This window comes from Brucella tritici, from assembly GCF_008932295.1.
GTDB classification, from domain to species: Bacteria; Pseudomonadota; Alphaproteobacteria; order Rhizobiales; family Rhizobiaceae; genus Brucella; species Brucella tritici.
Genome location: NZ_WBWA01000008.1, coordinates 1 through 207883, shown reverse-complemented (window position 1 = coordinate 207883; position 207883 = coordinate 1). Strand labels below are relative to the sequence as shown.

Sequence of the window (207883 nt, the reverse complement as noted above, 5' to 3'; positions counted from 1 at the left end):
AGCGTGCACTGGAAACACTCGAACTGGTCGGTCTTGATCGCGGCGCCATGGAACGATTTCCGCACGAGTTCTCAGGCGGGCAGAGACAACGCGTCGGCATTGCACGCGCCCTTATGCTCGACCCCGATGTGGTAATCATAAAGTGCAGTCACGTTTTGCTCTCCTTCATTGAAGCGTTTCAAACCCCAATAAGGTAAGCCAAACGGCACAAAACGTGACTGTCCCAAAATCATCTGCATCTCAGCGATCCGTTCTTCCAGTGAGCGCGACCTCTTTCATGCCACCTCCTTTGTTGTCCGCAACATATCGGGGGCGAACTGAATGGGGGATGAACATAGTTCGAGGCAAAAAATAAATAAAATCAGTGTTATATTTGTAAATCATTAACCAAAACACTAACGGTCAACCGCTCGAAGAGAGACCATGTCTAAAGAAGTTAAAGGTCAAGCCCCGCGAACCGAAAATAGCTTCATCGATTGACGGATAGGGTGTGTCCGAAAACTTTGACCGCGGCTTCCTTCTGCAAAATCTTCCGACCATGGCAGCACGAGTTAACGCCATCGCTAACAATGCCGGTTTTGACAGGAGAGGGTAGGCCAGCATCTGACTTAGTGAAGTCCTGGAATCGCAGCAACCAGACTGCGAGTGTAGGTATTGGCCGGATTGCCGAAAATTCGGCTCGGCGGACCAGATTCCACGACTGTACCACGATGCATGACTAAAACATCATCGCAAATTTGGCTGGCAACCCGCAAGTCGTGCGTGATGAAGATAATCGCAAGGTCACGGTCCTTCTGCACTTTTTGCAATAATTCAAGTATCTGGGCCTGTATCGAGACGTCGAGGGCAGAAACCGCTTCGTCGGCAATCAGAATTTCGGGGTCGAGCATAAGGGCGCGTGCAATGCCGACGCGTTGTCTCTGCCCGCCTGAGAACTCGTGCGGAAATCGTTCCATGGCGCCGCGATCAAGACCGACCAGTTCGAGTGTTTCCAGTGCACGCTTGCGAACCCCTTTGGGTTCTTGCCCATGGGCGATAGGACCCACCATCAGGGACATACCGATTGTATGACGCGGATTGAGGGAAGCGAAGGGGTCTTGAAATACCATTTGGATGCGGGGGCGAAGCGGACGAAACTCCGCTTCCGATAGTGGAGCAATATCTTTCTCCTCGAAGAAAATGTTTCCAGAATCGAGGTCCGTCAGTTTCATGAGAACCCGTCCGAGAGAGCTTTTTCCTGAGCCGCTTTCGCCAACGACACCCAGAGTTTGTCCCCGCTTTAAAGTGAAACTTACTTCTTGAAGTGCCGGTACGACACGCTTTCGGCCAAACATGCCTGAACCAACGTGATAGGTCTTCGTCAGTTTGGATGCTTCAAGTATAATATCTGATTGTCCGGCGACTGTTCTATCGTCCTCGCGCATATGAGGAACGGCTGCGATGAGGCGCTGGGTGTAAGGGTGCTTCGGGTTCACGAGCACGTCTGCGGCAGAACCTTGTTCAACCAGATTGCCCTTTTCCATCACGATCACGCTGTCGGCGATTTCAGAAACCACGCCGAAGTCGTGCGTGATAAACATGACACTCATGCCTTTACGTTTTTGAATCTTGCGTATGAGGTCCAAAATCTGCGCTTGCGTCGTAACATCGAGTGCTGTCGTGGGTTCGTCAGCGATCAGGACATCGGGGTCGAGCGCCAAAGCCATAGCGATCATGACACGCTGACGCTGTCCACCCGACAGTCGGAACGGATATTGGTGTTGAATGACTTCCGGGTCAGGCAGTCCAACTTCGGTCAGAAGTTCCACAATTTTGGCCTTGCGTTTCGCAGCGTCACCATAATCATGGGCGACAAGAACCTCCTCGATCTGGTCGCGAATAGTCATCAATGGGTTGAGGGACGACAAAGGATCTTGAAATATGATCGATACAGATCTTCCACGCAAAAGCCTGCGCTGACGCTCAGGCATTTTGAGGAGGTCCGACCCCCTGAAGTCGATTTCGCCTCCTGATATTTGCATGGTGGATGGTAGCAGCCCCATGATCGTATTTGCGGTGACTGATTTTCCAGAACCGGATTCGCCGATGATGCACAGGATTTCACCCGCCCGGAGCTCGAAGGAAATATCGCGAACAGCGAATTGCCTGTCCATGCCCTTGGGCAGCCCAATGCTTAAATTACGCACTGATAAAATAGCATTGACCGACTTGCTGTTGTCCGTAGCTGAAACTGTGCTCTGCATCATCGTTGTTCCCGAAAATCAATTGTAGTGTGAGGGGCTTGGAAGCCTCTTTTTGTTGGGATGCTTTGCATCCTGGAGAGAGCCGCAAAATCTGCGGCCCTCGCTCGAATGCTGTTAGCCCTGAATATAGACCACATGCGTTTCGGTGAATTCATACAGCCCATGCTTGCCGTCGGCGCCACCAATGCCGGATTTGCGGCGACCCGCGTGAAAGCCCTGCATCGCTTCGAAGTTTTCGCGATTGATATAAGTTTCACCGAATTTGAGTTCACGGCTGGCCTTCATCGCGGCATTGAGATTGGATGTGTAGATGGACGAAGTCAGGCCATAGTCGGAGTCATTGGCAAGCTCGATTGCTTCATCGAGACTATCGACGATCTGGATTGGCAACACGGGGCCAAACGTCTCTTTTCGCATGATGTCCATGTGGGACTGTGCGTTGACGATCAGTGTCGGTTCGTAGTGGAAGCCCGACGGTCGGTCTGCAATCTTCCCGCCAGTGACAATTTTTGCGCCATCAGCTACCGCTGTTTCAACGGCCCGGGAAACCTTGTCGAGACCGGCCTGATTGATCAGTGGACCCATCTCTAGGTCGGTTTCTTGCGATGGGTCGCCATATCGGGTTGCTTCAAAGAGAGCTTTGAGCTTTTCCACCAGCGAGTCGTGAACCGGACGCTCCACATAGACCCGCTCGGCACAGTTGCAAACCTGTCCGGTATTGATGACACGTGAATCGTAGATGGCTTTGGCGGCAAGATCGAGATTGGCATCGGCCAAAACAATCGCCGGTGCTTTGCCACCCAGTTCGAGATTAACGCGTGTCAGATTTTTTCCTGCGGCCTGCATGATGTGCGAACCAGTCGCAACGCTGCCGGTAAAGGTGATCAGATCCACGTCCGGATGATTGACGAGCGCTTCGCCCGAGGATGCGCCGCGACCGCCTACCAAGTTGAACACACCTGCGGGCAGATCGGTTTCGGCCACGAGCTGCGCAAAGATGAAGGCGTTGATGGACGTTTCTTCGCTGGGCTTGATGACAATCGTATTTCCCGTAATGAGTGCGGGGGCCAGTTTGCGCGCGATGAGGAAGAACGGAAAGTTCCAGGGCAAGATACCCGCGACCACGCCGATTGGCTTGCGTAGCAATAGCATTGTCTCGTTCGGGCGATCACTGGTCAGGATTTCGCCTTCGAGACGGCGTGCCCATTCTGCCATATAGTCGATATAGTCGGCGGTAAAGTCAACTTCAACCTGGGCGAGGCCAGCCGTCTTGCCTTGTTCCTTGATGATGACATCGGCAAGCTCAATGCGGTGTTCCCGAATCTTCGCCGAAATCTGGCGCAGGTATTGAGCGCGTTCGATAGCGGGACGTTTCTCCCAGGAGGAAAGCGCCTTTCGGGCCGCTTTGACAGCGTGATCGATATCAGCTTCCGATGCGTCCGGAACGCGCCCCAGCAGGTCGCCCGTCGCGGGATTGAACACATCGACGTAATTGTCGGCGATGCCAGTAAAGGCACCATCGACATAGTTTTGATAATCGAGAGGCTGCGAGGAAAAATTTGCGGAAACAGATCGTTTGGATGCCATGATTGAACTCCTCCAGAGAATTAGTCTTCTGCCTGGTCGTTTTAAGCGACACTGCTTTAAGTCCCGGTAGACCTTTGCATGTCTGCCGGGACTTAAAACTCACAGGTCAGGGCTTGGGAACGACGGTTGCCACCTTGCGCAGAGGGGTGAGTACGTCGAGCGTTATGGCCACACCTTTGGCGATACGCACGATTGAGCCTTTTGAGACCTTGACCGGTTTAGAACCATCAAGGCTGCACATGGCTTCGCCTTCGATGATAACGAAAGTTTCATCAAGATCACGCGCCGGATAGGCGTAAAGGCCGGGTTCCGCCTTCCATACAGCGACCTTGGTGCCGTTTTCGATGTCGTCTTCCCAAATCATACGCGCATCGGAACCGCTATCGCGACCTTCCGCAGGGCGGCTCGGTTTGAAATCGATATCATCGGCGGTGTGGTAGATTGTAAGGCTCATGAATCCAGTCCTTTGGTTGATTGGTGGTTTAAAGTGTCTCAGCCCTGGTCGGAACGCGCATCCAGTGCGTCTCGCAGTCCGTCGCCGACAAAGTTGAAACCGGCAACGGCGACAGTGATGGCCACACCTGGTACGATTGCGAGCCATGGCGCCGAGGTGAGGTATTGCTGTGCGCCATTGAGCATGTTGCCCCAGCTTGGAAGGGGAGGCTGAATGCCATAACCCAAGAAACTGATATAGGCTTCCAGAAGGATTGCCCGCGCAATGGTAAGCGTTGCGGCTACGATGATTGGCCCGACGATATTGGGCAGAATTTCCCGAAACATGATCCAGCGTCCACGCAGCCCCAGCATTTTCGCCGCGAGGATGAAGTCGCGATCACGCAGAGAGCGCGTTTCTGCTTCCACGATACGCGCAACTTCCATCCAGCTGGTTACTGCGATGATGACGGTGATCATCAGTGGGCTCGGTTTGACGAACGCAGCGAGAGCCAGCAGCAGAAATATGGAAGGGAAGGACAGGAAGGCATCGACGACGCGCATTAATGCCGTTCCCAAAAACCGCCCATAATAGCCCGAAACGACGCCGACCACGGCTCCGATACAGGTTGAGAGTACCATTGCCGAAAAGCCGACGAGCAATGATATTCTTCCCGCCTGGAATAGTCGTGCAGCTATATCTCGCCCCAGAGGGTCTGTTCCGAAAATATGCGCACCTGTACCAGGAGGAGCGAAGCGCGCTCTCAAGTCAATGTAAAGTTCGTCGAACGGTAACAGATAAGGTCCGATGATACAGGCAAGCGTGAGCAGTAAGATCATGCCTAGGCCCACGAGTGCCAATCTGTTCTTCATAAAGCGCCGAACCACGCGGCTTTTCCACCAGCGAGGATGATCGAGGTTGGGAATGGCTTGTACTGACGTGTTCATTGTGTTCCCTCAATCCAGTCTGACGCGCGGGTCGACAAAGGCCACGAGCAGATCGGCGACGAAGTTGCCGATCAGAACGAGAACGGCTGAAAACATCAGCAAGCCCATCACGACCGGGTAGTCGTTGTATCCAAGGCTATCGAGGAAAAGACGCCCCATGCCCGGCCATGTGAACACGGTTTCGGTGACTAGTGCGCCACCCAGAATGGTCGGCAACTGAACACCAGCAAGGGTGATCATGGGAACCATGGCATTGCCGAGTACATGTTTGATCAGGATGCGTCGGGACGTCAGGCCCTTGGCTTTCGCGGTACGAATGAAGTCCTGGTGGATGACATCCAACGTGGCGCTGCGCATATAGCGGCTCCAAATCGCGACATTGACGAGCGCCAATACCAAACTGGGCAAGATCAGATGCTTGACGTAGTCGAGAAACGATCCGTCACCGATAGTGAACATGTTGCCGGCCGGCAGCCATTGCAGTTTCAGCGAGAAAATATAAATCGCCACAAGACCAAACCAGAAAGTCGGTATCGACAGAGCAATCATCGCCGCAATAGTTGCGACGTAGTCGAAGACCGAGCCGCGTTTGAGTGCCGTGTGAACGCCCAGCCATGTTCCAATCAGAATAGAGAGAAGAGTCGACCCACCCATCAGCAGCAAGGTTGCCCAAAGGTGTTCGGTTATGATCTGAAGCACGGGTCGGCCATCGCGATAAGAACTGCCCCAATCACCCTGCAAAAGTCTCCACAGCCAGTCTAGGTACTGAACGGGAAGAGGGCGGTTTAGTCCCATCTGTTCTGCAATTCTGTCCAGAGCTTCCTTGGTCATCCCGGGTGTCAGTGTGTATTGTGACAGGGGACCACCGGGTGCGAGATTAAGCACCATAAAGCCGATGACGGAAACGATGACGAGCAGTATCAAGCTCTGCCAGAGTCGTCGTAGAGTGTAAAAAAACATAGATACCTCCGCCGGAAGCGGGCGAATTATCCGGCACGTCGACTAATAGGTCGGGGGGCGGGCCGGGTCGCTTGGTGTTATTCTTGCCGGAGCATGAACAAACGGTGTGTTCATGCTCCGAAGCAATGAAGGCGCGGTGAGAAGGATCAGGCCCAGCGCCAGCTGCGGATGTTCCAGGTGTCAATGCGATTATTGATGTTGCCCTGGAAACCTTCCATGCCAGCTTTACGTCCGCGAACTGTTGCATATTGGAACATCGGCAGCATCGGTAGGTCCTTGCGGATCAGTTCCTGGATATTGAGATAGACCGCACGGCGCTCTTCCGGGACAAACAGTTGCCCGCCCTTATCGAGTAAGGCGTCAACTTCGCTGTTGGAATAGACCCAGGTGTTCTGACCCGTACCGCCTTTTGCTGGCGAGGCTGTGGATCGGAAAAAGTCGGAGCAGTCCGGATCTGGCCCGGTTAGTGGTGTTAGTCCCACCAGCACGGAATCGAATTTCGACATCATCCAGTACTCGCCCCACATGACAGCTGGGGGCAGATTGCTGATGCTCATATCAATGCCGATTTCCCGGAACGATTGCTGAATGAACTGCTGAGCCTGCTCACGGAGATGATTGCCGGATGTGGTCGAATTGCTGAATGCCAAGCGTACTCCGTCTTTTTCGCGGATACCGTCCGCACCCGGCTTCCAACCGGCCTGGTCGAGCAATTCCTTGGCTTTGTCTACATTGTATTCATGCGCCGGGAGATCGCTATTGTAGTAATAGGATTCCTTAGGCATGTAGGACTCGGTGACCTGCGGCAAACCGTAATAAAGCGCATCGATGATGGATGCCTTGTCGAGCGCGAAATACATGGCCTCGCGAACGGCGGCATCTTTGAAGAATGGCCGATCCATGTTGAGGGTCAGCGACTCGATGACAGCTGTTCCGAATATTTCGACATTTTTACCCGGCAGATCTTTTGCTTCTGCATAATGATCGGGTGTGATCCACTGTAGTCCTGCAACGTCGATATCACCGGTCTTGAACTGAGTATACAGAACGGTCAGGTCGGGAATGTACTTGATGATGACACGTTCCAAATATGGACCATCACCAAAATAGTCGGCATTGGCTTCCAGTTCGATATTGTCGCCAGCAACGCGGTTTTTCCATTTGAATGCGCCCGTGCCGATGGGCGCGTTGTTAAATGGAGCGGTGTTCTTGTCCGCGACCCCGTCAAACGCATGCTTGGGAACGATGAAGGTCGATGCCAGAATTGCTGCATAGGGCGCGAGAGGCTTTTCCATGCGCCAGGTAATTTCGGTTGGCGATACAACGGTAAGATCACGGATCAGTTCGTGTCCGGTACGGCGCCAACTGCGGAAATCCTTATCTGTCAAAAGTTCGAGGGTGAACTTCACATCTTCTGCAGTAAAAGGCTTGCCATCGTGCCATTTGACATCATCACGAAGCGTGACTTTCCAGTTCAGGCCATCAGCTGAAATGCCGCCGTTTTCAACGGTCGGAACTTCCTTCGCCAAAAGCGGATAAAATTTGCCCTCCGCGTCCACGTCGAAGAGTGCGTCAAAGACTGCAAAATGCACACCTTCATCTACTTCCACATGAAGAAGATGTGGATTGAAGACCGTTGGCTCTTGAGAAAACCCGACGACTACCTGTCCTTTTCGGGCTTCTTGCGCCAGCGCTTTGCTACCAAAGAGACCGGGGGTCGCAACTGTCGCCAGTCCCGCTGCACCCAGCATCATCAGTGCTTGGCGACGGGTCGGCCGGGTAAAACTGTTATTGTTTTCTGACATTTAATTTCCCCTTGTTTCGCCGTTCTGCCTTTATTTTTGGCGGTTTCGGCATGGTTTTCACTTGACCGCCCCTGCCCAACGGTCGGCATTCACACTCAAAATCCGCTGATGAGTTCGATCTTCGAACCGTCCGAGAACCGGTTGAAGCGGAAGTCTTTGGCATCGACCAGATGAGGACGACCGAGCACCATGTCGGCCATCAGTTTTCCTGCCGCGGGTCCAATCCCAAAGCCGTGACCCGAAAATCCGGTTGCGATGAAGAAGCCCGGAATCTGTTCCAGCGGAGAAATGACAGGCACAGCGTCGGGCGTGACGTCCATATATCCGGCCCAGCGTTGGGCGATCTCAGCCTTTTCGAATGCCGGAAATGCCTTTTTGACGTGAGACAGCGCATTGTCTGAAAGGCGCTGATTGGGTTTTGGATCGAGCACGCGATTGTATTCGAACGGACTTGGCTCATCCAAAGCCCATTTATTGGAGAGCCGCGCCTCGTCGAGGAACCGGTAACCGAGGCGAAGATTGAGCGAGCGCCATTCCTTCTTGAGTGCCGGAAGAAAATCCAAAGCGTATCGAAAGGATTTTGGCACGATGGGAACGACGTTTTCATGGCCCGAAGCAATGGTGTAGCCTCCGTCCTGGCGTTTGCGTAACGCAAAGTGGCTGGACCAGATGGCTTGCTCGGGTCCACCTTCGATCGGCTTGGTGCGCAGGACCGAATTCATGACTTTGAGCTGCGGCAGGCTGATGCCTTTGTTGCCAAGGAAAAGATTGGACCAAGCGCCGCCGGCAAGAACAACGGCCTGACACTTGATGTAGCCGCGTTCAGTAACAACGCCGCAGATTTTGCCACCGGCGGTGTCGATGCCTCGCACAGCGCATTCGGTCATGACGTGGGCACCGCGATCACGTGCAGCCTCCGCTATCGCGGGCGCTGCCCTTTGCGGTTCAGCTCGGCCATCGGCTGCCGTATAGAGCGCACCTTTGATGGAAAGCTTCGAGCCGGGGAACATCCGGTCGAATTCCTGGCGTGAGATCATGCGCGATTCAAGTTGATAGCCCTGCAGATTCTCATTCCAGCGTTCGTGCTGGGCGTAATCCTGGTCGGTTGCACAAGTAAAAATGATACCGGAGCGCTTGTAACCGGTATCACGCTGGATACGTTTATCGAGCGTTTGCCAGATGCGGATCGCCTCTGCCATTAGTGGCACTTCACGCGGATCACGGCGCGATATGCGCACCCACCCCCAGTTACGGCTTGATTGTTCGTGACCGATGCCGCCCTTTTCACAAAGTGCGACGCGTAGTCCACTGTCGACAAGTTCGAGCGCGGTGGAAGTACCTATTATTCCACCGCCGATGACAACGACATCGACCTCCGAAGGAAGTTCGGTATCTCCATGAAATGGAACAACAAAGGGTCCCGGCATCTGAAAACTCTCTTATGTGGGCTGTCAAATAGAACGTGGCCAATGTGCTTCTTTCTATGCACGGGCGCCGGTTCGTCGTTCGAGTGCGTTAAAGTGCTGTCATTTCCAATTCTCGCGCAGTCGAATGTAGGCGCGCTTGAGGATGTCCATTAGGATCCTCTGCTCGTTTTCGGGAATGATCTTGAAGAAATCTTCCGACTGCTGTGTAACGATGGTGCGCACTTTTTGCGCAAGCGCGGCACCTTTTTCAGTCGCGTAAAGTTCTTGTGCACGGCTGTCTTCTTGCGATGTTCTTCGCTCGATCAAACCCTGCTTTTCGAAATGATCAAGAATGCGCCCCATAGCGGACCGATCTTTCATCGCAAGTTCGGCTACGACAGAGGGGCGAATGCCGGGATGACTGTCTATAAGAAAAAGGGCCGTTATTTTCCCTTTTCCTTTTGCAACCTCTAGCTTTTCAAGGCGTTCGTCAAGATCACGTGAAACAGAAGAATCTATAACGCGAATATAGAAGCTCAGAGTATTCTCCAAAACATCGATATCAACGTGGTCTATTTCGGTTGGAGGTGTGATATATCCTTTTGAGATAGCCTTTTTTGCCACTCAATTCCCCAATTCTATTAGTTTTTCTATAGATGTTCCATTCAGTTTCCATCAGCTAATTACATTTAGTGGATAAATGCAACTATTATAATGGACAAACACAACTATTTTTTTAAGAGTGGAGCGAGCACCTAAGTTCGGAAGTGCCGTTGCGGGCCAGGCTATGTCGGTCTTGCGGCGGAATGTAAGGCTAAAAATCGCGACGAGGGGTCGCTGGAAATAACCAATAATCATCGGATCTGCCGAAGCAGGTTCTTGAAGGGCCGGTGCAGGCCGGATGGGAAACGCAATGGGTAAATTCTCGCCATTTGATACCACACTTTGGTTCGCTACAGCGGCAAGCGCTCCAACAACACAACGCTTACAAGAGCAGATTCAAGCCGATGTTTGTATTGTCGGTGCCGGCTTCACAGGTTTAACAACAGCGCTGGAGCTAGCGCGCGAAGGTATGAGCGTTGTTTTACTTGAGGCGCAAGAGGCTGGCTTTGGTGGATCGGGGCGAAATGCAGGTCACTGTACACCGACCTTCAGTTACTACAGTCTTCCCAAGCTTCGTAAGATGCTCGGTGAACCTTGGGCTGAGCGTTTGATAGAACGGCAAACCCGTGCCAATGATCGGGTTAAAGATATGATATCGCGCTATAACATCGATTGTGAGTGGGTTCAGAATGGTTACGTCATGGGGGCGTTGCGGCCCGTTGCAATGGCGGGAATAGAATATAAAAATCAAATCTATTCTGAAGTCGGCGCCCAGTGCCGAGTGCTGGGCAAAGATGAGATCGAGGCTATGACGGGCAGCCCACGATTTTATGGTGGCTGGTACCACGCAGAGGGCGGGCACATGAATCCGCTATCTTATGCGAGGGGGTTGGCGAGGGCGGTGCTACAGGAGGGCGGTCGCATTTATACAAGTTCCGCTGTCGAAAATGTCAGTCCAAAGAATGGCAAGTGGGAGGTCAAAACTGGTAGTGGGTCCGTGATGGCCGATAAGGTCATTTTCGCAACCGGTGCCTATACTGTGGGCGGATGGAAAAACCTAGACCGCAGTTTTCGGATCATGAAGGTCTTTGTGGCAGCCACGCAGCCACTTGAGCCCGAAACACGCAGACAGGTTCTGCCGAACAACACGACCATGCACGATGGGCGCGGCGATATTTATGTTTACAAATACAACCGAGAAGGGCGCATAGTTGCTTCGATGTTTCCGATGGGGAAGCGCGGTGTCGATCCGGTCTATACCCGTCAGGTCATTACCGACCGCCTCAAGTTTCTGCATCCGCAAATCAAAGAACCAATTCGCTGGGAATATTTCTGGTTCGGTGAGCTTGATATGCAGCAGCGAACCGTTCCGCGTCTCTATGACCTTGCGCCTGGCATTGTCGCCTGCACCGGGCTGTCAGGACGCGGCGTGCCGACTGGCTCAATGCTTGGCGGTATTCTGTCCGCATGGGCCTTGGGGAAGCCGGATCGCGAATTGTCATTAAAGCTTGAGCCGCTGCATCGGGCACCGTTTTATATGTCCTTCGCGCCCCAGATGCAGTTGCGCTATTTCCGGTTTAGCGACACGCGTGCCGCCCGCAAGGAAGGCGCGGTTCTTCCCCCTCATGCTTGAGATCAAGGAAAGTACGACATGCAAAAGAAACGAACGGTTTTGATTTCTGGAGCCAATCGCGGCATCGGCGCAGCGACGGCAAAGGCGTTTCTGGCGGCTGGCTGGAATGTGTCACTTGGTATGAGAAATCCTGAGATGCCCCACTGGGCTGATGAGCCCGCAACGCACATTCACACCTATGATGCCAGTGATCCGGAAATTGCAGATTTATGGGCCAAGGCCGTAGTTGAGCGCTTTGGACGGATAGATGCGGTCGTAGCAAATGCCGGAATTATGATACGGACATCCGTCGTTGAGGCGAGCGATGAGGATTTCTCTGCTCTGATAGACGTGAATGTCAGTGCGCCGCGACGGCTCGTTAAAGCTTGCTGGAGTGAATTGGTTAAAACAGGAACGGGAAGAGTTATTATCATTTCTTCCCTGTCGGGCAAGCGTGTGAAGTCGGCTGCTTCCGGTGCATACTCGGTTTCTAAATTTGCCGCACTTGGCTTGTCCCATGCGATACGCCATGCAGGTTTTGAACACGGGGTACGTTCGACTGCAATTTGTCCGGGACTGGTGGCGACCGACATGGGGAATGCCCTTGCAGTGAAGTCCGATGAACTAACCCGCCCGGAAGATATCGCAACTTCCATAGTGCACATCGTTGGTCTACCAAACAGCGCAAGCGTCTCGGAGTTCTGGGTTAATTGTCTTCTTGATGAGTCTTACTGAAGATCGAATTTCAAAAAAAGGAATCTATATTCGCGTTCAGATAAGCTTGCTGATCTGTCCCAGTCTCACATATGGCAAAAGGGCCTTAACGCCATGAGTTTTCAGCATTCGGCCAGCTCGAAAAGGGCTAGCAGCTTTCGAGAGGTGCCCAAGCTTGTCATGAACGGCCGAACTTAAGCGCGAAGCCGACATGAAAACGGTCGATCAGAAAACATATGGCAAAAGCTGACTTTTGCCATATGCCTTCTATTAATCAGTCCACGAAATGTCGTGGAGGGGCACCGTAACTGAGCCAGAATTCGGACCCTCTGACAGCTATGAGAATTGTCATGAGGCTTTTCACGTTTTCAGGGATGTTGTATCGTGCCAAAAAATTAAGTTAAAATCCGAAACGGTCAGACAATTTCTAGGCGGTCGCAACGGCATTTACTGGGAGATCGTTCACTTCCGACGGGATCACTTGCCTGGGTTATTCTCCGGAAAAATTAGGTTCGAATAGGCCGTTTCAAGCGCCAGAGACAACTCATAAATTGTTATGATTGTCGGGTTGCGCTGTCTATCTAATCCAATCTGAGAGAAAATACTTACGGCAGGTCAGTTTTGGAGCTGTCTAGCTTCAGTAGCGCTTCGGCTGCATCACCGTCTATGATGAGGCCGTTGACTATACCGCTCTTCAAAAGAGCTCTGGTAGCGATAGCCTTTTCCTGGCCCGCGATGAGCAGGACGACCTGAACCTTCTGCAATTCGGCAAATCCGAGAGCGATAGTGCGTTGGTTCATTTCATGGTCGACCTGACGGCCCTCCTTATCAAAAAAAATGCCGTTGGTGTCACCGATTGCGCCTGCGGCCCGGAGGCTTTCAAGCTCCGGTTTGCTCAACATGTTTTGGCGGCGCAACAATGAATCTTCTGTCAACTCACCAGCACTGATGAAACAGACCGAAGCCGTGCGGGCAATTTCCATCGCGCGCGCTACAGATCGTTGGGAAATCAGAACTTTTCTGTCCTCGGCAGAATCGGCAATGAACGGCACGAGGAGGAAAAAGCCCTGTCCGCCCGTGCGGCGTGCCAACATATGCACAACTTCGAATGGGTTATAGGCAGAGTTGGCGGTCAGCGATCCCATGACGGAAATGAAGCGCGCTTGCGGTGCTCGCACACCGGCAAGTTGTAGCGTCATCTGCTCTATCGTGCGTCCCCAGCCGGTGCCAATGGTCGCTTCCTGGTTGTCCGCAAGAAAATTCTTGAGGTAGGTCGCAGCAGCGACGCCAACTGCGCGAAACGAAACTTGCTTACGGATTTCAGACGCTGTGTCATCTGTATCGAAGTCGAATGGTGGCGTTGAAATGCAGAAATCCAGCCCATAGCGACGCATAAGCTCATTTTCGAGCGGCAGCGTACCAGCATTCTGATGGTCGATGGAGATGCTGACAAGGCCACTTTCGCGGGCTTCTCCGAGAATTTTATTAACGCGTGCTCGGGTCAGGCCCAGCCGAGCGGCAGTCGCCTCCTGGTTGAATCCACCGATGTAATATAGCCACGCGACACGCACCATAAGGCTGTCTTCAGATTCGTTCATCGGTTCCTCTTGTCGTTTTCCTGCGTTGATACAAATGTAATTTAGTTTGACATTTGTAACAAACCGTTGCTTAATTCGAACTGTTCCGGTGGACAAGAGCGCGATTGAGCAGGTGGGTCAACCGGAATGGAAAGCCGAGGTTAAAGCACAAAAGCCGCGTCTGGTTCGTGAGGATCTGAACCTGACAGGCGCCGAAGCGACAGGCTTGGAGGAGGGCGGAAAGCCGACATCATAGAAATGTCGCCGGAGACGCCCAGAGCCGGGGTTCAACAATGTGAGGCGGGTAGTGGGCTCAACCACGCCGCTACGGGGAGGAATAAATGAATACGGGATTTTTCAAGAAGTCCATCGCGGCGGTCGCTTTAACCATGCTTATGGGTACTGCCAGCGCATCCGCGACCAATGTAGCCTGGGTGCATTCCAACGCTGCTGCGCAATCTGAACAACGTGCCAAGGCTGGATTTGACGCCTGGCTCAAGGAAACCGCCAAGGATTGGAACGTCAGCGTTCTCGATAGCGGCGGCTCGGGCGAACGCACTGCTTCGAACATTCAGGATGCCGCATCGCGCGGAGTAGATGCCATTATCGTAAGCATGTCTGATCTCCGAGCATCGCGTGCAGCGATTGACGCTGCGGTTGCTGCGAAAATTCCAGTCTTCGCCATCGATAGTGGTCAGGTAGACGGTGTGCTCGTTGACGTTACAACCAACAACTGGGCAATGTCTGCTTCTGTGTCCCCTTACCTGCTCAATGAGATGGGTGGCAAAGGAAATATGATTTTCCTGCGCATGGCAGAGCATCATGGCACCCGCAAGCGCGGTGACGTTATGGCCGCCGTGGTGAAGGAATATCCTGAAGTGAAGGTCATCGCCGAACATAATATCGACTACACTGCCTTCTTCGAAGACACGACCAGCACGGTGCAGGATTATGCATCGCGCTTTGGAGAAGAAATCAATGCCGTGTGGGCACCTTGGGATGAACCGGCACAGGCAGCCATCAATGCACTCACCGCAGCAGGTCTGAAAAATGTGAAGGTTATTGGTATCGATGGCCACCCACAGGCAATTGAAGAAGTCTGCAAGCCGGACAGCCTGATGATCGCGACTGTTTCGCAGCCGTTTGAAAAGATGGGCGCGCAGACCGGCGAGTGGATCGAAAGCATCGTCGTGAAGAAGGAAGATGCCGACACCGTCATTCCTTCCAAGACTGTCTATCTTGATGCGCCGCTTGTCACGAAGCAGAACTGCAAGGATTTCCTCCCGAAGAAGTAGGCACCCCATTGCCTGCCACTGGCCGGGGCGTGGACGTTCCACGTTCCGGCCTTTTTTCAGGATTTAGAGCTGTCTCGGCTAAAACGGAGTCGTTGCAACCGCTCTACCTTCTTGTTTTTCCGCATGTCGTTACCCCAAAACTGGATCCCTATTTTGGAGGCATGCTCTAGCAATTCAATTCATGGAGTTCTTCGATGGCTGTAAGCCTTTCGCAGATCGTGATGTCTTATCCCGGTACTTTGGCGCTTGATCAGGTCAGCGCTGAATTCCGGTTCGATGAGGTGCACGGACTGATCGGAGAAAACGGCGCGGGAAAAACCACGCTGGTCAGCATTCTCGGCGGTAGCAAAAGCCCGACATCCGGCACGATAACGATTGATGGAGCTGAGGTGAAACTGAGCAGCGCCGGCGATGCCTTGCGCAAGGGGATCGCACATGTTTCGCAGGAAGGCAGCCTCGTTCCCGGTCTGACGGGTGCGCAGAATATTCTGTTGGGCGACGAGCCACGCATGGGGGTTGGCATCATCGATAGCCGGAAGCTCCTGGCCCGTGCGAACGAGCTGTTGGGCCGCTGGTTTCCCCAGGTTTCTATCGACCTTAATCAGCAGGTCGATATGCTGCCCATGGCCGACCAGAAGATTATCGAAATTGTCCGCGCACTGCGCGGTAATGTGAGGCTACTGATCCTTGACGAGCCGACGGCCACCTTGCCTGCTCGCGAAAAAGAGAGCCTTTGGGAAATCATCAAGACCCTGCCCAAACAGGGTGTCGGCATTGTGCTGATCAGCCACTTTCTTTCTGAAATCAAGGCGCTAAGCGATCGTATTACTGTTTTGCGTGATGGTCGTCACATCGCAACGCTTCAGGCTGGAGATTCGAGCGAGGCGCAACTGATTGACCTCATGCTCCAGCGGACCGGTGGTGTGGATGCAAGCGAACAGGAAATTCAGCCTGTACGTGCGTTTGGCAACGTTGTTCTGGACGTTAGCGACTGGAAAGCAGGCGGTGTAGAGGTCGAGCATTTTGCCATTCACGCGGGTGAGATTATCGGGCTTATCGGCCTGACAGGGGCAGGACATTTCGGATTTGCGCGCTCGCTTTATGCCGCAAGCGGTGTGACCGACGGAACGTACCTGTTTCAGGGTGAGGTGCAGACGAAAATTGATGCGCGGACGATGCAGAAAAAAGGCGTGGCACTGGTGCCAGACCATCGCATGGAAAACGCGCTTGTTGGCGATTGGGACGTACGTGAAAACCTTGCAATGGTGCACCCGTCTTACGCGACTTTTGCTGGTACCGGCATATTGTTCATGCGACGCGAAGCCCGCGAGGCAGACCGGATGATGGAGCTTATGAACGTCAAGGCGCATTCGCGCAGTCAGTTTGTTAAAGATCTGAGTGGCGGTAACAAGCAGAAGGTTTCGATCGGTAAGTGGCTTTACGGAGCCGACGATCACTATCGCCTGATGATCTTCATCGAACCGACGGAAGGCGTCGATATCGGTGCCAAGCGCGAAATTCACGCGCAGATGCGCCGTTTGGCAGAGAAGGGCGTTGCCGTTCTTGTCACCTCGTCAGACCTCATGGAAGTCGCGGATGTGGCTGACCGTGTCATCCCCTTTGTGAACGGACGTCCCGGGCCAGAAATTGGACGCGATGCGTTTTCTGAAGCGAAATTTATTGCTGCAATGGCAGGAGTTACCCAATGAACGCCCGATCCTCAGCGGTCACACCGCAATCTGCTCGCCATGCGCAGAGTTTCAGCAAAAAACTCAAAGGCGAGTGGCTGCTCAAATACAGTACGCTTTTTGTGCTTTTCCTCCTGTTCGCCGGCTTTTCACTCACGGTTGACCGCTTTCTGACAGCGAATAATCTTCTCAACATCATCCAGCAGATTTCCATGCTGACCATTGTCGGAGCAGGATTGACTTTCGGCTTTGCTGCCCGTGAGATGGATTTGTCGGTCGGGTATATGGTCGGAATGGCGGGTATTATCGTCCCCCTTCTGCTGGTTGCCGGCACACCTTTGCCGCTGGCATTGCTTGCCGGTCTCGGTGCTGGTCTGGTGGTGGGGTCCGTCAATGCAGCGCTTGTAACGCTGGTGGGGGTGCCTTCGTTGATTGCCACACTCGCAACAGGGTCCATTCTTTACGGCATCAACTTTTTGATGACTGGCGGGCGCGCCATCTATGGTGGTCTTCCGGCCAGCTATCTCTGGCTTGGACAAGGCCAGCTGTTTGGTATCCCGGTTCTTGCTTATGCTATGGTGATCGTTGTTTTTGTGGCCTGGTTTCTGATGGAACGGACCGTATTCGGCCGGTACATTTATGCGGTCGGCGGCAATCTCAAAGCAGCGGAACTTTCCGGCGTTAACGGTCGTTTTTATCGCGCTGCCGCTCTTGTGGTCTGTTCAATTTTCGCAGCCGTTGCCGGCGCGCTTCTTGCAGCACGTCTGGGCTCTGGCCAACCTAACGCGGGTGAACGCTATCTGCTCGACGGCCTCGCCACGGTGTTTATCGGAATGACCATGTTCCGTCCGGGTACTGCAACAATTGCAGGAACTTTCTTCGGTGCACTTTTCATCGGCGTCATCAATAACGGCCTCAACCTCATCGGGATGGACACATACATCCAGAGCATTGTGAAGGGTCTTATCATTCTCGTCGCGGTCGCGGTCGTTTCGCGTACCACCAAACTGAAGCTCCTTTGAGGAACTGCGTTAGGCATTGAACCAAACATCATGAAACATTTGCAACAGACAGGTCTGTCGGAGGCGCACGTGCAAAATCCGAGTAACTCTAATCTCCTCGAACTATACAGAACGATGCGGCGCATCCGCACTTTTGAAGAACGCGTGGGCGAATTGTTCGTGCGCGGCCAGACGGCAGGTTCGATGCTTCACCTGTCCATCGGTGAAGAAGCCGCTGCCGCCGGTGTTTGTGCAGCGATGCAGCCGCAGGATACATTCACGACCCACCATCGCGGACACGGAATATTTCTGGCGCGCGGGGCCGATCCCAAACAGATGATGGCGGAAATCGGCGGTAAGGAAACCGGGTATTGCCGTGGCAAGGGCGGTTCCATGCATATTGCCGATATGGCGCTTGGCCACCTTGGCGCGAACGCAATTGTCGGCGGCGGTATTCCTTCTGTTGTGGGGGCTGGTCTTTCCAGCAATTATCTCAAGAAGAACTCTGTCTCGCTCGCATTTTTTGGCGATGGCGCGATGCAGCAGGGCATTTTGTATGAAAGCATGAACATGGCGGCGCTTTGGGGCCTGCCGGTGGTTTTTGTTTGCATCAATAATCAATACGGCATGGGAACTCGTGTCGATCAGGCAACTGCCAACACGGCGTTTGAACAGCGCGCGCATGCTTTCGGGCTTAACGGTGCCGTGGTCGATGGCCTTGATGTGGAAGAAGTGAAGGCCACAGCACAAGGGCTCATCGATGATGCGCGTCTGGGCAAACCGGGCTTTCTTTCCGTCACCTGCTATCGTTTCTTCGGCCATGCGCGCATGGACAAGAGCCCATACCGTGCAGAAGCGGAAGAGACGGAAGGGCGCAAGAAAGATCCGGTGAAGTTCACGCGCGATCAGCTGATCTCGACAGGTCTTGCGCAGGAAGGAGCCCTCGACACGATGGACAGCGCAGTTGCTGCGGAGATGGACGCGACGATCGATTTCGCAGTCGAATCCAAAGCTCCGGCACTCACCTCTATGTTCAAAGATGTTTACGCCGTGGGTGAACCTGAACCGGAGCCGGTTCGTGCCCGTATCGACCGCGTACTTTCCAGGGATGAAGCATAATGGTTGCCATGACTTACCGCGATGCGCTGCGTAAAGCGCTGGATGATGCCATGGCTGAAGACAACACTATCGTTGTGATCGGCGAAGAGGTGGGCCGTTATGGGGGTGCCTACGGTGTTACCAAAGATCTGATCGGCAAATACGGCCCTGACCGCCTGATCGATACACCGATTTCAGAACCTGCAATTATTGGTGCTGCCGTGGGTGCAGCAATGACCGGGCTGCGCCCGGTCGCTGAACTCATGTATATCGACTTTCTCGGAATGACTATGGATCAACTGGCCAATCAGGCGGCAAAGATCCGCTACATGTTCGGTGGGCAGACCGGAGTGCCGATGGTGTTGCGAACGCAGGGCGGCACAGGACGCTCCGCTGGCGCGCAACACTCGCAGAGCTTAGAGGCATGGATCATGCACACGCCAGGTTTGCGGCTCGCCATGCCTGCTACGGTTCAGGATGCCTATCACATGCTGCGTCAGAGCCTCACAAAACCCGATCCGGTCGTCTTTATCGAGCACAAGGCACTCTACACACGCAAGGAAGAGGTTGATCTCGATGCGGAGCCCTTGGCATGGGGCAAGGCTGCGGTTCGTCGTACAGGCAAGGATCTGGTTATCGTCACCTATTCGCGCCAGCTCTTTTACGCGCTTGATGCAGCTGAAAAACTTTCGGCCAAGGGAATTGAAGCAACCATTATCGATCTTCGCACGCTCAATCCGCTCGATTTTGATACGGTGCGTGAACATGTCGAGCGTGTAGGCAAGGCCATGGTTGTTTCCGAAGGCGTCTTGACCGCAGGTGTTGCCGCAGAACTTGCGGCCCGCATCACGGAAGAATGTTTCGATTATCTGGAACAACCGGTTGTGCGTGTTGCGGGCGAAGACATCCCGATCTCCGTTTCGCAGGAGCTTGAAGCTGGCAGCGTGCCGACCGCAGAACTTATCCGGTCTGTCGCGGAAAGAATGCTGTCATGACAGAACGTATTCTCAAAATGCCGCGTCTTGGCGAAACGATGGATGAAGGCAAGATTGTCGGCTTCCTCGTCAAGCCGGGCGACAGTTTCAGGCGCGGGGATTCAATTATCGAGATCGAAACCGATAAGACGGTTGCGGAATTCCCGGCGCTTGGCGACGGCACGCTCAATGAATGGATCGGCGCTATAGGGGATCATGTCGTGGTCGGCGCGCCTCTGGCGCGCATCGACATTGGCAGTGGTCCGGACTGGACGGATGATGGCGGCGAAAGCGCGTCTTCTCCTGAGGAGCCGGCTGCGTTGCATCCCGCACGCACAGCCGGTTCCAGCAATGCGCTCATTATAGCCGATCTGGATATGCCGCGTCTTGGTGAGACGATGGAAGAGGGGCGTATCGTACGCTGGCTGAAGGCTGCGGGCGATCAATTCGAGCGTGGCGAAGCTGTACTCGAAATTGAAACCGATAAAACGGTTGCAGAATTTCCAGCTCTTGTGAGCGGCAAGCTGATCGAGGTTCTGCGTCTTGAAGGCGATATGGTGACGGTTGGTGAGGCTATCGCCCGTATTGAGGTCGCGACAGATGCAGTTGTGCAGAAGGGCGAAGTGGTAGACCCTGAAGCGGTTGCACCAGCAGATGTACCGGCGCGCGTTGCGCAAAAGCCCGGGGCTTCCGGCAATGCTGGTCGCACGCGTGCTACGCCGTTGGCTCGCCGGCTGGCCCGCCAGAAAGGCCTTGATATCAACAGTCTTTCAGGATCTGGCCGCAGAGGACGTGTCGAAAAAGAGGATGTGCTGGCAGCTGCAAGCGGAACGCAGGCCGACACTGACGTAAAATTCGTGGCGCTGGCAAAAGGCCGTGTGGCCTATACGGATATCGGTCCCAAAAATGCGCGGACCCTGCTGCTGCTTCATGGCTTTTCAGGCGATCGAACGACATGGAGCGGCATAGCCTCCGGCCTGCGTCGTGCGGGTTTCCGCGTTATCGTTCCCGATCTTCCAGCCCATGGCCTGACGACGATCGATGCTTCACACCCGGAAGAATTGAGCGAATTCCTGCCCGCTTTCCTTGATGCCCTTTCCATTCGTCAGGTGGATATCGTGGCCCATTCGCTGGGAGCAGTTGTGGCAACAGCCTTTGCCTCGGCTCACCCTGCCAGCGTTTCAAGCCTGACACTTGTTGCGCCTGCCGGCCTTGGTTCGGAGATTGACGCAGGCTTTGTATCGGGCATGGCGCAGGCAACGAGTGCCGGTGAGATTGCACATCTGCTGCGCCGCATTGCGGCCAAGCCCGTAGAGTTGACGGCTGCTCTTGCAGGAGAGATTGCCGCAACCATGGCAAAGGGGCGTCTTAAGGAACTTGCGAAGGCCATCATAGGGCCTTCAGGCCAGCGCGCAGATATTGTTGCTTCGCTCGACAGGCAGTCACGTTCAAAACCTGTCCGCGTTCTGTTCGGCCTTCAGGACCGTATCATACCGTGGCAGCAAGTAACCGTATTGTCACCTTTTATTGGTGTTCACTTCTTCGCTCAGTCGGGGCATATGCCGCAATGGGATGAGACAAAGGATGTTCTCGCCCTGATTTTGGGTGTCATGGGAGAAGACAATGAGTGACGTGAGGGTTCGGCTCAAGGAAGCACAATCGCGGCTTGGTGCTTTCGCCAAAGCAACACCAGATCTGATGACGGGCTTTGCCAAAGTCAGCAAAACTGCAACGACTGCGGGAGCGTTTTCGTCGGCATAGCGCGAACTGATCGCCGTTAGTATTGCGGTTGCCAAGGGATGCGAGGATTGCATTCTTTATCACGTCGATGCCGCCATCCGCCATGGCGCAACCGAGCCGGAGTTGGTCGAGGTGCTTGAGGTTGCGGTCGAAATGGGCGGCGGCCCGGCTGTAATGTATGCAGGTAAGGCGTTGGAAGTGTTCCGTGGACTGACGTGAAATGTTGTACGATGAGACTTTCCGAAAACAGGGAGTGTCTCCGGGATCCATTCGGGAGGATTTGAATGGCTTATTTTCTGACCGCAGATGGCGGCACGGAAAGCATTCGCGCGCGGGTCTATGACCTTTCTGGCACGTGTCTGGCAAGTGCCGCCGTGCCCTACGAAACGAAATTTTCGAGCGGAGCGCGTGCGGAGCAGAACCCGGAAGACTGGTGGTCTTCTTTCGTTCAGGCTGCGCGCAAAGCGATTTCAGAATCCGCAATTGATCCGACAGCAATTGAAGCCATTACGCTTGCAACGACGAGTTGTACCATCGTTGCTCTCGATGGTGAGGGCAACCCCTTGCGTCCCTCGATTATTTGGATGGATGTTCGCGCAAGTGCTGAGGCCGAAGCAGTCCTCGCCACGGGCGACGACGCGCTGCTCGCCAATGGCGGCGGGCGCGGTCCTGTTTCGGCAGAATGGATGATCCCCAAGGCGCTTTGGCTCGCTCGCAATGAGCCAGAGATATTCAATAAAGCAGAAACTGTCTGCGAGTATCAGGATTTCATGACATTGCGTTTGACGGGTGAAAAAGCCGCAAGCCTCAACAATGTGTCGTTGCGTTGGCATTATTCCACGGATCGCGGTGGGTTTCCCAAGACGCTTCTGGAAAAGCTCGGCCTTGAAGCCCTGCTGCAGAAATGGCCATCTCGTGTTGTCGCGCCGGGTGAGGTCATTAGCAATCTGTGCGCGGCGGCAGCGACTGAACTTGGTCTTTCGCAGAAAGTGAAAGTAGTTCAGGGGGGTGCCGATGCGCTGATCGGCATGATCGGTCTCGGCGTTGCCAAACCTGGACAGCTGGCACTGATCACCGGCTCGTCGCATCTGCAATTTGGCGTTTCCGACAAGCCTTTGCACGCGCCTGGGATCTGGGGCAGCTATCCGGATATGGTTTATCCAAAGCGCTATATTATCGAAGGGGGCCAAACCTCGACGGGTTCGATCATCGCCTGGCTTGGTCGGATGATGAACGGCACCATGGATATGGAAGAACTGAACCGCAAGGCGGCGGCACTGGAACCGGGTGCGGATGGCTTACTTGTGCAGGATCATTTTCAGGGCAATCGCACGCCTTATACCGATCCGGTATCGCGAGGCGCAATCGTCGGGCTGACGCTTGCGCATGAGCCACATCACGTATTCCGCGCGATCATGGAAGGCATCAGTTTCGGCACCCGCGCCATTCTCGATGCTATGGCAGATGCTGGCTATCGCGGACGTGAAATCACGGTCGGGGGTGGTGCCAGTGCTTCGCCGCTTTGGCTCCAGATACATGCGGATACAGCTGGTTTGCCTGTCTGCGTGCCACAGTCGCGCGATGCGCCTTCGGTAGGCGCCGCCGTTCTGGCAGCACACGGCGCCGGACATTTTGCGAGTATCGATGATGGTATTGCCGCCATGGTCAAACCGGGCACATGCATTGAGCCTCGCCCGCGCGAAACAGAGATCTATAACGAGATTTATCAGCAATATCGGGCGCTTTATCCGGCTTTGAAGTCCGTTCGCTCCGCTTGATAAAGACTGTTGAGGTGGACTGATGCTCAAAGATTTTCAGCTGACTGGTAAAAACGCCGTTATCACGGGCGGCGCAAAAGGGATCGGACGGGCTATCGCCGAACTCTTCGTCGAGGCGGGTGCAACTGTTATCATTATCGACCGCGATGTGGTCGCGGGTGAAGCGGCTGTTGCCGAGCTAAACACCAATCGAGCAGCTTCGGCGCAATTCTATGCGCTGGATGTGACAGACCGGGATGCCAGCGAACAGGTGGCCGAAGCTATAACGCGTAATATCGGCGCGCCCGACATCCTCATCAATAATGCAGGTATCGTCAGGAATGGGCCTGCAAGCGATGTCACGGAAGCGGACTGGCGTGTAGTGATTGACGTCAATCTCAATGGCGTTTTCTACTGCGCGCAAGCGTTTGGAAAGCGCATGGCCTCGGTCGGGCGTGGGGCGATCGTTAACATCTCTTCCATGTGCGGAGCAATCGTTGTCCACCCTCAACCGCAGATCGCCTATAACGCCGCCAAGGCGGGTGTAAATCTTATCACGAAGTCACTGGCGGTTGAGTGGGCGAAGCAGGGCGTACGGGTGAATGCTGTCGCCCCCGGTTACACCGCGACGGAACTGACACTGGCCGGACGCAGCAATAAAGAATGGTTTTCTACCTGGCTTGCCATGACGCCGCAGGGGCGGTTGGGTGAGCCGCGAGAAGTTGCCAATGCGGTTTTGTTTCTCGCGTCCGATGCTGCAAGCTTCGTAACCGGCACTGTGTTGGCGGTTGATGGCGGCTATACGGCTCTTTGAATTTCTGGAGGAGTTAAAAATGGAACATCCGGCAAAGATCGCGCTTGTTACCGGCGCCAGTCGGGGTATTGGGCGCGCAATTGCTGTGGGTATGGCCCAACGCGGCTTCGATGTGGTGATCAATGACATTGAACGCCAGAAAGATGCGCTCGAAGAGGTCGCGAAAGAAGTCACGGCTATCGGTCGTCGCGCTCTGGCGGTTCATGCCGATGTAAGCAACAAGGGCGATGTCGAGGGGATGGTACAGAAGGCTGTCGGCACTTTTGGCCGCATTGATGCCGTTGTCAACAATGCGGGCATTTTGATTGCCAGCGACGTCGAACATCTCAAGGAAGAGCACTGGGACAGCGTTCTCGACGTAAATGCCAAGGGCACATTCCTCGTCGTGCAGGCCGTTTTACCTTACATGAAGAAACAGAAATACGGTCGCATCGTGAATATCGCCTCTATCGGCGGCAAGCATGGCGCACCGGAACAGGCGCATTATTCTGCATCGAAGGCCGCTGTGATGGGCTTTACGCGGGTGCTCGCGCAGGAGGTGGGCACTTTTGGCATCACGGCAAACTGCATCTGCCCCGGTATCATTTTGACCGATATGGGCCGCGTCAATCTTGATGACGTTGCAATACGTGAAGCCTGGCAGGAAAAGACCGCCATGCGACGGATCGGTGATCCCGAAGATGTAGTGGGACCAGTTGCATTTTTTGCGTCCGATGATGCCGCTTTCATAACGGGGCAGAGTCTCAATGTCGATGGGGGTATCGTATTAAGTTAAAGTCACTGCTTAAAAGTTATTCATGAAATACATCATATGGCAAAAGGTGAATTTTGCCATATGTGTTGCATTAATCAGTCCTGAGCCTAATCGCGCCAAGCCGACCTCCACAGCGTTCAACGCTATGCGCTATCCAATGTCGATTGAAGGATAGCGCAGCGGCACTATCAGAAATTACTCGCCTTGGATGATCAGTTGCGCATGATCGATCCACGCTTTGCATCCATAGGTTTTGATGACGTTTGGATCGAGAATCTAACCGAAACGTTCAATGGTTCTGTTTATCGGGTGAGTTGGCAGGATTGTTGAGGTTCTGGATTACCAGTGTTGATAACGTGGGGCGATTTCTTCTTGTATTTGTTTTAAATCAATGAACTCTTTGCCTGATCCGATAATTTCCAACCGAAAGACATGCTCGCAACTAATAGCAGAGCAAACGCAGGTTGGACGTGAAAATAGTATTATCGGGCCGTATGGTCGCTGCGGGCTTCCGATTTCCGGAGCAGGGTTTTCCAAACGTCAGTCAGTCATTTTCATTTTTACTGGAAGCTGTCAGATCCATCGTATTGGCTGCGATTGTTCTGGCGCTCTGCTGGCAGACGACGGCGTCTGCCGCTGATCTGGAAAAATACATTCCCAAGGTTGAAGCAAGCACGCTCTTCAAAGAGGCTGATGCGATAGGCAAGCCACAAGGCGAGCCGCCAATCGCACCACTGATGAAGCGGGGCGAGGTGATTGGCTATGCCTATCTGAATTCAGATTTCACCAGTTCCATCGGCTATTCCGGCAAACCGATCCACATTGTCGTCGGCATCGATACCAAAGGCGTCATACGCGGCATAAAACTGGTAGACCACAAAGAGCCGATCGTGCTGATCGGCATTCCCGAAGCCAAGGTTGTGGCTGCGCTGAACTCGTTGGTCGATAGTGATATGAGTGCTGTTGCCGCTGGCCAGAGCAAGCCGCCACAGGTGGAAATCGTCAGCGGTGCGACAGTTACCGTGCTCGTCATGGGGGACAGCGTCGTTCGCTCGGCAGTCGGCCTTATCCGCAGTGGGAGGCTCGGAAATACTCCCGTGCAGGCTGTCGCAGCCAATGTGCAACGCGCGGTTGATTTGCAGATTCGTGAAGAACACGACTGGCAAACATTGATCGGCGACGGCTCGGTTCGCAGCCTGAAACTGTCGGTTGGTGACGTGACACAGGCGTTTCGTGACGCCAAACATGATCGCGCCGCCGAAAACCCTGAAACAACCAATCCCGACGACGAATTCATTGAGCTTTACGTCGCGCCGGTCTCAGTACCGTCGATTGGCATCAGCCTACTCGGGAAAGATGGCTACGAACGGTTACAAAAGCAGCTGAAGCCGGGGCGTCAGGCGATCCTGGTCGCTGGCGACGGAGCCTATTCCTTCAAAGGCTCCGGATATGTGCGCGGCGGTATCTTTGACCGCATTGAGTTGATGCAGGACGGGCAGGGCGTACGCTTTCGTGACAAGAACCATACCCGTATCGGCGACATCATGGCCGACGGCGCGCCACGTCTGCGCGAGATAGCACTGTTTCAGGTCCCGGACGGCTTCGACTTCGACGTAACAGAACCGTGGGATTTGCAGCTCTTGGTGCAGCGCGGCTTCGGTGCGCGGGACAAGGCCAATGTCAGCTATGATCTCGGCTATAGTTTGCCGGATAAATATCTGGCGAAGCAACCGGAACCGGCTCCTGTCCAGCCTGCTGTATCAATCGCTGATGCGCCGCGTCAGCCGCAGCCGGTCGGCGAAGCAAATGCAGCCGACATTTTGGGCGAGGGCAATCCGCTCTGGGTCCGCATGTGGGAGATGAATCGCATCAATGTGGTCATCACCGCTTTCGCCATTACAGTTCTTGTCGGTATCTTCTTCTTCCAGAATAGTCTGGTCAGGCATCCGCGCTTCTTCACCTGGCTGCGGCGTAGCTATCTCCTGTTCATCCTTGTCTGGCTTGGCTTCTACAACAATGCGCAATTGTCGGTGGTCAATGTCCTGACCTTCACCAACTCCCTGATTACCGGCTTCAACTGGGAATTCTTCCTGACATCGCCGCTGATCTTCATTTTGTGGGCGTCGGTGGCGGCGGGGCTGTTATTCTGGGGTCGCGGACCGTTCTGCGGCTGGCTGTGCCCGTTTGGCGCCCTTCAGGAACTCACCAACAATCTCGCCCAATGGCTGAAAGTGCCGCAAGTCAAGCTGCCATGGGGACTGCACGAGCGCCTCTGGCCCCTCAAATATATGATCTTCCTCGGCCTGTTTGGACTGTCGCTCTATTCGGTCGCGCTGGCTGAAGTGTTTGCGGAAGTCGAGCCGTTCAAGACCTCGATAATTCTAAAATTCGCGCGTGAGTGGCCGTTTGTCATTTATGCACTGACACTTCTGACGGCTGGCCTGTTTATAGAGCGCTTCTACTGCCGCTATATGTGCCCGCTCGGTGCGGCACTCGCCATTCCCGGACGCATCCGCATGTTCGAATGGCTGAAACGCTGGCCGGAATGCGGTTCGCCCTGCCACCGTTGCGCTAAGGAATGTCCGGTTGAGGCGATCCACCCTGAGGGCCAGATCAACGTCAATGAATGCATCTACTGCATGCATTGTCAGGAACTCTATCACGACGACCAGCGCTGCCCGCACATGATCCAGGTGCGTGTGAAGCGTGAAAAATTCGCAGCCCGCAATGCCCCCCTCGCAGCGGCTGCCGAACGTGGCGGTGGACCGGCCAGACCCGTCATCTCAGTCAAAGGAAAACCGGTTGAAGGCGTTGCCGACACCGGTCCTGCTGCCTGACTTTTCTAAAGGAGAGAAGTATGTCTGAAGAAACCAAGAAAACGCAGCTCAGTCGAAGACAGTTGCTCGGTACGTCGGCCTTTGTGGCTGCCGCCGGTGCAAGCGGTCTAGGTGGGGCGCTGTTTGCAGGCTCAACCGAGCCGGCATCGGCTGCTGCTGGCGGCGCTGGTCACAGTGCGGAAGTGAAGCCCGGAGAACTGGACGAATATTACGTCTTCTTTTCCAGCGGCCAGAGCGGTGAGGTCCGTATCGTCGGCCTGCCATCAATGCGCGAATTGATGCGCATTCCAGTGTTCAATCGTGATAGCGCGACCGGCTGGGGCCAGACAAATGAGAGCCTGAAGGTGCTGACCGAGGGCCTTCTGCCGCAAGATCAAGAGTTCCTCAAAGATCGTGGCGGCATATTCCTGAATGGTGACTTGCACCACCCGCATCCGTCCTTCACCGAAGGAACTTATGACGGGCGTTATCTCTATGCCAATGACAAGGCCAATACGCGTGTCTGCCGCATCCGTCTTGATGTGATGAAATGCGACAAGATCATTCAGCTTCCGAACCAGCATACCGTGCATGGCTTGCGCGTGCAGAAATATCCGAAAACCGGCTATGTCTTCTGTAATGGCGAGGATCGCGCACCGATCCCGAACGATGGCAGCAATCTGACCGACACCAAGCAATATCATGCAATCTTCACGGCCGTTGACGGCGAGACCATGAAGGTTGCCTGGCAGATCATGGTTGACGGCAATCTCGACAATGTCGACTGCGATTATCAGGGCAAGTACGCTTTTGCCACCTGCTACAATTCGGAGGAAGGTACGACGCTTGCCGAAATGATGTCGAGCGAGCAGGACTGGATCGTAATCTTCAACCTGAAGCGTATCGAAGAGGCGGTTGCCAAGGGCGATTTCAAGGAAATCAACGGTGTACCGGTCATCGATGGACGTCACGGTTCCAAATATACCCGTTACATTCCCGTGCCGAACAGCCCGCATGGTATCAACACCGCGCCAGACGGTATCCACGTGGTCGCCAACGGTAAGCTGTCGCCGACCGTTACCGTGTTCGACGTTCGCAAGTTCGACGAGCTTTTCGACGACAAGATCAAGCCCCGCGATGCAGTAGTTGCGGAACCGGAACTCGGACTTGGGCCATTGCATACCGCTTATGATGGCAAGGGCAACGCCTATACGACGCTCTTCATCGACAGCCAGATCTGCAAATGGAACATTGAGGACGCCAAGCGAGCCTTCAAGGGCGAGAAGGTTGATCCGATCCGGCAGAAGCTTGATGTGCATTATCAGCCGGGTCACAACCACACTTCCATGGGGCAAACCAAGGAAGCTGATGGTCAGTGGCTGATCTCGCTCAACAAATTCTCCAAGGATCGCTATCTCAATGTTGGGCCGCTCAAGCCCGAAAATGATCAGCTCATCGACATTTCCGGTGAGAAGATGGTGATTGTCCATGACGGGCCGAGCTTTGCCGAGCCGCATGATGCGACCATTGTTCATCGCTCGAAGATCAATCCCGTCAACTTCTGGAGCCGTGAGGACCCATTCTTCGCCGATGCCGTCACTCAGGCAAAAGCCGATGGTCTCGATCTGATGGACGCGAATGAGGTGATCCGGGACGGCAACAAGGTGCGCGTTTATATGACGTCTGCCGCGCCAGCCTTCGGTCTCACCGAGTTCACCGTCCAGCAGGGCGATGAGGTGACGGTTTATGTCACTAACATCGATGAAATCGAAGACCTCACCCACGGCTTCGCCATCATCAACTATGGTGTCAACATGGAGGTGGGTCCGCAGGCAACCGCGTCAGTTACCTTCACAGCCAACAAGCCAGGTGTGTGGTGGTATTATTGCTCGTGGTTCTGCCATGCCATGCACATGGAAATGAAGGGCCGGATGCTCGTGGAACCGAAGAAGGCCTGACTGCCATGAAGTTCCCCCGCCGGTTTCAGTCCTTGAGCGCCGCAATGCTGCTGACCGTCGTTCTGTGCGACGGTTTGCAGGCACGGCAGATCGATGTCGTGGCAGGCGAAGGCGTACAGGCGGCTATCGACAAAGCGGAGCCGGGCGATGTCGTCCGGCTTCTGAAAGGCAAGCACAATGGCGCGCTTACGATCGACCGCGCCATTGAACTGACTGGCGAACCGGGCGCCGTTGTAGACGGACTTGGCTCGGGCAATGCCATAACGGTCAGCGCACCAGACGCTATCGTGCGCGGGCTGGAAGTGCGCGGCTCGGGCGATAATATGCCCGACCTCAATTCCGGGATTTTCGTGGCAAAAACCGCCAAGGGCGCACGCGTCGAGAACAATCGCCTTATCGATAATCTCTACGGGATTTATTTGCACGGCGCTGCAAATTCCATCGCAAGTGGCAATGAGATCATTGGCCGTCGAGGCGTGCGCATGGCGCAAACCGGCAGTGGCGTTTCCATATGGAATGCCCCCGGTGCACAGGTTATCGGCAACGTCATTCGCTACGGGCGCGACGGCATCTATACTAATGCCAGCCGCAAAAACGTCTTCCGCGACAATGTTATGGAGGATGTCAGGTTCGCCGTCCATTACATGTACACGGACGACAGCCAGGTCATCGGCAATGTTTCGCGCAACAATTCTGTCGGTTTCGCGATCATGTACACCAATCGCCTCAAGGTGATGGATAACCTGTCCGACGGCGATCGGGATCACGGCTTGTTGCTCAATTATGCAAACAGCTCGGTCATTTCCGGCAATCGCGTGATCGGGCGAATGCAATCGATAGACCGCTGGCTTGATGCCGGTGTTCAAAAAGCTGAACATGGCCTTCCGGCGGAAGACAAGACGGAGACGCTGGTGGGCGAGGCCTCGCGGCTCGGCCCGGAAAAATGCGTGTTCATTTACAATGCCAACAAGAACAAGTTCACCGAGAACAGTTTCGAGAACTGCAGCATAGGCATTCACTTTACCGCCGGTTCAGAGGGCAATGCCATGAGCGGCAATGCCTTCATCAATAACCGCAATCAGGTGAAATATGTTGGCACGCGCAACCTTGACTGGTCGGTCAATGGACGTGGCAATTACTGGAGCGACAATCCGGCCTTCGATCTCAATGGCGATGGTATCGCTGACAGCCCTTACCGACCCAATGATCTTATCGACAAGGTTTTGTGGACTGCGCCACAGGCAAAAATTCTCATCAATAGTCCGGCAATCGAGACTATCCGCTGGGCGCAGACCCAGTTCCCGGCGCTTCTGCCGGGCGGTGTTGTCGATAGCCATCCCCTAATGAAGCCGCCGAATCCGGCCGATCCGGCGAAAGGAAAACCAAATGACTGAGACTGTCATTCTTGATCAGGTCACGAAGTCCTATGGCGGGTTCAACGCTATAAGCGATGCGAGTTTCAGCCTTCACGCTGGAGAAAGCATCGCGCTAGTTGGCCATAATGGAGCAGGTAAGACCACGATGATAAAGCTCATGCTTGGGCTGATCCGTCCAACCAAGGGTGCGGTTCGTGTGCTGGGTGAGGACCCGGCGACGGGTGCTTTTGCCGCCAGATTGCGCCTTGGTTATCTGCCTGAGCACGTCTCTTTCAATTTGGCGCTGACGGGCGCGGAAACGCTTGGCTTCTATGCGCGGCTCAAGAGAATGCCGGTTGCTCAAAATATTGAGCTGCTCGAGCGCGTTGGCCTCGCCCATGCTGCGAACAGGCGGGTTGGCACCTATTCGAAAGGGATGCGCCAGCGACTGGGGCTTGCTCAGGCATTGCTCGGGCAACCATACGTTCTGCTGCTAGACGAACCGACAACTGGTCTCGATCCCGCCTTGCGCCAGAGCTTCTATGAAGTTCTCGAAGAACTGCGGAGCAAAGGCACGACAATCCTCATGTCGTCCCATGCATTGACCGAACTGGAAACCAAGGTCGGGCGCGTCATCATCGCGAACAAGGGCAAGATCATTGCCGATGGCTCCATCGATACGTTGCGCCGGATTTCACAACTGCCGCTTCGCATACGCGTGCAGACGCCGGACGTCTCCCGGTTGCCTTCGACCACCGCCAATGCAGCATTGCGCTGGCATCGTCTCGGCCCGGATATCTTCGAAACAGAAGCTCCGACGGAAGGCAAGATGGCGCTTGTCCGCGAAATCGTGGCCATGAATGACAATCTGACGGAACTCGATCTTGTTCCGCCGACGCTGGACGAGCTTTACGCCCATTTTCTCAATGCCGGAGAAGCGGCTGGCGCGGAGGCAGCGGAATGAAAAATATTCTCATTATTGCTTCCAAAGAAATACAGGAAGGCCTGCGCAATCGCTGGGTTCTGGCGACCACGTTACTGCTTGCAGCATTGGCTCTGAGCATGACTTTTCTCGGCAGCGCACCCACTGGCAGTTCTGTTGCAGCAAGTAGGTTGGACGTGGTGATCGTCAGCCTCTCCAGCCTGACCATCTTCCTCATTCCTCTCATTGCTCTTCTCATTTCGCATGATGCAATCGTCGGTGAGATGGAACGCGGCACGATGTTGCTGCTTCTAAGCTATCCGATAAGCCGGATTCAGCTGGTTCTGGGCAAGTTCATCGGCCAGCTTGCCATTCTCGCTTTCGCGACATTGTTTGGTTACGGCGTGGCGGCTGTAGCGCTGATCGTGACCGGATCTGGCGTGGATGCGGGGAGTTGGCTCTCGTTATTGAAACTCATCGTCTCGTCGGTCCTGCTGGGAGCGGTGTTCATCGCCATCGGCTTTCTCGCAAGTACGCTGGTGCGGGAGCGGAGCACGGCAGCAGGTATCGCCATCGGCGTCTGGCTGTTTTTCGTGCTGATCTATGACGCAGCACTTCTTGCTCTGCTGGTTTTCGATCAGGGCCGTATTGTTGGCGGTGGCATACTCAACAGTCTGCTTCTTCTCAATCCAGCCGATTCCTACCGGCTTCTCAATTTCGGTCTCGGACAGGCCGGATCTCTGACCGGCATGGGTGGTATAGCCGGTAACGCTACGCTCTCGGCTCCGGCACTGACACTGGCGCTCGGCCTTTGGGTCATGCTGCCGTTGTCCCTTTCCATGTTGGTTTTCTCGAGGAAAGAATTATGAACCGCGCTTTGTTTCTGGCCCCTCTGTTTCTTGCTTTGCTTGCCGGATGTTCTCCAGATGAAAAGAAAGATGCCGTCATTGCTCCTTTCGCCCTGACAGAAAGCGCAATGGGCCGCTATTGCGGGATGAATGTTCTGGAACATCCTGGCCCCAAGGGCCAGATCATTCTCGAACCGGCAAATGAGGCGATATGGTTCTCCTCCGCCCGCGACACACTCGCCTTTACAATGCTGCCCGAAGAGCCGAAGGGGATTGCAGCAATCTACGTTTCGGACATGGCGAAAGCGCCAAGCTGGGAGGAGCCGGGAGCGGAAAACTGGGTCGATGCACATAAGGCATTTTTTGTGATTGAAAGCGCTGCTGTGGGTGGAATGGGGGCACAGGAGTCCGTGCCGTTTTCAACACGGGAAGCAGCCGAGAAGTTCATCGCGGAAAAGGGTGGGCGTATCAGCACTTTCACCGAAATGCCGGAGAGTTACGTTCTCGGTGGACAGTCTGTACAGACCACCGATCTTGGAGCCGAAAGCCATGCGCATTGAAAGTGGACGGCGTGTCAGTCGTCGCCTGGTACTTGCGGGCGGTGCGGCTGGAGTAATGCTCTACGTTATTCCAAAAAGTGCAGCTTCACTTGAGCTTCCCGAGCCCATCGTCTGGCGCGGCCAGGCGATGGGAGCGCCTGCCAAGATCATACTCTATCATCCTGATCGTTCGACCGCCGAACGCCTGCTACGTGCAACTGCTCAAGAGGCGGAAAGGCTGGAGAACATCTTCAGCTTATATCGTGCAGATTCAGAACTCACCAAACTTAATCGCAATGGGGCGCTGGCATCGCCTTCGCCCGATCTGATTGAGGTCTTGCGTATCTGTCATGAATGCTGGCAGGCCAGCGATGGCCTTTTCGATCCGACGGTACAGCCCCTTTGGAACTGTCTGAAGAAGCATTTTTCACAAGAACATCCGTCTGCTGACGGACCATCGCGACAGCTTTGGGATGAAGCGCTGGCAAAGGTCGGGTTCGGTCACGTTCTCTTTGATGAGAACCGGATTGCCTTCTCCAAGCCGTCAATGGCTCTGACCCTGAACGGTATTGTTCAGGGCTACGTCACCGACCGTGTGACAGCTTTGTTGCAAAGGGAAGGGGTCAAACATGCGCTGGTCGATATGGGGGAGTATCGCGCGCTTGGCTCCAGGCCGGACGGCACGGCATGGCGCATTGGCATCGCCGATCTCGAAGCCGGAGCGAGAACCGAAGAACATGTCGATATCCGCGATCAGGCGCTCGCGACGTCCAGCTTCAGCGGGTTTCAATTCGAAGAATCCGGACGCTTCAACCATTTGCTCAACCCAAAGACCGGATTTTCAGTAGCACTTTATCGTTGGTTGACTGTTGTGGCACGCGATGCAGCGAGAGCGGACGCCTGGGCAACCGCATTCAGTTTGATGGATGAGAATCAGATCAAGGCGACCATCCTCGGCCAAACGGAGATGTCCGTCATTGCGCAGAAACGCTCAGGCGAAAGACTAGGTTTCGGCTCGTAGCATACCGCCCGCCTCGATGGGCGGTTCGGTCATGGCTGCGTTTATGGAATACCCGCCGCCGCAGATGCCGAACAAAAAGGACTGCGGCGAAAGCGGTAGACCTATCTGACGGTTTCAAATGCCCCTTAGGCGATTATTGCACTGTCGCCCGCAAGTGCTTTCAACGACGGCTTTGGCTTGATTTCGCTGCGGGTTTGGTTTCGCCCCGCGCTCTTCGCTTCATAAAGCAGCTTGTCAGCTCGGTCGTAAAGTGTTGCGAAATCTTCACCGTCACCAATTTCTGTTATGCCCATGCTGGCGGTTACGGGTCGTTCGATGCCCAAAATAGTATGAGCAACAATCGCAGGAATAGCCTGACGTCGCAGTTCAGCCTGGATATTGGCATCGGCACCGCGCAGGAGAAGCACGAATTCTTCTCCGCCAAGTCGGTAGGCGCGCACTGTCGGACCAGCTTGAAGCGCACTGGCAACGGCCTTCAGCACTTCATCTCCGACACCGTGTCCGTTCAGATCATTGATCGTCTTGAAATAATCAATATCAATGACAGCCATTGCGGCGAAGCCTTCGCTTTGAAGCTGCTCGAACTGCCGTTCGATTGCTCGCCGATTGAGTAATCCCGTCAATGGGTCCGTTTCGGATAAGCGTTCGAGCAGTTCGGCTTCGTCGCGTGCCCGGTCTCGCTCGCGCTTCATAGTCACGAAGCGATCTGCCACGCCAAGCGTTGTGAACAGGACTTCACACACACAGCCGATAAAAAATAGAAGCATAGCATCGGTGCTATGCAAACCGGGAAGCACCCCCGTCACAAGACGGATCAGCCCAACCAGAATGATCGGCGTGTAACCAACTGCCTGGAATCGCGCAGCGCGGCTTCCGCGGCGCAGTGCATCAATCATGGACAGCATGAAAATAGCTAGGATCGGTGCAAAGGCAGCAGTATATGCGCTCGCTTGTATAGGGCGGGCGACATAGGGGAATGCCGCATGAAAGACACTGAGGAATATCGCCCATATGGCACAATAAGGGAGCAGGCGCCGCAGAAGCGGATGCATCATTCCTGGCTCGATGAAGCTATAGGTGAACATCGCTCCCGATGCGACTGTTATCCCGAATATCAAAGTCGTCATCCAGCTCAACGTCATTGCCGGAGGATCGAAAAGTACAACCGACACGCCAGATGAAACCAGAATGGTCATCAATAGCGAGAATGTAAGCGCCGAATGCCAGAGAACGAATGGTTCACGCAAAGCCCTGTAGAATGCTGCATTGAAAATCAGCGGCATGACGAGCATGCCCGCAAGTCCGGCCAGAATGAGAAGGAACCGGGGGTTCCCCATGCCGTCGACTGCATCTGTCGGCGCTAGATAGGCCCTCTCCAGGGTCATCCGATGGCTCGGCATATCAAATGCGACGATGACCGATGCAGTCTCGTGGGTCACATCCGTCAGGGAAGCCTTGAAGTAACCGCCAGCGACTGAACTGGACAAATCGGCGGCGGGAACGACTGTCTGCCGGACAGCACCGTCGCGGTCTGTTGCAAGCAGATGTATTGCTTCAAGCGCACTTCGGCGTGAGAGCAAATAACGGGGAGGGAGTTTGTCAGAGGCAATGTCAAAGCGAAGCAGTACGCGTTCGGCATCGATAGAGAATTTGCGCTCACCGCAAGACCATCGCTCTTCCTCGCGTGCAATCGTGACCACATCCTCCGACAGACTGGCGGATGCCCAACAGGAACTGCGAATGTCGGAAGATGCCGCCGCACCAGCCGATGCGGTGCTGAATTGCGCCAGCATCAACAGGAGCAGAAAGGCGGCAGGAAGTTTTTTTCTAAGTCTACTCCAGATCATGGCTGCCTGGTTACGGCAAAAAGCTTTTGATCCTGTTAATAGTCGCTAAATGAGCGTGTCCTGCTGGAGTATCGGAATCCAGTAAATCCATGCGCTATGAACCATCAATGGCCCATAGCGCATGGCTGCGTTTTCAAGGGGCGCGTATCCCCTTTTCAAGTCAGGCCCGATGGCACTTTCCTTGCCATCAGGGGTATTTAGCCATCATTTCCGAAAGCATCGAAATCAAAGTACTTGTCGTTGACTTCCTTATACTTTCCGTTGAGCCGGATCGCCTTGATCGCTTCGTTGAATTTCGAAACCAGTTCCGGGCGACCCTTCTTGATGGCAGCGCCTACGCCAGCGCCATGATATTGTGCAACCGGCGGATAGGTGCCGATCATCTTGCAGCAAGCGCCTTCCGGGGTCTTGAGCCATTCTGCCAGAGATACGCTGTCGTCATTAACGGCATCAAGCCGTCCGTTCGCAAGATCCAGCTTGAATTCCTGAGAGGTCGGATAAGCCTTTACCGTGCTGTCGGTAAAGTAAGCCTCTGCATAATTTGCATGGGTCGTTGAGCCCTGCACACCGATAGTCTTGCCAGCGAGGTTGTCTTTGGTGACGCCCTTGATGTCTGAATCCTTCAATGCCACCATTCCCGGAGGTGGGTTGAAGTACTTGTCGGAGAAATCAACCTGCTTCTTGCGTTCCTCGGTGATCGACATGGAAGCGATAAACGCATCAAACTTTCCGGATTGAATAGCAGGGATGGCGCCATCCCAATCCTGAGCAACAATTTCACATTGCGCTTTCATCTGGTCGCAAAGCGCCTTGGCGATGTCGACCTCGAAGCCGGCAAGCGTGCCGTCTGCCAATTGATAATTCATCGGTGGATTGGCGCCTTCGGTGCCAATGATGAGCTTCAAAGGCTCTTCGCTATGGGCAATGCCTGCTCCTATAGAAAGCGCCATCGCTATTATTGATGATGTGAGTGTTGCTGTTTTCAAGTATTTCATGGTTTCCTCCCATTTTGTTTGAAACTTAATTAAGCGTTCGAACGAACACTATTCGGTGTGTTTTATTTATTTATCCGATTGAAAGTATTCGATTGCATATTGCGCATACAGGGCTGCACCTCTGAAAAGAACATCTTCATCAATGTTGAATTTCGGATGGTGGTGGGGATAGGCTGCGCCTATCGCTTCGTTCCGCACGCCGATGAAAGCAAAGACGCCTGGATATAGTTTCAGGAAATCGGCGAAGTTTTCCGACGCCATTACCGTATTGAAACTGGTGCAGTCGTTTTCCAGGCCGAGAGACTGAATGGCGCGACGAGCAATATTGCTGCATGCCGGGTCATTGGTGACTGCTGAAACGCCGCCGCTGAACCTGATTTCTGCTCGGGTGCGATAGGCATCGGCTGTGCTTGTTATCGTCCGCTTCAGCGCCTCTTCAAGATAGCTCATTGTCTCGGAACGCGTTGCACGCATCGTGCCTGAGACGCTGACCCTATCCGGAATGACGTTATCTGCATTGCCACCACAGATACTTCCAAAAGTCAGCGCGACAGGTTCCGTAGGATCAAATTCACGACTGACGAGTGCAGCGCAATTCATGATGATCGCCGCAGTCGCGATGATTGGGTCGATGCCTCTGTTAGGGTAGGCGCCGTGCGTACCCACGCCATGGATCGTCAGATCGATGGACTGCCCGGCAGCCATTCGGGGGCCTGATTCAATGGAGATCTTGCCGGTCTCCAACTCCGACCAGAGATGAATGCCCAATATACTTTCAACGGGGTGCCTTGCGAGTTCTTTCAGAATGTCTTCTGTTCCCTCGCCAACCTCTTCGGCTTGTTGAAAGCATAGCTTGACTGTTCCGTGGAGCCGATCGCGAGCTTTCATAAGAACGCGCGCCGCTCCCAGCAGCATGGCGATATGCCCGTCGTGGCCGCAGGCATGCATAACGTGAGCTGTGCCAGACCTATATTCCAGGTGTGGGTTGTTCTCCTCTATCGGCAGAGCATCCATATCAGCGCGCAAGGCGATAACCCGCTCGCTTTGCGATCCGGTTACGGTTGCAATAATTCCAAATTCGCCGACTAAGACATACGGGACGCCGATTGCATCAAGTTCTTCCCTGATACGTGCAGAAGTGCGTCGTTCATTCAGGGAAAGCTCAGGGTGTTTATGAAATTCCCTGCGCAATTCGCGCATATAGTTTTGCTCATTCTGAGCCAATTCCAACGTTTTCAGTTCCGCCCCCACATTGTTTGTCGTCTCCATCACCTTCCGATGATCCGGCCGCTTTTTTCCTCTCTGCTCACGACTGACCGTCGAAGCTGTCATATCTCCCGCCGCACTTCATCCGGTAAAATGCCGACTTGGCAGGCACCCTGCCGAAATCAGCCGTCATATTGTCGGCTATGGGTCGCCTGGCGATTTTTGAGGGCGCAAACACTCAGGCGCGAAGCTGTGGGTGTATCGGCATCGGGCGTGGCCCTTCCGCACAGGGGCTGGAATTGCTCTGGAGATGACGAGACCGGAGCTCGCAAAAGGTGAATTATTATCGGGTACTTGTGGTTTCGAAATTCTGTGGGGAATATGTCTTGTGTCTTCCCGTGATAAAGTTAATCTTCATCAGAAGTCGACTAGTGGATTGAATTTGACGTTTGAATCCCGACTGAATGAGATGCTGTTTCAAATGTCAAATTCGAAAAATCCACTAGATACCGAAGAAGAAATTCGATCATTGCTATGAGGGTGAAAATCCATGGCCTCGGTAAAGCAGCATATGATTCAATTTGCATTGATACTGGGCCTTTTTTCTCTGGGTTTCGTTGATGTTTCCCATGCCCAGTTTCTGGATTCATTCAAAGCCCGCAATACCATAACGGCAGATGCCATAACCCGAACGCCAGTCGGAACCCGTGTGGTGCTGACCGGTTCGATCAAAAGTAATGTCAGAAGAGCCCAGTATGTCTTTCAGGATCATACCGGCAGAACGAGAGTTCGGATCGAAAGAGAAGTCTGGCGCGGCAGAGAAATAAATACAAAGAACAAGATTGAAATCCGGGGGCGCGTCGAGAACGACGTTCGGGGAAGATTTATCGACGTAAACTACTTCAAGATATTCAACTAGTGGCCTGATTCCGACATTTGTATCCCCGGATATTAGCGCTGAGCAAATGCCGGAATCAAAAAGACCGCTAGTAACTTTATGAAACCAGTGGATTTTTCGAATTTGACGTTTGAAGCCGGATTGATATCGGGCGGGTAGCAAACGTCAAATTCAATCCGCTAGCTGTCTTTAGCAATCGCGCAAATTGGGAGTTGCCATGTTTAGACTGGGTGGAAAATATCAGCATTTCATTCATGGCGATGGCTGCGGCTGCTCCAATCCGATATTGCAACAGGTCTCCCGCCGTCTGGATCGTCTGTCACGACGACACTTCCTCGCAGGTGCCGCAGCGACGGCTGCAGCGACGATGATTGCGGATCGCTCTTTCGCGCAGTCTGCCAAAATTCTTCTGACACGGGCGCGGCTTTTCGATGGCAAGGCTGACGCGCTGAAATCCGGCGTTCAGGTTCTCATCGAAGGCAATCGCATCACTGCCGTCGACACGACAAACAGTGCGCCGCCTGAAGGCGCGACGGTCATCGACTGTGGCGACCGCGTATTGATGCCGGGACTGATCGATGCTCACTGGCATGCGGTCTATGCGGCTGTGCCGCTGCCGGTCCTTCTGGAAGGAGATTTGGGTATAATATTTGCGGCGTCCACGGCAGAGGCAGAACGCACGCTTTTGCGCGGCTTTACGACGGTTCGCGATCTGGGTGGACCGACTTTCTCATTCAAGCGCGCCATCGATACGGGCATCATAAGCGGCCCGCGCATCTTTCCCGCAGGCGCGATGATAACAACAACCGGCGGTCATGGCGATCTCAGGCTGCCGACCGAAATACCGCGCGACGGGGGAAAGCTCAGCACCGGCGAATTGATGGGGGCTTCGGCCATCGTCGATGATGCAGGCAGTTTGAAGCTTCGCGTGCGCGAACAATTGTTGCAGGGCGCATCGCAGATCAAGATCGTCGCAGGCGGTGGTGTGTCCTCGCCGCGCAGTCCGCTGGATATGTCTACATTCAGCGAGGAAGAAATCCGCGCGGCGGTCGATGTGGCAAAGGACTGGAACACCTATGTCACAGTTCATGCCTATGCCTCGAATACAGTCCAGCGATCCATCAGGGCGGGTGTTGCATGTGTCGAACATGCGCATCTGATGGATGAGGAAACCGCACGCATGCTCGCAGAAAAGGAGGTCTGGTTGAGCACCCAGCCTTTCCTCACGATGGAGGATGCGGCATCGCAGACAGGCCCCGGTGCCGAGCGAATTCAGCAACTTTTTGCCGGTACGCCAAGGATTTACGAGTTCGCCCGCAAATATGGGATCAAGACTGCCTGGGGTTCTGATGTTCTATTTTCACCGGCATTGACCCCGCGCCAGAACTTCATGCTGACCCATTTGAGCCAGTGGTATTCGAATGCGGGAGTGCTTCGCGCCGCCACATCAGTCAATGCCGAATTGCTTGCACTTTCCAATCTGCGCAATCCCTATCCCGGCAAGCTCGGTCTCATAGAGCCGGGTGCCTTTGCCGATCTTCTGGTTCTGAATGAAAATCCGCTCGACGATATTCACGTGCTTGAAAAGCCGGAACAGACGCTGGCGGTCGTCATGAAAGACGGTCAAATTCACAAGAATACCCTGAAATCATGAGTTGATTTCATGCGTGGGGACGGGGATTTTTCATGCTGAAGGCTGGCAATGCAACACTGATCTTGATCGCGGGATGCGTCCTGATTGCATTGCTCCATTACGGTGGCGCGGTATTTGCACCAGTCGTTTTTGCATTGTTTATCATTATGCTCGTCTGGCCGGTTCAGCACGGGCTTTCGTCGTTCATGTCGCGCTACCTGGCATTGGTGGTCACTTTTCTTCTGGTGGTTTTCCTTCTGCTCGGTTTTGGATGGCTGATCGCATGGACAGTCGGACAGGTTGGCCGCCGCATATTGATCGACGCAGTTCGGTATCAGCTCCTCTATGAGCAGCTCACAACGTGGCTTGACGGGCATGGCATCGCGGCATCAGTTCTGTGGTCGGAGAATTTCAGCGTAAGCTGGACTTTGCGGACGCTCCAATCGATAGGAAGCCGCCTCAACAATACATTCAGTTTCTGGCTCGTGGCGCTGGTCTATGTTCTGTTGGGGCTTGCCGAAACGGACGAGTTTCGCGCGCGGATCAAGCAGTTGAAAAATCAGGAGGCTGCGAATTCATTCCTGCGCGCCAGCCAGTCAGCCGCCGCAAAAATCCGGTTCTACATGCTGCTCAGGGCCCTGATGAGCCTTGCGACCGGCTCACTTGTTTGGCTTCTGACCCGTTTGATCGGCTTGCCATTTGCCGAAACCTGGGGATTTGTCGCGTTCATCCTGAACTTCATTCCTTTCCTCGGGCCGCTGATCGCTACGCTTTTCATTACCGCGTTCGCCTTCACGCACTTTGCCAGCTGGCAATGGGTACTCGCAGTCTTTGTGGGTCTGAACATCATACAGTCCGTCATCGGAAGCGTGATAGAGCCTCGATTGACAGGAAAGACAATTTCCCTGTCGCCGTTTGCGACGCTCTTTTCCGTGTTCGCCTGGGGCTCGCTCTGGGGTGTCTTCGGAGCCTTTATCGGCGTTCCGATCACGATCGTTGCCCTGACTTTCTGCGCGCAATATTCCGCAACAAGCTGGTTCGCTGAGATATTCGGCTTTTCCCGCGAACAATAGAGCTGTTCCAGCGACTGCGCTTTAATTGGAACAGCTCTAGGGCATGTCTCCCGAAAGTGGAAACCGGTTTCGGGATAAAGACATGCGTAAAAACAAACAGATAGAGCATTTGCAATGGTTCAATCAAAACAGGAAATGCTCTAGTTGAATTGCGTGGGTTAAAAGCCCCGGATAGAGCAGCTCCGCCTGCTTCTATGGCTCCGGGATTTCCCCGGGCCGATAATTTGGCAATCGGCTGGCCGGAAGGATCGATACGAGAGCGAGACCCGCCATGATGAGAAAGCCGATTTTAAGGGCGAGCAGGCGAGACTCCGTATTGATCCGCAATGCTTCGGCTTTTTGCTCCGGCGTTGCAGACGTGGCGTTGATGACGCTTTCCAATTGATCGTTGCTGACAAACGTAATGCTGTCGAGATTGACTTTCGATTGTATCTCTATCGGCAAGGTTGGGTTCTGAGCCAGTTGTCGCATGACCGCGCTGCTGAGCAGGCCGACGAGCAAGGCTCCAGCAACGGCAGTACCCACAGCGGCGGCAAGATTGTTGGTGGTTCCGCGCAAGGAGCCGACGTCTCCGGCAAGTTCCTTCGGCGATGCCGTAACCAGCACGTTGAACAAAAGCGTAACCAGTGAACCTTGTCCGATACCGAACAGGATCAGGCCGAAAAGAACCGGAACTGAACTCCAGTCATTGCGGACGACGAAGGCTAGCCAGATAAGAGCCACGGCGCATAGCCCGAACTCGAAACGGCCGATCTGCCGTGGTGTGAGTTTCCCATAGGTCCGTACGATCAGCATGGCGGCGAAAAAGACCGTCAGGTTGAATGGAAGCATGGCGACCGCAGTTGCAAGCGGCGAGCGTCCCTGGACGATCTGGATATAAAGCGGAACCGAGAAATTCAATGCAGCTTCCAGTGCCACGACCGCAAACATGGCAAACACCGCAGCGCGTTCCTGCGGTGAATCCAGAACCTGCAGCGGCAGCAAAGGCGTCTTGTTGTTGGCTTCGCGGCGGCGCGTCCAAAGAAAAAAAGCCTGTCCCAATACAATGCCGAGGACGATGAGGATCGGTGCAGGGGAGAGGCCCAGAACATTGAAGGGAGCTGTCGAGCGCGCAAGCATGAGCCCCCAGCCGTTCAGATTGTTGAACCCGAAGCTGATGGAGATGATGGCTGCCGCAGCAAGCGCAACTCCGACCATATCGATTTTTACGTCCGGTCGTCCCCGATCCGGCTTCAGCCGAAAGCTGAGAACGAGGACCAGCGCGCATACCGCAATGAGGATACCGAAAACGGGCCGCCAGCCAATATAGGTTCCAAGCACGCCACCGATAAGGAACGCCAAAACACCGGCACCAGCCCGCGCGGAGCCCAATGCGCCGAGCGCAGTTGCCTGTTGATTGCCATGGTAATTTTCCGCAATCAGGGCGACGAGTGCAGGAACGATGACGGCACCTGCGGCGCCGCACAGGGCTTGCGCTGTAATCATGGCGGTTGCATTGGGGCTGAATGTCATCAGAATCTGTGCAAGGCCGAACACGATGACGGCCAGTCGGAAGACTTGCAAGGCACCGAAACGTTGCACAAGTTTGGCGCCAAGCATCACGAAGCCTGCGACGATCATCGAATAGGCCACGATGCCCGTAGCCACGACCGTTGGCGCAACGCCGAAACTTTCGACCATGCCGCCCAGTGCGACCGGCAGGGAAGCGACATTGAAAGACATGATGGCCTGACCGAAAGCGATGGCTACCATCGGAATCCACGAACTGCGTTCTTCGGAATGTGAAGCGGGTGTAGAAACTGCCATTGCCGATATCCCTTCTCGCAATGAGTCAGATCAATGTGTTCAGTCCGGTTCTAGTTTGCAGGTGACGACATGAGCAGATCGAGCCCAAGCCGTTGTGACAGAAATTGCGCGGTCAGTTGTCCCCTGACGCTGTTTCCGGCTTCATCGAGCGGCGGGGCGAATGTACCAAGAGCGCCTTTGCCGGGCGACACAGTGACAATGCCGCCGCCGATGCCGCTTTTACCGGGCAGCCCGATCTCGTAGAGCCAGTCTCCGGACGTTTCATAAAGTCCGGCAGTGAGCATCACTGCGAGGGCGTAGTGGCAGACATCAGGCTTGACGACCTGTTCTTTTGTCAGCGGATTGACACCGCCATGCGCCAATGTCGCGCCCATAACTGCGAGATCTCTGGCGCTCACGTTCAGCGAACATTGCCGCGTGTAGAGCTCTACGGCCTCGACGGGATCGCTGTAGATGCGTCCCGTGCTCTCCAGCATCCATGCAATGCTGCGGTTGCGGAAATTCGTTTCCGAAGCTGAAACATAGACCTCTTCATTGACGGAAAGATCGCGCCCGGCAAAACGAGACAAGCCTTCCTGAATGAACCGCCATTTCTCGTCTTCGGTCTTGCCCGGTACCAGACCTGTAGTTGCAATGGCCCCGGCATTGACCATTGGATTGGTGCGCCCATCCTTGTCGCGTTCGATGCCCGCAAGCGAATTGAAGGCATAGCCCGTCGCATTCACGCCCAACCGCTCACGGGCACCCGTTGCGCCGATCAGATCGCAGATGAGCGCAAAAATGAATGGCTTGGAAACGCTCATAATGGTGAATTCATGATCGGCATCGCCTACGGCAAATATATGACCGTCTACGCTGACGACACATATGCCGAACAGGCTTTCGGACACGTTTGCCAGAGCCGGGTATACTTGTGAATTCTTGCCAAGCGCAACACTGCCGAACCGCTCATGCGCTTCAGTTACGAGTTTTATGACGCGATCAGTGGGCGGTAATCTGCCTGTTGAGATGAATGTTGTATCAGGGTCGACAAGGGGATTAAGCAATTCCATGCAGTTCCCTTTCCAGAATTCTGGAAGCATACGTTTGAAAAACAATGCCGTTATCTTTCAATCTGATCGTAGCTGCTGTCGGCTTACAATAAAATTTATTTCCATCGACTGTTGATGATGACGAAGTTAACATATATCAAGTACAGAAAATTCTATTTGTAATTGTAGTTCCGAGTGTTTGGTGAGGGGCGAAATGCCTGTTTCTTGACATCTGAGAGCTTGGAAGAAAACGGTTTTAAAAAGATTCTGCCGCACGCGGGAGTATCTTGACCTTTCAATATGCAGCCTATGTAATGTCGGACAAAGGGCATAAAAAAAATGGGAAGGATATTTCTATGAGAATGATCCTGTACAGTGTCTTGACGATGGCTGTGGTCGGCGCCGCCGCCAGCGGGTGCACGACGGATGAGCGAAGAACAGCCGGTTATGGTGTGGGCGGTGCTGCGATTGGCGGGCTTGCCGGGGCTGCCATTGGTGGCGACACGCGAGGCGCACTCACCGGTGCAGCCATCGGTGCAGCCGCGGGCACGCTCGTTGGCGTTGCCCAGACCCGCAATGGCGTTCAGTATTGCCGTTATCGCGATCAGCATGGTCGCGTTTTTGAAGCGCGTTGCCGCTAGTGGTTTGATTCCGACATTTGCATCCCCTGATATGAGCACTAAGCAAATGGCGGAATCAAAAAGACCACAGGAACGCATTGTGAGAGGCTAAAACACTTGCGAAGCCAGTTTGGCCAGCAGGCCAATTTGCTGCTTCGTAATGATGAGATAGTGATGCTGCGCCAGTTCGGGGCGCGGCATCGATACATTGGTTATCTGGTGCGCCTTTTGACCTGATTGTGTCAAGTGAGGCGCTCTTAAAACGCTTTTTAATGGCATTTCCCGAACTGTTTCGCTTTTGCGCCGTGGTGTCTGCCTGGGTCGCCGCTCGAGCGATTGGTGAACCGGTTCGGCTTGTGGGTTGTGGTTCATTGTGACTTGGAGGGGAACATGAAACTGCATTCGGTCGCCGCTATTCTTGCATTCACTGCCATCTTTACGATTGGAACCGTTGCAGAGACGGTCCCCGCTTTCAGCCAAAGTCATTCGGTTACCGTCGGTGTGCGTATCAACAACGGCCACAGGATACGCTGTTCCGATGGCGCCAGGCTGCTGAGATCGCGCGGCTTTCGCAATGTTCGTGCCCTGGATTGCCGCGGCAGTCACTTTCTTTACCGGGGAGATCGGTCTCGCAGAACCTACGATATTACCGTTCGGGCCCGAGACGGCAGAATTACCAACGTTCGCACGGTGAGATGGCGGCGCTGATCCACAAGCCGTTTTTATTTCGGATTTTTCGAGGAAAGGAGCACCGCTGTGTCGGAGCTGGTTGTTATTGGATTTGATACGGTGGGAGAGGCGGATGCTGTTCTTCTGAAGCTCAACCAGCTTCAGAAGGAATATCTCGTCGATCTGGAGGATGCGGTGATTGTGGTCCGGGATGAACAGGGCAAGGTTCATCTCAAGCAGAAATACAATCTGCCCGCCATGGGCGCCGGATCGGGGCTGCTTTCCGGTGCGATCTGGGGCGGATTGGTAGGGCTTATTTTCCTCAATCCGCTCGCCGGTATGGCGCTTGGCGGCGCGGTCGGGGCAGGCGCCGGGGCGCTGTCAGGTTCGCTCGCCGATTATGGGATTGATGACAAATTCATCGTGTCGCTTGGCGAAACGATTCCTGAAAATTCGTCGGCCTTGTTCGTCCTCCTGCGCAAGATCCAATGGGATAGGGTTATGGCTGATTTCCCTGATCTGCGGGGACGGGTCTTGAAGACATCCTTGTCTCTCGAACAAGAACAGCGTCTCAAGAAGGCGCTCGAAGGAACATTGCCAAAAACCTCATAGTATGGCGTTGCCTGAGAAGCGACATTGCGAGACCATCGCCACAACGTGGCCGCTACGTCTCGATTCTCGAACGAGGGCATGATTTGAAGCAGATTTTCACCATCGCATTTGTGTTGCTTGTTGCAGCAGGATGCGCCGGCAACAGGGCTGTCACCGGCCTGGGAATGGACGTGGCTGATCGCGCCCATTCCGATGCGGTGGTTCCGTTTACGGTTGCGACAGTGCGGGAGAGAGTGGACGATCCAAGTATCGCCTATTCGCGCGACAGGTCTCATGTGCTGAATTTCTCGACAATTGACGTGCATATTCCCGAAATGCACCGTCCCGGAAATGTCGAGACTGCATCGGTGAAGCCTGACCCTCGAAGGAATTTCATGGCCTCAAACTATGTCCCGCTACGGGACCGGCAGGCAATGATCGCAGAGCTGAACCGACGTTTGGCGAGCCGCCCGGCAGCGAAGCACGAAATATTCATTTTCGTCCACGGCTATAACAATAATTTTGCCGAAGGACTTTTCCGTAATGCCCAGATCGTCCACGATTATGACGTCTCTTCGGTGCCGGTTCATTTTTCCTGGGCGTCTGCCGCTGCATTTACACGATATCTCTACGACCGTGACAGCGCGATCATCGCACGCAGGGGACTGGCGGAAACACTTGAACTGGCAGCACAGACGAATGCCAACGGCATCGTTATTGTCGGCCATTCAATGGGCGCCGTCGTCGTCATGGAAGCCTTGCGAACGCTTTCGGGCGATAAACGCACCGACGTTTTGAAACGTATCAAGGGGGTATTGCTCGCGGCGCCTGATCTCGATCCCGATCTTTTCCGCGGGCAGGTCGATGATATCGACTACCTGCCGCAGCCATTCACGATTGTTGTATCCCGGCGCGATCGGGCTCTGGATATTTCGCGCAGGCTGGCCGGAGGAGCGCCGCGGGTAGGCAGCGGATTTGATATCGCCTTCCTGCAGAACAAGAATATTCAGGTTCTTGATATTTCTCAGGTCGACAGCGGCGGTCACAGTCTGTTTGCGAGCTCAAATACGCTGATCAAGTTTCTGGGCTCAGGTCATTTGCTTCGTAGGCTTATTACAGACGAATATGCAGGCATGGACGATACTTTCCTGGCTGCTGGGCAGGGTACGTTCGAGCAGGCGTCACTGGCTCTTCATCTTCCAGCCCGTGTAATCGACCGGTTGAGTTCGCGCTAACTAGTGGTCTGATTCCGACATTTGCATCCTCCGGATATGAGCGCCGAGCAAATGTCGGAAGCAAAAAGACCACTAGCAACTTTATGAATCTAGTGGATTTTTCGAATTTGACGTTAGAAACGGGATTGATATCGGGCGGGTATCAAACGTCAAATTCAATCCGCTAGTCTTTCGCAATGAACCGTCGGGGATAACCGGCATAAGCTTCTTTCCCGGCTTGGCATCGAAACAAGGTGAAGGGAACATTAGCCAAGTCTCTATTTGAACTTGTCTATGTTGATTTGCCGAGTTAGTCTGTCTGAATATTTCATCCTGCCTTGGTTTTATTGTTCGGTATCGATAACGCATCGTAGTTCTCAGAGAACGCAAAGGTGGCAATCGCTAATGAGTGCGGGTTGGCATGCCGAGCTTGAACTGCAGTTCGAGCATAATCGTGAAGTGACGCGGCTCATGCGGCGACGCCACGTAGGGCCGCTTGCAGTGCAACAACCCTTTTATCCTGAAAAAGACGGCAGCGCGCATGTCTATCTTCTTCATCCACCGGGCGGTGTTGCTGGTGAAGATGTTCTTGATATTTCTTGCTTTTTGGGGCGCGGCGCCAAGGCAGTCCTGACGACGCCGGGTGCCACCAAATTCTATCGCAGCGAGCGGGGCCGTAGCAGCCAAACGACCAGGATCGAGGTGGGCGAGGGCGGCATATGCGAATATCTCCCGCAGGAAACAATCGTATTTGATGGCGCAAAGGCTTCCATAAGCACGAAAGTATTCCTGAGTGGAGATGCGGTCTATCTGGGCTGGGACATTATCAGTCTTGGACGGCCGGCCTGCCAGGAAAGTTTCGACAAGGGAGAAGTTCGTCAAAGGGTCGAAATACTCAGGGACGGAAAGCCGATCTGGTTCGAGCAGTTCCGCCTTTATGGCGCCGATCCGGCGATGAATGCCGCTTTTGCCTTCTGCGCAAAACCGATTGTCGCGACGATGGTTTATGCCGGTCCGGCAGATGAAAGCGCGCTTCATGCTATTCGCGAAGCGGTCGGCGATGCAGCCAGAAATCTGTTCTCGGTGTCGCGGCTCGAGCGGGTAATCGTCTGCCGCTACCTCGGCGGGCGCATGTCGGAAGCCAAGACATTGTTTCGAAAAGCCTGGGAAGTTCTGCGCGAAACCGGACTGGGGAAACCGGCTGCTGCGCCACGCATCTGGTCAACATAACTCACTTTGGAGAGGGCCTAAAAATGGAACTATTGCCACGTGAAAAGGACAAGCTTCTGATTTTCACCGCAGCACTGGTTGCGGAGCGACGCAAGGCCCGAGGGCTGAAACTGAACTACCCGGAAGTCGTGGCTTATATCTCCGCCGAAATTCTGGAGGGAGCACGCGACGGCAAGACGGTTGCAGAACTCATGTCTTATGGAGCCACGCTTCTCACCCGTGACGAGGTGATGGAGGGCGTGCCTGAAATGATCCACGACATTCAGGTGGAAGCCACCTTTCCGGACGGCACCAAGCTTGTGACCGTTCACAACCCCATTCCGTAGGGCATTTCCTGAATCATTGGAAACGCTCTGGCTTTGGTTTTTACGCGCATCTTGTCCGAAAACCATTTCACAGTTTTCGGGATGTGCCTCAGGAGACGATCATGATACCGGGTGAATATTTCATCGAAGACGGGTCGATCGACCTCAATAACGGTCGCGAAACGCGCACCATCGCCGTGGAGAACACGGGCGACAGGCCGATACAGGTTGGATCGCATTATCATTTCTATGAAACGAACGAGGCGCTTGCCTTCGACCGCGAACGGACGAGAGGTTTCCGGCTCAATATTCCGGCCGGAACTGCGGTACGGTTCGAGCCGGGGCAGGACCGTGAAGTCGAACTGGTTGCACTGGATGGTGACCGGGAAGTCTATGGCTTCAACGCAAAAATCGACGGAAAACTCTAGGAGGGACAGATGGGAAGGATCTCAAGACAGGCCTATGCCGAACTGTATGGCCCAACCAAGGGTGACCGTCTGCGTCTGGCAGATACCGAGCTCATCATCGAGGTTGAGGAAGACCGCTGTATCTACGGCGAGGAAGTAACCTTCGGCGGCGGCAAGGTCATCCGCGACGGTATGGGGCAGGGGCAACGATCCTCGTCCGAAACCGCCGATCTGGTCATCACCAATGTCATCATTCTGGACTATTGGGGCATCATCAAAGCCGATGTCGGTATCAAGGATGGCCGTATTTCGGGGATCGGCAAGGCCGGTAATCCTGATATTCAGCCCGGCGTCAATATCGTCGTCGGACCTGCGACCGATGTGATCGCGGGTGAGGGCAAGATTCTCACCGCTGGCGGTATCGACACACATATTCACTTCATCGCGCCGCAACAGGCCGAAGAAGCCTTGGCCAGCGGTACAACGACTTTGGTTGGCGGCGGAACGGGGCCGACGGTTGGCACGCTCGCAACCACGGTTACACCGGGGCCTTGGGCCATCCATCGTATGCTTGAGGCTGTCGAAGCACTTCCAATCAATGTGGGACTGCTCGGCAAGGGTAATGCAAGCAAGCCCGAACCGCTCCGTGAGCAGATCAGGGCCGGTGCTGTCGGCCTGAAACTGCATGAAGACTGGGGAACCACACCCGCCGCCATCGATAATTGCCTGAACGTCGCCGATGAGGAAGACATTCAGGTGGCTATCCATACGGATACGCTGAACGAGAGTGGGTTCGTCAAGGACACCTTTGCTGCCATGAAGGGGCGGACCATCCACAGTTTCCACACGGAAGGCGCCGGTGGCGGGCATGCGCCGGATATCATTACGGCGGCGGGCGAAGAAAATATCCTGCCGTCCTCGACCAATCCGACCCGTCCCTACACCATCAACACAGTCGATGAACATCTCGATATGCTGATGGTCTGCCACCATCTCAGCCCGAAAATTCCCGAGGATGTGGCATTCGCGGAATCCCGCATCCGGCGTGAAACCATCGCCGCCGAAGATATTCTCCACGATCTCGGCGTGTTTTCGATGATGTCCTCGGATTCTCAGGCGATGGGCCGCATCGGTGAAACGACGCTGCGGTGCTGGCAAACCGCTCACAAGATGAAGGTGCAGCGTGGTCCGCTGAGTCAGGACAGCAGCCGGAATGACAATTTCCGCGCTAAACGTTATGTTGCCAAATATACGATCAATCCCGCAATTACGCATGGGTTTGCCCATGAGATCGGCTCAGTGGAAGTCGGAAAACGGGCCGATCTGGTGTTGTGGAAGCCGGAATTTTTCGGCGTGAAGCCAAGCCTCGTCATGATCGGCGGCATGATTGCGATTGCACCAATGGGCGACCCGAACGCATCAATTTCAACGCCCCAGCCGGTTCATTATCGGCCAATGTATGGGGTATTGGGACGAGCGCTTGGTTCCACCGGCGTCACCTTCGTCTCGAAAGCGGCGCTGGATGATGGCATCGGCGAGAAGCTGAAACTCAGTAAGCAACTGGTTGCGGTGAAGGGCATCCGGACGATTCGCAAGAAGGACATGATCCATAACGGTCTGACGCCCAAGCTGGAGGTCGATCCGCAGAGCTATCAGGTGCGGGTGGATGGCGAACTGATCACGTGCGAACCGGCTGATGTCCTGCCGATGGCGCAGCGCTATTTTCTGTTCTAGAGCATGTCTCCCGAAAGTGAGAACCGCTTAAACGGCGAAGAAGGGGTAACGTTCATGCAGCTCAATGCCTTGCAGGATCATCCTTCTCTGGGGTTTGTCGACTGGACGCTGCGCGGTATCGGGCAGGTGGTGTTCCAGAACAACCCTCTGTCGGGGCTGGTCATTTTGTTCGCCATTCTGGTCAATTCCTGGATCTATGCCTTTATCTGCGTGCTTGGCGTTGTTGCCAGCACGCTGACGGCAATCGTCCTCAAGGCTGACAAGGGGCTGATCCGGGATGGCCTGTTCGGATTCAACGGCGCTCTGGTTGCCCTTGCGCTGATTGCCTTCACCAGTGCGGATTTCCGCAGCGGCGCCCTGCCGTCGCCTGCCATGACGATCTATCTCATCTGTGGCGCTGGTTTCTCCACCATGGCTTTCGCCAGCATCGCCACGTTGCTGGGGCCGCACAAGGTCGCGCCGCTGACAATGCCATTCGTTCTGGTCGGCTGGCTCTTTCTGTTCGCGATACTCAAGTTCGACGCTATAGATGCCGGTCCGATGGCAAAGCCGGTTTCGCCGGAACAGTTTTCCTATGCTGTCCCTTATGTGCTTCCGACCTGGTATATGGGGATCGGTACTGCCATCGGGCAGATATTCTTTCAGGATAACTGGATCACGGGTTACATCATCCTTGCCGGTATCGCGATCCATTCGCGAATAAGCGCTCTTATGGGCCTTCTGGGAGCGGTAACCGGCGCAGTGGTTGCCGCCGCATTCGGTGGTCCGGAAGGCGCCATTCGCGATGGGCTTTTCGGCTATAACGCGGCCTTGACGGCGATTGCGCTTGGCGGCTTCTTCCTTGTTTTTAGCTGGAGCAGTTTTCTTTACGCTATCTTCGGCGCTATCGTGGCGACATGGTTGTGGGCTTCGGTCGCCATATTCCTGAAACCGATTGGAATGCCGGTGCTGACCTCGACATTCGTGCTCGTCACCTGGGTCATGCTGATCGGTCAGTATGCTTTCAAGGCGCTGGTGCCAGTCGCTCCGGCCGATGCGACTTCGGCGGAGGACAATCTCAAGCGATACCGTGAATCGCTTCGCTCACGACCGGAATAGGCGGCTATATTGTGTTTCGTGCCAGGCACTGGCCATGGCCAGTGCGGGAGCTGTGTTGCCGATTTCGTCGTCATCCAGCGTCCGGGCCTTTTCGGCGGCCCGCTCGATCTTCGCCGCTCCGGCGATAAGTATCCTCTGGCCTGCTGTGTGGCCGAGGGGGATGAGACGGATTGCAGCCATGATCTGGCTTTCAACCACACTCCACATGAGACCGCGCAGCGCATCGACAGGCTCGATATTCCAATGACATGCTGCAATGGCGAAGGCTGCAGGATAGGTGGCTCGCTGTTCCAACGCGAAGCTGCGTGCCTGCTCGACACCAAGTTCCGACAGTAACGTGAGCAAGGATTCACCCATGCGGCGATCTTCAAGCTCAAGCTCGCTGCTTTCACGGCTTGCTCCAAGCCAGTCATTCAGGCGGCAAAATTCTGCATCGTCATTTCGCCTCAATGCCGCGATCATGCGCCAGAAAATCGCGCCATCTAGCGCGGCGTAGCTGTGTTCCAGAAGGCCGAACACCCATCCGGCACAACTTTCCTCGTTCGTCACCGTTTCCGCATGGACGGCCCATTCGAGGCCGCGCGAATAGGAAAATGCGCCGACTGGCTGGCTGGGGCTGACAAGCCGCATGAGATGCAGCAGGGGAAGTGCCGGAGAATGCATAGGCATTTCCGGCCCCGACCCGTCATTTTCAATATCAGCTTCAGCGTGTCTCTTCGAATGATCCAGCAAGATGATGCTCACATCACCCGGCCATCAGGTAGAGTCCGCTAAGGGCGGCAAATCCGCCAGCTATCCGCATCACTATCTGTCCCGTGCGTCCCTGCAGCATACGGCCCGCTGCAAGACCGACACCGATGCCTGCCGCGTGGAGCAATGCTGTCGCAAGAGCAAAACCGGCACCATAGGAAAGAAACGCAGCGCTGCCGATTTCTCCGCCATGAGCATAGCCATGGAAGAATGCAAAGAACCCAACGATAAGTGCTGCGGTCAGGGTTGATGCGCGGAATGCCATGGCGACGAGGAGGCCAAGCACAATCACCGATGCAAGGATGACCGGTTCGACAAAGGGGAGGGATACGCCGCCAAGCGCTGCCACGAAGCCCAGGAGCATGACACCCACAAAGCTTAGCGGCACGATGACGAGCGCACGTCCGCCAAGCATTGACGCCCAGAGACCGACGGCGACCATTGCAAGTATATGGTCAGCGCCCGAGAGGGGATGCGTAAACCCGGCGGCGAACGAACCATGTTCTGCGGGGTTGAGATGAGCGAATGCAGGGCTTGCCATCAAAGAGAGCAGGACGGCAATCAGGAGAGAAGTCCTTTTCATTTCAACTTCCTTTCAACAACAATGGCCATGCTCAGAAGGAACCAAACATTGATCCCAGCACGAAAACCGCGACGAGCGATATGATCACACCGACAATTACGGTCATGACCATGTCGAAATAGCTCGATGCGTGGGTCTGCTTGCTGATCTGTAGAAGTAGCAGCACCGTTCCATTATGCGGCAGCGCGTCCAGCGTACCGGCGCTGATGACAGTCAAACGGTGCATGAGTTCGGGATTGATCCCGTATTGAATGGCAAGCCGCATATATTCCTCGCCCAGCGCATTGAGCGCGATGGCCATGCCGCCGGATGCCGTTCCGGTAAGGGCTGCGAGCGCGTTCATGGCGACGACCAGCGACACAAGCGGGCCACCCGGTACTTCAAGCACTGCGTCACGAACCACGGCAAAAGCAGGCATCGCCGCCACGACCGCGCCGAAGCCGACGAGGCTTGCTATGGTGAGGATCGGGAGAACTGAGGAATTGGCGCCTGCGTCGAGGCTTTCCCGGATTGCCCGCAGCCTCCCGAAATTGACCGCTATCAGGGTCAGGATAGCCGCTGCCAGTGCGATGAGAACCGCCCATAGGCCAATCGATGAACCGACGTCGATTCCCCATGGCTCCTGTTCCAGAAACGAGAAGTCGATGCGGGGCAGGATGATGAGCGCCATCAGGAAATTGACCACGATGACGACAAGCAGGGGAAGAACCGCAAAGAAAAACGGAGGCTGGTTGTCGGTGCGCGCACCGTGTTCGAATTCAGCCGGGTCGAAGTCACCGGAGAGTGTCGATTGTTCTCTGACTTTTTCCGTAATTTCGAGATCGCCAGTGTCATCGACATAGTTTTCGCCCGCAGTTCGTGCCTTGGCTTCGGCGCGCTGCAGCCACCACATGCCGAAGGCAAGCGTGATGATGGAGGCGATAATCCCAAGCCCCGGTGCCGCGAAAGTCGTGGTTTCGAAATAGGGCATCGGAATGGCGTTGTTTGTCGAGGGTGTGCCCGGCATTGCCGACATGGTGAAGGTGAAAGCGCCAAGCCCTATGGCGGCTGGCATCAGCCGCGCCGGTATGTTGGCAACCTTGAACATCTCACGCGCCATCGGCACCAGAACGAAGAAGGCAACGAAGACGCTCACGCCGCCATAAGTGACGACGGCAGATGCGAGCACGACGGAAAGCATGGTGCGCTTTACGCCCAGTTTCTCCGTCAGATATCGTGCGATGGACGTGATGGAGCCACTATCGTCCATCAGCTTGCCAAAAATACCGCCAAGCAGAAAAAGTGGAAACCATCGGCCTACGAAACTGGCTGTCCCGCCCATGAAGGTCGATGTCCAGTTCGCCAGAAGAGGTTCACCGGAAATAAGCGCGGCGAGCAGTGCTGCGACAGGAGAAAGCAGAAGCACACTCCAGCCGCGATAGGCAAACCACATGAGTAGAGCTAGTCCGAGCAGTATTCCAAGCAAACCCATGCTATCTGACCCCTTAGTCGATGTAGGAAAGAATGCGTACGGAACGTATCGATGAAACTACTTTAGTTGGCATAATTCAAGTACTATAATTAAATATGATGTGGGTGATACAGGAAGACTTCCTAACTCCTTCAAATAATGTCTATAGTGCAATTTGCTCGTTTCAACGGCTTTGGTGGTCGTCATTCAAGTAATTGCTTGCCTAGTGTGGTGGATTTGAAATTCCTGTCATTTGCATGGCATCAACGTTCAGGAACTTCAAATCCGTAAACCACACTAGATTCATTGGGTTCCTGGTGTGGCTTTGAATCCGAAATTCGTTCGCAACCCCGCTCCAGAGTGATACGAATTTCGGATTCGCCACACTAGTTGTCCGAGGCATAAAAGGACCTGCATGCCGGAAGTCGTTGCAATCCCATCCATCATGATCAATCTCGGTCTGGCGCTTTTGCTTGGCTCTGCAATCGGCTTGGAACGTCAGATCAAACAACGTCATTCCGGCCTTGCCACGCATGGTCTCGTGGCGCTTGGCGCGGCAGCCTATGCTTCGCTGCCTTACGCGCTTGGACTTGAAGGCGATCTCAGAATGGGTTCGCAGGTTGTGACTGGGATCGGCTTTCTCGGTGCGGGCCTGATTATCAAGGACGGCGCAAGCATCAAGGGGTTGAGCACGGCTGCTACTGTCTGGAGCACTGGCGCAGTTGGCGTTCTGACAGGCTATGGGCTGTGGCTTCTCGCCGTGGAGACGGCGTTTTTCATCGTTTGCCTCAACGTTTCCCTGCCGAGGATTGCGGTGCTCGTGAACCGCTATTCCTTTGTGGAGCCGGAAATAGAGCAGTTCTACTTGGTCAAGTTCCGATGTCCTGCGGAAAGCGAAATTTCGGTCAGGGCACTGCTGATCCAGACGCTCGATCTGAAGAAATTGCGCTTCCACGCTATACGGAGCCATCACATCGAGGGAAGTAATGAGGTTGAAGTGGAGGCCACGCTGTTTGCCGGCAAGGAAGATGACCGGATGGTCGAGGCGCTGGTAGCACAACTCAGCCTGCGCTCCAGCATCACCTCCACAAGCTGGCTGAAACTGGAAGATGGCGATTGGTCGGCAACCCACTAATTTTACTGTCTTCGGGCTGTACTATTACATCGAAACATGCTCATACTTTCTCATTCGCAGTAACGCAGCCCTTTGAACATAGAGGGGTCCATAATGGACGTTCAGCAACTGCAGCTATTGGAACGTAAGACAGTCGAACAGAGAAAATGGAAAGGTTTTCTCGGTCTCGGCGTTCTTCTGATGGCAGGTGGAATACTCTGCCTGTTCTTGCCCGTATTCTCTGAATTTGCAGCCAGCACGATGTTTGGCCTCGTCCTTGTGGCTATTGGCGTCGTCAAGATAATCCAGTCACTCTGGGTCAAAAGCTGGGCGGGCTTTGTCTGGCAGGAACTGTCCGGAGCTGTGGAGCTCGTTGGCGGGGTCATGATTTATCTGAACCCGCTTAAAGGTGCGCTCGCCATCACGCTGCTGATTGCCATCGTGGTGTTTGTGCATGGTTTCCTTCAACTGGCATTGTCGTGGAAGATCAAACCGGCAAGCGGCTGGTGGTGGTTTACGCTTTCAGGCCTGATCGCCTGGACTGCCAGCGCCATGCTGGTGATGAAATGGCCCTGGACACGTGATTTGCCGTCGGGGTCAATCGCAGGGATTGCACTGCTGATCGCAGGTGTTGCCTATATCGGAATAGCCTTGAGTACCCGAAATGCGTGAGTGATCGGCCGATGTCCGGTCGGAGGGAGGACGCGCAATTGAAGAAGACTCTCGTTCGTCGTTCTGTGAACGCTGCTTTTGTAGCTTTGTTTGCGCCAATGTTTCTGCAGCCAAGTCTGGCTCAACAGGCTCCAACCGGTGCCGCACCTCCTGTAATCGTGCGCAAAGTGGAAATGGCGCTGGCGACCGCACCGCTCCGTTTCAACGGACAGGTCGAGGCGATTGAAGCGGTTGATATTCAGGCACGCATAACCGGCTTCCTGAAGGAAAAGGCCTTTGAGCAGGGAGCAGCGGTCAAGGCTGGCGATCTTCTTTTCGAAATAGAACCGGATCAGATGCAGGCAGCGGTTATGTCTGCGGAGGCACAGGTTGCACGTGCCGAAGCTGCCCAGAATGCCGCCCGGCAATCATTGTCACGCACAAGAACGCTCGCCAACCGTAACACCGCTTCGCAAGCCTCTCTCGATGACGCTCAGGCTGCGTTTGATATTGCTACGGCGGATGTCCGCAATGCGGAAGCCGCGCTGAACAATGCCAGGCTCAATCTCTCCTATACGCAGGTCAGATCACCCATCAACGGGACGATAGGACGCTCGCTCTTTACCGTTGGCAATCTCGTTGGCCCAAGCATGGGACCGCTTGCGCGCATCGTGCAGCTTGATCCTGTGCGTGTTGTGTTTTCGATGACGGACCGCGCTCTGATCGCTATTCGTCAGAAGGAAGCGGAAGGGGGGACGGTCAGTCCCGAAAGCTTCAAGGTGAGCCTGACGCTTGCCAATGGCACGCAATATGGCGAACGCGGGACCATCCAGTTCATTGACAATGAGGTGAGCGCGCAGACCGGCACCGTGGCAGTGCGCGCCGTTTTCGCCAATCCAAGTCATATTCTGGTTCCGGGGCAGGTGGTTGCCGTCAATCTGCTGGATGAGACGGTTGGTGAATTGCCGATAGTTCCCATGTCATCCGTGTTGCAGGATCGTCAGGGGAAATATGTCTACGTTCTCAACGAGGGCAATACGGTTTCCCGGCGTCCGATCACCACAGGCACGCGCATCGACAATGGCTGGTCGGTCACTGATGGCCTCAAGGCTGGTGAAACAATTGTCGTCGAAGGGTTGCAGCGTATTGCCGACGGGCAGGCCGTATCTCCTCGTGACCCGATCCCTGGTACTGCTGGGGTGGGGCAATGATTTCTGAAATCTTCATACGACGAACCCGCCTCGCAATCGTCATCTCGATCATCATTTCCATCGCCGGTGCGATTGCGATCTTTTCATTGCCTATCCAGCAATATCCGCAGATCACGCCTCCGACAGTGAACGTATCGGCTGTTTATCCCGGTGCGAGTGCGGAGGTGATTGCAGATGTTGTCGGCGGTCCGCTGGAAACCGCAATCAACGGCGTCGACGGCATGATGTATATGTCCTCGACCAGTTCCAATGCCGGGCAATATTCGCTGTCGGTAACCTTTGAAGTCGGGACCGATCCCGAACTGGCGCAGATCAATGTTCAAAACCGGGCGCAACTGGCGATCTCGCGTTTGCCCGCCGCTGTAGCGCAGCAAGGTGTGTCTGTCCGCTCGCGTTCCCCCGATTTCGTGTTGGGGATAGCGTTCTATTCGCCGGACGATAGCCTGAACGCGCTTGAGATCACCAATTTCACGACGACTACGATTGTCGATGCGATCTCGCGTGTGCCCGGCGTCGGCGAGGCAAGCGTTGTGGGCGCATCCGAATATTCGATGCGCGTCTGGCTCAACCCGCAAAGAATGGATGCTCTGGGCATAACAGTCGATGAGGTTTCGGCGGCGATCCAGCGTCAGAATATTCAGGCAACGCTCGGTCAGGCAGGCGCGCCACCCATGCGGGTGGGCACCGAGCTTCAATATACGCTGGTCGCGCAGGGGCGCCTTCGCGATACGGATGAATTTGGAGGTATCGTCATCCGCACCGGCGCAGACGGAGCAAAAGTGTTCCTGCGGGATATCGCACGTCTTGAGCTTGGCGCGCGCAATTATGCATCGCGCGCAAGTTTTGCCGGTCATGAATCGGCCATGCTGCAGATCAACCAGTCGCCCGATGCAAATGCGATCCAGACGGCGACTGCCGTGCAGGCGGAGCTTGAGCGTCTGTCGTCCAGATTTCCGCCGGGGCTGCAATATCATGTCGTCTACGATGCGACACGGTTCGTCGAGGCCAGCCTGCAATTGACCGCGCGAACATTGTTCGAAGCCTTCGTGATCGTGCTCGTGGTGACATTCATCTTTCTGCAGGACTGGCGGGCAACGCTTATTTCTGCGCTCGCCATTCCGGCTTCGATGCTGGGTGCGGTCGCAGTGCTGCTGGCCGTCGGTTATTCGCTGAACATGATTTCCCTGCTGGCGCTTGTCCTCGCCATCGGGCTTGTGGTGGACGACGCAATTCTGGTCGTGGAAAACGTCAAGCATGTGCTGGACGATACGCCCGACATCTCGGTCATCGAAGCCACTCGCAAGGCGATGCATCAGATTACCGGGCCGATCATTTCCACAACGCTGGTTCTGCTGGCGGTGGTCACACCCACGGCTTTTCTGGAGGGCATTGGCGGGCAGCTCTACCGGCAATTCGCGGTCACGATCTCGTCGGCGCTGGTCCTTTCGTCATTCGTAGCCCTGACACTTAGTCCGGCGCTTGCAGCACTTCTGCTCAAGCGCGGACAGGGAGGCTACAAGCGGGGTCCTCTGGCGTGGTTTTCAAGCTTCATGGAGAAAACCCGCGAAGGCTACGGCAAGATCGTCGGCTTTATGGTGAAATACTGGATTGTACCGGTTGCGGGCATCATCGCCTGTTTTGCGTTGGCCTATTTCGTCTTCGTCAATCTTCCGGCGACGTTCCTGCCTGATGAGGATCAGGGCGCGCTTTTTGTCGATATACAACTGCCAAGTGCCGCCTCGCTCGACCGCACCAACCTGATTGTCGAGAATGTGCGCAAGGTTCTGAGCGAGACCGAAGGCGTTCAGGATGTCATAACGGTAGCCGGGTTCAGCATCCTGCAATCAACAAGCACACCAAACGGTGCCATGGCGGTCGCTGCTCTTACGCCATGGGAAGACCGCGAGACAGAGGCGCTGCAGCTCAACAATATCATCAACACCCTGCGCGCGCAGTTCTCGCAGGTGCCGGGCGCAAATATCTCGGTATTTGCACCGCCTGCAATTGCGGGCATCGGTGCTGTTGGCGGTCTCGATTTCCGTCTGCAGGCATTGCAGGGCCAGCCCCCGCAGGAAATAGCGCAGGTGACCAGCGCCTTGCTCGGCTACTTCAACCAGCGACCGGAAATCGGCGGTGCGGCAACCACGTTCAACGCGAATGTGCCACAGATCTATGTTGACGTGGATCGCGCTCGCGCGGAAGCCCTCGGCCTTAGTGTGTCGGATATTTATGCCGCTATCGGTGCAAATTTCGGCTCGCGCTACGTCAATGATTTCACGCTGAATGGTCGTGTATTTCAGGTCAATCTTCAGGCCGACGCCGATTTCCGTGCGCATAGCGAGGATATCCTGAAACTCCATGTCAGAAGTCGCAACGGAACCATGGTGCCGTTGCGAAGCGTCGTGTCACTGACCACGGTATTGGCGCCTTTCGTCATCACCCGCTACAACCTCTCGGTCTCGGCGCAGGTGAATGCCGTTCCAGCCCCCGGCTCCAGTAGTGGTCAGGCCATGGCGGCGATGGAGCAGGTTGCTTCGGAAGCCCTCCCGGATGGTTATGGCTATGAGTGGTCGGGCCTGTCTTTCCAGGAAAGCCGAAGCAGCGGTCAGGAGGTAATCGTTTTCGCGCTTGCCTTCCTCTTCGCCTATCTCTTTCTTGTTGCCCAATATGAAAGCTGGGCATTGCCAGCGGTGGTTATCCTGTCGCTCGGTGCTGCTTTGCTGGGGGCCGTTGCCGCTCTCACATTCTTCGGGCTGCAGAACAGTCTCTATGTCCAGATCGCGATGGTATTGCTGATCGGTCTGGCGGCAAAGAATGCAATCCTGATCGTGGAGTTTGCCAAGGAAAAACGCGAGACCGGTCTGACGGCTGCAGAAGCGGCCCGTACCGGAGCCGAACAGCGTTTCCGCGCCGTCATGATGACGGCGGTATCGTTTATCCTCGGTATCCTTCCTCTTATCCTGTCTTCGGGCGCGGGCGCCGGTGCACGCCAGGCCGTCGGCGTGACAATCTTCGGCGGGATGGTTGCTGCAACCACGCTCGGACTGCTTCTCACGCCCGGCCTCTACTTCGTCATCCAGCGTCTGACCGAGCGTTTGGGCAGGCAGGCCGAGGAGAAAAAAGGCACAGCGTCTGAAACTGTGCAGGAGTGAAGGCTGGAGGGCCTTCGATCCATTATTCGATACTGGGGAACCCGATGGTCGAGACAAAATCACAGAGCATAGACCGGCGCGATTTCATGCTCGCATCCATCGCCGCAGCCGGGTCTGTGGCGCTCGCGTCGGGGCAGGCACAGGCACAGACTGGTGATGCAAAGCCGGATACCGGCAGCAACGGGTCGGGGACGGCCTATACTGGCGATGTCATAGACGGCAAGCAGGTAATCTCCTTCCTTGATATTTCCGATCTGGAGGCAGGCAAGCGGCACGATTTCTATTTTCAAGGTGTGCAGATGCCGACGGGCCAGCATTGGCATGTTTCAGTCACCGTGATGAAGGGTAAGTCACCGGGAAAGCGAATTGGATTGATCAGCGGCATCCACGGTGACGAAATGAGCCCCGTGCACACGTTGCATACCATTGTGAACCAGCTCGACCCGCAAAAGATGTCCGGCTCCGTGGTGGCCGTTTTCGACGTGTCTCGCCCGGCGCTTGAAGCGATGGCAAGACGATGGCCGAGTTCGGGGCGCGGGATTGATCTTGTCGATATCAACCGGCTGTTTCCGGGTAACGAGAACGCACCGGAAGCGGCGGCACGTCACGCCTGGCTGGTGTTCAATCGCCTGCTGCAACCCAACCTCGACTACGGAATCGATTTTCATACCGCAGCCACAGGTATGGATATGGCCTCATTTCATCTGGCGCGAATGGACTTGCCGGAAGTTCGGGCGATGGCGGAGCTTTATCCAATAGAGCAGATTTTCGATAATTTCGGCGCCCACGGCCTTCTCGCAAATGCGCTGATCGATGCGGGTATTCCAGCCTTCACGCCGGAAATAGGCCGACCGCGTATCTTTGACCATGCGATGATTGCCCTTTTTGTCGAAGGCACCATGAATGTTCTCAAACACCATAAGGTAATTGAAGGCAATATAGGCAAAACCAGCAAGGATTCCGGTCTCTTCGCTGCGGATGGAATGGCGCCGGTTCTGACGACACATGGCGGGTTTATCGAACATCACGTTGAACTCAATGAACACGTGCAAGCGGGACAAAAAGTGGTTACTCAGAGAAATTCATTCGGGGAAGTCGTCGCTGAATATTCCGCGCCCGTGGCAGGCAAGGTCGGTGCCAGGCGTACCGACGCCTCATGCGAGCCGGGCACGCCGATCGTCTTCCTCTTGTTTGATAGCGCAACCGCCACCGGAACCGGTGGTTTGGCCGAATAGGCGCAATAAACCTGCAACAGATGAGAGCATGAATATGAAAGTCAGACATTTCTTACAGATAGCGCTGGTCGCCGCCAGTTTCGGCGTCCCACACGGCGCGAGCGCTCAGGATAAGACCGAATCTGAAAGGAATCTCGAAGCTTTTCCGGCAGCCCCATCCGGTTCCTACCGTTATGTCATCCATCTTCCCCCGCTTGAGAAGGAACAGGATGCCAAAGTCGAGATTATCGCAGGACGCAACGCAACGGTGGACTGCAATATCAGCTGGTTCGGCGGAAGTTTGACCCCTGGCACCGTCGAGGGGTGGGGATTTGACTATTTCACTTTGACAGCAAGCGATCGCATGTCAGGCACGCTGATGGCTTGTCCGGAGGACAGCAAGCGGACTGATTTCGTTCCGGTTCGCGGCGAAAATTTCATGCTGCGCTACAACAGCCGGCTTCCAATCGTCATCTATGCGAAAGATGGCCTCGAAATCCGCTACAGGATCTGGAAGCCGTCCAACGAAACGCACAACGCGCAACGCGGATAGCCCGCGCCGCAAAGTTACTTTGATTGACGATATAATGCCTGGATGCAGAGAATCCGGGCATTATTTCTATCCAGTTTACTGGCTGAAGTTTCGCCCATCGGCGCGTTTTGCGAAACGCAGAACGGTGAAGCCGGCCAGTCCGGCAATGAGCGAGCCAATCAATATCCCGATCTTCGCTTCGTTCTGCAGCAGCACGTCATCGAAAGCCAGAAGCGAGATGAACAGGCTCATAGTGAAGCCGATGCCGCATAGAAGCGTCGTTCCGAGCATTTGGGGCCAGCTTGCTCCGGCAGGCAGATCAACGATTCCGCTTTTCACCAAAAGCAGCACCGCGCCGAAAATACCGACGAGCTTGCCGATAGCCAGACCGGCAGCTACGCCTAAGGTCACCGGCGCGAAGAGTGCTTCCATGCCAAGGCCGGAAAAGCTGACACCCGCATTGGCGAAGCCGAATATGGGTACGATGATGAACGAAACCGGCTTGATAAGGCTGTGTTCGAGCAGATGCAGCGGGCTTTCGGAGACGGTCGCTTCAGGCTTTGCAGGGGTGCGCTTGATCGGAATGGTCAGCGCAAGCAAAACGCCTGCAATGGTCGCGTGAACGCCGGAGCGATAGGTGAAGAACCACAGTACAAGACCGAGCAGCAGATAAGGCGTCAGGCGCTTCACGCCGCCAAGATTCAAGGCGATCAGGGCAGCGACGACTGCCGCAGCCAACCCCAGATCCATCAGGGAAACACCGGTTGTATAAAACAGGCCGATAACGATCACCGCGCCGAGGTCGTCAATGATGGCAAGGGCAGCGAGAAACACTTTCAGAGAGGTGGGAACTCTTGGCCCCAGCAACGAAATAACGCCAAGCGCAAATGCGATATCGGTTGCAGCCGGGATAGCCCAGCCGTGGGAAGCGCCGCTATTGAGGTTGAAGGAAAGATAGACCAGAGCCGGTACTGCCATACCCGCCGCAGCGGCTACGCCCGGCAGGATGCGGCGGGGCCAGGACGAGAGATGGCCATCAACCATCTCGCGCTTGATCTCCAGTCCGACCATCAGGAAGAATATCGCCATCAGCGCATCATTGACCCAATGCTGGACAGAAAGTGGTCCAAGATAGGCATGAAGAGCGCCGAAATAGGCTTCGGAAAGCTGCGAGTTGGCTACGAGCAATGCTGCTATAGCTGAAGCTATAAGCAGCAAGCCGCCTGAAGACTCGCTATCAAGAAAATTGCGAATAGTATTGTGAATGCGACCAGCCATGGCAGCTCCCTGACAGAAACAGTTAAAAACAGTCTCCGTATTCAGGGTAGTCCCTGGGCGCACGCAGCACACGCCATAAGGCCAAGATAGCGACAAATTCCGCAGTTTCAAGTCGCTTTGTGAAGTTATCATTCGATTGTTGAATAGGATTGCAATTTATTTAATCGTGTCAATTATCATTTCTATTTCGTTGGTTTTAATATGAAATAATTGTCCTGTAACATCTTATCTGAATTAAATATTACAATAGATACTCGGAATTGAGCCTAAAGTAATCTGCATTTTTTATCTACATTATAGATCGTTTCAGAGGGTATACACAGAGTTGGAAGGAATGCTTGACAAGCCGCGCCCGGCTTTCCATGCTCGGCAACACAATTTGAACAAAATCAATCAGGGAACGGAGAGCAGATATGACAATGGGAAAGTTCACCCGGCGTGGTGTGGTTGCTGCATTTGCAGGCATCGTTGCCGTAGGGGCCAGTATTGCCTTTGCGCAGGCTCCGGCCTTCTTTCGCATCGGCACCGGAGGGACAGCGGGCACCTATTACCCGATTGGCGGGTTGATCGCCAACGCGATTTCCGGAGCAGGGGATAAGGGCGTTCCCGGTCTGGTGGCTACGGCGGTTTCGTCGAACGGTTCGGTGGCTAATATCAACGCTATCCAGTCAGGATCGCTCGAATCTGGCTTCACCCAGTCGGACGTGGCTTACTGGGCGCATACCGGCACCGGTCTTTATGACGGCAAGGGCAAGGTCGAGGATCTGCGCCTGATTGCCACCCTTTATCCTGAAACCATTCATCTGGTCGCTCGTAAAGGGGCTGATATCAAATCCGTTGCCGACCTCAAGGGAAAGCGCGTTTCCATCGATGAGCCGGGATCGGGTACGATCGTTGATGCCCGCATCGTGCTGGAAGCATACGGATTGAGCGAAAGTGACATCAAGGCCGAACATCTGAAGCCGGGTCCTGCGGGAGAGCGTCTGAAGGATGGCGCACTCGACGCCTATTTCTTCGTTGGCGGATATCCGACCGGCGCGATCTCGGAGCTGGCCACATCGAACGGCATTTCGCTGGTTCCGATTTCCGGTCCTGAAGCGCAGAAGATTCTCGAAAAATATTCGTTCTTCTCGAAGGATGCCGTGCCAGCCGACACCTATAAGGACGTAGGCGAAACCGAAACGCTGGCGGTTGCAGCACAGTGGGTTACGAACGCCAAGCAGCCGGATGAACTCGTCTACAACATCACCAAGACCCTGTTTAACGAGGACAGCAGAAAGGCACTTGATGCCGGGCACGCAAAAGGCAAGCTCATCAAGCTTGATACGGCGACGACCAGTCTCGGCATTCCGCTGCATCCCGGTGCAGAACGCTTCTACAAGGAAGCTGGCGTTCTGAAATAGGTTGTCCATTCCGGTTCTGATGAAAAATGCACGGGGCTTCAGCAGAACTCCGTGCATTTGCTTCCAGTCCGAATAAAGCATCTTTCAGGTATATAATTTTATTAAAACAAATGGTTAGAGCGATTATTTGATTCAAATGGATCAGCTTGCGCTCTGAGTGGAGAGGGCCCTATGGTGAGCGAGCAAGAGGCGAAAACATCGCCCATGGAACTGGACGAAGCCAAAGCGCGCGAGCTTGAGGAAAAGTTCGACTCCGAGATTCGCTTTCGCCCACTAGGACCGCTCGCGGCACGCATTGTCGGCGCGCTGCTGATCATACTTTCCATCTTCCACTATTACACGGCGGGCTTTGGCCTTCTCTCGGAAATGGTGCATCGCGGCATTCACCTTTCCTTCGTGCTCGGTCTGGTCTTTCTTGTTTTCCCGTTCTCCCGCAAGGGTTACGATCAGCCCACCACATCGTCATGGTTGAGGCCGCTTGGCATTTCCGTCATCGACTGGGCGCTGGCGATCATAGCGGTCGTGTCCGTCGCCCACGTTCCAATGATACCGCTCGATGATCTTGCCTTTCGCGTTGGTAATCCGACGACGACAGATGTTGTCCTCGGCGGTCTTCTCATTCTGGTTCTGCTGGAAGCGACGCGACGGTCGGTCGGCTGGCCACTGCCGATCATATCAATCCTGTTCATGCTCTACGCCATTTTCGGGCAGCATATGCCGGGCATTCTCGTCCATCCCGGCGCGACCGTCAGCCAGCTTGTCGATCATCTTTATCTGACGACACAGGGCATCTACGGTATCGCTCTTGGTGTGGTGGCAACGTATGTTTTCCATTTCGTGCTGTTTGGCGTTTTTGCAACCCGCATCGGTCTCGGTCAGCTATTTCTGGATTGCGCGGCTTGGGTAGCGGGCCGTTTTGCTGGCGGTCCGGCAAAAGTCTCCATTTTCGGCTCCGCATTGTTCGGCATGATTTCAGGCTCGTCGGTCGCCAATACGGTGACCGTCGGTTCGCTGACCATTCCGGCGATGATCCGGCTTGGTTACAAGCGCCACTTTGCCGCCGCCGTGGAGTCAGCATCATCAACAGGCGGGCAGATCACGCCGCCGATCATGGGGGCAGCCGCGTTCCTGATGATCGAATTCCTGAACCTGCCTTACACAACCATTATTCTGGCGGCTATCGTGCCAGCCTTCATGCATTTCTTCGGCGTTCTGATGCAGGTCCATTTCGAAGCCAAGCGCAATGGTTTGCGCGGCATGACGAAGGAAGAGCTGCCTGACCTGAAGGAAGCTTTCAAGCGTGACTGGCCGACTGTCATTCCATTGATTGTGCTGATCGGCGTTCTGCTGTCGGGCTATACGCCTTATCTGGCTGCATTCTGGGGCATTACGCTCTGTATCGCAGTGGGATTGCTCAATCCGCGCAAGCGCATGTCGATAGGCGAGATTTTTGACGGACTGCGCGATGGCGCCAAATATGCGCTCGCCGTGGGCGCTGCTGCGGCGACTGTCGGCATTATCGTCGGCGTGGTGACGCTCACAGGCGTCGGCTTCAAGATTTCCTATATCGTGACCTCGACAGCAGGGCAGCTCGCGACATATTTCGGTACCATTCTGCCCGCTGCATGGTTTGGCCCGCAAACACTGACGCTGCTTTTCACGCTCATAATGACGGGGATAGTCTGTATTCTGATGGGCTGTGGCATTCCAACGACCGCCAACTACATCATCATGGCTACGATTGCCGCGCCCGCGCTGGGGCTGTTGGGGGTTGAGCCGATCGTAGCTCACTTCTTCGTCTTCTATTACGGGGTGCTGGCGGATATCACACCGCCTGTCGCGCTCGCGGCCTATGCGGCGGCGGGTATGGCGGGCGCCGATCCGTTCAAGACCGGCAATACGGCCTTCCGGCTCGGTCTCGGCAAGGTACTTGTGCCATTTGTCTTCGTATTCTCTCCGTCGCTTCTGTTGGTCACATCTGACTTCAATTGGCCGGATTTCTTCGTGGCATTCCTCGGTTGTGCCATCGGCATCACAGCACTGGGTGCTGCACTGTCGGGCTTTTTACTGGTGCGTACGAAAGCCTGGGAAAATATCCTGATGATCGTCGCCGCGGTTTTGCTGGTTGCCCCGGAGATTTATTCGTCGCTTCTGGGACTGGTGTTGCTGGTGCCGGTTGTGGTTCGCCATCTTTCGTCGGTGCGACAACCTCAACCTGCCTGAAGCGCATCCCGAAACGTGTGAAACGGTTTCCGGGATGCGCGAGAAACAATAGCGGCTGCCATGCACTTCGCACTCTTGTCGGACAGGCTTGGTAGCCCGCCCGATTCACCCGGTCATCATTCGATAGATTGCCGGTAGAGCGACGGGCAGTTTCGACAGCTTGGCGACGAGTGCATAGTTTCTCCGGCCGAAAAGTGCTGGAAGATAGGCGCTTGCCTCCCGGTCGACCGTCACGGCAAAGACGTTGACGCCTGTGGCGCGCGCTTCGCTGACTGCCCTGCGGCTGTCCTCAAGCGCGAACCGGCCTTCATAGTGATCGACATCGTTCGGCTTGCCGTCTGTCAGAACCAGCAGAAGCTTCTTTCGGTTCGGCTGTTCGGCAAGCTTTGCCGTTGAGTGGCGAATGGCGGCTCCCATGCGTGTGTAGAAGCCCGGCTTCAGCGCCGCAATCCGGTGTTCTACGGCAGAACCGAAGGTTTCGTCGAAGTCCTTCACGGTTTCAACCCGCACCCATGAGCGGCGGCGTGAGGTGAATGTCTGGATGGAGCAGCGGTCGCCACAGGCGGCGATGCCGTTGGCCAGAACCAGAAGCGCTTCCTTTTCCACATCCAGCACGCGCCGATTGTCGATCCATGCATCGGTGGATAGGGAGACATCGACCAGAATGGTGACCGCAAGGTCGTTTGCCTTGGGCCGGCTCATCAGGTGCACATGGTCGCTGCCCTGTCCTCCGGCGGCAAAGTCGCATCGTGAACGCACCACGGCATCAAGATCGAGATCGTTGCCATCAAGCTGCGCCCGCATCAATTCGCGGCCCGGCCGCAGTATCTCGAACTGGCGGCGCACCCGACGCACAAGGCTTTGCGCTTCGTCATCCAATTCCATAGCTTCTTCACGGCCCTGTGCTGGTCCTGCCAGAACACTGCAATGGTCGGGAAGATAAACACCTTTCCGGTAATCCCATTCCGGATAGGTTAGTTTGGCGGTAAGAGCCGTTCGGTCGACGGCTTCGGGCGGCAGGTCGAGATCGAAACGGAAACGGGCGGCGGGTCTGCCCTTGCGCTCGCCCAATGTCAAATCATCAAGCTCATCGGCGGATTTTGCGTTCTGCTCGTTGCTATCGTCCGTTGGCCTGTCGACGCTCACCATTTCTGCCATGGCAAGGATTTTCTCGAAGCGATTGAGAATGAACGGGCTTCTGTCGGCCAGTTTCGGGTCCTGCTTCTCGCGGTTGGCAATCTGCCGCCCGGTTTCGACACCTTCCGCCTTGCTGTTGAGCACCGGCTGGTCGTCGCTGTCACGTGGTGCAGTTTCCTCGCGCCTTATCAATTCCGGCCAAAGCGGGACGGGCAGGGCGGGCAGATAGCCTGCGGGGGCGCAATGCGGGAAGATTGTAGCGAGACTGTCATCCGGCAGTCCTGCGCCCTGTTTCAGAAGCGCCAGAATGCGCTCTTCCACTTGCTGTTCAAGACCATAGAGCGAGCGTTTGGGACGTACAGCCAGCATCGCTTCGCACAGGCGCGCATAACGTTTCTGAAGGCCGGGAAATACCCGGCAAGTCTTCGCAACCGTATCCGATGCCAGTGCAAGGGCTGCAAGGTTGCGGCGCAAAGGGTCACGGGGAAGCTCATTCACTTCGGTCGGCATGACTGCCATATAACCCGCAAGCCAGACATAGAGATCGTAATTGAGCGTGCGATCGGGGAAAAGCGCGATCTCCGGCGGCAGCATCAATGTCGCTTCATCCCGCAACGGCTGGCTAAGCTTCTCTTCGCCCAAAGCCATGCGCTGCCGCAATCCCAGCCTGTGCCCGGAAGTTCGGGCACGGGCCGGGGCAATCTGTACGGCAACATCGCCACCAAAGCCACGAAAGCAGATGGCGAGTTTCTGGCGAATATCGCCAAGCTGCACGGCGTGCTGGGGATAATGCGGCCACGATCCGGTCTTGCCGATCAGGCGATGCCAGGCCCGGCCAACGGTTTCCTCCAGTTCCAGAAAGTCCAGCATTGTGCGTCCGCCTATTTCAGCATTGCATCGGCAACTTCAATCAAAGCGGCTTTGACATCCGGCTCATCGGTCAGCGGTTCGATCATCGCGGCGCGTGCGGCTTCGCGTTGCGACATGCCTGCGTCGATCAGCGTGGCGCAGTAGACCAGCAGACGGGTTGAAACGCCTTCCTCCAGATCGTGGCCTTTCAGCCCGCGCAGCCGGTGAGCCAGCGCCACCAGTGGCGCAACCTTTGGAGCCGCAAGGCCGCTTTCATCGCTGACCACCGCGATTTCCTGTTCCTTGGGCAGAAAGTCGAACTCGATAGCGACGAAGCGCTGGCGCGTGCTTGGCTTCAGGGATTTCAACAGGTTCTGGTAACCCGGATTATAAGATACGACGAGCATGAAGCCGTCAGGCGCTTCGAGCAGTTCGCCGGTGCGTTCCAATGGCAGAAGGCGGCGGTCGTCGGTCAGCGGATGCAGAACTACGGCCACGTCCTTGCGCGCCTCGACGATCTCGTCGAGATAGCAAATGCCGCCTTCGCGTACGGCGCGGGTCAGGGGGCCATCGACCCATATGGTATCACCGCCTTTCAGCAGGTAGCGCCCGGTCAGATCAGCAGCCGCCAGATCGTCATGGCAGGAAACTGTCGAGAGCGGCAGGCCGAGTTTTGCGGCCATATGGCTTACAAACCGCGTCTTGCCGCAACCGGTCGGTCCTTTGAGAAGCAATGGCAGCTTACGCGTCCAGGCCATTTCGAAGAGCGCGCATTCATTGCCGGACGGGCTGTATGGTGGGATCGAGACATCGGCATTTTCTACATTTCTGAGAATGGGGTTCATGGCCGTTTTCCTTTGTATCGGGCAATGAAGCCCCGCCATGAGGCGGGGCCTGGTGTCGATCATTCAGCGGGTTGAACGAATCCGGAGGTGTTTTCGCGGCGTTCCTTGCCTGGAACCAGGACGGCCCAGATGAACATGAAGGCCGAAATCACCACCACGACGCCGGAGCCGAGGCGTATCCAGTAGAACAGCGCCAACTGGTCCTGCACGACCATGAAGCTCTCACCCAGAACACGTTGCAGATGGGTCTGGACAACACCTGCGAATGTGAGCGCAAAGGTCATCACGGACATGGCCGTGCACATGGCCCAGAAGCTCACCATGGAGAGCATCTGGTTATACGGCGCCCGTCCACGCAGTTCGGGGATCGCATAGGCCATGACTGCGAGATTGAGCATGACATAGGCGCCGAAGAAGGCGAGGTGCCCGTGGGCGGCGGTAAGCTGCGTGCCGTGGGTGTAGTAGTTGACCGACGACAGCGTGTGCAGGAAGCCCCATACGCCCGCCCCGAAAAAGGCCATGACCGAACAACCGATGGACCAGAGAAGAGCCGCACGGTTTGGATGTTTGCGACCGGCTTTCCATGTCATCACGAAGGTAAAGATCACCATGGTGAAGAACGGAGCGACTTCCAGTGTCGAGAACAGCGAACCGATCCACTGCCAGTAGCCCGGTGCGCCGATCCAGTAATAATGGTGACCTGTTCCGAGAATGCCGGAAAACAGCGCCAGACCGACGATGACATAGAGCCACTTTTCGACGACTTCGCGGTCGATGCCGTTCAGCTTTATCATCAGGAAGGCGAGGATCGACGCCATGATGAGTTCCCACACACCTTCAACCCACAGATGGATGACGTACCACCAGTAAAGCTTGTCGAGCGCGAGATTGATCGGATTATAGAAGGCGAACAGGAAGAACAGGGCAAGGCCCCACAGGCCGAACAGAAGAATGTTGGTCACCGTGGTCTTGCGGCCCTTGAGCGCCGTCAGCGTGATGTTGAACAGGAAGATCAGGCAGACGACAACGATGCCGACCTTGATGATGAATGGCTGTTCGAGAAATTCACGCCCCTCGTGAATATGGAACAGATAGCCGACAACGGCGACACCGGCCGCCACGAAGAACAGCCAGAACTGGATGACGGCGAGTTTGGTGCTGTAAAGCTCGGTTTCGGTCTCTTCCGGCAGCAGATAATAAGTCGAACCCATGAAGCCCATCAGCAGCCAGACGACCAGCGCATTGGTGTGGATCATGCGAACGATGTTGAAGGGCAACAGCTCAGAGAGCGTATTGGGCAGAACATAGATCGTACCGGCGAGAACGCCGAATGCGACCTGCGCGATGAACAGCACGAGCGCTCCATAAAAATAGAGCATCGCGACCTTTTGGCTTTCATATTTCATATTGTGTAACTCCGTTCATCCCGCGCTCAGCCTGCCTCGTTGGGCGGCCAGTCCTGCGTCTTGATGCGGCTGGTCCATTCAAGGAAATCAGCCAGATCGTTGAGTTCCTGTTCGCTCAGGTTGAACTGGGGCATCTGGCGACGCCCTTCGATCCCGGTAGGTTGTGCCTGCATCCATGCTTTCATCGTCTCGCGTGCGCCTTCGGGGTCTTCTTCGCCGCCCCAGCGCTTCCAGACATTGCCAAGCTCGGGCGCAAAATAGGCACCCTCGCCAAGCAGCGTGTGGCAGTTGATGCAGGAGTTTTTCTCCCAGATGTGCTTGCCGCGGGCGACCGAGGCCGTCAGCGTGGATTCATCCGTGGAAGTTGTTTTCATGTAGTAGTGACTGTGCGCCGTCAGCCCCACGAAGATCGCGAAAAAGAAAATAGACCCGCCATAGAAGACGTTTCGTGCGCCGGTCTTGGTTAGGCGTTCTGCCATCCCTTCGTCCTTTCATCTGCCGGGGGACAAGGCCCCGGCAACAAATCCCCCCGTCGATAATGCGGCTGGTCGATCCCCTCGCCAGCATCACGGGACAGGACTGTTCTATCGGTCGGGGGAAAGCCTTCTTTGCGATTTGGCAAACACCAACACGGTTGTTCAAAGGAGAACGCGAACAACGATGGAACGTGTCAGGGCAAGCGCCAGCAGAAGGGCAGGCCAGGCCAGCAAAGCCGGCTTCAATGTGCCGCTGGTTCCGCGCATTTCCATAAAATCGAGGATGACGAACCAGCCTTTTGCAAAAGCGAGAATCAACACGATGATTATGGCTGCGAACATTCCGGCGCTGGTGCTTGCGATGAATGCACCGCTTAGAGCGAGGAGAATCAGAATGATGAATGTGTGGATCAGGGAAGAGTGATTGCGATCGGACACTGCGGGCCTCAAGCGAGATAAAGAACAGGGAACATCACCAGCCATACAAGGTCGATGGCGTGCCAGAGTGTCGTAATCAGCAGAATATTCGAGCGTGTCGGTCGCCATGCGACGAGAGCAAGCACGACAGAGCCGAACGCCACATGCATCAGGTGAAAACCTGTCAGGAGAAAATAAAGCTCGAAGAACGAGCCTGCGCTTTCATCGCTCGCAAACTGGATTTCATGCGAATATTCGATGAGCTTGATCACAACAAACACGAGGCCGAAAAAGGCAGCATATAAAAGCGGTCGGCGAGCCTGATTTATATCGTTGCGCCTGCGCACGGCTATTGCTGCCTGCCAGCCGCTCATCAGCAGCACGACGGTGTTGGTTGCAGCGAGACCGGGGCTCAGATGCGCACGCAATTGCGCGACGCCTTCTACATTGACGATCGACATCACCATGAACGCGATCAGCAGGATCGCGAAGGCAACGAGTTCGCTCCAAACGAGAATCCAGAGCAGAAGATCGTCTTCCGCGCGATCCCCTGAATTCATTGCAGCTATGGACAAATCTTCGGTTCCAGACATGGCACATGCCTAGCGCCCGCAGTTCGGGCCTTCTTTGCGTTTTGGCAAAGAAGAAATGCGTCGGGCGCGACATTGTATCCCCGCCAAAGCAAAGGAAATTTCAATGACGGATGCACAGATCGGACTCATGGTCGCGACACCGGCGATCATCGGCTTTTCGCTGGTTCTCTACCGTATGGGAGCGTTGCAGGGCGCGGGCACGCTATCCGCAGTTGCTGCATCCATCGTGATTGCAGCCGTTCTTTTCTTGGGTCAGTAGGTTGGGAAAAGAGCGATGGACACGCCGCCAGTCTTGCATGCCACTGATATCAGCCGCCTTGAGGCCCACCATCACGACCTGCTGGAACTATGCCTGCAGTTGGAAGAAATCGCCGATGACCTCGAAACCGGCGCTTCAATGCAGGAGTATCGGCGAATCGCCATGCTCATTCCCCGCCTTGTGGGTGAAACCCATGCGCTGGAAGAAGAGGTTCTTTTCCCCGATTTCAGCCGACAGGCTCATTCCCATTTTGCCACCGCCATCATCGAACGATTGAAGGCCGAACATCGTTGTGACCGGCTGGCCGCCGAGGAGTTGTCGCAGACATTGATGGCTATTGCAGAAGGTCGTTGCAGCCTCGCTCGTGACACGATCTCATACATGGTGCGCGGCTTTATGGAGAGCGTGCGTCGTCATATTCTGTCGGAAAAGCTGATGATAGAGGCATTGCTGGCAGCGAAATCCGAAGAACGGGAAGTTTTCGGATAGCGCAAAGACGCTATCCGAATCTCTTTGGAAGAAAACCGGATTATCCAGTTGTTTTTATTGTATTTTGATTGTCTTGTGCAGAGCGTTTTCCGCCTGGAAATTCCGGCTTTTTACTGAGTTTATTGCTCGCCGTCGGCAAGTCGCCTCACACCCGACATATTGAGAACGGTCAGTTTCTGGCGACCGCCGCGAACAAACCCCTGCGCTTCCCAGCCGGTGAGAATGCGTGACACTGTATGCAGCGTCGTTCCGGTCATTTCGGCAATATCCTGTTTCGTGATCGGAAAATCGATCCGGATGCCGTCATCTTCTTTCCGTCCGGCCTGACGCGCAAGGCGCAGCACCGTGTGCGCGACACGCCGTTCCACTTCTTCCGTCGACATTTCACGGATACGCGTATGGGCTTCTTCCAGCCTTTTGCCGATTGTCTGGATGGCATTCATTGCCAGACCGGGATTCTGCTCGACAAAATAGTCCCAAAGCTCAGTCGGCCAGGCCAACACGATGCTTTCTGCGACGGCGATCGCTGTTCCGGGGTAGTCGCTTCTTTGCAGGGCTTTGGCAAATCCGAAAAGATCACCTGGATGCACCATGCGGACAATGATCTGCTGCCCGTCCGGCGTCACCTGATTGACCTTCAATCGCCCATGCAGGAGAAGGTAGAATAGAACGGCTTCATCGCCCTGTTCGAAAATCGCCTCTCCCGGAGGAACACGCTTTGTAGTTGCATACGAAACGAGTTTGTCGAGTTCGCCATCACTCATTTTGGCGAACAAGGACAGTTTCCTGACAAGTCCGCGATCTATCATGGACATTGCGTTTCTCACACTCCAAAATCCTGCATCTACTTTAGCACAGCAAAGCAGGCTTGGAATTGTTTTCGGGGCCGGGGATCGGGCATTCACAGTTAATCCCTCATGCGCCGATGTTCTGGATGCGCTTCCACGCCACAACATACCAGCGGTTGTCGCGAACCAGCCGGAAACCGAGATTGTCGGGCGGAACGCCGACGCTGCATCCTCCGGTTTTCGGGTTGCGAATGAACGAACTCATGGCCGCACGGTGCTTGCCATTGACGACGTAAACGCCGCACGAAGGTGTTTCTGCAATCTGTTTGCCATAGGCATCGATATTGACGCGACGATGGCAGGTCTGGGTCCATTCCCACACGTTGCCAGCGATATCGGCCACGCCCAATTCGTTGACCCCGAACGCACCTGCCGGACGCCTGGCAGGGTTTCTGTCCTGCTTGCGGGCGCTTTGTTTTTCATAATCTCTCAGCCAACGCAGCGCGGGATTGGCAGCAGAATCGTCATCGACGCCAAGGGCGTCGTCAGGAAAGCGTGAGCCTGCGGCGAATGCCCACTGTTCGTCTGTTGGCAGATGCCAGATTTCGCCGGTTTTGCGTGAAAGCCAGTCGGCATAGGCCTGCGCATCATCATAGCTGACGCCGACGATGGGGCCATCGGCTGCGGATGCATCATGATTGTGCGGCAAGGTCTCGGCAGGCTGACAGTCGCCATCGGCGACGCAGTGCGCGTATTCGGTCGTACTGACCTGATACTTCATGATCTCGAATGCCCGTTGCAGCTTGCGGGTCATCAACGGGGCATCGACGGGATAATTGTTCTTCTGAAAGTCGCCATCCGCCCGATAAGTCATAGTGCGCGGCGCGATAACAATCATCTCGGGACCGACAGGTGATGCGCCCGATATTGCGTGGTCCGAACGCCCGACGGCGTCAACGACAAACAACCCCGCGACGACTGCCAGCACGACCGCCGGAACGGCTACGGCAAGCTCACGCAGGCGCTTTTTTCCTCTGCCTTCGTTCATCGGATATCAAGGGACCGCAGCCATATGGGAGGCAAATGGATGCAGCCCCGAGCCTTTCTTCGTAAAGCACGATTCAGGGAAGGTTTGCCGAAGGCACCCTGGGAGTTGAGGCGCCTTCAAACATTTGCTTTACGTGCCGGATGGCGCGAGAACCGATGTCATCAGATCGTCGTTCCATTCACCCGTGACCTTGAAATGAGCCGCAGCGCCGAGTTCAAAGGCCTCGATCAGATTATGATTCACATAGGCATAGATGCCGGGCTGCTGGAACGTATAGAAAGCTGCTCCGGCCGCACCGCCCGGAATGAACCAGGTTTCCTGATCAACATCCGGCGGCGTGTTGAACTTGCCGGTTGACCAGACATAATCCCCGTGCCCTCCGATCAGATGCGGTCTCGTATCGCGGTTGGCCTGCGAATGGACGATCAGGACTTTCTCGCCGACCGCTGCCGTCATGGCCTTGTCGCCGGTCAGTGCTCCAACAGCGCCGTTGAACACGACATGGGTTGGGGTGAGGGTGCGCATGACCTTGACCGTGTCTTCATAAGCGTCACCGGGCGCATCATATTTCTTGAACTTCCCGTCCTCGTCACGCGGCACATAGAAATCCTGTTCGCCGACATAATAAATTTTGTCATAGGTCAGGGCTTTTCCCTTGCCGTCATGCAATCCCTCGCGCGGCAGCACCATAATGGCACCATTCATGCCCGATACCACGTGCCATGGAACCATTCCGGGAGGTGCGCAGTGGTAGACGAAGACGCCGGGCTTGGTCGCCTTGAAGCGCAGGATGGTCTTCTCACCCGGATTGATTTCGGTCAGCCCGCCGCCGCCCAATGCACCTGTTGCCGCGTGGAAATCGATATTGTGCATCAGCGTGTTGGTTTCAGGGTTGATGAGGGTCAGTTCGACATAATCGTCTTGATGCACGACCATGAGCGGTCCCGGAACGGTGCCGTTGAATGCCATGGCGTGAACTTCGGTTCCCGCATCATCAATGACGATCTTCTTTTCCTCGATCACCATGGTGAATTCGACCACTTTTGGTCCGCCTTCTGCAACCTGACTGTGGGCATGCACGAAGGGAGGGTCCACCAACTCCACTTTCTGGCGCGGAAGTGCCGCTATTTCTGCCGCACTTGCCTTCCTCACTGCGCCTTGTCCCCAGGCGGATGTGGTTGCCAGAACCGGCGCAAGCGCCCCGGCGAGGGCGGCTCCTGCCAATATGCTGCGGCGGCTGATTTGCATCTGGTCGACCATCGATACTCTCCTTTACGATAGGACCGAGCATTTCCTGCTCTGTCATGCCGACTATAGAAAGAGACACTTTGGTGGTCCTTGACTGCGATCAAGGTGGCGCAGAAAGTTGAGTAATAATTATTATTTGATATCAATCACTTAATGTATTTAATTGATGTATGTTTCTCTTTGTTTGCGCTGGAGCAAAGGGGTTTGGCCAAAAGAGAAACCAGCGAACAGATTGGCACTGTTCGCTGGTTTCCCTGATGCGGATATGTACGGGAGATCAATCTCCAAACCGAGCCTGCACCTCAGGCATCGCCATCTCCGGAATCCACTCCGGTTCATAGGTCAGTTCGACATTCACAGCATGAACACCTTCAACAGATTCGGCGCTCGCACGAACGGCATCGGTCAGATAACCGGCAGCCGGGCAACCGGGTGTTGTCGTCGTCATGCAGATATCGACATTTCCACCTTCACGAATGTCGATACTGTAGATCATGCCAAGGTCAACGAGATTGAACCCAAGTTCGGGGTCGAGCACCAGACGCAGACTTTGGATGATCTGCGTCTCCATCCGGGCATGTGTTTCGTGTTGCATGACGACTACCTCGCGTCTCCGACGCGGATCATGATACGATAGGCAGCACCGGTCTCATCGAAGTTGCCGACCCATTCATGACCGCGGTTTTCCAATTCGGGAAAGAGGAACAACGGCTCGCGGTGCAGCAATGCGAACAGGACCGTACCCGCAGGCATATCTTCCACTTCGGCAAGAATGCGCACCATCGGTTCCGGTGGCTGCATGTCCGAACAATCAAGATAGCGCGATGGTTCAGGCCAGACATCCGGCGATACGACATTGTCCGAGAACCGCAGTTCCGGCGTGGCATCCATCACCGGACTGAACAGGACTTGCCAGTCACCATTATCCAGAGGCTCTGCCTTTGCAGAAAAGCCTTTTCGCTCCATGACACTGAAAAGCGGCGCCGGTTTGAACGGGGCGATCAGCAGGAGGCTTTGTCCCGGCGAAAGACCATCGACTGCTTCCATGATGGCATTGAAGGGTTCCACGCCGCCCTTGATCAGCGGGCGTACGTCCAGCACATGGTGCGTGATGTCCTGAACTGAGAGTGTCATTTCGATCTCCTGAGAATTGGTTCACCGGCATAGATGAGATGCGGCAGGGTTGCCCCTTTTGGCAGGCGTAGGCCGTTCGGTACATCAAGAAGCCGCCGGGCGCGAAAGAAGTGCACGATCAATGCAAGGATCGCCATGAGATTCAGCATAATGGCCAAACGAAATACGGTTGGATATTCGGCAATCAAAGCCAGCGTCGTGACTGCAACGCCAGTATAATAAAGAGCGAACCACTGTCGTGCGCGGCGTTCGCTGACCATATCCTGCACACGTGGTGTCGGTGCACGCCCCATGACGGGGCCATAACATTCGAGCCAGGTCAGAAACGGTACGATCTTGTAGAGCTGGGCAAGGCTGAGGCCGGTCAGCCAACCGAAGGTAAACAGATAGACAAGGGCTGCAATCATCGCATCGGTGGCGCCCGTCCAGAAGAGGGCAATTGCCAGAAGAATTGAAAGCCCAAGCGCGATGAAGGCTGGAATGCTGGCGGCGCTGTTCAATTCTATCGTCTTGCGTTTACGCTGCCGGTAGATCGTCTGGATATCGACGATATAGAGCGCGATGCAGGCGATGCCGGGAATGAGGGCCGCTGTCACGGCTATCTCGATTGACCCCATTTCCAAGGCGACAACGACGATTCCGATTGCGAGGATGGTCAGGGCAGCAGCGCCTTCCCACCAGATAATTCTGGTTGTCTGCCGCGCAGCATCGGGGGACAGCATGAACATTGTCAGCAATCTGTAGCTCACGCCCATAGCCGTGAAAGTCATCCAGCCGCCAAGGCCAAGTGCGGCGTGAACCGGCAATGCCGCACCGGCAATATCGAGCAGAACGGCTTGCTCCGTGAAGCCGGACAGCACGAAGGTGAAAATACTGCCAAGCAGTGCTGTTATCAGAAGACAACAGATGCCTGCCGCAACAAACCGTGCGGGCAGGGTGATCGGGCGAGCAAGCCAGAGCGTCATGCCCAATATTGCGAAAATGATGGAAAATCCGCAGGTCAACAGGATGCCGGAGACCGGGAGCAGCCATGCCGGATTTTCCGTCATCCCGGCCATGCCTGCAAAGCCAACGAGCAGACCGGAAAGTCCTGCTACCAGCAGAAGCAAGGCGGGGAGGCTTGCCCGGCTTCCCCACAGGGATCTGTTGACCAGAACCGGCACGAATTGCAGAAGTGCGCCACTCATGAGTAGTGCAAGCCATCCTATACAGATGGCGTGCACGATTATAAGTGTTTCAGCCGCGCGAATGCCGTGACCGGGATAGCCGAAACCGCCCGCCATCAAGGCAAGTCCAAAGACGAGGAAAGCCAGCGAAGCGGCAAAGTAGGAGAGGGTCCAACGGGAAAGCGTCGCGCCGATCATCTCAGTTCGTCCCGGACGTTGTGCCTATAAGACTTCAGTGATTGCCGCAGGTACACTCATGGTCAGCGCCATGATGGCCTTTCCGGCGACCGATCTCGACCCGCCATAACGGACCAGTTTCCTTGTAGACCCACGAGAATGCGCCCGGATTACGGGTTTCAAGCTGGTGGCGCAGCGGTACGGGATCGTGATCGTTGACGATTTCCAGCGCTTCGCCGGGTTCAAGCGAATCGATCATCGAGAAGATCGTCGCATGCCGCGAAATCGGCGGTATGGTGCGGACATCGATTACGGGGGATAGTGAGACAGGTTCTGCCGACATCATATTGTTCCGTGGCTGTCAGGCTTCGAAGCATGATGATGACAGCCGCATCATCATTCGAGCCATTCTAGAGTGACAGGCGCAAACCGGATTTGTTGTATCTCAAAGAAGATCGGAAATTTCTGGCAGATATTCATTCAATCGACGAAGCGGGGGCGGCATCTTCTGCTGACCAGCCCCGCGCTTCATTGTCGAAACAACATTACTGGTTGATTTCGGGCTCAACGAGCTTCTTCAATTTCTCCAGGGATTCCTGCCAGCCGAGATAGCAGGCTTCAGCGGGAATGATATCAGGCACACCTTGCTGTTCGATGTTGATTTCCGTTCCGACCGAAACGGCTTTCAGGGTTATCGTGACTTTCATTTCGCCGGGCAGGTTCGGGTCGTCGAAACTGTCCGTATAGACCAGCCGTTCCCCCGGAACGAGTTCGACATATGTGCCGCCGAAAGAATGGCTGTGGCCGGTCGTGAAATTACGGAACGACATTTTGTGTTTGCCGCCGACCTTTGCGTCCAGCTCGTGGACGGTGCAGGTGAAGCCATATGGCGGTAGCCAGCTGGCTACGGCATCCGGCTCGATAAATGCGCGATAAACCTTCTCCGGCTTGGTGGCGAAGACACGGTGCAGGCGAATAGTGCTGGGCATGGTTTCCTCCCTTTGTCGGTTTTCAGTTCAGTGGGTGTTGGCAGGCTTTTTGAAAAGCAGGCTTATATATCGCTTGAGATGGTCGACGCTTTCGACCGCATGCAGCGGGTCGCCGCTTGCCTTGGCGATGATAAAAGCGCCCTGAATGACCGCCTGCGTATGAAGAGCAAGGCTTTCAGCGGTGAAATCACCTGCAACCGCATAGCGCTCCATCGCGGCCGCGATATCCGGGACAAGCGTGTCCGCATGGCTTGAAATGCTGTCCCAGCAGGCATTCCGGATCACGGAATTGGTTTCATAGACTTCCTGCGTCATGGTGCCGACGAGACAGGTGAAGTCAGGCAGTTCGCCTTGAACGAGCTGCTTCCGCAACTCGACATAGGCCAGCACGCGCTCAAGCGGGTCTTCAGGAGCATGATAGGCGGCATCGGCAAAGAGCGCGCCTGTCGTTTCCGACCAGTAGTTCGCGGCGGCAACCGCGAGGTCTTCCTTGCTGGAAAAATGATGAAAGAAAGCGCCCTTTGACAGGGATGCCTTCGTGCAGATGTCATCGACCGTCGTTGCGGTGTAACCCTTGGTGCGAATAACGCTCAACGCTGCATCAAGCAGGTTGGAACGGGTCTGCGGGTTCTGTTTGCGTGCCATGATCTTGCTCCTGATTAAAACAATACCAACCGGTTGGTATGAAATCAAGCAACTAATTGGAGTTTGCTAGTTGCCGTAAGGCGCGGCTTTCGGAACGCGCGATGTGGATGATTCTGAAAATTGCTTCGATTCCGGGGGGCTGGCCGGGTTTGTGGATAAGTTTGATGTCATTGAAAAAGCCCGGAAATCGGGCGTTCGACAGCAAAATCGAAAATTCTTATTCTTTCTTCGTGACCCTTGCTTGACACTTGTTCGAGAACCCCTTAAACGACCGCTCACACCGGACGGAAACGCCGGTGCGACGCAGCCGCAAGGTTGCCGAGAAATGCGCGGGTGTAGCTCAGTTGGTTAGAGTGCCGGCCTGTCACGCCGGAGGTCGCGGGTTCGAGCCCCGTCACTCGCGCCACTTTCCTCTCAACAAATCAATAGATTGAACGTTGACACGAAAGTGGCGCCTACCGCCATTTTTACTTTTTCTCAAGCCAGAATTGCTGATCGTGAAAGGGCATTGAAATGCCCTGTGAATGATTTTTACAATATTCCAATTCTTCTCCAAACACGCGCTTGACACTTGTTCGAGAACCCCTTAAACGACCGCTCACACCGGACGGAAACGCCGGTGCGACGCAGCCGCAAGGTTGCCGAGAAATGCGCGGGTGTAGCTCAGTTGGTTAGAGTGCCGGCCTGTCACGCCGGAGGTCGCGGGTTCGAGCCCCGTCACTCGCGCCACTTTCCTTTCAACAAATCGATAGATTGAACGTTGACACGAAAGTGGCGCCCACCGCCTGTTTTACGGTGCCGTCTTCTCTTCAAAAAACTTCATGGGAATTGCCGGGGCGCAGCCGCTTCGCCGAACCGTATGTCTGCTATTTGGAAAATTGCTTCCAGGACAGATAGGCGACCGACAGAATGATCGCTGCAATGACGAGAAGATCGCCGCTGGCGAGCAGGTAATGGCTCATGCGTGACCTCCTTGTGATGCTTCGGCCGACATATGTTTCATGATAGCCGGGGCGAATGCGATCTGAAGGCATGGCTTCGCAAAGCTTTCAGCATTTGGAACGTTTCCATTCCAACTTTACCCGTAAATGAGAACGGAATTTTCACTCGCGGACGGTCGGCCCTCTGGAGTGGTTCGCATTGCAAAAAGCCAATGGCAGCGCCAATGCATTGCCATGGAGCGAATTTCCTGTTTTCAATCGCGTGGATCGGATGACAGGAACGGATCGCTGCGACGATGACCCGACACGCTTATCTTGCTGTGCTTGCAACGTTCTTGATTCTTGCCGGGTGTGGCTCGCCCCGCGCCGTGCTGTGGCACGGGCCGCATTCAAGCCCGCAATCGGTGGCCGCAGCGCAAGCCGCCATCGTCAAGCCTGCGAAGCCGGCGGCGGTGGTTCCCATCTATGTGGCGACGAGCCGCCAGCGCTCGGATAATTTCTCGCAGCCGTATAATTCAAAGCGCTCTGACACGCTGAACTTTGCGCAGGTCGATGTCGGCATTCCGGCGGCTCATGTCAAAGGGCAGGTCGAGTCGACCGGCTACAAGCCTGATCCCGCCAAAAATTTCGCTGCGACCGCATTCCAGCCTTACGACAATGCAGAACAGTTTCTCGCACAATTAAATGCAGCGCTTGCGAAGCAGGGACCGAAGGACAAGGAAATCCTGATCTTCGTGCATGGCTACAACAATAATTTTGCCGACAGCACATTCCGCACTGCGCAGTTTGTCCATGATTACAAGATGAAGTCGGTGGCGGTGGAATATGCCTGGCCGTCGGGCGGCGATCTGGGCCTTTATGTCTATGATCGCGATAGCGCGGACTTCGCACGCGACGGTCTGGCACGATTGCTGGAACTCGTCGCCCGCAGCAAGGCTGAGCGCATCGTTCTTGTCGGTCACTCCATGGGCAGTTTCGTCACCATGGAGGCCTTGAGGACCCTGTCGCTGCGCGGCGAAAAGAATGTGCTGCGCCGCATCAGTGCGCTGTTGCTCGCCGCACCGGACATTGATCTCGACGTCTTCGAAAAGCAGATCAAGGATATCGATCCCATGCCGCATCCGACAGCGGTGATGACATCGCGCAGCGATCGTGCGCTTGGTGTCTCATCCTTCATCACTGGCGGCCATGCGCGGGTAGGGGGCGGCACCAGCATTCCGACGCTTCAGAAATATGGAATCGCGGTGATAGATGCGACCGACTTGGATGGCGGCGAACATAATGTCTTTGCCTCCTCGCCATCGCTCATGGCTTTGGTTAGCGACGGCACTCTGTCGCTGGGCGCTTTGAACGGACAGGAAAACCAGACGACGGGACAGGCGGTGCTGGCAGACGGTGCTTCCGCAATCAAGGGCGCCGCTTCGCTTGTGCTTTATCTGCCGGGCAGGCTGGTTGGGGCAGGGGCTTCGGCTGCTCCATGAGTTCATTTTAAAGCGAGTGCTGAAACCCACAACTTTCATTGCCAGGTTGCAGGCAATTGATTCTCGCTGCAATTGCCAGTGGATTGAATTTGACGTTTGATATCTGCCCGATATCAACCTCGTTTCAAACGTCAAATTCCAAAAAATTCACTGGATATATAGAGTGGCCAGTGGTCGTTTTGATTCCGCCATTTGCTCGACGCTCATATCCGGCGGATGCAAATGTCGGAATCAGACCACTTGGCCGACCAGTCCGTGCGACTTTTCCTCACGAAATTATGATCTTTTCATGTTATAGGGGTTTTCAGTGGGATAAGCGGGCTTGATGCCATAGCTTGTTAAGCATCTTGGCTCGTCTTTGCCCAATAGATCATGCCGGAGGGGTTGCGCTTGCGCACGTGCTGCGATAACCGTCCCGGCGAAAAGCGCTTAGTTCGCACGGCATGCCTTTTGAAGCTGCTTGGGGCGACGAGGTTGCACAGATGCAATGTGTCGCATGGTCGTCAGCTCCAAAAAGCTTATGACAGGCGGCGCAGCCTCGTATTCAAGCCGGATAAAGGACCATGAACGAGCTTTTAAGTTCCTACCTGCCGATCGTCATCTTTCTCGGCATTGCGATGGTAATTGGTGTAGCCCTCCTGGTTGCGCCGTTTCTTGTCGCCTATAGACAGCCCGACCCCGAAAAGCTTTCTGCTTACGAGTGCGGCTTCAATGCCTTCGATGACGCCCGTATGAAGTTCGACATCCGTTTCTATCTGGTGTCGATTCTCTTCATCATCTTCGACCTGGAAGTCGCCTTCCTTTTCCCATGGGCTGTGTCCTTTGGTGAAATCGGCTGGTTCGGCTTTGCGTCGATGATGGTGTTCCTTGGCGTTCTGACCATCGGCTTCATTTATGAATGGAAGAAGGGAGCGCTGGAATGGGATTGACCTCAGCCAACACAACGCTCGTGGCTCCGCAGCCGAAGGGCATTCTTGACCCGCGCACGGGCAAGCCTGTCGGTTCCGACGATGCATTCTTCAACGATCTGAACAGCGAGCTTTCCGACAAGGGGTTCATCGTCACATCTGCTGACGCTCTGATTACCTGGGCGCGTACCGGCTCGTTGATGTGGATGACCTTCGGTCTCGCATGCTGCGCCGTGGAAATGATGCACATTTCCATGCCGCGCTACGATGCCGAACGTTTCGGTATTGCACCGCGCGCATCACCGCGTCAGTCCGACGTGATGATTGTTGCCGGCACGCTGACCAACAAGATGGCGCCCGCTCTGCGTAAGGTCTACGACCAGATGCCGGAGCCGCGTTACGTTATCTCGATGGGTTCCTGCGCCAATGGCGGCGGCTACTACCACTATTCCTATTCGGTGGTGCGTGGCTGCGATCGCGTGGTTCCGGTCGACATTTACGTTCCGGGCTGCCCTCCGACTGCTGAAGCGCTGCTTTACGGCATTCTTATGCTTCAGAAAAAAATCCGTCGCACGGGTACGATTGAGCGCTGAGCCGTTATCGACCGGTTCGCGCAAGACAAGTTTTGTTAGGGTTCGACTGTCTGCCATCCCCTGAAAAGGGGCTCCCAATGGCAAGCGCGGTGTGAGTTCTAAAGAAGGAAGTTAGGAAAATGAGCGAAGAAGCTCTCGGTGAACTTTCCGGCTATATCAAGGAACGCCTCGGCGACGCGATCGAAGAGGCGAAACTTGCTTATGGCGAGTTGACGCTTTCGGTTCCGGCTGCGAGCATTATCAGCGTTCTGACTTTCCTGCGTGACGACGTGCAGTGCCAGTTCGTCAACCTGACGGATATTTCGGGCGTCGACTATCCGCAGCGCGCCAAGCGTTTCGATGTCGTCTACCAGTTGATGTCTCCACGCCAGAACCAGCGCATCCGCGTCAAGGTTCAGGCTGATGAAGATACGCTGGTGCCTTCCGCAGTGCCGGTCTTCGTCGGTGCCGAATGGTTTGAGCGCGAAACCTACGACATGTACGGCGTTCTGTTCTCCGGCCATCCGGACCTGCGCCGTATCCTGACCGACTACGGTTTCGAGGGTCATCCGCTGCGCAAGGACTTCCCGCTCACCGGCTTCGTTGAAGTTCGTTACAACGACGAGCTGAAGCGTGTCGTCTACGAGCCTGTGCAACTGCGCCAGGAATTCCGCAATTTCGATTTTCTCTCGCCATGGGAAGGAACGGATTACGTTCTGCCGGGCGATGAGAAAGCAAAGACGAACTGAGCGACAGGAAGCTGAACATGGCTGAGACTCAGGTCCGCAATTTCAATATCAACTTCGGTCCGCAGCACCCTGCCGCGCACGGCGTGCTGCGTCTGGTGCTTGAACTCGACGGTGAAGTCGTCGAGCGCGTCGATCCGCATATCGGTCTGCTGCATCGCGGCACCGAAAAGCTGATGGAAGCCAAGACCTACCTTCAGGCTGTGCCTTATCTCGACCGCCTCGATTACGTGGCGCCGATGAATCAGGAGCACGCCTATGCGCTTGCCGTCGAACGCCTGCTGGGCATCGATGTGCCGAAGCGCGGTCAGGTTATCCGCGTTCTCTATTCGGAAATCGGCCGTATCCTGAACCATCTTCTCAACGTGACCACGCAGGCCATGGACGTTGGCGCACTGACGCCGCCGCTCTGGGGCTTCGAAGAGCGCGAAAAGCTGATGGTGTTCTACGAACGCGCTTGTGGCGCGCGTATGCACGCAGCCTATTTCCGTCCGGGCGGCGTCCATCAGGACCTGCCGGATCAGCTCGTTGAAGACATCGGCAAATGGATCGATCCGTTCTTCAATACGCTCAACAATCTTGATGACCTCATCACGCCAAACCGTATTTTCAAGCAGCGTAACGTCGATATCGGTGTCGTGAAGCTGGAAGATGCATGGGCATGGGGCTTCTCGGGCGTCATGGTTCGTGGTTCGGGCGCTGCATGGGATCTGCGCAAATCGCAGCCTTACGAGTGCTACAACGAGATGGAATTCGACATTCCGATCGGCAAGAACGGCGACTGCTATGATCGCTACCTGATCCGCATGGAAGAAATGCGTCAGTCGGCGCGCATCATGCGCCAGTGCGTCGATCTTCTGCTCGGCAAGGAGCGCGTCGGTCCGGTTTCCAATGCCGACAACAAGATTGTGCCGCCGAAGCGCGGCGAGATGAAGCGCTCGATGGAAGCGCTCATCCACCACTTCAAGCTTTACACGGAAGGCTACCATGTGCCTGCCGGTGAAGTTTACGCAGCAGTTGAAGCCCCGAAGGGCGAGTTTGGCGTCTTCCTCGTCTCGGACGGCTCCAACAAGCCTTATCGCTGCAAGCTGCGCGCTCCGGGCTTTGCCCATCTTCAAGCCATGGATTTCCTGTGCCGCGGCCATATGCTGGCTGACGTGTCGGCAATTCTTGGCTCGCTCGATATCGTGTTTGGTGAGGTTGACCGCTGATGTCCGTTCGCCGTCTCGCAGATGATGCCGTCCAGCCAGCCGCTTTCGCGTTCAACGCGGAAAATCAGGCCTGGGCGCACAAGACGATCGCAAAATTCCCTGAAGGCCGCCAGCAGTCGGCTGTTATTCCGTTGCTCATGCGTGCGCAGGAGCAGGACGGCTGGGTCACGAAGGCAGCTATCGAACATGTCGCAGGCATGCTCGAAATGCCGCTGATCCGCGTTCTGGAAGTCGCGACTTTCTATACGCAGTTCCAGCTTAAGCCGGTTGGCACGCGCGCGCACATTCAGGTTTGCGGCACCACGCCATGCATGTTGCGTGGTTCGGAAGCGCTGATGGATGTCTGCCGTCACAAGATCAACCACGACCCGTTCGAGCTCAATGCCGACGGAACCCTGTCGTGGGAAGAAGTGGAATGCCAGGGCGCTTGCGCCAATGCACCGATGGTCATGATCTTCAAGGACGCCTATGAAGATCTGACGCCGGAGCGTCTTGCCGAGATCATCGACGCTTTTGAAGCCGGCAAGGGCGACACCATCAAGCCGGGTCCGCAGATCGACCGCGTGACGTCCGAGCCGCTCAGCGGCCTGACCGCTCTGACCGAAGATCTCGACTACAAGAAGGTCGGTCTTGAGACCCGCAAGGCATCCGATGCCGCCGCAGCCAAGGCGAAGGCCGAAGCAGAAGCAAAGGCCAAGGCGGAAGCCGCTGCAAAAGCAGCCGAGGAAGCGAAGAACGTCGCTCCGTCCAATGCTGCAAAGCCTGTGACCAACGCACCTGAAACCGATCCGGCGCTCAAGACGCCTTCGGATGTCAAGGTGTCGAAGGCTGCCGAGAAGGCTGCTTCGGTGGAAGCCAAGCAAAACTTCAAGCTCGACGATGCCAATCGTCCGGTTTCTATCGAGCGTCCGGAAGCGGTTGACGATCTGAAGCTGATCTCCGGCGTTGGCCCGAAGATCGAGGAAACCCTGCATGAGCTGGGTATCTTCACCTTCAAGCAGGTCGCTTCCTGGAAGAAGGCTGAGCGCGAATGGGTCGACGGCTATCTCAGCTTCCACGGTCGCATCGAGCGTGAAGACTGGGTGAAGCAAGCCAAGGCTTTGGCCAAGGGCGGCGTCGAGGAATACATCAAGGTATTCGGAAAGAAGCCGGTATGATGACTTCGATATTGGCAAACACGAACGGAAACAGGTGAGACATGCTGGCTGATAAAGATCGCATCTTCACCAATATTTACGGCTTCAAGGATCAGTCCCTGAAGGGTGCCATGGCGCGCGGCCATTGGGACAACACCAAGGGTCTGATCGAAAAGGGCCGTGACTGGATCATCGACGAGATGAAGGCTTCGGGCCTGCGTGGCCGTGGCGGCGCTGGCTTCCCGACGGGTCTCAAGTGGTCGTTCATGCCGAAGCAGAGCGACGGTCGCCCGCATTATCTGGTCGTCAATGCCGACGAATCCGAGCCGGGCACCTGCAAGGACCGCGAAATTCTGCGCCACGATCCGCATACGCTGATCGAAGGCTGCCTGATCGCCGGTTGCGCCATGGGCGCACACACCGCCTATATTTATATTCGCGGCGAGTTCATGCGTGAGCGTGAAGCCCTTCAGGCTGCAATCGACGAGTGCTACGAAGCCGGTCTGCTCGGCAAGGGCAACAAGTGCGGCTGGGATATGGATGTTCTCGTATCCCACGGCGCTGGCGCTTACATCTGCGGTGAAGAAACGGCTCTGCTCGAAAGCCTTGAAGGCAAGAAGGGCCAGCCGCGTCTGAAGCCTCCATTCCCGGCAAATATGGGCCTTTATGGCTGCCCGACGACCGTGAATAACGTGGAATCGATTGCCGTTGCGCCGACGATCCTGCGTCGTGGTGCAGCATGGTTCTCGTCCATCGGACGCCCGAACAATGTCGGCACCAAGCTGTTCCAGATCTCGGGCCACGTGAACACGCCTTGCGTCGTGGAGGAAGGCCTTGGCATTCCGTTCCGCGATCTGATCGAAAAGCATGGCGGCGGCATTCGCGGCGGCTGGGACAATCTGCTTGCGGTCATTCCCGGCGGTGCATCGTGCCCTGTCATCAAGGCTGAGGACATGATGGATGCGATCATGGACTTCGACGGAATGCGCGACAAGAAATCGTCGTTCGGCACCGGCGGCCTGATCGTCATGGACAAGTCCACTGACATCATCAAGGCGATTGCCCGTCTGGCAGCGTTCTTCAAGCATGAGAGCTGCGGCCAGTGCACGCCGTGCCGTGAAGGCACCGGCTGGATGTGGCGCGTGATGGAACGCATGGTCAAGGGTAACGCGCAGAAGCGTGAAATCGACATGCTGTTCGACGTGACCAAGCAGATTGAAGGTCACACGATCTGCGCGCTCGGCGATGCTGCTGCATGGCCAATTCAGGGCCTGATCCGCAATTTCCGTCCGGAAATTGAAAAGCGCATTGATGATTATACACGCAACGCCGTGCAGAGCCGCAATATCCGTCTGGAAGCAGCGGAATAAGGCTTAACGAGTTGCAAGCGGTTTGAAGAAGACTGCTCGAAAGTTTGAGATCTGGAAGATGCGGCATAAGCCGCAGGTTTGGATAAGCGATGGCAAAGATCAAGGTTGACGGCACAGAGATCGAAGTACCCGATCACTATACGCTCCTTCAGGCTGCCGAAGCCGCGGGCGCGGAAGTGCCACGTTTCTGTTTCCACGAACGGCTTTCCATCGCCGGAAACTGCCGTATGTGTCTGGTTGAAGTAAAGGGCGGACCGCCGAAGCCGGCGGCATCCTGCGCCATGGGCGTGCGCGATCTGCGTCCCGGCCCGAATGGCGAAGCGCCAGAAATCTTCACCAACACGCCGATGGTCAAGAAGGCCCGCGAAGGCGTGATGGAATTTCTGCTCATCAACCACCCGCTGGATTGCCCGATCTGCGATCAGGGCGGCGAGTGCGATCTGCAGGATCAGGCAATGGCCTTCGGCACCGACGGTTCCCGCTATCGCGAGAACAAGCGTGCTGTTGAAAACAAATATATCGGCCCGCTCGTCAAGACGGTGATGACGCGTTGCATTCACTGCACGCGCTGCGTCCGCTTCACGACCGAAGTTGCAGGTATTTCGGAACTCGGCCTCATCGGTCGTGGCGAAGACGCCGAGATCACCACCTATCTCGAACGCGCCATGACGTCGGAACTGCAGGGCAACGTTATCGATCTTTGCCCGGTTGGCGCTCTGACCTCGCGTCCTTATGCGTTCCAGGCCCGTCCGTGGGAACTGAACAAGACCGAAACCATCGACGTGATGGATGCGGTCGGCTCGAACATCCGCGTTGACACCCGTGGCCGCGAAGTGATGCGCGTCATGCCGCGTGTCAATGAAGCGGTGAACGAAGAGTGGATTTCCGACAAGACCCGCTTCATCTGGGATGGCCTGCGCACCCAGCGCCTCGACCGCCCATATGTTCGCAAGGATGGCCGTCTGGTCGCAGCATCGTGGCCGGAAGCTTTCTCCGCTATTGCTGCCAAGGTCTCCGCAATGTCGGCTGAAAAGATCGGCGCAGTCGCTGGCGATCTGGCTTCGGTTGAAGAAATCTATGCGCTGAAGGGCCTGATGGCTTCGCTCGGTACCGCCAATATCGACAGCCGCCAGGATGGCGCTGCTCTCGATCCGGCTCTGGGGCGCGCAACCTATCTCTTCAACTCCACGATCGAAGGCATTGAAAACGCTGATGCTCTGCTCATCATCGGTTCCAATCCGCGCGTTGAAGCTGCCGTTCTGAACGCACGTATTCGCAAGCGCCAGCGCATGGGCCATTTCCCGGTCGCCCTGATCGGCGAACAGGTTGAACTGCGCTACGAATATGAATATCTGGGTGCTGGCGCTGAAACACTCGCCGCCGTTGCTGCTGGCAAGAACGCTTTCCGCGATGTGCTGGCCAAGGCTGAACGTCCGCTGATCATCATCGGTCAGGGCGCGCTCACCGGTGAGAATGGTGCTGCGGTTCTGTCGACCGCCGCCAAGCTCGCTCAGGATGTTGGCGCGATCAAGGATGAGTGGAACGGCTTCTCCGTTCTGCACACTGCCGCTTCGCGCGTTGGTGCTTTGGATCTCGGCTTCGTGCCGGGTGAGGGCGGCAAGGTGGCTGGCGACATGCTGGGCAATCTGGATGTCGTGTTCCTGCTCGGTGCAGACGAACTCGACATGACCAAAAAGGGTTCGAGCTTCGTCGTTTACATCGGCACGCACGGCGATGCCGGCGCACATGCTGCCGACGTTATCCTGCCGGGCGCCGCCTACACGGAAAAGTCGGGCACCTGGCTCAACACCGAAGGTCGCGTGCAGCTTGGCAGCCGCGCCGGTTTCGCACCGGGCGAGGCAAAGGAAGACTGGGCAATCCTGCGCGCTCTTTCCGACAGCCTTGGCAAGCGCCTGCCGTTCGATTCGATGCAGCAGCTTCGCGCCAAGCTCTATGCGGACTATCCGCATATGCTGGCCATCGACACCATCACGCCTGCTTCCGCCGACGATCTCGTCGCGCTGGCAGCGAAAGCATCCAACCTGGGCGGCGGCGCTGCGTTCGTCTCTCCGGTCAAGGACTTCTACCTGACGAACCCAATTGCGCGCGCTTCCGCCGTCATGGCCGAATGCTCGGCGCTCGCGGCTGGCGGCTTCCAGCAGGCTGCCGAGTAAGCGAGAGAGAGACGGAACAATGGAAGGTATTTTTGCAGCTTACGTCTTGCCCGCGCTTATCATAGCGCTGAAGTCGGTCGTTCTGCTCGTCGTATTGCTGATCGTCGTCGCTTACCTGCTTTACGCAGATCGCAAGATCTGGGCAGCAGTACAGCTTCGTCGCGGCCCGAACGTTGTCGGTCCCTGGGGTCTGTTCCAGGCTTTTGCTGACTTGTTGAAGTTCGTCTTCAAGGAACCGATCATTCCGTCTGGCGCAAACAAGGGTGTTTTCCTCCTTGCGCCTTTCGTTTCCGCCGTTCTCGCAATGGCAACCTGGGCGGTCATTCCGGTCAATGAAGGCTGGGCCATCGCCAACATCAATGTCGGCATTCTCTATATCTTCGCCATTTCTTCGCTCGAAGTTTACGGCGTGATCATGGGCGGCTGGGCATCGAACTCGAAATATCCGTTCCTCGGTGCGCTTCGTTCCGCTGCGCAGATGGTTTCCTACGAAGTCTCCATCGGCTTCGTGATCGTCACGGTTCTGCTGACGGTTGGCTCGCTCAACCTCACCGACATTGTGCTTTCGCAGAATACCGGCCTCGGTACCATGCTTGGCCTGCCGGCTTCGTTCCTCGACTGGAACTGGCTCTGCCTGTTCCCGATGTTCGTGATCTTCTTCATTTCGGCACTTGCTGAAACGAACCGTCCGCCATTCGATCTGGTCGAAGCTGAATCCGAACTCGTGGCCGGTCACATGATCGAATATTCGTCCACGCCGTTCCTTCTGTTCTTCCTCGGCGAATATGTGGCGATCACGCTGATGTGCGCCCTGATGACGACCCTCTTCCTTGGCGGCTGGCTGCCTCCGGTGGACGTGTGGTTCCTCAACTGGGTTCCGGGCATCATCTGGTTCATGCTGAAGCTTTGCTTCTGCTTCTTCCTCTTCGCAATGGTGAAGGCTTTCGTTCCGCGTTATCGCTACGACCAGCTGATGCGCCTTGGCTGGAAAGTGTTCCTGCCGATCTCGCTCTTCATGGTTGTCGCAACCGCGACCTTCCTCAAAGTCTTCGGTCTGGCGTAAGGAGTAATAACTATGGCTTCATTCGCTCAAGCAGCCAAATCGCTCCTGCTCAAGGAATTCGTCGGCGCGTTCTTTCTTTCCATGCGCCAGTTCTTCGCGCCCAAGGCGACGTTGAACTACCCGCATGAAAAGGGCCCGGTTTCGCCGCGCTTCCGTGGAGAGCACGCACTGCGCCGTTACCCGAACGGTGAAGAACGCTGCATCGCCTGCAAGCTTTGCGAAGCGATCTGCCCGGCGCAGGCCATCACCATCGAGGCCGGTCCGCGCCGCAATGACGGCACTCGCCGCACGGTGCGTTACGATATCGATATGGTGAAGTGCATCTATTGCGGTTTCTGCCAGGAAGCATGCCCGGTGGATGCCATCGTGGAAGGTCCGAATTTCGAATTCGCGACCGAAACCCGCGAAGAACTCTACTACGACAAGGACAAGCTCCTTGCCAATGGCGACCGTTGGGAACGCGAAATCGCGCGCAATATCGCGATGGATGCGCCATATCGCTGATTGGTTTTGCTGAAACTTCGTTTCGGCATCCGGTTTGAAAAGCGGCAACAGGAAGGGGCGGCCCATCTTGTTGCTGGAATTTAAGTTTCGCGATTATTCGCGGCAAACAAAGACTAAAGCGAGCGAGGCAATAAGGCTTTGCTCACGGAAAGGTGTTGGGGGATCCCCATGCTGACAGGTATTGCGGCAGCGTTCTTCTATCTGTTCGCCTTCATCATGATCGCCAGCGCGTTCATGGTGATTGCGGCACGCAACCCCGTGCATTCGGTGCTGTTTCTGATCCTCACATTCTTCAATGCGGCAGCTCTGTTTCTGCTGACCGGGGCCGAGTTCCTCGCCATGATCCTGCTCGTCGTTTACGTCGGAGCAGTGGCGGTTCTCTTCCTCTTCGTGGTCATGATGCTGGATGTGGATTTCTCCGAGCTGAAGCGCGGCGCATTGCAATATGCACCGGTCGGCGCTCTCGTCGGCCTCATTTTGCTCGGCGAACTGATCTTCGTGTTCGCAAGCAACATGTTTGCGCCGAAGCTGGGGCAGGGCGCTGTGCCAATCCCGAATATCGCCGAGCGGTCCAATACCGCTGCTCTGGGCGACATTCTCTACACCGACTTCGTCTTCTACTTCCAGGTTGCTGGTCTCGTCCTTCTGGTCGCGATGATCGGCGCCATCGTTCTGACGCTGCGGCACAAGCCGAATGTCAAGCGCCAGTCCATCCCGACCCAGGTAGCTCGCACGCCGGAAACGGCGATCGAGATCAAGAAGGTCGAAACGGGCAAAGGCATCTGAGGATAAGCATATGGAAATCGGTATCTCCCATTATCTCACCGTTTCGGCCATCCTGTTTACGCTTGGCGTCTTCGGCATCTTCCTGAACCGCAAGAACGTCATCGTTATCCTGATGTCGATCGAATTGATCCTTCTGTCGGTCAATCTCAATTTCGTGGCGTTCTCCAGCCAGCTCGGCGACATGGTCGGGCAGGTCTTCGCCCTTTTCGTTCTGACTGTTGCGGCTGCTGAAGCGGCCATCGGTCTGGCAATTCTCGTTGTTTTCTTCCGTAATCGCGGTTCCATCGCGGTGGAAGACGTCAATGTTATGAAAGGTTGACGGGCAAATGCTCTACTACGCGATCGTCTTCCTTCCGCTTCTCGGCTTCCTGATTGCCGGTCTCTTCGGCAATCAGATCGGAGCCAAGGCGAGCGAATACATCACTTCCGGTTTCATGGTCATCGTCGCGATCCTGTCCTGGGTCGTGTTCTTCCAGATTCCGCTCGGCCACGACGCGGAAACCGTCCGCATCCCGGTTCTTCACTGGGTGACGTCGGGCACGCTTTCCTTCGACTGGGCATTGCGCATCGATACGCTCACCGGCGTCATGCTGGTGGTGGTGAACTCGGTGTCGGCTCTCGTGCACATCTATTCCATTGGATATATGCACCATGATCCGCACCGTCCGCGCTTCTTCGCCTATCTGTCGCTCTTCACCTTCGCCATGCTCATGCTGGTCACGTCGGACAATCTGGTTCAGATGTTCTTCGGCTGGGAAGGCGTGGGTCTGGCTTCCTACCTCCTGATCGGTTTCTGGTTCCAGAAGCCTTCGGCCAATGCCGCCGCCATGAAGGCGTTCGTCGTCAACCGCGTTGGTGACTTCGGCTTCCTGCTCGGCATCTTCGGTGTGTTCGCGCTGTTCCAGTCTGTCGACTACAACACGATCTTCGCTGCCGCAGCCAATTATCTGCCGGCTGAAGGCGCTGCCGATGCCAATCAGGTCGTTCTGAACTTCCTCGGCTATCAGCTCGACAAGCAGGGCGCGATCACAATCACCTGCCTGCTGCTTTTCATGGGCGCGATGGGCAAGTCGGCGCAGTTCCTGCTGCACACCTGGCTTCCGGACGCCATGGAAGGCCCGACCCCGGTTTCGGCGCTCATTCACGCTGCTACTATGGTTACCGCGGGCGTGTTCATGGTCGCCCGCATGTCGCCGATCTTTGAACTGTCGCAGACCGCACTTCTGGTCGTGACGATCATCGGCGCAACCACTGCCTTCTTTGCAGCAACGGTCGCTCTCGTGCAGAACGACATCAAGCGCGTGATCGCCTATTCGACCTGTTCGCAGCTCGGCTATATGTTCGCAGCTCTTGGTGTGGGTGCCTATGGCGCGGCTGTGTTCCACCTGTTCACGCACGCTTTCTTCAAGGCGCTTCTGTTCCTTTGCGCCGGCTCGGTTATCCATGCCGTTTCGGAAGAGCAGGACATGCGTCGCATGGGCGGCCTGCGCAAGCTGATCCCGATCACCTACTGGATGATGGTCATCGGTACGGTTGCCATTACGGGCCTCGGTATTCCGGGCACGATCATCGGCACCGCCGGTTTCTTCTCCAAGGATGCGATCATCGAATCCGTCTTCGCTTCGCACAGTGCTGCCAGCGGCTACGCTTCGACGCTTCTCATCGTTGCAGCGCTCTTCACGAGCTTCTATTCATGGCGCCTGATTTTCATGACCTTCTACGGCAAGCCGCGCGCTTCCGCCGAAGTCATGCATCACGTCCATGAATCGCCGGCTGTCATGTTCGTTCCGCTGCTGATCCTCGGCGTCGGTGCACTCTTTGCCGGTGTCGTGTTCAAGGAACTCTTCTTCGGCCATGAATATGCCGAATTCTGGAAGGGTGCGCTGTTTACCTCGGCTGCCAACCAGATCCTTGAGGAATACCATCATGTTCCTCTGTGGGTTAAGCTGTCGCCGTTCATTTCGATGGTTCTCGGCTTCATCGTCGCCTGGATCTTCTACATCCGCTCGCCGGAAACGCCGAAGGCGCTGGCTGCCCGTCACCGTGGCCTCTACCAGTTCCTTCTCAACAAGTGGTACTTCGACGAACTGTACGATTTCCTCTTCGTACGTCCGGCTCGTTGGCTTGGCCGCTTGTTCTGGAAGGGTGGCGACGGCTGGCTTATTGACGGCTTCGGCCCGGATGGCATCTCGGCTCGCGTGCTCGATGTCACCAACCGTGTCGTCAAGATGCAGTCCGGATACCTTTATCACTACGCATTCGCGATGCTGATCGGCGTCGCCGCGCTCGTCACTTGGATGATGCTCGGGAGCTCTTTCTGATGACCGACTGGCCAATTCTCTCAACGGTCACGTTTCTGCCGCTCGTCGGCGCGTTACTGATCCTTCTGATCAAGGACGACAGCGAGGCTTCGCGTCGCAATATCCGCAACGTCGCTTTGCTGACGACGATATTCGTCTTCATCCTGTCGCTCGTCGTCTGGGCAGGGTTCGATAATTCGAACTCTGGTTTCCAGATGGTCGAGCAGGTCGACTGGATGGGTGGCGGCATTAGCTATCACATGGGCGTGGACGGTATCTCCGTCCTGTTCGTGGTGCTTTCCGCTTTCCTCATGCCCTTCTGCATTCTCGCAAGCTGGGTGTCGGTGGAAAAGCGCGTCAAGGAATACATGATCGCGTTCCTCATTCTGGAAACGCTGATGATCGGCGTGTTCTGCGCGCTCGACCTGTTCCTGTTCTACGTGTTCTTCGAAGCAAGCCTTATCCCGATGTTCATCATCATCGGCGTGTGGGGCGGCAAGCGTCGCGTCTATGCAAGCTTGAAGTTCTTCCTTTATACGCTTCTGGGCTCCGTGCTGATGCTCATCGCCATCATGGCCATGTACTGGCAGGCTGGTACGATGAATATCGTCGAGTTGCTGAAGTACGACTTCCCTGCGGGGATGCAGACATGGCTATGGCTTGCCTTCTTCGCGTCCTTCGCGGTCAAGATGCCGATGTGGCCGGTCCATACCTGGTTGCCGGACGCGCACGTTGAAGCGCCGACGGCAGGCTCGGTCATTCTGGCCGGTATTCTCCTGAAGCTCGGCGGTTACGGTTTCATCCGTTTCTCGCTGCCGATGTTCCCTCTGGCTTCGGCTGACTTCGCACCCTTCATCTTCGCGCTGTCGGTAATCGCGATCATCTACACCTCGCTCGTCGCGATGGTGCAGGAAGACATGAAGAAGCTGATCGCCTATTCGTCGGTTGCGCACATGGCCTATGTGACCATGGGTATTTTTGCAGCCAATGAGCAGGGTATCCAGGGCGCCATCTTCCAGATGTTGTCGCACGGCATCGTGTCGGCTGCGCTCTTCCTCTGCGTCGGCGTGATCTATGATCGTATGCATACCCGCGAGATCGCGGCGTTTGGCGGTCTGGTGAACAACATGCCGAAATATGCGGTGGCCTTCCTCATCTTCACGATGGCGAATGTCGGCCTGCCGGGTACTTCGGGCTTCATCGGTGAATTCCTGACGCTGTTCGGTGTGTTCCGGGTCAATACCTGGGTGGCACTGTTCGCAACCACGGGGGTCATCCTCTCGGCGGCTTATGCGCTCTGGCTCTACCGTCAGGTAGTGTTCGGCGCATTGACCAAGGAAAGCCTGAAGGCGCTCCTCGACTTGAGCCCGCGTGAGAAGATCATTCTCTACCCGCTTGTGGCGCTCACCATCTTCTTCGGTGTGTATCCGACCCCGGTCTTCAATGTGACCGCCGGTGCCGTGAACGCCCTGGTCCAACATTACGACGCAGCACTCGCGGGCACCGCGAGCGCCGTGCTGGCACAGTAAGAAATAAAGGCGTAGGTCATGCAGACTGATCTGATAGCTCATCTGACCCTTGCAGCACCGGAGGTTCTCCTTGCTGTAGGCGCCTTGGCACTGCTCATGATTGGCGTGTTCTCCGGCGAACGGGCGACCACGCTCGTCAACGGATTATCCGTCGCGGTGCTTATTGCGGCGCTGGCACTGGTTGTCCTTTTCCCGACGAACGGCGCCGCATTCGGCGGTGCCATCGTCATTGACAGCTTCAGCCGCTTCATGAAGGTGCTGACGCTGATCGGCTCCATCGTGACGCTGATCATGTCGGTTGGCTTCGCCAAGGCAGAGAAGTTCGACAAGTTCGAATTCCCGGTCCTGATCGTGATTTCCACGCTCGGCATGCTGCTGATGGTTTCAGCCTCCAACATGCTGTCGCTTTATCTCGGTCTCGAACTGCAATCGCTGGCGCTTTACGTTCTGGCAGCGTTCAACCGCGATAGCGTCCGTTCGACGGAAGCTGGCCTGAAATACTTCGTTCTCGGTTCGCTTTCCTCGGGCATGCTGCTTTACGGTATTTCGCTCGTCTACGGTTACACCGGCCATATCGGCTTTACCGAAATCGCCCAGGCCGTCTCCGGCGGTCAGCGTGAACTCGGTCTGGTGTTCGGTCTCGTCTTCATTCTGGCCGGTCTGGCATTCAAGATTTCTGCCGTTCCGTTCCACATGTGGACGCCGGACGTCTATGAAGGCGCACCGACCCCGGTAACGGCATTCTTTGCCGCCGCTCCGAAGATGGCCGCCATGGCGCTCATCATCCGCGTCGTCTCGGAAGCCTTTGCTCCGGTCACCCATGACTGGCAGCAGGTCGTGATCTTCATCGCGCTTGCTTCGATGATCCTCGGCGCCTTCGCCGCTATCGGCCAGCGCAACATCAAGCGCCTGATGGCTTATTCCTCGATCAGCCATATGGGTTATGCGCTCGTTGGTCTGGCCGCCGGAACGGTGATCGGCGTCAAGGGTGTGATGATCTACATGGCAATCTACCTCGCCATGACGCTCGGCACCTTCGCGTTCATTCTCGCAATGCGCACCAAGGACGGCAATGTGGAGAGCATTGAGGATCTGGCTGGTCTTTCCCGCACCAATCCGGTGCTGGCAACGATCATGACCATCTTCCTGTTCTCGCTCGCCGGTATCCCGCCGCTCGCTGGCTTCTTCGGCAAGTGGTACACCTTCCTTGCTGCCGTTGAAGCGGGTCTCTATCCGCTTGCCATCATCGGTATCGTGGCTTCGGTCGTGGGCGCGTTCTATTACCTGCGCATGATCAAGATCATGTGGTTCGATGAGCCGACGGGTGGTTTCGTTCCGGTCGCAGGCGAGCTTCGTCTCGTTCTCGGCGTAACGGGTGCCTTCGTGCTCTTCTACGTCTTCGTTGCTGGCCCGATCGGCGGATTTGCCGAAGCCGCAGCCAAGACGTTTTTCTAAAGCATGTCTCCCAAAAGTGGGAACCGCCTTCGCGGGGAAATCAGTTCACTGGACTGATTTCTGGTCCCGCTACGATAGGATGAAGACATGCGTAGGAATATAATGAGAGAGCAAAAGGCGGAAGCATAAATGAGTTTTGCGCTTTCGCCTGTTGCGGCAAATGAGGGCTACCGTCTCGAAGCTTTCGAGACGGTAGGTTCCACCAATGCGGTTGCTCTGGAACGGGCAGCCAGCGGTGATCCGGGCAAGCTCTGGCTTGTTACGAAGAGACAGGAAAGCGGTCGCGGAAGACGCGGCCGTGCCTGGTCTACGCCGGAAGGCAATCTTGCCTCCACGCTGCTTCTTGTTGAATCCTATGAAATGAAAATGGCGGCAACGCTTGGTTTTGTTGCCGGTCTGTCGCTCGCCGATGCACTTGATGCGGTGTTCGCAGCCACAGGGCCTGCCGTGCCGCCGACAATCGGCCTCAAATGGCCGAACGATGTCCTGCTCAATGGCGCCAAACTCACCGGCATCCTGCTGGAGTCTTCTATTCTGGCGAAGAATTTGTTCGCCGTTGCCATCGGTATCGGGACCAATGTGGTCGCCTTTCCCGATGATCTGCCTTATGCAGCAACGTCGTTGCAAGCTCTTGGCAGCAAATGCGACGCCGAGACATTGTTTGCAGCCCTGTCGGATGCATGGTCGGTCAATTATCGCGTCTGGAATGAAGGGCGTGGACTTGATGACATTCGCAAGCGCTGGCTGCAGCGCGCGCATGGCCTTGGCCAGCACGTTACCATGCAGGTTGAAGGCCGCATTGTCGAAGGTCGTTTTGAGACAATCGATGAGGCATGCCGTTTTGTTATTCGTGAAGATGAAGGTTCGCGGGTTGCAGTAACGGCTGGCGATGTCTATTTCGGAACTGCTGCCACAATACGCAGATAATTGCTTTGTTTTGTCTTACTAGTGGATTGAATTTGACGTTTGATACCTGTCCGATATAAATCTCGTTTCAAACGTCAAAATCGAAAAATCCACTAGATTCATAAAGTTACTAGTGGTCTTTTTGCTTCCGACAGTTGCTCAGCGCTCCTATCCGAGGGATGCAAATGTCGGAATCAGATCACTAGGGTTGCAACTGGACAACTTTAGGTCCAGTTGATGCCGCAAGGCGGGATTAATCACAGAGGAAATTTCATGGCCCGATCCAATACTACTGAACTCGTCTTTCTGCCGCTTGGCGGCGTAGGCGAAATCGGCATGAATTTGGCTATGTACGGCTTTGGTCCAGCGGATAACCGTGAATGGCTGGTCGTGGATATGGGCGTGAGCTTTGCGGGGCCTGAACAGCCGGGCGCCGATCTTATCCTGCCGGATATCCGCTATCTTGAAGCTGAAAAGCATAATCTGCGCGGTATCGTCATCACCCATGCGCATGAAGACCATTTCGGTGCTTTGCTCGATCTGTGGCCGCGCCTGAAGGTTCCGGTCTATGCGACGCCGTTCACTGCCGGTCTGCTCGAAGCCAAGCGGCAGTCGGAGGACGGCGCGCCCGAGATTCCGATCACGATCTACAAGGCAGGCGAGAAATTCGAAGTCGGCCCGTTCAAGGTCGAGGCTGTCGCGGTAACGCACTCTATTCCCGAGCCGGTTTCTCTGGCTATCACGACGCCGCTCGGCACGGTCGTGCACACGGGTGACTGGAAGATGGACCCGGAACCGTCGCTTGGACCGGTTATCGACGAGGCTCGTTTCCGTGCTATCGGTGATGCAGGCGTTCTGGCGCTGATCTGCGACTCCACCAATGCTTTGCGCGAAGGCGAGTCTCCTTCCGAACGTCAGGTGGGCGAGAGCCTGCGCGAGTTGATTGAAAATGCGCGTGGCCGCGTGGCCATCACCACTTTCTCTTCCAATGTCGGTCGTATCCGGTCGATTACGGAAGCAGCACGCGATGCAGGCCGTCAGGTGCTGGTGGTCGGTCGTTCGATGAAACGCGCCATCTCGGTTGCAACCGAACTTGGCTATATGGAAGGCTTGCCGGAATATCTCAGCGAAGAGGATTACGGCTATATTCCACGCGAAAACGTGGTGATGATCCTCACCGGAAGCCAGGGCGAACCGCGCGCGGCACTCGCCAAGCTGGCACGTGACGAAATGCGCAGCCTCGCGCTGACGGCGGGCGATACGGTCATCTACTCATCGCGCGCCATTCCGGGCAATGAAAAGTCCATTCTCGACATCAAGAACCGCCTGATCGATCGCGGCATCAAGATCATTGGTGATGAGGATGCACTGGTCCATGTCTCGGGCCATCCACGGCGCAGCGAATTGCGTCGCATGTATTCCTGGGTTCGCCCGCAAATTCTGGTGCCGGTGCACGGCGAAGCCGCCCATCTGGTTGCTCAAGGCTCGCTTGGCGCGATGGAAGGCATCGAGCAGGTCGCGCAGGTGCGTGATGGCGACATGCTGCGTCTGGCGCCCGGCAAGGCCGAGATTATCGATGAAGCGCCGGTTGGCCGCATCTACAAGGACGGCAAGCTGATCGGTGACGAGGAAGAAATCGGCATGGTCGAGCGCCGCAAGCTTGCCTATGTCGGTCATGTCGCCGTTTCGGTGCTGCTGGACCGTGAACACAAGATCATCGATGAGCCCGATCTCGTAACTTTCGGCGTGCCGGAAGAAAACGCGCAGGGCGACCTGTTGGAAGACATTCTGCTGGATGCGGCCATCGAGGCCATCGACAGCATTCCGCGCGTTCGCCGCAAGGATATCGAGATCGTTCGGGAATCCGTTCGCCGTGCAGTTCGCGCTGCGGCAAATGAGGCATGGGGCAAAAAGCCGGTAGTGACCGTATTCGTGAATAGGATACGGTAGTCATACGGATTGCAGAATGACCGGCATGGGAGGTGCTGATGCTCGAACGCTTGAACCACGTGGCGATTGCCGTTCCAGATATTGATGCCGCGGCAGCGCTTTATCGCGGCAAGCTCGGTGCGAATGTCACCGAGCCGCAGGCCTTGCCCGAACATGGCGTAACCGTGGTTTTCATCGACGTCGGCAACACCAAGATCGAATTGCTGGAGCCATTGGGCGAGGGCTCTCCCATTGCGGCATTTCTGGAAAAGAACCCCTCCGGCGGGATGCATCATCTCTGTTACGAGGTTGCGGACATTATTGCCGCTCGTGATCGCCTCAAGGCGGAAGGTGCGCGTATCCTCGGGGATGGCGAGCCGAAGACCGGCGCCCACGGCAAGCCGGTTCTGTTCCTGCATCCCAAGGATTTCAACGGCACGCTGATCGAACTGGAAGAGGTGTAATCATGTCGCTGGTTTCAGGAATCGCGATCTATTTCATCATCTGGTGGACGACGCTGTTTGCTCTCTTGCCTGTCGGCTTGCGCACGCAGGCCGAAGAAAATGAAGTGACTCTGGGCACAGTGGCCAGCGCTCCGGCCAAGCCGCGTATCGGCCGGGCATTTCTGCGGACAACTATCGTCGCAACGCTCATCTTCCTGCTCTATTATTATATGACGCAGATCAGCGGTTTCGGCCTCGACGATATTCCGCATTTCTTCCCGGATCTGACCTGAAATTTCAGGTTCAGTTCAATGTGAATTTTGAGGCTGCCTAAAAAATAGGCAGCCTTTCTTTTGTACAAAGAAAAGTGGACATGCCTATCATGGGTTGTGCCAGATATTGAGCCAATTCGGGTAACGTATTGAATTCCCGACACGGCACAACCCGGCGTCATTTGTGACAGTGATGCCTTTGCGTATGCAATGTTCTTCATATAAATCGATTTATACTTAAACGAAATTTAATACTTGGATGCGCAGAGGGCACTGCGATAAATCCCACAAAATCAATGTGTTATTGCAGCCTATAAAATAGCGGAAATGCGGAAAGCACGAGGGTTCTGCAAGTGCAAAAAAAAAGCAAGGCTTTCGCCTTGCTAATCAAATACGCGTTCGATCCGTTTCCATTTGACTGGCGGCTGCGAAAGTCGCGCCTGGATCCATCCTCCCAAGACTTTGACCGCGTGAAACCAACGGTTTTATTCCGTTGTTGCTCTTATGATGAAAAAAATAGCGAACTGCACAGCTTTTGTCACGAAAAATCTTCTGTGGCGTCATATTTCTTTCGCAAATTTTCCTCAGTGAGAGTGATATATCTGTAATATATTGAAATTGAATGTGAATCTGGAGGCCGTATTTCGCACCTCTGGTTCTTTCGGCGGGCCATTATGGTTGTGGATGGGGAAATCCGCTGCCGTGAAAGCTTTTCCAGGCGGGTTTCCAACCGGTGTATAACCCGGTAAGAAACCGACGAATATGCTTAATTTTTGCCTGATTCTTGAAGCACTCAGGCAGTCCCTCTTGATTGGTGGTTACGATGCGTCTGTCGCGGTATTTTTTGCCTATTCTGAAGGAAAACCCCAAGGAGGCGGAAATCGTCTCCCACAGGCTGATGCTGCGTTCGGGCATGATCCGTCAACAGTCAGCCGGCATCTATGCCTGGCTGCCGCTCGGTCTCAAGGTTCTCAACAAGGTTTGCGATATCATTCGCGAAGAGCAGAACCGCGCGGGCGCCAATGAAATCCTGATGCCGACCATCCAGTCCGCCGATCTGTGGCGCGAAAGCGGTCGCTACGATGCCTATGGCAAGGAAATGTTGCGCATTCAGGACCGTCAGGAGCGCGATATGCTCTTCGGCCCGACCAATGAGGAAATGGTCACCGACATTTTCCGCTCCTATGTGCGCTCCTACAAGGACCTGCCGCTCAATCTCTATCACATCCAGTGGAAGTTCCGCGACGAAGTGCGCCCGCGTTTCGGCGTGATGCGTTCGCGTGAGTTCCTGATGAAGGACGCCTATTCGTTCGACCTCGACTATGAGGGCGCGAAAATGGCTTACTACCGCATGTTCGTGTCTTATCTGCGTACTTTCGCCCGCGTTGGGTTGCAGGCGATCCCGATGCGCGCCGATACGGGACCGATTGGCGGTGACCTCAGCCACGAATTCATCATTCTGGCCGAAACCGGCGAAAGCCAGGTTTTCTGCGACAAGGCCTATCTTGATCTCGCCGTGCCGGGCGCGGACACCGATTTCCGCAACGATGCGCAACTGACCGATATCGTCAATCGCTGGACGACGCCTTATGCGGCGACCGACGAAATGCATGACGAGGCCGACTGGGCCAAGGTGAAGCCGGAAGATCAGGTTTCGGCACGCGGCATCGAAGTGGGCCACATCTTCCATTTCGGCACGAAATATTCCGAACCGATGGGCGCGAAAGTGCAGGGCCCGGATGGCAAGGAACATCTGGTGTCGATGGGTTCCTACGGCATCGGTCCGTCGCGCCTCGTCGCGGCTGCCATCGAAGCCTTCCACGATGACGCAGGCATCATCTGGCCGAAGGCCATCGCGCCGTTCGGTGCCGGTATCGTCAACATGAAGCCGGGCGACGAAGGCTGCGACGCTGTAAGCGAGAAGATCTACGAAGCGCTGACCAATGCAGGCGTCGATCCTCTGCTCGATGACACGGATGACCGTCCGGGTGCAAAGTTTGCCACGATGGACCTGATCGGCCTGCCGACGCAGGTGATCGTTGGCCCGCGTGGCGTCGCTGCCGGTGAAGTCGAAATCAAGGATCGCAAGACCGGCGAACGCCAGAACCTGAGCGTTGAAGCTGCGATCAACCTGTTGACGGCAGAAGCATGAGCAACGCGGCGGCAGCAAAATCCGAGGATCAGGCAAAGGCAGCCCAAAAGGCACCGAAGTCAGGTCCATTCTCGGCTTTCGAACGGATGATCGCATGGCGATATCTGCGAGCGCGCCGCCGCGAGACTTTTATCTCGGTCATTGCCGGGTTTTCTTTCACCGGCATCATGCTGGGCGTGGCGACCCTCATCATCGTCATGGCGGTGATGAACGGCTTCCGTGCCGAGCTTCTTTCGCGAATTCTGGGCATTAACGGCCATCTCATCATGCAGCCGATTGATCGTCCTCTGGATGATTATGCCAGCCTTATCAAGCGGATCGACGGTATTTCCGGCATCAAGTTCGCCATCCCCGTGGTGGAAGGGCAGGCGCTTGTTCAGGGGAATATCGGCGCTGGAACAGGTGCATTGGTGCGCGGTCTTCGTGAAGAGGATCTCGACAAGCTCAAGCTCGTTTCCGGTAATATTCGTCAGGGTACACTGAAGGGCTTCGATCAGGGCGGCGGCGTCGCCATCGGAACCCGTATGGCGGAAAATCTCGGCCTTTCCATTGGCGATACGCTGCGGGTGATTTCGCCGGATGGCGATGTGACCCCGTTTGGCGTCAATCCGCGCGTGAAGGCCTATCCGATTGTCGCGATCTTCGAGATCGGCATGTCGGAATATGACTCATCAATTGTCATGATGCCGCTTTCCGAGGCGCAGCTCTTCTTCAATCAGGAAGGCAAGGTGCAATCGCTGGAAATCTTTGTCGATAATCCCGACAAGGTGGATGCGATGCGCGCGCCCGTGGAAGAGGCAGCGGGACGCCAGCTCTCGCTTGTCGACTGGCGCCAGCGTAACCAGACTTTCTTCTCGGCGCTGGAAGTCGAGCGCAATGTCATGTTCATGATCCTGACGCTGATCGTGCTCGTTGCGGCGCTGAACATCATTTCCGGCCTCATCATGCTGGTGAAGGACAAGGGGCACGATATTGCGATCCTGCGAACCATGGGGGCCACCCGTGGCGCGGTGATGCGCATATTCCTGATGACGGGCGCCGCCATCGGCGTCACCGGCACGGTGGCTGGTGTCGTTCTGGGCGTTGTCGTCTGCCTCAATGTCGAGCGCCTGCGGGAGTTCTTCTCGTGGCTCTCGGGAACCACGCTCTTCAATCCGGAACTTTACTTCCTGAGCCAGTTGCCTGCGAAGATGGACCCCGGTGAAACCATCTCCGTTATCGTCATGGCTCTGGTGCTTTCATTCATCGCCACCATTTTTCCAGCCTGGCGCGCTGCCAAGCTCGATCCGGTTGAAGCATTGAGGTACGAATAAATGGCGGCTGAAATCATCATGCGGCTGGAGCGTGTCGGCCGCGCCTATAAGGAAGCCGACCGCGAACTGGTCATTCTGAAAGATGCCGATTTCACGCTCCGCCGTGGCGAAATGGTTGCGCTTGTTGCGCCATCGGGCGCGGGTAAGTCGACATTGCTGCACACGGCGGGCCTGCTGGAACGCCCCGATAACGGCGAGGTTTTCCTTGACGGACGCGCCTGCAGCAAATTGTCCGATGACGAGCGCACGGCTGTGCGCCGCAACGATGTCGGTTTCGTCTATCAGTTCCACCATCTCCTGCCGGAATTTTCCGCGCTGGAGAATGTGATGATGCCGCAGATGATCCGCGGCCTGCCCAGGAAAGCCGCAGCAGAGCGTGCACAGCAGCTTCTTGAATATATGAAGATCGGCAAGCGCGCTTCGCATCGCCCATCGGAACTTTCCGGCGGCGAGCAACAGCGCGTCGCGATTGCCCGCGCTGTTGCCAACGCGCCGCTTGTTCTTCTGGCGGACGAGCCGACCGGCAACCTCGATCCGACGACATCATCTTATGTCTTCGGCGCTCTGGAAGCGCTCGTGCGTCAGTCGGGGCTTGCGGCCCTGATCGCGACGCACAATCATGAACTTGCCCGCCGGATGGACCGGCGCGTCACGCTGAAGGATGGCAAGGTCGTCGACCTGTAAGCCTTCCAGGTCATAGTAGCACCTTATCCTGAGGAGCCGCCAAAGGCGGCGTCTCGAAGGGCGAGACGCAGTTCCGCTGCCTGCGCGTTCCGGTCTGCTAACAGGACTGGCGCTCCCCCAATTTGTTCTGACGCGCGTTTGATCGGGCGGTATAGTCCTGTGGGACTATATTCCCGTACAAGTGTCTTGGCGTCCGGGGTGGTCTTGTAAGCGCTCCCAGCACCTTATCCTGAGGAGCTGCCAAAGGCGGCGTCTCGAAGGGCAAGGTGCGTCTCTGCCTGAACATGGCGCTTTCGTTCCCCGCTCAAGCAGCCAACCTCTACGGTTGTATATTCACCATTCGTAAACCCTAAAATGAATGCTGCGTCAGAACGGGTGTTGACTTTGGAACAAAAATAGAACAAAAAATAAACATACGTGAACACAGAGGAGTTTCCAACATGACCGATCTCGTCCACGACGTTCTGTCTTTCATTTCGGTAAGCCTGTTCATTGCAACTTTCGCCATCTGGGTGAGTGCGATCTGAAGGAGATAGTGCATGTCTCCCAAAAGTGGGAACCAGTTTTGGGGCAAAGACATGCGTGAAGAGATAGAGCATCTCCGATGATTTCGGAAAAACTGGAGATGCTCTGGCCGGTTCCTGTGAACCCGCTACAAGGTGGCGATAGTCTTACTGGACATCGCCATATCATTCCCCGAAACTGATGCTATCAGGCGACAGAGTCGCCAGCCGCGTTGAACCATGTGTGGTTCATCCTGCAAGCAATGTGCTATCAGGCGGCTACTGCATCGGCCCGAAGATCTGAATCGGTTTTCGGAAAGCGCGATGCGTGGATTTAGAGCGCCGGATGTATGTCCATCCGGGCGGCTCGGCAGATGATCGGGGTCGATGGAATGAGTGATGCAGCAGCAGGCAATGCAGCAAAAGACGGTGCTTTGACGCCACGTTTTGTGCATCTGCGGGTACACTCGGCCTATTCCTTGCTGGAAGGCGCATTGCCGCTCGGCAAGATCATCAAACAGGCGATTGCCGATGAGGCGCCGGCCATCGCGGTTACCGACACCAACAATCTGTTTGGTGCGCTCGAATTTGCGCAGAAGGCATCGAAAGATGGTCTGCAACCTATCATCGGTTGTCAGGTCGATATTGCCTTTGGCGATCACAGTGATAATGGCCGCAGCGTCAATCGCCGGGTCGCGCTGGACCTTGCTCCAATCGTGCTGCTCGCGGCAACGGAAGAGGGCTATGCGAATATTGTGCGGCTCGTCAGCCGCGCCTTTATGGATACGCCCGCGGGCGATCCAGTGCATATCGACGCGAGCTGGCTCCCGCCATTGTCGAAAGACGTCATTATTCTTTCCGGCGGCGCACTGGGGCCAATCGGCCGTGCTTTTGCCGCCGACCGCCCTGATAGGGCAGAGACGCGACTTGCGTTCCTGCGGGAAACCTTTGGTGACCGGCTTTATGTCGAGTTGCAGCGCCAGGCAGGTTACGACCGTGCGCTGGAAGCCAAGACGGTTGCGCTTGCCTATGAGATGGATCTGCCTCTGGTGGCCACCAATGAGGCTTTCTTTCTCAAGGCGGAAGATTTCGAAGCTCACGATGCGCTTCTTGCCATTGCGGAAGGCCAGATTCTTTCAAACGATGACCGCCGCCGTCTGACGCCGGACCATCATCTGAAAAGCCGTGCGGAAATGACGGCACTCTTTGCCGACTTGCCGGAAGCGCTCGACAACACGGTCGAAATTGCGGAGCGCTGCAGTTGGTACACGCAGACCCGTGCGCCGATCCTGCCACGGTTTACTGGTGAATCCGATGATCCGGAAGCCGCCGTTCAGGAAGAAGCTGATGAGCTTGCCCGGCAGGCGCGCGAAGGCCTGAAGATGCGCCTGGAGACCATCGGTCTCGCAGAAGGCTACACGACAGAACAATATGCCGAACGCCTCGAATATGAGATCGGCATCATCACCCGCATGAAATTCCCGGGTTACTTCCTGATCGTTGCCGACTTTATCAAATGGGCCAAAGCCCATGGCATTCCGGTCGGGCCGGGCCGTGGCTCGGGTGCCGGTTCGCTTGTCGCTTATGCGCTGACGATTACCGACGTCGATCCTTTGCGATTCTCACTGCTTTTCGAACGCTTCCTCAACCCGGATCGCGTTTCGATGCCCGACTTTGATATCGATTTCTGTCAGGACCGCCGTGAAGAGGTGATCCGCTATGTGCAGGGAAAGTACGGACGCGATCAGGTAGCCCAGATCATCACGTTCGGAACACTGCAGGCGCGTGCCGTATTGCGCGATGTCGGTCGCGTTCTGGAAATGCCTTACGGGCAGGTTGATCGTCTCTGCAAGCTGGTGCCGCAGAACCCGGCCAATCCGGTATCACTGGCGCAGGCCATCGAAACCGAGCCGAAGATCAATGAGGAGCGCGAGAAGGAGCCGGTGGTCGGACGGCTGCTCGATATGGCGCTCAAGCTCGAAGGGCTTTACCGCCACGCCTCGACCCATGCCGCCGGTATCGTGATCGGTGACCGTCCGCTGTCGGAACTGGTCCCCATGTATCGCGATCCGCGTTCCGACATGCCGGTTACGCAGTTCAACATGAAATGGGTCGAGCAGGCGGGACTGGTCAAGTTCGACTTTCTTGGTCTCAAGACGCTGACCGTTCTTGAAACGGCGGTCAAACTTGTGGCGCGCAAAGGCATTGACATCGATCTGTCCCATGTGCCGCTCGATGATGAACTGACCTATGAAATGCTGTCGCGCGGCGAAACGGTTGGCGTGTTCCAGGTGGAAAGTGCCGGTATGCGCAAGGCGCTGCTCGGCATGCGTCCGGACCGGATCGAAGATATTATTGCGCTTGTCGCGCTCTATCGTCCTGGTCCGATGGAGAACATCCCGACCTATAATGCGCGCAAGAATGGTGAGGAGGAGATCGCCTCCATTCACCCGAAGATCGATCACCTGATCAAGGAAACGCAGGGCGTTATCGTCTATCAGGAACAGGTGATGCAGATCGCGCAGGTGCTTTCCGGCTATTCGCTCGGTGAAGCTGACCTTTTGCGCCGCGCCATGGGCAAGAAGATCCGCGAGGAAATGGACAAGCAGCGTGTCCGCTTCGTGGATGGCGCAATTGAGGGCGGTGTCGACAAGGCACAGGCCAACATGATCTTCGACCTGCTGGCGAAGTTCGCTGACTACGGCTTCAACAAGTCGCACGCTGCCGCTTATGCCATCGTGTCCTATCAGACAGCCTATATGAAGGCGCATTATCCGGTTGAGTTCATCGCCGCGTCGATGACCTACGATATGTCGAACACCGACAAGCTCAACGATTTCCGCCGCGAGGCGAACCGTCTGGGCATTGAGGTCGTGCCGCCTTCGGTGATGACTTCCTTCCGTCCGTTTGAAGTCGGCGAAAAGCAGATTTTCTATTCGCTTGCCGCCATCAAGGGCGTTGGCGAAGCCGCAGTCGATCATATTGTCGATGTGCGTGCCGAGAAACCTTTTGAAAGCCTTGAGGATTTTTGCGAGCGGGTCGATCCGCGTATCGTCAACCGGCGCGTGCTGGAAAGTCTCATCAATGCCGGGGCGATGGATTGTTTCGGTCGTGAGCGCCCAGCCATGAGTGCAGGCATGGACCGCATCATGGGCTTTGCCCAGCGCACGCAGGAAAATGCCGCAAGCGGCCAGTCCGATATTTTCGGCCTGTCAGGCGCGCCGAAGGAAACGCTTATCCTGCCGCAGGCCGCTCCCTGGCTGCCATCGGAAATGCTGCACCGCGAGTTTCAGGCGGTTGGCTTCTATCTGTCGGCCCATCCTCTTGATGAATATCGTGATGTGCTGAACCGCATGCGTGTTCAAAGCTGGGCGGATTTTTCCGCAGCCGTGAAACGTGGCGCCAATGCCGGTCGTCTGGCGGGCACCGTGACTGCCCGTCAGGAGCGCAAGACCCGCACCGGCAACAAGATGGGCATTGTGCAATTGTCCGATGCCAGCGGCCAGTTCGAAGCGGTGCTGTTTTCCGAAGGGCTTGCGCAATATCGCGATCTTCTGGAGAGCGGCAAGTCGGTGGTAATCACGGTTCAGGCGGAAAATCGCCCCGAAGGTATCGGCTTGCGCATCCAGACGGTGCAGTCCCTGGAAGACGAAGCCTGCCGTATGCAGAAGGCGTTGCGACTTTATCTGCGCTCCGCTGATGCGGTTCGTCATATCGCTCCGCATTTCAACACGCGCGGCGATGGGCAGGTGAGTCTCATCGTCATCAAGGATAACGGCCAGCGTGAAGTCGAGATCGAGCTGCCGCATCGCTATCGCGTCAGTCCGCAAATCGCCAGCGCCATGAAAGCCATTCAGGGCGTCGTGGACGTAGAACTGGTTTGAGTGAGAGCGCATCCCGAAAAGTGTGAAACGGTTTTCGGAAAGGATGCGCGTTCTAATTAAGGCAAAGCGGGGGCTGGCCTGTTTCGCGGTCTTTTTGTGCGAAAAGCCGGTGGTGATGCGCGTATTTCACCACCGGTTTTGCGGCGAACGCCTGTCAAAAACATGGCGTTTTTGTGATTGGTATCAATAGGCGGCTGTGAAACGCTTGCGAATATGCCGGCCTTTTTCTGCCTCATCCAGAATTGCGACTGCCAGATCAGCAACTGAAATCTTGCTTTCACCCTTGTCGTCGAAAACCGGTTCGTCGCCGCCAAGGCGATATTTTCCGGTGCGTTCGCCCGGCTGAAGAATGATCGCTGGCGACACGAATGACCATTCCAGCTCATTCTCGCCACGCAGGTCTTCGAGCGCCTGACGGGCACCGAGCGCGCCTTCCTTCCATTCGGCGGGGAATTCCGGTGAATCGACCAACTGATTGCCATTGACCGAAAGGCTGCCGGCGCCGCCAACTGCTATGAGGCGCTTGATCCCAGCCTTTTTGGTCGCTTCGGTGATGGAACGACTGCCATTGATGTGGTTTTCGCGGATATTCTTGTCGCTCCAACCCGGATTATAGGCGGAAATCACGATGTCATGTCCCGCAAGCTGCTTTGCAAGCGCGTCGGTATCGAACACATCGACCTTTACCGCCGTCACATTGGGCAGTTTTTCAACTTTCTCCGGATGGCGAACAAGCGCTGTAACCTGGTCGCCGCGTGCAGCGGCTTCCTTGAGGATTGCAGCGCCGACAAAACCTGTTGCGCCGATCAGTGCGATCTTGGTCATGGCATTCTCCTTTTCGACCTTCTCGTATCAAACGAAATAAGGTATGTTTCATAATCAGGTTATTTCTGATAACCACATATGTGATGCCATCAAGCTTGTGAAGAACGCACTTTTACATGTGCAGGATACGTGGAAGTAACCGCCATAAAGGCAAGTGTTCAGGGCAGCTCTCGCTAATGTGGAACCATCGTATCGTTCTATCTCTTCGTTTTTAAATGCTATTTGACGAGAACTACTTCGCACTTTTGCCGGAGTTGCTCTGGCTGTAACGATGGAGAAGAACGCCGGTCTGCAACTGGCTGTCCTGGAGAAACAAGATGACCATACCGACACGCCCAGATGGCAAGACGCCTTTGCTTTCGTCGACGCCTGCTTTCGAAACCGATGCGGACGGTGGCTGTCCGATCCGCGAAGTGCTGGACCGGGTGGGCGACACATGGAGCATTCTTGTTATTTTCAATCTTCAGGAAGGCTCGATGCGTTTCAATGCTTTACGCCGAACCATTGAAGGTATTTCTCAACGCATGCTGACCGTTACGCTGCGGTCGCTGGAACGGGATGGCCTCGTGTCCCGGCATGTTCGCCCGACATCTCCGCCCGAGGTGGAATATTCGCTGACGGAACTTGGACATTCTCTGGCGGTGCCTATCGACGTGCTGGGGCAATGGGCCGTCAGGAATCGCGATTTGCTTCGCGACGCGCGATCACGTTTTGATGGAGGCGTCGAATAGAAAGGAACCGGCCTCACTCCATTTGCGTTTGGCTTTCAAACAGGAGAAAGTCTGATGCCCGCAAAATCCCAGGCCCAACAGAAGGCCGCCGGTGCTGCACTTGCTGCCAAGCGCGGTGAAATCAAGAAAAGCGAACTCTTCGGTGCGTCGAAGGAAATGTTTGAATCGATGACCGAGAAGGAACTGGAAGAGTTTGCCGAAACCAAGCGCAAAGGCTTGCCGGAACATGTAGACGACAAGAAAAAGCACTGAACAGAATTGGCGAGCGCCACCGGGCACTCGCCGCAAAGGTCAGGTTGTTTACTTGTTCGCTTTGTTCGGAGCCAGTTCGATTGCCTTCAGCTTGCCATCGGTGATACCGCAGCGCAGCATGATGCTGTCCCATTTTGTTGACGCACCCTTGTTGCGCGCTTCGCCGGGAACCGAGATGACAGCGGAAACCTTGCGTGGGTCACTGGTGCTGAATTTCGAAGATTTATCATTGGTTTCAGCCGCGGAAATGTCATCCTTGGTGAAGCCGAGACGGTCATATTTCTTGCTTTTCTTGACGTAATCATAGGCACTGGCAATGCAGTCGGCAACTTGCGGAGCTGCCTGCTGATCCTTCACGAGCGTCTGGTAGTTGCCCGTAAAATCCTTCGTCCTTTTCGGAACGGCATCGGCATGGGCCGCAGCGGAAAAGCCAAGTGCGAAAATTGCGGAAACAATAAATTTGGTCGATTTCATGCCCCATGTCCTTCTGGAAACCCATCATTCACCAGCGAGTGACGGGATTGAATCGATAATGAAATTGAGATTACTGCTGCGATTCTGATTTTTTTATGAATTTCCAACGCTTACGACGATATCCTACTGGCAGATACGTGCAAGACAGGATTTGCCGTGACACCCCTGATCGAGGTGCATGTTGGTGCGATGGGCGGCATCGCCTTCCGGGCCGATGACAGTCATGAAAAGCTTGCAGCTTGCGCTATGTACCGCGCGCCAGAAAGCCTTCTCCTTGTCGGAGCCGTTCCATCCGCTTTCCAGTTCCGTCTTGCTGCCGTCCGAAAATTTGAACGACATGATGTCGAGCGCATTGGCAAAAGCATGTTCGGAAACCCGTCCTGTGGAAGCGCCGTTGACCTTCCGGCACTGGTAATCCGAGCCGGTGCCGATTTCCAAGATTTTCAAATCCGGACCGTAAACATCCTTGGCGGCTTTGGTTACCTCGCTGCTCCACTGAGCCAGCGTGACGGCCATAGCGCAATTTGTAGTGACGGCATTGGCGAATTTCAAAGGATTGTCCTTGCCAATGGCGGATAGGGACAATGGAGAGTGGGCGCCGCATTGCTCGCCATCCTCGATTGGAGGTAACAGCTTGCCCTCAACATTGCCGGAGATCAGTGCCGGGCAGGATACCTGATAGACACGCTCGTCCTTTTCCGGCTTTGGCTGCTGTTCAGGGCCAGGTTTCGATTCTTGCGGTTTCTCATCCGTCGGCTTTGGATTACCAGCCGGTTTTAGCGGCTCTGCCTGTGTCGGAGTGGAAGGAGCAGGCTTGTCCAGCGGTTGCTTTTCGGGCTCTGCTTCCGGCTTTTCCGTTGGAACGGGTGGAGTTTCCGGTTGCGGAGCCTTGTTTGCGGCATCCTCCGGGCGCGGAGCAGGCGTCGGAACGGGGATTATGAGGCCGGGAACGGGTTTGCTCTCGGTTTTTGCCGGGGCACTTTCCCGCTGTTTGGTTGTCTGCTGTTTCGGAGCAGATTTCTTCTGGCTGCGCTTTGCCGCCGGGCGTTGGCGATGTTGTTTTGCCTTTTGGGCGTCCTGCTTCAGGATGCGTTCGATGAAAGTTTGCGCCTGTGCCTCATCGGAACCGATGCCGGAAAAACACGGCGTCGCAACAAGGCTGAGCGCAATCAGAGTGGTGAATGCACCCTTGCCGGGCAGGAAAAAAGACAAAGCCATTGATGCCTCATGAATAGCAGTTCCGTCATGCCTAATGTTGAAACAGGCTGTGGCGTTCCTTCACGCTTGATGGCAGGTCGTAGCAAATGGTAGGGAACAGGCGTTGCAGACCGGTTTTTCAGGCTTTTTCGGCTGCTTGAGCTTGACAAGATAACGGCTGCATGACTAAAAGCCGCCCATCGCTGGCGCGTTTCGTGCCGGCGTTTCATTTGACGTGTCCCGTGGATGAAGATTGCGCTCGCGCGCTTCATCCTGTCAGTCCTCTAAAACGGAGGGCAGAGGAGGGCGCGTTTCCTCCAGCGCCTCCGGGCGCTATAACCTTTTGAAGGAAATGCGATGAGCAAGCGCGAATCCGCTAAGTACAAAATTGATCGCCGTCTTGGCGAAAACATCTGGGGCCGTCCGAAGTCCCCTGTAAACCGTCGTGAATATGGTCCGGGCCAGCACGGCCAGCGCCGCAAGGGCAAGCTGTCGGACTTCGGTGTACAGCTCCGCGCAAAGCAGAAGCTCAAGGGCTTCTACGGCGACATCTCCGAAAAGCAGTTCCGCAAGACCTACGAAGAAGCCGCTCGCCGCAAGGGCGACACCGGTGAAAACCTGATCGGTCTGCTGGAATCGCGTCTGGATGCAGTTGTGTACCGCGCCAAGTTCGTTCCGACGATCTTCGCTGCCCGCCAGTTCATCAACCACGGCCACGTGAATGTGAACGGTCGCCGCGTCAACGTTCAGTCCTACCGCCTGAAGGTTGGTGACGTTGTTGAAGTTCGCGAAAAGTCGAAGCAGCTGGTTATCGTTCTCGAAGCTGTTCAGCTCGCAGAACGTGATGTTCCGGATTACATCGAAGTCGACCACAACAAGCTGGTTGCGACGTACTCCCGCGTTCCGACCCTGACGGACGTGCCTTACGCCGTTCAGATGGAACCGAACCTCGTCGTCGAATTCTATTCGCGTTAATTCCAGGCGCGCTCTGGCGCGCTGGATATATGCCGAAATCGAAAAGCCGCGCTGTACATGCAGCGCGGCTTTTTCTTTTCCAGCAAAAGTGCGAAGCGGTTTTGCGTCTTTCGCAAACAAATGTTGTTTCGCGGTTTTCCCCGCCGCCAGTTTTCGCTATTAAGCCTTCAACATCTTCAATCGTTTTTTCGGGAAGCATTATGAACGCTTTCGATCCAGATATCGCAGAAGACGCAGGCAGCGACGGCTGTCACCCGCTTTTTCGCGATGTGCCGACCACGGTCGAGTTCAACAAGCTGCGCAAACGTCTTTTGCGCCTGACGCGGCAGGCTATCGAGGATTTCTCGATGGTGAAGCCCGGCGAGCGCTGGATGGTTTGCCTTTCAGGCGGCAAGGATTCCTATGGCCTGCTCGCGCTGCTGCTCGATCTCAAATGGCGCGGCCTGCTGCCGGTCGAGTTGCTGGCGGTCAATCTGGATCAGGGACAGCCGAACTTTCCCAAGCACATTCTGCCGGATTTCCTGAACCGGTATGAAATCGAGCATCGTATCGAATATCAGGATACCTATTCGATCGTCACCGACAAGCTGCCTGAAACCAGCACCTATTGCTCGCTCTGCTCGCGTTTGCGCCGGGGGAATCTCTATCGCATCGCGCGTGAAGAGGGCTGTTCGGCAATCGTTCTTGGCCATCACCGCGAAGATATTCTCGAAACCTTCTTCATGAACCTGTTTCACGGCGGGCGTCTGGCTGCAATGCCGCCGAAGCTGCTGAACGACGAAGGAGACCTGATGGTGTTCCGCCCGCTGGCCTATGCCGCGGAAGACGACCTTGAGAAGTTTGCGACCGCAATGCAGTTTCCGATCATCCCATGCGATCTGTGCGGTAGTCAGGAAGGGCTGCAGCGCAACGCGATGAAAGCCATGTTGACCGACATCGAAAAGCGTATGCCGGGGCGCAAGGACACGATGATCCGCGCCATGACGAATGTGCGTCCAAGCCATCTGCTGGATCGCAAACTGTTCGATTTTGCAGGACTGATGCTGAATGGCGAGGGAGAGGATGACCATGCGGTTTGATGAAGGACAGATGGACTGGCTGGCCGATTTGCTGGCAGATGCGGCGCGTCAGGAAATCATGCCCCGTTTTCGCAGGCTGGATGTCGGCGATATCCGGCAGAAGACGTCACCCGCCGATCTGGTAACGGAAGCGGATGTGAATGCTGAACGGTTCATCACCGCCAAGCTCAAGGAACGCTTTGCCGATGCGGTGATCGTCGGTGAGGAAGCCTGCTCGGACAATCCGGCTTTGCTGACCGGCCTTGATGATGCCGAGCTTGCCTTCACCATCGATCCGGTCGATGGCACTTTCAATTTTGCATCCGGCGTTCCGCTCTTTGGTGTCATGCTTGCGGTCGTGTCGAAAGGTGAAACCGTTGCCGGTATCATTCACGACCCCGTCGGCAATGACTGGATCATGGCTTCAAAAGGCGGCGGAAGCTACATCCGTCACGCCAATGGAGATCTGAACAAGGTCAACGTTGCCGAACCGACCTCAATTGACCAGATGACCGGCGCGATTTCGTGGCAATATACGGCTGAGCCGGTGCGGTCGCGTCTGGCGCGCAATCATACGAAGTTTCTGTCGCAGATCGGCTATCGCTGTGCAGCGCACGAATATCGCATCCTCGCCACCGGCGGCGCGCATTTTGTGGTCTACAACAAGCTGATGCCGTGGGACCATCTGCCGGGCGCACTGATCCATCAGGAAGCTGGCGGTTACCTCGCCCGATGGGATGGAAGCGATTATCTGCCGTCTCACACTGGCGGGGGCATTTTGGCCGCGCCTAGCAAGGATAGCTGGCAGTCCATTCAGGCGGCGCTCTGGGAAGAATAACGCCGTTGGAGTAATGTCCGATATGAAAAGGCCCGCTACATCGGCGGGCCTTTCCTGTTTTGCATGGCAAAATTGATCAGATCACATGTTCTGCGGGTGGGTTTTGAACCCTGAACAACCGGCCGCGTTCGGCTATCAGAACGCAGCCGAGGGCGACAAATCCGAGCACGCAATAGCCGGTTGCAACTGGCGTGGTCGTGCCGTCAAAGGCCTGACCGATAATTGCGCCCAATGCCGCGCCGATCACCGTTTGTGCAAAGCCAAGAACGGAGGAGGCCGTTCCGGCAACCTCGCCGAGCGGCTCCATCGCCAGAGCATTGAAATTGGCGGTCACGAGGCTGAACGAGAACATGATTATCATGTAAATCGCCATCAGGAACGGGAAGGGAACAGGGTTTTCCAGCGTGACGGAAAGCACCATCCACAAAAGGCTGAAGCTGGTGAAGACAAGCAACATGGTTTGGGAAATTCGCCGCATGCCGTAGCGACCGACCAGGCGCGAGTTCAAAAACGAGGCAAGCGCCAGTGTCATGGCGACAGCAGCGAAAGCCAGCGGGAACAACGCTCCGAGCTTGTAAATATCGACGAAAATCTGCTGCGCCGAGTTGATATATCCGAACAACGCGCCGAGGATGAACGATGTGCCCAGCATGTAGAACAGGGCGACGCGGTTCGAAAGCACGATACCGAAGCCACCGATCACGCTCTTGACCGTCAGCGGGCGCCGGTTGGTGGCGGGCAGGGTTTCGGGCAGGCGAAGGAAAGCCCAGATACCGACGATAAGCGCCATCAGGGCCATCGACAGGAAAATCAGGTGCCATTCGCCGAAAAGCATGATGAGCTGGCCGGTTGCAGGTGCAACGACCGGCAGGATCATGAAAACCATCATGACGAGTGACATGACTTCGGCCATCTGGCGACCGGCGAACTTGTCGCGCACGACAGAGACGGCGATTACGCGCGTTCCCGCAGCGCCCAGTCCCTGCAACACGCGCAGGATGATAAGCGTCGTGAAATCGGTGACGATGGCTGATCCCAAAGCCGCCAGAATGTAAATGACGAGTCCGCCGAACAGCGGCAGCCTGCGGCCGAAGCGATCGCTCAACGGGCCGTAGAAAAGTTGTGAAACGCCAAAACCGAGCAGATAGGCAGTGATGACGAACTGGACGTGGTTTTCCGACTGCACACCGAGGCTTGCGCCGATCTGCGGCAGGCCGGGCAGCATGATATCGACCGCCAGCGCGTTGATGGCCATGATCGCTGCGATGAGCGCAATGAATTCGCCGCGTCCACGCATGGAGGTCTTCTGGTCCGACGAACCGTTCTTGATGTCGAGCGGCATGACTGGCATTCCCTGGCAAAGTGGCGCATCGCGTCTGAAAGACACGATACGAAAGACAAAATTTAGAAAGCAGAAGCAGACAGATGGAATTCTGTCTTTGTAGCATCTAGAGCATTTCCGGCAAAAGTGCGAAGCGGTTTTGCGTAGGATAATGCGACGAAAAAATACTTAGAGCGGTTCCAGCGACTCCGTTTTAACCGGAGCCGCTCTAGCAAATGCAAAAGGCGCCGCAGAACGGCGCCTTTGGAAAAAGGTGAGGCTAAAAGCCGTATAACCGGCAATTAATCCTCAAGCAGCCTTGGTGGCAATACCCTTATCGGTAAAAAGTGCCTGCAATTCGCTCGATTGGAACATTTCGCGCACGATATCGCAGCCGCCGACGAATTCGCCCTTTACGTAAAGCTGAGGAATGGTTGGCCAGCTCGAATATTCCTTGATGCCCTGGCGCAGCTCGTCCGAGGACAGAACGTTGACGCCCTTATATTCCACACCGAGATAGTCGAGGATCTGGACGACCTGACCGGAGAAACCGCACTGCGGGAAACCCGGCGTGCCCTTCATGAAAAGCACGACGTCGTTGGTCTTCACTTCATTCGCGATGAAATCGTTGATGCCGGTCATTTGCGGTCCTTTCCAAGCATAATCCCGAAAAGTCGCCTGACTTTTCGGACAGGATTATGCGCTAAACAAATACGTCGAGGCAAATTTCGACGCAAACAGGGAGGTCTTCCCCAATATAGTCATTTGAATGCTGGTAACCACCCCGTTGGGGTGAATGCAAGTCAAATGCTCAAGAAATCCGTATAAAGGGGAGCAGCATCTTGCCGCAGCGGGGTTCGCTGCTCGAATGGGGCTCCCCTGGAACGGGCTTCCGTTATTCCGGTACGCTTGTCTGCAGGGCAAGCGCGTGAAGCACACCGCCCATATTACCCTTCAGCGCATCATAGACCATCTGGTGCTGCTGTACGCGGGACTTGCCACGGAAACTTTCCGCGACAACCTCGGCGGCATAATGGTCTCCGTCTCCGGCAAGGTCGCGGATCGTCACCTTTGCGTCGGGAATCCCCTCGCGTATCAGCTTTTCGATCTCATGTGCGTCCATAGCCATGCAAAATCTCCCGCCGTTTCCGGCTTCTTCTTATCATTTTGTCGAATCGTAACGCACCATCGTGGAACGTCAACTAACATCTGTCTAACGCTTAAATAGCCGACAAGCAAACCGCCCGGACAGGCTTTCCATCCGGGCGGTAAAAGATATCAACGATGCAAAACCAGGTCAGTTATCACTGGCCGGTTCGCCACTCATAAAGCCGGGGAACCAGCCTTCAAAGGTGCCGGTCAGATCGGCAACGCCGACATTGACCAGATCGCCAATCTTCAGGCGGTCGCCGCCAACCGTGCCGAGCACGCGGAACGGAACGCCTGCGCCTTCTGCATTGAGGGCAATGAGTTTTGCCATTTCCGCCGTAGCCGCGACGACATAACGCGCCTGATCTTCACCGAAAAGGACCGCGTGCGGTAGACCATCACCGGCATCAAGTTCTGCGCCCTTGCCGGACTTGATCGCCATTTCCGCGACGGTAATCGCCAAACCGCCATCGGAAAGGTCATGGCAGGCCGTAACCTGGCCGTTGCGGATGGCCGAACGAACAAATTCGCCGTTACGCTTTTCAAGTGCCAGATCGACTGTCGGGGCAGGGCCATCGGCACGGTCGAACAGATCGCGCAGGTAAACCGACTGGCCGAGATGTGTGCCGTCGCCGCCAAGCAGAACCAGCGTGTCACCGTCCTGCATGCCGCCGATCTTGGCGGTCTGTGTCCAGTCAGGGATGAGGCCAACGCCTGCAATGGTCGGCGTTGGCAGGATGGCCTGACCGTTGGTTTCGTTATAGAGCGAGACATTGCCCGAAACGATCGGGAAATCGAGCGCGCGGCAGGCTTCACCGATACCTTCAATGGCCTTGACGAGCTGGCCCATTATTTCCGGCTTTTCAGGGTTGCCGAAGTTCAGGTTGTCGGTCGATGCCAACGGTTCTGCGCCAGTCGCCGTGATGTTGCGCCAGCATTCGGCCACGGCCTGCTTGCCACCCTCGAATGGATCGGCTTCGCAATAGCGCGGGGTCACGTCGGATGAGAAGGCGAGCGCCTTGGTTTCATGACCCTCGACGCGGATTACACCGGCGTCGCCGCCCGGAACCTGCAGCGAATTGCCCTGAATGAGCGTATCATACTGTTCATAGACCCAGCGACGCGACGAAAGATCGGGCGAACCGATGAGCTTGAGAAGGGCTGCCGAATAGTCTTCCACCTGCGGCACATTGCTGGCCGGGAGCGGCGCGTGCTTGCCCGGCTCCATCCATGGACGATCATATTCCGGCGCTTCGTCGCCCAGATCCTTGATCGGCAGGTTGGCGACTTCCTCGCCCTGATGAATAACGCGGAAACGCAGATCGTCGGTCGTCTTGCCGACGATGGCGAAGTCGAGACCCCATTTGCGGAAAATGGCCTGCGCTTGCGTCTCCTTCTCGGGCTTCAGAACCATGAGCATGCGCTCCTGGCTTTCCGACAGCATCATCTCATAGGCCGTCATGTTCTCTTCGCGGACGGGAACATGGTCGAGAATGAGTTCAATGCCAAGGTCACCCTTTGCGCCCATTTCGACAGCCGAACAGGTGAGGCCAGCCGCACCCATATCCTGAATGGCGATAACCGCGCCGGAGGCCATCAGCTCAAGGCAGGCTTCAAGCAGGCACTTTTCGGTAAATGGATCGCCGACCTGAACGGTAGGGCGCTTTTCTTCAATCGACTCGTCGAATTCAGCGGATGCCATGGTCGCGCCGCCGACACCGTCGCGGCCCGTCTTGGCACCCAGATAGACAACCGGCAGGCCTACGCCCTTGGCTTCCGACAGGAAGATGCCATCATGCTTGGCAAGACCGGCAGCAAAGGCATTGACGAGGATATTGCCGTTATAGCGCTTGTCGAAGTTCACTTCGCCACCAACGGTCGGCACGCCGAAGGCATTGCCATAGCCGCCGACGCCCGACACGACGCCGGATACCAGGTGACGGGTCTTCGGATGATCGGGTTCGCCAAAGCGGAGCGCATTCATCGCCGCAACGGGACGCGCGCCCATGGTGAACACGTCGCGCAAAATGCCGCCGACACCGGTCGCTGCACCCTGATAGGGCTCGATGTAGGATGGGTGGTTGTGACTTTCCATCTTGAAGACGACGCAATCGCCATCGCCGATGTCCACCACGCCTGCGTTTTCACCGGGACCCTGAATAACGCGCGGTCCGGTTGTCGGAAGCGTGCGAAGCCATTTCTTGGAGGACTTGTAGGAGCAATGCTCGTTCCACATGGCCGAGAAAATTCCGAGCTCTGTGAAGGTGGGCTCGCGTCCGATCAGTTCAAGAATGCGCTGATACTCGTCCGGCTTAAGACCATGCGCTTCGATCAATTCCGGCGTGATGTCTCGCGTATTGGAAATAGTCATGGAAATGGGGAACCCCGTCGCAGGCTGCGGCGTCCGACGCCCTGTGCCTAAGGGACGGTCGCCTAAGGTTTCAAGGCGCCTCTTTAACCTATGTTTTCACGAAGTGCGACAGGAAAATACCGCTTTTCCAGCCCTTCATCGAATATCCATAATAATCGCACGCAAGCGCACGCGGTCAGACACTCCCTTCATATCCTGCCTGTTCGTTTTCAAGCAGGCGACGGAGCGTCAGAAAACAGTTTTCGACGACACTGCGATCAGCCGGAGACGAGAAGGCAACGCGGACCCTGTGATAAATCTGATCGACACGTCCGGCCTTGAACTCATCTTCATCGTCGATCAGGATTCCGCTTTCATAGGCGGCCGCCTTGAACGTGCCTGAAAGCCACGGCTCGGGCAGTCCCATCCACAGAAACGGAACTGTCGGGCGGGATACGAAATCGAAACCGTCGAAGATTTCTCTCGCCATTTTTTCGCGAATGACCGTTTCTTCGCGACATTTGCTGTGAATGGCGTCTGCTTCACCTGACAACACAAGCTGAGCGCCGGTTTCGGCGAGCAAAAACGCTGCGCCGCCCGTGACCATTTTGTGCGTTACCTTCACACGTTGGGCGCAATGCGCAGGGCAGGCGACCCAGCCGCTGCGTATCCCTGCGGCAACGGCCTTCGACAGACCAGAGACGACAAAGGTGCGTTCAGGCGCAAAACTTGCCAAGGGTGGATTCTGGTTGTCGCACATGACGCCATAGATATCGTCTTCGATAAGCCAGACATTGTAACGCCTTGCGATGTCGGCGATTGCGCGACGCCGTTCTTCAGGCATGACGGATAATGTCGGATTGTGCAGCGTCGGCATCAGAAACGCGAGGGTGGGATGTTGCTGGCGGCAGGCCCGTTCGAATTCTTCCGGGATCAGACCATATTCATCCAGACCGGCCTGAATGGTACGGCGCCCGAGAAGGCGCACGGAGCGGCTGATCTGCGCATAAGTCAGATTTTCGAACAGGATGCGATCACCCGGATTCGTGAAGGCTGTGATGATTGCGATGCTCGCAGCCTGCGCGCCATTGGTAACGACAATATTGTCGAGGTCTGGCTGCCAGTCAGCCCGCGAAAGCCATTTCTGCCCGGCTTCCAGCCAGTGCTGCGGGAAGTAGCGCGAATAGCTCGCAATATCCTGCGGGAAATCCCGGTGAATTTCGGCATTGATTTTGGCCAGAATTTCGTGCTGGCCGACATCAGGAGCGGCAGTCGTGTCGAAACGTATTTTCCCGGATGGGACGTCAGCAGGCTTTGTGCCAGCGATGCCAGAGGCGGCGAGCGCATTGTCTGCCGGTTCTTCACCCAGGACATAGGTTCCTCGCCCGACTTCACCCGTCACGAGACCGCGTTCATGGGCCAAGGCATAAGCACGACCGATTGTACCGATTGTCACCTTCAAGTCGAAAGCGAGATTGCGTTGCGGGGGAAGTTTGGCACCCGCAGGCAAACCGCCGTTGCCGATAGCCTCTTCGATGGCATCGGCAAGCTGCAGATAGAACGGGCCGGATTTACCGGCAAGGTCTGGAATCCAATTTGTCATGGTGACAACTTATAAATTGTACCTATTACCAAGTCAATTATAGAGTCAATTCGTCGCTACTTGGTGACAATGCAGACATCGAGCTAAACATAAGGTTTGCCTCCACTGCTGCCCAGCTCCCAACTGGCCCAACTGGCCCAACTGGCAATGAAATGGACCGAGCCAATGTTCTACTTTAGACCGCAGACCGAGACAATAGATACAATTCTTCCTGTGCCCATTGCAGATAGCATCACGGATTTGCCGAAAGGATTACAGGTTAATCTGACAACGGCCTCCCAGCCACAAATCGGATATGTAAACCGTTTTTTAGACTGGGTATCTTATCGAATGATGCTGCGACGCAGTCGGATCGCATTGGGCGAACTGACCGATGATCAGTTGCGCGACATTGGACTACAGCGCGACGAAGCGGAGCGCGAAGCGCGCAAGGTGCGTTTTCACTTGCGTTGAGATGCGTCGCGGAAAGCTGCTTTCCGCGACGGCTTGATTACTGGCAGCCGCTCTGGCCTGAAGCCCAGCGGTTGACGTCGGCGGCGATCCTGCCGCCGTGGCCTTCCTGCATCATCGGGCCGAAGGCTTCGACGCGAGCCGGATTGCCTTGCGCCTGCACGACGAGCAGCGGGCGTAAGGCCGGATTACGGGCAGGAACGACCAGAATGCGCGGGCGTCCGGTGAAGGAGTTCAGTTCCGGTGCGAGTGAGTAACCGCGGAAATCCTTGTCCTTGGATTTGAACCAGCAGCTATTTGCTGCCAGCGCAATGCGCTCCATGGTAGGGAGTGCCGCCTTGCTGGCGTCGACGGCGATGGGCCCCGTGGGCTTGCTGGAAGTGCAGGCTGCAAGCAATGCAATGGCCGGGAGGGCCAGAAGAGCGAAAGTCTTGGTCTTCAAGGAGGGGCTCCGATAGTGCGTGCCTTCAAAAAGGCACGCATGAGAGGTGGGGGAAATAGGCAGGTTCAAGCTAGTGGTCTGATTCCGACATTTGCGTCTCTTTGATACAGGCGCCGAGCAAATGTCGGAATCGCAAAGATCACTAGCAACTTTATGTATCTAGTGGATTTTTCGAATTTGACGTTTGAAACAGCATCTCATTCGGTCGGCATTCAAACGTCAAATTCAATCCACTAGTTGCGGCATGAAAGCCTTCAGGCCGTCGCTCATCTCGTTCCAGATGCGCTCAAAAACCGGATGCTGTTTTGCCTTGGCGGCATATGCATCAAACTTCGGGAACTCGTCCAGCAAATCCGCTTTGCCCGAGAGCTTCTTCAACGGTTCCATCAGAAAACGTACCGGCAAGATCCAGCAATCCGCAAGTGTCGGTTCGTCTCCGGCGGCATAGGCTTTGTCTGAAAGACGGCCTTCGACCACCTTCAGGCCGGTATGCATCTTTTCGAACAGGCGTTCGATGCTTGCATCGTCGCGTTCGGGTTTGCTCAAAAGGATGAAAAGCTTCATCGCTGGTCCAAGCACGTCCAGTTCCGTCACGCGGGCAAGGAGACGAATAAGCGCGCGCTCGCGCGGCGTGCCGGGCAGCACGGACGTTTCTGGAAAGTGATCTTCGAGATATTCGGCGATCACCGCTCCCTCGAACAGTGTTTCACCGGAACTGGTAATCAGCACGGGTACGCGGCGAAGCGGCGTTACATTGCCGAAATCGGCCGGAAAAGGGTAGGGTAGGCTCACTGGCTTGAAAGGCAGGTCCTTCAGGTAAAGAACTCCGCGGACAAAGGCCGAGTAAGGGGAAAGAGGTCTGGAATAAAGCTGCATGAATTAAGTTCCCCTGATTCGTTATCGCTAAAATGTGCGAGGCATTTCCAGCAAAAATGTGAACACTCTTGCTTGGATAGCGCATGAAACAAATATGGGGCGATCCCGACGTTTTCTCTTCCGTTGGAACCCTCCCGAAGCCAAGCTGCCACGAAAATAGATGCTTTGCCAGTGCAGTTTTGCGGCGAAACAAGCGCAACAAAAAAGGCGGCTCGATTGAAGCCGCCTTTTCCGTTTATCTGTCTGCAAGCTTACGCAGCAATGCCCAATGCGCCTGCGAAGAGCGCCCGACCGTCATCGCCGCCATGCGCGGCTTCGATCAGGTTTTCCGGATGCGGCATCATGCCGAGCACATTGCCGCGTGCATTGACGATACCGGCGATGTCGTTGACCGATCCGTTCGGATTGGTGCCTTCGGCATAGCGGAACACAACCTGGCCTTCACCTTCGATACGCTTCAGCGTTTCGGCATCGGCGAAATAATTGCCGTCATGATGCGCGACCGGGCAGCGGATGATCTGGCCCGGCTTGTAGCCGCGCGTGAACGACGTGTTGGCGTTGGTTACTTCGAGCTTCACTTCGCGGCAGACGAACTTCAGCGAAGCATTGCGCATCAATGCGCCCGGTAGAAGTCCGGCTTCGACGAGAATCTGGAAACCGTTGCACACGCCCATGACCATGACGCCTTTTTCGGCCTTCTCGCGAACGGCCTGCATCACCGGCATACGGGCTGCAATTGCGCCGCAACGCAGATAGTCACCATAGGAGAAGCCGCCCGGAATCAGGATAAGGTCCACATCGTCGGGAATGCTCGTATCGGTCTGCCAGACGGTCACCGGCGCCTGACCGGTGATCTTGGTGAGCGCTGCGATCATGTCGCGATCGCGATTGAGACCGGGAAGAAGAATGACTGCGGATTTCATGGCGTCTGCTTCCTTTGTTAGGCTCAGGCGATGGCGATGGAATAGTCTTCGATCACCGTGTTGGCGAGCAGCTTTTCGCACATGGCCTTCAGGTCGGCTTCGGCCTTGCTCTTGTCGGAGCCATTCAGTTCGAGGTCGAAAACCTTGCCCTGACGAGCCGAGTTGACGCCATCAAAACCGAGGCTGCCGAGCGCGCCGACGATTGCCTTGCCCTGCGGGTCGAGAACGCCGTTTTTCAGTGTAACGGTGACGCGTGCCTTGATCACTCTGTAGTTCCTGCAATTCTAGAACGAATGAAACAGCCCGGAAGGCTTGATTTGGCATGATCCCGAAAACCGTGTCGACTGTTCAGGATCATGCCCTTCCGGGCTGGGCGGATCATTTTACTTTACAAGCGTGGGGCCAGCCGGGCGCGGCGTGTCGTTCTCGTTCATGATGCCGAGACGGCGAGCCACTTCCTGATAGGCCTCGACCAGTCCGCCCATGTCGCGGCGGAAACGGTCCTTGTCGAGCTTGTCATTGGTGGTGATATCCCAAAGACGTGCAGAGTCCGGAGAAATTTCGTCGGCGACGACGATGCGCATCATGTCGCCTTCCCAGAGACGTCCGCATTCCATCTTGAAATCGACAAGCTGGATGCCGATGCCGAGGAACAGACCGGTCAGGAAGTCGTTGACGCGAATGGCGAGCGCCATGATGTCGTCGATTTCCGGCGGGCTTGCCCAGCCGAAAGCCGTAATATGCTCTTCGGTGACCATTGGGTCGTCGAGCGCGTCAGCCTTGTAATAGAACTCGATGATCGAGCGCGGCAGCACGGTGCCTTCTTCAAGGCCAAGACGCTTGGCAAGCGAACCGGCAGCGACATTGCGCACAACCACTTCAAGCGGAATGATTTCCACTTCCTTGATCAGCTGCTCACGCATGTTGAGGCGACGGATAAAGTGCGTTGGAATGCCAATGCGGTTGAGCTGGGTAAAAATATGCTCGGAAATGCGGTTGTTCAGCACGCCTTTTCCGTCGATGACTTCATGCTTCTTTGCATTGAAAGCGGTTGCATCATCTTTGAAAAATTGGACGAGCGTACCGGGTTCAGGGCCTTCATAAAGAATCTTGGCCTTGCCCTCGTAAATACGGCGGCGACGGTTCATGGCTTTTCTCGGATTTCCATATTTATGGTGATCGGCTCTAAGCCGCTATTCTCGCGGGCTACGTATAGCAATTGTGGGCTTTTAACAATCCTGCTTTGTGCCCGTTCCCCCGTTTTCGCTGTTTCTGATGCAAGTTTATGCATGAGTCGCAAGAAAGTAGTCTTTAGCTCTTGTATAATCTTGCGCCCCTTGCCAGCTTTAGGCAAGAGAACGGATGACGATCTCTTCTAACTTGTAAGTCTGGGAGCTTTATGAATGACCACTGGCATGGATGATCGCCGCGACGCTTTTGAAAAGAAATTCGCGCTTGATGCGGAACTGCGCTTCAAGGCAGAGGCACGCCGCAACAAGCTTCTGGGACTCTGGGCTGCTGACCAGCTTGGCAAGAAGGATGCGGATGCCGAAGCCTATGCCAAGGAAGTCGTTGCCGCTGACTTCGAGGAAGCTGGCGATGAGGATGTTTTCCGCAAAATTCGCGCCGACTTCGATGCGGCGAGCGTTAGCGTAAACGATGAAGCAATCCGCGAAAAGATGTTCGCTTTCCTTGAGGAAGCCGTTCGTCAGGTGAAGCAGGATTGATTATGGTTCGGGGCGGAAGGCCAGCTCGTGGTCTGATTCCGACATTTGCATCTAGCAATTCCGCCCCGATCCTTTTGAAATGAAGGAAATTCGAATGTCGTTGTCGTCGCGCCTTCGCGCCGGGGAAACAGTGCTTTCCGCATGGTCCTCCCTTCCTGAACCCCTGACGGTCGAAATTCTCGCCCATAGCGCCTTCGATGCCGTAACGCTCGACATGCAACATGGCGGCCATGACGAGGCGAGTGTTCTTCGCTCTCTCGGCCTCATCCTGAACGCAGGTAAGCCGCCGGTCGTGCGCGTTCCTGTCGGACGTTTCGACATGGCGAGCCGTGCGCTGGATTTTGGCGCGCAGGCGGTCATCGCTCCGATGATTAATTCGGTCGAGGATGCCCGCAGGTTTGCAGCCGCCATGAAATATCCGCCGGTGGGCGAGCGCTCATGGGGCGTGTTCCGGGCCAATGCGGATTACGGTGCGCCGGGTTCCAACGATTATCTGACGACCGCAAATCACGACACACTTGCCTTCGCGATGATCGAAACGCGCGATGCCTATGATGCGCTGGATGCCATTCTGGATGTTCGCGGCATCGACGGTGTTTTCGTGGGACCGGCTGATTTCTCCATTGCGTGGAGCAACGGGCGTGAGGCAAATCCGAATTCGGATGCGATTGTGGAACCTATCGGTAATATTGCCCGCAAGGCCGCTGCGGCAGGAAAGATCGCCGGTATTTATTCACCGTCACCGGAGTTTGCGCGTCGCTACATTCCGCTTGGTTTCCGCTTCCTGACGCTCAGCAACGATGGCGGTTATATCCGGCTCGCAGCAGAAACGCTGACCAAAGCGGTTCGCGACTAATTTCGTTGCAAGATATTGAACAAGAAAAGGCGGGCTAATGACCCGCCTTTTTCATGCAGTATGAGTAAACATCAGTGATGCTTGGGCGCTTGTAGCTGCGTCATGAACTCGGCGAACACCATCGAGCCTTCCGGCCACGGTCCATGCCCGGATTCCGAGTTGATATGCCCGGATTCGCCAGCGTCGATCAGCATTGCACCCCAGTCCTTCACGACATCTTCGGCAGCTTCAAAGCTGGAGAAGGGATCGTTGCGGCTGACCACGGTGATCGTGGGGAATGGCAGGCGTTCACGCGGGTAGGGGCCGAACGTCATCAGATGTTTGGGGCGGATTTTGTCGTTTGAAACGTCCGGAGGCGCCACGAAAAAGGCTCCGGCCACCTTGTGCTGAAAATGCGGCAAGGCATGAACCGCAGTTGCAACACCGAGCGAATGCGCGACGAGAACAATCGGCCTGGTTGCTGCATTGGCAGCCTTGACGACTTCACCGATCCAGTCTTCGCGAACAGGCTTGGTCCACTCGGCCTGCTCGACACGCCGCGCCGTCGAGAGTTTACTCTCCCAACGGGTCTGCCAGTGGTCGGGGCCGGAATTGGTATAGCCGGGGATGATGAGGATATCTGCGTCTTTGACTTTCATGGCTTCCCATTTAGAGAGGCTTGGTAACTTCTTCAAGCCGTGCGTGTTGTATGCTTTGCAAAGAAGGCATGCGAATGATGAACAGCCTGTTCGCTGATCGCGATCTTGTGAAACACGCTCCAAATGGCGATGTTTAGGCAAGATTTGAAATGCGACGGAGATAATGAGATGGCAATCAGCAGACGTAAGATCCTCGGCGCTGCCGGGACTGCTGTCATGGCCAACATTCTTCCTGTTCGTGCAGAAATGCCGTCGAAGGAGGGCGACATGACACAGCATTTGAGAGCAACCGCAGTCGAAACGGAACGTCCGGTTGCTCCGCTTCCATTCGCAATGACCACGCCTATGCGTGTGGCACGTGTTGGCCTGAGGGCGCGCGATGCCGAAACATTGGCTGAATATTATCGTGATGTCGTGGGCTTGCGCGAGATGACCCGCCGTGGCGCGTCGATTGTGCTCGGCGCCGGCGACCGCGAACTGATGGAAATCGAGCAGTTCTCGGCTGCCAAACCGGACGATCCGCGCAGCGCCGGTTTGTATCACACCGCATTTCTGCTGCCGACCCGTGGCGATCTCGCGCGCTGGTCGCGCCGCGCCATCGATAAGCAATTGCCGGTCAGCGGTGCATCGGATCATAAGGTGAGCGAAGCCATCTATCTGACCGACCCCGAGGGTAACGGCATCGAAATCTATTCAGACCGTCCGAACAATGAGTGGCAATGGAATGGCAACCGCGTTGCCATGAGCACTGATCCGCTCGATGTCGGAAATCTGCTCGATGTCATCAAGCGCGAGGGCGGAGAATGGGACGGCGCACCGCAGAACACCGTGGTTGGTCACGTTCATCTGCGCGTCGGCAATGCCCATGAAGCTGAAACCTTCTGGCACAATGAACTCGGCCTCGAAACAGTTCAAACCTATGGTGACCGGGCTGTGTTCATGTCCACCGGGCGCTACCATCACCATATCGCTGCCAATGCCTGGCAGAGTGCCGGTGCTGGCAAGCGTGACGGGGATCGGACCGGCCTCGGCTGGGTTGAGCTGGAAGACACGCGTGGCGGCAATAATAGCACCTTCGTGGACCCATGGGGCAACGTGGTCAATACGATCAAGACCAAGGCGTAACAGCCGATCTTCAGAATATAAAAAGCCCCATGTTTTCATAAGTATGGGGCTTTTTCGGATTCAAATTATGAACCAATTAAAAGGGGGGGGCGCAGATTTTGGTTACGACGTGCCGAAAATCGTGGCTTGCGAGAACCGGAGCGCAGCGTACCTGAGGTACGTGAGCACCGGAAGCGCAGTAAGACGCGATTTGCAGGCCGTCAGAGCCGAAATCTCAACCGAAGACGCGCTTGAAAATCGTGTCTACATGCTTGGTGTGGTAGCCAAGATCGAACTTTTCGCGGATCTGGTCTTCGGAAAGAGCCGCGCGCACTTCTGTGTCGGCCAGCAGTTCCTCAAGGAAGTCGGCACCCTGTTCCCAGACCTTCATGGCATTGCGCTGCACCAGACGATAAGCGTCTTCACGCGACACGCCTGCCTGCGTGAGTGCAAGAAGCACACGCTGGGAGTGCACCAGACCGCGGAACTTGTTCATGTTTTTCAGCATGTTGTCCGGGTAGATGACCAGCTTTTCGACCACGCCAGCCAGACGGTTGAGCGCGAAGTCGAGGGTGATGGTGGTGTCCGGTCCGATGGCGCGTTCGACACTCGAATGCGAAATATCGCGTTCGTGCCAGAGAGCCACGTTTTCCATCGCAGGCGTTACCGACATGCGCACCAGACGGGCGAGGCCAGTCAGGTTTTCGGTCAGAACCGGATTGCGCTTGTGCGGCATGGCGGACGAACCCTTCTGGCCCGGCGAGAAGAATTCTTCTGCTTCCAGAACTTCCGTACGCTGCATGTGGCGGATTTCGATGGCGATATTTTCCATCGAAGAGGCAATAACGCCGAGCGTTGCAAAGAACATTGCATGGCGGTCACGCGGGATCACCTGCGTCGAAACCGGCTCTGCTTCGAGGCCGAGCTTGGCGCAGACATATTCTTCCACACGCGGGTCGATATTGGCGAACGTGCCGACGGCACCGGAAATAGCGCCGGTCGCGATTTCCTCGCGCGCCGCAACGAGGCGGGCGCGGCCACGCGCCATCTCGGCATAGAAGCGCGCAAAGGTGAGACCCATCGTCGTCGGTTCGGCATGGATGCCATGGCTGCGGCCGATGCGGACCGTATCCTTGTGTTCAAAAGCACGCTTCTTCAGGGCTTCCAGAACGCGGTCCATGTCGGCAAGCAACAGATCGGCAGCGCGTACGAGCTGGACGTTGAGCGTGGTGTCGAGTACGTCCGACGACGTCATGCCCTGATGCACGAAGCGGCTGTCCGGGCCGATGAATTCAGCCAGATGCGTCAGGAAGGCAATGACGTCATGCTTCGTGACGGCCTCGATTTCGTCGATACGGGCGACGTCAAACTGCGCCACGCTACCCTTTTCCCAGATGGTCTTTGCCGCTTCCTTCGGGATGACGCCGAGTTGCGCCAGCGCCTCGCAGGCATAGGCTTCGATCTCGAACCAGATGCGGAACTTCGTTTCGGGCGACCAGATGGCGACCATTTCAGGCCGGGAGTAGCGCGGGATCATGGGTGCATCCTGTAGAAAGTGAAAGTTTAACGATTGCGGGCAGCTTCAGCCGCGGCACGAATGGCGTCGATATTGGCGCGGTAGCTCTCGACCGAATTGCCCTTGTAAACCGCAGAACCGGCCACGAGAATGTTGGCGCCAGCGGCAACGACCGAGCCTGCGGTTTCCGGCGTGATGCCGCCATCGACTTCGATATCGATAGGGCGGTCGCCAACCATTTCGCGGACGCGCTTGATCTTGTCGAGCATCGGCGCGATGAACTTCTGACCGCCAAAACCGGGATTGACGGTCATGACGAGGACGAGATCGACATCTTCGATAACGTTGGTCAGCGCCTCGACGGGCGTTGCCGGGTTAAGCGCCAGACCGGCCTTTTTGCCGAGAGCGCGGATCGACTGCAGCGAACGGTGCGTGTGCGGGCCGGCTTCGGCGTGAATTGTGATGAGATCGCAACCGGCATCGGCAAAGGGTGCCAGATAGGGATCACACGGCGCAATCATCAGATGCGCGTCGAAGAATGCCTTGGTGCGCGGGCGGATCGCCTTCACCACTTGCGGGCCGAAAGTGATGTTCGGCACAAAATGCCCATCCATGACGTCGATATGCACCCAGTCGGCACCGGCTTCCAGCACGGCATCGACTTCTTCGCCAAGACGAGCGAAGTCGGCGGAAAGGATGGACGGGGCGATGGCGATGGGGCGCATATGTGATCTCCGTAACTTTGGCCAGCCCCTAACACATGAGGGGCAAGAATCCTATCCCCAGCGCTTGTGGAACCACATCCACTGACCGGGATATTCGCGTACCCATGTTTCGACGGTATCGTTCAGAAGCTGCGCTGTTGCAGCCACATCGATCTCGCCCTTGTCGTCGCGCGGCAGCTCCATGCGTTCATAAAGCTCAAGACGATAGCGTCCGCCGGGCAGGCGGATACAGCGTGCCGGATAGACGTCGCAATCATATTGCCGCGCAAGCTTGGCCAATAGCGGATTGGTCTTCACCGGGCGATTGAAGAAAGAGGAAGGCACGCCGCGGCGGAACTTCTGATCCACCAGCATGCCGACATTGCCGCCTTCATCGAGGATATGCGCAAGCGACCATGCCGCACCGGCTTTCGACGGCACCAGATGACCCATATTGGTGCGACGGGCCTTCAGAACCTTGTCGGCGATATAGGGATTGTTCGGCGGACGGAAGAGGGCTGTGACGTTCAGGCCGAAGGTTGCGGCGCAGATCGGCAAAAGCTCGAAATTGCCGGTATGGGCGGTGAAGAAGATATGCGGCTTCTTCTCGTCGCGCAGGCGTTCGAAAATCGGAATGCCTTCCACTTCGACCAGTCCCGGTTTCGTGGAATAGGGATCGAAATCGAAAACAGCATCGAGGAAGATATATTCCGCGAAGAGGCGCGCCATCGAATCCCACATTTCGCGGGCGATGTCTTCGATTTCCGCGTCGGTTTTCTCAGGATAGGCCTGACGCAGATTATCAGTGGCAACCTTGTGGCGCGGCGTCAGCGGCCCGACCAGACGGGCCACTTTGGCGGAAAAGCTGATCGCTGCCTTTGCCGGGAAAAGGCGCAGCAGGCCAAGCAGCAGAAAGACGGCCTGCGCCCAGAGCCAGTAGTTGAACTGCTTCAGCTTGCGGGTCCAGCGGAAGAGCAGAAGTTTCAGCTTGAACATCATGGACGTGGGCGACTCAGTCGATCTCGAGAATGATCTTGCCGAAGACGTCGCGGCCTTCCATGCGCTTCAGCGCCGTGTCGATATCGTTGAAGCCGACCACAGTGTCGATGACCGGATGCACGATGCCGCGCGCCATTTTCTGCATGGCGTCGGCCATATTCTCCATACGGCAGCCGAAGGAACCCAGAATCTTGAGCTGCTGCTGGAAGAGCTGCATCAGGTTCATGCTCGTGGAAACGCCGGAGGTCGAGCCACAGGTGACGAGACGTGCGCCGCGCTTCATGCTGAGCATCGAACCCGCCCAGGTATCTGCGCCAACATGCTCGAACACCACGTCCACACCCTTCTTCTTGGTGAGCTTGCGCACCACGCCCTCGAAGCGGTCTTCACGGTAATTGATGACATGATCGGCACCGAGGGCCTTGGCCTTCTCGATCTTGTCGTCGGAACCGACTGTGGTGATGACGGTGCAGCCCATCTTCTTGGCAAGCTGGATGGCAGCCGAACCGATGCCGGAACCGCCAGCCTGTACGAGTACGGTTTCACCGGGCTCCAGCTTGGCATTGTCGAACAGCATATGCTCGACCGTACCGAAGGTTACAGGCGCGACGGCGGCGCCGATGGCGTCCACACTGGGAGGTGCCGGAACGAGCAGGCGGGCAGGCAGGTTCACAGCCTCGCAGGCAAAGCCGTCGAGATGGAAACCATGTACACCGCCGACATGCTCGCACAGATTGTCACGGCCTTCGCGGCAGGCGCGGCAAAGCCCGCAGGTGCGCGCGCCATAGATTGAGACGAGCTGGCCGGGCAAGAGATTGGAAACGCCCGGACCGACGGCATCCACAACGCCTGAAGCTTCCGCACCGATAACCAGCGGCATCTTGCGCTTGGCAAACGCCATGCCGCGCCAGCCCCACACATCGATGTGGTTGAGCGCGACGGCCTTGATCCGCACTGTCACTTCGCCAATGCCGGGGGCTGGCGGCGGTGCGATATCTGTAATTTCAAGGCGGCGATCATCGAGAAGCTGCAAGGCGCGCATGAAGTAATCCTTTTCAAGACATAATCCCGGAAACGGCGAACCGTCCGGGATCATGGGAAAATTCGTATTTGCCGGACCGATTAATTCGGATTTGCCGCCAAAACAAGGCTCGTATTCTGTCCGCCGAAACCGAACGAGTTGGAAAGCACGGCAGAAACCTCGGCCTGACGCTTCACATTCGGCACGACATCAAGCGGAATAGCCGGGTCCGGATTGTCGTAATTGATGGTCGGCGGCAGCGTGCCTGTCTGGATCGTCAGAAGCGAGAAGACGGCTTCAATGGCACCCGCAGCGGTCAGCGTATGGCCGATCATCGACTTGTTGGACGAAACCGGAATGGAGGCAAGCCTGTCGCCGAATACGGTCGAAAGCGCCAGATATTCCATCTTGTCGTTTTCGGGCGTCGAGGTGCCGTGGGCGTTGATATAGGAAATCTGCTCTTCGGTCAGACCGGCATCGGCCAGCGCAGCGCGCACCGTGCCGATGGCAGGCGAGGCATCCGGCTTGGAGCGTGTGCGATGGAAATCATCAGCCTTTTCGCCACAACCGGCGAGAATGCCCAGAACCTTGGCGCCGCGTGCTACGGCGCTTTCGAGTGATTCCATCACCAGCGCACCGGAACCTTCCGACATGGCAAAGCCGTCGCGGTCCTTGGAGAATGGCTTGGAAGCCTTTTCCGGCTTGTCGTTCTGCGTGGAAAGGGCCGATAGCAGCGAGAAGCGGATCAGGGCTTCGGCAGAGACGGAACCGTCAGTTCCGATGGAAAGAACGCGATCACTTTCGCCGCGACGGATGGCTTCGACACCAAGCTGGATCGCCGTCGCACCCGAAGCACAAGCGGTTGAAAGCGTGATCGGCAGGCCGCGTGTGCCGAAAGCTTCCGACAGGCGTTCTGCGATATAGCCGAACTGGGTCGTGTTGAAGAGGTCATCCTGACGCGCACGACGGCAGGTTTCCAGCAGAAGCTGATAGCTTGCCGGGCCTTCATTCTTCACGGTTGCATCAAGCGCAAACCGGCTTTTCCAGTCCAGTTCGACCGGAGGAGCTGCCAGAAAAAGCGGACCGCCGAAATCGGTAGACGAAAGGCCGGATTGTGCGAGGGCTTCTTCACCGGCGAGCCGGGCCAGCGCTTCCGAGAGTGCCGATGCACCTACATCGCTTTCGGCCAGGAAATCGACTGTTCCAGAAAAGCGCGTATTGAGATTGTCGGTTGGAAAGCGGGTGATGGCATGGATACCCGATTTCCCGCCGGTCAACGCAGCCCAGTTGTCTTCCTTGCCCTGACCGAGCGAGGAAACCACGCCAGCGCCGGTAATGGCGACAATGGGACGGCCGAGATGGTCTGTATATTTCGTCATCTTATACTCTCACCAGCTTTGCTGCGCCTTCGGCACGTGTAGCGCCAACTACGGTGACAATTGCTTCGCTGATCGGGCCTACGGCATCCTTTTCGGATGCATCCAGCGGTGCAAAAGCCTCGCCCTTCCAGACAGATATGGCTGCAAGTGCCACTGCCAGCGGGAACTGCGCTTCGCGCATATGACCGGTCAGGCCGGAAATGCCGCGATAGGTTGCCGACAGACCGTCCAGTGCTGTTTTCTCCGCATCGGTCGCTTCATGGGCGCCGGAAGCACCCGAAACAACGTAGGACGGGTCCTTGCCGCCATTGGCTGCAAGGATGAGTTCGCGGATCGTGTTGGCGAGGTCGGCACTTTCGCGTCGAATCTGCGCACTTTCGATGCCGGTCACTTCCGCATAGGCGCGCGCGCCGCGCTTGGCCGCGTGGTCAGCGCTTTCCAGAACAAGGAATACGCCGCCGGAACCGGAAACCATGCCGCCGCCTGCAGAACCATCACGCTGCCAGAGCGAAGCCCAGCCATCATGCTTGAGCAATCCGCCAAGCTCGTGACCGAGAATCATGTCGAAATGTTCGGCATTGTAGGAGCCACCGACCAGCGCATGGGTGCTCTGACCGGTGCGGATGCGCGCGGCTGCGGTCTCGATGGCCGAAAGGCCGGAACCTTCTTCGCCCATGAAGGTGCGCGAAGAACCGGTCACCTTGTGGACGATCGAAATATTGCCTGCGAGCAGGTTGGAGAGCTGGGCCAGAAACAGCGTCGGGCGCAATTCGGTCGAGAGTTTCTCGTTCAGCATGACGCCGCGATCGTTACGGGTGCGGCCTTCATCCAGAATCTGCATATCGACGGTGATATCGCGTTCGCCGCCACCGGCACCCACGACCATATCCATGGTCGCGCAAAGCGCCTCGTCGTCCTTCATGCCTGCATCTTGCAGAGCAAGCCCCGCGGCATAGGTGCCAAGGCGCTGCCAGGTTTCCATCTGGCGCTGATCGCCACGCTTTGGAATCTGCAGGCTCCAGTCCACTTCACCCAATGGATGAACAGTGTAGGGTGCAAAGGCTTCCTTTTCGAGGCGCGGTTCAGTGCCAGCCTTAGAGAAAGCGTTCCAATGCACATCGACCCCTTCGCCAAGCGAGGAGATGATGCCGATACCTGTGATGACGACTTTATTGTTCTGCATGGGTCCCGTTTGTCCGTCGATGCTGAGACTGCTCTGACAAGCGAAAAATTCGCACTACCAGAAACGGAATCAGGGCGAACATTTCTGTCCACCCCTCAATACCGCCATATTATGTGCCGGGTCAGCCTTTTTTGGCTGCAACCAGCTCGTCGATTTTCGCGCAGAGATTCTTGAGCACGAAATATTCTTCGGTTGGAACCTTGCCTTCGTTGACTTCCTGGGTCCACTGCTCAAGCGGAATCTTGATGCCGAAAGCCTTGTCGATAGCGAAGACGATGTCGAGGAAGTCGAGGCTGTCGATGCCCAGATCGTCGATGGTGTGGCTATCTGGCGTGATGGTGTCACGGTCGATTTCACTGGTTTCGGCGATGATGTCGGCGACTTTGTCAAAAGTAGAGGACAAGTTTCGATTCCTTTATTCATGGCGGTGCCACAGTTGGCACGCATCTGACTGTTTGCGCGTATCTAGCGTTTTTCCGGTGATAGGGAAAGTCATATTACTTTCATAAGCACCGAGCTTTCAAAAGCGCATATAAGGCGCGCAACGCGCGAAGCGCAACATAAAGACAAACTCTAGTGGTCTGATTCCGACATTTGCATCCCTCGGATATGAGCGCTGAGCAAATGTCGGAAGCAAAAAGACCACTAGTAACTTTATGAATCTAGTGGATTTTTCGATTTTGACGTTTGAAACGGGATTCATATCGGATGGGTATCAAACGTAAAATTCAATCCACTAGTTTTGGAAATATTCTCAAAACTGAGTTGTTGCGGCAGGCTCAAGGTTCGTTTCTGACCCGCCTGACAAAGTACCAAAGACCAACCACAGCACAAGCAATCATCACAATTGCCAGAGCGTATTGCACTGGGCTATTCCCCGATGCAATTGCCACCACACCCGATGCCACGCTCCCCATTGTCCCCAAAGCTTCTGGATGCTTCAAAACAGATGTGACGGCAATGTCGCTCTGACGGGCCTTGGGTGCGATATCCTTCACCGGTTCTGCCATGTGGGTGACTGGCGACTTTGCGGCGAGCGCCAGAGCACGAGAACGCACGCGCTCGACGCGGGCAAGCCAGCCTTTTCCAAAGGTCGATGCTGTGGACAAGCCTTGCAGCCAGGATGCGCGTGCGTCGCACAATGCATCGATGACCTCTTCAGCGGACCGCATATTGGCGGCTTCAACCGTCTGTGCGCCAATTATCCCGTCTTCGGGCATATCCAGAATGCCTTGCAGCATCCTTGCCGCGCGTGCTGGACCTGAATTGACCGAAAAATCGAACAGGGCGTAGTCAATGCCGGAGGGCAGATTATCTCCGTCGATCTTGTTCCAGAATTGCGCCTGATAGATTTCAGTCGCAGTTGCCTGTGTCATTTCCCGTATATCTTCAGGCGACGCCTGATGTCCGTCCCACGCAGACAGGGTTGCGATGGTGATACCCATATTGGTCGCACCGCCGGGATCGGCAGGATTGTCTGCGTATCCGCCTTCTTCACTAAAAATATAAGGCATGACTTTCTGGAAATTCGATTTCATTGAAAAGCCTCTAATTTAGTATTTCGTGATAATAATCAGCAATTTATGACCCAGAATATCATTGGTTCTTGCAAAGAAAATAGTGTGAAAACTACTTGTTCGTGGGCTCGATCAGGATTGGCTAAAAATCATTATTTGATCACGATGTATCTTGCGTCCCGCACAATGATACGGCTTCATGAGCATCTCATCGCTGCATCATGTACAGGCAGGCAAAAGTGAATTCGGAAATCTTTGGATATGCACCGGACGGGCAGGCGGTTCACCGGCTCACGATCTCCAACGGCCCGCTGACGGCCAGGATCATAAATTGGGGCGCGGCCATTCAGGATCTGCGCATGGAGGGCCATGCGGCTCCATTGGTGATCGGCTATCGCGACTTTGCCGACTATCCGGCCCATTCACCGCATCTGGGCGCGATTGCAGGTCGTTCGGCCAATCGCATCCGCAACGCCCGGTTTGATCTGGACGGAACGACCTACGAGGTGGAGCCGAATTTTCAGGGGATTCATAACCTGCACGGCGGCAGCAAGGGGCTTGGCAACCGTGTCTGGAAGATCACCGGAAACGGTCCGGATTTCGTGACGCTTGCGACAGTGGCGCCTGACGGAGAGATGGGCTTTCCCGGCAACCTGAATGTAAGCTGCACCTATATGCTCACAGGCGATGGGACGCTCATCGTGCGGCTGGAGGCAGTGACCGACAAGCCAACGGTCTGTAATTTGCTACATCACAGCTACTTCAATCTGGATGATGGCGGCGAGGGCGATATCCTCGATCATCAGCTCAAGATCGAAGCCGATGCCTATATGCCCGTCGACGACGCTCTCATTCCGGACGGACGCGTTCTGCCGGTCAAAGAAACGCCATATGATTTCCGGGAATTCCGTCCGATTCGCTTCGAGGAAAACGGCAGTCAGGTCGAATATGACAGCAATTTCTGCATGACCGCAGCGCGGGGACCATTACGCCCATGCGCGTCGGTCAAGGGCGCTCGTTCCGGTATTCGCCTCGACGTTTCCACGACGGAGCCGGGTGTTCAGTTCTATGCAGGCAATACCATGGCCAATGACTGTATTGGCCTGATGGGCAAGCCCTACGGAAAACATGCAGGATTCTGCCTTGAGCCGCAGGTCTGGCCGGGATCGCTGGAATATTCCTATTTCCCGCAGGCAATATTACGTCCGGGCGAGATTTACGCCCAGACCAGCCATTTCAGCTTTTCACGCGAAAAATAATCAATCAGCAAAAGCGGCGCGTGCGGTTTCCATCGGAGCGAGCGCGCCGCGTATCTCGACCACACGCGCTGCAACCAGATGCGCCTTGCGGGCGGCTTCCACCGGAGAAAGCCCGTTCAGACGTGCAGCAAGATAGGCACCGTTAAAACTGTCGCCAGCGCCGGTAGTGTCCACGGCTTGCGCCACGACGGACGGTACAAGCGTCCTTTCATCGCCAGAGACGACCAGAGCTGGTTCCGTGCCGTCCTTGACGACGATTTCTTTCACGCCGAGTGCGGCAAGGCGATCTGCACAGGTGCTGGCATCCTTGTCGCCAAAGAGCGCCTGTTCGTCGGGGAATGTAGGCAGGGCGATATCCGCGATGCGCATGGCTTCGCTGATGATCTCCTGCGCAACTTTCCGGTCTGGCCAGAGCTGGTGGCGGAAATTCGGGTCGAATGCGATTCGCGAACCGGCTGCACGGCATTCCCGCAGGACGTCGAAAAACGTCTCGCGATGCTCAGGCAGGATGATGGCGATCGAAATGCCCGAAAAATAGATGATGTCACGGCCGGTCAGGCTTTTTTCCAGGGCTGCGCGGTCGCTGGCCAGACGCCGTGCCGCGGCGTCGCTCCGCCAATAGGTGAAGGAGCGCTCCGCACCGTTAAGCGTGATTGCGTAAAGGCCGGGGTGAAGTCCGTCGATGATGGGGCTGTGCGCGATGCCGATACCGTTCGACGTCAAGAACACGCGCTGCTTCTGCGAAAAGCTGTCTTCGCCGAAAGCGGTAACGTACTCGACAGGGTAGGATTTTTCCGTCAGCGCCCGCATGTACCAGGCAGTGTTCAGCGTATCGCCCGCAAAACCCATGCGCCATTGATCGCCTTCATTGCCAGAAAGCTCGATCATGCATTCGCCGATAGACGCAAATCCGCCCATGTCAGTCTCCTCACTTCCAATGGGGCTAACGCCTATACTAATTTGCCGCTATGTAAAATTGGTTTGTGGGTACTGTCATGTGGCCTTTATCGACTTGCCACATTCATTGTGTAAGCATCCGCCGACCGCATCGCCCTCAAAATCGGGATAGCTTTTTAAAAGCACGATGCATTACCTGATATTTTGGAGTTCTGCTGACGTTGTGTAGCGAACCTCGCCTAAGGATTTGACATGCGTTATGCGATTTATTTCACGCCGCCATCCAGTGATGCGCTTCTTAAGGTTGCCGCAAACTGGCTCGGACGCAATGCGTTCAGCGGCGGGCCGGTCAAGATGCCAGCGATTCGCTCGCTCGCGACCGACGAAATCTCCAAGCTGACGGAAGAGCCGCGCCGTTATGGCTTTCATGCGACGATGAAGGCTCCCTTCCGGCTGGATGAAGAACACACCGAAAACGACCTGCTTTCCGCATTGATGCATTTTGCATCGTCGGCATCGCCGGTCGTTATTCCCCGTCTGAAACTGCACGCAATTGGCCCGTTCTTCGCTCTCGTGCCGGAAGAGCCGGTTGCCGAGCTGAACCAGCTTGCCAATGATGTTGTGGTTGCCTTCGACCGGTTTCGCGCACCGCTCACCGAGGCGGAAATTGCAAAGCGGCGACCGGAGCGTCTCAGCGAGACACAGCGCCACAATATCGAACGCTGGGGCTATCCTTATGTTTTCGACGAGTTCCGCTTTCATATGACTCTGACCGGCCCGGTGGAGGAGAAGGACCGCGCTCGCGTGGAGCGGACGCTGGACGAATTTTTCACGCCGCTGCTGGATGACGCCGTAGAGGTTGCGAATCTCGCTCTGTTCGTGGAACCTGAGAAAGGGGCTCCTTTCGAGATTCATTCGCTGCATCCTCTGACAGGCGGCAAGATAGCGTCTGCTCGGGCCTCACGAGCGGTTGGGAGGCCGTAAGCAATGGGAAATGAAACGGTTCTGCGCAATGCCCGCATCGTGCTCTCCGACGATGTCGTTCTCGGTTCCCTGAAGCTTGTTGACGGCAGGATCGCCGATATCTCCGCTGGCGCATCCAGTGTCGGCGAGGATATGGAAGGCGACTTCCTGACACCCGGACTGGTGGAACTGCACACAGATCACCTCGAAGGACACTATGCGCCGCGCCCGAAGGTGCGCTGGAACCCGATTGCCGCCGTGCAGGCGCATGACGCACAGATTGCCGCTTCCGGGATAACGACCGTTTTCGATGCGTTGCGCATTGGCTTTGATGACGACGCCGAGACGGGCATTGACGATATGCGCAAGCTATCGTCGGCAATTGCAGAAGGCCGCGATGCGGGCCGTCTGCGCGCCGACCATTTCCTGCATTTGCGTTGCGAGGTTTCGGCGCCGGACTGCCTTCCGGCCTTCGAACAGTTTGGCAATCAGGCGCTGGTCAGGCTGGTGTCGCTGATGGATCACGCGCCGGGGCAGCGGCAGTTTACGGATATCGAAACCTACAAGACCTATTTCATCCGCAAGCTGAAATTCTCGGAAGAAGAATTCCGGCTCTATTGCGAGCGGCGTATCGGGCAGTCCCAGCAATATTCCGCGCCGACACGCAAGGCGATTGCCGAATTGTGCCACCAGCGCGGCGTTATTCTGGCAAGCCACGATGATGCGACGCCAGAGCATGTCGCGGAAGCAAAGGCGCAGGGAATAAGGGTCGCGGAATTTCCCACGACACACACGGCAGCGAAGGCATCAAAAGAATCCGGGATGTCGGTGCTTATGGGAGCGCCGAACGTCGTACGCGGCGGTTCACATTCGGGAAATGTGTCCGCGCGCGAACTGGCGGAGGCCGGAAATCTCGACATCATATCGTCGGACTATATTCCGGCCAGCATGATGCAATCGGCGTTCTTTCTCGCTGATGTCGCCGAAAACATCTCGCTGCCGCAAGCCATTCGTCTGGTTTCCGCCAACCCTGCCAAAGCGGTAGGGCTGGATGATCGCGGAGAGATCGTTGCCGGCAAGCGGGCTGATCTGGTCCGGGTGCAGATTGCTGATCACGTTCCGATCATCCGCACCGTCTGGCGAGAGGGACGGCGGGTTATTTAGCGCATAATCTTGATCGTCCTCGTTTGGCACCGGTCGGATTATGCTCTAAACTACCGAGATTGGCGTGGTCGGTTCCAGCGCCAGTCTGCCATCATCCAGAATGTCGAGCTGCAGTGAGCGATAACTGTCAATGCTCAGATGGGATGTCTTTGGGGAATGCGGGTGCGTTGCGGTGACTACGACAACGCTCGCACCGGCAGTTTCTCCTGCAACGATACCGGCTGGCGCATCCTCGAACACAAGGCAATTATGCGGATCGAAACCAAGTCGTTTCGCGCCAAGCTGGAAACATTCGGGGCTTGGCTTGCCACGCTCCACATCTTCGGCAGAAACGATGGTCTTCGGCATCGGCAGTCCTGCTGCGGCGACGCGACGGGTAGCAAGTTCAAGTGGTGCCGAGGTCACGATTGCCCAACGGTCTTGCGGCAATGAACTGAGGAAGTCATATGCGCCGTCAATAGGTGCAATGCCGTCCAGATCCGCCATTTCGGCCTGAAGCAATATCTCCGCCTCGCGGATCGGGTCCACGCCCGGCAGAGCAAGACGGCGGACGGTTTCAACTGCCCGGACACCATGGATCGTCGGCAGGAATGTGACTGGATCAATGCCATGGCGTATGGCCCATTCGCTCCACACACGTTCGGTCGCTTCGATGGAACTCAATATCGTGCCGTCCATGTCGAACAGAAACGCATCGAATGATTTGCCGAAAGGGGAAAAGGAGGTCACGTCGAATTTCCTTTAACTACGCAGATGAGAATCGGGAGCATGCTTCTGTGATCGATCATAATGTTTATTGGGTGAGAAGACAGTCTTTGGAGCAGATACTGTTCCCGCATCGGGTATGAAAATTAGCTTCGGCTCACTATATTGAGGGGCGACTGCAATATTGGCGAAACTTGATCATTTCGATCAATTGTGGCTTTTGGCACCCTTCCGAATTTAAATAAATGCCGAAAGCGCCGATTGCGACTGAATCGCATTCTCAGGATTGTTGTATAAATGACTGAAATAAAATCAAAAAAACGCAACTATCCGGATGTGCGCTTTGCCGTTGCGCCCATGATCGATTGGATTGATTGGGGTAAGATTATCTATTTAAAGCAATTAGTTAAGAGAATTTTCTTGAAGGATGTTGTACTGAAAGCGGTACAACATTCGGTGCAGCAGTCCTCCACTCTGGCTGAATCATCGGGTGGAGTTCCATTAAATCGTATCGTGTTTGGGCTTTGGGGATGAGTGAACCGGTTTTAGTTGCTGTCAAGGTGTTGGCCGGGTTGGCGAAAATTGCGAAGTCTACCCTTTCGTTAAATGAACGTCGACTTATGGAGGACGCCTTAGAAAAGCTCTCTCATGTGTATTTTTTTGATGATCGGTCTGCCGCTCTGCTGAAGCGCGTTTCTACAGGTGAAGCGATCTCATCAGAATCCGTTGAGCGGGCAATCGGTGGCTTCGCAATGTCAGAGAATCCTGTACGTGAGGCATTGGAACTGCTGATCGAGTTCGAGTCTGTACGGGGTTCAAAATTAGGGATCGATACTCGTAATGGCCTACGAAAGCTTTCAAACCATAAAATGGATGTTCGTATAGCGGTCTGGGATTTTCTTCACAGGTTGGCGGCTAAGAACGGCGACGAGCAGTTCAGGCAAGCTCATAGGGAAGAAGCGGGACGATTGCTGGATATGATCCAAATGTTGAACGCGCAAATTAGCCTCATTGACAAGGGCCTGCGCGGCCAACGTTAAGAGTCCTACCGGTGAAATTGATGGTATTCTCTTAATGCTGCAGCGCGGCGATCATCCAAGTATTCGGCCAGGTCGTTAATATGAACACCTTTTGCGGCTTTCTGGCTTTCTTCGACGCGTACAAGTGGAATTTTTATATCTCCAGATGTCACCTTTCGGACGAACTTTTCTGGCGTCAGGTGAGGGAAATAATCCCGGCACAGATCGTCCACCGGAATAATCGCCTTTCCGTTATATTGTGCCATCAGCAGAAATGACGTGTTCATAGCAAATCTGCCTTGTTAGCGTTTGATCTCAAAATATAGCCGACGCCCGCTTCGCCAAGAATTGGATAGCCTGCGCCTCGCAGAGCGGATATGTCGCGATAGATCGTTCGATCGGTTGTATTGAAGTGTGCCGAAAGCTCGCCAGCTGTGATCTTGTACCGGGTTTGCAAGACAGCGATAATCATGCGCCTGCGGTTTCCAACGCGCTCGACAATCTCATGATACGGATTTTCAGGGCCTGGCATCATGGCAGTCGCCTCCCGGCATTGCGTTGTGTTCACTTCCGTCGAGCAATCGACCTGCGTTACGTTTGCCAACGCGTGAAACGGTGTCGTCCTCGACGTCGTCACACCATGCCGGACGATATGGCTCACCCCAGTGATCGTTTTCCCAGTCTCGATGATCGAACCGGCTCACTTCCGGATCGTCACCAAGCGCCCATCCGTCAACGGCTCCGACCTGTGGTGCCCATTCGCCCCATTGCTTGAAAAAGAACGGAACGTCCGCCGCTGTGCATTGATCACGAAGGGATCGTGCCCAGTCAGGATGCATGGGGCGAGCACCAACACCGCTTTCACCGCCAGCGACAACCCAGTCGATAGTGGTTAATTCCCACGACGTCTGACCGTGCAATTTATGGCTCGATAATGCGCCCTTTATATCTACTGGGCCGAGCAAGGGCTCAGCGCTAATCCAGCGAACAGTTGCTGGGGTTGCAAGTAGCAGGGGAATACGTTCGTCTGCACGAGGCTGATCCTCGACCGAGACGCCAAGCCAGACATTGGCCAGCGGCAAGTACGGCCAGTTACCCGGTGATCGCAACGGGAAATCAAACTGCGCTTGGGCTGTAGCAAGGCGATGCTCCAGCATTTTTGTTGTCAGATAGTCTCGCATACGCTTCGGACGCTTCGTGAGTACCTGAAAAATGTGCTGCGGACTCGCGGCCATAACTCCGAAAATCTGATCAAGCCATGCTTCCTCAACGCCTTCGGCGAACAGATCGCCATGTGCGCATACGAAAATCCGGCGTGAACGTTTCCAGCGAAGCGGCTGAAACAGCCATTCAGTATTGAAGCGCAGCTTCCCGTTCCAGACAGGACCGGCTTTGGTGTCGACAGTCAGCCCCGCCCGTGAAGGATGTTGAGCTAGGCGTGTGCCGGCAAGTTTCATCGCGTAGCAGTTGGTGCATCCGGGGGAGACGACTTTGCATCCCGTTATCGGATTCCAGGTGGCGTCGGTCCATTCGATCTTGGTGTTGTCTGCCATATCAATGCACCTCGCCGACATTAACGAAATGGGCCGTGCCATCTGGCTTAACTGTAAATCGGAAGGCCTCGTCATTGCCCCACCAATAAACATCAACGCTGTAGCTGCCCGGTTCGAGCGGGCCATTGATGCCGTCACCGATCTCTATAACCTCTGCGAGCGAGCTGCCCAGTGAGTCGAGATCATTGTGGTAAAAACAGTTGGCTTTACTCGGATAGTCTCCATCGATCCAAAATGACCGATCTTCGGCCAAGTGAAGCGTATATGTCCCGTACTGTTCGGTTGGTTGAAAGCGGACGATATCTCCCGTTGCTATATTGAACAGAAGGTGCTCCTGATCTTCGACACCGCCGTCTGGACGAAGATCGTCCTTACTTTCCTTGGGGATGACGATGTATGAGCCGTCGTCGCACTGATGGATGAAGTCAGTCGGATGCCGGAGCGGAGTTGGGACGAGTTCATCCATCCAGTCTGCGGGTAGCCATGTTTGCTCGTAGGGTTTCTCGCTCATTTCAGTTCGCTCCCTTCGATGTCGCAAGTTCCTCATCTTCGTCCGCCATGGCTTCGTCTATCGCGGTAAGAAGGTTGAGCCTGATGCTTTCACGCTTGCTGATCCGGGGAAGGCCGTTGCCAATCCTGCGCTTGTTCTCGGCTTCCACACCATCGATCGCATCCCAGATCTCATAGAGATCGAGAAATGACACAAAGTCCGCTCGATCGAGATACTGAGAACGGTCCGTCATGGCGATGATGACGGGGCCAAGAATACTAATGTCCCATAGATCCGCATTCTCGCGGAAACCTTCGGTCTGTAAAATTATCTGCAGCGACTTGATAATGCTGTCGCGATCGATGGTGTCCACCATCTTCTTGAAAACCTTGATGGCATAGATCTCGCCGGGTTTTTTGGTCAGGCTCGACCCGTTGCTAAGCATCAATTTGCAGCCAGCAGCGTCCGCGACAGATTTGCATTCCAGCGCCCACTGTTCCCCAGCTGCTAGAGCAGCTTTCAGAAGATTGACGGTAGTTATCTTCGTGACATTGCCGTTCACGGCAGCGAACGACGCCGCTTGTTCTTTCTTGTCGATTTGTACGATCTGACATGGAACAGCTTCGACGCCACACATTGCTGCAGCGTGTACGCGATGCTGTCCGTCTATGATGGAGTAACGTCCACCTTCGATAGGTGCGCAAAGCACGGGGGCAAATCGTGACCAACGGAACGTAGTTGCGATCTGTCGAATTGCTTTCCAGTTGTGCGGAGACAACGGTCGTTGGAAATCGTCATCAATGACCAGGCGTTCGATGGCTATCCAATCCAGCATGGGTGCTGGACCGGGTTCAACACCTCTTAAAGACTGGTCCGTGGGGGCGGTGATTTTTCTCATGCTCGCCCCGCAATCTGCAGGGCAAGCGCTACGGCACCGGCAACACTGCACGCAAAGACGGCCAACATGACGCGATAAGTCGTCATACCATCGTTGGTTCTGTAGTCTGCAGGGAAAGAAAACCCTGCCTCTTTCTCAATTTTTGGGTGGTTCTGCATAAGGATCTCCACGAACAAACATTCGGGAAACCGCCCTTCGAGGCGGAAACCGGAAGGCTTAAAGGGCAGGGGGTCTAAAGAGGATGATTGTGTTTGGCTGGCCTTCGAGGCTATCAGCCAGCGCGCGCACGGGTTCGATCGGGGCAGTGTCCAAGATCTCGATCGATACCTGGGAAGATCGGTTTCCGGACATGAGGCCGTGTAACGCCTCACGCTCTTCGCGATTAAGATTGCGCCACTTCTGGATATCGATGTCGCCGTGCATTATTCCGCGAGGCTCCGGCTTTTGCATCGCTCCCACTGAAAATCCGTGTTTTTTCAGCAGACGTTCCGCGCGATTAACGGCAACGAAGTCGCCTTCGTCCGTTAGTCTCGCCATGAATAAGATATCTGACATTGGTCTCTCCGCTGTAGCTCGGAGACCAGCTGCGCCTCTACGCCGTACAATTCCGGCGCAGCTGGCGTCCGGTGGGGGCGTCTCATGTTTCTCTAATGGAAACCTAAAAGTCAACACAAAAGTTTCCATTACAGAAACTGTACTTGCGGCAAGGTTTCTCATATCGATATAAAGCTGATTGGGAAAGCTATGTTAACCGACTCACAAACCTGCTGTCAGGGTCCGCTAAATGTGTCGGGCACTGTGATCGGGCGGACGGCGGGAAATCAGGATGGTTGCAGCGCAAGCAACGGAGAAAACTAATGAATACAACGAGACGGGGAGTGCTAGTTGGATTTACGCTTGGAGGTGCGACGCTAGCTGCATCTCGCGCTGCGGTGCCACAGGTCAAAGATGAATGTGCTGCGTTGGCTGGGGCCTTAGCCGATGCGATGGCAGCTAAGCATGGTGGGAGATGGCGGCACACCGTGGATCATGAAACTAAGTTTGTTCTGATCGCGCCGGAACCGTAGCTCGCAATTACGTTAGGGCCTTCAATACTTTGAGGGCTCTTTCGCGTGCGTCCTTGTCAAGTTTGTTCAGAATTTCGTCCGCTGATTCGCAGTTTGGATCTCGCAAAAGCGCAATGGGATCGCATGCGAAGACAAAAGAGATCCGTTCGAGCCAGTCCTGAGTGTATTGTTGGCGACCATTGGCGAGCTTGGAGATCACGCTTTTGCTCGTGTTTAATTTTTCTGCCAGCCCTTCGGCGGTCAGCTGTTTTTTCTTAAGCCATTCATGAAGATAGAGCTTCGATGTGTGGCGATCTGGTGCGCTCGTGTGCTTTTCAGACATGTTTCTACAATCGCAATTTTCACCGTAAATTGCGTTATCCGAAACGGAAACATTATTAACCAGGTGCTTGACATATAGGTTTCTATAATAGAAACATCCACACATGACGCACCCTTTGACCAAGTTCCGTTCTGATAACGAGATGTCCATGGAAGTCTTTGCAGACGCCATCGGGGCATCAAAAGGCATGGTTTCGAAGTGGGAGCGTTGGCTGTCACGTCCCAACGAGCGCTATATGCAGCTCATCTTTGACATTACTAACGGTTCGATATGTCCGAACGATTTTTACCGTATTATTTCGCCCGCAGGTTGTTCTTCGGGCATGGCTGGGGCTACGCCCCGAGCGCCCGAAACTGCTCCAGCCACTTTTTGTCAGGGTAGAGAAGAGGTATCTCGCCGGGTTCATACCCCGGAGATCGCGGGTTCGACTCCCGCCCCTGCAACCAGTTTCCAATCGCCCGAACTCCTCCCCACGGGCGAGGCCGGGGTGTCGTTGTCCCCAAACCCAGACACTCCGGCCACTGAATACCAAGCGAACGCGCATGTTGAAACTGTAGCTGTTGAAGGTTCCGAAACTGCAGCGGAGTGCGTTAGTAGGCTCGCAGATCGGCGTAGATCTGCTGCAACGTCTGAGAGAATGGACGTGACAGCCGGAGAGACGGCAACATGAGTTCATTTTCTACATCCTCGTTTCAGCGTTTGGCCTGCGGGCCACCGGATTGAGTACAGAGTCCAGACCTAACGGCTGGGCCTGACTATTTCACCGAATCCTTTGACCGATTTTTTTCCTTGAAGTTTCAGGGAGGTTTTCTTGCGCACAATTTCTGAGCCGGAACGCCGGACACTCAAGGCCGCAACAGACGGCGCGTATGTCCTGGCGGATGGTATTTCCCGCATTCTGGACTTCACGCGGGTCTCGACATCGCAGCTGTCGAAATATGCTTCCTTCGGGGAGGATAATATCGAGAGCTTTGCGCCGATCGACGTTGTTATCGAAATAGACCGGGCGGCGAAGTCGCCGGTCATCGTGAAGGAAATGGCGGCATTGCTTGGCTTCGGGTTAGCCCCGCTTAGTTCGGGTGGGCGCGCCGATGCGCAGCAGTCAGTTACGGAAGCCGACGGTTACCGGGTCTTGAAAGAGACCATGGATGTTGTCCAAGCCATTAACGATGGTCTTTCAGACAACAAGATTGACGCCGCCGACCGCAAGAGGATCGGCAAAGAACTCCTGGAAGCGATCCGCGAGCTTGAGGCCCTGCAACGGGCATTGGCGGTCGATCAATGATCTCCGGCAAGCGCTTAAAGTTCATGATCATTGATGAGGTCGGGCAGGCGCATCCTCCGCGCTGGAGCCATCCATTCTCCCGCTTCGGCTGCGCTCGTTCGCGTCGTGTACTGGAGAGATTCCCTGAAAAAGCAGGCGAAATTGCGCGAGCTACCATCGAAGGCGGCTCGCGTATTCGTGGTGGAAAGGCGGTTCTTCATGCCTAAGAAAAAGGGCGAATACGATCCTTGGAATGCTGATCCGGTAACGTCCGTTGAGGAGCCGGAAGTAGATCATGATGCGGAGACGGGCGAGATCCTAGATGGAACCCGCGCCGGAGACGACATCACATCATCGGCGAACACCATCGCCGTCGCGCAGCTGCGCGCCTTCATCGAACGTATTGAGCATGAGGAGGAGGAGAAAGAGACGATTTGCGACGGCATCAAGGAAATTTATGCGGAGGCGAAGGGGTCGGGATTCGATCCTAAAACACTCCGGCGCATCATCAAACTGCGGAAGATGGACGACACGACGCGCCATGAAGCCGAAACCATGCTGCAGCTTTATATGGATGCACTTGGGATGGATGGGGGAACGATCGTATGACCTCCATTGCATCGCTTGTTGACGCATTTATCGCAAAGCAGGGCGCTCCGACGAAGTTTGAACCCGGTGTTGGTTCAAATTTCGATTTTTACGCTTCCTATCTTTCCACGTTCGGAATCCAGCTTCGCCAATTTGGTTGGCGTTATCAGCTTTCGCAAAGTGGCGGCCCGTGGCGGGACGTATCGCGGGGGGCAATTCTAAAATTGGTCAACACGTTCCGCGCGATGGAAGGGTTGCCCATGCTCCAGGTGGGCCGCCGATGACTGCCCGCCGTCAAATCCGAAATCTCGATCTCATTCTTGCCGTCGCCAGTGCTCTGCTCGCGGCGGCACCGTTCTTTATCGTCGTTTTTTCTGCGGGGTGGTGACATGACTTATCCAGCGCATCCACTTGCTGATATTTTCCCGATGATCGCGGAAGCCGATTTGAAGGTTCTCGCTGCTGACATCGCCGCAAACGGTCAGGTCGAGCCGATCTTGTTGCTGGAAGGGCAGGTTCTGGACGGCAGAAACCGCCAAGCGGCTTGCGGATTGGCCGGTGTTGAACCGATTTACAGCGATTTTTCTGGGGTCGATCCCCTCAGTTTCGTGCTGTCAAAGAATCTGCATCGTCGCCACTTGAACGAAAGTCAGCGCGCCATGGCGGCGGCGCTAATAGTCGATTGGGAGCGCGGCGTTAATCAGACCACTGCCGGGTCTGCAAATTTGCAGACCCGCCGCGCGGCGGAAAAGTTGTCTGTCTCGGAGAGGTCGGTTTTCTCGGCGAAGCGGATCCGGGAGCACGGCGCTCCAGAGCTGATCGAGGCGATCAGGGCCGGGGCGGTAAAAGTCCATACCGGTGCGGCGTTATCTGAGCTGCAGCATACCGAGCAGGCCAGAGTGGTCCGTGAGGGAAAGAAAGCCGTCATGGCTATGGCCAAGGAGATCCGGGCCGAACAACAGGAAGTCAAACGCGCGGTCAGAACAGCTCGAATGATCCATATCGCCGAGCGCGGGAAGGCGACCGCTCCCGCGGAGTTGGGCCAACGATACTCGATCTATTACGCGGATCCACCGTGGAAATATGACGTATGGTCCGAAGAAAGTGGCAGGGACCGCAGCGCGGAAAACCATTATCCGACAATGGAAACAGATGCGATTGTTGCGCTGTTTCACCAGCTCGGCATCGCTGATCCTGAATTTCCCGGCATCATGTTTCTATGGTGCACAAATGCGGGACTCAGATCGCAGGGTATTCGAGTTCTGGAAGAATGCGGTTTCGAATATGTCCATCACTGGGTCTGGGACAAGGTACATCAGGGCAACGGCCACTGGGGCTTTGACCGCCATGAGCTTTTGCTGATTGGCCGGCGCGGCGATGTTGTTCCGCCGCCACGCGGCATGCAGCCACAAACAGTCCACCGGGAGCCGAAGGGCAGGCACTCTGCCAAGCCTGCATTTTTCGCGGAAACGATAGAGCGGCTTTGGCCAGATCTGCCGAAGCTGGAGCTTTTCTGTCGTTCGCCGCGTCCCGGCTGGGATGCATGGGGCTACGAAGCTGCGGGGACCGAGCAATGACGGGCTGTCCGCCAGTGCGCGCGGGCGAGCGCGGAAAAACCATCTATTTGTCCGGACCTATGACCGGTCTACCGGAATACAACTATCCCGCATTTCATCGTGTTGCACGTGAGCTGAGGGCGGGTGGTCATTACGTCTATAACCCGGCTGAATTTCTGTTTGATGGCCCTATGGATGCTTATCCCATTCGGGACGCCATGGCGGCACATTGCGCCTTCCTGTGCCAATGCGCGGATACCATTGTGCTGCTGTCAGGCTGGAAGGCCTCTAAGGGCGCCGGAATTGAGCTTTCGCTTGCTCACTATCTCGGTCTGCACGTTGTCGAGTGGCGAGGTGCAGAATGAGCGCCGAGGCTGTGGAACTGCGCAGAATCAGGGATCGTATGGCGGCACTGGCGGAGACGAAATGGTTTCGGTCTGCTGATGCGCGCGGCGAGTTTTTGGAAGCCAGCACGCCAAAAGGCGAACTCAACGAAATAGTCCGTTTTCATCCGGGCGCGTTGCCCGACGAAATAGACTTCCTCGTTAACGCGCCGGATATGGTCGCGTTTCTGTTGCACCTTGTAGACCGGGCAATCGCGAAGGCGCGCAACGAAACGCCGCGACAGCAATATCGGAGCAAGCGCAAGGATTTCGCGGCGGAAGCGGCGATGAAGTGCGACGACGCTGCTTTCAAGGTGTTTCTCGAAAAAAGCACGGGCTTGAGCGGCCTTTAACTGCCGATCGGGCGGCGCAGAAGTTGCGCACGATCCTCGGCATCTCATCCAGAAGCGAACTGAATAAGGATGATGCGGCGGCGGATCGATGGCGATCCCTGCGCGCATCTTTCGAGGCATGGAGAAAGGTGGGGCGATGAGGGAAGAGGCCACAATTCGCCGTGGCGTGCGCAATGCACGCTATGCGGCGATCCCTAACCACGTATTTGAGGATGTACGGCTTTCCATGGAGGCCAGATGGCTCCTGGGATATCTGCTGTCCAAGCCGGACAATTGGACTGTAGTGCTGCGCGACATCATCAACAAGGGCAATTGCGGTCGCGACAAGGCGCGCCGCATGGTCGCCGAGTTGGTCGAGTTTGGCTATGCAGAAAAGGAGCAAGCGCGTGATGGCGGTCGTTTTAGCGCACTCTCGCTTGTGATCTACGATGAGCCGTCTTCAAGTCATGTCGTTGAAAGTGTTGCATCTTTACCGCAGACTGAAAAACCGTCGACGGTGAATCCGTCAACGGTTTTACCGTCGACGGTAAATCCCCCCCTAGTAATAACTGATAATCTAGAAAATACTGATTGTAGATCTGAGAGAGCGCGCGAAAGCGATGAAGATGGAAGGGAAAACCGGAAATCTGTCGAGCGAGCCTTCAAGCGAGCTTTCCATCGGTGGCCTACAGCGATCAGCGACAGTGAACCTGATGCGTATCGAGCCTGGTGTGATCTGACGCCGGATGAACGACAGTCGGCTTTCGAAGAGGCGCAGCGATACATCGATGCGGCGAAGGCGACGGGACGAAAGCACGTCTGTTCACACGCCATCTATCTCCGGGAAAAACGCTGGGAAAAGCTGCCTGCTAAGGCTGAAGTTGCGGACAACGGACCGGCTCAAGCCGCGCCTTTTGGCAAGTTGTGGGGTGCGCGGGTCTATTCCCTTTTGCTGGATGGTCCCACCCATCAACCGGGCCTGACCCCGATTGAGCTTGGAATGATCGAGTCCGGTCGCTTCACGGCTGACCATATCCTCCGGGACAAGCGGGCGAAAATGGGCTTCCCGACGGTCAATGAGATACTTGAACGTGCAGAAGGTCGGCGCGGTGTGCTGGTTCCCCCAGCACTGGCAGCGGTCAAGGATAAGCTCGTGCTGGTGAAAGTGGGCGGCGACGTATGGCAAGCATGGGAGCAATATCACCGCGACGTGGGCTGGCCTTGGTTCCGGAATGTAGAACGTTTGGAATGGGCGTATCTGCCCGAGGGTGGTCCGGAAGGGCTGGAGGAGTTCAAGGCTGCTTTGAGGGGATTGGGTGAACATGATGGCAATTGATAAATCTCAGATCGAGAACGCGATTGCCAGAACACCGACTGCGGTGCAAGCGTCCGCCATAGATAAGGTCATCGGGGAGCGGCGTCGGATCGCACGTATGAGATCGGCAGCAGCGAATCGTGTCAGCGATGATTCGCCGTGGCTTGTGCTTCAGGTTGTGTCTGGACGTGAATTGTCTGTCCGCGATGCATTGGAAAAAGAGAACATTGAAGTGCTTGTCCCCATTAAATTGGGACCGGCAGTAAAGCGTCAGCATCGTGTGATCCCGCCCAAAAAGCAGCCGGTTATAAATGGCTATGTACTCGCCAGATGCGCTGTTACCAACCAATGCATGGCTGGTCTTCTGAGCTTCGATGACGTTATCGCCATTCTTGGTGGTTATGAAAAACCCTTCCTAGTCAGCGATGAAAAGATAAGTGTTTTCAAAAGCAAAGCCGAGGATGGTAAATATGATTATGAGCACTTCCATCGTAAGTTTAATGGCGTCCGGTGGGTGCGTATGGCTGACGGACCGTTCGCCGGATCGAGGGCGGAACTGGTCGCCGGGGGAAGAAAGGGCAATGGCCTCGCTGTGATTGAGGCCATGGTTCTGGGACGGCCAGTTGCCATGACTGTGCCTATTGCAATTCTCGAACCATTGTGAGCGTAATCTGCTCACGGGATGATCCGGTAAGAATAGTGAACCTCGATACACGGTAAAACGTGGGGACATTGCTCCTGAGGTCGTCGCGCTCGGACCCCGCCCTGACTGCCAGAATGGCAGATATCGATTCAGGGCCAGTGCGTAAGCTATGTCCAGATTTAACTATTTCAATGAGCGCCCATGTGGCGCTCTTTGCGTATGGGTATGAAGCGAGCAAAGCTGTTTCGACCAGTAGGTGCACCAACTCGCCATGAGCAAAAGCGACAGGCAGATCGATGGCGTGGCAGCGCAAGCGAGCGCGGCTATAATCATCGGTGGGCCAAGGCGAGACAGACCCACCTTGCGCGGTCACCTATCTGTATCGGTTGTGAGGCAGTTGGGCGGATCGAACCGGCAACAATCGTTGACCACGTGGACCCGCACCACGGCGACCCGGAAAAGTTCTGGGATTCCAGCATGTGGCAATCGTGCTGCAAGTGGCATCACGACAGTATCAAGCAGGCATTGGAGCGGATGTATCAGGCAGGTCGCCTGCCTCTCTCTGAACTCTGGCTGACCAGTGAAACCGCGAAGCGATTGACGCGAGGCTGGGTCGACAAAGCGTAAGGATTGCTAACATGCGCAAGGGCACAGCAGCGATTGATGTTTCGACGGACGTTCTACACGCGGTGCTTTTCCTCATTCCTTCAACGTACAAGGTCATAGGTTCATCGTGCAGCTTCGCGCCGGATACGGTTCGTCTGATAGTGGAGAGCGATGATATTGCGGGTCATGATCTGCTGATGACTTGCACAGTTGAAGATGCAGGTAGCACCCGTAAGGTTATTATGAGCGCGGTTGGCAAAACCCGACGGCCTTGACCCCTTTAGGGCGGGACCTGAGGGGGGAGGGTGAAAAACTTTCGGCGATCGATTCCCGACCGGCGGCCTCACACCCAAAAAATCGGCGCGATATTTTCGGCGATATCTTTTTTTTTGTGCACCTTGATGGGCACTGAAACAGGCGGTCGGACATATGGGACGGCGTAAAGATGATCCATTGCTACAGGCTGCGAAGGGATTTCCCGGCAGGCGTCGAAGCAAGGTCGAAAAAGAAATAGAAAATGCTGCCGACGCGGCAGCTGAAATGCAGACAACTCCTGACGATCCATTCCCGATCCCCGATGTTTTCAAAAAATCTCCGGCCTACTGGGCGGAGGCGATACGGGTCTGGAAGGAAAAATCAGAAGTTCTCCTGAAGGCGGGTCGCAGGCGTCCGGGTTATCGCCGGACGCTTGCCCGTTACTGCATGTGGACCCAGTTCTACGTTTCCGCTGCCGAGCAGCTGCGCCGCGATCTGCCAAAGGGTGGTTCGGCGATCAAGGTCAAGAAGGGTGACGGCGAGACCGTCATCCGCACTCACCCGAATGTGGATTTCATGGCGAAAGCGGAAACGGCGCTTCGCCTCTTGGACGCCGAGTTCGGCTTTACGCCGGTTCGCGATCAGGATCTGGTCAGGGTGGAATCCTTCAACGCTGGACAGGGTCGTTTGCCTCTCGGTGGAACACATCCGCAATCGGGAGGGCACCGGCCATCGCAAGATGATGAACCGGACGCCGATCCGATGGGGTTGATGAATGGGGCAGACAGCCCACCACCCGGAACAATGCCAAACTGACGGATGGGCTGCATATGCGTTGCCGGTCTGGCTCGCGGAAGTGGCGGAAGATCCTGCTTATGCCTGGGCGATTTCTGGCTGGAAGCGGGCGGCGGGTGTTCCGGGCGCGTGGTTCGATCACGGCAAGGCTGACAAGATTGTTGCGGCATGGCCGACGATCTTCCGTCTCACCAATGACCGCTTCAAGGGCATTCCATTCCGGCTTGTCAAATGGCAGGAAATCACGGTTCGCCTGCTTGTCGGCTGGAAAAAGCCGATTGAGGTCATCGACCCGGCTACGCATAAGCCGAGTTTTGAGCAAGTTAGGGTATTCAAGCGGCTTGATCTGTGGATCCCGCGCAAGAACGGAAAATCGGAATTTCTCGCGGCGCTTGGCGTCCTGTTCTTTGTTCTGGAGAAGGTCAATGGCGCGGAAGCGTATGTTTTCGGGCGCAATGAAGAACAGGGCCGTGTCCCTTTTGGCAAGATGCAGGACATTATCCGCGAAGCCAACGGTCTTCTGGAAGATGCGCAAGGCAATGAACGTATCTCTCTTCACGACAAGTCGATCTTTCTTCGTGAAACCACGTCGCTTTGTCAGCTTCTAACCGGGTCACCAGACGGAAAACACGGTAGGTCCCCGACCGTCATCGTCGGCGATGAGATCCACGAATGGAAAACCCGTGAAGTGGCAGACACACTGCGACAGGGAACGGGCGCAAGACTGCAGCCAATTGAGCTATATGCCTCGACCGCTGGCCGTAAGCAGAACCGCACTGGTTTCGAATGGTTTGAAGAATCCATGGAAATCATGCGGGGAACCAAGGATGACCCAACGACCCTCGTTGTATTCTTCGGTGTCGAGGAAGATGACGACTGGACAGACGAAGAAAACTGGCGGAAAGCAAACCCCAGTCTGGGTCTAACGCCGACGCTTGATTATCTCCGTACCGAATTCCGCAAGGCGAAGGGCCGGCCAGCGCAGGAAGCAGTTTTCCAGTGCTACCACCTTAATCGCTGGGTTGATCAGCTGTCTGGCTGGATACCGCGTGCGAAATGGGCAGCCTGCACCAAGGATGCGACATCATGGCCGAAGCTTTGGGAAAAGCATAAAGGCCGCAAGGGGTATCTCGCCTGTGACGTGTCATCGACGCGGGATTTGACTGCTCTTGTGGTGATTTTCCCACCTGATGATGAACACGATAAATGGGTGATTATCCCGATTTTCTGGGTGCCAGAAGCAACGCTTGACGAGCGCGCCGAACAGGACAAGCGAGTTAATTGGCAAAAGTGGGTGCAGGAAGGCGCGTTGCGCACCACACCGGGCGATTCCGTTGATCAAACGTTTGTCCAGAAAGCCATCACGGAAGCCTTTGCCCAGTTCGACATTCAGGCGTTCGGCTTCGATCCGTGGAACGCGCGCAAGCTTGCTGGCGATCTGCAGAATGATGGAATGGACGCTGAGCTGCAGATTGAAATGCGGCAAGGCCACCAAACCTTGTCAGGTCCGACAAAGGAACTGGAACGTCTGATCTTCGCACTCAAGATCGAACACGGCGGACACCCTGTTCTTGCATGGATGTTCGGACACTCAACCGTCCGCTTCGACGCGAACCTCAATTACGTGCCTGACAAAAAGAACTCTCTCGACAAGATCGACGGCGTGGTTGCCACCGTTATGGGGCTTGGTCTCGCCATAGATGTTGATGAGATCGCCACTTCACCATGGGACGATCCCGCTTTCAGTTTGGGGAAAAAATGAAGTTCTTTGGCTTCGGAGGGAACGCGGAAAAGCGATCCTCCATTGAAAACCCGACCGTTCCAGTGAGCCAGACGACAGAATTCATGTCTTTCTTTGGCATGGATTCCGTCAATCTCCCACGCGTCACGGTTGACAATGCGCTGACGGTGCCGGCTGTTGCTGCAGCCGTTCTTTTCCTTTCGCGAACGATGGCTTCGCTTCCTCTCCATGCTTACAAGTTGGAAGGGGAAACCAAGAAAAAGATGGACGGCGACACCGCTGATGTCATCCACGATGCCTGGAATGACGAAACCAGTGCGGTCGATGGACGGCGATATTTCTGGCAGCAGGTTTTTACCGTCGGTCGCGGGCTTGCATGGATCGAGCGTCGGAACGGGGAACCGATCAACTTCTGGCCGATGGCCCCATCCAAGGTGACAATCAAGCGGGTCAATAACCGGAAAACCTATACCTATCTGGGAAAGGTTTACCCTGCTGCAGACGTCATCGATGTCCCGTTCATGCTGAAAGCCGATCAGCTTGCGCATTATGGGCCGATCACATTGGCATCGAAAGCAATCCAGCTTGCGCTTGCCATGAATGACTACGGGTCCACATTCTTTGCCGGTGGCGGCGTTCCTCCTCTGGCGCTCAAAGGACCGTTGCCAGCAGGCAGAGACGCTGTTGTTCGTGCCGTATCTGATGTTTCTCGCGCGATAGATGACGCAAAGAAAACGGGCAAGCCGATCACGCCCATCCCCGGTGGTTATGAGCTGGTCCCCGTCGGTATTGACCCGGCCAAAGGGCAGATGACTGATGCGCGCCTGTTTCAGGTGCGGGAAATTGCGAGGGTCTGGCAGCTCCCGCCAATGTTCCTGCAGGATCTGAGCGGGGGCACCTTTGCCAATGTCGAGCAGCAGGATCTGCACCTGATCAAGCATCTGATTGGTCAGTGGGCTGAGGTTTTCGAAGGTGAATTCACCTTGAAGTGTTTCGGTCGCGGCAAAAAGCGCGAAGGTCGCAGTGTCGAACATAATCTCGATGGCCTGATGCGGGGTGACTTCAAGAGCCGCATCGAAGGCATAGCCCGCGCAATCCAAACTGCGCAGATGACGCCAAATGAAGCCCGCGCTCTGGAAAATCGACCCCATCACAAAAACCCAGCCGCTAATGACCTGCTTGTGCAGGGCGCGACGGTACCGCTTGGAACCCAGCCAACCCTAACCGCGCCACAAAATGGAGACCGCAATGCAGAACAAGGTGCCTGATTCCGAAATCCGCTCACTGGTCATGCCAGTAGAGCGGCGCGCCGATGGCGACAAGTTCACCTTGGTGGGCTATGCGGCGGTATTTGGCGAAGTTGCTGACATCGGTGGTTATTTCGGAGAGGTCATTGCTCGCGGCGCTTTCACCGAAACACTGAAGACAGCAGATGTGCGGGCCTATTTCGATCACGACAGCGGGCGTATTCTTGGCCGGTCATCGGCTGGAACCCTGCGGTTGCGAGAAGATGATAAGGGCCTGGCAGTGGAAATCGACCTTCCGGATACGTCGGACGGTCGCGACGTGCGCACCCTTGTCGAACGTGGCGATGTTTCCGGCATGTCATTCAGCTTTTCCGCTGTAAAACAGACGTGGGACGAAGCTACGGATCCGCCGACCCGTACTATTCAGGAATTAAAGCTCTACGAGGTTTCTGTCGTTTCCGACCCTGCATATGAGGGAACATCGGTGGCGCTTCGTTCGCGCGATGAAGCTCGAAAAGACAAGCGCGAGCACAATTTCCGTTCTGCGAGTAGCCGGATCTCGGCACGTAACGCCGAAGCTGAACAACGTTTTCGCAACATTAAGTGAATTTACCCGGCACTGCCGGAGGTAGGTAAGGAAGCATTCCGCTTCCTGCCGATCGTAGCCGTGTTCACGGCCTTTCTTTTATCCCATCAGGAGAACGTCAATGACCCTTCGTGAACTGCAGGAAAAGCGGGAAAAGCTCGTTGCGCAGGCCCGCGCCGCTCTGGATGAAATCCGCAAGAATACCGATGAATCGCGTGCCGCCGAACTCGAAAAGCGTCACGACGATATCATGGCCGAGTTCGACAATGTCGAGGCAGATATCAAGCGCGAAGAGCGTATGGCTGCAGCCGAGATCCGCGCGGAAGAAACACGCGCTCGCAATCGTCCAAACCTTGGCGATAGCGAAACCCGTGGCGCCGATGACCCCGATAAGCCGGTTGAATACCGCCAGGCCTTTCAGAAATGGGTTATCGTCGGCGGTGACATGTCGATGCTGGAACCGGAAGAGCGGGCGGCGTTGCGTAACGGTGTGGCCCCGAAGGAAGCCCGTGCGCAAACCACTGGTGTTCCAGCGGGCGGCGGTTATACCGTGCCGACTGAGCTTTCCAACCAGATCATCATATCAATGAAGGCGTGGGGACCGATGTATGACGAGAATGTCTGCACCGTCATGACCACCGCGAGTGGTAACCCCATCGACCTCCCAACGGTCGATGACACCGCCGTGCCCGTCGCAAAGCATACCGAAGCGGGTGCGGTGACCGACGACGGTGGCAGTGATGCAACCTTCGGGAAGAAGACCCTCAGCGCATATGCCTATGATACTGAATGGGTGAAGTTCTCGTGGGAACTGGCGCAAGATTCGATCTTCAATTTTGAAACGCTGCTTGGCGATCTTCTGGGTCAGCGCCTGGGACGCCGCGCCAATACCGAACTCACGGTTGGTGATGGCAATGGTGATCCGAATGGGATTGTCACGGCTTCGTCTCTTGGCAAAACGGCAGCAGCGCAGGCCGCGATCACCTATGATGAGATCATCGATCTCGTTCATTCGGTCGATCCGGCCTATCGCCAGTCTCCAAAAACACGCTTCATGTTCAACGATACCACTCTTGGTGCGCTGCGTAAGCTGAAGGATGGTGAAGGTCGCTATATTTGGAGCGCCGGGGACGTGCAGAAGGGCGTACCGGGTTCGCTGCTGGGCTACAACTATTCGATCAATCAGGCCATGGCCAGCCTTGGAGCGGCTGCAAAGCCCATGATCTTCGGCGATTTTGGCAAATATTTCGTTCGCAAGGTCGGCGGCATCGTCATGTTCGTTGCTCGCGAACGTTTCGCTCCAGATGTCGGTTTGCTGGGTCTGGTCCGTCTCGACGGACAGCTTGGTGACACCGCTGCTGTGAAGCACCTCATCACAGCAGCGGCCTAACATCTTCCTTTCAACGTGGCGGACGCTCCTTGGCGTCCGTCGTCTCTATGGAGCAAGCAACATGCGACTGAAAATGTTGATTGGAATGTCAGGTCCCGACTTCACAGTTGATCCCGGCGATGTGACTGAGCATTTTTCAAAAAAGGAAGCAGCCCGCCTGATCCGAGCTGGTTACGCCGAGGAAGCGCCGCCAGTCGAGCGCAAAAAGCCGGAAACCAAGCAGGAATGGGACGAAGAGCGAGCTATGCTTTTGGCCGAAAACGAACAGTTGAAGGCAGATGCGCTGGCGTTTGCGGAGCGGGAGACTGCGCTTCTCTCACAGGTCGAAACCCTGACCAGCTTTAAGGATTCGGTCACGGCAGCGGTGCATGTCATTCATCCTCCTGTCGAGACAATTGTGACTGAAGATAATCGCGAGACGCGTGGCTGATGTGGTACCAACCTGAAATCGTCACGCCGGTTTCAGCGGAACCAGTCACGCTCGGCATGGCAAAACAGCAATGCCGAGCTGAGGTCTATGACGACGACGGCAATATCGCTGCGTCGGTAGATGATCCGCTGTTCCAACTGTTGATCTCGTCTGCACGCGATCATGTCGAGAAGATCTGCGGCCAGTTCTTCGCACCCTGTCAGGTTGAAGCATATTGCGATGGATTTGCAGACCTTGCCCGGTTCGACGTTGCACAGGTCACCGAAATTGTTGCCATTAGCTATGTTTCGGTTGCAGGTAATGACGAAATTCTGCCGCCATCGACCTACGAACTGCGCAAGGATGGGCTGGACGCGGGCGCCGTTCTCAAGCCGGGTCATACCTGGCCGAACAAGCAGGCGGGATCGCGGATCAAGGTGCACATGAAAGTGGGTACAGCTTCTCCACCGCCGACGGTGCTCCGGGCAATGCTTCTGCTGATCGGCGCATGGTACGAAAACCGCGAGGAAACCGTTATTGGCGTCAGCATTGGGCAGCTGCCGACCTACGTTTCCGTTGATGCGCTTCTCTGCAACAATCGAAGGTTCCTTTGATATGCGCGCGGGAAAACTCGACAGGCGACTGACAATCCGTCGATTTGCCGAAATTGGGCGAACACCGCTGAATGAGCCGATCCTCGACTGGGTTGATGTCGCTGAAGTCTGGGCGCAACAGCGCCCGGATCGCGGCAGCGAGCGATTTGCGGCTGCCCAGATCAACGGTACGGCGGTGATGACGTTTCATATCCGGCATCGCAGCGACGTGACGATCAAGGATCGGCTTCAGTATGAGGGGCGCGACTATGAGATCGTTGCGCCGCCGCGAGAGGTCGGGCGCAGGGTGGTTCTGGAAATTGACGCTATTGCAAGGGCGGATGAACCATGAAGGTCAGCAAGACAGTAAGCATAGATGGATTTAGCGAGTTGGATGCGGCTCTTGGGGCGCTTCCGAAGTCCACCGGCAAGGCAGTTTTGCGCCGCACTCTTCGAAAAGCTGCGAATCCAATTGAGGAAAGTGGCCGGAACAATGCTCCGCTTGGTCCTACGGGAAATCTGAAAAACTCATACGGCACCGGAACGAAACTCACACGCCGTCAGGCCCGTATGCACCGCAAGATGTTCAAGAACGATAAGGCGTCAGCCGAAATGTTCGTCGGGCCGAATGACCCCGCCGACATCCAGACCGAATTCGGTAATGAGCATCAACAAGCTGAACCGCATCTGCGTCCCGCATGGGACGCCAATAAGGATCGGGCCTTGAATATCATCAAGGAAGAACTCGGTTCGGAAATCATCAAAGCCGCCAAACGGTTCGCCAAAAAGGCAGTAAAGGGCAGGTAGTCCCCATGGAAGAACAGTTGACGGCCTTGCTGCTGAATGCGGCGGGACTGACGGCGCATGTCCCTGCAGCGAATATGCACTGGGTACGCGCACCGCAGGGAACAAAGCCAACCTATCTTGTCATGCAGGTGATTTCGGGAGATCCCGATTATCATATGCAGGGGCCTTCCGGATATGCCGTGCACCGGCTGCAGATCGATATCTACGGCCTGACCTATACTGCAGTCAAAGGAGCGAAGGACGCGCTTGTCCAACTACTGTCCGGTTACAAGGGCGGCATTTTCCAAGGCATTTTCGTCGATTCAGAACGCGATCTCCCGGCGATGGATGCGGGAGAAGTATCGGCGCTTTTCCGCAAATCCATCGACTTCATTGTTCATCATCTGGAGAACTGACATGGCTGAGACGCAAGCCGCTATTGGCTACGGCACAAAATTCGAGATCAGCCGCGATGCTGGGGCGTCGTGGATTGAAATAGGGGAAGTTTTCGATATCACCCCACCGAACGACACGGTTGATGAGGTCGATGCGACCCATATGCAGTCGCCGAACCGCACCCGTGAATTCATTCCGGGTCTGATCGATCCGGGCGAGGCGTCGTTTGAGCAGAACTTCATTCCCGGCTCGCCTTCCGATCTCCTGATCTCGGAAATCAAGACCGCTGGCGAGCGTGTTCGCTGCCGCATCACCTTTCCGAATGCGGTAACATGGCAATTCTCCGGTTGGGTCTCGGGTTATGAGCCTGCCGTGCCCACCGACGACAAGATGACGTCCACGGTAACGTGGCGGGTGACCGGCCCGACGATATCGACGCCCGCTGCAGCGCCGGTTAATATTTTTGTTCCTGCTATCGCCGGTTTTGCCAAGGTTGGCGACCCTCTGGCGGCTTGGTCTGGACAGTGGAGTGGGTCTCCGACGGTTTCCTATCAGTGGAAGGCGGATGGCACAAATATCGCCGGTGCAACGGAACTGGTCTATACGCCGGTTGCCGGGGATGTCGGCAAGGAACTCACGGTCACCGTGACCGGATCTAATGCAATGGGAACAGCTTCGGCGACAAGTGCGCCGACGGCAGCTGTCGTTGCGGCATAGGTGGCAGAACATGGCTAATCAGAACCGTGGCGAGGTCACCCTCCCGGTGGGTGACAAGGCGTTTAAGCTCGCATTTTCCGTGAATGCACTTTGCGAGCTTGAGGATGCGCTCGACATGCCGGTCGCGAGAATTGGTGAATTGCTCAATGACTCGGCAAATCTTCGCATGGATACCGTGCGCAAGGTTATCTGGGCGGCACTTCGCGATCATCATGAGGAAATCGATCTGAAAGAAGCCGGGAAGCTGGCGACCGATATTCCTCTTGTTATGACCAAGATTGGCGAAGCGTTCCGACTTGCGTTCCCGTCCGGGGGAGGGAACGACGCGCGCCCTCCGAAGGCGAAAGCGGGCTAGATCCGCTTTCGCTTCTGAAATCATGGGTCGAGGTAGGACAGGATCCGGCACTGTTCTGGCGTCTCACGCTGCGAGAGATTTCGGTCATCCTCGACGCTTCGACCCACCGTCTCCGACGCGAACAGAATGACAGGGCTTGGCTCGCGTGGCACATCGAGGCGCTGGCCCGCTCGAAAAAACTCCCAAAACTGAAAGACTTTTTGTCAGACGCTCCAAAAAAACCAAAGCGTCGGCAGTCTGTCGAAGAGCAGATCGCCATCGCGCACCGGTGGACGGCGGCACTTACAAGGTGAGAACCAATGACCAATGCGGTTATCGGCGCGCTTCGCGTCAATCTGGGCATCGACACTGCAGAGTTTCGGGAAGGGTTGAAGTCGGCGCAAACAAGCGCTGACAAGTTCGCTGCCGTTCTGAAAACCACCTTTATCGGTGTAGCGACAGCGGCGGTTGGCGCATTGGGTAGTCTCAGCCTCATCGTCAACCAGCTCGCAGGCGATATGGATGGCTTGAAAAAGTCGGCAGATCTTTCAGGCGTCGGGATTGAGGAATTCCAGCGCCTGGCCTTCGCTGCCAAATCTGTCCAGATCGAGAGCGAAAAGCTCTCGGACATTTTCAAGGATGTGAACGACAAGGTAGGCGATTTTGCGCAAACCGGCGGCGGCGCGCTGAAGGACTTCTTTGAAAATATCGCGCCGAAGGTCGGGTTGACCGCTGACGCCTTTAAAAACCTGTCAGGCCCGGAAGCATTGCAGGCATATTATAACGCGCTGGAAAAGGCCGGTGTCAGCCAGTCCGACATGACATTCTATATGGAAGCTCTTGCCAGCGATGCGACTGCATTGATCCCGCTGTTGCGGGATAATGGAAAAGCGTTCGATGAACTGGGTGCAAAGGCTGCTGTTATCACGGAAGAGAAGGCGGCATCGCTGCGCGGATATAATGACGCCATGCGGAACCTGAGTGAATCCGTCAAGGCGGTCGGCATAGCGTTCATTAGCGTTGGCTTTGTCGATATCCTTACCACGATCATAAACAAATTTGCCGAATGGACGCGGTCAATGACTGCAGTCGTCGACTTTCTGCCGACGCTGACGGAATATGCGATGGTTGCAGGTTCGACACTGGCGCTCATGTTTTCGCCTGTCCTGATTGCCTCGGCTGTTAATCTCGCTTCGGTGATCGCAACCGGGTTGGTTGGTGCCATCCGCCTGCTCACGGCAGCAATTGCAGCCAATCCGCTTGGCGCTCTGGCCATCGGCATTACCATCGCCGTAACGGCGATTTATCATTTTCGGGACGAAATCCAGAAAGCCATTGGTGTTGATGTCGTCCAGATCGTCAAGGATGCGGTGAATGGCATCATCGGCACGTTTGTGGGCGGCTTTGAGGGCATCAAGAAGACTTGGAGCATACTTCCTGCTGCGATTGGCGATGTGGCTGCGACCGCTGCCAATGCCGTGATCGAATCCGTTGAAGGCATGGTTCGCAAGTCTGCCCAGACCATAGAAACCTACGTCAACAAGATTGTCGGCTGGCTCAATTCGCTCGATCAGATGTTCGGTGTCGCGCCGTCGCTCACCACAATCGATATTTCATCGAATATCAGCTTCGGTCGCGTTGACAACAAGTGGGCAGGGAAGGCGGCAGAGGTTGCAGGGACAATAGGCGGTGAGATATCTGCAGCGCGACAGACGGACTATATTGGCGCCATCGGCACGGCTTTCTCTGGGGCAACGCCAGCCGTACAAAACTTTGCCTCTGCAATGGGCGACGTGAACAGCCAGTTGAACGATGTTGGCGGCGGCGGCGGTGGAAGCGGCGGGAAAGGCGGCAAGGGCAAGGGTGCTGGCACTGCCAAAAAAGCCAAAGAGGGCATCGATCAGGTCGCCAAATCCATGGAAAGCGCGAAACAATCCTTGGGGCAGGGCTTTGGATCGATATTTGAAGGCCTGATCAATAAAACGATGACTTGGCGCGATGCCATCATGCAGGCCGGTCAAACGATCCTGAAATATCTCAACCAGATTAACGTTGCTCAAGGCGGCAGCGGCTTATTCGGCGGTGGAATTATACAGGGCTTGTTCGGATCGTTGCTCGGCTTTGCCAACGGCGGTTCTTTTCAGGTTGGTGGATCTGGCGGCATCGACAGTCAGCTGGTGGCGTTCAAGGCGTCACCGAATGAACGTGTTTCAATCACCAAGCCGGGGCAGGATGCTGGGGGAGGTCGCGGTACATATGCGCCGACCTACAATATTGATGCGCGTGGTGCTGATCAGGCAGCAGTGATGCGGCTTGAGCGCGGGCTTTCTGAGCGCGATAAGGCATTCGGAAACCGTGTGGATAATCGTCTCTACAATCGCGATGTGCGGCGAACGAGGGCATAATGGCACGTCTGCTATCTGTTCCTAACGGGTTGGGCGTCGTCTCGATGGAGCCGCTGTCTGGTCCGCGTGCCGTCGGGGCGGGCGGCTCGCAGTCTGTCTCTGGCTACGTACAAACCTCGGCTGCTGCCTTCGGTCTGTGGCGTTGGCAGTTCAGTTTCCACGCCATGCGGGAAAGTGAATTCCGCCGCTATCGTGGCTGGGTGACAGCCTTGCACGGCGGTGCCAATGCGACACGGTGGGATTTCTTCGATCCAGATCAGATGCGACCGGCTGAAACGGGATATGACATCCCGGATTTTGTCCGCTGGGATAATATCGGCGGTCGGGATTGGTCGAATGGTGAGCCGTGGGCAAGTGGTGAGCCGTGGAAGCCCACACCGCCCTTGGTGCCTATGGCTGCGATAGCAGCGGCAGGAAGCACTGTTATAAGGCTTGGATCGCAATTCTGGGGCCGAATTCTCGATATAGGTGACTATATCGGTTTCGCCCCGTTTCATCTTGGCCTCTACACTGTCACTGAGGTCATATCGCCCGGAAATTACCGGATCTGGCCACCGCTTCGTAAATCAGTCGCCGCCGGTGATTTCGCAACGTTGCGTCCTGTGCTTGCTATGCGACTGGAAAGCGAGGATTCGGCGTCTGCTGGTCGCGGTCTAGTTACAGCTGACAGCGTGTCCGTCACACTTGTCGAGTGCCTGGATTATGACGTGCGCGAATATTGGACGGAATAATCATGGCTGTTTTTACCGAAAGCGAACTGGCAAAACTGCGCCGACCGCATGTGGCGCGGGCATGGTTCCTCGAAATGGATTTGCCGACCGGGGTTTCCCGGCTGCACAACGGTACAGGGCGTGTCACTATCAACGGGCAGGAATGGCGCGGGGTCACAGATCCACTCGGATCGCAGATGGTTTCTCTCAATAATATTGAGGAGCCACGTTTTGGGCAGGCGGTCGCAGTCGAGGTAACGCTATCCGGTGCAAACCGGGAATTCTTCAAATCCGTTCATGCCAGTGCGCGTGAAATCGAAGGACGGCGAGCAGATCTCTTCTGGGCCGCATTCGATGGCGAGACGGAAGAACTAATTATTCCGCTGAAGAAACTCTTTCCCGGCAAGCTTAGCGCGCCGTCGCTGAAATGGAGCGGTGTCGGACTTCGAACCGTTACCGTGACAATAGAAAGCATCTGGTCATCGCAGAATTATCCCTTCGGAGGGCAGTGGAACCCTGCAGATCAGCGCAGGCGCTATCCCGGCGACAAGGGGCTGGATTTTGTTGGAGTGAAGGTCTCGGAGCAATGGAACTAACGGAAAGGGCGGGGCAACTCGCCGAATTTGTTGCCCATTGGAAGGACAAGCCCGTTATCTGGGGCGAAAGCGATTGCACCGCCTTTGCCGCCGAATGGGTGAAGACCTTACGGGGCGAGCGCGTTCCATTTCTTTCCGATTATGATTCCCGCGAGGAAGCTCATCGCTTGATTTCGTATTACGGCGGTTTGTCTGCGATCTGGTCGCAAGCCTTGGCGCGCATCGGCGTTTTCGAAACATCTTCGCCGCAACTTGGTGATGTCGCGATAGTGGATCTCGCCGATTACGGCGAGGTCGGCGTCATCATGGGGAATGACAGGGTATCAATTCTTAGAACTGACGACGGTACGCGCTTCTTGAGGCCCCGTTCCTTCGTGAAGGTTTGGTCGATCTGACATGAAAAAGCGACTTGTTCTTGCCGCCTGCTCATTCTTTCTGATGAGCGGAACGGCGCTGGCTGACCCGATCTCTATTGGCAGCGCCATTATTTCCGGCCTTTTGTCTGTCGGCGCTGCCGGAATCCTGCCTGCAATGAGCGCCGGCTTGCTTGGTTCGATTGTGCTTGGTGCGGGCGTCCTCGGCGCGCAGTTCCTAGCCGGTGCATTTTTCGGACCCCGCGCACCGAAGATGGACCCCGGCGAGTTCAAAAGCACATTCGAAACCGGCAATAGCTCGGAGATCCGCGCTATTGGCCGTGTGCGAGTGGGCGGACTGAAGGCATTCGGCAATACCAAAGATCTCGATCGTTGGCGCGTCATCTGCCACACCAAAGGCCCAATAGCCGCAGTTGAAGAACACTATGTGGGCGGACGTGAGGTCACAGTGGACGCCGACGGTATGGTGACTTCGCCGCCGTGGGCGCGAAAAGGTGGTGCCTGGCTCTATATCAGGAGTAAGATAGGCGATGGTTCCGAAACGGCTTGGCCGGATTTGAAGACCGCATTCCCGGATCTTTGGACGGATGGCCACCGCGCTCGTGGCATTGCGCAATCCCTGCTGCGCTATATCTCACCCGGTATTGAGGACGAAAAGTTCTTGAAACTCTACCAAGGTGGCGAGCCTCCTTATGAGCGGGTACAGCGCTCCGAACTCATTTTCGACCCGCGCGACTCCTCGCAAAATGCTGATAACCCCGTCACTTGGAAATATTCCGACAACGGTATTTTAGGCGCGACGCACATCCTTCGCAGTTATCCCAGCCTCAAATCATCCGATATCGACTGGGCTTTCACTGCGCAGGAAGCGACAAGAGCTGATCATATCGGGGCTGTCGTCGCTGGTAACGAAGTTCGGGCGCGCGCCTGGGGCTTATGGCCCTCCGAACGCGAGCGCGGCGATGTAATGGACCAGGTACTTAAATCCATCGGTGCCGAGATTATCTCGACGGATAATAACAAGTTTGCAGTTCGGTTGATTGATGATCAGCGCACTCCGGAACTTGCACTCACTGAACGAGATATTGTTGATCTCCAGTGGAAGTCTGGACCCGACAGCGTCGAGCGTCCGAATGTTTGCCGCATCAAGTACTATTCGCCAGAGCGCAATTACGAAATGGCGGAAATCCCGCTATCGAAAACGCCGAACGAACCGGGCGCGCAGCCATTGCCGTGGTCTCGATATCAAAATGAGATCGACCGCGTCGGCGAGCAGTATTTTGATGTCGAATTGCCATTCTGCCCATCAGCTGCGCAGGCGCAGCGGATCGGACGTCGCTTATTTGCCCTTGCTCGTGCGGATGTTGGTGTGGTTACCACGAATTTTGCAGGGCTCGCGGCGTGGGGAAAATCTTTCATCTCGCTGGAGCTTCCCGATCTCGACGAAAGCGTCAACGCTGCAATCGGTACGCCTCGTATTAACGACGGCGATGGGACGGTGGAGATCCCGTTCGTTGTCTGGCCGACATTGACGCCATGGGATGTGGATCTTGACGAAGCTCCGCCGCCCGATCCGATTCCAGACATGCAGTATGAAGCAGTGCTGGACACCCCGGCTAAGCCCAGTGGATATGCGCAGGTTCAATATTCCGACGGTTCATATGAGCTTCGTGTATTGTTCAATGGTGTTTCGGGCGCTGACAGTAGCGAAGCGGTTTTCCGTCCTTATACTTCTGGCGAGCCGGAAGCGTGGTCAACCATGAGCATTTCAGGGGCACCCACCGGACTACAATGTGGGTATGTGACTGGTAACTACTCCGGCAGGCAGGTCGATTTCCGGGCGCGGTTTTTCAACGAAGACGATGAGGGGTCCTATTGGTCACCAACTCTATTGGTTGCTTCTGTTGCAATTGAGAACCCTTCTCTGACTGCGCCGACGCTTAATGTAACGCGAACGAGCAACGGCAGCGGATCTTATACATTCGTGGTGAACGTCTCATCGACGGATGTTCATGCGCGTTCTGTGTCGTGGATCGCCACGGTTGGCGGGAGTCAGGTTGCGAGTGGCGGCGGGAACAGTCGACCCGGGCAGATCTTTTCAGGCCAATTCTCAGCCTCAACCGGCACCTTTGATCGCACGGTTGTTGTGACGGCCACAGCACAGAATTCGGCCGGGATGAACAGTCCCGCCGCGACCTATTCCTACACAATTCCCGGAAATGGCGGCGGTAGCGGCTAACTTTGGAATTATTCCCACGGCATATTGGAGAGAATTCATGACTGTCTTTACGAAAAAGGCGGAAGGCATATTTGCACCTGTCACGGCAAGCGGTGTGGTGCGACCTGTTTCTAATTCGGACGTGCAGGTGTGGGGTACCGAGCTGGAGAGGGGGCTTGCGGCAATCGAAAATCTTGTTGATGACCTTGAAGTTTCAGGGGACACTGTGACAAAGGCAACGTGGGCGCAGCTCTCTGCAATAGCCGGGACGCGCAACGGGCAACGCGGATATGTCGAGGCTGACAGCGGCACTCATACTGACCCTGTAGTTGGCGGCGCTGTCCCTAATGTCGGCATCTATACATGGTCCACGTCGCCCGCCGGGTGGCGCTGGCTGCGCGACGATGACACAACGGAAATCAAGAACAATCTGGACGTGATATCCGCCGAACAATCGGGTAGTGCACTGCTGACCACCTCAGATCTTTTGAAAGAGGATAGTGCTGAGCTTCTCCAGTCCAAGCGTCTCAGGGCAGTGAACACGTGGCCTGTCTCATCTGGCTTGACTGGATGGTTCTTCGCATTCCTCCCAGATAAGGTCTTCCGACTGGGCCATATCTCGGCGATGGCGAGCTTTGCCGCTACGGCGAACAATGTGGACATTAAGCTGTGGCGTCGCCAGCTTTCCGACATCGCGGCGGCAACCGCCCCCGGCTCGGCGGCTGGTGATCGTTTGATCCTTAGCAAGAATGCGCTCCTGTCCGATATCCCCGGTGCGGGAACTGCATGGGCATATGCCAATTTCGATCTAAGCGAGGCCGGGGCAGTTTCACCTGACTATCTATATATCGCTGACGTATCGGCGCGTTCGAGCGGAGGCGCGCTTGTAGCAGTGGGTATTGGTTCGGCGAACGCCTTGGCTGGTGACCCGACTTGGATGCGAGGCTGGTACCGAAACGCGGCCAACGGAATAGGCGCTATCACTGGAACGGGAGCGATTTCGTTTCGCGTCTACAAGGCATCAGCTTCTGGTCCCGATAAAAGCGCTGCGGTCGTCTATTCTATTGCCGAGGATCGGACCAAAAGTGTTCAAATTGCTGCCGTTGAACGCGTTTTTAGCGGCAGCGTTTGGTCTGCCACAGATGCATTCTATGGCTTCCAGTCAGGATGGAGGCCAGAGGGGTACACCGATGTTTCAGCCGTCAGGGTGAGATTGGAGGTTCCCGCTGCTAATGCCAAAGTTGGACTGCGAATTTACCGCCGATCAGTGCTTACGAACGATGTCGCATTCGGAACTGTGGCGGGCGACGATGTGTGTTTCGAGCGTCTTTATGAGAAGTCTGAAATCGGGCTTTCCACCGCGCTTGCCGAGGCCACCTTCGCAGTTGACGAAAATCTTATCATGTCGCCGGACTATATTTATGGCATCGAAGTTTTTGCACTGACTGCAGATATGGTGGCCTATACAGCCATTGGAGCAGGACAGTCTGCTTTGCCTGTCTTTGATTTTCAGTGGCAGAAGGGCTTCTACACCCGTAACAATGCAATTACATCGTGGAGCAACACGTCCAGCCAAACGATGGCAATCCGCATCGATAAGGTTGGTTATCTGGGAACGGCTGACGTATCAGCCTCCATAAAAGATCGAGTGAAATCGGCGGTTAGGGAAATCCAGTCGTTTGCCACCTTTTCCGTGGCGCTTCAGCCTTTTGTATTAGAAAAACCATCCGGTTCGGTTTCTATTCCCGAAGCATCCATCACCTTCGATGCTCCGGCCACACAGGCGCTGTCTGGATCAATCACGCTGACTTATTTCGCCTCGGTAGCCAAAGCGCCCAGCCTGCCGAGCTTGCATCGGTATCTGAGTGGCGTCACGGTCACGAGAACTTCAGATAATGCTGTACTCGTTCCGGGTACCGATTACCTTTTGCTTGCTGATCGAGGGTATGTCGGCCTTTTGAGCGAAGGAAGTGGTGTGCCATGCACTTACACCGCCACAGGGCATTCTATGCGATACGATCTGGTCTCGCTCAATCCGGACACTGGTGCTGTCGTCATCACCAAGGGTACTGATCGCGCGCGTGACCCGGAGTTCTATCAGCCCGCCTTACCTTCTGGCCATATCGCGCTCTACAAGGCGTTCGTGACGCGCTATGGTGTTGATCTTATCCCGATGCATCAGTTTGACGGCCTCGTGCGCAATGATCGTGTGGCTGATCATGCTGCATGGAAGCAATACTGCCGCTCTTGTCTGTCAAAAACCTTGAAACGCCTCGAAACCGGCCAAGCGCTGAAACTCGTTGGGTATGGCGATAGCATCACGGCGATGGGAGGCGGTGACGTCAGTCCAAACGGCCCGATGCGAGACCTTAAATCCTATCTAAATGGTCTGCCAGCTGACACACTTGCAACCATTCCGACATTCGATGGAGACGCGGGCGTCGGAATGCATGTTCGGCTCGGTTGGAATTGGTTGCTCAAGGCCGCATTGGAAGAGCGTTACAGTTCCCCGATCACTTACCTCAATTATGGGTGGGGCGGCACCACTTCTGCCACAGGCGCGAACAACGGCTTAGACCCGAGCAGGTTCGGTCCTGTCTTGGCAGAAGGGCCTGCGCTGATGGTGCTGGCGTTCGGTATGAACGAGATAGGTAGCATAGGAACCTACGCCAACATTCGGTCGATAATCGAGCAATGCCAGGCTGTGGGAACGGAGGTTATTGTCGTCACTACGCCGCGCGTCAACAGTGACGGCAACCCGGTCAGTATGGTGAATTGGCTCAAGACGCATGATTATCTGGTGCGAGCCGCTCGTGATACCGGTTCCGCTTACGTATCGCTCTACGAACTGACTGGTGTGGGATATGAAGGTGCGATGGGCTTTTCGCCTCGAAACCTTTGCTCACAAAACCTTTATAATCACCCGTGGCCGAAGGAATTCGAGCGCATTGGAGCGTTGATCAGCTCGATCTTTAAATGACGCTATCGGTACGGCCCTACGGGGCCGTCATTCGATCTATTAAAAGGTCGTTTTCTTCGTCCAGGGAATAGGGCTTCTTGTAATCCCACTCACCCGTTTCCGCATTTTTACGCCTCAGAACGAATTCCAACCACGACGTTTCTTCAACGTAGCCGGGAGTTGGTACACGTTTCCATGCAAAAACGCGCTCCCATTGCTCATTATCAAAGTCTGAATGGGAAATCGCGTCAATCGACGGTTTTCCTTGAGAAATAACCATATTCACGCCCCCCCGGATTAAATGCCCAAAAGCTGGATAACACGCGCTTTTGCAGAAATAAATATCTCAGTCACCGACAGGTGACATTCCCGTCCTGAAAGGAAAACCAATGGATAAAACCGTGCCAGCCGGTGCGGCGCTTTTGCTCGACTTCATTTACCGAACCGATGCAGGGAAAGCGCCTCCTGATTGTTATCAGGTCATTTTCGGAAACCGTCAGAACCGGCTCGCAAAGCCGATCACTCAGATGACGCTTGGCGATCTGGTTGATGCGCAGAAAAACTGGTCGAGCAAAGCATGGGTGAAAAGAAACTGGGGTTATTCTACGGCTTCGTCAGCAGCTGGTGCCGCCCAGTTCATGCTTGCCACTTTGCAGGGTCTGTCCAAAGAGCTTGGCCTTCGTGGAACGCAGGTCTTTGACGCAAACCTTCAGGATCGTCTCGCCTTCCATCTTCTGAAGCGGCGGGGTTATGAGGAATATGTTGCGGGCAAGATCAGCCGCACTGAATTCGGCAAACGTCTCGCGCAGGAATGGGCCTCTTTGCCTGTCCTTGCCGCAACGAAGGGCGCTCACCGCGATCTGAAGCGGGGCGAGAGCTTTTACTCAGGTGATGGCCTCAACAAGCAGCTTGTCACTCCGGCCAAGGTCGAGGCCGTTTTGAATAAGGTCAAAACCGCTGGCGACGTTCAGCCGGCTATCGTCATTCCGGAAGTCGTCACCGTCGAAAAGCCTGTCATGGCTGATCCGGGCGAACTGGGTAAGAAGCCGTCGAAGAGCAAGACTGTCTGGACGTGGGCAGGTGCTGGCATCATGTCAGCGATCAGTGGCGCAGGTTCGTTCCTTGGTGGCCTAGACTGGCGTGTCCAGCTGCTGTTCAGCGCAGCAATTATCGGATTCGCGATCTACGGGATCAAGCGGCGTGCTGATCTGTTCAAGGCGGTCAAAGACCTTAAGGCGGATATCGGATGATGGCCACAATCTGGGGGCGCATACCGTCATGGTTAAAAATGGCACTAGCCGCCCTTTTGGTGGCGGCATTGCTTTTGGCTGGAGGCTATTTCGTCGGGAAGCGGGAAGGTCGTCAGGAAGCCGTTTCCGAGCAATTGCGTGAAGATGTCAAAGCCGAAAGGGAAAGGGGCGAGGACGATGAAAAACTACGCGGGCTTACGGATTATGATTTTTGTGCTCTTGCCCTTCGTCGTCGCGGGTTGCCCATCCACAGGTGCGACGAGTTGCGCGGGGTGGAGACAGAATAACCTATCGCCTGCAGGTCTGGTGGCTCTGACAAAGGTGGATCGGCCTGCAGCTGAACGGGTCGAAGGTAACGATGAAACCGGGAAACGGCGGGGCTGCTGGAAGTGATGAGCGAGGACACAATGACAGGTGAACGCATCCAAAAAATAGCAGATAGTGTCATTCTCCGGGCCGTCGCCCGTGTGTCGATGGCGGTCGCGCTGCCGTTATTGAGTTTGGTCGTTTATTTCGGTCTCAACTGGCTGGACGGTCGATTTGAGAAGCAGGAAACAGCAAGCCAGAATGCCATTGCATTTCAGGTGTCACGCATTGACCGGATCGAGAAAACCGCCGTTACGGCAATAGACCAATCTGCAAAAGTCAATGACCGGCTGACGGTTGTGGAAACGAAACAGGCGACTGCAGATGCTACTGCCGCAAAATTCCAGAATGACGCCTTGACGCGATTGGATCGGATGCAGGATAGCATTATCGGTTTATCGAACGCGGTCGCAGCGCTCACAGCGACCATGCAGGCGCGCGAAGACTACGAGCGAAGACGGTCCAATTCGCCTCCATAATTGAATCGCAACGCCCGCACGTCACCCGACGCGGCGGGCTTTTTCTTTTCCATCAGTCGGGATGGTGTCTTACCTTCGTTATCGTTTATTCGTTCGGATCTGTGCCGGTTGCTCCGTGGTATAATCCTTCGGATACAACGCGGATGGCTGTTGCCGCTTCTTCTTCTGACCAGCCGGCATCGACTGCATCTTGAATAAGCTCTCGGACACCCACGACGTTTGCGCCCGAAAGCGCCGCAGTTGCTTCCGCTTCCGTCGCGCCAGCCGCTACCTGTTGCTCAACAAGGTCAGTGAGGCCCTGCGAAATGGCCTCCTGACAATCGATTTCTCTATCCGGATAGTCGACGGGCTGCTTTGGTCCGAACATTCGATCCTCCTTCGATGTTGCGGAATTAGGTAGGGCACTTATTTTCGGCGTCCAGCCAAGGCGTCTTCGCCTTCCTGTTTGTGCTCACGGCAGAACCAGAGCTGGACTGTGGCGGTCTTGTAGCCGAACGATCCCCACGCTTTGCAAGCCTTCGCATCACAATAGTGCTCGAATAGCTTACCGCCTTTGGCTGCGACGGCTTTGTCGCTTTTATATCCACTCATGCTAACCCTCCTACGAAGCCGCTCATCTCCTGAAGTCTGACCATGGCCATACGCATATGGCCGTTGCAGCCGCGCGCCTTGCAGCGGACCTTCGCTTCAATCTCGTCCAGATATTTTTGCGAACGATCGGTTCCCTCGCAAAGCAGATGCTTTGTTGCGTAGGTCACGCGTCCGCATTTTTTACAGGTCAGTTCAAGCCGCTGCTCATCGTCCAGATCGCGGACCTTAATTGTCGATTTCCAATTGCCCATCACCAGAAATCCTCAGCCGACGGGATGCGAGTGTAACTGATCTTGCCACCGACATGACCGCCTGCGGGTGGCTTCCACTCGCCCATACTGACGATGGTGCCGGAATATTTGGTATTCAGCGTATCGACGGCGCTGTTCGCCTTTTCCCATTTTTGGCGCACGGCATCGTCATTATTCAGCATGTCCATCTGCCGTTCGCCAGCTGGTGACAAATCATAGAGCGTCACGCCGACGCGGAAGATGGTTACACCTCGCGGATGATCGTCGCGCACGCGCTTCCAGAGCAAGCGCAGGGCCGACAGAATAGCCTGGTCATCGTTCACGACCGGCAGATAGTGTTTGCCGAACCATGAACCGTCGCGCACCGACAGCCAAAGCCAGAGGCCAGCTGCATAGAAGTTTTCCCGGCGAAGGCGACGGGCGGCTTTGGTCAGCAGAAGGCGGGAAATTTCATAGGCACCGCTGATCGACCGGGCTTCTGGTGGCAGAACGCGACCATGGCCGAACATGCCGCGCTGCTGCGCTGGCGCCTGGATATCGTAGCCGTGCAAGGCATACCAAAGTCGCTCACCATTGACGCTGTTCCAGATCTTGCGCATGTGTTTCGGCTGCAAGCTGTACAGCTGGGTCGTTGTGAACACGCCATTGCGATAAAGCCGCTTTGCCATATTCGAGCCTACGCCGGGTATGTCCTCCAGTTCGACACGCAAAAGCGGGTCCGGCATGATCGCCGGCCACCATATGGCGAGGCCGTTTCCGTAAGCGCTTCGGCGCTTTGTCTCTTCCTTCCCTGCCTTGCAGGCGATCTTTGCCAGCTGGCGGTTTGCGGCGAACCCGATGGAGCAGGTGATGTATGGGCCGATATTCTCCGATATCGCCGACTTGATCCTTGCTGCCAGTAGTTCCGGATCTCGCTTTCCGCTGTCGTCCAGCACGCATGTCAGCTCATCAATGCTCTTGGCGGTGTCGATGGCGATAACAGTCTCGATCTCGCAGAGCAGGGCATTGTGAGCGCGCCGGTAAAGGTCAGGTTTCTGGGGGACCAGGATCAGGTCAGGGCAAAGCCGCTTTGCTTCCTTGATCGGCATGACGTTTTTAACGCCATAGTTCTTCGCCTCTTTTGAGCAGGCAATGACGGCGGTGCGGTCCGTCCCTTCGAAGGGGACAACGCCTATGGGCCGACCACGCAAGCGGCGGTCGCATTGCTGTTCGACACTCGCAAAGAAGCCGTCGAAGTCGAGGTACAGACGCTCGATAGTCTCAGGAAGGCGCAAGACACGCTCCAAAATCAGAATGCGCGGAACCGCGCCCGAGTACAGGGGCACTCAGGAACATATTCCTCTCGGTGGGAGTATGTTCCTAAAATGTTCTCATTTTAAAGATTAGTCAATCGGCATTTGTCGGTTGTGGAAAATCCGCTCCGACCGGGGCGGCCATCGGTGCGTCAACACCGAAAAGCGGCGGGCTTGATTCGCGTCAGATCCGCCCGGCATGACGGTAGGTCAAATGCCACACCCCGACCCTTGCGGGCGGGCGGATACTGGCCTCAACAGGTTAAGAAAAATGCAAGAAGGATTTTCATTCTCTACGGTACGCCCAGTGTCGCCGGCTGCTGGCTATATTGGCGGAAAGAAACAGCTCGCGCAGCGGGTTGCGGCGATTATCGAACAGGTACCCCATACAGTCTATGCGGAACCATTTGTCGGGATGGGTGGCGTCTTTTTCCGCCGACAACTCGTGCCGAGGTGTGAAGTCATCAACGATGTGTCAGGCGATGTCATCACGCTGTTTCGGATCCTGCAGCGCCACTATCCCCAGTTCATGGAAACCCTGAAATTCCAAGTTACGTCCAGGCGCGAATTTGAACGGCTCAAGGCTTGCGATCCATCGACCTTGACGGATCTCGAACGCGCAGCGCGTTTTCTTTATCTGCAGCGCCTGGCGTTCGGCGGAAAGGTCGTAGGCCGAAACTACGGTGTCGACACTGGTGGATCTGCTCGCTTCAATGTCACAAGACTTGGACCGCTGTTGGAAGAGATCCACGAACGGCTGTCGGGGGTGCAAATCGAGAATTTGAACTGGTCGAGCTTCATTGATCGTTACGATTCGCCCGGAACGCTATTCTATATGGATCCGCCTTATTTCGGCTGTGAAACAGACTATGGCAAGGATGTATTCAGCCGGCAGGATTTTGAGCGGATGGCTGAGCGGATGGCTGACATCAAGGGCCGCTTCATGATCTCTCTGAACGACACGCCAGAAGTGCGCTCCATCTTTGCGGCGTTCAAGATCTGCGACGTTGCACTCACATACACTATTGGCGGCGGTCAGGCTAAGCCAGTCGGTGAAGTGATTATTATGGATCGCAAGCTTCCGTCCGTCTTGAACCTGCCCGACTAAACGACGGCCAAGGTGTTCCAACTTTCGCATTTTATAGGGCTGCAATAGCTCGGCGAAAGTTGGAACTCTTGCTGTTATTGTGGGGAATGTTACCGCCTTCTAAGCCGGTGCTTCTTCGTCAACCTGCGGCTCTTTCGGCATTAAGTCCGTTATCCATTTCCAGGCGGCGTATTTGTCACCTTGCTGGCGAATGTGGGAATAGCGCTTCAAAGAACTCCATGATCGGTGGCCGGATACCATTGCCACCTGGGGGATGGTCCAGCCCATTTCAAATAGGCGGGATATCCCTTCGTGGCGTAAATCGTGAAAATTCAGATCCTCGATCTCCAGTAGCGGACAAGTCCGCATAAATCGGGAACTTACCGTTTTCGAAACAAAGGGAAATATCCGGCCCTTGTCTTGTTTTGGGAGCGATTGAAGGACGGCGACAGCTTCATCTGTCAGGTTGCACCACACGTTGTTGCCGATCTTTTCGCCCGGATTTTTCATGTCGCGAATCAATATGCGCTTATGTTCCGGCTCGAAATCTTGCCATTCCATGCGGCAAATCTCGTCCTGTCGTCGCGTCGAGAACAGAGCGAACAACACTATCTTGACCATCGGCATATGATTGCGGATGCGGATCTCCCGGTCTGTATAGTGGTCGAGCAGTTTGTTTAATTCTTCGATACTCGGACGGCGCTCGCGCTGATTAGATTTGGATATGATGCCCAGACGCTTCAGAACTATCTGAGCGTCTTTCATGGCATCTGTGTCGAGCGGTATTCCCCAGGCGGGACGGGCGAGCGTGAAAATTGCCGATAGATGAGAAATCCAGTTTCCTACCGTCTGCGGTGTGCGTTCCTCAGCCAGCTCCTGCGCGAACTTCACAATGTCCTGACTGCGGATGGATGAACACTCCTTCTTGGCAAACGAGAAGCGCTTGATAGCCTTCAACGTCTGCGCTTTGGTTCGTCCTATATCCTTCAGGCTCTCGCGCACATATGTATCAATGGCATCACTGAGCTTCGTGGATGGGCGAACGGTCACGCCTAGTTGTGCCGGATCCTTTTTGAGTTCGCTCTCCCGTTTCTTGACCCACGCCGCCGCCATCGACTTCCGGTCAAATGTGCGGGATTCCCGGTGAACGACTTTGCCATCCCTTTTCAACAGGATTTGTGCTAGATACGCAACTGAACCATTCGCCCTTGGGCGCTCAATGATCGTTCCCATTGGTACAACATTCTCCCCGAGTACAACATCCGTGTTATACTTCGCGTCAAAACGAGCGTAAAGGGGCGGCAATAGACTTAAATGAGCAGTTAGAAAATGGCGATAAGCTACGGAAAAATAACGAACCCATTGATTTCGCATAGGCCGCGTTTTGCCGTAGCCCCTATGATTGACTGGTCGGACAGACATTGCCGGTATTTTCACCGGCTCTTTTCCAGGCATGCATTGCTCTACACTGAAATGGTCGTGGCGGATGCCATCATTCACGGCCCACGCGACCGGTTGCTGGGTTTCGACACCGCTGAACATCCTGTGGCGCTGCAGTTAGGCGGTTCCGATCCGGTGAAGCTGAAAGAAGCTGCGAACATCGGCGCCGATTACGGCTATGACGAAATCAATCTCAATGTCGGTTGCCCGTCGGATCGCGTGCAGTCAGGTACATTCGGAGCCTGCCTCATGCAGACCCCGGATGTGGTGGCGCGTTGCGTCTCTGCAATGAAAGAGGCCGTTTCCGTGCCCGTTACCGTCAAATGCCGTATTGGCGTTGACGATCAGGATGTGGAAGTTGCACTCGATACTTTGGCCGATCTGACACTTGACGCTGGTGCTGATGCGCTTTGGGTCCACGCTCGTAAGGCCTGGCTGAAAGGATTGTCGCCCAAGGAGAACCGCGAGATTCCACCGCTCGACTATGATCGCGTCTATCGCCTCAAGGCGCGGCTTGGCGATATTTTCGTCGGCATAAACGGCGGGATCAATACGCTTGATGAAGCAGAGCAGCACTTGCAGGCCACCGATGCGGTGATGCTCGGTCGTGCCGCTTATCATAATCCCGAGATTCTGGCAGAGGTGGATGCGCGCCTTTATGGAGGCGGACAGGCAGTTACCTCGATCGCTGATATCATCGGTGAAATGTGCGCCTATACTGATCGTCATATCGCAGCAGGCGGCAGGCTTTCGCATGTGAGCCGACATATGGTCGGGCTTTTTACCGGGCAGCCGGGTGCACGGCGCTGGCGGCAAATCCTTTCGACGGATGCCACCAAGCCGGGCGCAAACAGTGATGTGCTGCGTCAGGCCTATGCCGTCGTGACTGAAGCGGCAGCAGAAGCTGCTTAGAACACGTTTCGATCTGATTAGATCAGATTGATGCTCTAAGCATTTGTTTTGACAGGAATCTTATCCGAAAACCGTTTCACACTTTTCGGGCTGCGCTCTAATCAATCAGAATAAGCTGGTCCCCGCGGACAGTGAATCCGCCGAGTGTTTGCAGGAAGTTCATACCGAGCAGGCTGCCGGTCATCAGGCCTTCCTTGGTCACCATGGCGCGCACATTCTGGCGCTCGATATCGCCAATCTGCAATGTGGCAATGTTGATGACTGCTGCACTTGCCGTACCATTGGCCGTCATGATCGGAACGGAATAGTTGAGCGAAGCCGTGTCTATGCCTGCGCGCTCTGCATCTTGCTGGGACAGGACGACTGAAGATGCGCCGGTATCGACCAGAAAGTGAACACGTTCACCGTTCACGCGCCCATTGACCTCGAAATGACCATTCGCAGCCTTTGCAAGCGTGACGGTTAAAGTGCCATCGGCATTACGGCCTGAAATAGGGCTTCCGGGGATCAGCCCGGCCGTGACCCGGCTCGCGACGTCCTGCAGCTCATAACGATACTGATAACCTGCAACGAGGCCGAGAATAATCACGGCCCACATGGCCATATTGCGCGCAAAGTCAGTCAGCTTGATCCCGGAGCCTAGCAGACCGGCAGCAAGCACGACGCCCCATATGCCCAGATAGGCTGCGCGGGCAAACACGTCATTGTCCATGCCAAGCGTTGAGCCGCTGTCATTGTTGGACATCAGCAGCAGGACAACAATCGCGACAGCAGCAATAATGAGCCAGAAAAAGCGCCCCATCAGCCAATTCTCTTTTCTACAATAATCTCGTGCCTGTCGGCGAGAAGCGACCAGACGGCCATTCGCTCTTCCGCACTCATGCTGGACCAGCGTGCGATCTCATCCAGCGTCCGGGCACAGCCGAGGCAGAAGCCGGTTTCCGTATCTATCGTGCAAACCAATATGCACGGGGATTCAATGGTTGTCGTGTCCATGAAATGCAATGTGGTTGCATCAAAGGGCCATGACAAGCCCGGCGAGAACGGCAACTGCACCGATCTGCTGTGCTGCGCCCAATGTGTCACCGGTTTGTCCGCCGATTTTTGCGATGCAAAGTCTGGCAAAGCCGACAAGCAGAACAGTCGCCAGCACAAGCGCATTGATGAGCGAGAGAAATCCGCCCGCTGGTATGAGCGTGAAGACAAGAAAGAGCAGTCCGATCCCGACACCGCAAACAACGGTCTCCCATTGCGGCTGGCCAACGCTGTCGGACAGCCCGCCGGGACGCGCGGAGGGCAGAGCGTGCCAGAATGCCAGCATGGCTGCGCGGCTTGCCGCTTCGCCGCCGATCAGCGCAAGAGCTGCATAGCCTGCACCTGCACGGTCGATGATCGCCATCAATAGAGCCGCCTTCAAACCCACGAAGACAATCAGCGTCAGCGCCGCGAAAGTTCCGATGCGGGAATCTTTCATGATATCCAGCCGGCGATCCACGGAAGATGCGCCGAAGAAGCCGTCAGCAGTATCACCCAGGCCGTCTTCATGGAGTGCGCCGGTCATCGCCGCCAGGGTGCCAATTGCGAGCAGCGCGCAGGCAAGGGGCGAGAGGTTCATTTTATAGGCCACGAAAAGCACAGCGCCTGCCAGCAGGCCCAGCACCGCTCCTGCGAGCGGAAAGGCACGGGCATTGCGCGGCAACGAATCATCACCATCCTCGAACCATCTCTGCGGAAGCGGCAGGCGGCTTAGAAAGCCCAGACTCCGGATCGTGTCGCCAATGAGACTATTTCGCTGCAAGTGACTGTTCCACTTTGTTTCCCGAAACGGATTTCCGCGATAATTCGCCTCAATGTTGCTTCAACTCAAAGAGGTGATTTGAAAATTCGCGTCAGTGCTTATAGGACGAGCCCAACGAATTTACACCTCCCATCATCGATTGGACTAAACTTATGAGCGCCAGCGGCCTACCTTTTGACGATTTCCGAGAATTGATCCGAAATCTGCCGGGTCCCGACCTGGGAGCGGAAAGGGCCGTTCGCGAGCGTGAGGCTACACTGACCAAGCCCGCCGGTTCGCTCGGACGCATGGAAGAGATCGTGGCATGGCTCGCTGCATGGACCGGCAAGCGCACACCGCAGATCAATCGCCCGCTGGTGGCGGTGTTTGCTGGCAATCACGGGGTTACGGCCAAGAACATCACCCCGTTTCCGCCAAGCGTCACGGCGCAGATGGTCGAGAATTTTGCTGCCGGTGGCGCAGCCATCAACCAGATCTGCATTGCCAATGATCTCGGGCTGAAGGTTTTTGATCTGGCGCTGGAACACCCGACCGGGGACATTACCGAAGAACCTGCCATGGATGAGCGCACTTGCGCCGCGACCATGGCTTTCGGCATGGAAGCGATTGCCGGTGGAACCGATCTCTTGTGCATCGGCGAAATGGGTATCGGTAACACCACGATTGCCGCAGCAATTGCGCTGGCGCTCTTCGGTGGTACAGCGGAAGACTGGGTCGGGCCGGGCACGGGTTCAACGGGTGAGTTGCTTGAGCGCAAGCTTGCCGCCGTTCGTCAGGCCGTCGCTCTCCATCAGGCGCATCTCCAGGACCCGCTGGAAGTGTTGAGCCGTCTCGGCGGTCGCGAAATCGCAGCCATGGCTGGCGCAATTCTGGCCGCGCGCATGGAGAAAATCCCGGTCATCGTCGACGGTTTTGTGGCAAGTGCTGCCGCAGCGGTTCTCTATGCCGCCAACCCGGAAGCAATAGATCATTGCCTGTTCGGCCATGTTTCCGCCGAACCAGGCCATCGCAAGCTTCTTGAGAAGATGGGCAAGGAACCGCTTCTTGATATGGGAATGCGCCTTGGCGAAGGCACAGGTGCGGCGCTCGCAGCCGGTATCGTCAAGGCGGCGGCACTGTGCCATAGTGGCATGGCGACGTTCGAACAGGCTGGAATATCCGGCTCGAAATAATGGTCGCGAGATCATCGAAAAGCCCGCCATTTGGCGGGCTTTTCTTTTAAATCAAAGCTTTAAAAGCGTTAGTTGTTATCTTTGTCGAGCACCATGTAGTCGAGCGGCAGTTCGGTGGTGTACTTGATCTGCTCCATGGCGAAGGACGAAGACACGTCGCGAATTTCGATCTTGCTGATGAGGCGCTTATAGAAGGCGTCATAAGCGCCGATGTCCGGCACAGCCACGCGAAGCAAATAATCCACGTCACCGCTCATGCGGTAGAATTCGATGACTTCAGGGAATTCCTGAACCACTTCGGAGAAGCGCTTGAGCCATTCATGGCTGTGGGAGCTTGTGCGCACCGACACGAACACCGTCACCCGCGCATTGACGCGGATCGGATCGAGAATGGCGACACGGCGCTTGATGACGCCATCTTCTTCGAGTTTCTGGATGCGGCGCCAGCATGGCGTCGTGGAAAGGCCAACTTTCTTGGCAACGTCTGCCACTGCAAGTGTCGCGTCTTCCTGCAATAAGCGCAGTATCTTCCTGTCGAGCCTGTCCATGCGTTTCCGTTCCCGGTTTTAGAAATCGTTTCCCGAACTGTGCGAATAGGTGAAACGTCATACCTTATGGTTCGCAATGATCCGAAGTTACAGGAAAAATATTCTGATGAAAACGAATGGAATAAAAATTATTTATCGTCTTGGATGAGGTCTCGCACTTTTGCCTGAAGAACAGGCACAACTTCAGCATCAAACCATGGATTTCGCTTGAGCCACCCACTGTTGCGCCAGGATGGGTGCGGCAAGGGCAGGGCGATTCGACCCGCCTGATTGGGTGTTTCGATGAAATGCCGCCAGTTCCTGACGGTTTCAGTGAGATTACGGCCCCGATAGCCGGGCAGGTGATAGGCCAGGGCGTATTGTCCGACCACCAGCACGAATTCCAGTTGCGGCATTGCCGCGAAAACACGGTCATGCCAGGTCTGCCGACATTCGCGGCGCGGCGGAAGATCACCACCATGCTTGTCATAGCCGGGAAAGCAGAAGCCCATCGGGACGATGGCAAAGCGTGATGGATCATAAAATTCCTCGCGCGACACGCCGAGCCATTGCCGCAGGCGATCCCCGGACGGATCGTTGAACGGCAGGGAAGTGTTGTGCACGCGAATGCCGGGAGCCTGACCGCAAATGGCAATTCTCGCTGTATCCGAGACGATGCAGACGGGATTGGGCTCATGCGGCAAGGGCGGCAGAAATTCTGGTGTGTCGCGACAGATACGACAGGCCCGGATCGAGCGGCTGAGTTCGTCCAGCTTTTCCATGAATTGTATCAGCGAATTCCATCAGTTTCGGGGCAGGATCATTTCAATAAAAGTCCGAATATGCTCCCTTATATAGGTAATGGCATCGCTGATTACAGCCAACAGCGATTTGCTGTCCGATTGCTGTACAGTTTCCTCATTGCGATGTTCCTTGCGCCATCGGGATGGCTGCTCGAACTGCCCGGCCCATATGCCGCGCCGGTTGCTGCGGGCGTCTCTTTCCTCGCGCTGATAATCGCCATAGGAAACGGCCCAGCCCTGCTCAACCATCCAGCGGTTGAGATCGGTTTCACCGAGATAACAGCGCGCCAGATCACGGCTATACTGATCTCGTCCTTCCGTCTCGCACCGAATCGAGGACCTGCCGATTCTGCCTCGCAATATGTTGCGAGCTTCTCTGCCGCAATCGTAAGTGCTTCCGGCTCGCACACATTGCTGTTGCATCTCCGGCGCATCGATACCCTTGAGACGTATATGTTTCTTGCCAAGGACCACGGTGTCGCCGTCGATCACATAGACCGAACCGTTCAATGCTTCTTTTGGAGCGGATGGCATCGGCAGGTAGACGATGAGTGTAACGAGAATTGAAAAAAGCAATAGAGTCAATAAGATGCCGCGAAAACTTATACTATTGCTTTTGCGGGCAGACCGGTAGGGACGTCTGTAAGGACGACGGTATTTGCTCATAGGTGGCTTCCCGATTCCCTAGCGTCTCTGATTTTGCGGCAGACTGCGAACTCTTATCCTTTGCGTCAACAAGAGCAGATTGTTGATCGGAACAACAGTCAGTTTGTTGTCAATTAGCAACAGTCTTTACCGTTGCTTTAGGTTAGAAAGAGCTCAGGCACATTTTGCCCATTTCCCGCCACAAACAGGCGTCACCGATCATGGAAAGGCAGAAGCCACCAAAGTATTGAGAGCTATCAAGCTCCAGCAGGATAGGCAGGAATGACGAAGGGCGCGTTGTTGCACGGCAAACGGATTGGGAACAGGATCAACCCTGTTCGTACGCCCTTTATTCTTTCCAATGATGGTAAGGCTTTTTTCGGCCAAGATCGGGTCTCAGTCTTGACGAAAACAGCGTGCATTCTGTCCCCTATGAATGTTTCCTCCACTGAGTGTGAAAGACCAGCGTTGTGATGCGTATCCGCAGTTTTTCATATAGCGCCCTTGCTATGGCTCTCGGTTTGGCCATTGCCTGTAATAGCGCCTTTGCTTTCGACCTTAATGACGATTCCGAAAAGTCGAGAAGCCCGTTTGAACTCTTCAAGTTCGGCTTCTCCGCATACAAGAACGGTCACAAGGACGAGGCGATCAAGGCGCTGCGCTATGCTGCGGATCGCGGCCATCAGGGCGCAAAGTGGAAACTGGCCCGCATGTATGCCGATGGCGATGGCGTGCCGGAAAACGATTACGAAGCCTACAAGATTTTCGAAAAGATCGTTCGCGAGGGCTCGGAACCGGGGTCGGAAAACGACTCTTATGTGGCTGACGCTCTCGTGGCGCTTGCAGGTTATGTGAAGCGCGGCATTCCGGGCTCGCCGGTCAATGCAAATCCGGGCATGGCGCGCAATCTCTATGTGCAGGCCGCATCCAATTTCGGTGATTCAGCGGCCCAGTTCGAGCTTGGCAAGATGCTGCTCGATGGCGACGGCGGAGAACGCAATTCCGTGCAGGCCGCACGCTGGTTCCAGCTTGCCGCCAAGAAAGGCAATGCCGGTGCACAGGCCATGCTTGGCAATATGCTGTTTCAGGCAGGCAAGACCGTTCGCGGCCTTGCCATGATGACGGCGGCATTCGAGCGCTGCCCGACCGAGGATTGCCCATGGATACGCGATATGCAGGAACAGGCATTCTCGATTGCCGGTGAAGCAGATCGTCGTAATGCGATCGCACTCTCCAGTGACTATGCCACCAAAGGCGATTTCTGATCTTCGCCTAGAATTAGCCTCAGACTGAAAGCGTTATCGTCACCGGTACATGGTCGGACGGCTTTTCCCAGGCACGGACGTGCTTTTCCACATCACTTGATATGAAACGATTGGCCGCCTCTGGCGACAGCATCATATGGTCGATGCGGATGCCGTTGTTTTTCTGCCAGGCACCGGCCTGATAATCCCAGAACGAGTAAATCCCGGTGTCGTCGGTTGACGCACGGATTGCATCGGTAAAGCCCAGATTTTCAAGCCTGCGGAATGCCTGGCGCGATTGTGGCTTGAAGAGCGCGTCGCCAACCCACTGCTCGGGATTTTTGGCGTCGTACGGCTCGGGGATGACGTTGTAGTCACCGGCAAGCACCAGAGGTTCTTCCAGGGCAAGGCGGTCTTTCGCCCACAGTTCAAGCCGCTGCATCCACGAAAGCTTGTAGGGAAACTTTTCGGTATCTACCGGATTGCCGTTCGGCAGATAAAGCGAAACGACGCGGACAACGCCCTTGTCCGTCGAGTAGACGCCTTCGATGAAACGTGCCTGCTCATCACCATCGTCGCCGGGAAGGCCGCGATTGACCTCATCCGGTGATTTCCTGGACAGAAGCGCGACGCCGTTGAAGCCTTTCTGGCCATGTGTTTCCACATGATAGCCGAGCGCTTCAATCTCCAGACGCGGAAACTGGTCATCGACCGACTTGATTTCCTGCAGGCAGGCGATGTCGGGCGAGGACTCCTTCAGCCAATGCTGGAGGTTTTCGATACGGGCTTTGACGCCGTTGATGTTCCAGGTCGCGATTTTCATAACCCTATGATTATGCGCTTGGGGAGGTGAGGGCAAGCAGGGCGCAATCGCGCGTCACAGCTTTTCATCGCCCACAATTTCGATATCCGAGAAAAATTCGGCCCAAGACTATTTGTATTGGCGGTTTTGCATTCCTATTTGCTCTGGACAGGAGCCAAACAGGAGATATTCGAATGTTCGACGCCAAGAAACTTCTCGAACAGTTTCTGGGATCACAAGTACCCGGTACGTCGGGAAGTGTCCGCGACAAGGCCGGGCAGGTGACAGACCTGGCAAAGAAGAACCCGCTTGCAACGGGTGCCATCGCCGCAGCCATTCTTGGCACGAAGACCGGACGCAAGCTCGCGGGCAATGTGGCGACAGTGGGTGGCATTGCTGCCATCGCCGGATTGGGATATCTCGCCTACAAGAATTATAAGTCCGGTCAGGCACCGCAGGAAGCTGAACAGCCGGTTGCGAAAGAGCCTGAACTGCTTCCGCCGCCTCCGGCCGATTCTCCGTTCCACCCGCAATCTCCAGCCATGAGCAACAGTTTTGCGCTGACACTTGTGCAGGCGATGATTGCTGCCGCCAAAGCCGATGGCCATATTGATGATGCGGAGCGGGCTCGCATCATGGAGAAGGTGAAGATTTCTGGTCTCGACGATGAAGCGGAAGCCTTCCTTGAGAAGGAGCTTGCCGATCCCGTCGATCTCAATGTTCTGGTTTCAGCCGCACAGACGGAAGAGCAGAAGGTCGAGCTTTATACGGCGTCGCGCCTTGCGATAGACCCCGATAACAGGGCTGAACGCGGATATCTGGATATGCTGGCTGGTCGTCTCGGCCTGCCGGATGCCCTGGTGGACCATATCGAAGCGACGGTCGCTTCGGTAAAGGTTTAAGGCTGGTTGTTTCCCGGCAGCCATAAAAAAAACCGGCCGCCACATGGCAGCCGGTTTTAATTTTTTTCGTGCGTGCCAGTCAGATGGCGAAGCTGGTTCCGCAGCCGCAGGCCGAAGTGGCGTTCGGATTGCGGATCTGGAACGACTGTCCCATCAGATCATCGACGAAATCGATTTCCGAGCCATCCATATAGGGAACTGAAATGGAATCGATCAGCACCTTGGCGCCGAGCTTCTCGATGACGATGTCGTCGTCGGTCTGCTCATCAACCAGATCGTATTTATAGGAGAAGCCGGAACACCCGCCGCCTTCGACCGAAACGCGAAGGGCAGTCTTTCCCGGTTCCGATCCGAGAATCTTGGCGATCCGCTTTGCTGCGGAATCTGAAACGGTAATGCCTGTCATCTGCCTTGTTCCGTTTGCAATTACGAATATCGAACCGGACGATTTTTCCAGATTTCCGATAGCCGCATACTTGCCTTCATGATTAGCTGATAGCTATGAACGCGAACTGCGGAAGTCAATGTCTGTACCCGGTCCGCACCAGTTTTGTGTAATCATATTACAGTGAAGGATGCATCGCAATGTCGCTGGAAGGAATAGGCTTTGGTTATCGCGAACGCGCGCCCTATGCCTGTGATCCTGCACGAAGCCGTGGACGTCTGGTACCAGAGCCGGAAAGCCCAACCCGTACACCGTTTCAGCGCGACCGCGACCGTATCATCCATTCCACGGCGTTCCGTCGTCTGAAACATAAGACGCAGGTTTTCATCGCTCATGAAGGCGATCATCACCGCACACGTCTTACGCACACGATAGAAGTTGCCCAGATTGCGCGTGCCTTGGCTCGCGCATTACGGCTCGATGAAGATCTGGCCGAGGCGGTGGCGCTTGTCCACGATTTTGGCCACACACCCTTCGGTCATACCGGGGAGGAAGCGCTCAACGAGCGCATGAAGCCATTTGGTGGGTTCGATCACAATGCGCAGTCGCTCAGGATCGTGACCAAGCTCGAACATCGATATGCAGATTTCGACGGGCTTAATCTCTCGTGGGAAACGCTGGAGGGGTTGGTCAAGCACAACGGGCCTCTGTTGGGCGCGTTTGCGACGCATCCGGATGTTGCTGTTCCATTGCCGATTCTCGATTTCAATGAACGCTATGATCTGGAGCTCACGCGGTTCGCCAGTCTGGAAGCGCAATGTGCGGCCATTGCCGACGATATTGCCTATAATGCCCATGATATTGATGACGGTCTGCGGGCAGGGCTTTTGAGCCTTGAAGCTCTTGACGAAGTACCGTTGACGAAGCGCCTGCTCGATCTCGTGCGGACACGTTATCCGGATCTTGATCCCGTGCGAACCGGACATGAACTGGTGCGCAGGCAGATCACCATCATGGTGGAAGATGTGATCGAAGAGGCCCAACGTCGTCTGGCAGCGGCAAAGCCGCAGAGCGTGGAAGATGTGCACGGCCAGTCGCATGCACTGGTGGCGTTTTCCGATGCCATGCGCATCGACGAAAAGGTGTTGAAGCGGTTTCTGTTCAAGAACCTCTATTTCCACGACAGCGTCGTGGTGCGCAGGCATGCTGCCGACAAGATATTGCAGGACCTCTTTGATACCTGTTTCGCCAACTCCTCGATCTTGCCGCCAGAGTGGCAATCGGGCTGCGAGACGCTGGATGAGGCGGCTCGGGCGCGGCGGGTTGCCGACTATCTGGCGGGGATGACTGACAATTATGCCGTGCGAGAACACCGACGATTGTTTGACCACACACCCGATTTAGCTTAATCGGGGCCAAACGAAGCGGCATCTATCGGAAAATTGACTGGATTCCGCACTTTTTTGAACGAGCCGACACCGGAAAAGCAGGACTAAAAGCCCGGCGTAAGCCTGACAGGACAGACCATGAATATCTTTGCAGATTTCGACGCACGTATCAAAAAGACGTTGCAAGATATTGATCTGAAACCGAAAGACGGTGGCGAACTTGATCTTTCGCGCATCGGTGTCGAGCCGCCGCGAGATGCTTCCCATGGTGATATTGCCACCAATGCTGCGATGGTGCTTTCCAAGGCTGTCGGCCAGAACCCACGTGAGCTCGCCGGTCGTATCGCCGAGGCCCTTGCCGCAGACGAAGATGTCGAAACTGTCGATGTCGCCGGTCCGGGCTTCATCAATCTGCGTCTGAAGGCTACCTACTGGCAGCGCGAACTTTCCGCGATGCTGAACGAAGGCACGGATTTCGGTCGCTCGAAGCTTGGCACAGGATCGAAGGTCAATGTCGAATATGTTTCGGCAAACCCCACCGGCCCGATGCATGTCGGTCATTGCCGTGGCGCAGTCGTCGGCGATGTGTTGGCCAATCTGCTGAAATTCGCTGGCTATGATGTGGTCAAGGAATATTACATCAACGACGCCGGTGCGCAGATCGATGTGCTGGCACGATCCGTCATGCTGCGCTACCGCGAAGCACTCGGCGAAAATATCGGCGAAATTCCGTCTGGTCTTTATCCCGGAGACTATCTCGTTCCGGTCGGGCAGGAACTTGCCAAGGAGTTTGGCACGAAGCTTCTGGAAATGCCGGAAGCCGAAGCACTTGCTCTCGTAAAGGATCGCACGATCGATGCCATGATGGCGATGATCCGCGCCGATCTGGATGCGCTCAATGTGCACCATGATGTGTTCTTCTCCGAGCGCAAGCTGCATGTCGATCACGCACGGGCGATTCGCAATGCAATCAACGATCTGACGCTCAAGGGCCATGTCTATAAGGGCAAGCTGCCGCCGCCAAAGGGGCAGTTGCCGGAAGACTGGGAAGATCGCGAGCAGACCTTGTTCCGTTCGACGGAAGTGGGTGACGATATCGATCGTCCTTTGATGAAGTCTGACGGGGCTTTCACTTATTTTGCGGGCGACGTGGCATACTTCAAGGACAAGTACGACCGCGGCTTCAACGAGATGATCTATGTACTGGGCGCCGACCATGGCGGTTACGTCAAGCGTCTGGAAGCGGTCGCAAGAGCTGTTTCCGACGGCAAGGCCAAGCTGACGGTGCTGCTCTGCCAGTTGGTCAAGCTCTTCCGCGATGGCGAACCTGTGCGCATGTCGAAGCGGTCAGGTGAGTTTATCACGCTGCGCGATGTGGTGGACGAAGTCGGTCGTGACCCGGTTCGCTTCATGATGCTTTACCGGAAGAACGATGCGCCGCTGGACTTTGATTTTGCCAAGGTGACGGAGCAGTCCAAGGATAATCCCGTCTTCTACGTGCAATATGCTTCCGCACGTTGCCATTCGGTTTTCCGTCAGGCTGCGGACCAGCTTGGTCTCGCTGGTCTCGACCGAGTCGGCATGGCTGCGCATTTCGACAAGCTGACCGACGAAAGCGAAATTGCACTCGTTCGCAAGCTGGCCGAATATCCGCGTCTGATCGAGGCTGCAGCCGTTCATCAGGAGCCGCATCGGCTTGCTTTCTACCTTTATGACCTCGCCAGCGCGTTCCATTCGCAGTGGAATAGAGGCACAGAGAACCCGGACTTACGTTTTATTAAGGTTAACGATCCAGACTTGTCATTAGCCAGGCTAGGGCTGGTACAGGTTGTTTCCGATGTGCTGACTTCCGGATTGACGATAATCGGTGCGGATGCTCCAACGGAAATGCGCTAGAGTATAGTTCGAAGGTGAATGCCGTTTGAGACGGATTATACTCGAAGAATGGTCTCCGCAGTGTGCGGGCCGCGCTATGCGGTTCGAGATGAGTTCGGAGATCAGGCGGCTGTCACAAAGCTTTTCAGGTCGAAAGACTGATTGAAGGCAAAAGTTGGCAAGTCGAACAGGTGGAAGGCCATAATGAACGCAAGTCATTGGTCTTCCTTCTGGCGCAGGAAACTTCCGTCAACTTTTGCCCACATTGCCTCGCTAAAAAGCAATGTATGGAGACGTCTTGCGACGTCCAGGGTTTGAGTTAGGAACACGCCATGACGGACAGCAGTGCAAATCCCCGTAATTACGGCGAGCGTCCGTTGCACGAAGACGATCCACTGATGGAACTGTCACGGATCATGGACTTCGGCACGCCTGCTGATGACAACGTCGCTTGGAATGAGCGCCGACCTAGTTACTTTGAAGACAACCGGACAGAGCCGGGCTTCGATCCATCACTGGATCTGGAGCGCGAATTGCTCGGTGACTTCAATGATTATTCTCAGCCTACGGACCAGTCACAGTTCGCAGCGACGCCCACGCACGATGATTCTCATCTGTTGGATGAACCTCTGATTCATGAGGAAGAACTTGCTTCGGCTCTGGAAGACGAGCTTGATCTTCAAATGGATGAAGATGAGCAGGCGCCGGAATTGGAAGCGCCCTCATTCGAAGCACTTGAGTTTGAAGAAGCTGATCGTAGCGAACCGGTGCCGCAATTCGACTACAGCGATTATTCGGCTGCGCGCGATTCGAACGATGAGAGCTATGCCGCATCATCATCGGTCTATGTTCGCCGGGAGACTGTCGAACCGCTTCATATCGATCAGACCGATTACGATCCGACGATCTATCAGCCAGCCATTGAGCCGCATGAAGAGGCTTATCAGCCTGCGCGCGATCATGACTGGAACGTTCAGGCTGTCGAGCCAGCAGAGCAGTCCTATGCTGCCGTCACAGCGCCGGTCTCGCTTGAGGACGAACTGGAAAATCTCCTGTTCGGTGACGAGCCGCAGCCGGTGTCTCACGACGAAACCCACTTTTCCCAAGTCGCGTCCCATATCGCGCCTGCAGAGGAACCCTACGTCCACCACGACGTGGTGCCCGTGCAGAATATCGGATATCAGGACGAGCAGGAGCTGGAAGACCTGCATTTCGACGATTTGCGACTTGATGAGCCAGCTTATGATGCCGCGCCACAGGCGGCTGCGGCTGTCGAAACCTACGCCGCTCAGCCTCAGACTGTGCCTGCGGGGTATCCGTACTATACGCGGAGCAATTTCTCCTCAGGCGTTGCAGGGCAGGACACGGTAGCAACCGCGCCGCAGGCTGATTTTGCACCTGTTGCGGTTTCAGCGCCTTCGCTTGATGACGAGGACGATTTCTCTTTCGAAGACGACTTTTCCTTCGATGTCGAGGAAACAGCCGCCGCAATCGCTGCCGAAGGCACGGAAGACGATCTTTCGGAGCTGGATGAAATCAGCCTTTCGGAAGATGATTTTGGTTTTGAAACGTCTGGCGATGTTTCCAGCATTCAGGACGAGAATGTTTTCAGCGAAGATGATTTCTTCACGGAAGACGATCTCGATCTGAGCTCGGAACCTGTAGAAGAAGCCACCGCCTATGCACATGCGGTACGCTCCGACGACGATTACCGCTCGTCTCCGGCTTCATTCTCGCAGTTCGGCAGTACTCATGCGGCTGCGGTCAGCGCGCCTGCGCCCGAAGTCGAAACCTTGAGCGTGGCCGAAGAAAAAGTCGAGCAGACGCATTCCCTCGATTTGCCGGAAATCAATTACGGCGAAGAAGAAACCAATGCCGGACTGACTGATCTCGAAGCGGAATTCGCCGAGGTCTTCAATACGGTCGGTGTGGATGAAACGGCTAAAACCGACGCGCAGAGCGAAGCTGACAGGGCTTTTGAGGACATATTCCGCGAAAGCGCTTCGAGCTATCTGCCAAACTCCGGTGCCAGCCTCGGTGCTGCCGTGGGCGCTGCCGCAATGGGCGTTGGTGCTGCCGCTGCTGCGGGGGCATATGGCCGCTCGCAGGCAACGGCCCAGGCGCCAGCGCAGTCAAAAGCCTCCAATCCATTGGGCAATGAAGACGACTTCTACAATCATTGGGCAGCCCAGGGCGCACAGACCCTTGAAGGCGGCGACTATGGCGAACGCGCTGCGATGCAGGCGGAAGACGATCTTGGCAGCGCCGCCGAGGCCTATCGCAATCGTCCGGTTCGTGGCCGTCGCGGCCTCATTCTGGCCAGCGTGGCCGGTGTGGCGGTGCTTCTTGGCGGGATCGGCTATCATTTCCTCGGAGGAAGCGGCTCCGGTGAACCGGTTGTGATTCGCGCCGACAATCAGCCGATCAAGATGCAGCCGGAAAATCCGGGCGGTGCCACAGTGCCGAACCAGGACAAGGCGGTTTATGATCGCGTTGCGGGTACGCTGCCGAATAATCCGGAACAAAAGTCCCTGATTACTTCCGGTGAAGAGCCGGTGGATATTTCCGGTACTGATGACAGCGAGAACATGGCGGACAATACGCCAGACGAGCAGCCCGTAGCGAACAATGCCCCGGTCGAGAATCAGAACGCGAACCACAATGCGCCGTTGGTCCAGCCGCGCGAAGTGGAAACCATGATCGTTCGCCCGGATGGTTCTATCGTCCAGCCTTCTTCGGCACCGGAGGAAACCGCTTCGCAACTGCCTCCGGCAAACAATACTGCTCAGCCGGTGGCTCCTGCCGGTGGCGATGAAATCGCTGCGCTGGCCGCTGGCAATGCACCTGCAGAACCGGCTGCGCAAACACCTGCACCGGCTCCGCAGGCACAACAGCCTCAGCCGGCTGCGGAAGCGCCGCGTCTTCCTGTCCGTGCTCCGGTGGTGCCATCACGGCCTGCTGAACAGCCGGTCAACATCGTCGGCAATGTTCCGCAGCGCACGCAGGCCCCGGCTGCTGCCAATCCTGCTCCAGCTCTGGCAGCGCCGCAGGTTGCGTCGGCAGCAGGTGCAGGCGGTTATTTCATCCAGATTGCGTCGCAGCCATCAGCCGAGCTGGCACAGAAGTCCTATGCCAACATGGCCCAGAAGTATGGCAGCGTGATCGGTGGCCGCAGCGTCGACATCAAGCGTGCCGACATTCCGGGCAAGGGCACCTACTATCGTGTCCGCGTTCAGGGCGGCTCCAAGGAAGATGCATCGGCACTTTGCGGACGCCTCAAGTCCGCTGGCGGCAGCTGCTTTGTGACGCAGTGATTTGTCAGACATTGATTATTGAAAGGGCGGCCTCGGTCGCCCTTTTTCTTGGTTCACTATCTCGTGGATTGAATTTGACGTTTGATACCCGTCCGATATAAATCACGTTTCAAACGTCAAATTTGAAAAATCCACTAGATTCATAAAGTTACTAGTGGTCTTTTTGATTTCGACATTTGCCCGGCGCTCATATCCGAGGGACGCAAATGTCAAAATCAGGCCACTAGCCCTGATTTTTTCGGTTAAACCGGGGCAGGGTTGTTTGAGTACAGCATTTCCAGACAATTTTGGGGAAGAGCGCATGAAAGAGTGCAAGGCATGGATTGCCGGTGTGTCGGGAACGAAACTGACCGAGGACGAAATCGCGTTTTTCCGCGATGAAAGACCATGGGGCTTTATTCTTTTTGCGCGCAATGTCGAAAGTCTGGAACAGGTTTCCGAGCTGACGGCGCATATGCGCGACCTGACGGGCCGGCACCAGACGCCGGTTTTCATCGATCAGGAAGGTGGACGCGTGCAGCGCCTTCGCCCGCCGCTCGTTCCAAACTATCCTTCGGCCTCGGAAGTCGGTGCGATCTATGCGCGTGATCGCGAAGCTGGCCTGCGCGCTGCATGGCTTCATGCCCGCCTGCACGCATTCGATTTGCTGAAGGTTGGCGTCAATGTGGACTGCCTGCCGGTTCTGGACGTACCCGTAGAAGGCGCACATGATGTTATCGGTGCCCGGGCCTATTCCAAGAATCCGCACGCGGTTGCCGAGATGGGGCGAGCTGCTGCTGAAGGTCTGCTTGCCGGCGGTTTGCTGCCTGTGGTCAAGCATATGCCGGGGCACGGTCGTGCGTTTGCAGACACCCACAAGGAACTGGCGCGTGTCACCGTTCCCCTGAATGAACTGGTTGCGCGTGATTTTGTGCCGTTCAAGGCGCTCAATGACCTGCCAATGGCAATGACGGCGCATGTCGTGTTCGATTGCATTGATCCGCAGCGCCCGTCGACATTGTCGCCGACCGTCATCAATACGATCATTCGCGATGTCATTCAGTTTGACGGTCTCGTTATGAGCGACGACATTTCCATGAAGGCGCTCTCGGGCGGGCTTGGCGATATTGCGGACGGCATCATCGGTGCCGGTTGCGATATGGTTCTCTATTGCGCAGGTGTGATGGAAGAACTGAAGCAGGTTGCAGCGCGTGTGCCGGTTCTTGAAGGCAAGGCGAAGCGTCGTGCCGATCTGGCGGAAGTCTATGCGGGCGACCCCGATCTTTCCGATGAGGACGAACTGCGCGCAGAATTCAACGCCATGTTCGAACTGATAGCGTAATCGTCAAAACTTGGTAAACTGACGTCATCGGCGGATTGATCCGCCGGTGAACCTTATCAGCAGGGAAACGGGTTTGGCGGCATCGGGAGCAGACACAGACGGCAAAGACGGCACGCTCGTGCCGATGGATGCGCTGTGGCAGGGCGATTCCGAGCGCAGTGAAAGCGAGCCGTCGCTTCTCATCGATGTGCAGGGATTTGAAGGTCCGCTTGATCTGCTGCTCCACCTTGCGCGGAGCCAGCGCGTGGATCTTGCCCGTATCTCCGTTCTGGCGCTCGCAGAGCAGTATCTGGTATTCGTGGAACAGGCACGCGCCTTGCGCCTTGAACTTGCCGCCGACTATCTCGTCATGGCGGCGTGGCTTGCCTATCTCAAGTCGAAACTGCTGATCCCGAAGCAACAGGGCGATGATGGAGCCACCGGTGAAGAACTGGCTGCTTCGTTGCATTACCGTTTGAAGAGACTTGAAGCCATGCGCGATGCGGCGGCAAAACTCGTCAATCGCAACCGGCTGGGGCGGGATGTCTTTGCGCGCGGCATGCCGGAAATGGTTATGGTGGACAGGACCAGCCAGTTTTCGGCGACATTATACGACCTTCTCACCGCCTATGCTTCGCAGCGGCAGCGACAGTCCGTTTCGCAGGTGCAGATTGCCAGGCGGGCAGTCTGGTCATTGAAGGAAGCGCGGGTGGCGCTTGTGCGTTTGATGGGGTCAGTGGGGGACTGGATTTCTCTCGACCGTTTCCTGATCGATTATGCGCTTTCGCCGCGCGAGAGGGCTTCGGCGCTTGCGAGTTCCTTCGCCGCCAGTCTTGAACTTGTGCGCGAAGGCAAGCTGGAAGTCAGGCAAAACGCTCCTTTCGAGCCGATCTACATACGGGCGACAGGAGATATCAGCGAATTGGATGAGGACGAGGATGTCTGAAGCGGAACGTCGAAATCTGGCTGAAATCGATAGTGACGATGATCAGATCGAAACAGAGGTTTCTGTCTCGACACAGGGACTTGCTGACCTCGCGCGCATTGTCGAGGCCATTGTCTTTGCCTCTTCCGAACCGGTTTCCGAACGCGCATTGGCAGAACGCCTGCCAGCCAATGTGGACGTCGCACCAGTTTTGAAGCATTTGCAGAAAATATATGAAACGCGCGGCGTGCATCTCGTTCAGGTCGGTAGCGCATGGGCGTTCCGTACCGCTCCCGATCTCGCCTTTCTCATGAGCCGCGAAGCTGTGCAGCAGCGCAAGCTGTCCCGCGCTGCGATGGAAGTGCTGGCCATCATCGCCTATCACCAGCCGGTCACGCGTGCGGAGCTGGAAGACATTCGCGGTGTGGAGACCTCAAAGGGTACGCTGGATGTTCTGATGGAGACCGGCTGGATAAAATTGCGCGGTCGCCGCCGGACACCCGGTCGTCCGGTTACCTACGGTACAACGGACACATTTCTTGACCATTTCGGCCTGCCTGAAATCCGTGATCTGCCCGGATTGGAAGAGCTGCGGGGGGCAGGGCTGCTTTCTGCACGTATGCCGTCGAGCTTTGCCGTTCCGGTGCCGAATATCGACCCGGATGAGCTGACGGAAGACGAAGAGCCGCTCGAAGATATCGATCTGGAGAGCCTTGGCCTGCTCGCCCCACGTGGTGAATAGTCTCAGTCCGCCCTTTCAAGTGAATTTTATTTGCTGCAGAGCCGTTCACCGTCACACTTCTGTTTGAAAGATTTGTTGAAAGCGCTTAAATCGTAACTGGCATTGCAGGAACATGCCGCGCGTTCGCGGCAATGAGAGGAATAAAATGGGTAGCTTTTCCATCTGGCACTGGCTGATCGTCCTGGCGGTTGTCCTTCTTCTGTTTGGCCGCGGCAAGATTCCCGAGCTGATGGGTGATGTTGCCAAGGGCATCAAGAACTTCAAGCAGGGCATGTCCGACGAAGACGCCAAGGATGAAGCCAGGGATGCGGGTCGTACGATCGACGCCAAGGCTGACGAAACCGTCAACGACGTCAAGAAAACCACCAAGTCCTGATCTAACGGATAAAGCATGCTGCGCACGTGCAAGCGCGCGCAGCATATTTTGCCATTTACAAGTGCGGTTTTCCGCCGAAAGACGGGACGCGCGCGCGAATTGCGCGGGGTATCAAGAATATGTTCGACATCGGTTGGTCTGAACTTCTGATTATTGCGATCGTGATGATCGTGGTGGTCGGTCCCAAGGATTTGCCGAAAATGCTGCGTGCATTCGGCAAGGCTACAGCGCGCATGCGTGCGACCGCCAACGAGTTCAAGCAGCAGTTCGACGAAGCCTTGAAAGAGGCCGAGCTTGACGACGTCAAAACCATCATCGATGAGACCCGCAAGCTCGATCCGCGCTCAAAAATCACGCAAGTGTTCGATCCGATTCGAAGTGCAGGCGAGGATTTGCGTGCCGGCCTCCAGTCCACATCGTCCATGTCGCCGGCGACACCCGAAAAAGTTGCTGAAGTGACGACGCCGGTTGATGCCGGTGGCGCACCGGTTCCGCCTGCTGTGGAAAAAGCCGCAGCGCCCAAGAAGGCGACCCGAAAGACTGCACCGAAGGCCGAAACCAAAGTGACCGAAGCCAAGACAGCCAAAGCGAAAGCTGCTCCGAAGGCGGTTTCCGTCGCAAAGCCTGCTGCCAAAAAGCCCGCAGCGGCGAAACCGGAAACAGCCAAGGCTGCTGCCGCACCTGCCAAGAAGACCACGAAGAAGACAGGAACCAAAGCGTGAAACGCGACGAGGACGAAATCGAACAGAGCGCAGCGCCTCTGCTTGAGCACCTGATCGAGCTGCGCCGCCGCTTGATCTGGGCAATTCTGGCATTTTTCGTGGCATTTATTTTCTGTTTCGCGTTCGCAAAACAGCTCTTCAACCTGCTCGTCGTGCCTTATCAGTGGGCGCTCGACTGGGCGGGCATGGATCGTTCGAAAGCAGAACTGATCTATACTGCGCCGCAGGAATTCTTCTTCACGCAGGTGAAGGTCGCCATGTTCGGCGGCATCGTGCTGGCATTTCCGATCATTGCCGCGCAGATCTACAAGTTCGTGGCACCCGGCCTCTATAAGCATGAGCGCATGGCGTTCCTGCCGTTCCTGATCGCATCGCCGATCCTGTTCTTGACGGGGGGCGCGCTCGTCTACTTCTTCTTTACGCCAATGGTGATGTGGTTCTTCCTCGCAATGCAGCAAACTGGCGGCAGCGGCGAAGTGCAGATTTCGCTCCTTCCGAAAGTATCGGAATATCTGAGCCTCATCATGACGCTCATCTTCGCTTTCGGCCTGGTTTTTCAGCTACCGGTCGTGACGAGCCTGATGGCTCGCGTCGGTTTGGTGACCTCGGCTGGCCTGAAGGACAAGCGCAAATACGCAATTGTCATCGCTTTCATCGTCGCGGCGGTGCTTACGCCGCCCGATCCGGCGAGCCAGATCGGCCTTGCCTTGCCGACAATCCTTCTCTACGAGGTTTCAATCATCGTGGCTCGCATGATCGAGAAGAAGCGGGATGAGGCGCAGGAAGCTTCCGACGCTGAAAACAACGCTTCATCGTCCTGATTTGTCACTATGATTCTGTGAGGTCGCAGGTTGTGCGGCCTCGCTTCTGTTCAATTTCACGAAACGGCTTTTCCCATGCTCGACATCAAATGGATTCGCGAAAACCCTGAAACCCTCGACAAAGCGCTCGCCAAGCGTGGGGCTCAGTCGCTGTCGTCCGAATTGATGGCGCTGGATGAAAAACGCCGCGAATATGTCGGCAAGGTTCAGGCTGCGCAGGAGCGCCGCAATGCCGCTTCGAAGGAAATCGGCAAGGCCATGGCTGCGAAGGACGCGGCGACGGCTGACAAGCTGAAGGCTGAAGTTGCCGAGTTGAAGGATTTTCTTGCGCAGGCTGAGGACGAAGAGCGTCGCCTGACCAAGGAACTGAACGACGCTCTGTCGACCATTCCCAATATTCCGCTTGAAGACGTACCGCTCGGCAAGGACGAAAGCGACAATGTCGAAGTTCGTCGAATCGGCAACCAGCGAAACTTTGCCTTCCAGCCGAAGGAACATTTCGAGCTGGGTGAGGCGCTCGGCTACATGGATTTCGAGCGCGCTGCAAAGCTCGCAGGTTCGCGCTTTACCGTGTTGAAGGGGCCGCTTGCGCGTCTTGAACGTGCGCTTGGCCAGTTCATGCTCGACCTGCACACCATGGAACACGGCTATACCGAAACGATGCCGCCGCTGATGGTGCGCGACGAAGCTGTCTACGGCACCGGCCAGCTGCCGAAATTCTCGGAAGACCTGTTCCGCACCACGGACGGCCGCTGGCTGATTCCAACCGCCGAAGTTCCGCTGACCAATCTGGTTGCAGATGAAATCGTCGATACTAAGTCGCTTCCCCAGCGCTACACGGCGCTGACCCCATGCTTCCGTTCAGAAGCGGGTTCCGCCGGTCGCGACACGCGCGGCATGCTGCGCCAGCACCAGTTCCTGAAAGTGGAAATGGTGTCGATCACCGATGCCGACAGCTCGGTTGAAGAGCATGAGCGAATGACCGCCTGTGCAGAAGAAGTGCTGAAACGCCTTGGTCTGCCGTTCCGTACCGTCGTGCTCTGCACCGGCGATATGGGCTTCGGCGCACAGAAGACCTACGATATTGAAGTATGGCTGCCCGGCCAGAACACCTATCGCGAAATCTCAAGCTGTTCGGTCTGCGGTGATTTCCAGGGACGCCGCATGAATGCCCGCTATCGCCCTGAAGGCGAGAAATCGACCCGTTTCGTGCATACGCTGAACGGTTCGGGCGTTGCCGTCGGTCGTGCGCTGATCGCTGTTATGGAAAATTATCAGGAAGAAGATGGCAGCATTCATATTCCTGAAGCATTGCAGCCATACATGGGCGGCCTCACGCGGATAGAGAAAGCTGCGTGAATCACATTTATTGATAGCCATAATGAAGGAGTGACGACGTGCGAATTCTGCTGACGAACGATGATGGTATCCACGCTGAAGGCCTCGCAGTTCTGGAGCGGATCGCACGCAAGCTCTCCGACGATGTCTGGGTTGTCGCACCGGAAACCGACCAGAGCGGCCTCGCGCATTCGCTGACGCTGTCGGAACCGCTCCGCCTTCGCCAGATCGATGACCGCCATTTCGCATTGCGCGGTACGCCGACCGATTGCGTCATCATGGGTGTGCGCCACGTTCTGCCGGGTGCGCCCGATCTCATTCTTTCGGGCGTGAACTCCGGTGCGAATATTGCCGACGATGTCACCTATTCGGGCACTGTGGCCGGCGCTATGGAAGGCACGCTGCTCGGCGTCCGGTCCATCGCACTGTCGCAGGAATATGAATATGAAGGCGACCGCCGCATCGTGCCTTGGGAAACGGCAGAAACCCACGCCCCTGACCTTATCCGCAAGCTGATGGAAGCAGGATGGCCGGAAGGCGTCCTGCTGAACCTCAACTTCCCGAATTGCGGTGCGGATGAAGTCAAGGGAACGCGCGTTACGGCTCAAGGCAAGCTCAGCCATGACGCACGCCTCGATGAGCGTCGCGACGGACGCGGCTTCCCGTATTTCTGGCTGCATTTTGGTCGGGGCAAAGCGCCGGTCGCGGACGACAGCGATATCGCAGCCATTCGTTCCGATTGCATTTCGGTAACCCCGTTGCACCTTGATCTGACCGCGCATAAGGTGCGGGCAGAATTGAGCGCAGCACTTGGGGTTGAAGCATGAGGCAGGCAGCGTCTGAGCGCCCACGGCTTTCGGACAGAGAAGGATTTATATCCTTCGTTATGCGAATGCGCGGATACGGGATTGACGATCCGCGCCTCTTTGCAGCCATCGAGTCCACGCCACGCCAGAGCTTTCTCGCGTCATCGTGGTCTCATCTTTCCTATAGTCCCCGTACCGCGCCACTTGACTGCGGCGAGTACATGGAGGGGATTGATGAGCAGGCCCGCGCCATTGCCGCGCTCAAGCTGGAGCCAGGTCATCGGGTGCTGGAGATCGGAACCGGGTCGGGTTTCACGGCGGCTGTCATGTCGTCGTTGGCCGGTCGCGTCACGACCGTTGAGCGTTATCGCAAGCTTTGTGACCATGCCTTGCAGCAGTTCGTATCGCTGAAGCGTGAGAACATCATGGTCAAACATGCCGACGGTCGCCATGGAATGCCGGGTGGCCCCTTTGACCGTATCCTGATCTGGCTCGCCTTCGAGGAAGTGCCACGCCATTTCGTCGATTTGCTGGCAACGCACGGCGTGCTGATCGCCCCGATCGGCCCAGGCGATGGTCGGCAGGTCATGACCCGCATCGCCAAGGTCGGCAGCCGATTCGAGCAGGAGGACCTGATGGCGGTCCGCTACCAGCCTTTCATCGAGGGTGTCTCGTCCGTTCTGTGATCGGCGCGCGTATCGATTCGTCAAAATGATGGCTATCAGGCTCTCTCCGTCCGCACCGGGGAGGGCTTTCGGTCGCTTTGTGCGCTTATGGTATTTAATTGGTGAATCTTTTTTCGAAGATTTACCGTTCTTAACCAGAGAGTAACATTAACGCGTTTTAATCACCTTACTGAGTTTCGAGTATGGGCGAGTTGAACATGCGTTTACAAATTTTGCAGCACACGTCTGAACGTCTCCTGCGGAATGTCGCGATCGTTCTGATTGCCGGTTTTGGTGCCGGGTGCAGTGCCGATACGATGCGCTTCACTGATGGTATCAGTACGGGCTCTACGTCCAGTCAGCGTGTCGCACAGCAGCCGGCTGGCGATCTTTATGCATCTGCGGCTCCCGTAGCTCCCGCATCGAGCGGTTCCGTTCAGCGCAATTCACTGCCTCCGGTGTCTTCTGCGCCGATGGCAGCGCCTGTGGCGGCAGCACGACAGTCGGTTCAGGCTCCGGTCGCAGCGGCATCCAATAACATTCAGAATCACGTCGGGCAGGCGCAGGATATGGCCGCAAACCGTGTGAACAACACGGTCAATGCCGCTGAAACCAAAGTTGCCAGCGCGGCAACATCTACGCGCAACACCGTAAATGGCGCGCAGGAAAAGGTTCTCGGACAGCTTCCGACGAACCCGGCCATGCCACGGCCAACGGATAACAATATCGCGGTTGTTCCGCAGGCACCTGCCGTCAACGGCAAGAAGCCTTCGGCAAACGATATGGCTTCGGCAGGCGCAAACGCTACGACGCCGCCAGCGCCGAACGGTACCTACACGGTTAAGAGTGGCGATTCGCTCTTCTCCATTGCGCAGAAGCACAATGTTCCTGTCGAGCAGTTGAAGAAGGCAAACGGTCTGTCGAACGGCGCTATCCGCGTCGGCCAGGCACTCGTCATTCCTTCTGCCGCAGCAGGCAATGCAACGCAGGTTGCAGCGGTTTCGCAGCCGCCGGAAAATCCGGCCAAAGCAGCCGCGGCACCGACCGCCAATGCAGATGTGAAGCCCTACACGCCGCCACAGGCGAGCAACAAGGTGATCGAGGATGCCGAGAAGGATCAGGCAGCAGCGCCTTCCTCAACCGGCATTTCCCAGATGCGCTGGCCGGTACGTGGCCGTATTCTCGCAAGCTTCGGCCAGCGTGACGGTACATCGGTGAGCGACGGCATCGACATCATGGTTCCGGAAGGTACGTCGGTGAAGGCTGCTGAAAACGGCGTCGTCATTTATGCCGGTGACGGTCTCAAGGAATTCGGACAGACGGTTCTGATCCGTCATGATAACGGCCTTGTCACTGTTTACGGTCACAACAGCCAGATTCTGGTTCAACGCGGGCAGAAGGTTCGTCGCGGCGAAGAAGTTGCAAAGTCGGGCATGAGCGGCAACGCGAAGTCTCCGAAGCTGCATTTCGAAGTGCGCAAGAATTCGTCTCCGGTCAATCCTAACAAGTATCTGGAATCCTGATAAAAAATGTTCAACTAAAGAAAGAAAGGCGGGCTAGAAGCCCGCCTTTCTTTTTATGGGTGCGCCGAGCATGGCGCGTGGTGCGCAATCACCGTTTGACCGGGATGGTATCCGGTCGATGACTTGGAGGTGAAAGTCCTCTACGGGCCCTGGTGATGGGAACCGTTAGCCGAACAGCAAGGGCGT

208 protein-coding genes, 3 tRNA genes and 1 pseudogene are annotated in these 207883 nt (G+C 55.7%); 132 read left to right on the top strand and 80 right to left on the bottom strand.

Annotation, left to right across the window (positions count from 1 at the left end; genetic code table 11):
• A partial coding sequence (locus F9K91_RS11330) for an ATP-binding cassette domain-containing protein (protein WP_151677814.1) occupies window positions 1-197 on the top strand: 197 nt, incomplete at its 5' end.
• Window positions 198-608: 411 nt separating this feature from the next.
• Here the strand turns inward: F9K91_RS11330 and F9K91_RS11325 are convergent.
• The 8 genes from F9K91_RS11325 to F9K91_RS11290 form a co-directional block, all read right to left on the bottom strand.
• Entirely contained in the window at window positions 609-2246 is a 1638-nt protein-coding gene (locus F9K91_RS11325; RefSeq protein WP_235912891.1) for an ABC transporter ATP-binding protein, read from the bottom strand.
• 111 nt (window positions 2247-2357) lie between these two features.
• Entirely contained in the window at window positions 2358-3830 is a 1473-nt protein-coding gene (gene aldA, locus F9K91_RS11320; protein WP_151677813.1) for an aldehyde dehydrogenase, read from the bottom strand.
• A gap of 106 nt (window positions 3831-3936) precedes the next feature.
• Window positions 3937-4284, bottom strand: coding sequence for a cupin domain-containing protein (locus F9K91_RS11315; protein WP_151677812.1), 348 nt, complete (start codon window positions 4282-4284; stop codon window positions 3937-3939).
• Window positions 4285-4322: 38 nt separating this feature from the next.
• The gene (locus F9K91_RS11310; RefSeq protein ID WP_151677811.1) at window positions 4323-5210 is read right to left on the bottom strand and encodes an ABC transporter permease; all 888 of its coding nucleotides are present in this window, start codon (window positions 5208-5210) and stop codon (window positions 4323-4325) included.
• A 9-nt stretch (window positions 5211-5219) separates the two neighbouring features.
• Window positions 5220-6170, bottom strand: a complete 951-nt coding sequence (locus tag F9K91_RS11305) for an ABC transporter permease (RefSeq protein ID WP_151677810.1) — start codon at window positions 6168-6170, stop codon at window positions 5220-5222.
• 146 nt (window positions 6171-6316) lie between these two features.
• Window positions 6317-7975, bottom strand: coding sequence for a peptide ABC transporter substrate-binding protein (locus F9K91_RS11300; RefSeq protein ID WP_151677809.1), 1659 nt, complete (start codon window positions 7973-7975; stop codon window positions 6317-6319).
• A gap of 95 nt (window positions 7976-8070) precedes the next feature.
• A complete protein-coding gene (locus tag F9K91_RS11295; protein ID WP_151677808.1) occupies window positions 8071-9402 on the bottom strand; it encodes an NAD(P)/FAD-dependent oxidoreductase in 1332 nt (443 codons plus the stop codon).
• 99 nt (window positions 9403-9501) lie between these two features.
• Window positions 9502-9990, bottom strand: a complete 489-nt coding sequence (locus tag F9K91_RS11290; protein ID WP_412842162.1) for a MarR family winged helix-turn-helix transcriptional regulator — start codon at window positions 9988-9990, stop codon at window positions 9502-9504.
• A gap of 304 nt (window positions 9991-10294) precedes the next feature.
• On the opposite strand from F9K91_RS11290, the gene F9K91_RS11285 reads away from it, so the two are divergent.
• Together F9K91_RS11285 and F9K91_RS11280 are read left to right on the top strand one after the other, a co-directional pair.
• Window positions 10295-11617 carry an NAD(P)/FAD-dependent oxidoreductase gene (locus F9K91_RS11285; protein WP_151677807.1) on the top strand — a complete coding sequence of 441 codons (1323 nt, stop codon included), beginning with the start codon at window positions 10295-10297 and terminating at the stop codon, window positions 11615-11617.
• Between the two features lie 18 nt (window positions 11618-11635).
• The gene (locus F9K91_RS11280) at window positions 11636-12331 is read left to right on the top strand and encodes an SDR family NAD(P)-dependent oxidoreductase (protein ID WP_151677806.1); all 696 of its coding nucleotides are present in this window, start codon (window positions 11636-11638) and stop codon (window positions 12329-12331) included.
• Window positions 12332-12915: 584 nt separating this feature from the next.
• Here the strand turns inward: F9K91_RS11280 and F9K91_RS11275 are convergent.
• Window positions 12916-14004, bottom strand: coding sequence for a sugar-binding transcriptional regulator (locus F9K91_RS11275; RefSeq protein WP_235912886.1), 1089 nt, complete (start codon window positions 14002-14004; stop codon window positions 12916-12918).
• Window positions 14005-14228: 224 nt separating this feature from the next.
• On the opposite strand from F9K91_RS11275, the gene F9K91_RS11270 reads away from it, so the two are divergent.
• From F9K91_RS11270 to F9K91_RS11190, 18 genes are all read left to right on the top strand, one after another.
• On the top strand, window positions 14229-15182 hold the full coding sequence (locus F9K91_RS11270) for a sugar ABC transporter substrate-binding protein (RefSeq protein WP_104754004.1): 954 nt from the start codon (window positions 14229-14231) through the stop codon (window positions 15180-15182).
• 194 nt (window positions 15183-15376) lie between these two features.
• Window positions 15377-16891 carry a sugar ABC transporter ATP-binding protein gene (locus F9K91_RS11265; protein ID WP_151554727.1) on the top strand — a complete coding sequence of 505 codons (1515 nt, stop codon included), beginning with the start codon at window positions 15377-15379 and terminating at the stop codon, window positions 16889-16891.
• Window positions 16888-17892 carry an ABC transporter permease gene (locus F9K91_RS11260; protein WP_104754006.1) on the top strand — a complete coding sequence of 335 codons (1005 nt, stop codon included), beginning with the start codon at window positions 16888-16890 and terminating at the stop codon, window positions 17890-17892. The genes F9K91_RS11265 and F9K91_RS11260 overlap by 4 nt, the downstream gene beginning before the upstream one ends.
• 30 nt (window positions 17893-17922) lie before the next feature.
• Window positions 17923-18990 carry a thiamine pyrophosphate-dependent dehydrogenase E1 component subunit alpha gene (locus F9K91_RS11255; RefSeq protein ID WP_167394002.1) on the top strand — a complete coding sequence of 356 codons (1068 nt, stop codon included), beginning with the start codon at window positions 17923-17925 and terminating at the stop codon, window positions 18988-18990.
• Complete coding sequence (locus F9K91_RS11250; protein ID WP_167522210.1) at window positions 18990-19964, top strand: alpha-ketoacid dehydrogenase subunit beta; 975 nt, start codon at window positions 18990-18992, stop codon at window positions 19962-19964. Before F9K91_RS11255 ends, F9K91_RS11250 begins: the two co-directional genes overlap by 1 nt.
• A complete protein-coding gene (locus F9K91_RS11245) occupies window positions 19961-21574 on the top strand; it encodes an acetoin dehydrogenase dihydrolipoyllysine-residue acetyltransferase subunit (RefSeq protein WP_151554725.1) in 1614 nt (537 codons plus the stop codon). The genes F9K91_RS11250 and F9K91_RS11245 overlap by 4 nt, the downstream gene beginning before the upstream one ends.
• A complete protein-coding gene (locus tag F9K91_RS26320) occupies window positions 21567-21704 on the top strand; it encodes a hypothetical protein (RefSeq protein WP_235912884.1) in 138 nt (45 codons plus the stop codon). The genes F9K91_RS11245 and F9K91_RS26320 overlap by 8 nt, the downstream gene beginning before the upstream one ends.
• Window positions 21705-21710: 6 nt before the next feature.
• Entirely contained in the window at window positions 21711-21902 is a 192-nt protein-coding gene (locus tag F9K91_RS26315; RefSeq protein WP_328593052.1) for a carboxymuconolactone decarboxylase family protein, read from the top strand.
• Between the two features lie 65 nt (window positions 21903-21967).
• Complete coding sequence (locus F9K91_RS11235) at window positions 21968-23461, top strand: FGGY-family carbohydrate kinase (protein ID WP_151554723.1); 1494 nt, start codon at window positions 21968-21970, stop codon at window positions 23459-23461.
• A 22-nt stretch (window positions 23462-23483) separates the two neighbouring features.
• A complete protein-coding gene (locus tag F9K91_RS11230) occupies window positions 23484-24254 on the top strand; it encodes an SDR family NAD(P)-dependent oxidoreductase (RefSeq protein WP_151554722.1) in 771 nt (256 codons plus the stop codon).
• Window positions 24255-24273: 19 nt separating this feature from the next.
• A complete protein-coding gene (locus F9K91_RS11225; RefSeq protein ID WP_151554721.1) occupies window positions 24274-25029 on the top strand; it encodes an SDR family NAD(P)-dependent oxidoreductase in 756 nt (251 codons plus the stop codon).
• 473 nt (window positions 25030-25502) lie between these two features.
• Window positions 25503-27845 (top strand): 4Fe-4S binding protein, encoded by a 2343-nt coding sequence (locus F9K91_RS11220; RefSeq protein ID WP_412842161.1) that lies wholly within the window; start codon window positions 25503-25505, stop codon window positions 27843-27845.
• Window positions 27846-27865: 20 nt separating this feature from the next.
• The gene (nosZ, locus tag F9K91_RS11215; RefSeq protein ID WP_151554720.1) at window positions 27866-29782 is read left to right on the top strand and encodes a TAT-dependent nitrous-oxide reductase; all 1917 of its coding nucleotides are present in this window, start codon (window positions 27866-27868) and stop codon (window positions 29780-29782) included.
• 5 nt (window positions 29783-29787) lie between these two features.
• A complete protein-coding gene (locus F9K91_RS11210; protein WP_151554719.1) occupies window positions 29788-31176 on the top strand; it encodes a nitrous oxide reductase family maturation protein NosD in 1389 nt (462 codons plus the stop codon).
• Window positions 31169-32101: an ABC transporter ATP-binding protein gene (locus tag F9K91_RS11205; RefSeq protein WP_151554718.1), complete on the top strand. Its 933-nt coding sequence runs from the start codon at window positions 31169-31171 to the stop codon at window positions 32099-32101. Before F9K91_RS11210 ends, F9K91_RS11205 begins: the two co-directional genes overlap by 8 nt.
• Window positions 32098-32928 (top strand): ABC transporter permease, encoded by an 831-nt coding sequence (locus F9K91_RS11200; protein ID WP_151554717.1) that lies wholly within the window; start codon window positions 32098-32100, stop codon window positions 32926-32928. The genes F9K91_RS11205 and F9K91_RS11200 overlap by 4 nt, the downstream gene beginning before the upstream one ends.
• Window positions 32925-33467, top strand: coding sequence for a nitrous oxide reductase accessory protein NosL (locus F9K91_RS11195; protein WP_151554716.1), 543 nt, complete (start codon window positions 32925-32927; stop codon window positions 33465-33467). Before F9K91_RS11200 ends, F9K91_RS11195 begins: the two co-directional genes overlap by 4 nt.
• On the top strand, window positions 33457-34467 hold the full coding sequence (locus F9K91_RS11190; protein ID WP_151677805.1) for an FAD:protein FMN transferase: 1011 nt from the start codon (window positions 33457-33459) through the stop codon (window positions 34465-34467). Before F9K91_RS11195 ends, F9K91_RS11190 begins: the two co-directional genes overlap by 11 nt.
• A 125-nt stretch (window positions 34468-34592) precedes the next feature.
• Here the strand turns inward: F9K91_RS11190 and F9K91_RS11185 are convergent, their stop codons facing one another.
• The 3 genes from F9K91_RS11185 to F9K91_RS11175 all read right to left on the bottom strand — a co-directional run bounded on the left by F9K91_RS11185 (window position 34593) and on the right by F9K91_RS11175 (window position 38641).
• Window positions 34593-36314 (bottom strand): sensor domain-containing diguanylate cyclase, encoded by a 1722-nt coding sequence (locus F9K91_RS11185; protein ID WP_235912882.1) that lies wholly within the window; start codon window positions 36312-36314, stop codon window positions 34593-34595.
• A 197-nt stretch (window positions 36315-36511) separates the two neighbouring features.
• Complete coding sequence (locus F9K91_RS11180) at window positions 36512-37309, bottom strand: transporter substrate-binding domain-containing protein (RefSeq protein ID WP_151554714.1); 798 nt, start codon at window positions 37307-37309, stop codon at window positions 36512-36514.
• Window positions 37310-37375: 66 nt separating this feature from the next.
• Entirely contained in the window at window positions 37376-38641 is a 1266-nt protein-coding gene (locus F9K91_RS11175) for a M20 metallopeptidase family protein (RefSeq protein WP_235912881.1), read from the bottom strand.
• Between the two features lie 424 nt (window positions 38642-39065).
• Here F9K91_RS11175 and F9K91_RS11170 point away from each other — a divergent pair, with 424 nt between their 5' ends.
• The 3 genes from F9K91_RS11170 to F9K91_RS11160 all read left to right on the top strand — a co-directional run bounded on the left by F9K91_RS11170 (window position 39066) and on the right by F9K91_RS11160 (window position 42119).
• Window positions 39066-39434 (top strand): YgiW/YdeI family stress tolerance OB fold protein, encoded by a 369-nt coding sequence (locus F9K91_RS11170; protein WP_151554713.1) that lies wholly within the window; start codon window positions 39066-39068, stop codon window positions 39432-39434.
• A gap of 196 nt (window positions 39435-39630) precedes the next feature.
• Window positions 39631-41067, top strand: coding sequence for a metal-dependent hydrolase family protein (locus F9K91_RS11165; RefSeq protein ID WP_151651469.1), 1437 nt, complete (start codon window positions 39631-39633; stop codon window positions 41065-41067).
• A 32-nt stretch (window positions 41068-41099) separates the two neighbouring features.
• Window positions 41100-42119 (top strand): AI-2E family transporter, encoded by a 1020-nt coding sequence (locus F9K91_RS11160; protein ID WP_151554711.1) that lies wholly within the window; start codon window positions 41100-41102, stop codon window positions 42117-42119.
• Between the two features lie 192 nt (window positions 42120-42311).
• Here the strand turns inward: F9K91_RS11160 and F9K91_RS11155 are convergent, their stop codons facing one another.
• Both F9K91_RS11155 and glsA read right to left on the bottom strand, forming a co-directional pair.
• Window positions 42312-43925 (bottom strand): MFS transporter, encoded by a 1614-nt coding sequence (locus F9K91_RS11155; protein ID WP_235912878.1) that lies wholly within the window; start codon window positions 43923-43925, stop codon window positions 42312-42314.
• A gap of 50 nt (window positions 43926-43975) precedes the next feature.
• The gene (gene glsA, locus F9K91_RS11150) at window positions 43976-44977 is read right to left on the bottom strand and encodes a glutaminase A (RefSeq protein ID WP_151677804.1); all 1002 of its coding nucleotides are present in this window, start codon (window positions 44975-44977) and stop codon (window positions 43976-43978) included.
• Between the two features lie 335 nt (window positions 44978-45312).
• On the opposite strand from glsA, the gene F9K91_RS11145 reads away from it, so the two are divergent.
• The gene (locus F9K91_RS11145) at window positions 45313-45597 is read left to right on the top strand and encodes a glycine zipper 2TM domain-containing protein (RefSeq protein ID WP_061345487.1); all 285 of its coding nucleotides are present in this window, start codon (window positions 45313-45315) and stop codon (window positions 45595-45597) included.
• An 87-nt stretch (window positions 45598-45684) separates the two neighbouring features.
• Here the strand turns inward: F9K91_RS11145 and F9K91_RS25995 are convergent, their stop codons facing one another.
• On the bottom strand, window positions 45685-46182 hold the full coding sequence (locus tag F9K91_RS25995; RefSeq protein ID WP_167522209.1) for a hypothetical protein: 498 nt from the start codon (window positions 46180-46182) through the stop codon (window positions 45685-45687).
• A gap of 150 nt (window positions 46183-46332) precedes the next feature.
• Between F9K91_RS25995 and F9K91_RS11130 the strand changes: the two genes are divergently transcribed.
• From F9K91_RS11130 to F9K91_RS11100, 7 genes are all read left to right on the top strand, one after another.
• Window positions 46333-46857 carry a DUF1269 domain-containing protein gene (locus tag F9K91_RS11130; protein ID WP_151554707.1) on the top strand — a complete coding sequence of 175 codons (525 nt, stop codon included), beginning with the start codon at window positions 46333-46335 and terminating at the stop codon, window positions 46855-46857.
• 92 nt (window positions 46858-46949) lie between these two features.
• Complete coding sequence (locus F9K91_RS11125; RefSeq protein WP_412842160.1) at window positions 46950-48071, top strand: alpha/beta hydrolase; 1122 nt, start codon at window positions 46950-46952, stop codon at window positions 48069-48071.
• A 384-nt stretch (window positions 48072-48455) separates the two neighbouring features.
• Complete coding sequence (locus tag F9K91_RS11120; RefSeq protein ID WP_151554706.1) at window positions 48456-49280, top strand: urease accessory protein UreD; 825 nt, start codon at window positions 48456-48458, stop codon at window positions 49278-49280.
• Between the two features lie 23 nt (window positions 49281-49303).
• On the top strand, window positions 49304-49606 hold the full coding sequence (gene ureA / locus F9K91_RS11115; protein ID WP_021584970.1) for an urease subunit gamma: 303 nt from the start codon (window positions 49304-49306) through the stop codon (window positions 49604-49606).
• Between the two features lie 101 nt (window positions 49607-49707).
• The gene (locus F9K91_RS11110; RefSeq protein WP_061345482.1) at window positions 49708-50013 is read left to right on the top strand and encodes an urease subunit beta; all 306 of its coding nucleotides are present in this window, start codon (window positions 49708-49710) and stop codon (window positions 50011-50013) included.
• Between the two features lie 9 nt (window positions 50014-50022).
• Entirely contained in the window at window positions 50023-51726 is a 1704-nt protein-coding gene (ureC, locus tag F9K91_RS11105) for an urease subunit alpha (RefSeq protein WP_151677802.1), read from the top strand.
• Window positions 51727-51780: 54 nt separating this feature from the next.
• On the top strand, window positions 51781-52824 hold the full coding sequence (locus tag F9K91_RS11100) for an urea transporter (RefSeq protein WP_151677801.1): 1044 nt from the start codon (window positions 51781-51783) through the stop codon (window positions 52822-52824).
• On the opposite strand, the gene F9K91_RS11095 is transcribed toward F9K91_RS11100, so the two are convergent.
• The 3 genes from F9K91_RS11095 to F9K91_RS11085 all read right to left on the bottom strand — a co-directional run bounded on the left by F9K91_RS11095 (window position 52810) and on the right by F9K91_RS11085 (window position 55628).
• Window positions 52810-53493 (bottom strand): urease accessory protein UreF, encoded by a 684-nt coding sequence (locus F9K91_RS11095; RefSeq protein WP_192800781.1) that lies wholly within the window; start codon window positions 53491-53493, stop codon window positions 52810-52812. The genes F9K91_RS11100 and F9K91_RS11095 overlap by 15 nt on opposite strands.
• A gap of 76 nt (window positions 53494-53569) precedes the next feature.
• A complete protein-coding gene (locus F9K91_RS11090; RefSeq protein WP_151643169.1) occupies window positions 53570-54157 on the bottom strand; it encodes a HupE/UreJ family protein in 588 nt (195 codons plus the stop codon).
• Between the two features lie 31 nt (window positions 54158-54188).
• Window positions 54189-55628, bottom strand: coding sequence for a GntP family permease (locus tag F9K91_RS11085; protein WP_151677800.1), 1440 nt, complete (start codon window positions 55626-55628; stop codon window positions 54189-54191).
• A gap of 394 nt (window positions 55629-56022) precedes the next feature.
• On the opposite strand from F9K91_RS11085, the gene F9K91_RS11080 reads away from it, so the two are divergent.
• The 6 genes from F9K91_RS11080 (at window position 56023) to eco (ending at window position 63502) form a co-directional block, all read left to right on the top strand.
• Window positions 56023-56742, top strand: a complete 720-nt coding sequence (locus F9K91_RS11080; RefSeq protein WP_151554699.1) for an MgtC/SapB family protein — start codon at window positions 56023-56025, stop codon at window positions 56740-56742.
• A 93-nt stretch (window positions 56743-56835) separates the two neighbouring features.
• Window positions 56836-57393, top strand: a complete 558-nt coding sequence (locus F9K91_RS11075) for an HdeD family acid-resistance protein (RefSeq protein WP_061345476.1) — start codon at window positions 56836-56838, stop codon at window positions 57391-57393.
• A gap of 38 nt (window positions 57394-57431) precedes the next feature.
• Window positions 57432-58583 (top strand): efflux RND transporter periplasmic adaptor subunit, encoded by a 1152-nt coding sequence (locus F9K91_RS11070; RefSeq protein ID WP_151677799.1) that lies wholly within the window; start codon window positions 57432-57434, stop codon window positions 58581-58583.
• Complete coding sequence (locus F9K91_RS11065; protein WP_151677798.1) at window positions 58580-61735, top strand: efflux RND transporter permease subunit; 3156 nt, start codon at window positions 58580-58582, stop codon at window positions 61733-61735. The genes F9K91_RS11070 and F9K91_RS11065 overlap by 4 nt, the downstream gene beginning before the upstream one ends.
• 44 nt (window positions 61736-61779) lie before the next feature.
• A complete protein-coding gene (locus F9K91_RS11060) occupies window positions 61780-62970 on the top strand; it encodes a succinylglutamate desuccinylase/aspartoacylase family protein (protein ID WP_151677797.1) in 1191 nt (396 codons plus the stop codon).
• A 34-nt stretch (window positions 62971-63004) separates the two neighbouring features.
• Window positions 63005-63502 (top strand): serine protease inhibitor ecotin, encoded by a 498-nt coding sequence (eco, locus tag F9K91_RS11055; protein WP_235912877.1) that lies wholly within the window; start codon window positions 63005-63007, stop codon window positions 63500-63502.
• A gap of 75 nt (window positions 63503-63577) precedes the next feature.
• Here eco and nhaA read toward each other — a convergent pair whose 3' ends face one another.
• The gene (nhaA, locus tag F9K91_RS11050; protein ID WP_151554694.1) at window positions 63578-64759 is read right to left on the bottom strand and encodes a Na+/H+ antiporter NhaA; all 1182 of its coding nucleotides are present in this window, start codon (window positions 64757-64759) and stop codon (window positions 63578-63580) included.
• Between the two features lie 413 nt (window positions 64760-65172).
• On the opposite strand from nhaA, the gene F9K91_RS11045 reads away from it, so the two are divergent.
• Together F9K91_RS11045 and F9K91_RS11040 are read left to right on the top strand one after the other, a co-directional pair.
• On the top strand, window positions 65173-66162 hold the full coding sequence (locus F9K91_RS11045) for a TAXI family TRAP transporter solute-binding subunit (RefSeq protein ID WP_061345471.1): 990 nt from the start codon (window positions 65173-65175) through the stop codon (window positions 66160-66162).
• A 171-nt stretch (window positions 66163-66333) separates the two neighbouring features.
• Complete coding sequence (locus F9K91_RS11040; protein ID WP_151677796.1) at window positions 66334-68385, top strand: TRAP transporter permease; 2052 nt, start codon at window positions 66334-66336, stop codon at window positions 68383-68385.
• Between the two features lie 105 nt (window positions 68386-68490).
• Here F9K91_RS11040 and F9K91_RS11035 read toward each other — a convergent pair whose 3' ends face one another.
• From F9K91_RS11035 to F9K91_RS11010, 6 genes are all read right to left on the bottom strand, one after another.
• Window positions 68491-70392, bottom strand: a complete 1902-nt coding sequence (locus F9K91_RS11035; protein WP_151554692.1) for a nitric oxide reductase activation protein NorD — start codon at window positions 70390-70392, stop codon at window positions 68491-68493.
• Between the two features lie 11 nt (window positions 70393-70403).
• The gene (locus F9K91_RS11030) at window positions 70404-71216 is read right to left on the bottom strand and encodes a CbbQ/NirQ/NorQ/GpvN family protein (protein ID WP_151554691.1); all 813 of its coding nucleotides are present in this window, start codon (window positions 71214-71216) and stop codon (window positions 70404-70406) included.
• 59 nt (window positions 71217-71275) lie between these two features.
• Window positions 71276-72622: a nitric-oxide reductase large subunit gene (locus tag F9K91_RS11025; protein ID WP_010660606.1), complete on the bottom strand. Its 1347-nt coding sequence runs from the start codon at window positions 72620-72622 to the stop codon at window positions 71276-71278.
• 26 nt (window positions 72623-72648) lie between these two features.
• Window positions 72649-73101, bottom strand: coding sequence for a c-type cytochrome (locus tag F9K91_RS11020; RefSeq protein WP_006466562.1), 453 nt, complete (start codon window positions 73099-73101; stop codon window positions 72649-72651).
• A 159-nt stretch (window positions 73102-73260) separates the two neighbouring features.
• Window positions 73261-73581 (bottom strand): cytochrome C oxidase subunit IV family protein, encoded by a 321-nt coding sequence (locus F9K91_RS11015; protein WP_192799204.1) that lies wholly within the window; start codon window positions 73579-73581, stop codon window positions 73261-73263.
• The gene (locus F9K91_RS11010) at window positions 73545-74108 is read right to left on the bottom strand and encodes a cytochrome c oxidase subunit 3 family protein (RefSeq protein WP_151554689.1); all 564 of its coding nucleotides are present in this window, start codon (window positions 74106-74108) and stop codon (window positions 73545-73547) included. The genes F9K91_RS11015 and F9K91_RS11010 overlap by 37 nt, the downstream gene beginning before the upstream one ends.
• 103 nt (window positions 74109-74211) lie before the next feature.
• Between F9K91_RS11010 and F9K91_RS25990 the strand changes: the two genes are divergently transcribed.
• Both F9K91_RS25990 and F9K91_RS11005 read left to right on the top strand, forming a co-directional pair.
• A complete protein-coding gene (locus tag F9K91_RS25990; protein WP_010660610.1) occupies window positions 74212-74367 on the top strand; it encodes a hypothetical protein in 156 nt (51 codons plus the stop codon).
• Window positions 74368-74382: 15 nt separating this feature from the next.
• Window positions 74383-74856: a hemerythrin domain-containing protein gene (locus F9K91_RS11005; protein WP_151554688.1), complete on the top strand. Its 474-nt coding sequence runs from the start codon at window positions 74383-74385 to the stop codon at window positions 74854-74856.
• A 119-nt stretch (window positions 74857-74975) separates the two neighbouring features.
• Here F9K91_RS11005 and F9K91_RS11000 read toward each other — a convergent pair whose 3' ends face one another.
• The 9 genes from F9K91_RS11000 to F9K91_RS10960 form a co-directional block, all read right to left on the bottom strand.
• Entirely contained in the window at window positions 74976-75671 is a 696-nt protein-coding gene (locus F9K91_RS11000) for a Crp/Fnr family transcriptional regulator (protein WP_151554687.1), read from the bottom strand.
• A gap of 100 nt (window positions 75672-75771) precedes the next feature.
• Window positions 75772-76692, bottom strand: a complete 921-nt coding sequence (locus tag F9K91_RS10995) for an SUMF1/EgtB/PvdO family nonheme iron enzyme (RefSeq protein ID WP_151554686.1) — start codon at window positions 76690-76692, stop codon at window positions 75772-75774.
• Window positions 76693-76821: 129 nt separating this feature from the next.
• Window positions 76822-77952: a copper-containing nitrite reductase gene (gene nirK, locus F9K91_RS10990; RefSeq protein WP_151554685.1), complete on the bottom strand. Its 1131-nt coding sequence runs from the start codon at window positions 77950-77952 to the stop codon at window positions 76822-76824.
• 265 nt (window positions 77953-78217) lie between these two features.
• Entirely contained in the window at window positions 78218-78535 is a 318-nt protein-coding gene (locus tag F9K91_RS10985; RefSeq protein ID WP_151554684.1) for a metal-sulfur cluster assembly factor, read from the bottom strand.
• Window positions 78536-78540: 5 nt separating this feature from the next.
• Window positions 78541-79074, bottom strand: a complete 534-nt coding sequence (locus F9K91_RS10980; protein WP_151554683.1) for a DUF2249 domain-containing protein — start codon at window positions 79072-79074, stop codon at window positions 78541-78543.
• On the bottom strand, window positions 79071-80438 hold the full coding sequence (locus F9K91_RS10975) for a hypothetical protein (protein ID WP_151554682.1): 1368 nt from the start codon (window positions 80436-80438) through the stop codon (window positions 79071-79073). Before F9K91_RS10975 ends, F9K91_RS10980 begins: the two co-directional genes overlap by 4 nt.
• A 34-nt stretch (window positions 80439-80472) precedes the next feature.
• Window positions 80473-80760, bottom strand: coding sequence for a DUF2249 domain-containing protein (locus F9K91_RS10970; protein WP_151554681.1), 288 nt, complete (start codon window positions 80758-80760; stop codon window positions 80473-80475).
• Window positions 80761-80962: 202 nt separating this feature from the next.
• The gene (locus tag F9K91_RS10965) at window positions 80963-81406 is read right to left on the bottom strand and encodes an SRPBCC family protein (RefSeq protein ID WP_151554680.1); all 444 of its coding nucleotides are present in this window, start codon (window positions 81404-81406) and stop codon (window positions 80963-80965) included.
• A gap of 27 nt (window positions 81407-81433) precedes the next feature.
• Window positions 81434-82051, bottom strand: a complete 618-nt coding sequence (locus F9K91_RS10960; protein WP_151554679.1) for a TetR/AcrR family transcriptional regulator — start codon at window positions 82049-82051, stop codon at window positions 81434-81436.
• A 329-nt stretch (window positions 82052-82380) separates the two neighbouring features.
• Here F9K91_RS10960 and F9K91_RS10955 point away from each other — a divergent pair.
• The 25 genes from F9K91_RS10955 (at window position 82381) to dnaE (ending at window position 112313) form a co-directional block, all read left to right on the top strand.
• Window positions 82381-82457, top strand: a tRNA-Asp gene (locus F9K91_RS10955).
• A 246-nt stretch (window positions 82458-82703) separates the two neighbouring features.
• Window positions 82704-82780: transfer RNA gene (locus F9K91_RS10950), tRNA-Asp, on the top strand.
• 508 nt (window positions 82781-83288) lie between these two features.
• On the top strand, window positions 83289-84473 hold the full coding sequence (locus F9K91_RS10945; protein WP_151554678.1) for an alpha/beta hydrolase: 1185 nt from the start codon (window positions 83289-83291) through the stop codon (window positions 84471-84473).
• Window positions 84474-85036: 563 nt separating this feature from the next.
• Window positions 85037-85402, top strand: a complete 366-nt coding sequence (locus tag F9K91_RS10940) for an NADH-quinone oxidoreductase subunit A (RefSeq protein ID WP_006466588.1) — start codon at window positions 85037-85039, stop codon at window positions 85400-85402.
• Complete coding sequence (locus F9K91_RS10935; protein WP_006466589.1) at window positions 85393-85974, top strand: NuoB/complex I 20 kDa subunit family protein; 582 nt, start codon at window positions 85393-85395, stop codon at window positions 85972-85974. Before F9K91_RS10940 ends, F9K91_RS10935 begins: the two co-directional genes overlap by 10 nt.
• Before the next feature lie 119 nt (window positions 85975-86093).
• Window positions 86094-86702: an NADH-quinone oxidoreductase subunit C gene (locus F9K91_RS10930; protein WP_151554677.1), complete on the top strand. Its 609-nt coding sequence runs from the start codon at window positions 86094-86096 to the stop codon at window positions 86700-86702.
• Window positions 86703-86719: 17 nt separating this feature from the next.
• On the top strand, window positions 86720-87910 hold the full coding sequence (locus F9K91_RS10925) for an NADH-quinone oxidoreductase subunit D (protein ID WP_061345454.1): 1191 nt from the start codon (window positions 86720-86722) through the stop codon (window positions 87908-87910).
• Window positions 87910-89067 (top strand): NADH-quinone oxidoreductase subunit E, encoded by a 1158-nt coding sequence (locus F9K91_RS10920; RefSeq protein WP_151554676.1) that lies wholly within the window; start codon window positions 87910-87912, stop codon window positions 89065-89067. The genes F9K91_RS10925 and F9K91_RS10920 overlap by 1 nt, the downstream gene beginning before the upstream one ends.
• Window positions 89068-89108: 41 nt before the next feature.
• The gene (gene nuoF, locus F9K91_RS10915) at window positions 89109-90416 is read left to right on the top strand and encodes an NADH-quinone oxidoreductase subunit NuoF (protein WP_061345452.1); all 1308 of its coding nucleotides are present in this window, start codon (window positions 89109-89111) and stop codon (window positions 90414-90416) included.
• 89 nt (window positions 90417-90505) lie between these two features.
• Window positions 90506-92590 (top strand): NADH-quinone oxidoreductase subunit NuoG, encoded by a 2085-nt coding sequence (gene nuoG, locus F9K91_RS10910; protein WP_151677795.1) that lies wholly within the window; start codon window positions 90506-90508, stop codon window positions 92588-92590.
• A gap of 19 nt (window positions 92591-92609) precedes the next feature.
• Window positions 92610-93653 carry an NADH-quinone oxidoreductase subunit NuoH gene (gene nuoH, locus F9K91_RS10905; RefSeq protein ID WP_006466595.1) on the top strand — a complete coding sequence of 348 codons (1044 nt, stop codon included), beginning with the start codon at window positions 92610-92612 and terminating at the stop codon, window positions 93651-93653.
• Between the two features lie 12 nt (window positions 93654-93665).
• On the top strand, window positions 93666-94157 hold the full coding sequence (nuoI, locus tag F9K91_RS10900; RefSeq protein ID WP_007874549.1) for an NADH-quinone oxidoreductase subunit NuoI: 492 nt from the start codon (window positions 93666-93668) through the stop codon (window positions 94155-94157).
• A gap of 168 nt (window positions 94158-94325) precedes the next feature.
• A complete protein-coding gene (locus tag F9K91_RS10895) occupies window positions 94326-94943 on the top strand; it encodes an NADH-quinone oxidoreductase subunit J (protein WP_012092259.1) in 618 nt (205 codons plus the stop codon).
• Window positions 94944-94953: 10 nt separating this feature from the next.
• A complete protein-coding gene (gene nuoK, locus F9K91_RS10890; RefSeq protein ID WP_061345449.1) occupies window positions 94954-95262 on the top strand; it encodes an NADH-quinone oxidoreductase subunit NuoK in 309 nt (102 codons plus the stop codon).
• Window positions 95263-95269: 7 nt separating this feature from the next.
• Window positions 95270-97264 (top strand): NADH-quinone oxidoreductase subunit L, encoded by a 1995-nt coding sequence (gene nuoL, locus F9K91_RS10885; RefSeq protein ID WP_151554674.1) that lies wholly within the window; start codon window positions 95270-95272, stop codon window positions 97262-97264.
• Entirely contained in the window at window positions 97264-98772 is a 1509-nt protein-coding gene (locus tag F9K91_RS10880; RefSeq protein WP_151554673.1) for an NADH-quinone oxidoreductase subunit M, read from the top strand. Before nuoL ends, F9K91_RS10880 begins: the two co-directional genes overlap by 1 nt.
• 18 nt (window positions 98773-98790) lie before the next feature.
• Entirely contained in the window at window positions 98791-100227 is a 1437-nt protein-coding gene (gene nuoN / locus F9K91_RS10875) for an NADH-quinone oxidoreductase subunit NuoN (RefSeq protein ID WP_151554672.1), read from the top strand.
• A 129-nt stretch (window positions 100228-100356) separates the two neighbouring features.
• Window positions 100357-101154 carry a biotin--[acetyl-CoA-carboxylase] ligase gene (locus tag F9K91_RS10870; RefSeq protein WP_151554671.1) on the top strand — a complete coding sequence of 266 codons (798 nt, stop codon included), beginning with the start codon at window positions 100357-100359 and terminating at the stop codon, window positions 101152-101154.
• A 252-nt stretch (window positions 101155-101406) separates the two neighbouring features.
• Complete coding sequence (locus tag F9K91_RS10865; RefSeq protein ID WP_151554670.1) at window positions 101407-103083, top strand: ribonuclease J; 1677 nt, start codon at window positions 101407-101409, stop codon at window positions 103081-103083.
• A gap of 38 nt (window positions 103084-103121) precedes the next feature.
• Window positions 103122-103526: a methylmalonyl-CoA epimerase gene (mce, locus tag F9K91_RS10860; protein ID WP_151554669.1), complete on the top strand. Its 405-nt coding sequence runs from the start codon at window positions 103122-103124 to the stop codon at window positions 103524-103526.
• 2 nt (window positions 103527-103528) lie between these two features.
• On the top strand, window positions 103529-103798 hold the full coding sequence (locus tag F9K91_RS10855; RefSeq protein ID WP_061345442.1) for a DUF1467 family protein: 270 nt from the start codon (window positions 103529-103531) through the stop codon (window positions 103796-103798).
• An 802-nt stretch (window positions 103799-104600) separates the two neighbouring features.
• Complete coding sequence (gene proS / locus F9K91_RS10845; protein WP_061345441.1) at window positions 104601-105929, top strand: proline--tRNA ligase; 1329 nt, start codon at window positions 104601-104603, stop codon at window positions 105927-105929.
• Window positions 105926-107242, top strand: coding sequence for a lipoprotein-releasing ABC transporter permease subunit (locus tag F9K91_RS10840; protein WP_151554668.1), 1317 nt, complete (start codon window positions 105926-105928; stop codon window positions 107240-107242). Before proS ends, F9K91_RS10840 begins: the two co-directional genes overlap by 4 nt.
• Entirely contained in the window at window positions 107243-107926 is a 684-nt protein-coding gene (locus F9K91_RS10835) for an ABC transporter ATP-binding protein (protein ID WP_061345439.1), read from the top strand. It begins immediately after the preceding gene.
• Between the two features lie 895 nt (window positions 107927-108821).
• On the top strand, window positions 108822-112313 hold the full coding sequence (dnaE, locus tag F9K91_RS10830) for a DNA polymerase III subunit alpha (RefSeq protein WP_151554667.1): 3492 nt from the start codon (window positions 108822-108824) through the stop codon (window positions 112311-112313).
• A 183-nt stretch (window positions 112314-112496) separates the two neighbouring features.
• Here dnaE and F9K91_RS10825 read toward each other — a convergent pair whose 3' ends face one another.
• A complete protein-coding gene (locus F9K91_RS10825; protein ID WP_151554666.1) occupies window positions 112497-113138 on the bottom strand; it encodes an NAD(P)-dependent oxidoreductase in 642 nt (213 codons plus the stop codon).
• Between the two features lie 317 nt (window positions 113139-113455).
• On the opposite strand from F9K91_RS10825, the gene F9K91_RS10820 reads away from it, so the two are divergent.
• On the top strand, window positions 113456-113869 hold the full coding sequence (locus F9K91_RS10820; protein ID WP_061345436.1) for a winged helix-turn-helix transcriptional regulator: 414 nt from the start codon (window positions 113456-113458) through the stop codon (window positions 113867-113869).
• Window positions 113870-113923: 54 nt separating this feature from the next.
• Window positions 113924-114121 (top strand): DUF3008 family protein, encoded by a 198-nt coding sequence (locus F9K91_RS10815; RefSeq protein ID WP_139975688.1) that lies wholly within the window; start codon window positions 113924-113926, stop codon window positions 114119-114121.
• A gap of 48 nt (window positions 114122-114169) precedes the next feature.
• Here the strand turns inward: F9K91_RS10815 and bspC are convergent, their stop codons facing one another.
• Together bspC and F9K91_RS10805 are read right to left on the bottom strand one after the other, a co-directional pair.
• Window positions 114170-114595 (bottom strand): type IV secretion system effector BspC, encoded by a 426-nt coding sequence (gene bspC, locus F9K91_RS10810; RefSeq protein WP_151557337.1) that lies wholly within the window; start codon window positions 114593-114595, stop codon window positions 114170-114172.
• Between the two features lie 123 nt (window positions 114596-114718).
• Window positions 114719-115813: an extensin family protein gene (locus F9K91_RS10805; RefSeq protein WP_151677794.1), complete on the bottom strand. Its 1095-nt coding sequence runs from the start codon at window positions 115811-115813 to the stop codon at window positions 114719-114721.
• A 336-nt stretch (window positions 115814-116149) separates the two neighbouring features.
• On the opposite strand from F9K91_RS10805, the gene rpsD reads away from it, so the two are divergent.
• The 3 genes from rpsD (at window position 116150) to F9K91_RS10790 (ending at window position 118663) form a co-directional block, all read left to right on the top strand.
• The gene (gene rpsD / locus F9K91_RS10800; protein WP_061345432.1) at window positions 116150-116767 is read left to right on the top strand and encodes a 30S ribosomal protein S4; all 618 of its coding nucleotides are present in this window, start codon (window positions 116150-116152) and stop codon (window positions 116765-116767) included.
• 200 nt (window positions 116768-116967) lie between these two features.
• Window positions 116968-117846, top strand: coding sequence for a tRNA 2-thiocytidine(32) synthetase TtcA (gene ttcA / locus F9K91_RS10795; protein ID WP_151557341.1), 879 nt, complete (start codon window positions 116968-116970; stop codon window positions 117844-117846).
• Entirely contained in the window at window positions 117836-118663 is an 828-nt protein-coding gene (locus tag F9K91_RS10790; protein WP_151557343.1) for an inositol monophosphatase family protein, read from the top strand. The genes ttcA and F9K91_RS10790 overlap by 11 nt, the downstream gene beginning before the upstream one ends.
• Window positions 118664-118739: 76 nt before the next feature.
• On the opposite strand, the gene F9K91_RS10785 is transcribed toward F9K91_RS10790, so the two are convergent.
• The 5 genes from F9K91_RS10785 to F9K91_RS10765 form a co-directional block, all read right to left on the bottom strand.
• Window positions 118740-120005: a multidrug effflux MFS transporter gene (locus F9K91_RS10785; RefSeq protein WP_151557345.1), complete on the bottom strand. Its 1266-nt coding sequence runs from the start codon at window positions 120003-120005 to the stop codon at window positions 118740-118742.
• A gap of 288 nt (window positions 120006-120293) precedes the next feature.
• Complete coding sequence (gene grxD / locus F9K91_RS10780; protein ID WP_061345429.1) at window positions 120294-120626, bottom strand: Grx4 family monothiol glutaredoxin; 333 nt, start codon at window positions 120624-120626, stop codon at window positions 120294-120296.
• A gap of 253 nt (window positions 120627-120879) precedes the next feature.
• Window positions 120880-121113, bottom strand: coding sequence for a BolA/IbaG family iron-sulfur metabolism protein (locus F9K91_RS10775; protein ID WP_006466620.1), 234 nt, complete (start codon window positions 121111-121113; stop codon window positions 120880-120882).
• Window positions 121114-121281: 168 nt separating this feature from the next.
• Window positions 121282-123504 carry a phosphoribosylformylglycinamidine synthase subunit PurL gene (gene purL / locus F9K91_RS10770; protein WP_151557347.1) on the bottom strand — a complete coding sequence of 741 codons (2223 nt, stop codon included), beginning with the start codon at window positions 123502-123504 and terminating at the stop codon, window positions 121282-121284.
• A gap of 175 nt (window positions 123505-123679) precedes the next feature.
• The gene (locus tag F9K91_RS10765) at window positions 123680-125086 is read right to left on the bottom strand and encodes an aminotransferase-like domain-containing protein (protein ID WP_151651453.1); all 1407 of its coding nucleotides are present in this window, start codon (window positions 125084-125086) and stop codon (window positions 123680-123682) included.
• A gap of 147 nt (window positions 125087-125233) precedes the next feature.
• On the opposite strand from F9K91_RS10765, the gene F9K91_RS10760 reads away from it, so the two are divergent.
• Entirely contained in the window at window positions 125234-125539 is a 306-nt protein-coding gene (locus F9K91_RS10760; protein ID WP_151557351.1) for a DUF1127 domain-containing protein, read from the top strand.
• A 37-nt stretch (window positions 125540-125576) separates the two neighbouring features.
• Here F9K91_RS10760 and F9K91_RS10755 read toward each other — a convergent pair whose 3' ends face one another.
• The 5 genes from F9K91_RS10755 to purC form a co-directional block, all read right to left on the bottom strand.
• Window positions 125577-125978, bottom strand: coding sequence for a hypothetical protein (locus F9K91_RS10755; RefSeq protein WP_071631734.1), 402 nt, complete (start codon window positions 125976-125978; stop codon window positions 125577-125579).
• A gap of 225 nt (window positions 125979-126203) precedes the next feature.
• On the bottom strand, window positions 126204-126854 hold the full coding sequence (locus tag F9K91_RS10750) for a glutathione S-transferase family protein (protein ID WP_151557353.1): 651 nt from the start codon (window positions 126852-126854) through the stop codon (window positions 126204-126206).
• A 251-nt stretch (window positions 126855-127105) separates the two neighbouring features.
• Entirely contained in the window at window positions 127106-127777 is a 672-nt protein-coding gene (gene purQ, locus F9K91_RS10745) for a phosphoribosylformylglycinamidine synthase subunit PurQ (RefSeq protein WP_104754066.1), read from the bottom strand.
• A gap of 23 nt (window positions 127778-127800) precedes the next feature.
• The gene (purS, locus tag F9K91_RS10740; RefSeq protein ID WP_061345423.1) at window positions 127801-128043 is read right to left on the bottom strand and encodes a phosphoribosylformylglycinamidine synthase subunit PurS; all 243 of its coding nucleotides are present in this window, start codon (window positions 128041-128043) and stop codon (window positions 127801-127803) included.
• 117 nt (window positions 128044-128160) lie between these two features.
• Window positions 128161-128925: a phosphoribosylaminoimidazolesuccinocarboxamide synthase gene (gene purC, locus F9K91_RS10735; protein WP_010661209.1), complete on the bottom strand. Its 765-nt coding sequence runs from the start codon at window positions 128923-128925 to the stop codon at window positions 128161-128163.
• A gap of 255 nt (window positions 128926-129180) precedes the next feature.
• On the opposite strand from purC, the gene F9K91_RS10725 reads away from it, so the two are divergent.
• Both F9K91_RS10725 and F9K91_RS10720 read left to right on the top strand, forming a co-directional pair.
• Window positions 129181-129504 carry a DUF1476 domain-containing protein gene (locus F9K91_RS10725; protein ID WP_140019652.1) on the top strand — a complete coding sequence of 108 codons (324 nt, stop codon included), beginning with the start codon at window positions 129181-129183 and terminating at the stop codon, window positions 129502-129504.
• An 88-nt stretch (window positions 129505-129592) separates the two neighbouring features.
• Window positions 129593-130360 carry an HpcH/HpaI aldolase family protein gene (locus F9K91_RS10720; protein ID WP_029376246.1) on the top strand — a complete coding sequence of 256 codons (768 nt, stop codon included), beginning with the start codon at window positions 129593-129595 and terminating at the stop codon, window positions 130358-130360.
• A 71-nt stretch (window positions 130361-130431) separates the two neighbouring features.
• Here F9K91_RS10720 and F9K91_RS10715 read toward each other — a convergent pair whose 3' ends face one another.
• A complete protein-coding gene (locus F9K91_RS10715; protein WP_010661212.1) occupies window positions 130432-130998 on the bottom strand; it encodes an alpha/beta hydrolase in 567 nt (188 codons plus the stop codon).
• 168 nt (window positions 130999-131166) lie between these two features.
• Here F9K91_RS10715 and F9K91_RS10710 point away from each other — a divergent pair, with 168 nt between their 5' ends.
• Window positions 131167-132123 (top strand): VOC family protein, encoded by a 957-nt coding sequence (locus F9K91_RS10710; RefSeq protein ID WP_412842159.1) that lies wholly within the window; start codon window positions 131167-131169, stop codon window positions 132121-132123.
• Window positions 132124-132337: 214 nt separating this feature from the next.
• Here F9K91_RS10710 and purB read toward each other — a convergent pair whose 3' ends face one another.
• The 8 genes from purB to F9K91_RS10670 form a co-directional block, all read right to left on the bottom strand.
• Entirely contained in the window at window positions 132338-133639 is a 1302-nt protein-coding gene (purB, locus tag F9K91_RS10705) for an adenylosuccinate lyase (protein ID WP_151557355.1), read from the bottom strand.
• Between the two features lie 26 nt (window positions 133640-133665).
• Window positions 133666-134343: a ribulose-phosphate 3-epimerase gene (rpe, locus tag F9K91_RS10700; protein WP_061345418.1), complete on the bottom strand. Its 678-nt coding sequence runs from the start codon at window positions 134341-134343 to the stop codon at window positions 133666-133668.
• A gap of 51 nt (window positions 134344-134394) precedes the next feature.
• The gene (locus F9K91_RS10695; RefSeq protein WP_151557356.1) at window positions 134395-135321 is read right to left on the bottom strand and encodes a lipid A biosynthesis lauroyl acyltransferase; all 927 of its coding nucleotides are present in this window, start codon (window positions 135319-135321) and stop codon (window positions 134395-134397) included.
• Window positions 135322-135334: 13 nt separating this feature from the next.
• The gene (locus F9K91_RS10690) at window positions 135335-136363 is read right to left on the bottom strand and encodes a zinc-binding dehydrogenase (RefSeq protein WP_151557416.1); all 1029 of its coding nucleotides are present in this window, start codon (window positions 136361-136363) and stop codon (window positions 135335-135337) included.
• Window positions 136364-136443: 80 nt separating this feature from the next.
• A complete protein-coding gene (locus tag F9K91_RS10685) occupies window positions 136444-137721 on the bottom strand; it encodes a beta-ketoacyl-ACP synthase (protein ID WP_151677793.1) in 1278 nt (425 codons plus the stop codon).
• Window position 137722: 1 nt separating this feature from the next.
• Window positions 137723-138904, bottom strand: a complete 1182-nt coding sequence (locus tag F9K91_RS10680; protein ID WP_151557360.1) for a beta-ketoacyl-ACP synthase — start codon at window positions 138902-138904, stop codon at window positions 137723-137725.
• 121 nt (window positions 138905-139025) lie between these two features.
• Complete coding sequence (locus F9K91_RS10675; RefSeq protein WP_006466638.1) at window positions 139026-139307, bottom strand: acyl carrier protein; 282 nt, start codon at window positions 139305-139307, stop codon at window positions 139026-139028.
• Between the two features lie 376 nt (window positions 139308-139683).
• Window positions 139684-140442, bottom strand: a complete 759-nt coding sequence (locus F9K91_RS10670) for a glycoside hydrolase family 108 protein (RefSeq protein ID WP_151557362.1) — start codon at window positions 140440-140442, stop codon at window positions 139684-139686.
• A gap of 218 nt (window positions 140443-140660) precedes the next feature.
• Between F9K91_RS10670 and F9K91_RS10665 the strand changes: the two genes are divergently transcribed.
• Window positions 140661-141680, top strand: a complete 1020-nt coding sequence (locus F9K91_RS10665) for an aldose epimerase family protein (protein ID WP_151557364.1) — start codon at window positions 140661-140663, stop codon at window positions 141678-141680.
• On the opposite strand, the gene F9K91_RS10660 is transcribed toward F9K91_RS10665, so the two are convergent.
• Window positions 141681-142598 (bottom strand): sugar kinase, encoded by a 918-nt coding sequence (locus F9K91_RS10660; RefSeq protein WP_151557366.1) that lies wholly within the window; start codon window positions 142596-142598, stop codon window positions 141681-141683.
• 231 nt (window positions 142599-142829) lie between these two features.
• On the opposite strand from F9K91_RS10660, the gene F9K91_RS10655 reads away from it, so the two are divergent.
• Together F9K91_RS10655 and F9K91_RS10650 are read left to right on the top strand one after the other, a co-directional pair.
• On the top strand, window positions 142830-143561 hold the full coding sequence (locus F9K91_RS10655) for a DUF1045 domain-containing protein (RefSeq protein WP_151557368.1): 732 nt from the start codon (window positions 142830-142832) through the stop codon (window positions 143559-143561).
• Window positions 143562-143564: 3 nt separating this feature from the next.
• Window positions 143565-144704, top strand: a complete 1140-nt coding sequence (locus F9K91_RS10650) for an alpha-D-ribose 1-methylphosphonate 5-triphosphate diphosphatase (protein WP_151557370.1) — start codon at window positions 143565-143567, stop codon at window positions 144702-144704.
• A 45-nt stretch (window positions 144705-144749) separates the two neighbouring features.
• Here F9K91_RS10650 and F9K91_RS10645 read toward each other — a convergent pair whose 3' ends face one another.
• Complete coding sequence (locus F9K91_RS10645) at window positions 144750-145433, bottom strand: HAD family hydrolase (protein WP_151677792.1); 684 nt, start codon at window positions 145431-145433, stop codon at window positions 144750-144752.
• A 273-nt stretch (window positions 145434-145706) separates the two neighbouring features.
• Here F9K91_RS10645 and F9K91_RS10640 point away from each other — a divergent pair, with 273 nt between their 5' ends.
• Together F9K91_RS10640 and F9K91_RS10635 are read left to right on the top strand one after the other, a co-directional pair.
• Window positions 145707-145943: a hypothetical protein gene (locus F9K91_RS10640; RefSeq protein ID WP_151677791.1), complete on the top strand. Its 237-nt coding sequence runs from the start codon at window positions 145707-145709 to the stop codon at window positions 145941-145943.
• Window positions 145940-146449 carry a hypothetical protein gene (locus F9K91_RS10635; protein WP_151677790.1) on the top strand — a complete coding sequence of 170 codons (510 nt, stop codon included), beginning with the start codon at window positions 145940-145942 and terminating at the stop codon, window positions 146447-146449. Before F9K91_RS10640 ends, F9K91_RS10635 begins: the two co-directional genes overlap by 4 nt.
• A 5-nt stretch (window positions 146450-146454) precedes the next feature.
• Here F9K91_RS10635 and F9K91_RS10630 read toward each other — a convergent pair whose 3' ends face one another.
• The 8 genes and pseudogenes from F9K91_RS10630 to F9K91_RS25980 all read right to left on the bottom strand — a co-directional run bounded on the left by F9K91_RS10630 (window position 146455) and on the right by F9K91_RS25980 (window position 150758).
• On the bottom strand, window positions 146455-146715 hold the full coding sequence (locus F9K91_RS10630; RefSeq protein ID WP_151677789.1) for a pyocin activator PrtN family protein: 261 nt from the start codon (window positions 146713-146715) through the stop codon (window positions 146455-146457).
• 26 nt (window positions 146716-146741) lie between these two features.
• Window positions 146742-146900, bottom strand: a pseudogene (locus F9K91_RS26695) (helix-turn-helix transcriptional regulator); the annotation flags it as partial.
• A 46-nt stretch (window positions 146901-146946) separates the two neighbouring features.
• Entirely contained in the window at window positions 146947-147981 is a 1035-nt protein-coding gene (locus F9K91_RS10620) for a phage Gp37/Gp68 family protein (RefSeq protein WP_151677788.1), read from the bottom strand.
• Between the two features lies 1 nt (window position 147982).
• On the bottom strand, window positions 147983-148492 hold the full coding sequence (locus tag F9K91_RS10615) for a hypothetical protein (protein WP_151677787.1): 510 nt from the start codon (window positions 148490-148492) through the stop codon (window positions 147983-147985).
• A gap of 1 nt (window position 148493) precedes the next feature.
• The gene (locus F9K91_RS10610; protein ID WP_151677786.1) at window positions 148494-149369 is read right to left on the bottom strand and encodes a ParB N-terminal domain-containing protein; all 876 of its coding nucleotides are present in this window, start codon (window positions 149367-149369) and stop codon (window positions 148494-148496) included.
• Window positions 149366-149527 carry a hypothetical protein gene (locus F9K91_RS25985; protein ID WP_167522207.1) on the bottom strand — a complete coding sequence of 54 codons (162 nt, stop codon included), beginning with the start codon at window positions 149525-149527 and terminating at the stop codon, window positions 149366-149368. The genes F9K91_RS10610 and F9K91_RS25985 overlap by 4 nt, the downstream gene beginning before the upstream one ends.
• Before the next feature lie 58 nt (window positions 149528-149585).
• Window positions 149586-149924, bottom strand: a complete 339-nt coding sequence (locus F9K91_RS10605) for a hypothetical protein (RefSeq protein ID WP_208852691.1) — start codon at window positions 149922-149924, stop codon at window positions 149586-149588.
• A 519-nt stretch (window positions 149925-150443) separates the two neighbouring features.
• Complete coding sequence (locus tag F9K91_RS25980; RefSeq protein ID WP_167522206.1) at window positions 150444-150758, bottom strand: helix-turn-helix domain-containing protein; 315 nt, start codon at window positions 150756-150758, stop codon at window positions 150444-150446.
• A 370-nt stretch (window positions 150759-151128) separates the two neighbouring features.
• On the opposite strand from F9K91_RS25980, the gene F9K91_RS10595 reads away from it, so the two are divergent.
• The 30 genes from F9K91_RS10595 (at window position 151129) to F9K91_RS10445 (ending at window position 175977) form a co-directional block, all read left to right on the top strand.
• Window positions 151129-151204 (top strand) — tRNA-Met (locus tag F9K91_RS10595).
• A gap of 365 nt (window positions 151205-151569) precedes the next feature.
• Complete coding sequence (locus F9K91_RS10590) at window positions 151570-152043, top strand: phage regulatory CII family protein (protein ID WP_151677784.1); 474 nt, start codon at window positions 151570-151572, stop codon at window positions 152041-152043.
• A complete protein-coding gene (locus F9K91_RS10585; RefSeq protein ID WP_151677783.1) occupies window positions 152040-152249 on the top strand; it encodes a hypothetical protein in 210 nt (69 codons plus the stop codon). Before F9K91_RS10590 ends, F9K91_RS10585 begins: the two co-directional genes overlap by 4 nt.
• An 88-nt stretch (window positions 152250-152337) precedes the next feature.
• The gene (locus F9K91_RS10580; protein ID WP_235912892.1) at window positions 152338-152631 is read left to right on the top strand and encodes a DUF2312 domain-containing protein; all 294 of its coding nucleotides are present in this window, start codon (window positions 152338-152340) and stop codon (window positions 152629-152631) included.
• A complete protein-coding gene (locus F9K91_RS10575) occupies window positions 152628-152894 on the top strand; it encodes a hypothetical protein (protein ID WP_151677781.1) in 267 nt (88 codons plus the stop codon). The genes F9K91_RS10580 and F9K91_RS10575 overlap by 4 nt, the downstream gene beginning before the upstream one ends.
• A gap of 144 nt (window positions 152895-153038) precedes the next feature.
• A complete protein-coding gene (locus tag F9K91_RS10570) occupies window positions 153039-154187 on the top strand; it encodes a Spo0J and IME4 domain-containing protein (RefSeq protein ID WP_235912875.1) in 1149 nt (382 codons plus the stop codon).
• On the top strand, window positions 154184-154531 hold the full coding sequence (locus F9K91_RS10565; RefSeq protein ID WP_151677780.1) for a DUF4406 domain-containing protein: 348 nt from the start codon (window positions 154184-154186) through the stop codon (window positions 154529-154531). Before F9K91_RS10570 ends, F9K91_RS10565 begins: the two co-directional genes overlap by 4 nt.
• On the top strand, window positions 154528-154902 hold the full coding sequence (locus F9K91_RS10560) for a hypothetical protein (protein WP_235912874.1): 375 nt from the start codon (window positions 154528-154530) through the stop codon (window positions 154900-154902). The genes F9K91_RS10565 and F9K91_RS10560 overlap by 4 nt, the downstream gene beginning before the upstream one ends.
• A gap of 88 nt (window positions 154903-154990) precedes the next feature.
• A complete protein-coding gene (locus F9K91_RS10555; protein ID WP_151677779.1) occupies window positions 154991-156217 on the top strand; it encodes a helix-turn-helix domain-containing protein in 1227 nt (408 codons plus the stop codon).
• Complete coding sequence (locus F9K91_RS10550; RefSeq protein WP_151677778.1) at window positions 156204-156860, top strand: transcription termination/antitermination NusG family protein; 657 nt, start codon at window positions 156204-156206, stop codon at window positions 156858-156860. The genes F9K91_RS10555 and F9K91_RS10550 overlap by 14 nt, the downstream gene beginning before the upstream one ends.
• A 180-nt stretch (window positions 156861-157040) precedes the next feature.
• Window positions 157041-157466 (top strand): HNH endonuclease, encoded by a 426-nt coding sequence (locus F9K91_RS10545; RefSeq protein WP_235912870.1) that lies wholly within the window; start codon window positions 157041-157043, stop codon window positions 157464-157466.
• A gap of 11 nt (window positions 157467-157477) precedes the next feature.
• The gene (locus tag F9K91_RS10540; RefSeq protein ID WP_151677777.1) at window positions 157478-157720 is read left to right on the top strand and encodes a hypothetical protein; all 243 of its coding nucleotides are present in this window, start codon (window positions 157478-157480) and stop codon (window positions 157718-157720) included.
• A 154-nt stretch (window positions 157721-157874) separates the two neighbouring features.
• Window positions 157875-158516 carry a P27 family phage terminase small subunit gene (locus F9K91_RS10535; protein ID WP_151677776.1) on the top strand — a complete coding sequence of 214 codons (642 nt, stop codon included), beginning with the start codon at window positions 157875-157877 and terminating at the stop codon, window positions 158514-158516.
• Entirely contained in the window at window positions 158476-160257 is a 1782-nt protein-coding gene (locus tag F9K91_RS10530) for a terminase large subunit (RefSeq protein ID WP_151677775.1), read from the top strand. Before F9K91_RS10535 ends, F9K91_RS10530 begins: the two co-directional genes overlap by 41 nt.
• Window positions 160254-161504, top strand: a complete 1251-nt coding sequence (locus F9K91_RS10525) for a phage portal protein (protein WP_208852690.1) — start codon at window positions 160254-160256, stop codon at window positions 161502-161504. The genes F9K91_RS10530 and F9K91_RS10525 overlap by 4 nt, the downstream gene beginning before the upstream one ends.
• Window positions 161485-162090: an HK97 family phage prohead protease gene (locus F9K91_RS10520; RefSeq protein WP_151677774.1), complete on the top strand. Its 606-nt coding sequence runs from the start codon at window positions 161485-161487 to the stop codon at window positions 162088-162090. The genes F9K91_RS10525 and F9K91_RS10520 overlap by 20 nt, the downstream gene beginning before the upstream one ends.
• 100 nt (window positions 162091-162190) lie before the next feature.
• Window positions 162191-163459 carry a phage major capsid protein gene (locus tag F9K91_RS10515; protein ID WP_151677773.1) on the top strand — a complete coding sequence of 423 codons (1269 nt, stop codon included), beginning with the start codon at window positions 162191-162193 and terminating at the stop codon, window positions 163457-163459.
• 61 nt (window positions 163460-163520) lie between these two features.
• The gene (locus tag F9K91_RS10510; protein ID WP_151677772.1) at window positions 163521-163889 is read left to right on the top strand and encodes a hypothetical protein; all 369 of its coding nucleotides are present in this window, start codon (window positions 163521-163523) and stop codon (window positions 163887-163889) included.
• A complete protein-coding gene (locus tag F9K91_RS10505) occupies window positions 163889-164482 on the top strand; it encodes a head-tail connector protein (RefSeq protein ID WP_151677771.1) in 594 nt (197 codons plus the stop codon). The genes F9K91_RS10510 and F9K91_RS10505 overlap by 1 nt, the downstream gene beginning before the upstream one ends.
• A gap of 1 nt (window position 164483) precedes the next feature.
• A complete protein-coding gene (locus F9K91_RS10500; RefSeq protein WP_167522205.1) occupies window positions 164484-164813 on the top strand; it encodes a phage head closure protein in 330 nt (109 codons plus the stop codon).
• Window positions 164810-165268 (top strand): HK97-gp10 family putative phage morphogenesis protein, encoded by a 459-nt coding sequence (locus tag F9K91_RS10495; protein WP_151677769.1) that lies wholly within the window; start codon window positions 164810-164812, stop codon window positions 165266-165268. Before F9K91_RS10500 ends, F9K91_RS10495 begins: the two co-directional genes overlap by 4 nt.
• 5 nt (window positions 165269-165273) lie before the next feature.
• Complete coding sequence (gp17, locus tag F9K91_RS10490; protein ID WP_151677768.1) at window positions 165274-165663, top strand: tail completion protein gp17; 390 nt, start codon at window positions 165274-165276, stop codon at window positions 165661-165663.
• 1 nt (window position 165664) lies between these two features.
• The gene (locus F9K91_RS10485; protein ID WP_151677767.1) at window positions 165665-166360 is read left to right on the top strand and encodes a phage tail tube protein; all 696 of its coding nucleotides are present in this window, start codon (window positions 165665-165667) and stop codon (window positions 166358-166360) included.
• 10 nt (window positions 166361-166370) lie between these two features.
• Window positions 166371-166715, top strand: coding sequence for a GTA-gp10 family protein (locus F9K91_RS10480; protein WP_151677766.1), 345 nt, complete (start codon window positions 166371-166373; stop codon window positions 166713-166715).
• Between the two features lie 299 nt (window positions 166716-167014).
• Window positions 167015-169099, top strand: coding sequence for a phage tail tape measure protein (locus F9K91_RS10470; protein WP_151677765.1), 2085 nt, complete (start codon window positions 167015-167017; stop codon window positions 169097-169099).
• Window positions 169099-169830, top strand: coding sequence for a hypothetical protein (locus tag F9K91_RS10465; protein ID WP_151677764.1), 732 nt, complete (start codon window positions 169099-169101; stop codon window positions 169828-169830). The genes F9K91_RS10470 and F9K91_RS10465 overlap by 1 nt, the downstream gene beginning before the upstream one ends.
• A gap of 2 nt (window positions 169831-169832) precedes the next feature.
• Window positions 169833-170405: a transcriptional regulator gene (locus F9K91_RS10460; protein ID WP_151677763.1), complete on the top strand. Its 573-nt coding sequence runs from the start codon at window positions 169833-169835 to the stop codon at window positions 170403-170405.
• Window positions 170396-170800 carry a DUF6950 family protein gene (locus F9K91_RS10455; protein WP_151677762.1) on the top strand — a complete coding sequence of 135 codons (405 nt, stop codon included), beginning with the start codon at window positions 170396-170398 and terminating at the stop codon, window positions 170798-170800. The genes F9K91_RS10460 and F9K91_RS10455 overlap by 10 nt, the downstream gene beginning before the upstream one ends.
• Window position 170801: 1 nt before the next feature.
• Window positions 170802-173018 carry a phage tail protein gene (locus F9K91_RS10450; RefSeq protein ID WP_151677761.1) on the top strand — a complete coding sequence of 739 codons (2217 nt, stop codon included), beginning with the start codon at window positions 170802-170804 and terminating at the stop codon, window positions 173016-173018.
• A complete protein-coding gene (locus tag F9K91_RS10445; protein ID WP_151677760.1) occupies window positions 172999-175977 on the top strand; it encodes an SGNH/GDSL hydrolase family protein in 2979 nt (992 codons plus the stop codon). Before F9K91_RS10450 ends, F9K91_RS10445 begins: the two co-directional genes overlap by 20 nt.
• A 16-nt stretch (window positions 175978-175993) precedes the next feature.
• Here F9K91_RS10445 and F9K91_RS10440 read toward each other — a convergent pair whose 3' ends face one another.
• The gene (locus F9K91_RS10440; protein WP_151677759.1) at window positions 175994-176236 is read right to left on the bottom strand and encodes a hypothetical protein; all 243 of its coding nucleotides are present in this window, start codon (window positions 176234-176236) and stop codon (window positions 175994-175996) included.
• 109 nt (window positions 176237-176345) lie between these two features.
• On the opposite strand from F9K91_RS10440, the gene F9K91_RS10435 reads away from it, so the two are divergent.
• The 3 genes from F9K91_RS10435 (at window position 176346) to F9K91_RS10425 (ending at window position 178051) form a co-directional block, all read left to right on the top strand.
• Window positions 176346-177206, top strand: a complete 861-nt coding sequence (locus F9K91_RS10435; protein WP_151677758.1) for a lysozyme family protein — start codon at window positions 176346-176348, stop codon at window positions 177204-177206.
• Complete coding sequence (locus tag F9K91_RS10430) at window positions 177203-177493, top strand: hypothetical protein (RefSeq protein ID WP_151677757.1); 291 nt, start codon at window positions 177203-177205, stop codon at window positions 177491-177493. The genes F9K91_RS10435 and F9K91_RS10430 overlap by 4 nt, the downstream gene beginning before the upstream one ends.
• Before the next feature lie 105 nt (window positions 177494-177598).
• Window positions 177599-178051 carry a hypothetical protein gene (locus tag F9K91_RS10425; protein WP_208852689.1) on the top strand — a complete coding sequence of 151 codons (453 nt, stop codon included), beginning with the start codon at window positions 177599-177601 and terminating at the stop codon, window positions 178049-178051.
• Window positions 178052-178136: 85 nt separating this feature from the next.
• Here the strand turns inward: F9K91_RS10425 and F9K91_RS10420 are convergent, their stop codons facing one another.
• The 4 genes from F9K91_RS10420 to F9K91_RS10405 are packed head-to-tail and all read right to left on the bottom strand — an operon-like array spanning window position 178137 to window position 180218.
• Window positions 178137-178418: a hypothetical protein gene (locus F9K91_RS10420; RefSeq protein ID WP_151677756.1), complete on the bottom strand. Its 282-nt coding sequence runs from the start codon at window positions 178416-178418 to the stop codon at window positions 178137-178139.
• Between the two features lie 38 nt (window positions 178419-178456).
• Window positions 178457-178642, bottom strand: a complete 186-nt coding sequence (locus F9K91_RS10415) for a hypothetical protein (protein ID WP_151677755.1) — start codon at window positions 178640-178642, stop codon at window positions 178457-178459.
• Window positions 178639-178893 carry a hypothetical protein gene (locus F9K91_RS10410; protein ID WP_151677754.1) on the bottom strand — a complete coding sequence of 85 codons (255 nt, stop codon included), beginning with the start codon at window positions 178891-178893 and terminating at the stop codon, window positions 178639-178641. The genes F9K91_RS10415 and F9K91_RS10410 overlap by 4 nt, the downstream gene beginning before the upstream one ends.
• Window positions 178893-180218 carry a Y-family DNA polymerase gene (locus F9K91_RS10405; RefSeq protein ID WP_235912868.1) on the bottom strand — a complete coding sequence of 442 codons (1326 nt, stop codon included), beginning with the start codon at window positions 180216-180218 and terminating at the stop codon, window positions 178893-178895. The genes F9K91_RS10410 and F9K91_RS10405 overlap by 1 nt, the downstream gene beginning before the upstream one ends.
• 238 nt (window positions 180219-180456) lie before the next feature.
• Between F9K91_RS10405 and F9K91_RS10400 the strand changes: the two genes are divergently transcribed.
• On the top strand, window positions 180457-181293 hold the full coding sequence (locus F9K91_RS10400; protein ID WP_151677753.1) for a DNA adenine methylase: 837 nt from the start codon (window positions 180457-180459) through the stop codon (window positions 181291-181293).
• 99 nt (window positions 181294-181392) lie between these two features.
• On the opposite strand, the gene F9K91_RS10395 is transcribed toward F9K91_RS10400, so the two are convergent.
• Window positions 181393-182505 (bottom strand): site-specific integrase, encoded by a 1113-nt coding sequence (locus F9K91_RS10395; RefSeq protein ID WP_151677752.1) that lies wholly within the window; start codon window positions 182503-182505, stop codon window positions 181393-181395.
• Between the two features lie 96 nt (window positions 182506-182601).
• On the opposite strand from F9K91_RS10395, the gene dusA reads away from it, so the two are divergent.
• Window positions 182602-183624: a tRNA dihydrouridine(20/20a) synthase DusA gene (gene dusA / locus F9K91_RS10390; RefSeq protein ID WP_151677751.1), complete on the top strand. Its 1023-nt coding sequence runs from the start codon at window positions 182602-182604 to the stop codon at window positions 183622-183624.
• Window positions 183625-183721: 97 nt separating this feature from the next.
• Here dusA and F9K91_RS10385 read toward each other — a convergent pair whose 3' ends face one another.
• The 3 genes from F9K91_RS10385 to F9K91_RS10375 are packed head-to-tail and all read right to left on the bottom strand — an operon-like array spanning window position 183722 to window position 185422.
• Complete coding sequence (locus F9K91_RS10385) at window positions 183722-184426, bottom strand: TIGR02281 family clan AA aspartic protease (protein WP_151557376.1); 705 nt, start codon at window positions 184424-184426, stop codon at window positions 183722-183724.
• The gene (locus F9K91_RS10380; RefSeq protein ID WP_151557378.1) at window positions 184426-184620 is read right to left on the bottom strand and encodes a DUF1289 domain-containing protein; all 195 of its coding nucleotides are present in this window, start codon (window positions 184618-184620) and stop codon (window positions 184426-184428) included. The genes F9K91_RS10385 and F9K91_RS10380 overlap by 1 nt, the downstream gene beginning before the upstream one ends.
• Window positions 184621-184639: 19 nt before the next feature.
• A complete protein-coding gene (locus F9K91_RS10375) occupies window positions 184640-185422 on the bottom strand; it encodes an adenosylcobinamide-GDP ribazoletransferase (protein ID WP_151557380.1) in 783 nt (260 codons plus the stop codon).
• A 152-nt stretch (window positions 185423-185574) separates the two neighbouring features.
• Between F9K91_RS10375 and cobT the strand changes: the two genes are divergently transcribed.
• The gene (cobT, locus tag F9K91_RS10370; protein ID WP_151557382.1) at window positions 185575-186594 is read left to right on the top strand and encodes a nicotinate-nucleotide--dimethylbenzimidazole phosphoribosyltransferase; all 1020 of its coding nucleotides are present in this window, start codon (window positions 185575-185577) and stop codon (window positions 186592-186594) included.
• A gap of 68 nt (window positions 186595-186662) precedes the next feature.
• On the opposite strand, the gene F9K91_RS10365 is transcribed toward cobT, so the two are convergent.
• The 3 genes from F9K91_RS10365 to F9K91_RS10355 form a co-directional block, all read right to left on the bottom strand.
• Window positions 186663-187142: an Lrp/AsnC family transcriptional regulator gene (locus F9K91_RS10365; protein WP_010661230.1), complete on the bottom strand. Its 480-nt coding sequence runs from the start codon at window positions 187140-187142 to the stop codon at window positions 186663-186665.
• A 128-nt stretch (window positions 187143-187270) separates the two neighbouring features.
• Window positions 187271-187912 carry a uracil-DNA glycosylase family protein gene (locus tag F9K91_RS10360; RefSeq protein ID WP_151651452.1) on the bottom strand — a complete coding sequence of 214 codons (642 nt, stop codon included), beginning with the start codon at window positions 187910-187912 and terminating at the stop codon, window positions 187271-187273.
• Between the two features lie 12 nt (window positions 187913-187924).
• The gene (locus F9K91_RS10355; protein WP_151557386.1) at window positions 187925-188590 is read right to left on the bottom strand and encodes a thermonuclease family protein; all 666 of its coding nucleotides are present in this window, start codon (window positions 188588-188590) and stop codon (window positions 187925-187927) included.
• Window positions 188591-189042: 452 nt separating this feature from the next.
• Between F9K91_RS10355 and F9K91_RS10350 the strand changes: the two genes are divergently transcribed.
• Window positions 189043-189834, top strand: a complete 792-nt coding sequence (locus F9K91_RS10350; RefSeq protein ID WP_061346430.1) for a tetratricopeptide repeat protein — start codon at window positions 189043-189045, stop codon at window positions 189832-189834.
• A 19-nt stretch (window positions 189835-189853) separates the two neighbouring features.
• Here the strand turns inward: F9K91_RS10350 and xth are convergent, their stop codons facing one another.
• Window positions 189854-190636 carry an exodeoxyribonuclease III gene (xth, locus tag F9K91_RS10345; protein ID WP_151557388.1) on the bottom strand — a complete coding sequence of 261 codons (783 nt, stop codon included), beginning with the start codon at window positions 190634-190636 and terminating at the stop codon, window positions 189854-189856.
• 173 nt (window positions 190637-190809) lie between these two features.
• On the opposite strand from xth, the gene F9K91_RS10340 reads away from it, so the two are divergent.
• Window positions 190810-191517 carry a tellurite resistance TerB family protein gene (locus tag F9K91_RS10340; protein WP_151557390.1) on the top strand — a complete coding sequence of 236 codons (708 nt, stop codon included), beginning with the start codon at window positions 190810-190812 and terminating at the stop codon, window positions 191515-191517.
• Between the two features lie 79 nt (window positions 191518-191596).
• Here the strand turns inward: F9K91_RS10340 and erpA are convergent, their stop codons facing one another.
• Window positions 191597-191923 carry an iron-sulfur cluster insertion protein ErpA gene (erpA, locus tag F9K91_RS10335; RefSeq protein ID WP_006471759.1) on the bottom strand — a complete coding sequence of 109 codons (327 nt, stop codon included), beginning with the start codon at window positions 191921-191923 and terminating at the stop codon, window positions 191597-191599.
• Window positions 191924-192102: 179 nt separating this feature from the next.
• Here erpA and F9K91_RS10330 point away from each other — a divergent pair, with 179 nt between their 5' ends.
• The 13 genes from F9K91_RS10330 to dipM all read left to right on the top strand — a co-directional run bounded on the left by F9K91_RS10330 (window position 192103) and on the right by dipM (window position 207697).
• Window positions 192103-193311 carry a deoxyguanosinetriphosphate triphosphohydrolase gene (locus tag F9K91_RS10330; RefSeq protein ID WP_151557392.1) on the top strand — a complete coding sequence of 403 codons (1209 nt, stop codon included), beginning with the start codon at window positions 192103-192105 and terminating at the stop codon, window positions 193309-193311.
• A 117-nt stretch (window positions 193312-193428) separates the two neighbouring features.
• A complete protein-coding gene (argS, locus tag F9K91_RS10325; protein WP_151651451.1) occupies window positions 193429-195186 on the top strand; it encodes an arginine--tRNA ligase in 1758 nt (585 codons plus the stop codon).
• Window positions 195187-195497: 311 nt separating this feature from the next.
• Window positions 195498-198479: an SPOR domain-containing protein gene (locus tag F9K91_RS10320; RefSeq protein WP_151677750.1), complete on the top strand. Its 2982-nt coding sequence runs from the start codon at window positions 195498-195500 to the stop codon at window positions 198477-198479.
• Window positions 198480-198780: 301 nt separating this feature from the next.
• Window positions 198781-199800: a beta-N-acetylhexosaminidase gene (nagZ, locus tag F9K91_RS10315; protein ID WP_151677749.1), complete on the top strand. Its 1020-nt coding sequence runs from the start codon at window positions 198781-198783 to the stop codon at window positions 199798-199800.
• A 73-nt stretch (window positions 199801-199873) separates the two neighbouring features.
• Window positions 199874-200725 carry a segregation and condensation protein A gene (locus F9K91_RS10310; RefSeq protein ID WP_151557400.1) on the top strand — a complete coding sequence of 284 codons (852 nt, stop codon included), beginning with the start codon at window positions 199874-199876 and terminating at the stop codon, window positions 200723-200725.
• Window positions 200718-201446, top strand: a complete 729-nt coding sequence (scpB, locus tag F9K91_RS10305) for an SMC-Scp complex subunit ScpB (RefSeq protein ID WP_151557402.1) — start codon at window positions 200718-200720, stop codon at window positions 201444-201446. The genes F9K91_RS10310 and scpB overlap by 8 nt, the downstream gene beginning before the upstream one ends.
• Before the next feature lie 145 nt (window positions 201447-201591).
• Entirely contained in the window at window positions 201592-201822 is a 231-nt protein-coding gene (locus tag F9K91_RS10300) for a twin-arginine translocase TatA/TatE family subunit (RefSeq protein ID WP_151557404.1), read from the top strand.
• A 119-nt stretch (window positions 201823-201941) separates the two neighbouring features.
• Complete coding sequence (gene tatB / locus F9K91_RS10295; protein WP_151557406.1) at window positions 201942-202544, top strand: Sec-independent protein translocase protein TatB; 603 nt, start codon at window positions 201942-201944, stop codon at window positions 202542-202544.
• Window positions 202541-203365: a twin-arginine translocase subunit TatC gene (tatC, locus tag F9K91_RS10290; RefSeq protein WP_151557408.1), complete on the top strand. Its 825-nt coding sequence runs from the start codon at window positions 202541-202543 to the stop codon at window positions 203363-203365. Before tatB ends, tatC begins: the two co-directional genes overlap by 4 nt.
• 75 nt (window positions 203366-203440) lie before the next feature.
• A complete protein-coding gene (serS, locus tag F9K91_RS10285) occupies window positions 203441-204724 on the top strand; it encodes a serine--tRNA ligase (RefSeq protein ID WP_061346420.1) in 1284 nt (427 codons plus the stop codon).
• Window positions 204725-204762: 38 nt separating this feature from the next.
• Window positions 204763-205530, top strand: a complete 768-nt coding sequence (gene surE / locus F9K91_RS10280; protein WP_061346419.1) for a 5'/3'-nucleotidase SurE — start codon at window positions 204763-204765, stop codon at window positions 205528-205530.
• Window positions 205527-206195: a protein-L-isoaspartate(D-aspartate) O-methyltransferase gene (locus F9K91_RS10275; protein ID WP_061346418.1), complete on the top strand. Its 669-nt coding sequence runs from the start codon at window positions 205527-205529 to the stop codon at window positions 206193-206195. The genes surE and F9K91_RS10275 overlap by 4 nt, the downstream gene beginning before the upstream one ends.
• 182 nt (window positions 206196-206377) lie before the next feature.
• Window positions 206378-207697, top strand: coding sequence for a cell division endopeptidase DipM (gene dipM / locus F9K91_RS10270; protein ID WP_061346417.1), 1320 nt, complete (start codon window positions 206378-206380; stop codon window positions 207695-207697).
• The last annotated feature ends 186 nt before the right edge of the window (window positions 207698-207883 follow it).

What these genes read in the sequence shown, in the direction of transcription:
- F9K91_RS10395 (WP_151677752.1), bottom strand. Translation starts at nt 182,505, where the DNA reads ATGGGAACGATCATTGAGCGCCCAAGGGCGAATGGTTCAGTTGCGTAT.
- F9K91_RS10760 (WP_151557351.1), top strand. Translation starts at nt 125,234, where the DNA reads ATGAAATGGACCGAGCCAATGTTCTACTTTAGACCGCAGACCGAGACA.
- F9K91_RS11120 (WP_151554706.1), top strand. Translation starts at nt 48,456, where the DNA reads ATGAGTGCGGGTTGGCATGCCGAGCTTGAACTGCAGTTCGAGCATAAT.
- F9K91_RS10515 (WP_151677773.1), top strand. Translation starts at nt 162,191, where the DNA reads ATGACCCTTCGTGAACTGCAGGAAAAGCGGGAAAAGCTCGTTGCGCAG.
- proS (WP_061345441.1), top strand. Translation starts at nt 104,601, where the DNA reads ATGCGTCTGTCGCGGTATTTTTTGCCTATTCTGAAGGAAAACCCCAAG.
- F9K91_RS11180 (WP_151554714.1), bottom strand. Translation starts at nt 37,309, where the DNA reads ATGAAATACTTGAAAACAGCAACACTCACATCATCAATAATAGCGATG.
- scpB (WP_151557402.1), top strand. Translation starts at nt 200,718, where the DNA reads ATGTCTGAAGCGGAACGTCGAAATCTGGCTGAAATCGATAGTGACGAT.
- purQ (WP_104754066.1), bottom strand. Translation starts at nt 127,777, where the DNA reads ATGAAATCCGCAGTCATTCTTCTTCCCGGTCTCAATCGCGATCGCGAC.
- F9K91_RS10930 (WP_151554677.1), top strand. Translation starts at nt 86,094, where the DNA reads ATGAGCGAAGAAGCTCTCGGTGAACTTTCCGGCTATATCAAGGAACGC.
- F9K91_RS11210 (WP_151554719.1), top strand. Translation starts at nt 29,788, where the DNA reads ATGAAGTTCCCCCGCCGGTTTCAGTCCTTGAGCGCCGCAATGCTGCTG.
- F9K91_RS11170 (WP_151554713.1), top strand. Translation starts at nt 39,066, where the DNA reads ATGGCCTCGGTAAAGCAGCATATGATTCAATTTGCATTGATACTGGGC.
- F9K91_RS11045 (WP_061345471.1), top strand. Translation starts at nt 65,173, where the DNA reads ATGACAATGGGAAAGTTCACCCGGCGTGGTGTGGTTGCTGCATTTGCA.
- F9K91_RS10865 (WP_151554670.1), top strand. Translation starts at nt 101,407, where the DNA reads ATGGCCCGATCCAATACTACTGAACTCGTCTTTCTGCCGCTTGGCGGC.
- F9K91_RS10765 (WP_151651453.1), bottom strand. Translation starts at nt 125,086, where the DNA reads ATGACAAATTGGATTCCAGACCTTGCCGGTAAATCCGGCCCGTTCTAT.
- F9K91_RS10585 (WP_151677783.1), top strand. Translation starts at nt 152,040, where the DNA reads ATGATCTCCGGCAAGCGCTTAAAGTTCATGATCATTGATGAGGTCGGG.
- F9K91_RS10525 (WP_208852690.1), top strand. Translation starts at nt 160,254, where the DNA reads ATGAAGTTCTTTGGCTTCGGAGGGAACGCGGAAAAGCGATCCTCCATT.
- F9K91_RS10545 (WP_235912870.1), top strand. Translation starts at nt 157,041, where the DNA reads ATGTGGCGCTCTTTGCGTATGGGTATGAAGCGAGCAAAGCTGTTTCGA.
- F9K91_RS11080 (WP_151554699.1), top strand. Translation starts at nt 56,023, where the DNA reads ATGCCGGAAGTCGTTGCAATCCCATCCATCATGATCAATCTCGGTCTG.
- F9K91_RS10320 (WP_151677750.1), top strand. Translation starts at nt 195,498, where the DNA reads ATGACGGACAGCAGTGCAAATCCCCGTAATTACGGCGAGCGTCCGTTG.
- F9K91_RS10660 (WP_151557366.1), bottom strand. Translation starts at nt 142,598, where the DNA reads ATGGGCGGATTTGCGTCTATCGGCGAATGCATGATCGAGCTTTCTGGC.
- F9K91_RS10430 (WP_151677757.1), top strand. Translation starts at nt 177,203, where the DNA reads ATGATGGCCACAATCTGGGGGCGCATACCGTCATGGTTAAAAATGGCA.
- F9K91_RS10655 (WP_151557368.1), top strand. Translation starts at nt 142,830, where the DNA reads ATGCGTTATGCGATTTATTTCACGCCGCCATCCAGTGATGCGCTTCTT.
- F9K91_RS10940 (WP_006466588.1), top strand. Translation starts at nt 85,037, where the DNA reads ATGAACGAGCTTTTAAGTTCCTACCTGCCGATCGTCATCTTTCTCGGC.
- F9K91_RS10640 (WP_151677791.1), top strand. Translation starts at nt 145,707, where the DNA reads ATGACTGAAATAAAATCAAAAAAACGCAACTATCCGGATGTGCGCTTT.
- F9K91_RS10495 (WP_151677769.1), top strand. Translation starts at nt 164,810, where the DNA reads ATGAAGGTCAGCAAGACAGTAAGCATAGATGGATTTAGCGAGTTGGAT.
- F9K91_RS11160 (WP_151554711.1), top strand. Translation starts at nt 41,100, where the DNA reads ATGCTGAAGGCTGGCAATGCAACACTGATCTTGATCGCGGGATGCGTC.
- F9K91_RS10835 (WP_061345439.1), top strand. Translation starts at nt 107,243, where the DNA reads ATGGCGGCTGAAATCATCATGCGGCTGGAGCGTGTCGGCCGCGCCTAT.
- F9K91_RS11145 (WP_061345487.1), top strand. Translation starts at nt 45,313, where the DNA reads ATGAGAATGATCCTGTACAGTGTCTTGACGATGGCTGTGGTCGGCGCC.
- F9K91_RS10815 (WP_139975688.1), top strand. Translation starts at nt 113,924, where the DNA reads ATGCCCGCAAAATCCCAGGCCCAACAGAAGGCCGCCGGTGCTGCACTT.
- F9K91_RS10275 (WP_061346418.1), top strand. Translation starts at nt 205,527, where the DNA reads ATGAGGCAGGCAGCGTCTGAGCGCCCACGGCTTTCGGACAGAGAAGGA.
- purB (WP_151557355.1), bottom strand. Translation starts at nt 133,639, where the DNA reads ATGATCCCGCGCTACTCCCGGCCTGAAATGGTCGCCATCTGGTCGCCC.
- F9K91_RS10500 (WP_167522205.1), top strand. Translation starts at nt 164,484, where the DNA reads ATGCGCGCGGGAAAACTCGACAGGCGACTGACAATCCGTCGATTTGCC.
- F9K91_RS25980 (WP_167522206.1), bottom strand. Translation starts at nt 150,758, where the DNA reads ATGTCTGAAAAGCACACGAGCGCACCAGATCGCCACACATCGAAGCTC.
- gp17 (WP_151677768.1), top strand. Translation starts at nt 165,274, where the DNA reads ATGGAAGAACAGTTGACGGCCTTGCTGCTGAATGCGGCGGGACTGACG.
- F9K91_RS11300 (WP_151677809.1), bottom strand. Translation starts at nt 7,975, where the DNA reads ATGTCAGAAAACAATAACAGTTTTACCCGGCCGACCCGTCGCCAAGCA.
- F9K91_RS11110 (WP_061345482.1), top strand. Translation starts at nt 49,708, where the DNA reads ATGATACCGGGTGAATATTTCATCGAAGACGGGTCGATCGACCTCAAT.
- grxD (WP_061345429.1), bottom strand. Translation starts at nt 120,626, where the DNA reads ATGACCGGCATCAACGATTTCATCGCGAATGAAGTGAAGACCAACGAC.
- F9K91_RS11270 (WP_104754004.1), top strand. Translation starts at nt 14,229, where the DNA reads ATGAATACGGGATTTTTCAAGAAGTCCATCGCGGCGGTCGCTTTAACC.
- F9K91_RS11020 (WP_006466562.1), bottom strand. Translation starts at nt 73,101, where the DNA reads ATGGCAGAACGCCTAACCAAGACCGGCGCACGAAACGTCTTCTATGGC.
- F9K91_RS10440 (WP_151677759.1), bottom strand. Translation starts at nt 176,236, where the DNA reads ATGGTTATTTCTCAAGGAAAACCGTCGATTGACGCGATTTCCCATTCA.
- F9K91_RS10505 (WP_151677771.1), top strand. Translation starts at nt 163,889, where the DNA reads ATGTGGTACCAACCTGAAATCGTCACGCCGGTTTCAGCGGAACCAGTC.
- nhaA (WP_151554694.1), bottom strand. Translation starts at nt 64,759, where the DNA reads ATGGCTGGTCGCATTCACAATACTATTCGCAATTTTCTTGATAGCGAG.
- F9K91_RS10970 (WP_151554681.1), bottom strand. Translation starts at nt 80,760, where the DNA reads ATGTCGGCAGAACCTGTCTCACTATCCCCCGTAATCGATGTCCGCACC.
- F9K91_RS10575 (WP_151677781.1), top strand. Translation starts at nt 152,628, where the DNA reads ATGACCTCCATTGCATCGCTTGTTGACGCATTTATCGCAAAGCAGGGC.
- F9K91_RS11225 (WP_151554721.1), top strand. Translation starts at nt 24,274, where the DNA reads ATGGAACATCCGGCAAAGATCGCGCTTGTTACCGGCGCCAGTCGGGGT.
- F9K91_RS11200 (WP_151554717.1), top strand. Translation starts at nt 32,098, where the DNA reads ATGAAAAATATTCTCATTATTGCTTCCAAAGAAATACAGGAAGGCCTG.
- F9K91_RS10425 (WP_208852689.1), top strand. Translation starts at nt 177,599, where the DNA reads ATGAGCGAGGACACAATGACAGGTGAACGCATCCAAAAAATAGCAGAT.
- F9K91_RS10365 (WP_010661230.1), bottom strand. Translation starts at nt 187,142, where the DNA reads ATGGACAGGCTCGACAGGAAGATACTGCGCTTATTGCAGGAAGACGCG.
- F9K91_RS11190 (WP_151677805.1), top strand. Translation starts at nt 33,457, where the DNA reads ATGCGCATTGAAAGTGGACGGCGTGTCAGTCGTCGCCTGGTACTTGCG.
- F9K91_RS11265 (WP_151554727.1), top strand. Translation starts at nt 15,377, where the DNA reads ATGGCTGTAAGCCTTTCGCAGATCGTGATGTCTTATCCCGGTACTTTG.
- F9K91_RS10895 (WP_012092259.1), top strand. Translation starts at nt 94,326, where the DNA reads ATGCTGACAGGTATTGCGGCAGCGTTCTTCTATCTGTTCGCCTTCATC.
- F9K91_RS10840 (WP_151554668.1), top strand. Translation starts at nt 105,926, where the DNA reads ATGAGCAACGCGGCGGCAGCAAAATCCGAGGATCAGGCAAAGGCAGCC.
- eco (WP_235912877.1), top strand. Translation starts at nt 63,005, where the DNA reads ATGAAAGTCAGACATTTCTTACAGATAGCGCTGGTCGCCGCCAGTTTC.
- F9K91_RS10565 (WP_151677780.1), top strand. Translation starts at nt 154,184, where the DNA reads ATGACGGGCTGTCCGCCAGTGCGCGCGGGCGAGCGCGGAAAAACCATC.
- F9K91_RS11195 (WP_151554716.1), top strand. Translation starts at nt 32,925, where the DNA reads ATGAACCGCGCTTTGTTTCTGGCCCCTCTGTTTCTTGCTTTGCTTGCC.
- F9K91_RS11165 (WP_151651469.1), top strand. Translation starts at nt 39,631, where the DNA reads ATGTTTAGACTGGGTGGAAAATATCAGCATTTCATTCATGGCGATGGC.
- F9K91_RS10510 (WP_151677772.1), top strand. Translation starts at nt 163,521, where the DNA reads ATGCGACTGAAAATGTTGATTGGAATGTCAGGTCCCGACTTCACAGTT.
- F9K91_RS11040 (WP_151677796.1), top strand. Translation starts at nt 66,334, where the DNA reads ATGGTGAGCGAGCAAGAGGCGAAAACATCGCCCATGGAACTGGACGAA.
- F9K91_RS10880 (WP_151554673.1), top strand. Translation starts at nt 97,264, where the DNA reads ATGACCGACTGGCCAATTCTCTCAACGGTCACGTTTCTGCCGCTCGTC.
- F9K91_RS10925 (WP_061345454.1), top strand. Translation starts at nt 86,720, where the DNA reads ATGGCTGAGACTCAGGTCCGCAATTTCAATATCAACTTCGGTCCGCAG.
- F9K91_RS11030 (WP_151554691.1), bottom strand. Translation starts at nt 71,216, where the DNA reads ATGAACCCCATTCTCAGAAATGTAGAAAATGCCGATGTCTCGATCCCA.
- nuoH (WP_006466595.1), top strand. Translation starts at nt 92,610, where the DNA reads ATGGAAGGTATTTTTGCAGCTTACGTCTTGCCCGCGCTTATCATAGCG.
- F9K91_RS11295 (WP_151677808.1), bottom strand. Translation starts at nt 9,402, where the DNA reads ATGCCGGGACCCTTTGTTGTTCCATTTCATGGAGATACCGAACTTCCT.
- F9K91_RS10945 (WP_151554678.1), top strand. Translation starts at nt 83,289, where the DNA reads ATGACCCGACACGCTTATCTTGCTGTGCTTGCAACGTTCTTGATTCTT.
- F9K91_RS10785 (WP_151557345.1), bottom strand. Translation starts at nt 120,005, where the DNA reads ATGCCGCTCGACATCAAGAACGGTTCGTCGGACCAGAAGACCTCCATG.
- F9K91_RS11285 (WP_151677807.1), top strand. Translation starts at nt 10,295, where the DNA reads ATGGGTAAATTCTCGCCATTTGATACCACACTTTGGTTCGCTACAGCG.
- F9K91_RS11175 (WP_235912881.1), bottom strand. Translation starts at nt 38,641, where the DNA reads ATGACAGCTTCGACGGTCAGTCGTGAGCAGAGAGGAAAAAAGCGGCCG.
- F9K91_RS11005 (WP_151554688.1), top strand. Translation starts at nt 74,383, where the DNA reads ATGGACACGCCGCCAGTCTTGCATGCCACTGATATCAGCCGCCTTGAG.
- F9K91_RS10985 (WP_151554684.1), bottom strand. Translation starts at nt 78,535, where the DNA reads ATGCAACACGAAACACATGCCCGGATGGAGACGCAGATCATCCAAAGT.
- nuoL (WP_151554674.1), top strand. Translation starts at nt 95,270, where the DNA reads ATGCTCTACTACGCGATCGTCTTCCTTCCGCTTCTCGGCTTCCTGATT.
- F9K91_RS10750 (WP_151557353.1), bottom strand. Translation starts at nt 126,854, where the DNA reads ATGCAGCTTTATTCCAGACCTCTTTCCCCTTACTCGGCCTTTGTCCGC.
- F9K91_RS10485 (WP_151677767.1), top strand. Translation starts at nt 165,665, where the DNA reads ATGGCTGAGACGCAAGCCGCTATTGGCTACGGCACAAAATTCGAGATC.
- F9K91_RS11095 (WP_192800781.1), bottom strand. Translation starts at nt 53,493, where the DNA reads ATGCCTATGCATTCTCCGGCACTTCCCCTGCTGCATCTCATGCGGCTT.
- F9K91_RS11260 (WP_104754006.1), top strand. Translation starts at nt 16,888, where the DNA reads ATGAACGCCCGATCCTCAGCGGTCACACCGCAATCTGCTCGCCATGCG.
- F9K91_RS11000 (WP_151554687.1), bottom strand. Translation starts at nt 75,671, where the DNA reads ATGTCCATGATAGATCGCGGACTTGTCAGGAAACTGTCCTTGTTCGCC.
- F9K91_RS10605 (WP_208852691.1), bottom strand. Translation starts at nt 149,924, where the DNA reads ATGTCAGATATCTTATTCATGGCGAGACTAACGGACGAAGGCGACTTC.
- F9K91_RS11245 (WP_151554725.1), top strand. Translation starts at nt 19,961, where the DNA reads ATGACAGAACGTATTCTCAAAATGCCGCGTCTTGGCGAAACGATGGAT.
- F9K91_RS11235 (WP_151554723.1), top strand. Translation starts at nt 21,968, where the DNA reads ATGGCTTATTTTCTGACCGCAGATGGCGGCACGGAAAGCATTCGCGCG.
- F9K91_RS10695 (WP_151557356.1), bottom strand. Translation starts at nt 135,321, where the DNA reads ATGATGTTCAAGCTGAAACTTCTGCTCTTCCGCTGGACCCGCAAGCTG.
- F9K91_RS10825 (WP_151554666.1), bottom strand. Translation starts at nt 113,138, where the DNA reads ATGACCAAGATCGCACTGATCGGCGCAACAGGTTTTGTCGGCGCTGCA.
- F9K91_RS10535 (WP_151677776.1), top strand. Translation starts at nt 157,875, where the DNA reads ATGGGACGGCGTAAAGATGATCCATTGCTACAGGCTGCGAAGGGATTT.
- F9K91_RS10935 (WP_006466589.1), top strand. Translation starts at nt 85,393, where the DNA reads ATGGGATTGACCTCAGCCAACACAACGCTCGTGGCTCCGCAGCCGAAG.
- F9K91_RS11155 (WP_235912878.1), bottom strand. Translation starts at nt 43,925, where the DNA reads ATGGCAGTTTCTACACCCGCTTCACATTCCGAAGAACGCAGTTCGTGG.
- F9K91_RS10805 (WP_151677794.1), bottom strand. Translation starts at nt 115,813, where the DNA reads ATGGCTTTGTCTTTTTTCCTGCCCGGCAAGGGTGCATTCACCACTCTG.
- F9K91_RS26320 (WP_235912884.1), top strand. Translation starts at nt 21,567, where the DNA reads ATGAGTGACGTGAGGGTTCGGCTCAAGGAAGCACAATCGCGGCTTGGT.
- nuoN (WP_151554672.1), top strand. Translation starts at nt 98,791, where the DNA reads ATGCAGACTGATCTGATAGCTCATCTGACCCTTGCAGCACCGGAGGTT.
- F9K91_RS10995 (WP_151554686.1), bottom strand. Translation starts at nt 76,692, where the DNA reads ATGAACGAAGGCAGAGGAAAAAAGCGCCTGCGTGAGCTTGCCGTAGCC.
- F9K91_RS10420 (WP_151677756.1), bottom strand. Translation starts at nt 178,418, where the DNA reads ATGTTCGGACCAAAGCAGCCCGTCGACTATCCGGATAGAGAAATCGAT.
- nosZ (WP_151554720.1), top strand. Translation starts at nt 27,866, where the DNA reads ATGTCTGAAGAAACCAAGAAAACGCAGCTCAGTCGAAGACAGTTGCTC.
- F9K91_RS10685 (WP_151677793.1), bottom strand. Translation starts at nt 137,721, where the DNA reads ATGACGAAATATACAGACCATCTCGGCCGTCCCATTGTCGCCATTACC.
- F9K91_RS25985 (WP_167522207.1), bottom strand. Translation starts at nt 149,527, where the DNA reads ATGCAGAACCACCCAAAAATTGAGAAAGAGGCAGGGTTTTCTTTCCCT.
- F9K91_RS10380 (WP_151557378.1), bottom strand. Translation starts at nt 184,620, where the DNA reads ATGGACACGACAACCATTGAATCCCCGTGCATATTGGTTTGCACGATA.
- F9K91_RS10630 (WP_151677789.1), bottom strand. Translation starts at nt 146,715, where the DNA reads ATGAACACGTCATTTCTGCTGATGGCACAATATAACGGAAAGGCGATT.
- F9K91_RS10615 (WP_151677787.1), bottom strand. Translation starts at nt 148,492, where the DNA reads ATGAGCGAGAAACCCTACGAGCAAACATGGCTACCCGCAGACTGGATG.
- erpA (WP_006471759.1), bottom strand. Translation starts at nt 191,923, where the DNA reads ATGACAGGCATTACCGTTTCAGATTCCGCAGCAAAGCGGATCGCCAAG.
- F9K91_RS10820 (WP_061345436.1), top strand. Translation starts at nt 113,456, where the DNA reads ATGACCATACCGACACGCCCAGATGGCAAGACGCCTTTGCTTTCGTCG.
- F9K91_RS11205 (WP_151554718.1), top strand. Translation starts at nt 31,169, where the DNA reads ATGACTGAGACTGTCATTCTTGATCAGGTCACGAAGTCCTATGGCGGG.
- F9K91_RS10670 (WP_151557362.1), bottom strand. Translation starts at nt 140,442, where the DNA reads ATGAAATCGAATTTCCAGAAAGTCATGCCTTATATTTTTAGTGAAGAA.
- F9K91_RS10465 (WP_151677764.1), top strand. Translation starts at nt 169,099, where the DNA reads ATGGCACGTCTGCTATCTGTTCCTAACGGGTTGGGCGTCGTCTCGATG.
- F9K91_RS11220 (WP_412842161.1), top strand. Translation starts at nt 25,503, where the DNA reads ATGGTCGCTGCGGGCTTCCGATTTCCGGAGCAGGGTTTTCCAAACGTC.
- F9K91_RS25990 (WP_010660610.1), top strand. Translation starts at nt 74,212, where the DNA reads ATGACGGATGCACAGATCGGACTCATGGTCGCGACACCGGCGATCATC.
- F9K91_RS10460 (WP_151677763.1), top strand. Translation starts at nt 169,833, where the DNA reads ATGGCTGTTTTTACCGAAAGCGAACTGGCAAAACTGCGCCGACCGCAT.
- F9K91_RS10715 (WP_010661212.1), bottom strand. Translation starts at nt 130,998, where the DNA reads ATGAAAGTCAAAGACGCAGATATCCTCATCATCCCCGGCTATACCAAT.
- F9K91_RS11085 (WP_151677800.1), bottom strand. Translation starts at nt 55,628, where the DNA reads ATGGGTTTGCTTGGAATACTGCTCGGACTAGCTCTACTCATGTGGTTT.
- F9K91_RS11315 (WP_151677812.1), bottom strand. Translation starts at nt 4,284, where the DNA reads ATGAGCCTTACAATCTACCACACCGCCGATGATATCGATTTCAAACCG.
- F9K91_RS10555 (WP_151677779.1), top strand. Translation starts at nt 154,991, where the DNA reads ATGGCGATCCCTGCGCGCATCTTTCGAGGCATGGAGAAAGGTGGGGCG.
- F9K91_RS10710 (WP_412842159.1), top strand. Translation starts at nt 131,167, where the DNA reads ATGGCAATCAGCAGACGTAAGATCCTCGGCGCTGCCGGGACTGCTGTC.
- glsA (WP_151677804.1), bottom strand. Translation starts at nt 44,977, where the DNA reads ATGGAATTGCTTAATCCCCTTGTCGACCCTGATACAACATTCATCTCA.
- F9K91_RS11065 (WP_151677798.1), top strand. Translation starts at nt 58,580, where the DNA reads ATGATTTCTGAAATCTTCATACGACGAACCCGCCTCGCAATCGTCATC.
- F9K91_RS10340 (WP_151557390.1), top strand. Translation starts at nt 190,810, where the DNA reads ATGTTCGACGCCAAGAAACTTCTCGAACAGTTTCTGGGATCACAAGTA.
- F9K91_RS11255 (WP_167394002.1), top strand. Translation starts at nt 17,923, where the DNA reads ATGAAACATTTGCAACAGACAGGTCTGTCGGAGGCGCACGTGCAAAAT.
- F9K91_RS10775 (WP_006466620.1), bottom strand. Translation starts at nt 121,113, where the DNA reads ATGGCTATGGACGCACATGAGATCGAAAAGCTGATACGCGAGGGGATT.
- F9K91_RS11075 (WP_061345476.1), top strand. Translation starts at nt 56,836, where the DNA reads ATGGACGTTCAGCAACTGCAGCTATTGGAACGTAAGACAGTCGAACAG.
- F9K91_RS11025 (WP_010660606.1), bottom strand. Translation starts at nt 72,622, where the DNA reads ATGAAATATGAAAGCCAAAAGGTCGCGATGCTCTATTTTTATGGAGCG.
- rpsD (WP_061345432.1), top strand. Translation starts at nt 116,150, where the DNA reads ATGAGCAAGCGCGAATCCGCTAAGTACAAAATTGATCGCCGTCTTGGC.
- F9K91_RS10855 (WP_061345442.1), top strand. Translation starts at nt 103,529, where the DNA reads ATGTCGCTGGTTTCAGGAATCGCGATCTATTTCATCATCTGGTGGACG.
- F9K91_RS11100 (WP_151677801.1), top strand. Translation starts at nt 51,781, where the DNA reads ATGCAGCTCAATGCCTTGCAGGATCATCCTTCTCTGGGGTTTGTCGAC.
- F9K91_RS10965 (WP_151554680.1), bottom strand. Translation starts at nt 81,406, where the DNA reads ATGCCCAGCACTATTCGCCTGCACCGTGTCTTCGCCACCAAGCCGGAG.
- dipM (WP_061346417.1), top strand. Translation starts at nt 206,378, where the DNA reads ATGGGCGAGTTGAACATGCGTTTACAAATTTTGCAGCACACGTCTGAA.
- F9K91_RS10620 (WP_151677788.1), bottom strand. Translation starts at nt 147,981, where the DNA reads ATGGCAGACAACACCAAGATCGAATGGACCGACGCCACCTGGAATCCG.
- F9K91_RS10435 (WP_151677758.1), top strand. Translation starts at nt 176,346, where the DNA reads ATGGATAAAACCGTGCCAGCCGGTGCGGCGCTTTTGCTCGACTTCATT.
- mce (WP_151554669.1), top strand. Translation starts at nt 103,122, where the DNA reads ATGCTCGAACGCTTGAACCACGTGGCGATTGCCGTTCCAGATATTGAT.
- F9K91_RS11185 (WP_235912882.1), bottom strand. Translation starts at nt 36,314, where the DNA reads ATGATCTGGAGTAGACTTAGAAAAAAACTTCCTGCCGCCTTTCTGCTC.
- rpe (WP_061345418.1), bottom strand. Translation starts at nt 134,343, where the DNA reads ATGCGCCCCATCGCCATCGCCCCGTCCATCCTTTCCGCCGACTTCGCT.
- purC (WP_010661209.1), bottom strand. Translation starts at nt 128,925, where the DNA reads ATGAACCGTCGCCGCCGTATTTACGAGGGCAAGGCCAAGATTCTTTAT.
- F9K91_RS10920 (WP_151554676.1), top strand. Translation starts at nt 87,910, where the DNA reads ATGTCCGTTCGCCGTCTCGCAGATGATGCCGTCCAGCCAGCCGCTTTC.
- ureA (WP_021584970.1), top strand. Translation starts at nt 49,304, where the DNA reads ATGGAACTATTGCCACGTGAAAAGGACAAGCTTCTGATTTTCACCGCA.
- F9K91_RS10480 (WP_151677766.1), top strand. Translation starts at nt 166,371, where the DNA reads ATGGCTAATCAGAACCGTGGCGAGGTCACCCTCCCGGTGGGTGACAAG.
- nuoI (WP_007874549.1), top strand. Translation starts at nt 93,666, where the DNA reads ATGGCTTCATTCGCTCAAGCAGCCAAATCGCTCCTGCTCAAGGAATTC.
- dusA (WP_151677751.1), top strand. Translation starts at nt 182,602, where the DNA reads ATGGCGATAAGCTACGGAAAAATAACGAACCCATTGATTTCGCATAGG.
- xth (WP_151557388.1), bottom strand. Translation starts at nt 190,636, where the DNA reads ATGAAAATCGCGACCTGGAACATCAACGGCGTCAAAGCCCGTATCGAA.
- F9K91_RS11310 (WP_151677811.1), bottom strand. Translation starts at nt 5,210, where the DNA reads ATGAACACGTCAGTACAAGCCATTCCCAACCTCGATCATCCTCGCTGG.
- F9K91_RS10470 (WP_151677765.1), top strand. Translation starts at nt 167,015, where the DNA reads ATGACCAATGCGGTTATCGGCGCGCTTCGCGTCAATCTGGGCATCGAC.
- F9K91_RS10790 (WP_151557343.1), top strand. Translation starts at nt 117,836, where the DNA reads ATGCGGTTTGATGAAGGACAGATGGACTGGCTGGCCGATTTGCTGGCA.
- dnaE (WP_151554667.1), top strand. Translation starts at nt 108,822, where the DNA reads ATGAGTGATGCAGCAGCAGGCAATGCAGCAAAAGACGGTGCTTTGACG.
- F9K91_RS10635 (WP_151677790.1), top strand. Translation starts at nt 145,940, where the DNA reads ATGAGTGAACCGGTTTTAGTTGCTGTCAAGGTGTTGGCCGGGTTGGCG.
- F9K91_RS10520 (WP_151677774.1), top strand. Translation starts at nt 161,485, where the DNA reads ATGCAGAACAAGGTGCCTGATTCCGAAATCCGCTCACTGGTCATGCCA.
- F9K91_RS11090 (WP_151643169.1), bottom strand. Translation starts at nt 54,157, where the DNA reads ATGAAAAGGACTTCTCTCCTGATTGCCGTCCTGCTCTCTTTGATGGCA.
- F9K91_RS10725 (WP_140019652.1), top strand. Translation starts at nt 129,181, where the DNA reads ATGACCACTGGCATGGATGATCGCCGCGACGCTTTTGAAAAGAAATTC.
- F9K91_RS11060 (WP_151677797.1), top strand. Translation starts at nt 61,780, where the DNA reads ATGGTCGAGACAAAATCACAGAGCATAGACCGGCGCGATTTCATGCTC.
- F9K91_RS10355 (WP_151557386.1), bottom strand. Translation starts at nt 188,590, where the DNA reads ATGAGCAAATACCGTCGTCCTTACAGACGTCCCTACCGGTCTGCCCGC.
- F9K91_RS10870 (WP_151554671.1), top strand. Translation starts at nt 100,357, where the DNA reads ATGAGTTTTGCGCTTTCGCCTGTTGCGGCAAATGAGGGCTACCGTCTC.
- F9K91_RS10445 (WP_151677760.1), top strand. Translation starts at nt 172,999, where the DNA reads ATGGCGGCGGTAGCGGCTAACTTTGGAATTATTCCCACGGCATATTGG.
- F9K91_RS10980 (WP_151554683.1), bottom strand. Translation starts at nt 79,074, where the DNA reads ATGACACTCTCAGTTCAGGACATCACGCACCATGTGCTGGACGTACGC.
- F9K91_RS10455 (WP_151677762.1), top strand. Translation starts at nt 170,396, where the DNA reads ATGGAACTAACGGAAAGGGCGGGGCAACTCGCCGAATTTGTTGCCCAT.
- nagZ (WP_151677749.1), top strand. Translation starts at nt 198,781, where the DNA reads ATGAAAGAGTGCAAGGCATGGATTGCCGGTGTGTCGGGAACGAAACTG.
- F9K91_RS10410 (WP_151677754.1), bottom strand. Translation starts at nt 178,893, where the DNA reads ATGGGCAATTGGAAATCGACAATTAAGGTCCGCGATCTGGACGATGAG.
- F9K91_RS10690 (WP_151557416.1), bottom strand. Translation starts at nt 136,363, where the DNA reads ATGCGCGCCTTGCAGCTTCTCGATGATCGCCGCCTTGAAATTACAGAT.
- F9K91_RS11325 (WP_235912891.1), bottom strand. Translation starts at nt 2,246, where the DNA reads ATGATGCAGAGCACAGTTTCAGCTACGGACAACAGCAAGTCGGTCAAT.
- argS (WP_151651451.1), top strand. Translation starts at nt 193,429, where the DNA reads ATGAATATCTTTGCAGATTTCGACGCACGTATCAAAAAGACGTTGCAA.
- purL (WP_151557347.1), bottom strand. Translation starts at nt 123,504, where the DNA reads ATGACTATTTCCAATACGCGAGACATCACGCCGGAATTGATCGAAGCG.
- F9K91_RS11305 (WP_151677810.1), bottom strand. Translation starts at nt 6,170, where the DNA reads ATGTTTTTTTACACTCTACGACGACTCTGGCAGAGCTTGATACTGCTC.
- serS (WP_061346420.1), top strand. Translation starts at nt 203,441, where the DNA reads ATGCTCGACATCAAATGGATTCGCGAAAACCCTGAAACCCTCGACAAA.
- nirK (WP_151554685.1), bottom strand. Translation starts at nt 77,952, where the DNA reads ATGGTCGACCAGATGCAAATCAGCCGCCGCAGCATATTGGCAGGAGCC.
- cobT (WP_151557382.1), top strand. Translation starts at nt 185,575, where the DNA reads ATGAGCGCCAGCGGCCTACCTTTTGACGATTTCCGAGAATTGATCCGA.
- F9K91_RS10530 (WP_151677775.1), top strand. Translation starts at nt 158,476, where the DNA reads ATGGGGCAGACAGCCCACCACCCGGAACAATGCCAAACTGACGGATGG.
- F9K91_RS10560 (WP_235912874.1), top strand. Translation starts at nt 154,528, where the DNA reads ATGAGCGCCGAGGCTGTGGAACTGCGCAGAATCAGGGATCGTATGGCG.
- F9K91_RS11010 (WP_151554689.1), bottom strand. Translation starts at nt 74,108, where the DNA reads ATGTCTGGAACCGAAGATTTGTCCATAGCTGCAATGAATTCAGGGGAT.
- F9K91_RS10610 (WP_151677786.1), bottom strand. Translation starts at nt 149,369, where the DNA reads ATGAGAAAAATCACCGCCCCCACGGACCAGTCTTTAAGAGGTGTTGAA.
- F9K91_RS10350 (WP_061346430.1), top strand. Translation starts at nt 189,043, where the DNA reads ATGCGTATCCGCAGTTTTTCATATAGCGCCCTTGCTATGGCTCTCGGT.
- F9K91_RS11035 (WP_151554692.1), bottom strand. Translation starts at nt 70,392, where the DNA reads ATGCTGGACTTTCTGGAACTGGAGGAAACCGTTGGCCGGGCCTGGCAT.
- F9K91_RS11280 (WP_151677806.1), top strand. Translation starts at nt 11,636, where the DNA reads ATGCAAAAGAAACGAACGGTTTTGATTTCTGGAGCCAATCGCGGCATC.
- F9K91_RS10975 (WP_151554682.1), bottom strand. Translation starts at nt 80,438, where the DNA reads ATGATCGGCGCGACGCTTTCCCGTTGGACCCTCTCCTACTTTGCCGCT.
- F9K91_RS10550 (WP_151677778.1), top strand. Translation starts at nt 156,204, where the DNA reads ATGATGGCAATTGATAAATCTCAGATCGAGAACGCGATTGCCAGAACA.
- F9K91_RS10415 (WP_151677755.1), bottom strand. Translation starts at nt 178,642, where the DNA reads ATGAGTGGATATAAAAGCGACAAAGCCGTCGCAGCCAAAGGCGGTAAG.
- nuoK (WP_061345449.1), top strand. Translation starts at nt 94,954, where the DNA reads ATGGAAATCGGTATCTCCCATTATCTCACCGTTTCGGCCATCCTGTTT.
- ureC (WP_151677802.1), top strand. Translation starts at nt 50,023, where the DNA reads ATGGGAAGGATCTCAAGACAGGCCTATGCCGAACTGTATGGCCCAACC.
- F9K91_RS10960 (WP_151554679.1), bottom strand. Translation starts at nt 82,051, where the DNA reads ATGGCACGCAAACAGAACCCGCAGACCCGTTCCAACCTGCTTGATGCA.
- F9K91_RS11015 (WP_192799204.1), bottom strand. Translation starts at nt 73,581, where the DNA reads ATGGCTGGTGATGTTCCCTGTTCTTTATCTCGCTTGAGGCCCGCAGTG.
- bspC (WP_151557337.1), bottom strand. Translation starts at nt 114,595, where the DNA reads ATGAAATCGACCAAATTTATTGTTTCCGCAATTTTCGCACTTGGCTTT.
- F9K91_RS10450 (WP_151677761.1), top strand. Translation starts at nt 170,802, where the DNA reads ATGAAAAAGCGACTTGTTCTTGCCGCCTGCTCATTCTTTCTGATGAGC.
- F9K91_RS10300 (WP_151557404.1), top strand. Translation starts at nt 201,592, where the DNA reads ATGGGTAGCTTTTCCATCTGGCACTGGCTGATCGTCCTGGCGGTTGTC.
- F9K91_RS10385 (WP_151557376.1), bottom strand. Translation starts at nt 184,426, where the DNA reads ATGGGGCGCTTTTTCTGGCTCATTATTGCTGCTGTCGCGATTGTTGTC.
- F9K91_RS10330 (WP_151557392.1), top strand. Translation starts at nt 192,103, where the DNA reads ATGTCGCTGGAAGGAATAGGCTTTGGTTATCGCGAACGCGCGCCCTAT.
- nuoF (WP_061345452.1), top strand. Translation starts at nt 89,109, where the DNA reads ATGCTGGCTGATAAAGATCGCATCTTCACCAATATTTACGGCTTCAAG.
- F9K91_RS10570 (WP_235912875.1), top strand. Translation starts at nt 153,039, where the DNA reads ATGATCGCGGAAGCCGATTTGAAGGTTCTCGCTGCTGACATCGCCGCA.
- tatB (WP_151557406.1), top strand. Translation starts at nt 201,942, where the DNA reads ATGTTCGACATCGGTTGGTCTGAACTTCTGATTATTGCGATCGTGATG.
- F9K91_RS11250 (WP_167522210.1), top strand. Translation starts at nt 18,990, where the DNA reads ATGGTTGCCATGACTTACCGCGATGCGCTGCGTAAAGCGCTGGATGAT.
- aldA (WP_151677813.1), bottom strand. Translation starts at nt 3,830, where the DNA reads ATGGCATCCAAACGATCTGTTTCCGCAAATTTTTCCTCGCAGCCTCTC.
- ttcA (WP_151557341.1), top strand. Translation starts at nt 116,968, where the DNA reads ATGAACGCTTTCGATCCAGATATCGCAGAAGACGCAGGCAGCGACGGC.
- F9K91_RS10540 (WP_151677777.1), top strand. Translation starts at nt 157,478, where the DNA reads ATGCGCAAGGGCACAGCAGCGATTGATGTTTCGACGGACGTTCTACAC.
- F9K91_RS11230 (WP_151554722.1), top strand. Translation starts at nt 23,484, where the DNA reads ATGCTCAAAGATTTTCAGCTGACTGGTAAAAACGCCGTTATCACGGGC.
- nuoG (WP_151677795.1), top strand. Translation starts at nt 90,506, where the DNA reads ATGGCAAAGATCAAGGTTGACGGCACAGAGATCGAAGTACCCGATCAC.
- F9K91_RS10680 (WP_151557360.1), bottom strand. Translation starts at nt 138,904, where the DNA reads ATGCAGAACAATAAAGTCGTCATCACAGGTATCGGCATCATCTCCTCG.
- F9K91_RS10650 (WP_151557370.1), top strand. Translation starts at nt 143,565, where the DNA reads ATGGGAAATGAAACGGTTCTGCGCAATGCCCGCATCGTGCTCTCCGAC.
- F9K91_RS10400 (WP_151677753.1), top strand. Translation starts at nt 180,457, where the DNA reads ATGCAAGAAGGATTTTCATTCTCTACGGTACGCCCAGTGTCGCCGGCT.